159 protein-coding genes, 2 tRNA genes and 1 pseudogene are annotated in these 173,156 nt (G+C 67.4%); 56 read left to right on the top strand and 106 right to left on the bottom strand.

Features of this window, described 5'->3' with window-relative positions:
- Positions 1–323 (top strand): annotated as a pseudogene (locus AX708_RS20975) (ribonuclease R); the annotation flags it as partial.
- Positions 324–330: 7 nt separating this feature from the next.
- On the opposite strand, the gene AX708_RS16960 reads toward AX708_RS20975, so the two are convergent.
- Entirely contained in the window at positions 331–783 is a 453-nt protein-coding gene (locus tag AX708_RS16960; protein WP_066528433.1) for a universal stress protein, read from the bottom strand.
- A 147-nt stretch (positions 784–930) separates the two neighbouring features.
- Between AX708_RS16960 and AX708_RS16955 the strand changes: the two genes are divergently transcribed.
- From AX708_RS16955 to lpdA, 4 genes are all read left to right on the top strand, one after another.
- Positions 931–2,349, top strand: a complete 1,419-nt coding sequence (locus AX708_RS16955; protein ID WP_066528439.1) for a 2-oxo acid dehydrogenase subunit E2 — start codon at positions 931–933, stop codon at positions 2,347–2,349.
- 526 nt (positions 2,350–2,875) lie between these two features.
- Positions 2,876–3,217, top strand: coding sequence for an endonuclease domain-containing protein (locus AX708_RS16950; RefSeq protein WP_066528441.1), 342 nt, complete (start codon positions 2,876–2,878; stop codon positions 3,215–3,217).
- A 79-nt stretch (positions 3,218–3,296) separates the two neighbouring features.
- Positions 3,297–3,680, top strand: coding sequence for an acyl-CoA thioesterase (locus tag AX708_RS16945; RefSeq protein WP_066528443.1), 384 nt, complete (start codon positions 3,297–3,299; stop codon positions 3,678–3,680).
- Positions 3,681–3,851: 171 nt separating this feature from the next.
- Positions 3,852–5,261, top strand: coding sequence for a dihydrolipoyl dehydrogenase (lpdA, locus tag AX708_RS16940; RefSeq protein ID WP_066528446.1), 1,410 nt, complete (start codon positions 3,852–3,854; stop codon positions 5,259–5,261).
- Between the two features lie 54 nt (positions 5,262–5,315).
- Here the strand turns inward: lpdA and AX708_RS16935 are convergent, their stop codons facing one another.
- The 9 genes from AX708_RS16935 to AX708_RS16895 all read right to left on the bottom strand — a co-directional run bounded on the left by AX708_RS16935 (position 5,316) and on the right by AX708_RS16895 (position 20,135).
- Complete coding sequence (locus tag AX708_RS16935; RefSeq protein WP_066528450.1) at positions 5,316–6,203, bottom strand: FkbM family methyltransferase; 888 nt, start codon at positions 6,201–6,203, stop codon at positions 5,316–5,318.
- A gap of 139 nt (positions 6,204–6,342) precedes the next feature.
- Positions 6,343–7,842 (bottom strand): ABC transporter permease, encoded by a 1,500-nt coding sequence (locus AX708_RS16930; protein ID WP_066528451.1) that lies wholly within the window; start codon positions 7,840–7,842, stop codon positions 6,343–6,345.
- The gene (locus AX708_RS16925) at positions 7,839–8,759 is read right to left on the bottom strand and encodes an ABC transporter ATP-binding protein (RefSeq protein WP_066528457.1); all 921 of its coding nucleotides are present in this window, start codon (positions 8,757–8,759) and stop codon (positions 7,839–7,841) included. The genes AX708_RS16930 and AX708_RS16925 overlap by 4 nt, the downstream gene beginning before the upstream one ends.
- 69 nt (positions 8,760–8,828) lie before the next feature.
- The gene (locus tag AX708_RS16920; protein ID WP_067490489.1) at positions 8,829–11,714 is read right to left on the bottom strand and encodes a pitrilysin family protein; all 2,886 of its coding nucleotides are present in this window, start codon (positions 11,712–11,714) and stop codon (positions 8,829–8,831) included.
- Between the two features lie 158 nt (positions 11,715–11,872).
- Positions 11,873–13,354 carry an efflux transporter outer membrane subunit gene (locus AX708_RS16915; protein ID WP_066528462.1) on the bottom strand — a complete coding sequence of 494 codons (1,482 nt, stop codon included), beginning with the start codon at positions 13,352–13,354 and terminating at the stop codon, positions 11,873–11,875.
- Complete coding sequence (locus AX708_RS16910; protein ID WP_066528463.1) at positions 13,351–16,539, bottom strand: multidrug efflux RND transporter permease subunit; 3,189 nt, start codon at positions 16,537–16,539, stop codon at positions 13,351–13,353. The genes AX708_RS16915 and AX708_RS16910 overlap by 4 nt, the downstream gene beginning before the upstream one ends.
- A gap of 10 nt (positions 16,540–16,549) precedes the next feature.
- The gene (locus tag AX708_RS16905; protein WP_318254622.1) at positions 16,550–17,731 is read right to left on the bottom strand and encodes an efflux RND transporter periplasmic adaptor subunit; all 1,182 of its coding nucleotides are present in this window, start codon (positions 17,729–17,731) and stop codon (positions 16,550–16,552) included.
- Positions 17,732–17,888: 157 nt separating this feature from the next.
- Complete coding sequence (locus AX708_RS16900) at positions 17,889–19,853, bottom strand: Tad domain-containing protein (RefSeq protein WP_082747244.1); 1,965 nt, start codon at positions 19,851–19,853, stop codon at positions 17,889–17,891.
- A 192-nt stretch (positions 19,854–20,045) separates the two neighbouring features.
- A tRNA-Ser gene (locus tag AX708_RS16895) sits at positions 20,046–20,135 on the bottom strand.
- Positions 20,136–20,367: 232 nt separating this feature from the next.
- On the opposite strand from AX708_RS16895, the gene AX708_RS16890 reads away from it, so the two are divergent.
- From AX708_RS16890 to mazG, 10 genes are all read left to right on the top strand, one after another.
- Entirely contained in the window at positions 20,368–21,408 is a 1,041-nt protein-coding gene (locus AX708_RS16890) for a lytic transglycosylase domain-containing protein (RefSeq protein WP_066528467.1), read from the top strand.
- Between the two features lie 53 nt (positions 21,409–21,461).
- A complete protein-coding gene (locus AX708_RS16885) occupies positions 21,462–22,649 on the top strand; it encodes a D-alanyl-D-alanine carboxypeptidase family protein (RefSeq protein ID WP_066528480.1) in 1,188 nt (395 codons plus the stop codon).
- Entirely contained in the window at positions 22,646–23,275 is a 630-nt protein-coding gene (gene tmk / locus AX708_RS16880) for a dTMP kinase (protein ID WP_066528469.1), read from the top strand. The genes AX708_RS16885 and tmk overlap by 4 nt, the downstream gene beginning before the upstream one ends.
- Positions 23,272–24,228, top strand: coding sequence for a DNA polymerase III subunit delta' (locus AX708_RS16875; protein WP_067490486.1), 957 nt, complete (start codon positions 23,272–23,274; stop codon positions 24,226–24,228). The genes tmk and AX708_RS16875 overlap by 4 nt, the downstream gene beginning before the upstream one ends.
- Positions 24,221–25,777: a methionine--tRNA ligase gene (gene metG / locus AX708_RS16870; protein ID WP_066527572.1), complete on the top strand. Its 1,557-nt coding sequence runs from the start codon at positions 24,221–24,223 to the stop codon at positions 25,775–25,777. Before AX708_RS16875 ends, metG begins: the two co-directional genes overlap by 8 nt.
- The gene (locus AX708_RS16865; RefSeq protein WP_066527571.1) at positions 25,777–26,553 is read left to right on the top strand and encodes a TatD family hydrolase; all 777 of its coding nucleotides are present in this window, start codon (positions 25,777–25,779) and stop codon (positions 26,551–26,553) included. The genes metG and AX708_RS16865 overlap by 1 nt, the downstream gene beginning before the upstream one ends.
- Positions 26,550–27,332, top strand: a complete 783-nt coding sequence (locus AX708_RS16860) for an MBL fold metallo-hydrolase (protein WP_066527569.1) — start codon at positions 26,550–26,552, stop codon at positions 27,330–27,332. The genes AX708_RS16865 and AX708_RS16860 overlap by 4 nt, the downstream gene beginning before the upstream one ends.
- The gene (locus AX708_RS16855) at positions 27,329–27,526 is read left to right on the top strand and encodes a hypothetical protein (protein WP_066527567.1); all 198 of its coding nucleotides are present in this window, start codon (positions 27,329–27,331) and stop codon (positions 27,524–27,526) included. Before AX708_RS16860 ends, AX708_RS16855 begins: the two co-directional genes overlap by 4 nt.
- A gap of 147 nt (positions 27,527–27,673) precedes the next feature.
- Positions 27,674–29,068: an ISNCY family transposase gene (locus tag AX708_RS16850; RefSeq protein WP_066527565.1), complete on the top strand. Its 1,395-nt coding sequence runs from the start codon at positions 27,674–27,676 to the stop codon at positions 29,066–29,068.
- A gap of 176 nt (positions 29,069–29,244) precedes the next feature.
- Positions 29,245–30,036, top strand: coding sequence for a nucleoside triphosphate pyrophosphohydrolase (mazG, locus tag AX708_RS16845; protein WP_066533244.1), 792 nt, complete (start codon positions 29,245–29,247; stop codon positions 30,034–30,036).
- On the opposite strand, the gene hflX is transcribed toward mazG, so the two are convergent.
- The 7 genes from hflX to dusB form a co-directional block, all read right to left on the bottom strand.
- Positions 30,025–31,314: a GTPase HflX gene (gene hflX, locus AX708_RS16840; protein WP_066533241.1), complete on the bottom strand. Its 1,290-nt coding sequence runs from the start codon at positions 31,312–31,314 to the stop codon at positions 30,025–30,027. The two genes, mazG and hflX, sit on opposite strands and share 12 nt — an antisense overlap.
- A gap of 26 nt (positions 31,315–31,340) precedes the next feature.
- Complete coding sequence (gene hfq / locus AX708_RS16835) at positions 31,341–31,925, bottom strand: RNA chaperone Hfq (RefSeq protein ID WP_066533240.1); 585 nt, start codon at positions 31,923–31,925, stop codon at positions 31,341–31,343.
- 161 nt (positions 31,926–32,086) lie between these two features.
- Positions 32,087–33,469, bottom strand: a complete 1,383-nt coding sequence (locus AX708_RS16830; protein ID WP_066533239.1) for a sigma-54 dependent transcriptional regulator — start codon at positions 33,467–33,469, stop codon at positions 32,087–32,089.
- A 46-nt stretch (positions 33,470–33,515) separates the two neighbouring features.
- Positions 33,516–35,747, bottom strand: a complete 2,232-nt coding sequence (locus AX708_RS16825; protein WP_066533237.1) for an ATP-binding protein — start codon at positions 35,745–35,747, stop codon at positions 33,516–33,518.
- Between the two features lie 94 nt (positions 35,748–35,841).
- A complete protein-coding gene (locus AX708_RS16820) occupies positions 35,842–37,281 on the bottom strand; it encodes a sigma-54 dependent transcriptional regulator (protein WP_066533236.1) in 1,440 nt (479 codons plus the stop codon).
- A complete protein-coding gene (locus tag AX708_RS16815) occupies positions 37,281–38,381 on the bottom strand; it encodes a nitrogen regulation protein NR(II) (RefSeq protein ID WP_066533234.1) in 1,101 nt (366 codons plus the stop codon). The genes AX708_RS16820 and AX708_RS16815 overlap by 1 nt, the downstream gene beginning before the upstream one ends.
- Positions 38,382–38,383: 2 nt before the next feature.
- The gene (dusB, locus tag AX708_RS16810; protein ID WP_066533232.1) at positions 38,384–39,400 is read right to left on the bottom strand and encodes a tRNA dihydrouridine synthase DusB; all 1,017 of its coding nucleotides are present in this window, start codon (positions 39,398–39,400) and stop codon (positions 38,384–38,386) included.
- Positions 39,401–39,478: 78 nt separating this feature from the next.
- Here dusB and AX708_RS16805 point away from each other — a divergent pair, with 78 nt between their 5' ends.
- From AX708_RS16805 to AX708_RS16795, 3 genes are read left to right on the top strand one after another with little or no spacing between them, the layout of a single operon-like run.
- Complete coding sequence (locus AX708_RS16805) at positions 39,479–40,639, top strand: bifunctional 2-C-methyl-D-erythritol 4-phosphate cytidylyltransferase/2-C-methyl-D-erythritol 2,4-cyclodiphosphate synthase (RefSeq protein WP_066533231.1); 1,161 nt, start codon at positions 39,479–39,481, stop codon at positions 40,637–40,639.
- A gap of 11 nt (positions 40,640–40,650) precedes the next feature.
- Positions 40,651–41,205: a hypothetical protein gene (locus tag AX708_RS16800; RefSeq protein WP_066533229.1), complete on the top strand. Its 555-nt coding sequence runs from the start codon at positions 40,651–40,653 to the stop codon at positions 41,203–41,205.
- 8 nt (positions 41,206–41,213) lie between these two features.
- Positions 41,214–41,735 (top strand): CinA family protein, encoded by a 522-nt coding sequence (locus AX708_RS16795; protein WP_066533227.1) that lies wholly within the window; start codon positions 41,214–41,216, stop codon positions 41,733–41,735.
- Here the strand turns inward: AX708_RS16795 and AX708_RS16790 are convergent.
- The 3 genes from AX708_RS16790 to AX708_RS16780 all read right to left on the bottom strand — a co-directional run bounded on the left by AX708_RS16790 (position 41,696) and on the right by AX708_RS16780 (position 44,616).
- Positions 41,696–42,157, bottom strand: coding sequence for a type II toxin-antitoxin system RatA family toxin (locus AX708_RS16790; protein WP_066533225.1), 462 nt, complete (start codon positions 42,155–42,157; stop codon positions 41,696–41,698). The genes AX708_RS16795 and AX708_RS16790 overlap by 40 nt on opposite strands.
- Positions 42,157–43,116, bottom strand: a complete 960-nt coding sequence (gene lipA / locus AX708_RS16785) for a lipoyl synthase (protein ID WP_066533223.1) — start codon at positions 43,114–43,116, stop codon at positions 42,157–42,159. The genes AX708_RS16790 and lipA overlap by 1 nt, the downstream gene beginning before the upstream one ends.
- 138 nt (positions 43,117–43,254) lie before the next feature.
- Entirely contained in the window at positions 43,255–44,616 is a 1,362-nt protein-coding gene (locus AX708_RS16780; protein WP_156443537.1) for a hypothetical protein, read from the bottom strand.
- Positions 44,617–44,938: 322 nt separating this feature from the next.
- On the opposite strand from AX708_RS16780, the gene gyrA reads away from it, so the two are divergent.
- Positions 44,939–47,710: a DNA gyrase subunit A gene (gyrA, locus tag AX708_RS16775; RefSeq protein WP_066533220.1), complete on the top strand. Its 2,772-nt coding sequence runs from the start codon at positions 44,939–44,941 to the stop codon at positions 47,708–47,710.
- On the opposite strand, the gene AX708_RS16770 is transcribed toward gyrA, so the two are convergent.
- Positions 47,703–48,368, bottom strand: coding sequence for a lysoplasmalogenase family protein (locus tag AX708_RS16770; protein WP_066533253.1), 666 nt, complete (start codon positions 48,366–48,368; stop codon positions 47,703–47,705). The two genes, gyrA and AX708_RS16770, sit on opposite strands and share 8 nt — an antisense overlap.
- A gap of 68 nt (positions 48,369–48,436) precedes the next feature.
- On the opposite strand from AX708_RS16770, the gene trmFO reads away from it, so the two are divergent.
- Positions 48,437–49,822 carry a methylenetetrahydrofolate--tRNA-(uracil(54)-C(5))-methyltransferase (FADH(2)-oxidizing) TrmFO gene (trmFO, locus tag AX708_RS16765; RefSeq protein ID WP_197426312.1) on the top strand — a complete coding sequence of 462 codons (1,386 nt, stop codon included), beginning with the start codon at positions 48,437–48,439 and terminating at the stop codon, positions 49,820–49,822.
- A gap of 4 nt (positions 49,823–49,826) precedes the next feature.
- Here trmFO and AX708_RS16760 read toward each other — a convergent pair whose 3' ends face one another.
- Both AX708_RS16760 and AX708_RS16755 read right to left on the bottom strand, forming a co-directional pair.
- Positions 49,827–50,267: an EF-hand domain-containing protein gene (locus AX708_RS16760; protein ID WP_082745739.1), complete on the bottom strand. Its 441-nt coding sequence runs from the start codon at positions 50,265–50,267 to the stop codon at positions 49,827–49,829.
- A gap of 70 nt (positions 50,268–50,337) precedes the next feature.
- Positions 50,338–51,000: a hypothetical protein gene (locus AX708_RS16755; RefSeq protein WP_066533216.1), complete on the bottom strand. Its 663-nt coding sequence runs from the start codon at positions 50,998–51,000 to the stop codon at positions 50,338–50,340.
- A gap of 224 nt (positions 51,001–51,224) precedes the next feature.
- Between AX708_RS16755 and AX708_RS21205 the strand changes: the two genes are divergently transcribed.
- The 3 genes from AX708_RS21205 to AX708_RS16740 are packed head-to-tail and all read left to right on the top strand — an operon-like array spanning position 51,225 to position 54,465.
- The gene (locus AX708_RS21205; protein ID WP_197426311.1) at positions 51,225–53,177 is read left to right on the top strand and encodes a pilus assembly protein TadG-related protein; all 1,953 of its coding nucleotides are present in this window, start codon (positions 51,225–51,227) and stop codon (positions 53,175–53,177) included.
- Entirely contained in the window at positions 53,174–53,791 is a 618-nt protein-coding gene (locus AX708_RS16745) for a TadE/TadG family type IV pilus assembly protein (RefSeq protein WP_197426310.1), read from the top strand. Before AX708_RS21205 ends, AX708_RS16745 begins: the two co-directional genes overlap by 4 nt.
- The gene (locus AX708_RS16740; RefSeq protein WP_066533211.1) at positions 53,788–54,465 is read left to right on the top strand and encodes a TadE/TadG family type IV pilus assembly protein; all 678 of its coding nucleotides are present in this window, start codon (positions 53,788–53,790) and stop codon (positions 54,463–54,465) included. Before AX708_RS16745 ends, AX708_RS16740 begins: the two co-directional genes overlap by 4 nt.
- Before the next feature lie 28 nt (positions 54,466–54,493).
- On the opposite strand, the gene AX708_RS16735 is transcribed toward AX708_RS16740, so the two are convergent.
- From AX708_RS16735 to AX708_RS16720, 4 genes are all read right to left on the bottom strand, one after another.
- Positions 54,494–55,852, bottom strand: coding sequence for a pyruvate dehydrogenase complex E1 component subunit beta (locus AX708_RS16735; protein ID WP_066533208.1), 1,359 nt, complete (start codon positions 55,850–55,852; stop codon positions 54,494–54,496).
- Positions 55,853–55,855: 3 nt separating this feature from the next.
- Positions 55,856–56,917, bottom strand: a complete 1,062-nt coding sequence (gene pdhA / locus AX708_RS16730; RefSeq protein ID WP_066533206.1) for a pyruvate dehydrogenase (acetyl-transferring) E1 component subunit alpha — start codon at positions 56,915–56,917, stop codon at positions 55,856–55,858.
- Positions 56,918–57,075: 158 nt separating this feature from the next.
- Complete coding sequence (locus tag AX708_RS16725; RefSeq protein WP_066533249.1) at positions 57,076–57,378, bottom strand: septum formation initiator family protein; 303 nt, start codon at positions 57,376–57,378, stop codon at positions 57,076–57,078.
- Positions 57,379–57,506: 128 nt separating this feature from the next.
- Entirely contained in the window at positions 57,507–58,676 is a 1,170-nt protein-coding gene (locus AX708_RS16720) for an acyl-CoA dehydrogenase family protein (protein WP_066533205.1), read from the bottom strand.
- A 144-nt stretch (positions 58,677–58,820) separates the two neighbouring features.
- On the opposite strand from AX708_RS16720, the gene AX708_RS16715 reads away from it, so the two are divergent.
- On the top strand, positions 58,821–59,738 hold the full coding sequence (locus AX708_RS16715; RefSeq protein WP_066533201.1) for a haloalkane dehalogenase: 918 nt from the start codon (positions 58,821–58,823) through the stop codon (positions 59,736–59,738).
- The gene (locus tag AX708_RS16710) at positions 59,735–60,958 is read left to right on the top strand and encodes an MFS transporter (RefSeq protein ID WP_066533199.1); all 1,224 of its coding nucleotides are present in this window, start codon (positions 59,735–59,737) and stop codon (positions 60,956–60,958) included. The genes AX708_RS16715 and AX708_RS16710 overlap by 4 nt, the downstream gene beginning before the upstream one ends.
- Positions 60,959–61,241: 283 nt before the next feature.
- On the opposite strand, the gene AX708_RS16705 is transcribed toward AX708_RS16710, so the two are convergent.
- The 4 genes from AX708_RS16705 to grxC all read right to left on the bottom strand — a co-directional run bounded on the left by AX708_RS16705 (position 61,242) and on the right by grxC (position 62,926).
- Positions 61,242–61,318 (bottom strand) — tRNA-Arg (locus AX708_RS16705).
- Between the two features lie 33 nt (positions 61,319–61,351).
- The gene (locus tag AX708_RS16700) at positions 61,352–61,816 is read right to left on the bottom strand and encodes a DUF1178 family protein (RefSeq protein ID WP_066533198.1); all 465 of its coding nucleotides are present in this window, start codon (positions 61,814–61,816) and stop codon (positions 61,352–61,354) included.
- Positions 61,817–61,822: 6 nt separating this feature from the next.
- Positions 61,823–62,647: a carbon-nitrogen hydrolase family protein gene (locus tag AX708_RS16695; RefSeq protein ID WP_066533197.1), complete on the bottom strand. Its 825-nt coding sequence runs from the start codon at positions 62,645–62,647 to the stop codon at positions 61,823–61,825.
- A 15-nt stretch (positions 62,648–62,662) separates the two neighbouring features.
- A complete protein-coding gene (grxC, locus tag AX708_RS16690) occupies positions 62,663–62,926 on the bottom strand; it encodes a glutaredoxin 3 (protein WP_066533195.1) in 264 nt (87 codons plus the stop codon).
- A 149-nt stretch (positions 62,927–63,075) separates the two neighbouring features.
- Here grxC and AX708_RS16685 point away from each other — a divergent pair, with 149 nt between their 5' ends.
- Positions 63,076–63,555: an Hsp20 family protein gene (locus AX708_RS16685; protein ID WP_066533194.1), complete on the top strand. Its 480-nt coding sequence runs from the start codon at positions 63,076–63,078 to the stop codon at positions 63,553–63,555.
- 495 nt (positions 63,556–64,050) lie between these two features.
- Here AX708_RS16685 and AX708_RS16680 read toward each other — a convergent pair whose 3' ends face one another.
- The 3 genes from AX708_RS16680 to tpiA form a co-directional block, all read right to left on the bottom strand.
- Entirely contained in the window at positions 64,051–65,688 is a 1,638-nt protein-coding gene (locus AX708_RS16680; protein WP_066533192.1) for a CTP synthase, read from the bottom strand.
- A 143-nt stretch (positions 65,689–65,831) separates the two neighbouring features.
- Positions 65,832–66,215 carry a preprotein translocase subunit SecG gene (gene secG / locus AX708_RS16675; protein ID WP_066533190.1) on the bottom strand — a complete coding sequence of 128 codons (384 nt, stop codon included), beginning with the start codon at positions 66,213–66,215 and terminating at the stop codon, positions 65,832–65,834.
- A gap of 101 nt (positions 66,216–66,316) precedes the next feature.
- Complete coding sequence (tpiA, locus tag AX708_RS16670) at positions 66,317–67,090, bottom strand: triose-phosphate isomerase (protein WP_066533188.1); 774 nt, start codon at positions 67,088–67,090, stop codon at positions 66,317–66,319.
- Positions 67,091–67,340: 250 nt separating this feature from the next.
- On the opposite strand from tpiA, the gene AX708_RS16665 reads away from it, so the two are divergent.
- The 5 genes from AX708_RS16665 to trpD are packed head-to-tail and all read left to right on the top strand — an operon-like array spanning position 67,341 to position 73,278.
- Positions 67,341–69,281 (top strand): peptidylprolyl isomerase, encoded by a 1,941-nt coding sequence (locus tag AX708_RS16665; protein WP_066533185.1) that lies wholly within the window; start codon positions 67,341–67,343, stop codon positions 69,279–69,281.
- Between the two features lie 25 nt (positions 69,282–69,306).
- Positions 69,307–70,836 (top strand): anthranilate synthase component I family protein, encoded by a 1,530-nt coding sequence (locus AX708_RS16660; RefSeq protein ID WP_233999672.1) that lies wholly within the window; start codon positions 69,307–69,309, stop codon positions 70,834–70,836.
- Positions 70,836–71,681, top strand: coding sequence for a phosphodiester glycosidase family protein (locus tag AX708_RS16655; protein ID WP_066533183.1), 846 nt, complete (start codon positions 70,836–70,838; stop codon positions 71,679–71,681). The genes AX708_RS16660 and AX708_RS16655 overlap by 1 nt, the downstream gene beginning before the upstream one ends.
- Positions 71,678–72,289, top strand: coding sequence for an aminodeoxychorismate/anthranilate synthase component II (locus tag AX708_RS16650; protein WP_066533182.1), 612 nt, complete (start codon positions 71,678–71,680; stop codon positions 72,287–72,289). The genes AX708_RS16655 and AX708_RS16650 overlap by 4 nt, the downstream gene beginning before the upstream one ends.
- Positions 72,286–73,278 (top strand): anthranilate phosphoribosyltransferase, encoded by a 993-nt coding sequence (gene trpD, locus AX708_RS16645; RefSeq protein ID WP_066533181.1) that lies wholly within the window; start codon positions 72,286–72,288, stop codon positions 73,276–73,278. Before AX708_RS16650 ends, trpD begins: the two co-directional genes overlap by 4 nt.
- A gap of 7 nt (positions 73,279–73,285) precedes the next feature.
- Here the strand turns inward: trpD and AX708_RS16640 are convergent, their stop codons facing one another.
- Positions 73,286–74,290: a hypothetical protein gene (locus AX708_RS16640; RefSeq protein WP_067490461.1), complete on the bottom strand. Its 1,005-nt coding sequence runs from the start codon at positions 74,288–74,290 to the stop codon at positions 73,286–73,288.
- Between the two features lie 94 nt (positions 74,291–74,384).
- Between AX708_RS16640 and trpC the strand changes: the two genes are divergently transcribed.
- The 4 genes from trpC (at position 74,385) to lexA (ending at position 77,919) form a co-directional block, all read left to right on the top strand.
- Positions 74,385–75,179, top strand: coding sequence for an indole-3-glycerol phosphate synthase TrpC (trpC, locus tag AX708_RS16635; protein ID WP_066533178.1), 795 nt, complete (start codon positions 74,385–74,387; stop codon positions 75,177–75,179).
- A 232-nt stretch (positions 75,180–75,411) separates the two neighbouring features.
- The gene (gene moaC / locus AX708_RS16630) at positions 75,412–75,843 is read left to right on the top strand and encodes a cyclic pyranopterin monophosphate synthase MoaC (RefSeq protein ID WP_067490491.1); all 432 of its coding nucleotides are present in this window, start codon (positions 75,412–75,414) and stop codon (positions 75,841–75,843) included.
- Entirely contained in the window at positions 75,840–77,021 is a 1,182-nt protein-coding gene (locus AX708_RS16625) for a molybdopterin molybdotransferase MoeA (protein WP_082747242.1), read from the top strand. The genes moaC and AX708_RS16625 overlap by 4 nt, the downstream gene beginning before the upstream one ends.
- A gap of 211 nt (positions 77,022–77,232) precedes the next feature.
- Positions 77,233–77,919 (top strand): transcriptional repressor LexA, encoded by a 687-nt coding sequence (gene lexA, locus AX708_RS16620; protein ID WP_066527632.1) that lies wholly within the window; start codon positions 77,233–77,235, stop codon positions 77,917–77,919.
- Here the strand turns inward: lexA and AX708_RS16615 are convergent.
- The gene (locus AX708_RS16615; RefSeq protein WP_197425982.1) at positions 77,913–80,114 is read right to left on the bottom strand and encodes a ComEC/Rec2 family competence protein; all 2,202 of its coding nucleotides are present in this window, start codon (positions 80,112–80,114) and stop codon (positions 77,913–77,915) included. The two genes, lexA and AX708_RS16615, sit on opposite strands and share 7 nt — an antisense overlap.
- Positions 80,115–80,276: 162 nt before the next feature.
- Between AX708_RS16615 and gltX the strand changes: the two genes are divergently transcribed.
- Together gltX and AX708_RS16605 are read left to right on the top strand one after the other, a co-directional pair.
- Entirely contained in the window at positions 80,277–81,701 is a 1,425-nt protein-coding gene (gene gltX, locus AX708_RS16610; protein ID WP_066527622.1) for a glutamate--tRNA ligase, read from the top strand.
- A 64-nt stretch (positions 81,702–81,765) separates the two neighbouring features.
- Positions 81,766–83,052: a citrate synthase gene (locus AX708_RS16605; protein WP_066527615.1), complete on the top strand. Its 1,287-nt coding sequence runs from the start codon at positions 81,766–81,768 to the stop codon at positions 83,050–83,052.
- 72 nt (positions 83,053–83,124) lie between these two features.
- On the opposite strand, the gene AX708_RS16600 is transcribed toward AX708_RS16605, so the two are convergent.
- The 4 genes from AX708_RS16600 to AX708_RS16585 all read right to left on the bottom strand — a co-directional run bounded on the left by AX708_RS16600 (position 83,125) and on the right by AX708_RS16585 (position 87,155).
- Positions 83,125–84,531, bottom strand: coding sequence for a sensor histidine kinase KdpD (locus AX708_RS16600; protein WP_066527613.1), 1,407 nt, complete (start codon positions 84,529–84,531; stop codon positions 83,125–83,127).
- Entirely contained in the window at positions 84,531–85,466 is a 936-nt protein-coding gene (locus tag AX708_RS16595; RefSeq protein ID WP_066527612.1) for a hypothetical protein, read from the bottom strand. The genes AX708_RS16600 and AX708_RS16595 overlap by 1 nt, the downstream gene beginning before the upstream one ends.
- Before the next feature lie 43 nt (positions 85,467–85,509).
- Positions 85,510–86,709: a hypothetical protein gene (locus AX708_RS16590; protein WP_066527610.1), complete on the bottom strand. Its 1,200-nt coding sequence runs from the start codon at positions 86,707–86,709 to the stop codon at positions 85,510–85,512.
- A 119-nt stretch (positions 86,710–86,828) separates the two neighbouring features.
- Complete coding sequence (locus AX708_RS16585) at positions 86,829–87,155, bottom strand: hypothetical protein (RefSeq protein WP_066527604.1); 327 nt, start codon at positions 87,153–87,155, stop codon at positions 86,829–86,831.
- A 68-nt stretch (positions 87,156–87,223) separates the two neighbouring features.
- On the opposite strand from AX708_RS16585, the gene AX708_RS16580 reads away from it, so the two are divergent.
- Positions 87,224–89,776, top strand: coding sequence for an ATPase (locus AX708_RS16580; protein WP_066527601.1), 2,553 nt, complete (start codon positions 87,224–87,226; stop codon positions 89,774–89,776).
- Here the strand turns inward: AX708_RS16580 and AX708_RS16575 are convergent.
- The 29 genes from AX708_RS16575 to AX708_RS16450 form a co-directional block, all read right to left on the bottom strand.
- Positions 89,773–90,054, bottom strand: coding sequence for a DUF1467 family protein (locus AX708_RS16575; RefSeq protein ID WP_066527600.1), 282 nt, complete (start codon positions 90,052–90,054; stop codon positions 89,773–89,775). The genes AX708_RS16580 and AX708_RS16575 overlap by 4 nt on opposite strands.
- Positions 90,054–91,640, bottom strand: coding sequence for a ribonuclease J (locus AX708_RS16570; RefSeq protein WP_066527639.1), 1,587 nt, complete (start codon positions 91,638–91,640; stop codon positions 90,054–90,056). Before AX708_RS16570 ends, AX708_RS16575 begins: the two co-directional genes overlap by 1 nt.
- A gap of 92 nt (positions 91,641–91,732) precedes the next feature.
- Positions 91,733–92,527, bottom strand: a complete 795-nt coding sequence (locus AX708_RS16565; RefSeq protein WP_066527598.1) for a type III pantothenate kinase — start codon at positions 92,525–92,527, stop codon at positions 91,733–91,735.
- 17 nt (positions 92,528–92,544) lie between these two features.
- The gene (locus AX708_RS16560) at positions 92,545–93,255 is read right to left on the bottom strand and encodes a biotin--[acetyl-CoA-carboxylase] ligase (RefSeq protein ID WP_066527596.1); all 711 of its coding nucleotides are present in this window, start codon (positions 93,253–93,255) and stop codon (positions 92,545–92,547) included.
- Positions 93,252–94,733: an NADH-quinone oxidoreductase subunit NuoN gene (nuoN, locus tag AX708_RS16555; protein WP_067490452.1), complete on the bottom strand. Its 1,482-nt coding sequence runs from the start codon at positions 94,731–94,733 to the stop codon at positions 93,252–93,254. The genes AX708_RS16560 and nuoN overlap by 4 nt, the downstream gene beginning before the upstream one ends.
- Positions 94,733–96,322, bottom strand: a complete 1,590-nt coding sequence (locus tag AX708_RS16550) for an NADH-quinone oxidoreductase subunit M (RefSeq protein ID WP_066527587.1) — start codon at positions 96,320–96,322, stop codon at positions 94,733–94,735. The genes nuoN and AX708_RS16550 overlap by 1 nt, the downstream gene beginning before the upstream one ends.
- Positions 96,323–96,336: 14 nt before the next feature.
- Entirely contained in the window at positions 96,337–98,346 is a 2,010-nt protein-coding gene (gene nuoL, locus AX708_RS16545) for an NADH-quinone oxidoreductase subunit L (protein WP_066527585.1), read from the bottom strand.
- A gap of 85 nt (positions 98,347–98,431) precedes the next feature.
- Positions 98,432–99,628 (bottom strand): hypothetical protein, encoded by a 1,197-nt coding sequence (locus AX708_RS16540; RefSeq protein ID WP_066527584.1) that lies wholly within the window; start codon positions 99,626–99,628, stop codon positions 98,432–98,434.
- Between the two features lie 2 nt (positions 99,629–99,630).
- On the bottom strand, positions 99,631–99,936 hold the full coding sequence (nuoK, locus tag AX708_RS16535) for an NADH-quinone oxidoreductase subunit NuoK (RefSeq protein ID WP_066527581.1): 306 nt from the start codon (positions 99,934–99,936) through the stop codon (positions 99,631–99,633).
- Positions 99,933–100,556 (bottom strand): NADH-quinone oxidoreductase subunit J, encoded by a 624-nt coding sequence (locus tag AX708_RS16530; protein ID WP_066527637.1) that lies wholly within the window; start codon positions 100,554–100,556, stop codon positions 99,933–99,935. The genes nuoK and AX708_RS16530 overlap by 4 nt, the downstream gene beginning before the upstream one ends.
- Before the next feature lie 150 nt (positions 100,557–100,706).
- Positions 100,707–101,192 (bottom strand): NADH-quinone oxidoreductase subunit NuoI, encoded by a 486-nt coding sequence (gene nuoI / locus AX708_RS16525; protein ID WP_066527576.1) that lies wholly within the window; start codon positions 101,190–101,192, stop codon positions 100,707–100,709.
- Positions 101,189–101,677: a hypothetical protein gene (locus AX708_RS20615; RefSeq protein WP_066527574.1), complete on the bottom strand. Its 489-nt coding sequence runs from the start codon at positions 101,675–101,677 to the stop codon at positions 101,189–101,191. Before AX708_RS20615 ends, nuoI begins: the two co-directional genes overlap by 4 nt.
- A complete protein-coding gene (gene nuoH / locus AX708_RS16520; protein ID WP_066527573.1) occupies positions 101,674–102,720 on the bottom strand; it encodes an NADH-quinone oxidoreductase subunit NuoH in 1,047 nt (348 codons plus the stop codon). Before nuoH ends, AX708_RS20615 begins: the two co-directional genes overlap by 4 nt.
- Complete coding sequence (gene nuoG, locus AX708_RS16515; protein WP_067490451.1) at positions 102,717–104,732, bottom strand: NADH-quinone oxidoreductase subunit NuoG; 2,016 nt, start codon at positions 104,730–104,732, stop codon at positions 102,717–102,719. Before nuoG ends, nuoH begins: the two co-directional genes overlap by 4 nt.
- Complete coding sequence (locus tag AX708_RS16510) at positions 104,725–104,982, bottom strand: hypothetical protein (RefSeq protein ID WP_066532999.1); 258 nt, start codon at positions 104,980–104,982, stop codon at positions 104,725–104,727. Before AX708_RS16510 ends, nuoG begins: the two co-directional genes overlap by 8 nt.
- A gap of 107 nt (positions 104,983–105,089) precedes the next feature.
- Positions 105,090–106,382, bottom strand: coding sequence for an NADH-quinone oxidoreductase subunit NuoF (gene nuoF / locus AX708_RS16505; RefSeq protein ID WP_066533004.1), 1,293 nt, complete (start codon positions 106,380–106,382; stop codon positions 105,090–105,092).
- Positions 106,372–106,767: a hypothetical protein gene (locus tag AX708_RS16500; protein ID WP_066533007.1), complete on the bottom strand. Its 396-nt coding sequence runs from the start codon at positions 106,765–106,767 to the stop codon at positions 106,372–106,374. The genes nuoF and AX708_RS16500 overlap by 11 nt, the downstream gene beginning before the upstream one ends.
- A 2-nt stretch (positions 106,768–106,769) precedes the next feature.
- Positions 106,770–106,952 (bottom strand): hypothetical protein, encoded by a 183-nt coding sequence (locus AX708_RS16495; protein WP_066533009.1) that lies wholly within the window; start codon positions 106,950–106,952, stop codon positions 106,770–106,772.
- The gene (locus AX708_RS20970) at positions 106,949–107,092 is read right to left on the bottom strand and encodes a hypothetical protein (protein WP_197426292.1); all 144 of its coding nucleotides are present in this window, start codon (positions 107,090–107,092) and stop codon (positions 106,949–106,951) included. The genes AX708_RS16495 and AX708_RS20970 overlap by 4 nt, the downstream gene beginning before the upstream one ends.
- Positions 107,089–107,262 (bottom strand): hypothetical protein, encoded by a 174-nt coding sequence (locus AX708_RS16490; protein ID WP_197426293.1) that lies wholly within the window; start codon positions 107,260–107,262, stop codon positions 107,089–107,091. The genes AX708_RS20970 and AX708_RS16490 overlap by 4 nt, the downstream gene beginning before the upstream one ends.
- Positions 107,262–107,930 (bottom strand): NADH-quinone oxidoreductase subunit NuoE, encoded by a 669-nt coding sequence (gene nuoE, locus AX708_RS16485; RefSeq protein ID WP_066533011.1) that lies wholly within the window; start codon positions 107,928–107,930, stop codon positions 107,262–107,264. The genes AX708_RS16490 and nuoE overlap by 1 nt, the downstream gene beginning before the upstream one ends.
- Entirely contained in the window at positions 107,930–108,289 is a 360-nt protein-coding gene (locus tag AX708_RS16480) for a nuclear transport factor 2 family protein (RefSeq protein WP_066533012.1), read from the bottom strand. Before AX708_RS16480 ends, nuoE begins: the two co-directional genes overlap by 1 nt.
- Complete coding sequence (locus AX708_RS20610) at positions 108,279–108,779, bottom strand: hypothetical protein (RefSeq protein ID WP_156443518.1); 501 nt, start codon at positions 108,777–108,779, stop codon at positions 108,279–108,281. Before AX708_RS20610 ends, AX708_RS16480 begins: the two co-directional genes overlap by 11 nt.
- Positions 108,776–109,987 carry an NADH-quinone oxidoreductase subunit D gene (locus AX708_RS16475; RefSeq protein ID WP_066533013.1) on the bottom strand — a complete coding sequence of 404 codons (1,212 nt, stop codon included), beginning with the start codon at positions 109,985–109,987 and terminating at the stop codon, positions 108,776–108,778. Before AX708_RS16475 ends, AX708_RS20610 begins: the two co-directional genes overlap by 4 nt.
- Positions 109,984–110,775, bottom strand: a complete 792-nt coding sequence (locus AX708_RS16470) for an NADH-quinone oxidoreductase subunit C (protein WP_066533014.1) — start codon at positions 110,773–110,775, stop codon at positions 109,984–109,986. The genes AX708_RS16475 and AX708_RS16470 overlap by 4 nt, the downstream gene beginning before the upstream one ends.
- Positions 110,776–110,781: 6 nt before the next feature.
- Complete coding sequence (locus AX708_RS16465) at positions 110,782–111,360, bottom strand: NADH-quinone oxidoreductase subunit B family protein (RefSeq protein ID WP_066533016.1); 579 nt, start codon at positions 111,358–111,360, stop codon at positions 110,782–110,784.
- Positions 111,357–111,731: an NADH-quinone oxidoreductase subunit A gene (locus AX708_RS16460; RefSeq protein ID WP_066533098.1), complete on the bottom strand. Its 375-nt coding sequence runs from the start codon at positions 111,729–111,731 to the stop codon at positions 111,357–111,359. Before AX708_RS16460 ends, AX708_RS16465 begins: the two co-directional genes overlap by 4 nt.
- A gap of 132 nt (positions 111,732–111,863) precedes the next feature.
- Positions 111,864–113,093: a hypothetical protein gene (locus tag AX708_RS16455; protein ID WP_066533018.1), complete on the bottom strand. Its 1,230-nt coding sequence runs from the start codon at positions 113,091–113,093 to the stop codon at positions 111,864–111,866.
- On the bottom strand, positions 113,090–114,520 hold the full coding sequence (locus tag AX708_RS16450; RefSeq protein ID WP_066533099.1) for a coniferyl aldehyde dehydrogenase: 1,431 nt from the start codon (positions 114,518–114,520) through the stop codon (positions 113,090–113,092). Before AX708_RS16450 ends, AX708_RS16455 begins: the two co-directional genes overlap by 4 nt.
- Positions 114,521–114,678: 158 nt before the next feature.
- Here AX708_RS16450 and AX708_RS16445 point away from each other — a divergent pair, with 158 nt between their 5' ends.
- Positions 114,679–115,875 (top strand): acetyl-CoA C-acyltransferase, encoded by a 1,197-nt coding sequence (locus AX708_RS16445; protein WP_066533019.1) that lies wholly within the window; start codon positions 114,679–114,681, stop codon positions 115,873–115,875.
- A 24-nt stretch (positions 115,876–115,899) separates the two neighbouring features.
- On the opposite strand, the gene AX708_RS16440 is transcribed toward AX708_RS16445, so the two are convergent.
- Positions 115,900–116,397, bottom strand: a complete 498-nt coding sequence (locus AX708_RS16440) for an SH3 domain-containing protein (protein ID WP_066533021.1) — start codon at positions 116,395–116,397, stop codon at positions 115,900–115,902.
- Between the two features lie 96 nt (positions 116,398–116,493).
- On the opposite strand from AX708_RS16440, the gene AX708_RS16435 reads away from it, so the two are divergent.
- Positions 116,494–117,504: a D-glycerate dehydrogenase gene (locus tag AX708_RS16435; RefSeq protein WP_066533022.1), complete on the top strand. Its 1,011-nt coding sequence runs from the start codon at positions 116,494–116,496 to the stop codon at positions 117,502–117,504.
- On the opposite strand, the gene AX708_RS16430 is transcribed toward AX708_RS16435, so the two are convergent.
- The 8 genes from AX708_RS16430 to AX708_RS16395 all read right to left on the bottom strand — a co-directional run bounded on the left by AX708_RS16430 (position 117,501) and on the right by AX708_RS16395 (position 128,155).
- A complete protein-coding gene (locus AX708_RS16430) occupies positions 117,501–118,199 on the bottom strand; it encodes a triacylglycerol lipase (protein WP_066533023.1) in 699 nt (232 codons plus the stop codon). The genes AX708_RS16435 and AX708_RS16430 overlap by 4 nt on opposite strands.
- A 20-nt stretch (positions 118,200–118,219) precedes the next feature.
- A complete protein-coding gene (locus AX708_RS16425; protein ID WP_066533024.1) occupies positions 118,220–119,623 on the bottom strand; it encodes a nitronate monooxygenase family protein in 1,404 nt (467 codons plus the stop codon).
- 93 nt (positions 119,624–119,716) lie between these two features.
- Complete coding sequence (locus tag AX708_RS16420; protein WP_156443525.1) at positions 119,717–120,460, bottom strand: methyltransferase domain-containing protein; 744 nt, start codon at positions 120,458–120,460, stop codon at positions 119,717–119,719.
- Positions 120,461–120,519: 59 nt separating this feature from the next.
- Entirely contained in the window at positions 120,520–122,778 is a 2,259-nt protein-coding gene (locus AX708_RS16415) for a beta-propeller domain-containing protein (RefSeq protein ID WP_066533026.1), read from the bottom strand.
- An 88-nt stretch (positions 122,779–122,866) separates the two neighbouring features.
- Entirely contained in the window at positions 122,867–123,994 is a 1,128-nt protein-coding gene (gene prfB / locus AX708_RS16410) for a peptide chain release factor 2 (protein ID WP_066533027.1), read from the bottom strand.
- An 87-nt stretch (positions 123,995–124,081) separates the two neighbouring features.
- Positions 124,082–124,612 (bottom strand): peroxiredoxin, encoded by a 531-nt coding sequence (locus tag AX708_RS16405; protein ID WP_066533029.1) that lies wholly within the window; start codon positions 124,610–124,612, stop codon positions 124,082–124,084.
- Positions 124,613–124,666: 54 nt separating this feature from the next.
- Positions 124,667–127,183 carry a penicillin-binding protein 1A gene (locus AX708_RS16400; RefSeq protein WP_066533031.1) on the bottom strand — a complete coding sequence of 839 codons (2,517 nt, stop codon included), beginning with the start codon at positions 127,181–127,183 and terminating at the stop codon, positions 124,667–124,669.
- A gap of 54 nt (positions 127,184–127,237) precedes the next feature.
- Positions 127,238–128,155: an N-acetylmuramoyl-L-alanine amidase gene (locus AX708_RS16395; RefSeq protein ID WP_066533033.1), complete on the bottom strand. Its 918-nt coding sequence runs from the start codon at positions 128,153–128,155 to the stop codon at positions 127,238–127,240.
- A 425-nt stretch (positions 128,156–128,580) separates the two neighbouring features.
- On the opposite strand from AX708_RS16395, the gene AX708_RS16390 reads away from it, so the two are divergent.
- Entirely contained in the window at positions 128,581–131,334 is a 2,754-nt protein-coding gene (locus AX708_RS16390; protein WP_066533034.1) for a ribonuclease E/G, read from the top strand.
- Between the two features lie 124 nt (positions 131,335–131,458).
- Here the strand turns inward: AX708_RS16390 and AX708_RS20605 are convergent, their stop codons facing one another.
- Together AX708_RS20605 and AX708_RS16385 are read right to left on the bottom strand one after the other, a co-directional pair.
- Positions 131,459–131,620 (bottom strand): hypothetical protein, encoded by a 162-nt coding sequence (locus tag AX708_RS20605; RefSeq protein WP_156443520.1) that lies wholly within the window; start codon positions 131,618–131,620, stop codon positions 131,459–131,461.
- A 74-nt stretch (positions 131,621–131,694) separates the two neighbouring features.
- Positions 131,695–132,327: a class I SAM-dependent methyltransferase gene (locus tag AX708_RS16385; protein ID WP_066533036.1), complete on the bottom strand. Its 633-nt coding sequence runs from the start codon at positions 132,325–132,327 to the stop codon at positions 131,695–131,697.
- 96 nt (positions 132,328–132,423) lie between these two features.
- Between AX708_RS16385 and AX708_RS16380 the strand changes: the two genes are divergently transcribed.
- Positions 132,424–132,729 (top strand): hypothetical protein, encoded by a 306-nt coding sequence (locus AX708_RS16380; RefSeq protein WP_066533038.1) that lies wholly within the window; start codon positions 132,424–132,426, stop codon positions 132,727–132,729.
- Here the strand turns inward: AX708_RS16380 and AX708_RS16375 are convergent.
- Complete coding sequence (locus tag AX708_RS16375; protein WP_066533039.1) at positions 132,726–133,472, bottom strand: SDR family NAD(P)-dependent oxidoreductase; 747 nt, start codon at positions 133,470–133,472, stop codon at positions 132,726–132,728. The two genes, AX708_RS16380 and AX708_RS16375, sit on opposite strands and share 4 nt — an antisense overlap.
- Before the next feature lie 237 nt (positions 133,473–133,709).
- On the opposite strand from AX708_RS16375, the gene AX708_RS16370 reads away from it, so the two are divergent.
- From AX708_RS16370 to zapE, 3 genes are read left to right on the top strand one after another with little or no spacing between them, the layout of a single operon-like run.
- Entirely contained in the window at positions 133,710–134,489 is a 780-nt protein-coding gene (locus AX708_RS16370) for a succinate dehydrogenase iron-sulfur subunit (protein WP_066533040.1), read from the top strand.
- Between the two features lie 18 nt (positions 134,490–134,507).
- Entirely contained in the window at positions 134,508–134,975 is a 468-nt protein-coding gene (locus AX708_RS16365) for a PaaI family thioesterase (protein ID WP_066533041.1), read from the top strand.
- A 4-nt stretch (positions 134,976–134,979) separates the two neighbouring features.
- On the top strand, positions 134,980–136,101 hold the full coding sequence (zapE, locus tag AX708_RS16360; protein ID WP_066533042.1) for a cell division protein ZapE: 1,122 nt from the start codon (positions 134,980–134,982) through the stop codon (positions 136,099–136,101).
- On the opposite strand, the gene AX708_RS16355 is transcribed toward zapE, so the two are convergent.
- The 12 genes from AX708_RS16355 to AX708_RS16300 form a co-directional block, all read right to left on the bottom strand.
- On the bottom strand, positions 136,098–137,993 hold the full coding sequence (locus tag AX708_RS16355; protein WP_066533043.1) for an XrtA/PEP-CTERM system amidotransferase: 1,896 nt from the start codon (positions 137,991–137,993) through the stop codon (positions 136,098–136,100). The two genes, zapE and AX708_RS16355, sit on opposite strands and share 4 nt — an antisense overlap.
- A gap of 12 nt (positions 137,994–138,005) precedes the next feature.
- Positions 138,006–139,007 carry an exosortase A gene (gene xrtA, locus AX708_RS16350; RefSeq protein ID WP_066533045.1) on the bottom strand — a complete coding sequence of 334 codons (1,002 nt, stop codon included), beginning with the start codon at positions 139,005–139,007 and terminating at the stop codon, positions 138,006–138,008.
- Entirely contained in the window at positions 138,997–140,229 is a 1,233-nt protein-coding gene (locus tag AX708_RS16345) for a TIGR03087 family PEP-CTERM/XrtA system glycosyltransferase (RefSeq protein ID WP_066533046.1), read from the bottom strand. The genes xrtA and AX708_RS16345 overlap by 11 nt, the downstream gene beginning before the upstream one ends.
- Positions 140,229–141,290, bottom strand: a complete 1,062-nt coding sequence (locus tag AX708_RS16340) for a FemAB family XrtA/PEP-CTERM system-associated protein (RefSeq protein ID WP_066533047.1) — start codon at positions 141,288–141,290, stop codon at positions 140,229–140,231. Before AX708_RS16340 ends, AX708_RS16345 begins: the two co-directional genes overlap by 1 nt.
- Positions 141,287–142,231: an XrtA system polysaccharide deacetylase gene (locus AX708_RS16335; protein ID WP_067490450.1), complete on the bottom strand. Its 945-nt coding sequence runs from the start codon at positions 142,229–142,231 to the stop codon at positions 141,287–141,289. The genes AX708_RS16340 and AX708_RS16335 overlap by 4 nt, the downstream gene beginning before the upstream one ends.
- Positions 142,232–142,235: 4 nt before the next feature.
- Complete coding sequence (locus AX708_RS16330; protein ID WP_066533051.1) at positions 142,236–143,456, bottom strand: XrtA/PEP-CTERM system-associated ATPase; 1,221 nt, start codon at positions 143,454–143,456, stop codon at positions 142,236–142,238.
- A gap of 17 nt (positions 143,457–143,473) precedes the next feature.
- The gene (locus AX708_RS16325; protein ID WP_066533053.1) at positions 143,474–145,144 is read right to left on the bottom strand and encodes a hypothetical protein; all 1,671 of its coding nucleotides are present in this window, start codon (positions 145,142–145,144) and stop codon (positions 143,474–143,476) included.
- Positions 145,141–146,139 (bottom strand): P-loop NTPase, encoded by a 999-nt coding sequence (locus tag AX708_RS16320; RefSeq protein WP_066533057.1) that lies wholly within the window; start codon positions 146,137–146,139, stop codon positions 145,141–145,143. Before AX708_RS16320 ends, AX708_RS16325 begins: the two co-directional genes overlap by 4 nt.
- Before the next feature lie 16 nt (positions 146,140–146,155).
- A complete protein-coding gene (locus AX708_RS16315) occupies positions 146,156–147,676 on the bottom strand; it encodes an XrtA system polysaccharide chain length determinant (RefSeq protein WP_066533058.1) in 1,521 nt (506 codons plus the stop codon).
- A gap of 15 nt (positions 147,677–147,691) precedes the next feature.
- The gene (locus AX708_RS16310) at positions 147,692–148,333 is read right to left on the bottom strand and encodes an XrtA/PEP-CTERM system exopolysaccharide export protein (RefSeq protein ID WP_066533059.1); all 642 of its coding nucleotides are present in this window, start codon (positions 148,331–148,333) and stop codon (positions 147,692–147,694) included.
- Between the two features lie 205 nt (positions 148,334–148,538).
- Entirely contained in the window at positions 148,539–149,765 is a 1,227-nt protein-coding gene (locus AX708_RS16305; protein ID WP_066533061.1) for a pyridoxal-dependent decarboxylase, exosortase A system-associated, read from the bottom strand.
- On the bottom strand, positions 149,762–151,303 hold the full coding sequence (locus tag AX708_RS16300) for an acyl-CoA ligase (AMP-forming), exosortase A system-associated (protein WP_066533100.1): 1,542 nt from the start codon (positions 151,301–151,303) through the stop codon (positions 149,762–149,764). The genes AX708_RS16305 and AX708_RS16300 overlap by 4 nt, the downstream gene beginning before the upstream one ends.
- A gap of 72 nt (positions 151,304–151,375) precedes the next feature.
- On the opposite strand from AX708_RS16300, the gene AX708_RS16295 reads away from it, so the two are divergent.
- The 4 genes from AX708_RS16295 to AX708_RS16280 are packed head-to-tail and all read left to right on the top strand — an operon-like array spanning position 151,376 to position 154,140.
- Entirely contained in the window at positions 151,376–152,320 is a 945-nt protein-coding gene (locus AX708_RS16295) for a GNAT family N-acetyltransferase (protein ID WP_197426296.1), read from the top strand.
- 55 nt (positions 152,321–152,375) lie between these two features.
- Entirely contained in the window at positions 152,376–152,660 is a 285-nt protein-coding gene (locus AX708_RS16290) for an acyl carrier protein (protein WP_066533063.1), read from the top strand.
- A 14-nt stretch (positions 152,661–152,674) separates the two neighbouring features.
- Positions 152,675–153,361, top strand: a complete 687-nt coding sequence (locus AX708_RS16285; RefSeq protein WP_066533065.1) for a hypothetical protein — start codon at positions 152,675–152,677, stop codon at positions 153,359–153,361.
- Complete coding sequence (locus AX708_RS16280; RefSeq protein WP_066533067.1) at positions 153,358–154,140, top strand: hydrolase 1, exosortase A system-associated; 783 nt, start codon at positions 153,358–153,360, stop codon at positions 154,138–154,140. The genes AX708_RS16285 and AX708_RS16280 overlap by 4 nt, the downstream gene beginning before the upstream one ends.
- Here AX708_RS16280 and AX708_RS16275 read toward each other — a convergent pair.
- The 10 genes from AX708_RS16275 to AX708_RS16230 all read right to left on the bottom strand — a co-directional run bounded on the left by AX708_RS16275 (position 154,137) and on the right by AX708_RS16230 (position 163,788).
- Positions 154,137–155,333 (bottom strand): class I SAM-dependent RNA methyltransferase, encoded by a 1,197-nt coding sequence (locus AX708_RS16275; RefSeq protein ID WP_066533068.1) that lies wholly within the window; start codon positions 155,331–155,333, stop codon positions 154,137–154,139. The two genes, AX708_RS16280 and AX708_RS16275, sit on opposite strands and share 4 nt — an antisense overlap.
- Positions 155,330–156,718, bottom strand: a complete 1,389-nt coding sequence (locus AX708_RS16270) for a bifunctional ADP-dependent NAD(P)H-hydrate dehydratase/NAD(P)H-hydrate epimerase (RefSeq protein ID WP_066533070.1) — start codon at positions 156,716–156,718, stop codon at positions 155,330–155,332. The genes AX708_RS16275 and AX708_RS16270 overlap by 4 nt, the downstream gene beginning before the upstream one ends.
- Positions 156,715–157,062, bottom strand: coding sequence for a hypothetical protein (locus tag AX708_RS16265; protein WP_066533071.1), 348 nt, complete (start codon positions 157,060–157,062; stop codon positions 156,715–156,717). Before AX708_RS16265 ends, AX708_RS16270 begins: the two co-directional genes overlap by 4 nt.
- Positions 157,043–158,764 (bottom strand): dihydroxy-acid dehydratase, encoded by a 1,722-nt coding sequence (gene ilvD / locus AX708_RS16260; protein ID WP_066533074.1) that lies wholly within the window; start codon positions 158,762–158,764, stop codon positions 157,043–157,045. Before ilvD ends, AX708_RS16265 begins: the two co-directional genes overlap by 20 nt.
- 42 nt (positions 158,765–158,806) lie before the next feature.
- Positions 158,807–159,523, bottom strand: a complete 717-nt coding sequence (locus AX708_RS16255; protein ID WP_066533075.1) for an N-formylglutamate amidohydrolase — start codon at positions 159,521–159,523, stop codon at positions 158,807–158,809.
- Positions 159,520–160,320 (bottom strand): 4-(cytidine 5'-diphospho)-2-C-methyl-D-erythritol kinase, encoded by an 801-nt coding sequence (locus AX708_RS16250; RefSeq protein WP_066533076.1) that lies wholly within the window; start codon positions 160,318–160,320, stop codon positions 159,520–159,522. The genes AX708_RS16255 and AX708_RS16250 overlap by 4 nt, the downstream gene beginning before the upstream one ends.
- A 34-nt stretch (positions 160,321–160,354) precedes the next feature.
- Positions 160,355–160,723, bottom strand: a complete 369-nt coding sequence (locus AX708_RS16245) for a hypothetical protein (protein WP_066533079.1) — start codon at positions 160,721–160,723, stop codon at positions 160,355–160,357.
- 7 nt (positions 160,724–160,730) lie between these two features.
- On the bottom strand, positions 160,731–161,531 hold the full coding sequence (locus tag AX708_RS16240; protein ID WP_066533082.1) for a hypothetical protein: 801 nt from the start codon (positions 161,529–161,531) through the stop codon (positions 160,731–160,733).
- 98 nt (positions 161,532–161,629) lie between these two features.
- Positions 161,630–162,079, bottom strand: a complete 450-nt coding sequence (locus AX708_RS16235) for a hypothetical protein (RefSeq protein WP_156443522.1) — start codon at positions 162,077–162,079, stop codon at positions 161,630–161,632.
- 59 nt (positions 162,080–162,138) lie between these two features.
- A complete protein-coding gene (locus AX708_RS16230) occupies positions 162,139–163,788 on the bottom strand; it encodes an electron transfer flavoprotein-ubiquinone oxidoreductase (RefSeq protein ID WP_066533084.1) in 1,650 nt (549 codons plus the stop codon).
- 126 nt (positions 163,789–163,914) lie between these two features.
- Here AX708_RS16230 and AX708_RS16225 point away from each other — a divergent pair, with 126 nt between their 5' ends.
- The 6 genes from AX708_RS16225 to AX708_RS16200 are packed head-to-tail and all read left to right on the top strand — an operon-like array spanning position 163,915 to position 169,636.
- Positions 163,915–164,724 (top strand): hypothetical protein, encoded by an 810-nt coding sequence (locus tag AX708_RS16225; protein ID WP_066533086.1) that lies wholly within the window; start codon positions 163,915–163,917, stop codon positions 164,722–164,724.
- A complete protein-coding gene (locus AX708_RS16220) occupies positions 164,721–166,490 on the top strand; it encodes a lytic transglycosylase domain-containing protein (RefSeq protein WP_197426297.1) in 1,770 nt (589 codons plus the stop codon). Before AX708_RS16225 ends, AX708_RS16220 begins: the two co-directional genes overlap by 4 nt.
- A 14-nt stretch (positions 166,491–166,504) precedes the next feature.
- Positions 166,505–167,035 (top strand): molybdenum cofactor biosynthesis protein B, encoded by a 531-nt coding sequence (gene moaB, locus AX708_RS16215; protein WP_066533090.1) that lies wholly within the window; start codon positions 166,505–166,507, stop codon positions 167,033–167,035.
- 41 nt (positions 167,036–167,076) lie between these two features.
- Positions 167,077–168,162, top strand: coding sequence for a PA0069 family radical SAM protein (locus tag AX708_RS16210; protein WP_066533091.1), 1,086 nt, complete (start codon positions 167,077–167,079; stop codon positions 168,160–168,162).
- Positions 168,163–168,204: 42 nt separating this feature from the next.
- Positions 168,205–168,687, top strand: coding sequence for a YbjN domain-containing protein (locus AX708_RS16205; RefSeq protein WP_066533092.1), 483 nt, complete (start codon positions 168,205–168,207; stop codon positions 168,685–168,687).
- A gap of 22 nt (positions 168,688–168,709) precedes the next feature.
- Positions 168,710–169,636 (top strand): alpha/beta hydrolase, encoded by a 927-nt coding sequence (locus tag AX708_RS16200; RefSeq protein WP_156443523.1) that lies wholly within the window; start codon positions 168,710–168,712, stop codon positions 169,634–169,636.
- Positions 169,637–169,642: 6 nt separating this feature from the next.
- Here the strand turns inward: AX708_RS16200 and AX708_RS16195 are convergent, their stop codons facing one another.
- Genes AX708_RS16195 through AX708_RS16185 form a run of 3 tightly spaced genes read right to left on the bottom strand, consistent with a single transcriptional unit; the run spans position 169,643 to position 172,191 of the window.
- Positions 169,643–170,077, bottom strand: a complete 435-nt coding sequence (locus tag AX708_RS16195; RefSeq protein WP_066533095.1) for a DUF1330 domain-containing protein — start codon at positions 170,075–170,077, stop codon at positions 169,643–169,645.
- Positions 170,070–170,582 carry a GNAT family N-acetyltransferase gene (locus AX708_RS16190; protein WP_318254686.1) on the bottom strand — a complete coding sequence of 171 codons (513 nt, stop codon included), beginning with the start codon at positions 170,580–170,582 and terminating at the stop codon, positions 170,070–170,072. The genes AX708_RS16195 and AX708_RS16190 overlap by 8 nt, the downstream gene beginning before the upstream one ends.
- A 1-nt stretch (position 170,583) precedes the next feature.
- Positions 170,584–172,191, bottom strand: coding sequence for a long-chain fatty acid--CoA ligase (locus tag AX708_RS16185; RefSeq protein ID WP_066533097.1), 1,608 nt, complete (start codon positions 172,189–172,191; stop codon positions 170,584–170,586).
- Positions 172,192–172,444: 253 nt separating this feature from the next.
- Here AX708_RS16185 and AX708_RS16180 point away from each other — a divergent pair.
- Positions 172,445–173,156: outer membrane protein (locus AX708_RS16180; RefSeq protein ID WP_156454590.1), on the top strand; the 712-nt coding region annotated here is incomplete at its 3' end.

The following is a 173,156-nucleotide window of genomic DNA, read 5'->3' as shown; positions in this document are numbered from 1 at the left end:
GGGATGGTCTCCTGCCGGTCTCCACCCTCGGCGGCGAGTATTTCCGCCATGACGAGGCGGCCAAGGCGTTGGTCGGCACCGACAGCGGCACGACCTATGCCACCGGCGACCGGCTGAAGCTCAAGCTCGCCGAGGCCAATCCGCTGACCGGATCCTTGAAGTTCGTCCTCCCCGATGCCGACACCGGGAAAATCGAGCCGCGCGGCAATCGCCCCCAGGAACGACGTCGCTCACCGGGCAGCGGCCCCAAGACAGCCGGCAAGTTCATGGTCGGCAAGCGCGGGCGGCCGGGCAATATCCGCCATCAGGGTCGCAAGAAGTAGCGCCCCGTCAGGGAACGTGGTCGCTCTTGGTCTCGTCGTAATCGGCGGGGATGACGTAGAGCGGGCAGGGGAGCGAGCCTGCCGCGGCCGAGAAATGCGTCACCAGCGGCCCCGGCGCGGCGCCCTTGGCCGCGCCCAGCACCAGGGCGGCGACCTCGGCATGCTCGGCAAGGAATTCGCTGACGATCTTCTGGCCCTGGCCGATCTTGACCGAGATCGTGGGCATGATCCCGCTCTCCGCCAGCAGACTGCCCGCCACCCCGTGCGCCAGCATCTCCGCCCGGTCGCGCGCCTCGGCCTCGATCGTCGCCTGCACCGCACCGAAGGCGGAGAAGTTCTGCTGCGGCACCAGTGCGAGCAGGTGCACCGCGCCGCCGACCGCCACGGCCCGCCTCGCGGCATAGCGCAGCGCGGCGGTCGCCTCCTCGCTCTCGTCGATGATGACCAGAAATGTGCGCATCGTCTCGGCCCCGTTAGGCCCCGGGGTATCAATGCATTCGTATGGATTGGCAAGGGGCAGCGGCCAACTGCCATTCTGGGCCTTGCCCGACGCTAGGGAATTGGCCAGAGAAACCCGCAGGATCGTACACGGGAGTTACAGCTGATCATGGCCCTCGACATCAAGATGCCGGCTTTGTCGCCCACCATGGAAGAGGGCACGCTTGCCAAGTGGCTGGTGAAGGTGGGGGACACGGTCTCCTCGGGTGACGTGATGGCCGAGATCGAGACCGACAAGGCGACGATGGAGTTCGAGGCGGTCGACGAGGGCGTGATTGCCGAGATCCTGATCGAGGCGGGGACCGAAGGCGTGAAGGTCGGCGCGGTGATCGCGCGGCTTGCGGTCGAGGGCGAGGCAGCGGCGCCTGCGGCTGCACCTGCGCCGGCCGAGGAAGCCCCCGCCGCCGATGGCCCCGCCGCCACGCCGACCGCGCGGAAGATGGCCGGGCAGGCCGGGATCGATCTTGCGGGCATCACCGGCACCGGCCCCAAGGGCAAGATCACCAAGGAGGATGTCGAGGCCGCGATTGCCAAGGGCGGCGGAACCCCTCCGCCTGCCGCACCGGCACCCTCCGCAGCGCCCGCTGCTGCTGCTCCTGCCGCCTCGGGCAACCGCGTCATCGCCTCGCCGCTCGCCAAGCGGATCGCGGCGGACAAGGGGATCGATCTCGCGCAGGTCAAGGGCACCGGCCCCAATGGGCGGATCGTCAAGGAGGACGTCGAGAACTTCACGCCGAGCGCTGCCGCTGCGCCTGCTGCCGCTCCGGCTCCGGCCCCCGCCGCGAGCGCGCCGGCCCCTGCGGCGACCCCTGCACCGGCTCCCGCAGTCGAGGGTGGCGCGCCCTTCGCGGAAGAAAAGCTTTCGGGCGTGCGCAAGGTCATCGCCCGCCGCCTCACCGAGAGCAAGCAGACCGTCCCGCACTTCTACCTCACCATCGACATCCGCCTGGATCCGCTGCTGAAGCTGCGCGCGGAGCTGAACAAATCGCTCGAGCCCGATGGCGTGAAGCTGTCGGTGAACGACCTCCTCATCAAGGCGCTCGCCCGCGCGCTGATCCGTGTGCCGCAGTGCAATGTCAGCTACCACGGCGACACGCTGCGGCGTTACAGCCGCGCCGACATCTCGGTGGCGGTGGCCGCGCCCTCGGGCCTGATCACCCCGGTCATCACCAGCGCCGACACCAAGGGCCTCGCCGCGATCTCGACCGAGATGAAGGCGCTCGCGGGCAAGGCGCGCGACGGCAAGCTGATGCCGCACGAATACCAGGGCGGAACCGCGAGCCTCTCCAACCTCGGCATGTACGGGATCAAGCAGTTCGACGCGGTGATCAACCCGCCGCAGGGCATGATCCTCGCGGTCGGCGCAGGGCAGCAGGCGCCCTATGTGGTGAACGGCGCGATCGAGGTCGCGACGGTGCTCCACGCGAGCGGCAGTTTCGACCACCGCGCCATCGACGGCGCGGACGGCGCGCAGCTGATGGAGGCGCTCAAGAACCTCGTCGAGAATCCGATGGGGCTGGTGGTGTGATTGCGAATGCGGCCAAATAGCCTTCTGGTATCAGCAGTCACTGCTCCAACAGCGGCGATCCTGATCGCAGTTGTTCTTTCCATCTTTGATGGTTGGAAATGGGACAATCCGCTCGGTCTTGCCTACTATACTGTTCTTTTCGTCCTACCATTCACGCTAATGGGTAGCTTCATGGTCATCCTACCGGCTTACCACCTTTCAAAGCGGATACTAAGCCGTCGTGAAAGCCGAACGGCCGTTGTCTTGATCACGTCGGGTATCGTCGGAGCAATCGCGCTTATATTCATTTTTGAACAAATATTTACTGTTGGACTTATTGGCGCGGCGTCCGGCATTGCTACGGCGATAGTGTGGTTGGTGTTGTGCGCGAGGATGGGACGGTCCCCGGCAAATGACTGACCGCTCCCCCCAAATATTCGAGACCGCCGCGCAATCCTCCTCTCCCCTCGCGGGAGAGGAAGGGGCCCGCCGCGCAGCGGTGGGAAGGAGAGGGGGCACGCGCAACCTCTTGCCTCTGGCCAAGAAGATGCGGCGCGAACCGACCGAAGCCGAAGCCAAGCTGTGGTCGGTGCTGAGGGCCGGACGCCTTGGCGAGCTGAAATTCAAGCGCCAGGAGCAGCTGGGCGACTACATCGTCGATTTCGTATGCTTCAGGTCGCGGCTGATTGTCGAGGCTGACGGCTCGCAACACGCCGAAAGTGCGGGCGATGCGGTTCGGGATGAGTGGTTGAAGGCTCAGGGGTTTCGCGTTTTGCGGTTCTGGAACAACGATATTCTCGAGAACCCCGAGGGTGTAGCGCGCGTCATTCTCGACGCAGCGCAGCCCCCTCTCCCCAACCCCTCTCCCACAAGGGGAGAGGGGCTTTGACGCGCGATCACTCTCAATCTCCTCTCCCCCTGCGGGAGAGGAAGGGGCCCGCCGCGCAGCGGTGGGAAGGAGAGGGGACATGACCACCCGCTCTCCCCTCATCCGCGTGACCGCCATGCCCGCCGACACCAACCCCTATGGCGGGGTGTTCGGCGGGTGGCTGATGGCGCAGATGGCATTGGGCGCGGGCAGCCTCGCGAGCCGCGTGGGGCAGGGCAAGGCCGTGGTCGTCTCGGCGACCGACTTTGCCTTTCCGGGCGCGATGGCGGTGGGCGACGAGCTCAGCGTCTATTGCGACCTCCTCGCCACCGGCACCACCTCGCTCACCATCGCCGCCGAGGCCGTCGCGCGCGAGCGTAACGGCGAGGCGACCCAGACCGTCGCGCGCGGAACCTTCAAGTTCGTCCTGATCGGCAAGGACGGCCGCCCGCGGGCGATTGCGCAAAGCGGCACGGCGGCATGAAACATTTTCCTACACGTATCGGCTCTGACATCATGCCCGACATGATCCGCCACAGCCTCTCTTCGCGTGTCTCGCACAACGTTTTGCAGGACAGCTGCGTCGGGGCAGGTTTTCTGCCCTTGTACAGTGTCTCATGTGTCTCATCATTCAGCTTCGGAAGGGATCATCTGAATGTCGGCCTCCTATGACGTGATCGTGCTCGGTTCCGGCCCCGGCGGCTATGTCGCGGCGATCCGCTGCGCGCAGCTCGGGCTCAAGACCGCCATCGTCGAACGCGAAAGCCTCGGCGGCATCTGTTTGAACTGGGGCTGCATCCCGACCAAGGCGATGCTGCGCTCGGCCGAGATCTTCCACTACATGCAGCACGCGGGCGACTATGGCCTCGTCGCGCAGGGGATCGAGGCGGACCTCGCCGCCATCGTCAAGCGCAGCCGCGGGGTGGCGAAACAGCTCAATCAGGGCGTTACGCATCTGATGAAGAAGAACAAGATCACGGTGCACATGGGAACCGGCACGCTGACTGGCCCGACCAGCCTCACCGTGAAGGGCGAGAAGGGCGAGGAGCAGCTCACTGCCAAGCACGTGATCGTCGCCACCGGCGCGCGCGCCCGCGACCTGCCCTTCGCACCCGCGGATGGCAAGCGCGTGTGGACCTATCGCCACGCCATGACCCCCGGCGAGCTTCCGGCCAAGCTGCTGGTGATCGGATCGGGCGCGATCGGCATCGAATTTGCCAGCTTCTACAACGACCTCGGCAGCGAAGTGACGGTGGTGGAGATGCTCGACCGGATCGTGCCGGTGGAGGACGCCGATGTCTCGACCTTCCTCGAGAAGAGCCTCAAGAAGCAGGGCATCACCATCATGACCGGCGCCGGGGTCGAAGCGATCAAGGTCACCGACAAGGGCATCACCGCCACCATCAAGGACAAGGCGGGGGCGAGCGCCACCAGCGACTTCACCCATGTGATCGTCGCCATCGGCATCGTGCCCAACACCGAAGGCATCGGGCTCGACGGGCTAGTCGAGATGGACCGCGGCTTCATCCAGATCGATCCCTATGGCCGAACGAAGTCGAAGGGCCTGTGGGCGATCGGCGACTGCACTCCGGGGCCATGGCTGGCGCACAAGGCGAGCCACGAAGGCGTCACCGCCGCCGAGGCGATTGCGCAGGAGCTGGGCAACACCGACGTCCACCCGCACCCCCTGAACCGCTCTGCGATCCCCGGCTGCACCTACTGCCACCCGCAGATCGCGAGCGTCGGGATGACCGAGGCCAAGGCGAAGGAGGCGGGCTACGAGGTCCGCGTCGGCAGCTTCCCCTTCATCGGCAACGGCAAGGCCATCGCTTTGGGCGAGGTCGAGGGCTTCGTGAAGACCGTGTTCGACGCCAAGACAGGCGAGCTGCTGGGTGCGCACATGGTCGGCGCGGAAGTGACCGAGCTGATCCAGGGCTACACCGTCGGCAAGGTGCTCGAGACCACCGAGGCGGAACTGATGCAGACCATCTTCCCGCACCCGACCCTGTCCGAGATGATGCATGAAAGCGTGCTCGACGCCTACGGGCGGGCGCTGCACTTCTGAGGGGTAAGGCTGCCCGGCACCGTTCGCTTGCGCTGCCGGGCGTTGCGCCCGTGGCTAGGGTCGGCCTGGGCGGAAGGCGAGCTTGTTGAGCCCGTCTATGGGGCGGATGCGAAAGCCGTTCGCCTCCAGCACCGCTTCGATGCCGTCCTCACCCCGCGCGGTTTCGAAGAGGATCGCATCGGTGATGCTCAGGGTCCGCGCGGCGCCCCTCAGGGCCACCGCCTCGGCGCCCTCGAGGTCCATCTTCATGACATGGACCCGCTCCATCCCGGCGGTGATGTCGTCGAGCGTGGTGGTCGTGACGCTGACCGAAACGCCATGTCCGGCGGCATTGTGGCGGATGATCGAGGCCTGACCGAAGTGGCTGTCATCGGGCATGGCGACATCGATGGTCTGCCCCGCCGCATCGCTCAGCGCGTTCTCGACCAGCGCGACATTGGCAAGGCCGTTGAGCGCGATGGTCTGCCGCAGGGAGCGCGCGGTGGCGGGCATCATCTCGACGGCGACGACGCGTCCCTCGGGCCCCGCCATGCGCGCGAAGTTGGCGGTGAAGATGCCGATGTTGGCGCCCGCATCGATTGCCGTGCCGCCGGCCGGCAGATAGGGTGCTACGGCGTCGAGCAGGGGGCGGTGCGTGGTCTGGCGGATGTGGCCGCAATCATCGGTGTTGGCGAGGATGAAGAAGGTGAAGCCCTCCTCCACCACGAGCGTCGCGTCCGAAACAAGCTTCGGCTCGCGCCAGGCCCCGGGCTCGGTGAACAGCCCAGGCAGACCGGCCCGCAGCGAACGCATCAGCACCGCCTGGTCGGCCGGGGTCGCCCCGCGACATTCGGCGAGCAGACCACGCCACAGCCCGAGTCGGTGGACAGCCGAACGCACGCTCCTTTGCGCAAGATCGAGCGGCGCAGGCACGATGGACTTCAGCTGTCGACGCAGGCTCACCCGACCCCTCGCTCCATTCCCGTCTCAAGCGGTCCCCGGATGGCCGCCAACCACTTGCCGCGCACGGGTGGCAGTCGCACTATCACCCGTCAATCGCTGATTTCCGACATTCCTCTTCCCCGTCCGCCACTTGCCGTGGTCAGACAGAGGCCCCCGTTCCCCGCATCCGTTGCAGAACCTTGGCGAGTGTCGGCCGCTGCCCCGTCGCCAGCAGGCTCGCCCGGAACAGCCGCGCGATCATGACGAGCTCGATGGTGATCGACACGACCAGCAGCGCGCCGGTGCCGATCAGCTCCCATGTGGCAATGCCCTGTCCGAGCCGTGCGAGCACCGCAAAGGGGGTCCACAGCGGGACCCATGTGAGGATCTGGACGATCGGCCCGGTGTTACCGGCGATGATTGCCTGAAGCAGGAAGGTGATCGGCAGCAGGATCAGCAGCAGCACCGGCATCATGAAGCCCTGCGCCTCGCTCATCGAATCCGCCATCGATCCGATCGCCACGAAGATCGCCGAAATGGCGATGTAGCCGGCAATGAAGAAGAACAGGATCGCCGCAATGATGCCGGGCGAGGACACCGGTTCGAGCGCGGGCCGGATGAAGTCCGCGATCGTACCTTGGGTGGCGAAGGCGGCCACCCCGGCGCATCCGGCCCACACCGTGATCATCATCAATCCCACGGCAAGGCCGCCCAGAAGCTTGCCATACATCAGCTCTTCCGGGCTGATGCAGGCGAGCAGGCTTTCGATCAGCTTGTTCGAGCGTTCCTCGACCGAACCCTGCAACATCCAGCTGCCCGACAGCATCAGGCTCATCATCAGGATGTAGGCGAGCGCGAGGGGCACGATCGAGCGCACCAGCATCCGCTCACTCGCCCCGCCGCCGGGGGGAGGGGTGTCGATGGCGATGGCGGGCGCGATGGTCTGGACCAGCACAGCACGCTCCCCCGTCACGCCCGATTGCGCCAGCAGGTCCATGCGCAGGCCGGAGGTCAGCACCTCCTGCAGCTTGCTCACGAAGGATGTCCGAACGTCATCAGAGGAGAAAATGATGATCCGGGTATCGGACGGGTAGGCCTGAGGGATCAGCACGATGATCTCGGGCGCAGTGCCGGACTTGCCCTTGGCAAGCATCGGCCGGGCGGTCTGTTCGAAGGATGCCTCGGGCGCATCGGCGAGGGCGCGCGGGGGCGCGATGAAAGTGTAATCGGGTTTGGGAGCCTCGAAGTCCGGCACGCCTCCCGGGCGCACGCGGGCGATCCTGGCCAGCGCCGCCTTGAGGCCGCCGGCAGCGTCGAAGGCCGCAACCTCGGCGGGGCCGTACCAGTAGCTTTCCTTCGCCCATGGCGCAGCGGGGTCCGCGCTCTGCAGGTCGTGGCGCCGCACATAGCGCGACAGCAGGCTCATCAGGCGCCGCTTCTCGTCGAAGGCGAACTGCGCCTCGATCGTTGCGGCCCGCGCGCCGCCCGACCGGTCGACGATCGTCACGCGGGTCGGATCGCGGTTCTCCAGCGTCTCGCCCAGCAGCGGGCCGAGCGCGAGGGCGACGGGGAGGATCAGCAGCGTCAGCCAGAAGCTGCGCAGCTTCAAGATCTGGAGCATCTCGCGCCTGGCGACGAGGAGTACGTTGGCGAGCATCATGGCTTGATCTCCTCGGGGCCCACCAGCTGGACGAACACGTCGTGGAGGCTGGCCTGATGATGGTCCCAGCGGCGCAGGGCAATTCCGTTGGCGGTGCAGTGTTCGAGCACCTCGGCCGGATCGAAGCCCGGGGCGAATTGCATCGACCATTCGCGCCATTCGGGGTCGGCCGAGGGCGTGCTGGTCGCCCCAGATACCCCCGGAAGGCCCGACAGGTCAGCCTTGGCGACCGCGCTCAGCCGCGCGGGCAGCTGCGCGCGCGCCTCGTCGATCGTGCCTTCGAAGCGCTTGCGGCCCTTGCGCAGCAGCAGCAGCCGGTCGCACAGGCGCTCGGCATGCTGCATCACATGGGTCGAGAAGATCACCGCCGCTCCCCGGCGCGAGGCGCTCAGGATTTCCTCTTCGAGCAGGCCCTGGTTGACCGGATCGAGGCCCGAGAACGGCTCGTCGAGCATCAGCAGATCTGGCTCGTTCACCAGCGCGGTCGCCAGCTGCACCTTCTGCGCCATGCCCTTGGACATGTCGCCGATCTTGCTCTTGGCACGTTCGGCCAGTTCGAAACGTTCGAGCAGATCGAGTCCGCGCCGCCGGGCAAGTCCCTCGTCCAGCCCCTTGAGCCGCCCGAAATAGACGATCGTCTCGATCGCGCTCATCCCCGAATAGAGCCCGCGTTCTTCGGGGAGGAAGCCGATCCGGCTGGCCACCCGGCGGCTGGGCGCTTCGCCGAATAGCGCGATGTCGCCGGAGGTCGGGCGCAGGATGTCGAGCACCATGCGCAAGGTCGTGGTCTTGCCGGCACCGTTGCCGCCGAGGAAGCCGAAGATCTCCCCCGCCTCGACTGAAAAGGACAGATCATCGACCGCAAGCAACTGGTCGAAACGCTTCACCAGATGGCGAATTTCCAGAATGGGATTCAAGGCGCGGACCCTTGCGATTGGCATGGCGGGGGGAGGGGGCGTACCGGATGGCGACGCCCCGTCCGGTCATCACTTCTTCTCGGGCACCACCCGAATTTCGACCGGCTGCGCAGCGAGGTAGCGCTTCGCCGCGGCTTGCACATCTGCCGGGGTGATCGCTGCAAGAACCGCGCGCCGCTTGCGCCGCCGTTCGAGCAGCGCGGGATCGCTCTGCGCCTCGGCGACAAGCGACAGCCATCCGCTGTTCTGCGTCTCGCTGCGCTCCAGCCCGGCGGTGATCGGGTTGCGGGCGCGGTCGAAGAGGTCGGTGCTCACCGGCGCGGCGGCAAGTTCGGCCGCGATGGCGCGGACCGCCGCCGCCGTGCTGTCCATCGTCTCGGGCGGCACGGTCATGAAGGCGGTGATATGGCCGAAGCCCTTGTAGGCGAGCGGCGCATAGCTGAAGGCCTGGGGCGAATAGGTTGCGCCCAGTTCCTCGCGCAGCTTTTCGGTAAGGCGCAGGCCCATCACCGCGGCGAGCACGTCGCGGGTCAGATCGCTCTTGAGATCGCGGCCGTCGGTGGTCGCCCAGCTCAGCGTGATCGCGCCCTGATCCGCCGGCCCGGCATGGGTGAGCGTCCTGATCGAGCGGTCGGCGACGAAATTGACCGGCGCGGCATTTGTCACCGTTTCGCTGCGCGCGGCCCGCGGCGGCAGCGCGCCGAGCGTCTCGCCAACGGCCTTGATCGCCGCATCGGGATCGAAGTCCCCGACGAGCCCGAGCGCGAGTGGCCCCTCGGCCAGCTGCGGGGCGACCACGTTGCGCAGGTCATCCATCGTCACCGAGCTGAACCCGGCAATGTCGGTCATCCCCAGACGCGCATCATTACCGGCCAGAACCCCGCCCAGCGAAACCTGCAACACCTGCGCCGCATTGGCGCGGATGTTCTGCGCGATGATCGGGGCGATCCCCGCCCATTGCGCCGCCGTTTCCGGACGCCATCCGGTCGCCGTCAGCCGGGCGCCGAGCAGATCGAGCTGCAGCTCGAGATCGGCCGGCGTGGTCTCGCCATTGGCGAGCAGTGCATCTTCCTCGGCCCCGAGGCTGACGCTGACCGCCTTGCCGGCCAGCACCCGGCGCAGCTCGTCGACATTATGGGCCTTCAGGCCATCGATGCTGGCGAGCACCGGCAGCGATTCGCGCAGGCCCGGCTTGTCCGCGGGGAAGCCCGCAAAGCCGTTCCCGGCGCGCAGCGAGAAGGCGATCTTGCCGGGCTCGAACTGCGTCTGCTTGAGGTTCAGCTGCAGCCCGTTGGCAAAGCGCACCGTACGGATGCCGAGATCGGCGATGGTAGTGTCGGAGACGACCTTTCCGGGCGTTCCCCAATCGCTGTAGGCGAACGTGACCTGTGCCTCCGCGGCGGGCGCAGTGACGGCTACGGCGGTGCTGCGATCGAGCACCGCGGCGATCGCGTCCTTGCCGCCTTCGATCGGCTGCTTGGTCGACACGTGCACCAGCGTCGGCCCGTTCTGCCAGCCCGCGCGGAAGGCGTTGCTGACCGCCTCGGCTGTCATGCTCGGCTCGATCGCCTTGTAGAAGGCAAGGTCCACCTCGGGCGAGAGAAACAATGCGTTTTCGAGGCTGCTCGTCACGAGCGCGTCGGCCAAGCCGCTGCTGGGGCGGCCGGCCGCCTGCTTCACCGCGTTGTCGAGTGCGGTTGCGATATTGGCCTTGGCCTCGGCGATTTCGCCATCGGTGAAGCCGAACTGCGCCGCGCGCCGGACTTCCTGTTCAGCCAGAGCCAGCGTTTCGGCCCACTTGCCGTCCTTGGCGACTGCCAGCAGGCCGAAGGAGCGGGCGGTGCGGAACAGCTTCTGGTCCCCCGACTGCGCGCCCAGCAGCGGCGAATCCGCAGTCCGGGCCAGCGCGTTGATCCGGTTGCTGAGCGCGGTGGTGGCGACGGCCCGCAGAATGTCGTCGCGCGCGGCCTCGGCCGTATTGACCGCTGGCGCCCACGGCGAGAAGCGCTGCAGCTCGACAATCTCGGGAATCGCGGGGTCGACGAAGTTGGCGATCGCCGGAGCGGCGCCGTCGGCAGGCATAGGGCTCTGGTATGGCGCGCGCGCCTTGCCCTTGCCGCGCCAGTCGGAGAAGGTCGCCTTGATCTTCGCTTCCATCGCTGCGACATCGAAATCGCCGACGATCACCAGCGTAGCGCGCTCAGGGCGGTAATACCCCTCGTAGAAACCGCGCAGCTGCTGCGCCGTGATGCCCTTGATCCGTTCGGGGTCGGCCCGCACTCGCTCGCCGACACGCGAGCCGGGCAGGGCGGCCTGGAGATAGTTGGCGATGCGCCGCCGAGCGGGATCGTTGCGCACCTGCGCTTCGCTAAGGATGATGCCGCGCTCGCGTTCGACCGCGGCAGGGGCAATCGTGAGCTCGCCTGCCATGTCGCGGATGACCTTCAGGGCCGTGTCCACCGTCTCGTCATCGGTGCGCGGCAGCGAGAGCATGTAGGTGGTGTAATCGAGCCCGGTCGAGGCGTTTGTGTCCGCGCCGAAGGCAAGGCCGAGCTTCTCGAGCATCGGCAGCAGCTGGCCTTCGGGAATGTTCTTCGATCCGTTGAAGGCCATGTGCTCGACAAAGTGCGCCGCGCCGTTCTCGGCATCGGTCTCCTCACGCGCGCCCGCGGCGATCGAGAAGCGGACGGCGGCTTCGCCCTTGGGGTTGGCGTTGCGCATGATGGCATAACGCATGCCGTTGGGAAGCACGCCGAAGGTGACGGCGGGATCGGCGGGGAAATCGGCGCTGGGGATGTTCCAGGCAGGCACGCCGCCCTGTGCGGCGGCCGGTGCGGCAGCGGGCGCGGCTGCGGTATCCTGCGCCAGCACCGCAGGCGCTGCGGTGAGGCAAAGGGCACTGGCAAGCGCGAGAACGGAAACGCGGCGAAGTGAGCGATGGACGACCCGGTGCATGAAATTCCCCTGTGAACAGCTGCGTTGGCCTTGCAGCACGCGCGAAGGGTGGCGGGGAAACGGAGACATTTCAATCGTGCGCATCGACCGTTTGTCGATTGCCCAAGCGGTTTGGCGACAATTCGGGCATTGTCGGAGTGTGCGCGCCCGCTCCCCGGTCAACGCTCGGGCGCGGGGCTCGTCGTGGCGGGCTGAGCGGTCTCTCCGCCGAGCGCGCGGTAGAGGGTGACGCGGTTGCTCGCCTCGACGAGCCGGGTCGCCAGCAGCGTGCGCTGTGCCTGATAGGCTGCGCGTTGCGCATCGAGGCTGGCGAGAAAGCTCTCGACCCCGCCACGATAGCGCATGTCGGCAAGGCTGAAGGTGTCCTCGGCCGCATCGACGAGCGCGCGGTCGGCGCGCAGCTGCTCGGTGATCGTGCCGCGCCGGGCGAGCGCGTCGGCGACTTCGCGGAAGGCGGTCTGGATCGCGCGCTCGTAACCCGCCACGGCAGCATCGCGCCGGGCTTCGGTCTGGGCCACACCCGCTTGCGCCGCGCCGCCCGCGAAGAGCGAATATCGCACGTTGGCGCCGGCATTGTAGTTGAACGCCGCGCCGGTGAAGAGGTTGGAGAGCACATTGCTCGAAAGCCCCGCCAGCCCCGTCAGCGTGATCCGCGGGAACAGCGCCGCGCGCGCCGCACCGATATCGGCATTGGCGGCGCGCAGCTCGTACTCGGCCTGGAGCACGTCGGGGCGGCGCAGCAGGATCGCGGAGTCGACGCCCGCGGGCAGAGCGCGCACGGCGTCATCGGCCTCGCCCAAGGACTGCGGCAGCAGGCCCACATCGATCGGCGCGCCGACCAGCAGTTGCAGCGCGTTCACATCCTGCGCGAGCGCGGTCTTCTGGCGGGCGATATCGGCCTCGGCGGTGGCGAGCACCTGTTCGGCCTGACGCAGGTCCGTGCGCGGGGCGATCCCGCCATCGAGCCGCAGCCGGGTGAGCTTGACCTGCTCGCGCGCGTTGGCGGCGGTGTCCTCGGCCAGCTTGAGCAGCGAGGCATCGGCGGCGTGGGTCAGCCAGGCATCGGCAATGTCGCCGATCAGCGTCAGGCGTGTCGCGCGCGCGGCGGCCTCGGTCCCGAAAAAGCGGTTCAGCGAGGCATCGGAAAGCGAACGCAGCCGTCCGAACAGATCGATCTCGAAGGCGGTGGTGCTGAGATCGGCGGTGTAGCGCCGCCCCGCGGTAGAGGGACTCGCCGACGGGTTGTTGCCGATGTCGATGTCCTGATTGCGGTTCTGGTTGGCGGTGCCGTTATCGAACTGGGTGCGCCCCGCTGCGGCATCGATGCGCGGGAGTTGGGCGGCGCTCTGGATCCGGTATTGTGCGCGCGCGGCCTCGATATTGGCGGCGGCGATCCGCAGATCGCGGTTATTGGCAAGCGCCAGTTCGATGAGCCGGACGAGCCGGGGATCGGCGAAGACTTCGCGGTAGCTCAGCACCGGCAGCGCGGCCTCGGTCTCGGCGAGATAGGCATCGCCGACCGGCCACGAGACGGGCACCGGCAGGTCGGGCTGGACATATTTGGGCGCCATCGAGCAGCCCGGCACCAGCGCCAGCGTCAGCGCGGCTAGCGCGAAGGCAGGGACCCCGCGCCGCATCATGCCGCGCTCTCCGGCGCCTTGGGGCCGAGGTGCAGCTTCTTCAGCGTATCGCGCGTGGTGCGGCGCACGATCACGAAGAACAGCGGGATGAAGAAGATCGCTAGCACCGTCGCGGTCAGCATCCCGCCGATCACCGAGGTGCCGATCGCGATGCGGCTGTTCGCCCCCGCGCCGCTCGACAGCGCCAGCGGCAGCACGCCGAAGATGAAGGCGAGGCTGGTCATCAGGATCGGGCGCAGGCGCAGCCGCGCAGCCTCGAGCGCGGCATCGATCACCCGGCTCCCGCGTTTCTCGGCCTGCTCGGCGAATTCGATCACGAGGATCGCGTTCTTGGCGGCAAGGCCCATCGTGGTCAGCAGACCGATCTGGAGATAGACGTCGTTCTCCAGCCCCCGCAGCGTCACCGCGAAAACCGCGCCGACCAGCCCCAGGGGGATCACCAGCATCACCGCCACCGGGATCGTCCAGCTTTCGTAGAGCGCCGCAAGGCACAGGAACACCACCAGCAGCGACAGCCCGTAGAGCAGCGGGGCTTGACCCGAGGACAGGCGCTCCTGGAACGACAGGCCTGCCCAAGCGACGCCGACCCCGGGAATCTCCTTCGCCAAGGCCTCGATCCGATCCATCGCCTCGCCCGAACTGCGGCCCGGCGCGGCCTGCCCGTCGAACTGGAAGCTCGGGTAGCCCTGGAAGCGCGAGAGCGTGGTCGGCGTGGTCGACCACTGGCTGGCGGCAAAGGCACTGAAAGGAGCCATCTGGCCGTTGTTGCCGCGCACGAACCACTGCCCGATATCGTCGGGCGTCGCGCGGTAGGGGGCATCGGCCTGCACGAAGACCCGCTTCACCCGCCCGCGGTCGATGAAGTCGTTGACGTATTGCCCGCCCCACGCAGCCGAAAGCGTGGTGTTGACGTCCGCCTGATTGAGTCCGAGCGCGGCCAGGCGCTGCTGATCGATATCGACCCTCAGGGTCTGCGCATCGGGAAGTTCGCTCAGCCGCACGCCCGCCAGCACCGGATCTCCCGAGGCTGCCTCGAGCAGCTTGTCGCGCGCGGCGATGAATTCCTCGCGGGTCATCCCGCTGGTGTTCTGCAGCTGGAGCGTGAAGCCGTTGCTCTGCCCCAGACCGCGGATCGCCGGGGGGACGAGCACGTTCACCTGCGCATCACGGAACGCTCCGAAGGCCTTGGTCGCACGCTGAGTGATCGCACCGGCGCTGTTTTCGGCCCCGGTGCGTTCGGACCAGTCGACGAAGTTGACGAAGCCCTGGCCGGTGTTCTGCCCCGCAGCGCCCTGTCCGCCGCCCGCCACGCTGAACATCACCGCGATGTTGCGGGCCTCGTCGGTGAGCATGTATTTCTCGACCGCCAGCTGCACCTCGCGGGTGCGGCCCTGCGTGGCGCCGGCGGGCAGACGGATCTGGAGCTGGGCCGCGCCCTGATCCTCGGTCGGAAGAAAGCCGGTCGGCAGGCGCACGAACATCAGCGCCAGCAGCACCACGACAATCGCGTAGATCGCAAGGAACAGCCACTTGCGGTCCACCACCCGCGACACGGCACCGACGTAACGATCGGTGCCGCGCGCGAAAGCGCGGTTGAACCCGCTTTGCGCCCGTGCCAGCTGCCGTGCGCCCCACGGCCAGCGACGTTCCAGCCCTCCCGCCTCGGCGGCCTCGCCGTGCCGCTTCTGCCTGAGCAGCGAGGCGGTGAGCGCCGGGCTGAGGATCAGGGCCACCAGCGCCGAAAGCACCATCGCCGCAATGATCGTGATCGAGAACTGGCGGTAGATCACCCCCGTTGATCCGCCGAAGAACGCCATCGGCAGGAACACCGCCGACAGCACCACCGCGATCGCCACCAGCGCCACCTGGATTTCGCCCATCGACTGGATCGTCGCTTCCTTGGGCGTCATCTCGGGGTTTTCCTCGAGCAGGCGCTCGACATTCTCGACCACCACGATCGCATCGTCGACGAGGAGGCCGATGGCGAGCACCAGCCCGAACAGGGTCAGCGTGTTGATGGTGAAGCCCGCCATGTAGAATACCGCGAAGGTGCCCAGCAGCACCACCGGCACCGCGATCGCCGGGATCAGCGTCGCGCGCCAGCTTTGCAGGAACACGAACATCACGAGGACCACCAGCAGGATCGCCTCGATCAGGGTCTGCACCACTTCCTCGATGGAGAGGCGGATGAAGGCGGTCGTGTCGTTGGCGTAGGCGACGTTGTAGCCCGGCGGGAAGCCGGCCTTGGCCTCCTCGACCGCGGCCTTGACCAGATCGGCGGTGGCAAGGGCGTCGGCACCGGGCGCAAGGCTGATCGCAAGGCCCGCGCCGGGATGGCCGTTGATGCGGCTGGAGGCAGCGTAATTTTCCGCCCCAAGCTCGACCCGCGCCACATCGCCGAGCCGCACCACCGCGCCGCTCTGGTCGGCCTTGAGGATGATCGCCTTGAATTCGTCGACGGTGCGCAGCCGCGACTGCGCGGTGACGACGGCGTTGAGGCGGTTGGTCTCGGGCTGCGGCAGGCCGCCGACTTCGCCCGCGGCGATTTCGGTGTTCTGGTTGCGGATCGCGGCGATGATGTCACCCGGCATCAGGCCGACCGCGGCGAGCTTGTTTGGATCGAGCCACACGCGCATCGCATATTGCGAACCGAACACGTTGGTCTCGCCCACGCCCTCGATCCGCGCGAGTTCGTCCTGGAGGTTGGAGACGAGGAAGTCGGAGATGTCGATATTGGTCGACCGGTCGGTCTCGTCATAGATGCCGACGATCATCAGGAAATCGGGGTTCGACTTGGTGACGCGCAACCCCTGCTGCTGCACCTGCTGCGGCAGCCGGGCGAGCGCCTGCTGGACCTGGTTCTGGACCTGCACCTGCGCGATGTCGGGATCGGTCCCCTTGGCGAAGGTGGCGCTGATGTTGACTTGCCCGCGCGCGGTGGAGCTGGAGCTGAAATAGAGCAGGCCGTCGATCCCGGTCAGCTGCTGTTCGATGATCTGGGTGACCGAATTCTCGAGCGTTTCGGCCGATGCGCCGGGGAAGGTCGCGCGGATATTGACCTGCGGCGGGGCGACGTCGGGATATTGCGCGACCGGCAGGAGATAGATCGAACCGAGCCCGGCCAGCATCGTGATGATCGCCAGCACCCAGGCAAAGATCGGCCGTTCGATGAAGATGCGCGACATCGCCCGCGCCTCAGGGCTTGCCGGCGGGCGCGGACCCGGGCTTCGAGGCCGCGATCACCTGCGGCTTGGCGGCAGGCACCGGCTTGATCGGCGCACCGGGCTTGAGCTTGGCGAGGCCCTGCACGATAACCTTGTCGCCGGGCTTCAATCCCGCGGTCACCACCCAGTCGCTGCCGAGCGCGCGCGCGGCGGTGACCTTGCGCTCGGCCGCCTTGTTCCCGGCATCGACCACGAAGACGCTCGCCTCGCCCCGCGCGTTGCGGGTGAGGGCGGGCTGGGGGACGAGGATCGCGCCCCTGTCCACCGCCTGCTCGAAGCGGGCGCGCACGAACATGCCGGGCAGCAGCAGGCCTTGCGGGTTGGGGAAGCGCGCGCGCAATGTCACCGTGCCGGTCCCGGCATCGACCATCACTTCGGAAAACTGCACCTGGCCGCGCTGGGGGTATTCGCTACCGTCCTCGAGCACGAGGGCGACCGAGGCGCTGCCCGGCACCGCGCCGCCCTGCGCGAGCGCGCGGCGCAGCGCGAGCAGTTCGGCGCTCGATTGCTGGATGTCGACGAACACCGGATCGACCCCCTGGATCACCGCCAGCGGTTCGGCCTGGTTGCCGGTGACCAGCGCGCCGACAGTGAACAGCGATCGCCCGATGCGCCCGCTGATCGGAGCGGGCACACGGGTGAACTGCAGGTTGACGTCGGCGGTCTGCAACCGCGCGCGTGCCTGCTGCACGGCGGCCGCCGCCTGCCGCGCGGCGGCGGCAGCGTCGGTATAGTCCTGCATCGCCACCGCCTGCGCCTCGGCCAGCGGCTTCAGCCGTTCGGCCCGGATGCGCGTCGCCTCGGCACTGGCGACCGCGCTGGCGAGGTTCGCGCGGGCCTCGTTGCTGGCCGCGCGGTAGAGGCGGGTGTCGATCTCGTAGAGGGTCTGGCCCGCGCGCACCACTGCGCCCTCGGTGAAGAGGCGACGACGGATCAGCCCGGTGACCTGCGGGCGTACCTCGGACATCTCGAAAGCCGCGATCCGCCCGGCAAGCTCGACCGCAACCGGAACGTCGGACGTCTGGACGACGACATAGCCGACTTCGGGCGGACCTTTCGGGCGCGAATCCTTGGCTGCGTCGGCCGAGCAACCGGCGAGCAACAGGGCGCCCAGTCCGGACAGGGCCAGACGGGCGAAGGGCAACGATGTCACCGGGAGAGGAAACAGAATGGCGGGTTCTCGCTCGTCGTCTTAAGGCCTGTGCGTATCGGTAGTTACGCAATCAACACAATAGAGGCCTATGCGATATGGAGCAAACTGCCACATTTTTCGCTCGCTCTGTCCCGCACCCGGCACTGGCCGGAGCGGGTCAGGAGGTGAGCCGCAGCGCCGCGATCTTCTGGGCGATCTCCTGAAAGCGGGCGGTGAGCGCCGCGCTGTCACTCGCCTGGAAGGCACGACCGGAGGAGGCGCAATCGATCAGGTTCTGCGTCAGCGTGGTCCCGAAGGCGACCACCCACACGGTGATGTTCTCCTGCTTGGCAGCGTTGCAGATCGCCTGAAGGCGCGCGGCGCGACGGTTGAATTCCGTGGTGCCGCTGCCGTTCCCGGTTATGCGCCGGTCCCACCCTTCGATGCCGTGGCTCGAATAGTTGAAGATGTCGTTCACCTGCGCACCATCGGTCATGAACACGAGATGGCGCGCAATCGGATCGCCGTTGGGCGCCGTGGTGTTTTCGGCAGCAAACATGCCGCGCGGCGAGAGGAAGCGGGCGCCCCATATCATGCCGATGTCGTGATAGGTCTGCCCCTGGGGCGTCAGCCCGTCGACATAGGCCTGCAATTGCGAACGCGTGATCGGCGCAAGCTTGCGCGCCGCCGGAGGGCAGACGAAATTGGGCCGCGGAAAGCCCGGATCGGTGGTGGCAACTGCCGAGCGGGTCCAGGCACCATTGGCATAGCGCAGCCATGTCGCGCCGATCAGCGCCGGCCGCCAGCGTTCGGCCTCCGTGTCCGGCACGAGATTGATGTCGAGATCGTAGGCGCCCGAGGGGATCGGGTTGTAGACGTCGGTCTGCACCGTATTGGGCTCTTCGACGCAGCCGCCCCAGCTGACCGAGGTCATGGCGCCGTTGGTGCCGAGCGGCAGATTGATCGAATTGTTGGTGTAGATGCTGGCGAAGGTCACGCTTTCCCAGCCAGCGGGCGAACGCGCCGGATTGGTGATGCCGCAGGGCGCGCTCGTCCCGGTGGTGACCTGGCAGTAGACCCAGTCGCGGAAGCTGGCGGTCACATCGGCTTCGGTCAGCGGCCGTGTCTTGCGGACCCGGGCGCGGCAACCGGCACGGTTGTTGGCGTCCCCGTTGTCCGGCCACTGGTTGAGGACGAATTCGGTCGCCGCGAAGACCTGCCAGGTCTCGTTCGCACCGTCCACGCTCACCGTGTAGCTGCCGGGATAGGTGGTGCACACGCTGCGCGCCGTGGTCCCTTCGGCCCCGTCGGTCCGGTAGCGGTAGTGATCGGTGGTCGGCGAATTGAGGTTCGTTACAAGGCGCGGCAACCACTCTGTCTGGTCCGACACGACAACCACATCGCCGGCCGAGTTGTTGGGATATCGGGCTGCATTGAACCGCGCCACGCGCGACTGGTAGCTGTGGTTCTGCGTCATGTATTCGCGCGGGATCGAAAAGCCGACATTGGCCTGCTGCGAATAGGGCACGATCCCGTAGCGCAGCTGCGCGGCAGGCGAGCTGGCGGCCTGCACCGCATCATAGAAGCTCATCACCGCCGATCGAAGCCCCACGATCTTGGAGCCAGCGCCGCCCCCGCATGCTGTATTATTGGGGCAATCCGCCATCGAGCCGGTCACGTCGAGCACGAACATCACATCGGTGTTGGCGATGTTGACTTCCGAACTGCACGAGACCTGCAGCGAGAAACTGGTGAAGCCGAACACCTGCATGATCGATGTCGGCAAGGTCGCGCTGGCTGTGCCCGAGACGATCCCGCTGCTGTTGGCCGTATATTCGCGTGTCCGGCCTGTGGTGCCGAACATGCCGTCCTCGAAGTTCTGGTCGAAGAAGGCAAACGCGGTCTGGCGGTGGGCGGCGGTGAAGGTATCGGTCAGCATCGCCTGACGTGCAGCCAGAGCACCCGAATCGCACGCTGCCTGAAGCCGGGCCGTAGCCGCATAATAGCGCCCGGCATCGATACCGCCGCCGACGAGAGCAAGGAGCGGCAACATCGCCGCAGCCGTGAGCGCCAGCGTGTTGGCCGCCGTGTCCCGCAGCAGCCGCTGCATGAACGACCCTGCGGCCGGGTTGTCTCGCACCATGGGTTCGCTGCCCCTCACCGGCCCTGCGCGCAGACCGCGCAGACCTTAAAGCCAATGGTGCTGGCCCTAGCGATGCGCGGTAAGCTGGCAGCTAAGCGCCGGATAAGTGGTTCGCCGGGGTGGGGGGTGAGGAGAGCGATGGTGCGGACAGGCCACCTGCCACCCGATACCACTTCATCGCGCGCCGCATATTGGCGGACAGGGTGGGATTCGAACCCACGGTAGGCTTGCACCTACGGCGGTTTTCAAGACCGCTGCCTTAAACCACTCGGCCACCTGTCCTATGCCGAAATCGGCTAGCGCCGAACGGCGGTATTGTCACCTGCGGTGACGTCTCCGGCGCTTGTCGCGCCTCCGACTCCAAGACCGCTGCCTTAAACCACTCGGCCACCTGTCCTACGCCGCAAGCGGCTAGCGCCGAACGGCGGTGTTGTCATCACTCTTCGGTCCGCCAAGGGGGAGAAAGGCGATACGGTTGTTGGGAATTCATCCAAGGTATGACATCCCTAGCCGCATGATTCCCCGCCTCCTTCCTGCCGCCGCGCTCGCCCTTGCCGCGCTTGCCGCGCCGCCCGCCTCGGCGCCGGCGACCGCGCAGGCGAGCACCGACGGGATTCCCTTCGACGCCTATCTTGAGCTGCTCAAGGCCCGCGCCCGCGCGGAGGGCGTGCGCGAGGATACGCTGGACCGGATGACCGCCGGGCTCACCCCCAATCCGCGGGTGATCGCGCTCGACAACAACCAGCCCGGCAGCGCCACCACGCGCGGCTATCCGCCGATGTCGGACTATATCCGCACCCATGTCGATGCCGCGCGGATCGGCGGCGGGAGGGCGGTCTATGCCCAGAACCGGAGCACGCTTGCCGCGATCGAGGCGCGCTATGGCGTGCCTGCGCCGATCATCCTCGCGATCTTCGGGCACGAGACCAGCTATGGCCGCGTCAAGGGCGACTTCGACCTTGCCCGCAGCCTCGCCACCCTCGCCTGGGAGGGCCGTCGCCGCGAGCTCTTCGCGGGCGAGTTCGTGGCGCTGATGAAGATCGCCGAGAAGGGCTTCGCGCGCGAACAACTGGTCGGCTCCTACGCCGGGGCCTTCGGCAATCCGCAGTTCCTGCCCAGCGTCTACCTGCGCCTTGCGACCGACGGCGACGGGGACGGGCGCGCCGACATCTTCACCAACCGGGCCGACACCTTCGCTTCGATCGCCAACTATTTCCGCGATGCGGGATGGCGCCAGGGCGAACCGTGGGGCGTGCCCGCCGCAGTGCCGCAGGGCTTCGACGTCTCGGCCTATCGCACCCGGCTCGTTTCGCCCGTCTGCCCTCGCGTGCATGAAAGGCTCAGCCGCTGGATGACGGTCGCCGAATGGCGCGCGGCGGGGATCGAGCCGCTGCGTCCGCTCGGCGACAATGTGATGACCGCGTTTTTCCAGCCCGACGGTCCCGGCACCCGCGCCTGGCTGCTCACCGGCAACTACCGCGCGATCCTCGAATACAACTGCTCGAGCTATTATGCCTTGAGCGTCGGGTTGCTGGCTGACGAAATCGTGAACTGATGCGCGCGCCCGCCTCGCCAAGGGGCAAGGGGGCCGATATAGGCCGGGGCGTGATGCTCTTCCGAATGCTGCCGCTTGCCCTGTCGCTGCTTGCCTTTGCCGTGAGCGTGCCCGCCCGCGCGGTGATGCCCGATGCAGGCGCGATGCTCCCTCCGGTACTCCCCGCAGTCCCCACCAGTGCCGAGGCGCCGGTCGCGCTGCTGGTCGATCTGGGGAGCGGACAGGTGCTCCACGCGCGCCGTCCCGATGCGCGCTTCATGCCGGCGTCCGTCACCAAGGTGATGACGCTCTACCTCGCCTTCGAGCTTATCGCGCAACGAAGGCTGGACCCCGCACAGGTCTTCACCATGAGCCCCGCCATCGCACGCGACTGGCGGCGGGTGGGATCGACGATGTTCCTGGATAGCGGCGAGCGGGTGCAGGTCGATGACCTGCTGCTCGGCATCGCCAATGTCTCGGCCAATGACGGGGCGGCGGTGCTCGCCGAAGGTCAGGCCGGATCAGTCGCGGCATGGACCGCGATGATGAACCAGACCGCGCTCGGGATCGGGATGACCGGGAGCCACTTCGCCAGCCCCAACGGCTGGCCCGACGAGGGCCGCACCTTCACCACCGCGAGCGACCTCGCCCTGCTCGCCCGGGCAATGATCACGCGGCATCCCGACAAGTTCGGCTACTACATCGGCCGCGCCGGGTTTGATTACAAAGGCATCGCGCAAGTCAACCACGATCCGATGATCGGACGGGTGCCCGGGGCGGACGGGATCAAGACCGGCTTCACCAACGAAGCGGGCTTCTCCTACCTCGGCACCGCGCGGCGTAACGGCCAGCGGCTGGTGCTGGTGCTGGCGGGCGTGCCCAACGGGCGGCTGCGCGCGCGGGTGGCGCGGGCCTATGTCGAGTGGGGCTTCTCCGCCTTCGAGCGCCGCCAGCTGTTCGGGCCGGGGGCAGTGGTGGGCGAGGCGCGGGTGCAGGATGGCGACGCGCGCTCGCTGGCATTGAAGGCCGCCGGGCCGGTCGCGATCAATCTGCCCAAGGGCAGCGACAGCCCGCTTGCCGCAACGATCCGCTACGAGGGGCCGCTGAAGGCACCGATCGCGGCCGGGCAGGAAGTCGCCGTGCTCGAAGTCACCGCCGAGGGCGTCGCGCCGGCGCGCATCCCGCTCTACGCGGCGGAAAGCGTGGGCACCGCCGGGCCGCTCGACCGGATCGTCAACGCGGCCATGGGCCTGTTCTCATGAGCGGGCCGGGCCGCTTCATCGCCTTCGAGGGCGGGGAGGGGGCGGGCAAGTCCACCCAGGCGCGGCTGCTGGCCGAGGCCCTGCGCGCGCGCGGGCTCGGCGTGGTCGTCACCCGCGAGCCGGGCGGCACGCCGGGCGCCGAGGCGATCCGCGCGCTGCTGCTTGCGCCTCCCGGAGAGGGCTGGCCGCCGCAGGCCGAGGCCCTGCTCTTCGCCGCCGCGCGTGCCGATCATGTCGCCCACCTGATCCGCCCGGCGCTCGCGCGCGGCGAATGGGTGATCTGCGACCGCTTCGTCGATTCAAGCCGCGCCTATCAGGGCGGGGCGGGGGGGCTCGGGGACGATGCCATCACCGCGCTCCACGCCTTCGGCAGCGACGGCTTGCGGCCCGACCGGGTGATCCTGCTCGAAGGCGACGAGGCAGCATTGGCCGGAAGGCTCGCCGCGCGGGGGGAGGCGGCCGACGCCATCGAGGGCCGACCGGCGGAATACCACCGCGCCGTCGCCGCCGCCTTCCGCAGGCTCGCCGAAGCCGACCCGCAGGGCTTCGCAAGGATCGACGCCATCGGCGATCCGCAAGAGGTCCACGCCCGCATCCTCGCCGCATTGGGAGACCTGCTCCCGTGACCGACTGGCCCAACCACGCCGAAGCCTGGCGCGCCTGGCGCGATGCGCTGGCGGGCGAGCGGATGCATCACGGCTGGCTGCTGGCGGGCAAGGCGGGGCTGGGCAAGCGCGACTTCGCCATGGCCGCCGCGCGCGAGTTGGTGGCCGAACCCGGCGTGCCGCAGCCCGCAGGCGAGCACCCCGACATCATCACCCTCACCTACGGCCCCAAGGACGACAAGGGCGAGAAAGCGCAGGCCGAGGGCAAGCCCTTTGAACTCGCCCGCTCGATCCGCATCAAGCAGATCCGCGCGATGCAGCGCCGCCTGACGACCCGACCCACTTTGGGCAGCCGCCGCGCGATCATCATCGACCCGGCCGACGATCTGGAGCGCAACGCCGCCAACGCGCTGCTCAAGAGCCTTGAGGAACCGCCCGCGGGGACCTTCTTCCTGCTCGTCACCCACCGCCCTGCGCGACTGCTGCCGACGATCCGTTCGCGCTGCCGGACTTTGCGCTTCCCGGTGCTGACCGACAGCCAGCTGGGCGCGATGCTGCACGCGGCCGGCCTTCCCTCGGACCCGCAGGCGATCGCGGCAGCGGAGGGCTCCTTCGGCGCGGCGGTGCGCTTTGCCGAGGAAGACCTCGCACCCATCGCCCGCGCCATCTCGACGCTGCTCGCAAGCGGCGACAACGGGATGACCGGGCGCGGCGAGCTGGCCCGGCTGATCGGCCCGCGCGCATCGCGCGAGCGAGTGCAAGCGGTGTTCGACCTTGCCCAGTCCCTTGCCGCCCGCGCCGCGCGTGTCGCCGAGGACCCGGCCCGCCGCGCGCGGCTGATCGAGACCCACGCGGCCCTCGTCCAGCTCGCCGCCGAAGCGCCCACGGCCAATTTCGATCCCTCCCTGCTCCCCTTCGAGATCGGCAGCTTGCTTGTCGCCGCCGCCCCCGCTAGCGAACCGGCCCATGGCTGAGACGACCCCCTTCTACATCACCACCGCGATCAGCTACCCCAACGGGAAGCCGCATATCGGCCACGCCTACGAGGCGATCGCGGCCGACGTGATCGCGCGCTTCCAGCGCCTTTCCGGCCGCCGCGTCAGGTTCCAGACCGGAACGGACGAGCACGGGCTCAAGATGGCTCGCAAGGCCGAGGAGCAGAGCCGCACTCCGTCCGACCTTGCAGACGAAATGTCGGGCTATTTCCGTGCCATGTGCGACGCTCTCAACGTGTCCTATGACCGTTTCATCCGCACCTCGGAGCCCGATCACCACCGCGCCAGCCAGGCGATCTGGCAGGCGATGGAGGCCAATGGCGATCTCTACCTCGATCGCTACGAAGGCTGGTACTCGGTCCGCGACGAGGCCTATTACGACGAGAGCGAACTGGTCGAGGGCGAGGGGGGCGATAAGCTTTCCCCGCAGGGCACGCCGGTCGAGTGGACGGTCGAAGAGAGCTGGTTCTTCCGCCTCTCGAAGTATCAGGACCAACTGCTTGAATTGCTGAAGAGCCCGGGCTTCCTCGAGCCGGCAAGCCGCCGCAACGAGATGATCGCATTTGTAGAGCAGGGGCTGCGCGATCTTTCGGTCAGCCGCACCTCCTTCGACTGGGGGGTGAAGGTGCCGGGCAGCGACGGGCACGTCATGTATGTGTGGGTCGATGCGCTCACCAATTATCTGACCGGCCTCGGCTATCCAGACGACATGGGCGACCTGTGGCCCGCCAGCCTGCACCTGATCGGCAAGGACATCGTGCGCTTCCACACGATCTACTGGCCGGCCTTCCTGATGAGCGCCAAGCTGCCGGTGCCGCAGAAGGTGTTCGGCCACGGGTTCCTGCTCAATCGCGGGCAGAAGGAATCGAAGTCGCTCGGCAATGTCACCGACCCGCTGGAACTGGCCGACCGCTTCGGGGTGGACGCCTTGCGCTACTTCCTGATGCGTGAAGTCGCCTTCGGACAAGATGGCAGCTATTCGCCCGAGGCGATTGTTCTGCGGGCGAATGCTGAACTGGCGAACAGCTTCGGCAATCTGGCGCAGCGGACGCTGTCGATGATCGTGAAGAACATGGATGGGAAGCTTGAAGCCTTTGAGCAGGCTGATCCGGACGTGACCTTGCTGACCACGGTGAAGATCGCTTGCGAAACCGAGCTCCCACGCGAATTCAATGCGTTGAGCTTCTCCACCGGGATCGAGGCCTGGATGCGCGCCGTCTATGCCTGCAACCAGTATGTCGACGAACAGGCGCCCTGGGGCCTCAAGAAGACCGATCCTGCGCGGATGAAGGCCGTGCTGCAATCCCTGTTCGTGGCGCTGCGCGATCTCGCCATCGCGATCCAGCCCGTGGTGCCGAGCAAGGCTGCGGCGCTGCTCGATCAGCTCGGCATCCCCGAGGGCGAGCGCAGCTATGCGGCACTCGCTGACACCGATTGGTTCAACCGCCTCGTCGCAAGCGGCTTCACCGTCACTTCGCCGACCCCGCTGTTTCCCCGCCTCGAACTGCCCGCCGACGAGGCCGCGTGATGCTGGTCGATAGCCACTGCCACCTCGAGTACAAGGGCCTCGTCGAGGATCGTGAGGGGGTGCTGGCGCGCGCACGGGCGGCCGGCGTGGGGGCCTTCCTCAATATCTCGACCCGTCAGAGCGAGTGGGATCAGGTCGTCGGCACCGCCGCGCGCGAACCCGATGTCTTCGCCAGCGTCGGCATCCACCCGCACGAGGCCGACGCGCATCAGGACCTCGGTCGCGCCGCACTGCTGGATGCCACTCGCCACCCCAAGGTCATCGCAATCGGCGAAACCGGGCTCGACTACTATTACGACAAGTCGGACAGAGAGGCGCAGAAGCGCTTGTTCCGCATGCACATCGACGTCGCACGCGAGACGCAGCTGCCGCTCATCATCCACACCCGCGACGCCGAGGACGACACCCACGCGATCCTCGCCGAGGAGATGGGGCAGGGGGCCTTCCCTGCGCTGATCCACTGCTTCACCGCCTCCGCCGATTTTGCAGAGAAGGTGCTGGCGCTGGGGCTAACGATCTCGCTCTCGGGCATCGTGACTTTCAAGAATGCCAAGGACTTGCAGGAAGTTGCCAAGATTATCCCTGAAGACAAGCTCCTGGTCGAAACCGACAGCCCCTTCCTCGCCCCGGTTCCGCATCGGGGGAGGGTGTGCGAGCCGGCCTATGTGGCGGACACTGCTGCCTTCGTCGCGGGCCTGCGGGGAACGGATGTAGAACACCTCAAGCAGGTTACCACCGCCAATTTCTTCAACCTTTTCAGCAAGGCGCGCGCATGAAACTGGTGATGCTCGGCTCGGGCACCTCGACCGGGGTGCCGCGGCTGGGCGGGCCGGACGGCACGGGCGACTGGGGCGATTGCGATCCCGAAGAACCGAGGAACCGCCGCACGCGGGTTTCGATCCTCGTCGAAAGCGAAGAAGGCAAAAGACTGCTGGTCGACACCTCGAGCGATTGCCGGGCGCAGCTGCTTGCCAACCGCATCGGGCATATCGACGCCGTATTCTGGACGCATGACCATGCCGATCACTGTCACGGCATCGATGACCTGAGGGTGCTGCGCTACGGCCGCGGCGGGCCGATCCCGGGGTTTGCTTCGGCCGAAACCGTGCGGCGGCTGCGCAACCGCTTCGGCTATGTCTTCGCCGGTCAGGACGGTTACCCGACGATCTGCACGATCGACACATTGGACCGGCTGCGGATGATCGCCGGTTTCGGCGTGGACTGGTGCCAAATGGCACACGGGCCCGGCGAGACCACCGCGTATCGCTTTGAAGCAGATGGCAAGAGCATTGGTTATGCCACGGATTTCAGTGAAATTTCCGACGAGATGGTCGACCTTTTCTACAAGGTCGACATCCTCGTGAGCGATTGTCTGCGCCGCGAGCCGCATCCGACCCATGCACATCTCGGCATGGCGATCGAGCTGGGCACACGCTGCAAGGCTGGCCGCGTGGTGCTGAGCCATCTCGACAAGAGCATGGATTACGCTGCGCTGTGCGCCGAAGTCCCGGACTTCGTTACTGTGGGCTATGACGGGCTGGAGATCATCGCATGAACAGCGAACTTGTGCTGCCGCTGGTGGCCAGCATCGGCTGGCTGATCCTGGCAATGAGCGCGCTTGCTTCGCACCGGCTGCAATGGAGCCAGCTGGTCAAGATGGCGCTCGGCTGGGTGGTGATCTTCGGCGGCATCTACGTGATCGTGGAGTGGTTCCTCTATGTGCAGGGTTCCGCATCTTCGTTGATGTAGATTTTACATAATATATATTATCCATCTTGAGGATTGTAGGCGCTAAATAGAAATGACACCCCTCTGCTAGATAGAGATGACACCCTCGGGCGTCTACCAGCGGAGCAACGGTGGCATGGTTCTCTCGGCGGATGGGAGAACGCTTCTATGACGGTGCTGGCAATGAGCGATGGCGAGCTTTCACGCTTTGATACGTTGATGCGGGTCGAGCGCGGCGAACTTCGGGTTGAGGATGCGGCTGCGTTGCTCGGGCTGAAGCGTCGTCAGGTCTTCCGACTGCTTGACCGGCTGCGGAGCGATGGCGCTGCGGGTTTGATGTCTCGCAAGCGCGGCAGGCCAAGCAACCGGCGCCATAGCGACGCCTTTCGAGAACAGATCATCGCGATCGTACGCGAGCACTACCACGACTTTGGTCCCACCTTGGCGCGCGAGTATCTCATTGAACGCCATGAGATAACGGTCTCCTGCGAGACGCTTCGCCAGCTGATGATTCAGGCTGGCCTTTGGAAGGATCGTGATGCGCGCCGGCCGCGACCCTATCAGCCGCGTTATCGGCGGGACTGCCGCGGCGAGCTGATCCAGGTTGATGGTTCAAAGCACTGGTGGTTCGAGGATCGCGGGCCGCAGAGCACGCTCTTGGTGTTTATCGATGATGCGACCAGCGAGCTGATGCACCTGAGGATGGTCGAGAGCGAGAGCACCTTTGCGTACATGGATGCGATGGCCGCCTATATCGAGGCGCATGGCAAGCCGGTGGCGCTTTATTCCGACAAGCACGGCGTGTTCCGCAACAACACGGCTTCGGCCAATGGCGATGGCATGACCCATTTTGGGCGGGCGCTGGAGAAGCTCAACATCGACATCATCTGCGCCCACTCGCCGCAGGCCAAGGGACGGGTTGAACGCGCCAACGGCACGTTGCAGGATCGCCTGGTCAAGGCGATGAGGCTCGAGGGTATCTCCACCATTGCCGAGGCCAATGCGTTCCTGCCGGGCTATATGGCGCGCTATAATCAGCGCTTTGCCAAGGCTCCGTTTGACTCGCGCGATGTGCATCGCCCCCTCGCCCTGCATGAGGATCTCAAGGCGGCGATGGTCTGGCGTGAGCAGCGTACTGTGACCCGTGCCCTGACGCTGCATTACAACAAGATGCTTATCATCCTCGATCCGACCGAGGTCAGTCGGCCTCTGGTGGGCAAGCGGGTTGATGTATGCGAGTATCCTGACGGCGGGCTGGAGATCCGGTACGGCGTTGACGTTCTGCCCTATCGGGTGTTCGACAAGATCCGGCAGGTAAACCAGGCGGCGATCGTCGAGAACAAGCACCTCGATGCGGCCTTGGCGATGGCGAAGCTGATCCAGGAGCAGTTGCCGCCGAGGAGACGCAACCTCAATGAGCCGAGCCGCCGATCGCAAGGCGCGCACATGTTCTCTGATCCGCAACCGCCCGCAGGAGAACCGATCAAGCGCAAGCGCGGTCGGCCTCCCCTTCCCCGGCTCACACCGATCGACGCGGTGCGCCGCCAGTTGGAGAGCATGTGAGGGGGCCCGCTGCCTTCGCAGCGGGTCCGGGGTTTTTTGATCGCCAGGGCAGCGCACCAGCGGGGGCTACGCTGCACGAAATGGAGGGGTTCCGCGCAGCCCCCGCTGCATCAGGCAGTGACATCTCTATCTAGCGGAAATAGTGTCTTGTCTAAATTGCAGAGACAAGGATCGGGATGAGCGACACCCCCCATCAGCCCCCTATCGATCGCTTGCTCGCCATCATGGCCCGCCTGCGCGATCCCGAGCGCGGCTGCGGATGGGATCTTGCGCAGAACTTCGCCACCATCGCGCCCTATACGATCGAGGAAGCCTACGAAGTCGCCGACGCGATCGAGCGCGGCGACATGGCCGAGCTCAAGTCGGAACTGGGCGACCTGCTGCTCCAGGTCGTGTTCCACGCCCGCATGGCCGAGGAAGCCGGCCTGTTCAGCTTCGACGATGTCGCCGCCGCCATCTCCGACAAGATGGAAGCCCGGCACCCGCACATCTTCGGCGACGAAACCGGGACTATGGACAATGCCCGCTGGGAGGATCTCAAGGCCGGCGAACGCGCCACGGCCGGGGCGACAAGCGCGATGGACGGCGTCGCCCGCGCTCTCCCGGCGCTGCTGCGCTCCGAGAAGCTGCAAAAGCGGGCTGCTCGGGTCGGATTCGAGTGGCACGACGTGAAAGGTCCGCGCGACAAGCTGCTGGAAGAATTGCAGGAACTCGAAGAAGCCGATGAGCCTGATCGGCTGATGGAGGCCGGCGACGTGCTGTTCGTCGCGGTCAATATCGTGCGCCGTTACGGAGTCGATGCCGAGGAAGCCTTGCGCGCCGCCAACGCCAAGTTCGAACGCCGTTTCCGCGCAATGGAGCGGCTGGCGGCAGAAGCGGGACAGGACTTCGCCGCGCTCTCCCTCGACGACCAGGAAGCCTGGTGGCAGGCTGTCAAAAAGGCCGAGAAAGCCGCCTCAAAGGCTTGAAAACTGGCCCAGTTCCTTCGGATTCAAGCGCACTGTCAAGCGCCGCATCGGCCCCTCTTCGCTCTCGCCCCCGTCATCCTCGGCGATCACGTCACCATGCGCGTGGAGCCAGGCGATGCGGCGGCCATCGCTCACCGGCAGAAGGAAACTCACCTCTCGCGCCCCGCCGGTCAGCAGCCGGGCGAGTTCGGCCTCGAGCAGGTCCACCCCCTTCCCCGTCGCCGCCGAGAGGATTACCGCCCCCTGCCCTTCCGCCGCTTCGCGCAGTTCTCCAAGCGAATCAGCATCCAACAGGTCACACTTGTTCCACACTTCGAGGATCGGAATGGAGCTCGACCCGGTCTCTGCATCGACCACGCCGAGATCGGCGAGCACGTCCAGCACCTGCTTCTTCTGGGCTGCGTGCGAGGGATTGGCCATGTCGCGCACGTGGCAGATGACATCGGCCGCGGTGACCTCCTCCAGCGTCGCACGGAAGGCGGCGACGAGCTGCGTCGGAAGGTCGGAGATGAAGCCCACGGTGTCCGAGAGGATCGCCTTTTCGACCCCCGGCAGGCCAATGGCACGCATCGTCGGATCGAGCGTCGCGAAGAGCAAATCTTCGGCCATCACCTCGGCACCGGTCAGGCGGTTGAACAGGGTCGACTTGCCCGCGTTGGTGTAGCCCACGAGCGCCACCACCGGCCACGGCGCCCTCCCCCGCCGGTCGCGGTGCAAGGCGCGGGTCTTCTTGACCTGTTCGAGGTCGCGCCGAAGCCGGCCCATGCGTTGGCGGATCATCCGGCGGTCGGCCTCGATCTGGGTTTCGCCCGGCCCGCCGAGGAAGCCGAAGCCGCCGCGCTGGCGCTCAAGGTGGGTCCAGCTCCTCACCAACCGGCTCTGCTGGTAATCGAGATGCGCCAGCTCGACCTGCAAGCGCCCTTCCGCCGTTGCCGCGCGCTCGCCGAAGATCTCGAGGATCAGACCCGTCCGGTCGATCACCTTGCGCTTCAACCGGTCCTCGAGGTTGCGCTGCTGGATCGGAGTCAGCGCGCCGTCGACGATCACCAGCTCGGCCTCGTGCTGCGCGCACCAGATGCCGATATTCTCGACCTGCCCCGAGCCGAACAGCGTGTTGGGCTGCATCTGGCGCACCGGCAGCACGGCGGAATGGGCGATCACCACGCCGATCGCGAGCGCCAGCCCCTCAGCCTCGGCCAGGCGCTCGGCCGGGTCGAGATCGTAGCGGATCGCGCGGATGTCAGGACACAGGACAAGGGCCCGCGCACCGCGGGTCACCTCGTCCTGAAACTCGCTGTCGAAGCTCAGTCGTCTATCCCGTCGTCTTCGCCGTCATCGTCGTCATCGACACTGAGGTCGACGGGCGATGCGGGCTGGATGGTCGAGACGGCGTGCTTGTAGGCCAGCTGCACTGCGCCGTCGCGCTCGAGCAGCATGCAGAACAGGTCATAGGCGGCGATCCGGCCTTGCAGCATCACGCCGTTGACGAGGAACATGGTAACCTGCACCTCGGCCTCGGCGACGCGGCTGAGGAAGATGTCCTGGAGCATCTTCTGCTTCTTGCCGCCGGCCTGGCTGCCGAACTGCGCCGGATCGAGCGAGGTGCCGGGCATGATCGTGCTGATCGCATGCTTGTAGACCAGCTGCGACTGGCCATCGCGGCGCAGCAGGATCGAGAAATTGTCAAACCAGGTGACGATGCCCTGCAGCTTCACGCCCTTCACCAGGAACATGGTGACGGGGATCTTGTGCTTGCGCAGCAGGTTGAGGAAGGCGTCCTGCAGGTTGCCGCCGAGGCGGACCGGGGCGCCGCCGCTCTTGCTTTCGCTTTCGGCGGGGGCCGCGGGGCGGGAAACCGGACGGGGGGAGAGCGTTCGCCCGCTGGACATGGTCGTGGCTCCTGTTCTTGGCGGCCGGCCTATTTGTCGGTCCGCAGGGTTCGCGGCGCCGAAAGGGGCTGGGCACAGCGGCGCGATAAACCCTTAATGGCGCTTGCACGGCGGCGCGACAAGGCTTGTTTTTGCCACGAATTGCTATGCGATGCGCTTGGCTAGTCGTCCTCCTCGCGCCGGTCGGCCATGCCGAGCAGCTTCAGTTTGCGGTGCAGCGCCGAGCGTTCCATGCCGATGAAGCTCGCGGTCTTGGAGATATTGCCCGAGAAACGGCGGATCTGGATCGAGAGATATTCGCGCTCGAAACTGACCCGTGCCTCGCGCAGCGGCACGCCCATGATCGCGGTCAGGCTGTCGCTGGCAAGGCCGATCTGGCCGCCAATGATCTCGGGCGGGAGCATGTCGGGTTCGACCATGCCGAGCCTCTCGCGCGGGGTCATGATGATCGTGCGCTCGACCACATTGCGCAACTGGCGGACGTTGCCGGGCCAGTCATAGGCCTGGAGCGCCGCCATCGCCTCGGTGGAAATCTCGGGCGGGGAAAGGCCCTGATCGTTCGAATAGCGGGTGAAGAAATGCTCCGCGAGCGCAGGGATATCCTCGCGCCGCTGGGCAAGCGAGGGGATCGTCACCGGCACCACGTTGAGTCGGTAGAACAGGTCTTCGCGGAACCGCTTCTCAGCCATTTCGACGGTGAGGTCGCGGGTGGTCGAGGACACGACCCGCACGTCGACGCCGATCTGGCGGGTGCCGCCGACGCGCACGAAGCTCTGGTCAGTCAGCACCCGCAGAATGCGCGCCTGGGTGGACAATGGCATGTCGGCGATCTCGTCGAGATAGAGCGTGCCGCCATCGGCCATCTCGAGCAGGCCCGGGCGCACCTGCTTGCCATTGACCTCCTCGCCGAACAGCTCCTGTTCGAAGCGTTCGGGGGTGATGCGCGCCGAGTTGACGAGGACGAAGGCCCCGTTTGCCCGCGTGCTCCAGGCGTGCAGCAGACGCGCGGCGACTTCCTTGCCCGCGCCGGCCGGCCCTGAAATGAGCACCCGGCTGCCGGTGCTAGCAACCCGCTTCACCGTCGCGCGCACGGCATTGATGGCGGGCGAGTTTCCAGTGAATTCGGCGCTGCCCCAGCTCCCTTCGCGCAGGCGGCTGTTCTCGCGGCGCAGGCGCTCGGTCTCGGTCGCGCGTTCGACGAGGAGCAGTAGGCGCTCGGCTTCGAAGGGCTTCTCGATGAAGTCCATCGCCCCGCGCCCGACCGCGGCGACCGCGGTGTCGATATTGCCGTGGCCCGAGAAGATGATGACCGGCAGGTTCGGCTCGCGCGCCTTGATCGCATCAAGCAGTTCGAGCCCGTCCATCGCGCTGCCGTGCAGCCACACGTCAAGCAGCACAAGCGAGGGACGGCGCTCGTCGATCGCGGCGAGCGCCTCGGTGCTGTCGGCGGCGGTGCGACAGGCGTAGCCCTCGTCGCCGAGCACGCCGGCCACCAGGTCGCGGATATCGCGTTCATCGTCGACGATCAGGATTTCGAGCGCCATCAGGCGGCTCCTTTACGGGTTGGTTTCGGGGGGAATGAAAACGCAATCATGCCAACCCATCCTCGATGGGAGCAGGATTGCGCGCGAAGCTGAGGCTGACGCGGGTGCCACCGCCGGGCGCGCTGGCGAAGCTCATGTCACCGCCGTGCTCGTCGACGATCTTGTTGACGATGGCGAGCCCGAGGCCGGTGCCCTTCTCGCGGGTGGTGACATAGGGCTGGGTAAGTCTTTCGGGATTGGCGGGAAGGCCGATGCCGTTATCCTCGATGGTGACGGTGATCGCCTCTCCCGCGTCGCGCATGGTGACGGCGATCTCGCCGGCAAAGGCGCCCTTGGCCTCGGCCGCACGCGCTTCGACCGCCTCGACCGCGTTCTTGAGCACATTGGTCATCGCCTGGCCGAACTGATGCCGGTCGCAGCGGATCTCGCGGTCGATCAGCTCGGAGGAGGCGACGCTGAAGGCGATGCCCGAATGCGCCACTTCCTGCAGAAACACCGCCTGCCGCACCAGATCGAGCGCATCTTCGTCGCGGAACACCGGTTTGGGCAGCCGCGCGAAGGAGGAGAATTCGTCGACCATGGTCCTGAGGTCGCCGACCTGCCGGACGATGGTATTGGTGAGATCGTCGAACAGCTCGCGGTCCTCGTCGGTCACCTGCTTGCGGTAGCGGCGCTTGAGGCGCTCGGTGGCCAGCTGGATCGGAGTGAGCGGGTTCTTGATCTCGTGGGCGATGCGCCGGGCGACGTCGGACCATGCGGCCTGGCGCTGGTCGAGCAGCTGGCGGGTGATGTCTTCGAAGGTGATCACGTGCCCCTCCCCCGTGCCCGGCGCGACCTTGACCGCGAGGGTGAGCAGATCGGTCCCCTTGGCATGGGTGACGATCGCGCGCTCCTTGCCGTCGGCGAGAATGCGGGCGAGTTCGGGGGCGAGGGTTTCGAGCGATTGGCCGATAAGGTCGGCGGGCAGGCCGTCATGCGCGAGCAGTGCCTGCGCCGAGGAGTTCATCAGCGTGACCCGCGCTTCGGCGTCGACCGAGACCACCCCGGCGGTGACGGATTCTAGCACGGCTTCGGTGAAGGCGCGGCGGTCGTCGATCTGGCGGTTGGCACTGACGAGCGCCTGGGTCTGCTTTTCGAGCTGCGCGGTCATGCGGTTGAAGGCGCGGTTGAGGAGCCCGATCTCGTCCGCCCCGGTGCGCCCTTCCAGCCTCAAGGCGAAGTTGCCCTGCCCCACCTTGCGCGCCGCGCCGACGAGGTCGGTCAGGGGCTCGACCTGCCGGTCGGCAAAGCGCAGAGCGAACCAGATCGCGAGGCCCACCAACAGCAGGCTCACCGCGACCAGCGCAATGTTGAAGCGCAGCTGGAGCGCGCGCGCGCTCCCCGTAAGCCGGTCATAGGCGGCGACGATCGACTGCGCCTGCGACCACGACTTGAACATCGTCTCCTCGGTGGTCCGCGCGTTGTAGAGATAGACCCCGGTCTGCGCGTCGATCGGCACCAGCGCCTCGATCCGCTCGGGGCTGCCGACCACCACCGCCAGCTCGCCGCGATCCAGTCGCGGAAGCGCCTGACGGCTGAATTCGAGCGGGCTGTTGTCCTTGGTGAGGTTCAGCGCGGCTGCGGTGCGGAAGGATCCGTCAGCCATGCGCTGGAGCACCGCGCTCTCGGAAATTTCGCGCCCCTGTGCCTGATAGGCGTAGAAATCGGGGAAATCGGGGTCGGTGATCGGCACGCGCGCAAGGATGCTGCGCATGTCGGTGGCCATGATGATCGAGTTCTGTTCGACGTTGCGCTGGTTGGAATCATAGTAACTCTGGGCGAGCGCATTGGCGTTTTGCATCAAACCGCGCGATTCGTCGGAGAACCAGAAGTCGACCCCGGTCTGGAACAGGAAGGCGGCAAAGCCCGCCACCAGCAGCGTCGGCAGCGCGGCGACCATCGAGAAGAAGAACACAAGCCGCACATGCAGCCTCGCGGTCGAGCCCGCCGCGCGGCGCAGCGCGAGACGACGGCCGATCAGCACCAGCAGCGCCATCGCCGGCACCAGCGTCGCCATCAGCAGCACCGAGGACTGCATGGTCGGCAGCAGATCGTCCGCGGCGCCCGAGCGCCCGTAAGTCGACCAGGTGGCCACGATTGCCGCCCCCAGCGCGATGATGGCAGCGCCCTCGAGCCAGGCGAAGATATTGGCCCGGCGCGCGGCCAGCATCGCGCGTCGCCACCAGCGGGGAGGCTGGCGCAGCGCGGGGCGCGTTGATCTGAGTGGGGAAGCCGCCATCGTTGCCGCTTTACAACAATGGTGTGGCCGATTTGCAAGCCGGGACGCGCGAAAAGTTGCAGTTGTGCGACGTTTCGTGCCCGGCGCGCGCCGATCAGGAGGGCGAGAAGCGCTCGGGCTCCAGCCCCAGCTCGCCAATCCGCTTGCGCAGCGTGTTGCGGTTGATGCCGAGCAGCTGCGCCGCCCGCAGCTGGTTGCCCCCCGTGCGGCCCAGCGCATATTCGATCAGCGGCTTCTCGAAGGCGGCGAGCGCGCGGTGGTAGAGCGTGCCCAGCGGTGGACTCTCGGCGGTCAGCCAGCCTGCCAGCGCCGCACCGAACCCGCCCTGCCCCGCGTCCTGCGGCACGCTGGCGGGCGCAATCTCGGGACCGATGATGTCGCTGACCGCATCGGCATCGATCCGCTCCTCACGCGCCATCAGTGCGAGGCGGTAGACCACATTACGCAGCTCGCGCACATTGCCGCGCCAGGTCCTCGCCTCGAGCCGCTCGATTGCCTCCTGCGTCAGCACGCGGCGCGGCAAGCCGTCCTCGGCGGCGAGCACGAGGAAGTGCTGAGCCAGCGCCGCAATATCCTCGCGCCGCTCGCGCAAGGGGGGCAGCACGATGGGGACGACGTTGAGGCGGTAGAACAGGTCCTCGCGAAAGGTGCCCGCGGCGATCATCGGGGTGAGGTCGCGATTGGTGGCGGCGATGATGCGGACATTGACCGCAATCTCCTGCCGCCCGCCGACCCGCCGGATGCGCCCCGATTGCAGCGCGCGCAGCAAGCGGGTCTGGGCCTCGGCGGGCATGTCGCCGATCTCGTCGAGGAACAGCGTGCCGCCATTGGCCTGCTCGAACTTCCCGATCGCCTGCGCGATGGCCCCGGTGAAGGCGCCCTTTTCGTGGCCGAAAAGCTCGCTTTCGACGAGGTCGGCGGGGATCGCAGCGGTGTTGACCGCGACGAAAGGCCCGGTGCGGCGGTTTCCAAGCTCGTGGATCGCCTCGGCCACCAGCTCCTTGCCGGTGCCGCTCTCGCCGGTGACGAGGACGGTGAGATCATTGCGCAGCACCCGCGTGATCATGCGGTAGACGCCCTGCATCGCCGGGCTGCGCCCGACCAGCGGCATGCGCTCGCCATCGCCCGGAATCGGGACATTGGCGTCCTCCGCCGAGGGCGAGCGAGCGCCCGCGGCCTGCCGCACGGCATGGACCAGCTCGTCGAGGTCGAAAGGCTTGGGGAAATATTCGAATGCCTCGCTCTCGCTCGCGCGCACGGCGGTATCGAGCGTGTTCTGCGCCGAAAGCACAATCACCGGCATGTCGGGCGCGCGGTCACGTACGGCCGAAAGGCTGGCAAGCCCGTCGCCATCCTCGAGGATCACGTCGGTCAGCATCACCGCAAAGCGCCGCGTGGCGAGCAGCTTGTCGCGTGCGGCGATGCCGGTGCAATGGGCGATAACGAAGCCCTCGTCCTCCAGCGCGGCGATGATCACCGTGGCGATGGCGATATCGTCCTCGACCAGCAGGACCGGATCGTGAGCGCCCGCCATCAGGCCGCGTCCGGTGCCTGCGGCAGGTGCAGGCGGAAGTGGGTGAGCCCGGCGCGCGCGTCGCGGTCATGGCTGACGTTGCCGTTCATGTCGCGCACCAGCTTGCGCACCAGCGAGAGGCCCAGCCCCTGCCCCGAGGGCTTGGAGGAGACGAAGGGCTCGAACACATGGTCGCGCAAGCTCGGGTCGATCCCGCGGCCATTGTCGGAGACGGTGATCTCGATCGGCAGCGGCACCGCGCGCCCGTTGCGGATCGCGCTGAAGGCAAGGCCGCTGACGAAGCGGGTCTGGACGATGATCAGGGCCTGCTTGCTGCCCGCCGCCAGCGCCGCGTCGCGCGCGTTGGAAACGAGGTTGATGAGCACCTGCTCCAAAGCATCGCGGTTGGCGAGCACGGGGGGCAGCGAGGGATCGAACTCCTCACGGATCTCGATCTCGCCCAGCGCACTTCCCGCCGCCCGCATGGTCGCGACCGCCGCGCGGATTGCCTCATGCGGATTGCAGGGATCGACCGAGGCGGTGCGCGTGCTGCCCAATTGCTGCATCCGGTCGATCAGCCGCGCGATACGGTCGACCTCGTCGGTGATCATCTTGGCGAGCTTCTTGTCGGCATGCGGCAGCTTGCGCGCCGCGAGCTGCCCCGCCCCGCGGATCGCCGCGAGCGGGTTCTTGATCTCGTGCGCCAGCACCGCGGGCGCGCCGAGCATCGCTTCGCCATTGGCCGGGTTTGCCGCATCATCGTGGCCGATCTGCGAGAGCGTCACAACCCGCCAGCCCGGAAAGCCGCCCAATGGCGAGGCGGTGAGGTTGACCCGCACCTCCTGCGTAGCCACCCGGATCGCCAGATCGCGCGCGACCAACGCCTCCTCGCTGGCGAGCAGCCGCGCCTCGACCCGCGGGTCCAGCGGCCCGATGCGGTCGGTGAGCCGCGTGCCGAGCAGCCGCACCGCGCTGGTGCCGAGCAGATCCTCGGCGGCATGATTGACCTCGGCGATGATTCCCTCGCCATCGATCAGCACCACCGCGAAGATCAGCCCCGAAAGCTGCGCGCGCGCATCGGGACGGGACACGCCTTTCGGTTCGGCGGGAATGCTCGCCACGGTCAGGCGGCCTGCTGCATCAGGAAGGGAGCATAGAACCGCTCGATCTCGCCGAGCACCTGATCGGCATCGTCGATGAAATTGACCCGGTTGCGGAACTCGGCCGAGCCGTGGAGGCCCTTGGTGTACCACCCGAGGTGCTTCCTCGCCATCTTCACGCCCGTATGGCGCCCGTAATGGTCGAGCATGCGGTTGTAGTGTTCGACGACGAGAGCATATTGCTCGTTCATGCCCGGGGTCGCGCGCGCCTCGCCGGTGCGCCACCAGTGCATCACCTGGCCGAGCAGCCACGGCTTGCCATAGGCGCCGCGCCCGATCATCAGCCCGTCCGCGCCCGATTGCTCCATGGCCTTGGCAGCGTCTGCGATGGTGCAGATGTCGCCGTTGACGATGACGGGGATGTTCACCGCGTCCTTGACCTTGCGGACGAAGGCCCAGTCGGCGCTGCCCTTGTACATCTGGTTGCGGGTGCGGCCGTGGACGGTGACCATCTTGACGCCCAGGTCCTCGGCGATGCGCGCCATCTCGGGGGCGTTGAGGCTGTCGTGGCACCAGCCCATGCGCATCTTGACCGTTACGGGCACCTTCACCGCCTTGACGGTGGCTTCCATCAGCCGCACTGCGAGCGGCACTTCGCGCATGAGCGCGGAGCCGGCAAACTGGCCGACGACCTTGCGGACGGGGCAGCCGAAATTAATGTCGATGATCGCCGCGCCGTTGCCTTCCTGGATCTTGGCGGCTTCGGCCATCGAGGCGGGGTCGCAGCCGACCAGCTGCATCGAGACCGGCTCCTCGATCCGGTCCCACGCAGTCTTCTGGGTGCTGACCCGGGTCTCGCGGATCGCCGCCTCGCTCGCAACCATCTCGGTGACGTTGAGGCCCGAGCCGTAGCGGCGCACCAGCGTGCGGAACGGCATGTCGGTGACGCCGGTCATCGGCGCGAGGATCACCGGCTCGGCGACCGTGACGGGGCCGATGGCGATCGGCTTCAGGGCCGGCGGAGGGGGAAGCGTGGTCATGTCGGGAGCAATGCCTAAAATATGGGCAGCGCATAGTGGATTGCCCAAAGCGCGTCCAGTGCCTAAGCGAGGGCCGCGATGGACCCCGACGCCCCCCTCCCCCCGTTTGCCGCGATTGTGGTGGCCGCGGGCAAAGGCCTGCGCGTGGGCGGAGATACACCTAAACAATTCAGGATGTTACGGGGTAAACCCCTGATCCGCTGGTCGGTCGAGGAACTCGCACACGCGGGTGCCGATGTGATCACAGCGGTGGTAAGCCCCGATGCCGAAGCGGACGCGAGGGCGGCACTTGCGGGGGTTGTTGGACTGCGCTTCGTCCATGGCGGCGCGACCCGGCAGGAGTCGGTGCGCGCCGGGCTCGAGGCGCTGGCAGGCGACGCGCCGGAGCGCGTGCTGATCCACGACGCCGCCCGCCCCGATCTTCCCCGCGCAGTGATCGCCCGGCTGCTCGCCGCGCTGGAAGAGCACCCCGGCGCGATCCCCGTTCTCCCGGTCGTCGATAGCCTCGCCGTGGCGGGCGACGCCGGGGTGATGACCGGCAAGGCCGAGCGCGAGGCGCTGCGCCGCGTCCAGACCCCGCAGGCCTTCCGCTACCCGGACATCCTCGCCGCCCACCGCGACTGGCAGGGCGCGCCGGACGCGGGCGACGATGCGCAGGTGCTGATGGCCAGCGGCGGTTCAGTCGCGCTGGTCGATGGGGACGAACGCCTGAAGAAGATCACCTTTGCCGAGGACCTGATGGACCAAGCCGCCACACCCGCCTTCCGCATCGGCCAGGGTTTCGACGTCCACCGCCTCGAAGCGGGCGAGGAGCTGTGGCTCGGCGGGGTGCTGATCCCGCACGACAAGGGGCTCGCGGGCCATTCGGATGCCGACGTCGCGCTCCACGCGATCACCGATGCGGTGCTCGGCGCGGTCGGCGAGGGCGACATCGGCACGCACTTCCCGCCCAGCGACCCGCAATGGCGCGGGGCGCGCTCGGGGCGCTTCCTCGAGCACGCTGTCAGCCTTGCCCGCGCGGCCGGCTACACCATCGCCAATGTCGACCTGACCCTGATCTGCGAGGCCCCCAAGATCGGTCCGCACCGCCCCGCCATGCGCGCCGAAGTCGCGCGGTTTATGGGGCTCGATGAGGGCGCGGTGAGCATCAAGGCCACCACCACCGAGAAACTCGGTTTCACCGGCCGCGGCGAAGGTATCGCCGCGCAGGCCATCGTTCTTGTCACCCGCATCGCTTGAGGAGACCTGCCATGACCCGCCGCATCATCGCCCCTGCCCTCGCCTTCACCGCATTGGCCTCGGTCACGGCTGCGCAGGCGCAGCAGACGCCGTGCGTCCAGCCTGCCGACCTTGCCGATGCGGTCGTCTATGTCATGCCTGTCGCCTATGACGCCGCGCGCACCGCCTGCGCCAACCGCTTCGCCGCGAGCGGCTTCATCGCGCGCGACGGCGACGCCTGGATCGCGCCGTTCCGCGAAGGGCAGGACAAGGCCTGGCCGGGCGCCTTGCGCTTCCTCAAGACCTTCATGGAACAGGACGGTGGGCCCGAGGGCGGCAAGGACGCCGAGATGGCGGCGATGATCGCTTCCCTGCCCGAAGACGCGCTGCGTCCCTTCGTCGATGCCCTCGTCGGCCAAGCGATCGCCGGCGAGATCAAGCCCGACAGCTGCGGCAAGATCGAACGCGGCCTCGAGCTTCTGAGCCCGCTGCCGAGCGACAATCTCGGCGGGCTGGTCGCCTTTGTCGTCGAACTGGCCGAGATCAAGAACCCGCCGGTTTGCGGCGCGGCCGCGACGAAGAAGTAGGCCGCCCCATGACGGTCGCGCCCCTTTCGTTGCTCCCCGACGACATCGCCGCCCTTGCCGCCCGCGTCGTGTCCGAGAACGCCGCGGCGGGCCGCAAGATCGCGACGGCCGAAAGCTGCACCGGCGGGCTGGTAGCGGGCGCGATCACCGAGATTGCCGGCTCCTCGGCGGTGCTCGACCGCGGCTTCGTGACCTATTCGAACGAGGCCAAGATGGAGATGCTCGGCGTCCCCTCCGACATCATCGAAACCTTCGGCGCTGTCTCGATCGCCTGCGCCTGGGCGATGGCCAGAGGCGCGCTCGACCGTTCGAAAGCCGATGTCGCAGTGTCGATCAGCGGCGTGGCTGGCCCCGGCGGCGGCTCGCCGCAGAAACCGGTCGGCACCGTGGTATTCGCGCGCGTGGTGCGCGGGGAGACAGGCGAGCCCGAGGGCGAACTCAGGTTCTTCGACGGCGGCGAGGGCCCCGGCGGGCGCGCCGAGATCCGGCGTCAGGCGACGCTCTGCGCGCTCGAACTGCTGCTGCCGTAAAGCTGCGCCGCGCGGGCCTCGAAGGCCTCGACCATCTTGCGGAAGGCCTTGTCGAAATATTGCCCCGCGATCCGTTCGAACAGGCGGTTCTTGAAGGTGAAGTCGACGAGGAAGTCGATCTCGCAGGTATGATCGTCGACCGCCCGGAAGGTCCACACATTGTCGAGGTCGCTCAAGGGGCCATCGACATAATGGACGTCGATCTCCTTCGGCCTCGTCTTGGAAACCCGGCTGGTGAAGCTTTCGCGGATCGCCTTGAAGCCGACCACCATGTCCGCGACCATTTCGGTCTCGCTGTTCGAGCGCACGCGGGTCGCGATCACCCAGGGCAGGAATTCGCCGTAGCGTGCGACGTCCGCCACCAGATCGAACATCTGCTCGGCGCTGTAGGGCAGGCGGCGGGTTTCGCGGATTCCGGGCACTAGAGCTGACCCTTGGCTCCACCCCGCGCGAGCTTTTCCTCGCGCGCGGCGCGCATCTTCGCGAAATCGTCGCCCGCGTGGTAGCTCGAGCGGGTCAGCGGCGAGGAGGCGACCTGCAGGAAGCCCTTGGCCCGGGCGATCGCGCCATAGGCGGCAAACGCCTTGGGGGTGACGAATTCCTCGACCGCCGCGTGCTTGGGGGTCGGCTGGAGATATTGCCCCATGGTGATGAAATCGACCTCGGCCGAGCGCATGTCGTCCATCACCTGGTGCACCTCGAGCCGCTGCTCGCCCAGCCCCAGCATGATCCCCGACTTGGTGAAGATCAGCGGATTGTGCGCCTTGACCTCCTCCAGCAGGCGCAGCGAGGCATAGTAGCGTGCGCCCGGGCGGATCGTGGGGTAGAGCCGCGGGACGGTCTCGAGGTTGTGGTTGTAGACGTCCGGCCCCGCCTCGCAGATCATCTCGACCGCGCGGCGCATCTTGCCGCGGAAATCGGGGGTGAGGATCTCGATCGTGGTGTTCGGCGTGGTGCGCCGCAGCGCCTCGATCACCTTGACGAACTGCATCGCGCCGCCATCGGGCAGGTCGTCACGGTCGACCGAGGTGATGACGATGTGCTCGAGCCCCATCTTGGCCGCGGCGATCGCGGTGTTCTCGGGCTCGAAGGGGTCGACCGCGCGCGGCATCCCGGTCTTGACGTTGCAGAAGGCGCAGGCCCGGGTGCAGACATCGCCGAGGATCATCACCGTGGCGTGCTTCTTGGTCCAGCACTCGCCGATGTTGGGGCAGGCCGCTTCCTCGCACACGGTGTGGAGATTGAGCTCGCGCATCAGCTTGCGCGTCTCGTTGTAGCCCTCGCTCACCGGCGCGCGCACGCGGATCCAGTCGGGCTTGCGCTGACGGGCGGGCCGGTCTTCGGGAGCGCTCGGCTGCGGCGGGCGGGAGAGGTCGTTCATGGGTGCCATTTAGGCGCCTGTGCGCCCCGCCGCAAGCACAGTGCCGGTTGCAATTGCCTCACGTTGCCTGACGAAAAAGGAGCGCCGGAGCGGATGTCCGCCCGGCGCTCCTGCTATTCACCGTTTGGGTTCTGAAGATCAGCTTCCGGTCGCCGCGCCCGCCGCGGCGGGCTTGGCCTGCTGCTCGGCATAGGCGGTCCACAGCCGCGCGATCGGGACGCGCAGGCCGGAAACCTTTTCGAAGGCCGCCCGCGCCGCCTCGTAATTGCCCGCGCCGATCTGCGCGATGCCGAGCCTGGTGAGCGAGGTGTCGCGGTCCGCATCGGGAAGCGTGAGACTCTTCTCGTAGAAGCCCGCAGCCTTGGCATATTCGCCATAGCTCAGGAACGTGTCGCCGGCGGCCATGATGGTGCGCAGCTTGGCGGTCGGTGCATTGGCATCGCGCTCGAGCGTCGGGAGGGCGGCCTTGTCCGCCGCGACGAGACCGGAGGCGGACTTGTACTGCTCCTCCACCCAGCTGTCGCTCCCCTTGGGGATCGCGCCCGAGGCATAGGCATCATCGATAATAGACTTTACCTCGGCCGGCAGCCGGCGCGGATCGGCCGCTTCGACGTAGTAGATGTAGTCGTTCTTCTCCTTGAGCGTCCCGACCTTCTTGCCGAGGCGCAGCAGATCGAGCAGCACCGGACCTTCGAAATCGTTGAGGTTTCGGGTCAGGTTGACCGCATCGCGCCAGTTCTCGGGCGTCGGGTAGTCTGCCACCCAGCCTTCGACGAAGTCATAGATCTGCGGCACGATCTCGTTCTGGTAGGCGACCGTGACGCCGCGCCGGTAGAGCTTGGCTTCGACCGGCTGGCCGGCGGCCTTGCGCGCGGCGATGGCGTCGCTCAGATACTTGAGGCCTTCCTCGTTGCGGTTCTCGATGAAGAACAGCTCGGCCATGTTGATCTGCAGGTCCGTCACGGTGAGGTTCGGGGCGGTGTAGCCCAGATCGATCGCCTTCTGGAGAAAGCCGCGGGCCTTTTCGTACTGCTTGAGATCATTCGCGAGCTGGAAGGCAACGACATTGTAGCGCCCCAATTCCTCGGGCTTGATCTTGCCGCTCGCGAGCATCGTTTCCGCGCCCCGGAGCTGGAGCGACACATCCTTGCTGTTGATGCCCGCGTTGAGCAGCAGGCCGCCCAGCGCCATCTTGTCGTCCGGGGTCGCTGCGAGCGGAACGAGCGCCTCGACCTCGGGCTTCAGCGCCGCAGCGTCGGCGCCGGGGGCCTTGAGCTTGACTTCCACAGCCTGATAGGCCTTCACGAAAGCGGGCGTGTAGACCGGCTTGCCGGCTTCAGCGGCAGCCTCTTCCTCGCCCTTCTTCTTTTTCTTCTGCGCATAGGCCGCATCGGCAAAGCCGGGCACGGCGAGCACCGCCGTGCCACCGGCAAGCGCCAAGGCAAGAGCAAGCTGGCGCGCGATCCGTGCCGGGCGACGGGTCGAAGACATATTGGTCACTGCATCCTCCACAAGAAGCGCAGGCCCTGCCCGCACGGGGAAGCCGGGACTGCGGCGAACGTCCGTGCCAGCCTTTGAACGGCTCGCGCGGGATTTGCAATTGCCGCTAGGCGTGCCGTGCTGAACGGGCTTTGAATGCCGCGACGTACCCACTCCCCGCGCGGCTACCTGCAAGTGTGGAAAAAAGGGCGTCGTTCCCTGTGTGTTCCGGCGCTGCGGTGGCGAAACCCCGGGGTTGTGCCTAAATGGGGGAACCTGCTGGCCCTGCTATGGCCGGCCTGCCCGATACGGCACCCCAACACACACAGAAACGGCCCCGATCTTGAGCGACGACAGCGACATCATCGATTCCCCCGCAAGCCCGATGGGCGGCTTTGATCGCATCGACATCGTCGACGAGATGAAGTCGAGCTATCTCGACTATGCGATGAGCGTGATCGTCAGCCGCGCGCTGCCCGATGTGCGCGACGGGCTGAAGCCGGTTCACCGCCGCATCCTTTATGCGAGCCAGGAAGGCGGCTTCGTCGCCGGGCGTCCCTATCGCAAGAGCGCCAAGATCGTTGGCGACGTGATGGGCAACTACCACCCGCACGGCGACTCTGCGATCTACGATGCCCTCGCGCGCATGACGCAGGACTGGTCGATGCGCGTGCCGCTGATCGACGGTCAGGGCAATTTCGGCTCGATGGATCCCGATCCGCCGGCCTCTATGCGCTACACCGAAGCGCGGTTGGCGCGGGTGGCGAACAGCCTGCTCGACGATCTCGACAAGGACACGGTCGACTTCACCGACAACTATGACGGCAGCCGCAAGGAGCCGACGGTGCTGCCCGCGCGCTTCCCCAACCTGCTGGTCAACGGCGCGGGCGGGATCGCGGTCGGCATGGCGACCAATGTGCCGCCGCACAACCTCGGCGAAGTGATCGACGGCTGCCTTGCCTTCATCGAGAACCCGCACATCACCTCGGACGAGCTCATCAAGTTCATCCCCGGCCCCGATTTCCCCACCGCTCCGCTGATCCTCGGCACCCACGGCGCGCGGATGGCCTACACCACCGGTCGCGGCTCGATCCTGATGCGCTGCCGCCACGAGATCGAAAGCACCCGCGGCGCGAAGAGCGAGGGGCGCGAGAGCATCGTCTTCACCTCGATCCCCTATCAGGTCGGCAAATCCGCGCTGGTCGAGAAGATCGCCGAGGCGGCCAAGGACAAGCGCATCGAGGGCATCAGCGACATCCGCGACGAATCCTCGCGCGAAGGTGTGCGCGTGGTGATCGACCTGAAGCGCGACGCGACGCCCGAAGTGGTGCTCAACCAGATCTGGCGCCACACGCCCGCGCAATCGAGCTTCCCCGCCAACATGCTGGCGATCCGCGGCGGGCGACCCGAAGTGCTCACCCTGCGCGATATCGTGCAGAGCTTCATCGCCTTCCGCGAAGAAGTCATCACGCGGCGCACCAAGTTCGAGCTCAACAAGGCGCGCGAGCGGGCGCATCTGTTGCTGGGTCTGGTGGTCGCGGTCTCGAACCTCGACGAGGTCGTGGCGATGATCCGCAGCGCCCGCAACCCGGCCGAGGCGCGCGGCAAGCTGCTCGCCAAGGAGTGGCCGATCGGCGAGATCGCGCAATATATCCGTCTGGTCGAGGCGATCGAGCCCAATGCCGAGGAAAGCGGCGGCACCTACAAGCTGTCCGAGCGGCAGGTGAAGGCCATCCTCGAGCTGCGCCTGCACCGGTTGACCGCGCTCGGCCGCGACGAGATCGGGGATGAACTCAAGGAACTGGCGCTCTCGATCGAGGAATATCTCTCGATCCTCGCCGACCGCGTGAAGCTCTACGGCGTGATGCGCACCGAGCTCGAAGAAATCCGCGCCACCTACGCCACCCCGCGCCTCTCCGAGATCGCCCCCGCATGGGATGGCCTCGAGGACGAGGACCTGATCGAGCGCGAGGACATGGTCGTCACCGTCACCCACGGCGGCTACATCAAGCGCACGCCGCTCGATGCCTTCCGCGCTCAGGCCCGCGGCGGCAAGGGCCGCTCAGGGATGGCCACCAAGGACGAGGATGCGGTGGTCGAGCTGTTCGTCACCAGCACCCACAACCCCGTCCTGTTCTTCACCAACACCGGCCGCGTCTATCGCATGAAGGTGTGGAAGCTGCCCGAAGGCGGCCCGCAGACCAAGGGCCGCCCGATGGTCAACCTCCTGCCGCTTGGCGACGAGGAGCGCGTCACCAACGTCCTCCCCCTCCCCGAGGACGAGGCGACCTGGGCCAATCTCAACATCGTTTTCGCCACCGAACAGGGCATGGTCCGCCGCAATTCGATGGACGCCTTCGCCAACATCCCCACCGCGGGCAAATATGCGATGGGATTCGTCGAAGGCTCGGGCGACCGGCTGATCGGGGTGCAATTGCTCACCGAGGAACAGGAAATCTTCCTCGCCAGCGACGCCGGCAAGGCGATCCGCTTCTCGGCCACCGACGCGCGCGAGACCAAGAGCCGCACCGGCATCGGCGTGCGCGGGATGAGCCTCAAGAAGGGCGGCAAGGTCGTGAGCATGGCGGTGGTCGATCCGCTCACCGCCGACATGGAAACCCGCGAGGCCTATCTGCGCGCGGCGGCGTGGAAGAACAACGGGGCGGAGCCCACTCTCCCCGCCGATAAGCAAGCGGCGATGGCCGAGGCGGAGGAGTTCATCCTCACCATCACCGCCAACGGCTATGGCAAGATCTCCTCGGCCTACGAATACCGCACCACCGCGCGCGGGGGGCAAGGGATCACCAATATCGGCACGCCCGAGAGCAATCCCGAGCGCAACGGCCCGGTGGTGGCGAGCTTCCCGGTCAGGCACGGCTCGCAGCTGATGCTGGTGACCGATCAGGCCAAGCTGATCCGGCTCGGGATCGATTTCCGCCACCTCATCGAGGGCGGGTTCGAGAACCTCAAGGGCTTCTCGATCTCGGGCCGCGGCTCGTCGGGCGTGCGCATCTTCGATGTCGCCAAGGGCGAGCACATCGTCGGCGCCGCGCTGATCGATGATGCGGGCGAAGACGAAGCGGGCGAGGATGCGGTGGAGACGCCCGTCACCTGACGGGCTGCTCTCCGCGCAAACACTGGATGATACCCGTCGCGATCATGATCTGCGCCGCGTAGTAAAGCGGCCAGATCAGGATCGTGTTGGCGGGCTCGAGGTCGAGCGGGCCCATCCGCGCGAAGATCAGCCAGTCGCTCAGCACGAACAGCACCGCCCCCGTCCCCACGCGGTAGCGCGGGTAGTGGCTCATCCATGCCGCGCTCGCCATCGCGCCGAGGAAGGCGGCATAGACCGCGATCTGGCTTTCCCCGCTCAGCAGCCAGCTCACCAGCGGCGTGCCAATCAGCAATGCCGCCCCGATCAGCTTCTGCACCGGCGAGGGGCGCTTGTGCAGGTTCCTGAAGTAGAGCCCCACAGCCACCACATGGGCTGCGGCAAAGAATGCTCCGCCGGTGACGAAGTCGAGCTCGATCGCGACATCGCCGCAGGCCGCCAGCGCAAGCGCGCCGACCAGCAGGAAGCCGTCCGCCCGGTGCTTGCCCTCGGGCACGCGTAAGGCGATATAGAGCGCCAGCAGGCCGACGCTCGCCCCCTTGAGCGCAAGGCCCCAGGTGCCCTCGCCCACCGGATTGTCGCGCAGGAAATAATAGGCGACCGAAACGGCAATGCTCGCCAGCAGCCACGGCCTCTGTTCGATCAACGCGCGCTTTGCCATGCCACTCCCGTCCTGCCTCCAGCCCATAGGGCTTGCGGGGGAGCTATCACGCAATTACCTGCCCCGCCATGATCAGGTCCGAACCTTTGCACGACGTTCACATCATCGGCGGCGGCCTCGCCGGGAGCGAGGCGGCGTGGCAGCTCGCTCAGGCGGGCGCCAGGGTGCGCCTGTCGGAAATGCGCGGGTCGGGCGAGATGACACCGGCGCACCAGACCGATGGCCTTGCCGAGCTGGTGTGCTCCAACTCTTTCCGCTCGGACGACGACACGAAGAACGCAGTCGGGCTGCTCCATCACGAGATGCGGCAGCTGGACAGCCTCGTGATGCGCGCCGGGCACGTCGCGCGGGTGCCGGCGGGGAGCGCCATGGCGGTCGATCGCGATGTGTTCTCGGCCGAGGTGGAGAAGGCGCTTCGCGAGCACCCCAACGTCACCATCGTGCGCGAGCGGGTCGACGAACTGCCGCAAGCGGGCCTCACCATCGTCGCCACCGGGCCGCTCACCGCCGAGGCGCTTGCGGGAAGCATCGTCCGCGCCACCGGCTCCGAACGGCTCGCCTTCTTCGATGCGATCGCGCCGATCGTCCACTTCGATTCGATCGACATGAGCAAGGTTTGGATCCAGTCGCGCTGGAACAAGCGGACCGAGGCCAGCAACGAGGGCGGCGACTACATCAACTGCCCGCTGAACGAGGAGCAGTACCGGGCCTTCCATCGCGGGCTGATGGAAGGCGAGAAGACCGAGTTCAAGCAGTGGGAGAAGGACACGCCCTATTTCGACGGCTGCATGCCGATCGAGGTCATGGCCGAGCGCGGGGTCGATACCCTGCGCTATGGCCCGATGAAGGGCGTCGGCCTCGACAATCCCTTCGATGTGACGCCGGAATTTCCGCAAGGCCGCTGGCCCTATGCGGTGGTGCAGCTTCGCCAGGACAACAAGCTCGGCACGCTGTGGAACATGGTCGGCTTCCAGACCAAGCTCAAATATGCCGCGCAGATCGAGCTGTTCCGTACCATCCCGGGGCTGGAGAACGCCGAATTTGCGCGATTGGGCGGGCTGCACCGCAACACCTTCCTCAACTCGCCCGAGGTGCTCGACCGTCAGCTGCGTCTGAAGGCTGCGCCACATATCCGCTTTGCCGGGCAGGTGACGGGCTGCGAGGGCTATGTCGAGAGCGCCGCGATTGGCCTCGTTGCCGGGCTGATGACCGCCGCCGAACTGGCGGGCCGGGCGTGGCAGCCGCTCCCAGCCACCACGGCTTTGGGGGCGCTCCTCAGCCACATAACCGGCGATGCCGAGGCCGAGACCTTCCAGCCCATGAACGTCAATTTCGGCCTCTTCCCGCCGCTCCACGAGGTTGGCAAGAAGGTCCGCAAGGAAGCCTACACCGCGCGCGCCAAGGAAGACCTTGCGCGCTGGATTGCCGCCAACCGCGAGGTTGTGCCGGCCTAGGCGCTCAGCACTTGCAGGCGGGTTTCTTCGCTGCCGGCTTGGGCGCGGTCGCGGCAAATTCGCGCGGGGTAAGCTGGCCGTTGCCGTCCTTGTCGGCGCCTGCGAACCGGTCGACCGTCGTCACTGCCCACTCCTCGAAGGTGAGGAGGTTGTTCCCGTCCTTGTCGAGCGCGCGGAAGCTGTCGGTGCGGGTCGAGAGCATCTCGTCGCGGGTGATGACGCGGTCGCGGTTGCGGTCATAGCGGAAGAAGCGCTGCTCCTCCTTGCCGAGCTCGGTCATTTCCGGGGGCGCGGGGCCCTTCATTTTGCCGGGGTCGGCGATCGGCAGCTTCATCGGATCGGGCTTGGCCGGGGCCACTGCGGGCGGCGGGGCGCCGCGCTCGATTTCGGCGCGGCCCTGCCACCAGAACACACCCACTCCGGCAAGGGCCAAGCCCCCCAGCACTCCCAGCACCGCCTGTCGCAAGGGTCTGCCCCCCTCTCGAAGCCATCAGCGCATCGGTAAATACACGTAATCAGGCGCGAAAGATAGCGGCCCGCAATGCGGCGAGCGATTCGCCCCGCCCTTCCATCAGTGGCCGCCCGCCGCGTGCGAGACCGCGCAAGGCAAGGGCCTCGAGCACCGCCAGCCCTCTCAGCGCGCGCGGAATCCGCCCTGCAGGCAGCTCCACCGCCAGCCCGGCTGCGACCAGCGTGGCGCACTCCGCCGGGTCCGAAACCCCCGCGGCCGCATCGGCAAGTGCCCAGCGCCGGCCTGCCGCAGCAAGCCGTGCCGCCAAGGGGGCTCCCGCAGGATCATCGGCGAGCCCCGCAAAGAATGCGCTGCGCCCCGCGCCGAAACGCCCCGCCTCGGCGGAGCCCAGGCTTTGGGCGGTAACCAGAACCTCCCAGCCATCAACCATTTGCACCAGAAAAGCCTCGCGGCCCTGCCAATGCTCGCCGATCCCGTCGAGCACCGCGTCCCCGCGCGGTCGCTGTGCCACCGGCTTTCCCAACGCCTCGCGCCACCAGGCAAGGCGCATCTGGCCGAGCATGGGTTCTTGCGTTCGTCCGACGATCCGCGCCAGCCTGCGGTCAAGCTGAAAGGCCGTGCTTAACGCCTCGCGAACCTTTGCCCCGCTCCAGGCGAGCGCCAATTCGGTTTCGGGTGGCAGGGGATCGGGGGCCTCGCGCGTCACGATGCCGCGCCTAGCCGCGCCCTTGCCCGCTTGGCAAGGAAACTGTCCCGCCCCGGCACGCAAGGCCCTGCGGATAGCCCCGATGAGGCGCGCAAGACTTCGTTAACCACGCTCTTTCGCGTTCCGCTTACCAGACCGGATTAAGGGCAAAGGCAGCATCTGGAATGTCCGTGCAGATTTCGGCGCGGACAACAGGGAAGGGCACCGAAGCGATGGGGCGAGAAATGCAGGCCAGAACGTCGTTCTTGCACAATCTGCTGCACGACAAAACCGCCAACACGCTCGCGATCGCTGCTGCATCGCTGATCCCGATGATGGCGATGGTGGGCGGCGGCATCGACGCGAGCCGATACTACATGGCCTCCGCGCGCATGCAGGCCGCGTGCGACGCGGGTGCACTCGCCGCGCGCCGGGCCATGCCGACTCCGGTGATGACCAACGAAGCGCGCACCCAGGGCCTCAATTTCTTCGACCAGAACTTCAACGATGGGCTGTTCGGCGTCACCAACCGCACGCGCACTTACACTGCCGATTCCTCCGGCAAGGTCACGGGAACCGCGAGCGGCACCCTGCCCTCCACCATCATGGCCGCTTTCGGCTACAACCAGTTCCCGATCTCGGTCACTTGCACCGCCGAAGTGAACATCTCGAATACCGACATCATGTTCGTGCTCGACGTCACCGGCTCGATGGCCGATTGCCCGGCCACCAGCGGCTGCAACTCGGGCCCTGGTTCGAAGATCGTCGGGATGCGGGCGGCGGTGATGAGCTTCTACGATACCGTCGAAAGTGCCACCTCGACTTCGGCGCAGGTGCGCTACGGCCTCGTGCCCTATTCGCAGCAGGTCAATGTCGGCGCCGCGATCCCGCGCGTCCACATGGCGAACAGCAACACCTACCAGTCCCGCGTGGCGCGCTATAATCCGGCCACGCTGCCCGGCGGGAGCGTCGGCGACCCGATCCTGGTGTCGGACCAGGAAGAATTCGTGCCGCGCTCCACCTCGAACTTCAATTCGGGCACGACGGATCATTATCGCTTCCGCACTGATGGATCGAACGGGACCTCGGCGACGACCTTCTGCACCAGCACCGTGCCCGGAACCTACACCGTCAATGTCGGCGGCGTGAACCAGACGTGGCAGGTGTTCGCAACGCCCGTGATTGTGTCGAACCAGTGGTCTGGCGGGGATGAGAACAACCGCGCCGGCTGTCGCGCACGCGTGCGCAAGACGCGTCCGGCCACGACCACCGACATCACGCCGCAGTTCCGCGACTGGGTCTATTGCCCGGTCAACACCCTCCACAATCCAGCCTGCACCATAACCAACCCTCCCGGCAGCCCTGCTGGCTGGGAAACGGTCAACCTCGCGAGCCTTTACACCAACAACACCATTGCTCTGCCGATCGGCACCAACGGGGCGATGACCAACGTCACCTGGACCGGCTGTATCGAGGAACCTTCGACCGTCCAGACCGACAATTACAGCCCGATTCCGGCCAACGCCTTCGACATCAACATCAACCTCGTGCCCGCCAACGAAACGCAGCGCTGGAAGCCGGCGTTGATCAACGCGGTATGGAAGCGCGAGGACAGCAATAATGCCAATACGCAAAGCTGGTTGTTGCAGACCTGGGACGAAAACCGTCCCGGCTGGGCCTGTCCGCAAGCCGCTCGCCGGCTGTCCGACATGACCCGCACCGACCTTCAGAACTATGTCGACAGCTTGTCCGCGAGCGGCAATACCTATCACGATATCGGCATGCTGTGGGGTGCCCGGTTCCTTTCGCCGCGCGGCATGTTCGCGGCTGACAACACCACGGCCCCCAACGGCGATCCGATCTCGCGCCACATCGTGTTCATGACCGACGGTGCTCAGGTCAACAATGTCGAGAACTACTCGACCCATGGCATTGAATGGTGGGACCGCCGCATCACCGGCAATGGCGACAGCAGCACCGAGTTCAATCGCCGTGCCGCACGTCTCCAAGCGATCTGCAATGCCGCCGAGCAGGAGAACATCACGGTCTGGGTGGTTGCCTTCGGGACCACGCTTACGCAGAACCTGATCGACTGTGCCTCTCCCGGCCGTGCCTTCCAGGCGAGCGACAACGCCACTCTGACAGCGCGCTTCCGGGAAATCGCCCAGAAGATCGCCGCTCTGAGGCTCACCCAGTGACCCGGCGGCGCTTCATCCTCCGCGCCTTCCTGCGACAGCTTCGTGACGATCGCGAAGGGGTCACGCTGGTCGAGTTCGCCTTTGTCGGGCCGGTTCTGATCCTGATGCTGATGGGCCTGTTCGACATCGCGCACACGCAATACACCAGCGCGGTGCTCTATGGCGCAATGCAAAAGGCAGCCCGCGACTACACGCTGGAGTCGGCAAGCACCTCAGCTACGACGATCGACACCCGCGTGCAGGACCAGATCCGTTCGGTGATGCCCAACGGCGCGACGATCACCTTCACCAAGACCGCCTTCGACGATTTCAAGAACGTCAACGAGCGCGAGGAATACACCGACATCAACAACAACGGCACGTGCAACGGCGGCGAGCCGTACGAGGATGCCAACAACAACGGGATTTGGGATGTTTACCGCGGCGCCAATGGCCTCGGGGGCGCGCGCGACGTCATGCTATACACCACGAACGTCACTTACCCGCGGCTGTTTCCGATGTTCGGGATGATCGGCTTGCCCACCAACGTGACCCTGTCCGCCACGACGGTGCTGCGGCGTCAGCCCTTCGATCAGGGAAGCAACTTGAGTCCGACCGTGAGGAATTGTCCATGAGCCGCTCGATCCGCGCGACGATCCGCCAGTCATTGTCCAACCTGAGGCAGGATGTTTCGGGCCTCGCGATGGTCGAATTCGCCTTTGCGGCGCCGCTTGTGCTCGGCATGGGAATGCTGGGCACGGACACCGCCTATCTGGTTATCACGCATCTTCAGGTCAGCCAGATCGCGATGCAGGTTGCCGACAACGCCTCGCGGGTGGGCGAGGAAGACACGCTTGCCGCGCGCCGGGTCTATGAAAGCGACATCATCGACACGCTGCTCGGTGCCGAGAAGCTGGGCGAGAACATTTCCATCTTCCAGCAGGGCCGGGTGATCATCTCGAGCCTTCAGCAGAATGCGCAAGGCGGCCAATGGATCGCCTGGCAGCGCTGCCGAGGGGCGAAGAACTACAACTCCTCCTACGGCGTGCAGGGTGACGGCGCGACGGGAACCAGCTTTCCGGGCATGGGCGTTCCGGGCCGATACATCACCGCATCACCCGGCACCGCCGTGATGTTCGTCGAAGTGGCCTACGACTTCCGCTCGATCACGCCGATGAACATCTTCAACAACCAACAGATTGTCTACACCGCCGCCTTCAATGTGCGCGACAACCGCGACCTGAGCCAACTCTACACCGGTGGCCCGGTGGCGCGCTGCAACGTCTATTCGGCGAACCGCCCGACCTGACGCCAGGGCGGCTGCCGCATAGGGTGTGCTACGCCTTGTAGCACACCTTGCGCACGCCCTCGGCGATGCGTGCGGCATCGATCAGCGCGAGCTTTTCGAGGTTGGCGGCATAGGGCAGCGGCACATCCTCGTTGCACACGCGCAGCACCGGCGCGTCGAGGTGGTCGAAGCCCTCCTCCATGCAAATGGCGATGATCTCCGATGCGATCGAGCAGCTCGGCCAGCCTTCTTCGGCAACGATCAGCCGGTTGGTCTTGGCGAGGCTCTTGAGCACCGTCTCCTTGTCGAGCGGGCGCAGGGTGCGCAGGTCGATCACTTCGGCATCAATGCCCTCGCCCGCCAGCGTGTCTGCCGCCTCGAGCGCAAGGCCGACGCCGATCGAATAGCTGACGATGGTGACGTCCTTGCCCTCGCGCACGATCCGCGCCTTGCCGATAGGCAGCACGTAGTCGTCAACCTGCGGCACATCGAAGCTGCGACCATAGACCAGCTCGTTTTCGAGGAAGACAACCGGGTCCTCGCAGCGGATCGCGGCCTTCATAAGCCCCTTGGCGTCGGCCGCGTCATAGGGCGCGATGACGATCAGGCCGGGCACGCTCGCATACCACGGTCCGTAATTCTGCGAGTGCTGCGCGCCGACGCGCGAGGCGGCGCCATTGGGGCCGCGGAACACGATCGGGCAGCGCATCTGGCCGCCGGACATGTAATTCGTCTTTGCGGCCGAGTTGATGATGTGATCGATCGCCTGCATCGCGAAGTTGAAGGTCATGAACTCGACGATCGGTCTGAGGCCGCCCATCGCCGCGCCGGTGCCGATGCCGGCAAAGCCGTATTCGGTGATCGGCGTGTCGATAACGCGCTTGGGTCCGAATTCGGCGAGCAGGCCCTGAGTGACCTTGTAGGCGCCCTGGTATTCGGCGACTTCCTCGCCCATCACGAAGACCCTGGGGTCCTTGCGCATTTCCTCGGCCATGGCATCGCGCAGCGCCTCGCGCACGGTGGTGCTGACGAGCGCGGTGCCAGCGGGAATGGCGGGATCTGCGGCGGGCGCGGCAGCGACCGGCTTTTCCGCCTTGGGTACAGGAGCCGGTGCGGGAGCGGGTTCAGGCGCAGCCACGGGAGCGGCGGCGGGTTGGGCCTCCTCCCCTTCGCCAGCAATCAGCGCGATCACCGCGCCAACGGCGACATCCTCGGTGCCGGCGGGCACGAGGATCTTCTCTAGCACGCCTTCATCGATAGCCTCGAATTCCATCGTCGCCTTGTCGGTCTCGATCTCGGCAATGATGTCGCCGGGCGAAATCTTGTCGCCTTCCTGCTTCAGCCACTTGGCGAGCGTGCCCTGCTCCATCGTGGGCGAGAGAGCCGGCATCTTCAGTTCGATTCCCATGGCTCAATACTCCTCCACGAGAACATCGGTGTAGAGTTCGCCCGGCGCCGGCTCGGGCGAGGTTTCGGCGAAATCGGCGGCCTCGGCCACCTGGGCGCGGATCGCCTTGTCGATGGCCTTGAGGTCATCCTCGGTCTTGCCGGCTTCGATCAGGGTCTTCTTGAGGCCCTCGATCGGGTCGTGGTGATCGCGCTGTTCCTGCACCTCCTCGCGGGTGCGGTACTTGGCGGGGTCGGACATCGAGTGGCCGCGGTAGCGGTAGGTGTTGCACTCCATCAGCACCGGGCCCTTGCCCGCGCGGACATGGGCAAAGGCGACTTCGGCCGCGGCGCGCACTTCGAGCACGTCCATGCCGTTCACTTCCATCCCCGGAATGCGGAAGGCCGTACCGCGGCGGTAGAATCGCGTTTCGGCAGACGAGCGCTTGGTCGCGGTGCCCATCGCGTACTGGTTGTCCTCGACCACGAAGACGATGGGGAGGTTCCAGAGCGCGGCCATGTTGAAGGTCTCGTAGACCTGGCCCTGGTTGGCCGCGCCGTCGCCGAAATAGGCAAGGCACAGGCCGCCGTCATTATTGTATTGGTGCGCGAGCGCGAGCCCGCCACCCAACGCAACCTGCGCGCCGACGATGCCGTGGCCGCCGTAGAACTTATGCTCGGTCGAGAACATGTGCATCGACCCGCCCTTGCCGCGCGAAATGCCGGACTCGCGGCCGGTGAGCTCGGCCATGATCACCTTGGGATCGATCCCGTAGGCGAGCATGTGGCCATGATCGCGGTAGCCGGTAATGACAGAGTCGCGATCATTATCGAGCGCCGACTGGAGCCCGATCGCGACCGCTTCCTGCCCGATATAGAGGTGGCAGAAGCCACCGATCAGCCCGAGGCCGTAAAGCTGCCCCGCCTTCTCCTCGAACCGCCGGATCAGCAGCATCTGGCGGTAAAATTCGAGCATCTCGCTTTCCGAAGCGGCATAGCGCTTCTTCGCTTCGAAGGCGTCCTGCAGCGAATGCAGCAGGAAATCGCTGTCGTCCGCTACCGCGGCTTTTGCAGGCTTTTTGGCCAAGGCAAGTATCCCTCTCTAGGGCGCGCTCATGGGGAGGAGAAGCGCCGTCCAACGCTGTCTTCTATAGGCAGGCTAGCGGGGGTGACGCAACGGCAAGGCGTTGCAGAAAAACGAACGCGCATACGAAATCAGCACGATTTGCTTGAGGTCCCGGCGGTTCACTCGTCCTCGAGGGTGATGACCACTTCGTCCTCGCGCATCACGCCGAGCTGGTCGCGCACCAATTCGCTGGCGAGATCGGGATCGGCCGCATCGGGATCGAGCAGGCTGACCCGGTTGCGCAGCCCATCGCGCTTTTCGGTGAGCTTGGCGATCTCGGCCTTGCGGGCTTCGAGCGCGGCGGCGTTTTCGCTCCACGCAAGCAGGCCCGTGGGACCCGCCACGGCATAGCCCGCCAGCAGCAGCAGCGCACTCAGCGCCACCACCCGCTTCAGCCTGCTTTCCGTCACCGGTTTGCGCATGATGCCAAACAGCCCCCTGGCCGCGCAAATCCCGCGCGCGGCTTCGGTATGCACAGAATCATAGTTGGGCCTGCGCCGCAAGGGGAATGCGCCCGAATGCGCAACAAAACGGGGATTGCCCGAGGTTTTCAGTAAGAGCGCGGCAGGCCGAGCACGTGCTCGGCAAGGTAGGAGAGGATGAGGTTGGTCGAGATCGGCGCGACGGTATAGAGCCGCGCCTCGCGGAACTTGCGTTCGACGTCATATTCCTCGGCAAATCCGAAACCGCCGAAGGTCTGGACGCTCATGTCCGCGGCCGCCCAGCTGGCTTCGGAGGCGAGAAGCTTGGCCATGTTGGCTTCCTCGCCCGGGTTCCCGCCCTCGTCATAGACCCGCGCAGCGTGGTGCACCATCAGCTCGGCAGCGCGCATCTGGGCATAGGCCCGCGCAATCGGGAACTGGACGCCCTGATTCTGGCCGATGGGCCGCGCGAAGACGCTCCGGTCCTTCGCGTATCCCGTCGCCTTCTCGATGAACCACTTGGCGTCCCCGATGCACTCGGCAGCGATCAGGATGCGCTCGGCGTTCATGCCTGAGAGGATGTAGCGAAAGCCCTTCCCCTCCTCCCCCACCAGCCCGCTGGCGGGGATGCGCAGATCGTCGAAGAACACTTCGCAGCTGGAATGGTTCATCATCGTGCGGATGGGCTTGACGGTCATGCCGTTCTGGAGCGCGGCCTGCATGTCGACGAGGAAGATCGAAAGGCCTTCGGTCTTGCTCGCCGCCTCCTCGCGCGGGGTGGTGCGGGCGAGGAGGAGCATGAGGTCGGAATGCTCGGCGCGGCTGGTCCAGATCTTCTGGCCGTTGATGACGTAGTGGTCACCGTCGCGGACCGCGCGGGTCTTGAGGCTTAGGGTATCGGTGCCACTGGTGGGCTCGGACACGCCGAAGGCCTGCAAGCGCAACTCGCCGCTGGCGATGCGAGGGAGATAGGCCGCCTTCTGCTCCGGCGAGCCGTAGCGCAGCAGCGTATTCATGATGTACATCTGGGCGTGCGCGCTCGATCCGTTGCACCCGCTCGCCTGGATCTCCTCCATGATCACGCAGGCCGCCTCGAGGCTGAGGCCGCTGCCGCCGTGCTGGGTCGGGATCAGCGCGGCGAGGAAGCCGGCCTGCGTCAGCGCATCGACGAATTCGGCGGGGTATGCGCGCACCGCGTCCTTCGCCCGCCAGTATTCGCCGGGAAAGCCATCGCAAAGCTGGCGCACCGCGCGGCGGATTTCAGCGAGTTCCTCGGGTTCGTGGGCGGATTGCGGCACGTATCTCTCTCCTTGTGGCGCCGGGGATTGCCTGCTCGCGCTTGCCAAGTCCACCTCACCAATTTGGGTGCTTTCGCGAAAGACGTGCACTCTGGCAATCCCGTTTCGATCTGCTACCGACTGACCACGAGAGGGAGAGAGCCCATGCAGATCATCGCCCACGACCCCACCCGTTTCGAGGACCTGCCCGACTATCCTTTCGCCGAGAACTGGCTGACGATCGATCTGGGCGATGGCCTCACCGCCCGCATGCATTACCTCGACGAGGGCCCGAAGGACGCGCCCCCGCTGCTGCTGTTTCACGGCGAGCCTTCGTGGTCCTACCTCTACCGCAAGATGATCCCGCTGCTGGTCGCGGCAGGCTTCCGCTGCCTCGCGCCCGACCTCATCGGCTTCGGCAAGAGCGACAAGCCGGACGCGCAGGAGTATTACACCTACGCCCGACACGTCGACTGGCTCAAGCAGTGGCGCAATGCCGTGGTGCCAGACCTCGCCGGGCTGTTCTGTCAGGACTGGGGCGGGCTGCTGGGTCTGCGCATCGTCGGGCAGGAGCCGGAGCGTTTCGCCTTTGTCGTCGCCAGCAACACCTTTCTCCCGACCGGCGGGGGCAAGGCCTCGGAGGGCTTCCTCGCGTGGCGCGAATTCGCCCGCTCCTCGCCCGAATTCCGCATCGGAGGCATCATGCACCGCGGCTGCCAGAGCGGGCTCTCCCCTGAAGAGATCGCCGCCTATGACGCCCCCTTCCCCGACGAGCCCAGCAAGGCCGGCGCGCGCGCCTTCCCGCAGCTGGTCCCGATCGAGGACGACAAGGAGGGTGTCGCCGACAACATCGCCGCGTGGGAGGGGCTGGCAGGCTTCGACAAGCCCTTCCTCACCCTGTTCGGCGAGGATGATCCGGTGCTCGGCCGCGCCGCGCCGCTCCTCACCGGACGGATCAAGGGCGCGGCAGGCCAGCCCCACGCGATGCTGCCCAGGTGCGGGCATTTCAGCCAGGAAGACCACCCCGAGGCGCTCTCGCAAGGCGTGATCGAAACCGCGCGGAAGGCCGGCTTTCTGCCTTGACCGACGCCGCGCCCGCCCCTGCCCCCGTATATCTCACCCGCACGCAGGAGCGGGCGCTGGCGCTCACCATCGCGGTGGTGACGGCCAATGCCTATTACATCCACCCGATCATCGGCGAAGTCGCCCGGGCCTTCCGCGTGGGCGAGGCCGAGATCGGGCTGGTGCCGGCGCTCAACCAACTGGCGCTGGCGCTCGGCATCCTGCTGCTGCTGCCGCTTGGGGATTTCTACCGCAACCGGACGCTGTGCCTCGCGTTCGTGGCCGGGCAGACCCTGTGCCTTGCCGGCATGGTGCTCGCGCCCGGCTTCGTCGCCTTCACCGCCGCCTCGACCCTGCTCGGCTTCTTCACCATCGCGCCCTACCTGATCCCCGCCTACGCCTCCAAGCGCGTCGCGCCCGAGCGGCTCGGCGCCGTTACCGCGCAGCTGACCGCAGCGGTGATCTTCGGCATTCTGGTCGCGCGCGTGGGCGCCGGGATCATCGCCGCGCGCGCGGACTGGCACACGGTCTACGTCTGCGCGCTGGTGCTGATGGTGGCGGTGACCGCCTTCCTGCCGGTGGCGATGAAGAGCGAGGCCGCCGGCGCCAAGCAGCCGCCGGCGGGGTACCGCGCCGTGATCGCCTCGGTCTTCACCCTCGCCGCGCGGCATCCCGACATGCGCATTTCGGCCGCGATCCAGGGGCTCAATTTCGCGATCTTCACCGCGAGCTGGCTGGCTCTCGCGCTCCACCTGACCGGGCCGGCGATGGGCTACGGCACCGACGATGTCGGCTATCTCGCGGGGATCGCGGCGGTGAGCGTCTTCACCACCCCGCGCCTCGGACGCTGGGCAGACAAGGTAGGCCCGCGCCGCGCCCGGATCGCGGCGGCAATCGTCCAGCTGGCGGGAATCGCCCTGTTCTATCCGCTCGGTTTCTCGATCTGGGCCGTGGCGGTGCCGTTGTTTATCACCAATCTCGTGGGCCCGACGATCGATGTGACCGGCCGCATGACGCTGTTCTCCCTCGCCCCCGAAATCCGCACCCGGCTCACCACCAGCTATATCGTCACAATGTTCGTGGGCGGCGCGATCGGCAGCGCGGCGGGGACGGCGGTGTTCGACCTCGGCGGATGGGGCGCAACCTGCGCGCTGCTGCTGGCAAAGAGCTGCGCGGTGGTGGCGCTCTCGCTCCTTGCCGAGCGGCGGTGGAAGGACGCGTCCGGTGTCCAATCGGTCTGACAAGAAAAGCAATTTACAGGAAAGACTTTCTTAACCTTCCCAAGGTAAACGGGTTTCCGAAGGGCACTACGGCCACATACCGAATGAGGAAGCAACGCTTTGCTCGCTCCGGTTAAGCCGAATGCCTTTCCCCAAGAAGGGCGTTACGGCCGAATACCGAATGACCGGGCGAAAGCCCCCTCACTCCGGTTGGGCCGAGCGCCCTTTTTTGCGTGCCCGGCCCGCACGCAAAGCCGTGCGCCGGGCGAGCTGACCGGAACGAAGCAGCGCGATTGCAGGGGAATGGTGACCCCGGCGCGATTCGAACGCGCGGCCCTCAGATTAGGAATCTGATGCTCTATCCTGCTGAGCTACGGGGTCCCGTCGCATCCAATAGCAGCCGGACGTGACCAATCAATTGAGTTTCTCAGGCGGCGCCACCGGGAACGGCAGGGGCGCGACCGGCACGCCTTCCTCGATCAGCGCCTTGGCCTCGGCGAGGCTTGCCTGCCCGTGGATCGGGGCTTCGTCACGCTCGCCATAGTGCATCTTGCGGGTTTCCTCGGCGAACCTGTCGCCGACCCAGGTGGAGTGCTTGAGCGCCTCGGCCTGCGCCTTGGCGAGCGCGGCGAGCGCCTGCTGCACCTGCGGCGGCATCGGGGTGTTGGCCATCGGCCGCGTCTCGGGCGGGGGCACGTCCTGGCGGCTGTTGCCCTTGGCGGGCACGGCCGGGGCCATCGGCGCCTTGGTCACGTCGGACGTGCCGCAGGACGGGCAGCACAGGAGCCCGCGCGCGCGCTGGTCTTCGAAGTCACCCGAGGAGCCGAACCACCCTTCGAACCGGTGGCCTTCGGTGCATGCTAGGTCATAAACGATCATGGCAGGTCAGGATTTGGCGATTTCCCGCCGGTTGGCAAGGGCCGGAACCTGCGCGCGCACGGCGGCGATGCGGGCAAGGTCGATGTCGCAGAAACCGAGCCCCGGTGCCTCGCCGCCCATGTCGAGCAGCACTTCGCCCCAGGGGTCGACCACGAGGCTGTGCCCATAGGTCTCGCGCCCGTCCTCGTGGTGGCCGACCTGGGCTGCGGCGATGACGAAGGCCTGCGCCTCGATCGCGCGGGCGCGCAGCATCACGTGCCAGTGCGCCGCGCCGGTCGGCTTGGTGAAAGCGGCGGGAAGCGCGATCGCGTCGCAGCGCCGGTCGCCCAGCGCGCCCCACAGCGCTGGAAAGCGCATGTCGTAGCACACCGCCAGCCCGAGCCGGCCGACGGGCGTGTCCTCCACCGTCACCACCGCGCGGCCTGGTTCGTAGGCGTTGCTCTCCCGCCAGCTCTCACCCGTGGCGAGATCGACGTCGAACATGTGGACCTTGTCGTAGGTCACAGGCGCGGGGCTGCCGGGCGCGAAGACCATCGAGCGGTTGGCGTACTTCTCGCCCGCCTCGTGCGCGACCGCCATCGAGCCGAGCGCGATCGTGATGCCGGTTTCTTCGGCCAGCGCAGCGAAACGCGGGACGAAGGGTGAGCGGGCCTGCGGCAGGATATGCCCCGCCCCCCGCCCCCGATCGCGATCGAGCAGCAGCGACATTTCGGGCGTGAACAGCATCGCCGCGCCCTCCCCCGCCGCCGCCCTTGCGGCATCGGCGATGGCGCCGAAATTCGCCTCGGGGTCTACCCCTGAGGTCATCTGCAAGAGTGCGATCCTGGGCATCAGCCGGCCAGCCCCCTAGCCCGCCAGCAGCGCATCGAGCTTGCCCTCGCGTTCGAGCGCGGCGAGATCGTCGCTCCCGCCCACGTGGACTTCGCCGATGAAAATCTGCGGCACCGTCATCGCATTCGGCGCACGGGCGAGCATTTCCGCGCGGCGCGGGCCACCCATGGTGATGTCATGTTCGGTGAAGACCGCGCCCTTCTCGGTCAGCAGGCGCTTGGCGCGCACGCAGAAGGGGCAGGCGAACTTGGTGTAGATATCGATATGCGGGGCAGCCATTTCGGACCCTCTTGAAAGCTGATTTGCGAAAACCAGATAAGCACAGTCGCCGCGTTTCGCCAGTCTCGGGAAACGAACGGCGGCAAGGCGGGTGCTGCATCCGGCAGGCCCGCGTCAGACCCAAATTGCTCGTGAAGAGGATTTGCACGATGTCGCGTTTCGATTTCACCCCCTACCGCCGCTCCACCGTGGGCTTCGACCGCCTGTTCGACCTGCTCGAGAACCAGGCGCGCCTCAATGCGGGCGACAATTATCCCCCCTTCAACATCTCGCGCCGCGGTGAGGACAATTACCGCATCACGCTCGCGGTGGCCGGCTTCCGCCCCGGCGATATCGACATCACCGCGCAGCAGAACCTGCTGACCGTGCAGGGCAAGAAGCGCGAGGAAGCCGAGGACGGCTCCGAGCTGATCCACGTCGGCATCGCCAACCGCGGCTTCGAGCGGCGCTTCGAGCTCGCCGATTTCGTGCGGGTCGAGCGGGCGGACCTCGCCGACGGCCTGCTGATCATCGATCTGGTGCGCGAGGTTCCTGATGCGATGAAGCCGCGCAAGATCGCGATCGGCGGCACTGCGACGCTGACCGCCGTCCCCTCGGCCGATGGCGAGGACACCGCCAGCGCTGCCTGAGCGAACCGGCAGACGACGTCTGAAAACGAATGGGGGCGGATCTTGCGATCCGCCCCCGCGACTTGCGTCGCCTCGGCTGTTCCTATCCGTCCGGGTCGCAGAAGACGGACAAGATCAGCCAAGCTTGTATCGCCGAAAACTCATGGCGAGCGCAACTATCGAATTGTCGCGTTTCCCGCCACGACAATTCCTGAGCCCTAGTACACGAGTTCCTAGAAAACCGTGAAAACGCGTCTTTGGTCTAATGCGGATAGGTAAGGTTGCGCAAGGCCTATCTGCAAAACTTGTATGGAAACGACATCGCAAGTCCGGCTTGCGAAACAAAGGATTGCAAAACACATTTGAGCTCGCCTCGCAGAGCTTCACGGGCCTTCGCCGGGGGGCGTGAGGCCCCACCCGGAAAGTGCGCCAGCCCGCGTTCGAAAGCGCGGGAATCTGAACTCCCGCGCGCCCGCAGCGGGACCACGGCAGACATGGTGCGAATCGGTAGGGCCGTCAGACCAGGCGAGACTGTTCGAGCGCGGCGGCGATGAAGCCCGCGAACAGCGGGTGCGGATCGAAGGGCCGCGACTTCAGCTCGGGGTGGAACTGCACGCCCACGAACCACGGATGGTCGGGCCGCTCGACGATTTCGGGCAGCAAGCCATCGGGGCTCATGCCGGAGAAGATCAGGCCCTGCTTCTCCAGCGGCTCGATATAGGCGCTGTTGACCTCGTAGCGGTGACGATGGCGTTCGGAGATCAGCTCGGCGCCGCCATAGATCTGCGAGGTATGGCTGTTGGGGCTGAGTTTGGCCGGATAGGCGCCCAGGCGCATCGTCCCGCCGAGGTCGCCGCCCTCCTCGCGCTGCTGGATGCCTTCCTTGCTCATCCATTCGGTGATGATGCCCACCACCGGCGCCTCGGTCGGACCGAACTCGGTCGAGGAGGCATTGGCAATGCCCGCCGCGCGCGCGCCCTCGATGCAGGCCATCTGCATCCCGAGGCAGATGCCGAAGAAGGGCACATTGCGGGTGCGGGCAAACCGCACGCTCGCGATCTTGCCCTCGCTCCCGCGCTCGCCGAAGCCGCCGGGCACGAGGATGCCGTGCATCGGCTCGAGCTGGGCGATGATCTGCGAGTCATCGTCGCCCTCGAAGATCTCGGCGTCGATCCAGCGGATGTTGACCTTCACGCGGTTGGCAAGGCCGCCGTGGATCAGCGCCTCGTTCAAACTCTTGTAGGCATCGGGGAGGCCGACATACTTGCCGACCACCGCGATGGTGACTTCGCCTTCGGGGTTGAAGTGGCGCTCGGTCACGTCCTTCCACGCCGACAGGTCAGGCTCGGGCGCATCGGTGATGCCGAAGGCGCGCAGCACCTCGCGGTCGAGCCCTTCGGCGTGATACTGCTCGGGCACCGAATAGATCGAGGGCGCATCGAGCGCGGGGATCACCGCTTCGGCGCGCACGTTGCAGAACTGCGCGATCTTGCGGCGGTCGCTTTCGGGTATGGGGTGTTCGGCGCGGCACAGCAGGATGTCGGGCTTGATGCCCAATGCGGCGAGTTCGCGCACCGAATGCTGGGTGGGCTTGGTCTTCAGCTCGCCCGCGGCCTTGATGTAGGGAACCAGCGTCACATGGACGCTGACCGTCTGGAACGGCTCGAGCTCGTTCCGAAGCTGGCGGATCGCTTCCATGAAGGGCAGCGATTCGATGTCGCCGACGGTGCCGCCAATCTCGCACAGGATGAAATCGTTGTCGCCCTGATCGGCGAGTGCGAATTCCTTGATCGCGTCGGTCACGTGCGGGATCACCTGCACCGTCGCGCCGAGATAATCGCCGCGGCGTTCCTTGGCGATGATGTCGCGGTAGACGCGGCCGCTCGTGATGTTGTCGGCCTGGCTCGCTGAGACGCCGGTGAAGCGTTCGTAATGCCCGAGGTCGAGATCGGTCTCGGCGCCGTCATCCGTGACGTAGACCTCGCCGTGCTGATAGGGGCTCATCGTGCCCGGATCGACGTTGAGATAGGGGTCGAACTTGCGGATGCGGACCTTGTAGCCGCGCGCCTGCAGGAGGGCCGCCAGAGAGGCTGCCATGAGACCTTTGCCGAGCGAGGAGACCACGCCGCCGGTGATGAAAATGAACCGCGCCATGGGAGTTGGGCCTTAAGCGTCAGGAGGGATTCGGGGCAAGCGAATTGCGCCCCGCGCGGGGGCGCCATCCACAGCCATGGTGAGCGGCAACGCCAAAGGACGCGCCCGGCGGGGCACGCTCCTCGGTTGCCGGGGGGATGGGATTACTGCTTGGCGGGCGGTGCGGGCGACGCGGGCGCCTGCGAGGCAGGAGCCGCCGGAGCGGGCACGACCGGATCGGCGAGCAGATCGGGCTTGGCGGGAGCGGCCGCGCCGGGCGCATCGCGATCAAGGGTGGTGGTGACCGTGCCCACGCTGTTCTCGCGCGCTGCCATTGCGGCCAGCAGGATCGAGAGCGTGACGAAGGCGACCGCGAGCCACTTGGTGGTGCGGGTCAGGAAGTCCGCTGCTCCGCGCGCGCCGAACGCGCCGCCCGGGCTGGAGCCGATACCGAGCCCGCCCCCTTCGGAGCGCTGCATCAGCACCACGCCGACCAGCGCGGCGGCCACCAGGGCCTGGATCACGGTGAGGAAGATGAACGGGGACATGAAATAGCGTCTCGAAACGGGGGCGAGCGGGTCGCCCGGTTGCAAATCTTGCGCGCCATGTAGGCGCGCGCGCCGGTTTGGACAAGCCTGCGCGCCGCGCGCTAGCCGTCGAAGGGCTCGCTGGCGGCGAGCGCGATGCCCATGAAGCCGTCGGCGGTCAGGCTCGCCCCGCCGACCAATGCCCCGCCCACTTCGGGCACGGCGAAGATCGCGGCGGCGTTGTCCGGCTTGACCGAGCCGCCATAGAGGATGCGGACCTCTGGCCCCTGCTCGGCGCCCAGCAGCTCGATCAGCAGCGCGCGGATGACAGCATGCATCTCGCCGATGTCATCGGTGGTGGCCGGGGTGCCGGTGCCGATCGCCCAGAGCGGCTCGTAGGCGATGGTCAGCCGCTCGCCCAGATCGGCGGGGAGCGTGTCTGCGGGCGGGAGCGAGGCCTTGATCTGCTTCGTGACGAAAGCCACGGCCTTGCCCGATTCGCGCGTATCGGCACTTTCGCCGCAGCACAGGATCACCTTGAGCCCGGCGGCAAAGGCGGCCGCCACCTTGGCGCGCACCAGCGCATCGCTCTCGCCGTGCCCGGTGCGGCGCTCGGAATGACCGAGGATCACGAAGCTCGCACCCGCATCGGCAACCATCGCCGCCGAGATGTCGCCGGTGTGCGCGCCGCCGTCCTCGTGGTGGCAATCCTGCGCGCCGACCGCGATCTGTTCGGCCTCGCGGTGGATCGGGTGGATCAGCGTGTAGGGCGGCGCGAGCGCCACCTCGACCTTCATGTGACGCTGTGCGGCACGGTCGATCGCGCGCGCTTCGGAGAGCATCGCGCGGGTACCGTGCATCTTCCAGTTTCCGACGATATAGGGTCGGCGGGTCATGACAAGCTCTGCACTTCCTGCAAATTGAGAGGGTTGGGCCCGGTTTGCGACGATTCTGTTATTGCTGTAGTGCGCCGGGACCGGGTCCGCTAGCCATGGAAGGCACGGCTGTCAAAAGGCTGTGACACCTGTTGCCGCGCGGTCGCAGGGCCTATAAAGCGCGTGTCCGCACCGCACCGCACCCGACGCGGCGCTGCCCCGAATATTGCCGCCCGCCTGCGGTCGGCCCCCTGATGGGACGCTTGAGCACATGATTTCGTTTTTCCGCCGCTTTTTCTCCTCGAAGATCGGCCTGCCTCTGGTTCTTGCCTTTCTGGCGCTGATCGCGGTCGCCTTTGCCGCATCGGACCTCTCGTCGACCAATTTCAGCGGGATTTCGGGCGGCGACAAGATGGCCGTGGTCGGCAGCCGCAACATCCCGCTCACCGACCTGCCGGTCGCGGCGAACACCGCGCTCGACCAGATCCGCGCGCAGAACCCGACGCTGACCATGGCGGAATTCGTCACCGAGGGCGGGCTCGACGAGGTCGTCCGCCAGCTGATCGATCGCTACACCGTGGGCGAATATGGCCGCACCTACGGGCTGCGCGCGGGCGAGAACCTGGTGAACAGCGAAATCCTGAAGATTCCCGCCTTCCAGGGGCTGACGGGTGAATTCGACCCGAAGGCCTATGCCGCCGCGCTCCAGTCCAAGGGCCTGTCAGACCAGACCTTCCGCCGCGATCTCGAAGACGGGCTGATCGAGCAGCAACTGCTCCGCTCGGCCGTGGCCGCCCCGCAGCTCCCCGAAAAGATCGCGCGGCAATATGCGGCGCTGGTGCTCGAGAAGCGCAAGGGCACGATCGCGCTGATTCCGAGCGCGGCGTTTGCGCCCACCGGCAACCCTTCCGAAGCGCAGCTTGCCGCGTGGTACAAGGACAACCGCACCGATTTCATCCGGCCCGAACGCCGCACCCTGCGCTTCGCCGTGTTCGGCAGCGACAGCCTGAAAGTCAACGCCGCGCCCACTCCGGCCGAGATCGCCGCGCGTTACAAGCGTGACGCGGCTAAATACGCCGCGAGCGAGAAGCGCGCCGTGACCACCTTCGTCGTCCCCACGCAGGACGCCGCCAAGTCGCTTGCCGCGCGCGTCAGCGCCGGCACCCCGATCGAGACCGCCGCGCGCGAGGCCGGGTTCACCGCCACCAAGCTCGAGGCGCAAGACCGCGAGACGATGGCGGGCTCCACCAGCTTTGCCTTCGCGCAGAACGTCTTCAAGGCCGCCAGGGGCGCGGTGATCGAGCCCGCGCAGGGCACGCTCGGCTGGTATGTCGCGCGGCTCGATGCGATCGAGAGCACTCCGGCCCGCAGCCTTGCGCAGGCGACGCCCGAGATCACCGAGGCGCTCGCCGGCGAAAAGCGCGCCGCTGCCATCGCGGACCGCGTCTCCGAGATCGAGGCCGATATCGACGGCGGCACCGCGCTGGCCGATGTCGCCAAGGCCAATGGCCTGACGGTCGAGACTACGCCCGCGCTGCTCGCCAACGGGCAGGTGTTCGGCGCGCCCGACCAGAAGATCGTGCCCCAGCTGGCGCAGGTGCTTCAGACCGCCTTCCAGATGGAGGAAAGCGAGCCCCAGCTTGCGCCCGTGGCCGATGACCAGTTCGTGATCTTCGAGGTCGCCAAGGTCGAGGAAGCCTCCGCTCCCCCCCTCGCCCAGGTGCGCGAGGGCGCGATCGCGGGCTGGAAGCGCGCGCAAGGGTCGATCCTTGCCAAGCAGGCGACCGACCGGATTATCGCCAAGGTGCGCGGCGGCATGACACTTGATGCAGCCCTTGCCGCCGAGAAAAAGCCCGGCTTCCAGCTCGAACCGATCGATCTCGAGCGCCGCGAGCTGCTCGCCCAGCAGCGCGGCGGCCGGATCGCTCCGCCGCTGGTGCTGATGTTCAGCATGGCCGAGGGCACCACCAAGCCGCTCGAGGGGCCGAGCAATCTCGGCTGGTATGTGGTCGATCTCGAGGACATCAGCACCCTGCCGCTCGACAACGAGCCCGAGCTGGTCGTGCAGACCCGCCAGCAGCTCGGCGCCTCGCTTTCGAACGAATACCGCCAGCAGGCGACCGCCGCGATGCGCAAGGAACTGGGCGTGACCCGCAACGAGACCGGTATCGCGACGGTGCGCAAGCAGCTCGCCGGCGAGCAGGCGCAGTAAGGCCGGCCTTTCCCGTGAGCCTTTCGTGAGTAGCCCGGCCCCCGCAGGCCTGCCCGAGAACGCCGCCGCCGCGGCCGCCGCGCTCGGGGCGGGCCGCCCGGCGCTGGTGTGGCGGCGCATCATCGCCGACAGCGACACGCCGGTGGGCGCGGCGCGGCGGCTGATCGTGCCCGGGCGCGGCGATTTCCTGCTCGAAAGCGTCGAGGGCGGCGAGGTGCGCGGGCGCTATAGTCTGCTCGGCCTCGACCCCGACCTCGTGTTCCGCGCGCGGGGCGCCGCTGCCGAAGTCAACCGCGACTGGAAGCACGCCCCCGAGGCCTTCGCGCCGCTCGCCGGGGATGCGCTCGCCGAACTGCGCGCGCTGGCGGATGCCTGCCGGATCGACCCCATGCCCGAGGGCCTGCCGCCCGCGCTCGCCTGCCTCGTGGGCTATCTCGGCTACGAGACCATCGGCCTCGTCGAGACCCTGCCGCGCGCGCCCGACAGCCCGCTCCAGTTGCCCGACATGCTGTTCGTGCGGCCGACAGTGGTGCTTGTCTTCGACGGGCTCACCAACGCGCTCTTCGCGATCGCTCCGATCTGGGAGGCAGCCGACCCTCACGCGGCGGTGGAACGCGCAGGTGAGCGGATCGATGCGGTCCTGAGTCAGCTCGGCGCACCGATGCCGGCGATGGGAACCGAGGCGGTGCCGGACTCCCTTCCCGACCTCGCGCCGGTGATCGCGCCCGAGGACTACAAGGCGATGGCGCTGAAGGCCAAGGACTACATCCTTGCCGGCGACATCTTCCAGGTCGTGCTGGCCCAGCGCTTCACGTGTCCCTTCACCCTCCCCCCGCTGGCGCTCTACCGCGCGCTTAGGCGTGTGAACCCCTCGCCGTTTCTCTATTTCCTCGATCTGCCCGGCTTCGCGCTGGTGGGCTCCAGCCCGGAAATTCTGGTGCGCGTCCGGGAAGGCGAGGTCACCATCCGCCCCATCGCCGGCACCCGACCGCGTGGGAGCACGCGCGAGGAGGACATCGCCAACGAAGCCAGCCTGCTCGCCGATCCCAAGGAGCGCGCCGAGCACCTGATGCTGCTCGATCTTGGCCGTAACGATGTCGGCCGCGTGGCGGCGGCAGGGACGGTCGAGGTGACGGGCAGCTTCACCATCGAGCGCTACAGCCACGTGATGCACATCGTCAGCAACGTCGTCGGCGAGCTCGCGGGCGACAAGGACGCGCTCGATGCGCTGTTCGCGGGCTTCCCGGCAGGCACGGTCTCGGGCGCGCCCAAGGTCCGCGCCTGCCAGATCATCGCCGAACTCGAGCCCGAGACGCGCGGGGCCTATGCGGGCGGCGTGGGCTATTTCGCGCCCGATGGCTCGCTCGACAGCTGCATCGTGCTGCGCACCGCGGTGGTCAAGGACGGGGTGATGCACGTGCAGGCGGGCGCAGGGATCGTCGCCGATTCGGACCCCGATTACGAGCTCGCCGAATGCCGCGCCAAGGCCGGCGCGCTGATCGCCGCTGCGCGTGAGGCGGTGCGGGTCGCGGGCGAGCCGGGGTACGGCCAGTGATGCGCATCGCTCTGGTCCTCGCCGCCACACTGGCGCTCGCCGCCTGTTCGCAAGCCCCCGCGGGCGAGGCGCAGGTCAAGGTCAAGTTCGACGGCTCGGACGCCGAGGAACCGCTCGCTGCGCCGACCGCGACTGCCGAACCGCAAGCCCCTTCGGCCTGCGAGGCGGTGCAATTCGAAAGCGTTCCCCTCACCCACTGCATCGCCGATCCCGCCCGGCACAGCATCGCCATGGCGAACCTCGGGCCGGACAAGCAGCCCTTCGGCTCGCTCGGCGCCTTCGCCGCCAGCGTCGATCCCGCGACCATCGCCTTCGCCGTCAACGGCGGGATGTACGGCGATGACCTCAAGGCGATCGGCTATTACGTCCAGAACGGCGAGCGCCTGAAGGAGCTGAACCGCGCGGATGGTGAGGGCAATTTCTACATGAAGCCCAACGGCGTGTTCTTCGGCACCGGCACCAAGTGGCAGGTGCTGGGCAGCAACACCTTCTTCAACACCGTGGGCGACCGCCCGCAATTCGGCACGCAGTCCGGCCCGCTGCTGCTGGTCGACGGCAAGCTTCACCCCGAAGTGCAGGACGACGGCCCCTCCAAGGCGATCCGCAACGCTGTGGGCGTCGATGCGGGCGGGAAGGCGCATTTCGTCATCTCCGACGCGCCGGTGAGCTTCGGCCAGCTCGCGCGCTATTACCGCGACGTGCTGAAGGTGAAAAACGCCCTCTACCTCGACGGGGCGATCTCTTCGCTGTGGGAACCGGCGAAGGGCCGCATGGACAAGGGCAGGGTCGGCCCGATCATCGTGGTGACGAAACGGGAACCCAAGGCGGAGGCGACACCGGAATGATCCTCGTCATCGACAATTACGACAGCTTCACCTTCAACCTCGTCCATTACCTGATGGAGCTGGGGGCGGCGGTGCGCGTCGAGCGCAACGATGCGCTGACCGCCGCCGAGGCGATCCGCACCAATGCGGCCGGGTTCCTGATCTCGCCCGGCCCCTGCACACCCAACGAGGCGGGCATCAGCCTCGATCTGGTCGGGGCCTGCGCCGATGCGGGGAAGCCCCTGATGGGCGTGTGCCTCGGCCATCAGGCGATCGGGCAGCATTTCGGCGGGACGGTCCAGCGCGGCGGGCTGATGCATGGCAAGACCTCGCCGGTGACGCATGACGGGACAGGGGTGTTCGAGGGGCTCCCCTCCCCCTTCATCGCCACGCGCTATCACAGCCTCGAGGTGGTGAACGTGCCGCCAGAGCTCATCGCCAACGCCCATGCCGAGACCCCCGGCGCCGACCACCCGAGCGTCATGGGCTTCCGCCACGCGAGCCTCCCGATCCACTCGGTGCAATTCCACCCAGAGAGCATCGCCACCGAGCACGGCCACGCCCTCCTTGCCAATTTCGTGAAGCTGTGCGGGCTCGAGCCGGTGCTGCCCGCGCGGGCCACCGCATGAGCACTCTCCCCGACATCACCGCACCCCTCAGCGAGGCCGAGGCCGAGGCGGCCTTCGGCACGCTGCTCGACGGCGCGCCTTCGGAAGACGAGATCGCCGACTTCCTCGTCGCCCTCTCCGCGCGCGGCGAGACGGCGGACGAGATTGCGGGCGCGGCGCGGGCGCTGCGTGCGCGGCTGATCCCCATCGCCTCGCCCGAGGGCGCAATCGACGTGTGCGGCACGGGGGGCGACGGGCATCATACCTTGAACGTCTCGACCGCGGTGAGCCTGGTGGTCGCGGCCTGCGGCGTGCCGGTGGCGAAGCACGGCAACCGCGCGGCCAGCTCGAAAGCGGGCGCGGCGGACACCTTGGAGGCCCTCGGGCTCGACATGGACGCCGCCGGGCGCACGGCGGAAAAGACCCTCGCCGAGATCGGCATCTGCTTTCTTTTCGCCAGGAACCACCACCCGGCGATGGCGCGCATCCAGCCCATCCGGGTGCGGATCGGCCAGCGCACGATCTTCAACCTGATGGGCCCGCTCTCCAATCCCGCGGGCGTCGAAAGCCAGCTGATCGGCATCGCCCGGCCCGCCTATGTGCCGATCTATGCCGGCGCGATGGCGCGGCTCGGCACGGGCAAGTCGCTGATCGTCTCGGGCGACGAGGGCCTCGACGAACTAAGCCTCGCAGGCGGCAACGAGGTCGCGGTGGTGACCGGCAATGCCTTCACGATGGAGCGCATCGACGCCTCCGCCGCGGGCCTCCCCCATGCCCCCATCGAAGCGATCCGGGGCGACGACGCCAAGCACAACGCCGCCGCGCTGAAGGCGCTCTTGATGGGCACCCCCGGCCCCTATCGCGACGCGGTGCTGTTCAACGCGGCCGGAGCGCTGACCGTGGCCGGGCGCGGCGCGGACTGGCGCGAACGGGCCGCGATGGCCGCCGAGGCGCTCGATTCGGGCGCGGCGCTGGCATTGCTCGAACGCTGGATCGCGCTGGCGAAGTGACCCGCGCTCAGGCGCGCTCCATTGCCCAGACATCGTTCGAATATTCGAACTGCCATTCGCCGCCGATCTCGCGCGAGTATTTGCCGCCGGTGAGATACATCCGCGCGCCATCGGTCCATGTGGCGACGCCGCCGCGCGGGCTCCACGGTGCTTCGACCCGGTCCCAGCTGCGCCCGTCCGCGGTGACGATCATGCTGCTGGTGAACCCGCCCGAACGGTTCGCGCCGACCAGCCACAGCTTGCCGTCGAACATCTGCGGACGGAAACCGACCGGATCGGGCGTGCCGACTCGCTCCGCGATGCGCTCCCAGCTTTTTCCATCGGCGGTGGCCCAGACCTCGCTGTTGGACCGTTCAGAGCCGGGCATGCCGTCGATCGCGCCGCCACCGATCAGCAGCAGGCGGTCGCCCATCACTGCCGCCGTCGGCTGCGCGCGCGGCGACCACGGTGGATCGGGCATGCGCTCCCATGCGATCCCATCTGAGGAGCGCCATACCGCGTTGCTGAGCGCCTGCCCGTCGAAGCCGCCGAGAATCCAGAGATGATCATCGAAACTGGCATGGCCGTAGAAGATCACGGCAGGCAGGTTGTCGGCCTGACGCATGGTCCAGGCGCGGTAATCGGCGGTTGCGGCGATCACCGGATCGATCTGGAAGTCGAGATAATTGCCGGTGTGACGGCCCAGCGCCACAGCCCCGCCGCGGTGCTGAAGCGTGCCGAGATAGGCCGAATTACTGCCGCTCGGGGGGAGCGACTCGCGGGTCCACTCGGCCCCGTCACGCGAAGACCATGTGCCTTGGGGATGGAGGGCGACAAACCGGCCGTCTGGCACGGCGTGGACAGGGTAGTTGTAGGACGTCGGGAACGCGGCTGCCTTGGTCAGCTGCCGCCAGCGATAGCCCGCCGCTTCGGGCGGCGCGGCGCCGACTGCCGCCTTCTGACACGCCGCAATCGCGGCGGTCGCGAGGAGCGCCAGACTGTCGCGCCGCGAGAAGGACTCGGTGAACGCCATGGCCTGAAGAATCTGCTTCTTGGCAATGGGTGTCAATGGGCCCTGCATTGCGGCGGTTGCCCCCGGCAGGACCATCGGCTAGCTGCCGGGTCCGATGAACAAGCTCGAGGAAATCTGCGCGACCAAGCGCGAGGAAGTCGCCGCCCGCAAGCCCGCGACCACCATCGCCGCGCTCGAAGCCGCCTCCGCCGCGCAGACGCCGCCGCGCGGGTTCGAGGCCGCCCTGCGCGCCCGCGCCGCCACAGGCTTCGCGCTAATCGCCGAGATCAAGAAGGCCAGCCCCTCCAAAGGCCTGATCCGCGCCGACTTCCGCCCCGCCGAACACGCCAAAGCTTACGAAACGGGCGGTGCCGCGTGCCTCTCGGTCCTCACCGACGCGCCCTATTTTCAGGGGCACGAGGGCTTCCTCGTCGAAGCCCGCAATGCCTGCGCCCTGCCGGTGCTGCGCAAGGACTTCATGGTCGATCCCTGGCAGTGCCTCGAAGCGCGCGCGATCGGGGCCGATGCGATCCTGATCATCGTCGCCGCGCTCGAAGACAGCGCGATGGCCGAGATCGAGGCCGCCGCGCGCGAGCAGGACATGGACGTGCTGGTCGAGGTGCATGACGAGGCCGAGCTGGAGCGCGCGGCCCGCGTGCTGCAATCGCGCCTGATCGGGGTCAACAACCGCGACCTCAAGACCTTCACCACCTCGCTCGCCGTGACCGAGCGCCTCGCGCCGCTCGCGCCCGCAGGCACGCTGCTGGTGGGCGAGAGCGGGATCAACACCCACGCGGATTGCGAGCGACTAGCGCGCGCGGGGGTGCGCACCTTCCTCGTCGGCGAAAGCCTGATGCGGCAGGACGATGTGGCGGCGGCGACCTCGGCGCTGCTGGCGGGCGCGGTCTGAGCCAATACGGGCTCTGTCCTACACGCATCAAATCGGGCAAGAGTGAGCGCATGACCCACCCCGCCCCCTTCTCCTCCGCCGCCCCAGCAATGGTCACCGCGGGGCCCGGTTTTCCGGCTCTGGACAGTGTCTCACGTGTCTCCAACATGGGGATGCAGTCAGCCTCGGAGGCTTGAACGTGAACGGCGAGAGCACGCGACTCACCCACCTCGACGACACCGGCGCGGCGCGCATGGTCGACGTCGGCGGCAAGGCCGCTACTGAGCGCCGCGCGGTGGCAAGCGGGCGGATCACCATGGGTCCGGACGTGCTCGCCGCGATCCGGGAAGGCAACGCCCCCAAGGGCGACGTGCTCTCGGCCGCGCGCATCGCGGGCATCATGGCCGCCAAGCGCACCGGCGAGCTGATCCCGCTATGCCACCCGCTGGGGCTGGAAGCAGTCAACATTGACTTCGCCTACGAAGCCGATGCCATCCGCGTCACCGCCACCGCCTCGCTGACCGGCAAGACCGGGGTCGAGATGGAGGCGATGACCGCTGTCTCGGTCGCGCTGCTGACGATCTACGACATGGCCAAGGCGCTCGACAAAGGCATGGTGATCGAGGGCGTGCGCCTCATCGCCAAGAGCGGCGGCAAATCGGGCGACTGGAAGGCGCTGGCTTGAGCGAACTGCTGGGTCTCGAGGAGGCGCAGGCGCGGCTGCTGGCATTGGCGCCGCGGGTGCCGCCGGAGACAGTGGCGGTCGAGGCCGCGCTCGGCCGCCACCTCGCCGAGGACGTCCGCGCCGCGCGCACCCAGCCTCCCGCCGACCTCTCGGCGATGGATGGCTATGCGCTCACGCCCGGCGAGGGCCCGTGGCAGGTGGTGGGTGAGAGCCGCGCGGGCGCGCCCTGGTCTGCGCCGCTCGCTCCCGGCGAGGCGGCCCGCATCTCGACCGGTGCAATCGTGCCCGAGGGTGCAGACCGGGTGCTGCTGCAGGAGGATGCGGTGCGGGAAGGCGAGAGCCTCACCGCCGCCGCGCTGCTGCCGCCAGGTCGCCACATCCGCCGACGCGGCTTCGACTTCGCCGCGGGCGACCTGCTGCTGGCGCGCGGCACCTGCTTGACCCCGGCCCGCCTCGCGCTCGCGCTGGCGGGCGGGCATGGTGCGGTCACCGTCCCCCGCCGGCTGCGGGTGGCGGTGATGGACTCGGGCGACGAGCTCGCAGCCGATCCGGCCGCCTGCCTGCCGCACCAGATCCCCGCAAGCAACGCCGCGATGATCGCCGCGATGCTCAGTCCCCTGGGCTGCGAGGTGACGCGCATCGGCCCCGTGCCCGATGACCGCGCTGCTCTCGCCGCCGCACTGGCGCAGGCTGAGGGCGCGGACATCCTCGTCACCTCGGGCGGGGCGTCGGTGGGCGATCACGACCTCATCAAGCCCGCGCTCGCCGAGTGGGGCGCCGGAACCGCCTTCTGGCGGGTCGCGATCAAGCCGGGCAAGCCGCTGCTGGTGGCAACGCGCGGCTCTCAGGTAATCCTCGGCCTGCCCGGCAATCCGGTGTCGAGCTTCGTCACCGCCTTCTTCTTCGCCCTGCCGCTGGTGCGCGCCGCGATGGACGATCCCGACCCGCTGCCGCGCGCCATCGCCATGATCGCGGGCGAGGACCTGCCACCGACCGAGCGCCGCCGCGAGTTCCTGCGGGGCGTTGTCGAGGGAGACCGCGTGCAGCTCGCCGGATCGCAGGACTCCTCGGCGCTCTCGGCGCTGGCGGCGGCAAATGCACTGATCGACCGGCCTGCTGGCTCGGCGGCGGCCCGGGCCGGAGAAGCGGTGCAGGTTTTCCTGCTCCGAAATGGCTGAATTGCGCGGGTTTGCTCTGGGAGGCGCTTGACTCGCGCGAACGGGTTGCCTAATTGTTCCTTGTTCGTTCACCTTAATGGCGGAACGGCAAGTGCAGACTACGCACCGGGGCCTGATGCGAACAGGCAGGTGCCTCTTGGCGCACGCAAGGGATTGGCACGCTTCGCCCTGACCGGGCGCGGCGTGAGTGCGACCACAGGAGAATTGACCAATGCTGACTGCCAAACAGCACGAGCTCATCCAGTTCATCCAGAAGCGTCTGGAGGAAACCGGCATCTCTCCAAGTTTCGAGGAGATGAAGGAAGCGCTCGATTTGAAGAGCAAGTCGGGCGTGCACCGGCTCATCTCCGCGCTGGAAGAGCGCGGCTTTCTGCGCCGCCTGCCCAACCGGGCGCGGGCGCTCGAGGTGATCCGCGAACCGGGCGATACCACCCCTGCCCGCGCGGCTGCGCCCGCGGGTGACAACGTGGTGGCCATGCCCGCCCCGGCGACGCGCATTGCCGAACCGGCCAATGATGTGATCGAGCTGCCGCTGCACGGCCGGATCGCGGCCGGTGCCCCGATCGAGGCATTGGAAGGCCAGTCGACCTTGCCGGTCCCGGCCGCGCTGCTCGGCCCGGGCGAGCATTACGCGCTCGAGGTTTCGGGCGACTCGATGATCGAGGCCGGCATCTTCGACGGCGATTTCGCGCTGGTCCGCCGCACCAACACCGCCCGTGACGGGGAGATCGTGGTCGCGCTGGTGCGCGGCGAGGAAGCGACGCTCAAGTATCTGCGTCGCGAGAACGGGCAGGTGCGGCTCGACCCGGCCAACGCGACCTATGATCCGCAGTTCTACCGCCCGGACGAGGTCGAGGTGCAGGGCAAGCTGGCCGGGCTGCTGCGCCGCTATCACTGAGGTGTGGCTCTGGCCGGAGCCGGGGCGACGGGGCGCACCGGCCTCGCCCGCGGTTCCGGCTCCCGCCACCAGCCATGCTCGCCCTGCCCCTCGGCGACGGTGGTGATCCGCTCGGCGGCGAGGTTTATGGCTATGCCGCCCGATCGCTCGAGGAACCGCCGATCGGCCTTGAGCCAGCGCGGGCGGCACGATCGGGGCAAGAAGCGTTCGGCGACGACGATGTCGGCCTCGGCGCAGGCCGCGGCAAGCGCGCGCTCCTCCACCTGGGCCCGTCCGCGGCCGAGGAGCAGCACCCAGTCGCGCTTGCCCCGCGCGATGGTGAGGGTGCAGAAGGCCGAGGTGCAGCGCGCATCGGGCCAGTCGGCGATCGGAACGGGATCGGCACCGACCCCGGCGAGCTCCATCAGGTTGTCGCGGGTGTAGGACGAGCGGCTGTCGCGTAGGGAGACGAGCCGCAGCGTACCCTCGGCCACGCGCACGGTGATCCCGACCTGCTGCCCGTCGCCCGCCACGAGGATGTCGGGAACCGGAGTCAGCGCTACCATCACGCTCGCCGCGGCGACCGGCACAAGCCCTGCAAGCCGCGCCCTCCCGCGCCACAGCGCAAGCCACAGGCCGCCGCTCGCGAACAGCGCGACCGCAAACCCGCTGATCTGCGGCATCAACCGCACCGCGCCGGCCTGACCGGCGGTGAGATGCGCGATCCCCAGCAGCAGCGCCAGCGCGCGCTCGACGAGCCACCAGAACGGCCAGCCTGCGCCCACGAGGTCGAACACCAGCGCCAGCGCTATCAGCGGCATCGCCACGAAGGTCACCAACGGGATCGCCACCACATTGGCGAGCGCCCCATACATGCCGGCACGGTGAAAGTGGAACAGCACGATCGGCATCAGCGCCAGCTCGATGACAACGCCGGTCGCGAACAGCATCACCACCCGCCGCCCGGAGTGCATCCACCACGGCTCCTCGCGGTGAGCGAGGAAGGCCGTCACGGGCGCGCTGTTCGACAGGGCAACGATCGCGAGTACCGCGGCGAAGCTCATCTGGAAACTCGGCCCGATCGCGCTCTCTGGCCAAAGCAGCAGAACAAAGCCTGCCGCAACCGCCACCATCCGCAAGGACAGCGCCTCGCGCCCCAGCACCAGCGCGCCGAGCACCAGCAGCGCGGCGACGCAGCTGCGCACGGTGGGCACCTCGGCCCCGGTCAGCAGGGTGTAGGCGATCCCCATCAGTGCGCCCGCCGCCGCCGCCACGATCGGCAGCCGCACCCGCAAGGCGAGCGCAGGCCACAGCGCGAGCAGGCGCAGCACCGCGAAATAGGCCGCTGCGATCACCGCGCTCACATGCAGCCCGCTGATCGAGAGCAGGTGAGTGAGGCCGGAGTCGCGCATCGCCACCTCGTCGGCCTCGGCAATCCCGCCGCGGTCACCGCTGGCAAAGGCCGCCGCGATCGCGCCCGGCGATCCCGGGACGGCCGCGCGAACATGGGCGGAGAGCGCCCGCTGCCAGCGCGCCAGCCCCTCGCCCTCGGGCGCGGGGGTGACCAGCGTGAGCCCGCCCACCAGCGTGCCCGTCGCCGAAAGCCCCTGGAACCACGCCGCGCGGGCGAAATCGTAGCTCCCCGGCAGCATCGGCGAGGCGGGCGGCATCAGCCGCGCGCGCAGCCGCACGACCGCGCCCTCGGCCAGCCCCGCGGGCGGCCCACCCTTGCCGAGCGCCGCCAGCGGCACGTTCACCCGCACCTTGAGCGCCCGCCCGGCTTCCGCATCGCGCATCGCCAGCGTGAGGCGCAGGCGCTCTTCGGCGGGCTGGTCCTCGCGCTCCAGCACTCGCCCCTCGATCAGCACCACCGCCGGGCGCGCGATCGGAACGGCGCCGACGATCGCGGAGCGCGCCCATACCGTGCCGATTCCGAAGGCGAAGACCAGCGAACAGACCACCACTGCCAGCCTCAAGTTCGCGCGGGTCTCGTCCGCCGCGCTGCCCGGCGGCCAGAGCGCCAGCGCGGCGAGCGCCGTGCCCGCGCCGCCGGCCATCACCGCCAGCCATTGCCATGGGTGTGGGAGCGCGAACCAGGTGATGATGCCACCCGCAAAGACCACCGCGAGCCACGGCGCGCGCTCGAACCCGGCTTCGGCGAGGAAGCGCTCGGCTGCATCGGCAAGACCTGCCCCGCCCCCGCGGATGCTGGACAAGCCGCGCGCACTTTGCCAAGGGCGCGGACGCGGATCGGGGGCGGCGTCCGGTCCGCCCGGATCCCCCCCCATCGGAATGATCGGCACATCGCGCATCGGCATGCCCCCACAGCCGGCCGGTTCCCGTCCAAGCCGTTCGAAGTGAACAGGAATTGAAAGCCCATGGCAAGCGAAAGCAGCACTCCCGCAGGCGAGGTCGTCACCCGCTTCGCGCCCTCGCCGACCGGCTTCCTGCATATCGGCGGCGCGCGCACGGCGCTGTTCAACTGGCTCTATGCCCGCCACCACGGCGGCCGCACGCTGCTCAGGATCGAGGATACCGACCGCAAGCGCTCCACGCAGGAGGCGATCGACGCGATCATCGAGGGGCTCGCGTGGATGGGCCTCGACTATGACGCCCCCCCGCTGTTCCAGTCCGACCGTGCCGAGCGCCATGCCGAGGTCGCGTGGCAGCTGCTGAAAGCGGGCCATGCCTACAAGTGCTTCGCCACCCCCGAAGAGCTCGAGGCGATGCGCGAGGAGCAGCGCGCCCAGAAGAAGCCGCTGCGCTATGACGGGCGCTGGCGCGACCGCGATCCCTCGGAAGCGCCCGAAGGCGCGCCCTTCGTCATCCGCCTCAAGACCCCCGAGGACGGCGAGGTGACGATCCGCGACCGCGTTCAGGGCCCGGTGACGGTCAGGAACGAGGAGCTCGACGACTACATCATCCTGCGCGCCGACGGCACGCCGACCTATATGCTCGCGGTGGTGGTCGACGATCACGACATGGGTGTGACCCACGTCATCCGCGGTGACGATCACCTGAACAATGCCTTCCGCCAGTTGCCGATCATCCGCGCGATGAACGCCATCGAGGGCAATTGGCCCGATCCGGTCTATGCCCACATCCCGCTAATCCACGGCAGCGATGGGGCGAAGCTGTCGAAGCGCCACGGCGCGCTGGGCGTCGAGGCCTATCGCGACGAGTTCGGGATCCTGCCCGAGGCGCTGTTCAACTACCTGCTGCGGCTCGGCTGGGGTCACGGGGACCGCGAGGAGATCACCCGCGAAGAGGCGATCGAATTGTTCGATCTGGCCGGCGTCGGCAAGAGCCCCTCGCGTTTCGACATGAAGAAACTCGAAAACCTGAACGGCCATTATCTGCGCGAGGCGGATGACGCGCGCCTGGCTGCGCTGGTCGCCGCGCGGATCGGCGAGCATGCCGATGCGGACCTCCTCGAGCGCGCCATGCCGGTGCTCAAGGTGCGTGCGAAGAACCTCAATGAAGTAGTTGAAGGCGCTGACTTCCTCTTCGCAAAGCGGCCGCTTGAAATGACCGAGAAGGCCGCCAGCCTGCTCGAGGGCGATGCGCGGGCGATTCTGCGAAAGATTTACGAGGCCCTCAGGGCCGAAAACGACTGGACAAGCGAGGCACTCGAAGCCACTACCAAGGCGCTCGCCGAGGCGGAAGGGTTGGGCCTTGGCAAGCTGGCGCAGCCGATGCGCGCGGCGCTGACCGGGACGACCACGTCACCGGGAATTTTCGATGTTCTGGTCCTGCTCGGCCGAGACGAGGCGCTGGCCCGGCTCGACGCGCAGGCCGCCTGACACTCGGCCTGAAACAGGGCGACCGGCGGGGGCCGGAATTGAAATTTTGGACAGGAGACAGATCTTGGCAGACAAGACGGCGAAACTCGAAATCGGCGGCCAGACGCACGAATATCCCGTGCTCGCGGGCAGCACCGGCCCCGACGTGATCGATATCCGCAAGCTCTATGCGCAGACAGGCGCCTTCACCTTCGACCCGGGATTCACCTCGACCGCGAGCTGCGAGAGCGCGCTCACCTATATCGACGGCGACGAGGGCGTGCTGCTCCACCGCGGCTATCCGATCGGCCAGCTGGCCGAGGATTCGAGCTTCATGGAAGTCAGCTACCTGCTCCTCAACGGCGAACTGCCGAGCAAGCAGACGCTCGACGATTTCACCTACACCATCACCCGCCACACCATGCTGCACGAGCAGCTGATGACCTTCTACCGCGGCTTCCGCCGTGACGCGCACCCGATGGCGGTGATGTGCGGCGTGGTCGGCGCGCTGTCGGCGTTCTATCACGACAGCACCGACATCTCCGATCCGCAGCAGCGCATGATCGCCTCGCACCGGCTGATCGCCAAGATGCCGACGATCGCGGCGATGGCCTACAAGTATTCGGTCGGCCAGCCCTTCGTCTATCCGGACAACTCGCTCTCCTACACCGGCAACTTCCTGCGCATGACCTTCGGCGTGCCGGCCGAGCCCTATGTGGTGAACCCGGTGGTCGAGCGCGCGCTGGACCGCATCTTCATCCTCCATGCCGACCACGAGCAGAACGCCTCGACCTCGACCGTGCGGCTCGCCGGTTCCTCGGGCGCGAACCCGTTCGCCTGCATCGCGGCGGGCATTGCCTGCCTGTGGGGCCCGGCGCATGGCGGCGCGAACGAGGCCGCGCTCAACATGCTGCGCGAGATCGGCACGCCCGATCGCATCCCGCACTATATCGAGCGCGCCAAGGACAAGAACGATCCGTTCCGCCTGATGGGCTTCGGCCACCGCGTCTACAAGAACTACGACCCGCGCGCGACGGTGATGCAGAAGACCGTGCGCGAGGTGTTCGAGAGCCTCAAGGTCACCGACCCGCTGTTCGAGACCGCGCTGCAGCTCGAAGAGATCGCGCTGAACGATCCCTACTTCATCGAGAAGAAGCTGTTCCCGAATGTCGATTTCTATTCGGGCATCATCCTATCGGCGATCGGCTTCCCGACCACAATGTTCACCGCGCTCTTTGCCCTCGCGCGCACCGTGGGCTGGGTGGCGCAGTGGAACGAGATGATCTCGGACCCCGGCCAGAAGATCGGTCGCCCGCGGCAGCTCTACACCGGCCCGACGCAGCGCGATTACGTGCCGCTCGACAAGCGCTGAGCGCCAGCACGCATTGGACACGGCAAGGCCGCCGGTTCCCCTCGGAACCGGCGGCCTTCGCTTTTCTCGGCGTCAGGCGGCGGGCAGTTCCAGCGTGAACAAGGCGCCCCCGCCCGGCGCGCTCCCGACCGTGAGCGTGCCTTCCATCGCTGCGGCGAGACGGCGCGAAATATAGAGGCCCAGGCCCGAACCGCTGTCGCGCCCCCCGTCGCTGTCGCGCCCGAGGCGTTCGAACTTGTCGAAGATGCGTTCCGCCTGCTCGGGGGAGACGCCCGGCCCCTCGTCGGCCACGCTGATGGCAACCGTGCTGTCTCCGGAGGCGAAGGCGCTGATCGTCACCGTGCTCGATGCGGGCGCATAGGCGATGGCATTGCCCACGAGGTTGATAAGGATCTGCAGCACCCGCCGGAACTCGGCAGAGGCGATCGCCGTCCCAAGCTCGCCCTCGACCACCAGTTGCGTATCGCGGTTGTGCGCCCGCACGCCGAGAATGCCCGCAGCGCGCTGGGCCGCGTCGGCAAGATCGACCGGCTCCTTGATGGTGGCAAAGCCCGGGGTCTCGACCACTTCGAGATCGGCAAGGTCATCGAGCATGGCGGCAAGGTGCTGCCCGGCGCTGGCGATAGTGCCGGCATATTCGCTGTATTCGTCGCGCAACGGTCCCGCAAGGCGCGCGCGCATGGTCTCGGCATTGGCGATGATCCGCGCGACCGGCTGGCGCAGCACCGGGGTAAGCGCGGTGCCGACGAGCCGGGTGGGCGAGGTTTCTAGGGGGCCCTCGGCTTCGCCTTCGGGAGCGGTGTCGGCGAGCGGCTCCTCGGCGATCAGCAGCAGCTCGAAGCCCGAGGGGCTCTGCACATCCGCGCCAAGCGGGATCAGACGCACCCGCCAGCTGCGCGCCGAGCCCGCGAAGCGGCACGCTGCGCCGTCGAGCAGCCGCCAGTGCAGCGGCTGGTGATGGGTGATGTCGGTGAGTTCGACCAGATCGCTCCACACCGTCCCGGGCGCGGCCATCGCCGCTGCCTCGAGCCCGGCGGCATCGTGCGCGCGAGCACTGAGCACTTGCAGCCGCTGGCGCGCATCGAGCCGGGCGCTGACCTCGGCCGTAGCGCGGTCGATCGCATCGATCCGCTCGGCGAATTCGCGCGCGGAGGGCGGGGTCAGCGGGCTGCGCTGCCAGTTCTCGACCAGCACCTCGCAGCCGCCCCCCTCGTCCTGCGCGAGAGGATGGATGCGCGCGAAGCCCGAAACCTCCGCATCGCCGTCGAAAGCGGAAAAGCTGCGCGCGATCCTGAGGCCCAGCGCGCGGGCCTGCCGCACCAGCGCGAGCAGTTCGGGGATCGCAAGGATCCCGGGCAGATCGCCCCCGCAGCGCTCCTGCAGGTCCGCGAGCGGCGCATCGGCGCTCAGTAGCCGGCCCTGCGCATCGGTCAGGCCGTAGGCGCCAACGAGGGTATCGGTGCGACCGGGCATGTTCATCACAGCGGCCGGTCGGCAGCAAGCAGCGCGGCGGCGCGCGCCGGGGTCAGCGCGGCGAGCGCGGCGGGGAGCAGCGCGGCAGGCTCGGCCAGCACCACCTGGCGCTCGATCGCGGGCGCGCCAAGGCCCGAGGCGCGCAGCAGCAGCGCGAGCCGCAGGCCTTGCCCCTCGTGACAGGCCAGCACTGTATCGGCGCGCGGGACGCGGGTTTCGTTCGCGAGTGCCGAGGCGAACAGCGCCAGGCCCGCATGGTCGAGCGCAAGCGCGGCCACCGCGCCGCGGCGCATCGCAGCCACAAGCCGCGCCAGAAGACCGAGCCGCGAGGTTGCCTCGTCATACCCCGCCTGCAACTCCGCCAGCCCGGTGCTGTCCGGCGCGCCGGTTCGGGCCCGGGCCAGCAGGGCATGGAACAGTTCCGCCGGCAGTTCGCCGAGCGGCAGTTCCATCCGCCGCTGGCTCTGGACGAAGCGCGACTGCGCGGCGAGCGTCGTCATCGCCAGCGAAGCGACGGCGGGGTCTTCGGCGGCGATGAGTTCCTGAAGCAGCGGGCTCAGCACGGGATCGATCCCGTGGCGCTGCTGGAGGCGGTCGGCCACCAGCCCCTCGGTTGCGAGGGCATGGCAGTGGGCGAGCAGCGCCTCATCGCCCCTCAGGTTTTCGGCAAGGGCATCGAGCGCGGCAGCGTCGCCGCCGGGCGGGCGAACGGCGGGATCGCGCCCGGCCTGCGCAGCGAGCAATTGGGCCGCGATATCGAGGATCATGCCGCGCACTCGCGCAAGGATCGCCTCGCTGACAAGGCTCTGCGCCTCCGAACCCAGCAAGTGACGCAGAACAGGGACGACCGCCGTCAGCGCGCGGGCCTCGCGCGCGAGCCCGCCGCGCAGGATCGCCTCGACAGCATCGTCGGCGGCAAGGTCCATCGTGTCTTCGCGCATCGTCCTTCGGGCATAGCGCCGCTATAGTTAAGGACGGGTTAGATCATTCCTCGGGTCCGCGCAGCAGCAAAGCTGCACATAGCCCCAAGGCGAGACAGGCCAGCAATGGTGCGAGCAGGCCGAGGCCGGCGGCAAGCGCGAGAAAAAGGAGCAGGCCCGCACGATCCGAGGCGGCTGCGGCCAGCGTCGTGTCGCGCCCGCGCGCCGCAAGCCGTGCCAGCGCATAGGCCACGGGGCCGAGCACCGCGAGCGGCTCCCTGTCGGGACAGGGTGCAAGCGCAAACCACAAGGTCACGCCCGCGAGCAGGTCGCAGGCGCCTGTCAGCACCCTGCCCGCGCGCCCTCCCCTCGCCTCGCGGCGCAGGCGTGCCGCGAGCAGGGTGAAGGCTTGCGCAACCTCGACAGCGAACAGGCCCAGCCCCGCAAGCGCGAGGCCGATCGCGGCAAAGCCGAGCGCTGCGGCCAGCACGCCGCCGAGCAACAGCACCAGCGCCGCTGTTCCGGCAATCACCGGTCCCTGCTCGAGCCCGCGTGGCACCAGTGCCCGCACCGCTGCCGAAGCGAGCGCGCGCGCCGGTGCGCGCCAATCCGCGGGCGGCGCGGCCGCCGCTACCAGCGCGTTCTCGTGCCGCTGTGTGGCGGCAGCGCTATCGGCCAACAGCCAGGTTTCGGGCACCAGCTCGCGCGCAGCGAGCTCGCGGGTCGGGGTGCCCGACTGGAGCGCTAGGCGCAGCAGCAGCGAGACCGCGTCGGCATCGGCGGGGAAATCGGCGAGGCGCTGCGCCGGCGCGCCGCGCATCACCAGCACCCCGCCCCAGTGGCGCTGCGCATCGATGCGCTCGAAATCCTCCGGGTGCGCCGCGGCCAGCGGGTGATCGGCGGGAATGGTGGCCACCATGCGCTGGAGGTCGCTGCCTCCCCCGCCCGTGAGCGCGCGCACGACCGCCGGGTCGGGCACCAGCCCGTCGGCAAGGATCACGAGATCGTCTTCCGCCCGCACCAGCGCGGGGATCGCCGCCAGTCCGCGCAGCGCGTGGAACTGAACGCCCCGCCCTTCGAGCATGTGCTGCAGATCGAGCACCGTCCCTCCTGGCGTTTCGGCCAGACACAGCACCCGCTCGCACCCGAGCGTCTGGAGCAGCGCCGCCTGCCACGCGACCACACTGCGCCCGGCAAGCGGGAGCGCGGCACGCAGAGCGCCGTCCTCGCTGTGGCGCAGCGCGGCGATGAGGCCGATGCGCATTGGGCTTGCTCCTCCGCTTGCCGTTGCTCCGGCAAGGAGGCTTGGCCGGTTCGGCGCGGCGGTTCAAGCGCGGCGGCGGGCGTTGCCCCCAAGTGCGGGGCGGCGCAGCGCGGGGGCGCTCAGATACGGTTGGGATCGGGGGTGCGGCTGCGCGCGAAGCGGGCGATCACCGCCTCCACCTCGCGGATCGCCATCGGCTCGCCGGGGGCGGCATGGAGCGCGATCTCGGCGGCCTGGAGCAGGTCCTCGGCGTGGAAGCTGGCGGCAAGGCCCTTGAGCCGCATCGCCGCGACGTGCCAGTTGCCATCGCAGCGCGCGCGCTTCAGCAGATCGAGCTGCTTGGCCGCACTGTCGAGAAAGGCGCTGCGCAGCTCGCGCAGCAGCGCGGCATCATCGCCGGCCGCGGCCGCGAGGGTCGCATCGAGAGCTCCGTGATTGAATGCCATGACCGCAGGAATAATCCGGATTGGTTAAAGCGGGGTTTATCCCGAGTCGGGCTGTGGTATGAAGGGGCATGGCAGGACGGCATCAGATGCGCGCCTTGGGGCGCAAGAGTGGCGGCGAAAGCACGGGCGAGACGACGCTTCCCGAGACCGATGACAGCGGGGAACCACTTGAATTGTCGGACACCTGGGTCGACGAAGCCGAGCCCGAGGACGCTTTCGGCACGCCCCGCCCCTCGCTTCTCGCCAAGACGGCTCCGTATCTGGCGGTGCTGGCGGTGGCCGGATGGAGCGGTTTCTTCGTCTGGGCGAACCTAGCCGCGATCGAGGCCGGTGCGGCGCCCGCGCAGTGGGCGCAGTGGATCGTGATGTGGGCCGTGCCGGTCGCATTGGTCGGTGTGCTCTACCTGCTGGCGATGCGCTCCTCCCACGCTGAAGCGCAGCGCTTTGCCGCGACGGCGGCCGCGATGAACCGCGAGAGCGCAGCGCTCGAGGCCAAGCTCAAGGTGGTCAACCGCGAGCTCAGCCTCGCGCGCGAATTCCTCGCTGCCGAATCCCGCGATCTGGAAGCCCTCGGACGGATCGCCGCCGAACGCCTGTCGACCCACGCGGGCGAATTGCAGGCGCTCATCAGGAACAACGGCGCCGAGGTCGAAACCATCGCGGCCACCAGCGAAACTGCGCTCGGCAACATGAACCGGCTGCGTGACGATCTGCCGGTGATCGCCAATGCCGCCCGCGATGTGACCAATCAGATCGGCAGCGCCGGGCGCGAGGCCGAGGACCGGCTGGCGCGCCTGACGAGCGGCTTCGAACGGCTCACCGCGGTCGGCGCCGAGAGCGAGGAACAGGTCGCACGGCTCGGCGAGAATGTCGGCACGACGCTGTCAGGGTTCGAGGCCCAGCTGGTGCGGATCGAAGCACTCGTCGCGCAGCGCTTTGCCGCGCTCCAGTCCGAAGCCGAAGGTTACCGGGCGGCGGTCGGCGCGCTCGAGGAAGAAGCGATGGCCGCGCTGCGCGAGCGTGCGGGGACCGCTGCCAGCGAGGCCGAAAGCACCGCGGAGCGCCTGCGCGAGGCGACCGAAGGGGCCGCAGCGCGCTTTTCCGAGACGATCAAGGCCCTTCACGACGCGATGCTCGAGAAGCTGCGCCTCGTCGACGAGCTTGACCGCACGACAAGCGCGGCTGCCGCCCAGCGCATCGTCCAGCTGCGCGACGAGGCCATGCGGTTCGACGACCACCTCGAAGCCCGCAACCGCAGCTTCGACGAGCAGATCGAGCAGCGTCAGGCCGCCTTCGAAACGCGCGAGACGCAGGCCGGCGAAGTGCTCGCCCAGCGCCTTGCCGCCCTCGACGATGCGCTCGCACAGCGGCGCGATGCGCAACTGGCGGAAATCGAGAAACTCGTCGCTCAGGGCGAGGCCATGACCGAACGCGTCGCCGAGCTCACCCGCGCCGTCGGCGAAGCGGGAGCGGCCGGTGAAACCGCGAGGACCAATCTCACCGACGCGCTTGAAGGTCTGGCCCGGCAACTCGATGAAAAGCGGGCCGCGCTCGCCGCGACCGATGCCCAGATGGCGCAGCTCACCGACAGCTCGGTGCGGCTGCTCGAGATCCTGCAATCGGGCGCGCGTACCTGCCGCGAGGACCTCATCGGCGCGATCGGCGGGGCCAATTCCGCGCTCGAGACTGTCGAGACGCGCGCCGACAAGGTCGCCGCGCTGATGCTGCGTTCGACCCAGGCGGGCAGCGACTTGTCGGATTACCTGCTCCAGACCCGCGACGGCATCGACGCCGCCGAAGTCGCCATCGCCGGCTTCAAGTCGCGCCTTGCCGAGGAGACCGAGGACGTGCTCGCCCGCCTGCAGGGCCTGCGCGGCGGCTTTGCCCGGCTTGCCGCGGAAAGCGGGGCGCTGGTGCAGGAGACGCAGGACGCCTTGCGCGAGAACCTCGCCGCGCTCGAAACCGCGATCACCGGCGCCTTCGCCACGCTCGACACGGGCGCGCGCGAGCGGATGCTGGCGCTGGCGGGCAGGCTGGGCAGCGAGGCGGTCGAGGCGCTCGAACGGGCGCTGCGCAACGAGACCGCGGCGACCATCGGGGCGCTCGAGCAGTCCGCCGCCCATGCCTCGGGCGTCGGGCGCGAGGCGGCGATCCAGCTGCGCGACCAGCTGGTCAAGGTCAACGAACTCACCGGCAATCTCGAACAGCGCGTCACGCGCGCGCGCGAGCTGGCCGAGGAGCAGGTCGGCAACGACTTCGCGCGGCGCATGGCGCTGATCACCGACAGCCTCAACTCGGCCGCGATCGACATTGCCGGCGCTCTGTCGAGCGAAGTCGCGGACACGGCGTGGGACGCCTATCTCAAGGGCGACCGCGGGATCTTTACCCGCCGTGCGGTGAAGTTGCTCGATGCGGGCGCGGCCAAGGAGATCGCCGCGCTCTACTCCGCCGACGAGGCCTTCAAGCTCAACGTCAGCCGCTACATCCACGATTTCGAGGCGCTGCTGCGCCAGACGCTCTCGACCCGTGACGGGCATGTGCTGAGCGTGACGATGCTGGGCTCGGACATGGGCAAGCTCTACGTCGCGCTTGCCCAGGCGATCGAGCGCTTCCGGACTTAACCCGCCGAAGCGGGCGGCTTGGGCAGAAAGTCGATGTCCGCCGCCGTGATCCAGCCATAAGTGAAGTTGGCGATGAACAGCGCGGTCAGCACCGCGGCGACCACCGTCGCGCGCAGCGCCAGCCTGCCCGGCCGGAAATTGACCGGCGCACTGTCGGCCTGCCCGGGCACCTTCTCGACCCCCGCCTCGTCGGCGGTGCGCACGCCGAAGGGGAGCATGATGAAGGCGCTCATCACCCAGAAAAGGAAGTAGATCGCAAGGATCGAGGTGATCTGCATCAGGCAGCGGCCCCCGGCATCACCACGCGCACCTGCGGCTTCTTGCCCGACCAGCGCTGCGCGGCACGGCGGGCGGCGAGGCGCGCGGCCTCGCGGATGGCGGCTTCGTCCTTCGCATCGCGGCCCTTGAGCCGGCCGATCGCCTTGAGCACATCCTCGGCCGCCTCGGCGAGGAATTCGGGCAGGTCCTCGTCAAGCGGCAGGCCGATGGCCTCGATCACCGGGCGGCTCCCGCGGGCCAGAACCACCACCAGCACGCCCTCGCCCGCGATGCGGCGGCGCATGGTGATGGCATCGCCATCGGCGGGGGCGATGATGTCGCCATCGAGCACCAGACGCCCGGCGCGCACCTCGGCGAGTTTGCCCGGCTTGCCCGGCGCGAGGCGGACGAGGTCGCCGTTCTTCTGCACCACGTTATGCGGGATGCCGCTGGCCTTCCCGACACGGGCCTGTTCGGCCATGTGGCGGATCTCGCCGTGGACGGGGACGAGGATCTCTGGCTTGAGCCACGAATAGAGCGCCTCCAGTTCCGGCCGCCCGGGGTGGCCCGAGACGTGGATCAGCGCCTGCCGGTCGGTCACCATCTGGATGCCGCGTGCGGCGAGCTGGTTCTGGATCTTGCCAATGGGGATCTCGTTGCCCGGGATCTGGCGCGAGGAGAACAGCACGACGTCGCCTGCGGTGAGCTCGATCGGGTGGTTCATGTCGGCCATCCGGCCCAGCGCCGCGCGCGGCTCGCCCTGCCCGCCGGTGGCGAGGATCAGGATTTGCCCGCGCGGCAGACCCATCGCAGTGTCGAAATCGACCGGCGTGGGGAAGTCCTGAAGATAGCCGTTGTCCTGCGCCACTTCGATGATCCGGTCGAGCGAACGACCCGCGACACAGATCTGGCGCCCGGTCTCGCGCGCGACCTCGCCCAAGGTTTGCAGCCGTGCGACATTGCTCGCAAAGGTGGTCACGACCACGCGCTTGCCTGTGTGGCGCGCGACCTCCTCCATCAGCGCCTTGTGCACCGCGCCCTCGCTGCCCGAGGGGTTGGGATTGAACACATTGGTCGAATCGCACACCAGCGCCAGCACGCCTTCAGCGCCGATTTCGCGCAGTTCTTCCTCGGTGGTGGGCTCGCCGATGATCGGGTCATCGTCGAGCTTCCAGTCGCCGGTGTGGAAGATGCGCCCGTGCGGGGTGTCGATCAGCAGCGCATTGCCCTCGGCGATGGAATGCGCAAGCGGCAGGTAGGTGATGGTGAAGGGGCCGAGTTCGATCTGGCCGTGGTCTTCCTCGATAATATTGAGTTCGACCTGCCCCAGCAGCCCCGCCTCTTCGAGTTTCCGCGCCACAAGGTCTGCGGTGAAGGGCGTCGCAAAAAGCGGGACGCCGAGGTCGCCGGCGAAATAGGGCACCGCGCCGATGTGATCCTCATGCGCGTGCGTGAGGACGATGCCGAGCAGGTCCTTGCGCCGCTCCTCGATGAAATCGAGATCGGCGAAGACCAGCTCGACCCCGGGATATTCGGTGCCCGAGAAGGTCATGCCGAGATCGACCATGATCCACTTGCCCTGGCAGCCGTAGAGATTGACGTTCATGCCGATCTCGCCCGATCCGCCGAGGGCCAGGAACAGCAATTCGTCTTCGGGGGTGTAATCGTTCTTCACAATGTCTCTTATGTTGCGCGCGCTCAGGCGGTTTCGGCCTGGCGGGCGAGGATGGCGAGGCCATCGAGGGTGAGGTCGGCGTCGACGTGGTCGAAGATGTCGGTCGCGTCGTCGAACAATATGGCGAGCCCGCCCGTGGCGACAACCTTGGCGGGGCGGCCGATTTCACTCTTCATCTTGGCGACCATGCCTTCCATCATCGCGACATAGCCCCAGAAGACTCCGATCAGCATCTGGTCTTCGGTGTTGCGGCCGATGACGCTGCGGCTTCCGGGCGCGCGGATGGCGATGCGCGGGAGCTTGGCGGTCTTGCCGACCAGCGCATCCAGGCTGAGGTTGATCCCCGGCGCGATCGAGCCGCCCTTGTAGGCGCCGGTGTAATCGACCGCCTCGAACTTGGTCGCCGTGCCGAAGTCGACGATGATCAGGTCGCCGCCATACTTGTGGTGCGCCGCAAGGATGTTGAGCGCGCGGTCGGCGCCCAGCGAGGACGGCTGATCGACATCGATCTCGAACCGCCAGCGCGCGGTGCCCTGTCCGGCAAACAGGGGCGTGATGCCGAAATACTTCTCGCACAATACGGTGAGGTTGTGGTCCGCGCGGGGCACCACCGAGGCGACAATGATCTGCGTGATCGCGTCACGCTCGACGCCCTCGATCTTCAGGAGCTGGAGCAGCCACACCGCATATTCGTCCCCCGTGCGGCGTGGATCGGTGGCGATCCGCCAGCGCGCGCGGGTGGTGTGGGTGCCGTCAGCGTTCAGGTCGAACAGCGCGAAGACGACATTGGTGTTCCCGACATCGGCGGCGAGCAGCATGGGTCTGGATCCTTGGCTCAAGAAATATCGCCAGCGCGAATGACACGTTCGCGGCCATCCGCCAAGCGCAGGCGCAAGGCGCCGTCGGATTCCTCGAGCCCTGCGAAGGTGCCCGAGAGCACCGATCCATCGGTGTCGTGGACGGTGAGCGGCGCGCCCTGGGCATGGATCGACTGGTTAAGGAAGGCGTGTAGCGTCGCGCCGAGGCCATAGGTGCGCCACGCTTCCAGCCTGCGATCGAAGGCCGCGGCGAGGCTGGCGGCGAAATCCTCGAGCGGCGGCGGTGGCGCCACGTCGGCCAGAGCGGCGGTCCTGCGGCCCTCCACCTGCGGCGCGCGGGCGAGGTTCACCCCGATGCCGACGATGATGTGCCCGCGCACCATTTCGAGCAGGATGCCGGAAAGCTTGCCGCCATTCAGCAGCACGTCATTGGGCCACTTGAGGCCGAACGCTCCGGTGTCTCCCAAGGCGGCGGCGCAGGCATCGCGCACCGCCAGCGCGGCGACGAAGCTCAGCGAAGCAGGCGGCGGCCCGCCTTCGCCAAGCACCACGACGGTCGAGCCCATGAAATTGCCCGCCCCGTCGAACCATTCGCGCCCCTGCCGCCCGCGCCCGGCACTCTGACGGCGGGCGACCAGCCACGCACCTTCCGCCCAGCCCTCCCCGCTGCGCAGTGCGGCGGCAAGGTCGGCGTTGGTCGAGCCGGTCGCTTCGACGAAGGTGATCAAACCGAAACGATGAACAGCGCGGTCGCCGCCTTGCCCGCCAGCGCGCTCAGCGAGGGCGTCAGCAGGTAGCCCAGCGGCGAGATGATCGTTGCGGTGAGGAACAGCAGCATCCAGTGGCTCGCCTCGCTCTTGCCGGTGACGACCCCGACCGGTTCGTCGAAGAACATCACCTTGACGAACTTGATGTAGTAGAACGCCCCGATCACGCTCGCCGCGATGGCGATAGCGCCGAAGGCCACGAGCCCTGCCTCGATGGTCGCCTGGAACACCACGAACTTGGCATAGAAGCCTAGCAGCGGCGGGATGCCGGCGAGGCTGAACATGAAGATCAAAAGCGCCCAGGCGATGGCCGGGCGGGTGACCGAGAGGCCCCGGATGTCGGTGAAGGTCTCGTAGAGGTTGCCCTCCTCGTCGCGCAACATCAGCAGCGCGACGAAGCAGCCGATGCTCATGGCGACGTAGATGAAGAGGTAGACCAGCATCGCGCTCGCGCCATCGACATTGGCAACCGCAAGGCCCAGCAGGATGAAGCCGATATTGTTGATCGAGGAATAGGCGAGCAGGCGCTTAAGGTTCTCCTGACCGATCGCTCCGAGCGCGCCGAAGACAATCGACGCGAGCGCCATAAACATCACGATCTGCTGCCACGCGGCAACCTGACCGCCGAACACCTCGAACACCACGCGCGCGGTGAGGCCAACGGCGGCGACCTTGGGGGCAGTGGCGAAGAAGGCGGTGACGGGCGTGGGCGCGCCTTCGTAAACGTCCGGCGTCCACATGTGGAACGGCACGGCGCTGATCTTGAAGGCCAGCCCCGAGAGCACGAAGATCACCCCGAACAGCGCGCCGGTGCCCATTTCGCCGGTCAGGCCAGCGCGCACCGCCTCGAACGAGGTGCCGCCGGTGAAGCCGTAGAGCAGGCTCATGCCGTAGAGCAGGATGCCGCTCGCCAGCGCGCCGAGGACGAAATACTTGAGTCCCGCCTCACCCGAACGCGTGTCACGGCGCAAGATCGCGGCGAGGACGTAGGCCGAAAGGCTGTTCAGCTCGAGCCCGAGGTAAAGGCTCATGAAGTCGTTCGCCGAGACCATCAGGCTCATGCCGACGCTCGCGAACAGCACCAGCACCGGATATTCGGCCCGCATCCCCCGCTCGGTTCCGGCAGCGAGTCCCGCGAAGAAGGGCGGCGCGATGATCAGCGCGGCAATCGCGGAAAGGTAGATCAGCGCCTTAGCGAAGAGCGCATAGCTATCGACCTTGAGCAGGCCGCCGAAGGCCAGCGTCGCAGGACCGTCGGTGCCGAAGTGGAGGCCGGGAACGATTAGCAGCCCCGCCGCGAACAGCGCGGCCGCTGCGGCGATAGCGACCATGCGCGCAGCCTTGTCCCCGCCCCATGCGGCGACCAGCAGCAAGGCGAGCCCCGTGCCGGTCAGCACCAGTTCTGGCAGGACGAGCGCGAAAGAAGCGGCGAAATCCATCAGTGCGCGCCCTCCTTGGCGCCTTCGTGTTTCATGCCCTCATGCCCGGCGCCCTCACCCGCGCCATGATGCTCCAGCGCATTGGCGGCGGCAGTGCGCGGGGTGCCAGGGGCGAGGCGCGCGTCGCTCGCAGGTGCGGCGGCGGCGAGGCGGGCGTCGAGCGTGGCGATGTCTTTGCGCATCGGGGCGAGGAAGCTCTCGGGATAAACCCCCATCCACAGCACCGCGGCGGCGATGGGCGCCATCATCACCCACTCGCGCGCCGAAATGTCGGGCATGGCGGCGGCGTCTTCGTTGGCCTGCCCGCCGAAGGCCACGCGGCGATAGAGGTAGAGCATGTAGGCCGCGCCGAGGATGATCCCCGTGGTGCAGATCAACGCCACAGTGCTCGACGCCTGATAGACGCCTGCCAGCGACAGGAACTCACCCACGAAGCCGCTGGTGCCCGGCAGGCCGATGCTCGCCATGGTGAACAGCAGGAAGAACAGCGCATAGTACGGCATGTTGATCGCAAGGCCGCCGTAACGGGCGATCTCGCGGGTGTGGAGGCGGTCGTAGATCACGCCCACACACAGGAACAGCGCGCCCGAGACGAGGCCGTGACTGAGCATGACGATCATCGCCCCCTCGAGCCCCTGCACGTTGAAGGCGAACAGCCCCGCAGTGACGATCGCCATGTGCGCCACGGACGAATAGGCGATCAGCTTCTTCATGTCGGCCTGCACCAGCGCGACCAGCGAGGTGTAGACCACCGCAACCATCGACAGGGCGAAGACCAGCCAAGCGAACTGCGCGCTAGCCTCGGGGAACATCGGCAGGCTGAAGCGGATGAAGCCATAGCCGCCGAGCTTCAGCAGCACGCCCGCGAGGATCACCGAGCCCGCGGTCGGCGCCTGCACGTGCGCGTCGGGCAGCCAGGTGTGGAGCGGCCACATCGGGACCTTCACGGCGAAGCTCGCGAAGAAGGCAAGCCACAGCCAGGTCTGCGCCCCCTTCGGAAAGCCGTATTCCATCAGGGTCGGGATGTCCGAGGTGCCCGCCTCGGCCACCATCCAGAACATCGCGATCAGCATCAGCACCGAGCCGAGCAGCGTGTAGAGGAAGAACTTGTAGCTCGCGTAGATGCGATTGTCCCCGCCCCACACGCCGATGATGAGATACATCGGGATGAGGCCCGCCTCGAAGAAGACGTAGAACAGGAACAGGTCCTGCGCCGCGAAGGTGCCGATCATCAGCACTTCCATGAACAGGAAGGCCGCCATGTATTCGCCGACGCGCTTGGTGACCGAGTCCCAGCTCGCGAGGATGCAGACCGGCATCAGGAAGACGCTGAGCATGATCAGCATCAGCGCGATGCCGTCGATCCCAAGCTTGTATTCGAACCCGGCGAAGAGCTTTGCCTCCTCGGTGAACTGCCACTGGGCACCGCCGATGTCGTAATTGGCCCACAGGAGGATGCCGAGCACCAAGGTGACAAGCGTCGCCCCGAGCGCGATCCAGCGGGCGGCATTGGCGCCCGCGAACAGGCACAGCGCCGCGCCAGCCAGCGGCACGAGCATCATGATCGACAGGATGGGAAGGCCTTCCATTACGAAGCGCGCTCCTAAAGCAAAACGTAGGTGACAGCGGCGACCAGCCCGAGGAGCATGATCAGCGCATAGGTGTAGACGTAGCCCGACTGGATCGACTTGGCGGCGAGCGCGCTGCGCTGGACCACAGCAGCGATGCCGTTGGGGCCGAGGCGGTCGATCGTGCCGATATCGCCGAGTTGCCAGAAGGCGCGGCCGAAAGCGAAGGCGGGCTTCACGAACAGGGCGTCATAGAGCTCGTCGAAGTACCACTTGCGGTAGACGAAGTTGTGGAGGGCCCCGAAGGCGCTCACGAACCTGGCCGGGATATCGGGCTTGGCAATGTAGGCGACATACGCGCCTACGAGGCCGACCACCATTACCGCGGTCGCGGTCAGCTTCACCCACAGCGGCACGCCGTGCATCGCGTGGATCAGGTCCTCGTTGTAGAAGATCGACCCGTTCCAGAAGCTCGCGCCGTCGATGAACTGGTGGTGGAACACGAAGCCCGCGAAGACCGCGCCGAGGCTGAGGATGCCGAGCGGGATCAGCATCGAGGCCGGGCTTTCATGCGGGTGATAGCCCGCCGTGCCATCGCTCGGGGCGTGGTGATGGTCATCGTGGCCATGCCCGTGATCGTCGTGGACCGCGTGCTGGATGTGCTCCGACTGCTCCCACCGCGGCTTGCCCCAGAAGGTGAGGAACATCAGGCGCCACGAGTAGAAGCTCGTCAGCAGCGCAGCGATCGCGCCCGCCCAGAAGGCGAACTGCCCCGCCCCGTTGTGGCGCGCATAGGCCGCCTCGAGGATCGCATCCTTCGAGTAGAAGCCCGCGAAGCCGAACACGCCGAGGATACCCACGCCGGTGATCGCCAGCGTGCCCGCCATCATCGCCCAGAAGGTGAGCGGGATGTGCTTTCTGAGGCCACCATAGTAGCGCATGTCCTGCTCGTGGTGCATCGCGTGGATCACCGAGCCTGCGCCAAGGAACAGCAGTGCCTTGAAGAAGGCGTGGGTAAAGAGGTGGAACATCGCCGCCCCGTAGGCCCCGACGCCAGCGGCAAAGAACATGTAGCCCAGCTGCGAGCAGGTGGAATAGGCGATCACCCGCTTGATGTCCCACTGGGTCGTGCCGATCGTGGCGGCGAAGAAGCAGGTCGCCGCGCCGACGATGGTGACGATGGTGAGCGCGGTCGGCGCGGTCTCGAACATCGGCGAAAGGCGGCACACCATGAACACGCCCGCGGTCACCATGGTCGCGGCGTGGATCAGCGCGGAGACCGGGGTCGGGCCCTCCATCGCGTCAGGCAGCCAGGTGTGAAGGCCCAGCTGCGCGCTCTTGCCCATCGCGCCGATGAACAGGAGGATGCACAGGATGTCCATCGTGTAGAGGCGCATGCCGACGAATGTGATCGTCGATCCGCTCATGGCCGGAGCCGCCGCGAGGATCTCGGGGATCGAGGTGGTCTGGAACACCAGATAGGTGCCGAAGATGCCGAGCATGAAGCCCAGGTCGCCGACGCGGTTGACCACGAAGGCCTTGATCGCCGCCGCGCCCGCCGAAGGTTTCCGGAACCAGAACCCGATCAGCAGGTAGGAGGCAAGCCCCACCCCTTCCCATCCGAAGAACATCTGTACGAGGTTGTCCGCCGTCACCAGCATCAGCATCGCGAAGGTGAACAGCGATAGATAGGCGAAGAAGCGCGGCTGGTCCGGGTCTTCCTCCATGTACCCCCACGAATAGAGGTGCACGAGCGCCGAGACCGAGTTGATCACGACCAGCATGATCGCGGTCATGGTATCGACCCGCAGCGCCCAGTCGAAGGTCAGGCTACCGGACTGCACCCACTTCAGCACCGGCACCACTTCGGCGCTCGCGGTGCCCGAGAGGAAGCCGAGGAAGATCGGCCAGCTGAGGCCCGCCGCAAGGAACAGCCCGGCGGTGGTCACGCTCTTGGCGGCGACGTTGCCGATCATGCGGTTGCCGAGCCCCGCAATCAGGGCAGCGACCAGCGGCGCGAAAACGATGACGAGGATGGTGTTCACGGCCGCACGCTTTCAGCAGCTCGGCCGCCAGAGCATGCGCGCGGCACGGGGCAATCCGCCGACGTCAGAAGATCCCGGGGTGTCATCACGTTCCTATCCCAGTCATGCGATAAATCTTGGGCTCGTAAGGCTCGAGCCGGTCCAGCAGCCGCGATCCGGAGAGTTGCGGCTGCCGGGCGCTGCCCAGCGCTTCGGGCCGCGCGGCGCGTTCGATGCCGTCGAGCGAGACTGCGACGTCGGCAGCCTGCGAGCTCTCGTTCACGATGAACACATAGGCGTCGCCGCGGTACCGGCGCGCGATGGCGGAATGGGGCTGCGAACTCTCCACCCGCGCGCGAATGTCGGCTCCGGCCTTGAGCACGGGCGAGAGGGCGGTGATCTCGGCGGTGAGCGCCTTCAGCCCGGCAACGGCCGCAGGATCGGCGAACAGCGCGTCCTCACGGATTCGCTCGCCGTCCTCGCCAACGTGCCAGGGGAAGAAGATCAGGCCTTTCGCGCCGTTGATGATCTGCATCCAGGCCATGCTGCGCACCTCGGCCGGGGTTGGCGCGCGCCCGCCCTTGATCGCGGACACTTCGATGACGCCCCACTGCGCTTGACCACCGCCGGCCTTGGCGATGTAGGCGCGCAGATTGCGCGCACCCTGTGCGACCCGCTCGAGACCCGTGCCCTCGAGCACGGGGTAATGATCGAACGAGACAATGTCGGCAGACGCGATTGCCGCCGGGTAGTAATCGTCCGTCCTGCCGGCGCATGCTCCGCGACCGACCCAGTGGGGCTCGACGACGCCGCGACCGAAATTGCGCAGCACCGGCATGCCAGAGGACCGCGCGCGCAGCCGCGAACTCTCCGCGGCGAGCTCCTCGGGGCTGAGGCACGGCCCGAATGAGCCGTCCTCCTTCGCCTGGGCATTGTCGGGCTCGTCTTCCGCGACCATGAAGGGAACCGTCTCCCGGCTGCCCGCGAAGTTGACGAAATCGCTGATCCGCCCCCCCACGACCATGCCGAGCGAATCCATCCTGGCGAGGGTGTCCCGCGTCAGGGCGCCGTTCGCAGGCGCGATCATATTGATGCCGAGCTTCGCCCATTCCGGCGCGAGGCGGGGCGACTGGAAGTACACGCCGAGGGGGAAGAAGTCGGGCTGCGCGGCGAAGGGATCAACGGCCTGCGCCCCGGAAAGGCTCGCACCCGCGCGCTCGCCGGCCGCGTCATCGCAGCTGGCCAGAACGATCGCTGCCGAGACCGGCAGGACCGCACGCGTAAGGAGAGCCGCGCCGAGCACCCTCAGCCCTTCATCCGGTTGATATCGTCGACCGCGATCGAGCCGCGGGTGCGGAAATAGATCACCAGGATCGCAAGGCCGATCGCAGCCTCGGCCGCCGCGACGGTCAGCACCAGCATCGCAAAAACCTGACCCGTCAGGTCCTGCAGGAATGCACTGAAGGCGACGAGGTTAAGGTTCACCGCGAGCAGGATCAGCTCCACCGCCATCAGGATGACGATCACGTTCTTGCGGTTGAGGAATATCCCCAAGACGCCGAGTACGAACAGGATCGCGCCCACGACAAGGTAATGTTCGATCCCGATCACAGCTCGATCCCCTGGCCCACTTCGGGGCTCTTCATGACGGTGGCCTCTTCCGGACGGCGGCGGATCTGCTTGCCCACGTCCTGCCGCGCGCGGGCACCCGGCTTGGGCGGCTGGAAGGTCAGCACGATCGCGCCGATCATCGCGACCAGCAGGATGATCCCGGCGATCTCGAAGAGGATGATGTAGCGGCCATAGAGCAGCGCTCCGAGCGCCTCGATGTTGCTCGTGTCAGCAGCCTGCACCGCGGTGCCATCGGGCGTACCCAGCGTCACCCCGCCTGCATGATAGCCCAACACGGCCAGCACCAGTTCGACGAGCAGAACCGCGGCAATCGTCAGCCCCAGCGGCGCGTTGCGGGAAAAGCCTGCGCGCATCGCGGCGAAATCGATGTCGAGCATCATGACCACGAACAGGAACAGCACGGCCACGGCACCGACATAGACGATCACCAGCAGCATCGCGATGAACTCGGCGCCGAGCAGCACCATCAGGCCCGCCGCGTTGAAGAAGGCGAGGATCAGCCACAGCACCGAGTGCACGGGGTTCCGCGCCAGCACGACCATAAGCGCACTGGCGACCACGATGAACGCGAAGAAGTAGAAGGCGATGGCCTGTATCAGCATGATGCGTCTCCGCCGATCCGTCCCCCCGGCCCACTATAACAAAGTGGCGCGCGGGGTGCAGAAAGCGGCATTTGATCCCTTAGTCCAAGTGTGAGCCGCAGCAGAACGCCCCGGCCCGTTAACCCCATGTCCTCGTCGCCGCGCGCCCTAGCGGTAGGGGGCGTCGGCTTCAAGGTTGGCCGCGATGGCCCTTTCCCATTTGTCACCATTCGCGAGCAGCTTGGCCTTGTCGTACAAGAGCTCCTCGCGGGTTTCGGTCGAATATTCGAAGTTCGGCCCCTCCACGATCGCATCGACCGGGCAGGCTTCCTGACAGAAGCCGCAGAAGATGCACTTGGTCATGTCGATGTCGTATCGGGTGGTGCGGCGGCTGCCGTCTTCCCGAGGCTCGCTCTCGATGGTGATCGCCTGCGCGGGGCACACGGCCTCGCACAGCTTGCACGCGATGCAGCGTTCCTCGCCGTTGGGATAGCGCCGCAGCGCATGCTCGCCGCGGAAACGGGGCGAGAGCGGGGCCTTCTCGAAGGGGTAGTTGATCGTCACCTTGGGCTTGAAGAAATACTTCAGCGTCAAGGCATGCGCCTTGAGGAATTCCCAGAGGGTGAAGCTCTTGATGAGGTGGGAGACGGTCATTGTGAATCAGTTCCTGATTTCAAATCGCGATAGATCTTCAGAACCTCCTGAGCGTCGCTCCCTGAAAAAAGAAGGCAGCGGCCGTACCGCAAATCGGACCCATCGGCGTCGCTTAAATACCCCACCGTGGCTGGATAACTCTTCATGGCATCTGGTTCATTGAAATGCACAATCACCAAATGACCTGGTGAATCGGAGTCTGAATGCAGAGCAATCGACTCAGGCTCGACTCTAGCAATGTTTACAGCATCGCCGGCCAAAACCCGCGAAGGGTCATGGATTTCCATGAACTGTTTGCCTGACCGGACCACCCCACCGGGGAAGTAGAATGCCACACGATCTGAGGTCTTAAGGTCAAGGGATCCCTTTTTTGCAAAGTTGCAATGGATCATGACCTCTTGCTTCAACTCGGGAGGCAAGGCTGCCGAAAGACTTCCGGCCAGCAGCGCCACGGGGAAGAGTGCGTATCTCAGAAGAGCCATCATCCGAAATGCCCCGTCGCCATCAGATACCCGCTGGTCACCGCGACGAACAGCAGGCTCATCGGCAGGAACACCTTCCACCCGAGCCGCATCAGCTGGTCGTAGCGGTAACGCGGCACGGTCGCCCAGATCCAGCTGAACATGAAGAAGAACACGAAGGTCTTGAGCAGGAACCAGATGATCCCCGGCACCATGTAGAGCACCGGAATGTCGAGCGGCGGCAGCCACCCGCCCCAGAACAGCAGCGTGTTGAGCGAGCACATCAGCAGGATGTTCGCATACTCGCCGAGCCAGAACAGCGCGAAGCTCATCGAGGAATATTCGGTCTGGTAGCCCGCGACGAGTTCGCTCTCGGCCTCGGTGAGGTCGAAGGGCGCGCGCGCGGTCTCGGCCAGCGCCGAGATGAAGAACACCACCCACATCGGGAACAGCAGCGGGTGCACCGCATAGGCGTTGATCAGCCCCAACCCGAAGCCCTGCTGCGCGTTCACGATCCCCGAGAGGTTGAAGGTGCCGGCGAACAGCACGACGCACACCAGCACGAAGCCGATCGAGACCTCGTAGGAGATCATCTGCGCCGAGGCGCGCATCGCCGAGAAGAACGGGTATTTGGAGTTCGACGCCCACCCGCTCATCACGACGCCGTAAACCCCCATCGAGGAGATCGCGAGGATGTAGAGCAGGCCCACATTGATGTCCGACAGCACCACGCCCGCGTCGAAGGGGATCACCGCCCAGGCCGCGAGCGCGACGGTGAAGGTGATGATCGGCGCGATCAGGAAGATGCCCTTGTTCGCGGCGCTCGGGATGATGGTTTCCTGCAGGAAGACCTTGAGGCCGTCCGCGAAGGATTGCAGCAGGCCGAACGGCCCGACCACGTTCGGCCCGCGCCGCAGCATGATCGCGCCCAGCACCTTGCGGTCGACATAGATCACCATGGCGACGCTGAACATGACGAGCAGCGAGATGATCAGGATCCCCGCAAGCGTCGCGACGGTCCACGCCCATTCGAAGGGCAGGCCGAGGGATTGGAAGAAGGCGGTCATTCCGCAGCCTCCTTAACGTCAGCCCCGTGGAGCAGTTCGTCCGAGCAGCGCTGCATCACCTCGCTCGCGCGGGCGATGGGGTTGGTGAGGTAGAAGTCCTTGATCGGATAGCCCCCGATTTCGCCCTCGAACTTGGCGCCGCTGTCCGCCTTGGGAAGCGCGCCGTAATCGGCGAGGCCCTCTTCGCCCAGCGCGGGGACGGCGGCGATCATCTTGGCCTGAAGCGCCGCGAAGCTGTCGAAGCCGACGAACACGTCAAGCGCATCGGCGAGCGCGCGCAGGATCGTCCAGTCCTCGCGCGCATCGCCGGGGGCGAAGACCGCTTTCTCGGCAAACTGCACGCGGCCCTCGGTATTGACGTAGGTCCCGTCCTTTTCGGCATAGGACGCGCCCGGCAGCACGATGTCGGCGTGATGCGCGCCCTTGTCGCCGTGGTGGCCGATATAGACCTTGAGGCTCCCCGCGTAGGGCGCATAGTCCATCTCGTCCGCACCGAGGCTGAGCAGAACCTTCGGCGAAGCGGCGGCGATGTCGCCCATCCCGCCGGGCAGCGTGAAGCCGAGCATCAGCGAAGCCATCCGCGCCGCCGAGATGTGGAGGACGTTGAAGCCGTTCCACCCGTCCCGAACCAGGCCGAACTTGTCGACCAGCTTGAGCGCCGAAGGAAGCGCACCCTTGGCGAGCGCCGCCGGGCCGACGATCACCGCCGGACGCTTCGCCGACTTCATGACGTCACCCAGCTCCTTGGGGATGCGGTTCAGCAGCTTGAGATCGCTGCCGAGGAAGGTCGCCGGATAGGTCGGGTCCCATTCGGGGCCGATGATATAGACCTTCGCCCCCGCCTTCACCGCCTTGCGCAGACGGACATTGAGCAGCGCGGCTTCCCAGCGGACATTGCTGCCGACGATCAGGATCGCATCGGCGGTCTCGATGCCTGCAAAGGTGCTGTTGAAGTTCACCGCCGCGAGGTTCGACACGTCATAGGTCATGCCGGTCTGGCGCGCCTCGGTGAGGTTTGACCCGCAGGCGTTGACCAAAGCCTTGGCGGCAAACATCGTCTCGGCATCGAGCAGGTCGCCTGCGACCGCCGCGATGCTCGCCTTGTCGCCTTCGAGCGCGGAGGCGATCATGCCGAAGGCCTCGGTCCAATCGGCCGGTTGCAACCGGACATCGCGGCGCACCCACACGCGGTCCAAGCGGCGCTTGGTCAGCCCGTCGACCTGATAGCGGCCCTTGTCCGACAGCCACTCCTCGTTGACGTCGTCATTCACCCGCGGCAGCGCGCGCATGACTTCGCGGCCCTTGGAGTGGAGCGTGATGTTGGCGCCCACCGCGTCCGAAACGTCGATCGAGAGGGTCTTCTTGAGCTCCCACGGCCGCGCCTCGAAGGCATAGGGGCGGCTGGTCAGCGCGCCGACCGGGCACAGGTCGATGACGTTCGCCGACAATTCATGCGCCGCCGCCTGCTCCAGATAGGTGGTGATCTGCATATCCTCGCCGCGATAGAGCGCGCCGATTTCGTCCACGCCCGCGATCTCTTCGGAGAAGCGCACGCAGCGGGTGCAATGGATGCAGCGGGTCATGATCGTCTTGATCAGAGGGCCCATGTACTTCTCGGTCACCGCGCGCTTGTTCTCGTGATAGCGCGAGCCGCCGCGGCCATAGGCGACCGCCTGATCCTGCAGATCGCACTCGCCGCCCTGATCGCAGATCGGGCAATCGAGCGGGTGGTTGATGAGCAGGAACTCCATCACCCCCTCGCGGGCCTTCTTGACCATCGGGCTGTCGGTGCGGATTTCCTGACCCTCGGCAGCGGGCAGCGCGCAGGAGGCCTGCGGCTTGGGCGGCCCGGGCTTCACCTCGACCAGACACATGCGGCAATTGCCCGCGATGGAGAGGCGCTCGTGATAGCAGAAGCGCGGGATTTCCTTGCCCGCCAGCTCGCACGCCTGCAGCACAGTCGCGCCCGCCGGGACCTCGATTTCCTGACCGTCTACGGTGACTTTAGGCATTGGGCTTCCACAGTTCATAAAGTGAGAAGGTTGCGGCAATGGCCTCGAATTGATCATCGGGGACGTCGTGGGACTTGCCGTACAGCTGTGTATCTCGCTTCAGAGCTGCCGCGTAGCCGCCGCACTTGCCTTCGATACGCCCCTCCAGCTTCTCCCAGCGGGGCATCGATGTCGGCTTCAGCTTCTTCTTATTAACGATTGCGCTTGCCATGCTCTTCATGAAATCTTGCTCGCCAGTGCCTTTCGCCACCTCATGAGCGCACTTTGCCCATGCAACGGCATTCGGCGAGGTGGGGACGCAAGCGAGCGCAGGGCTCGCCAGAGCTCCTGAAAGTATGGAGATGGCGGCAAGGGCTCTCACTCCGCCGCCTCCGCGAACTTCGCATTGTGCTCATGAATCCGCCGCTCCAGCTCCGGCCGGAAGTGGCGGATGAGGCCCTGGATCGGCCAAGCGGCGGCATCGCCCAGTGCGCAGATGGTGTGGCCTTCGACCTGCTTGGTGACTTCCTGCAGCATGTCGATTTCCTCGATCGCCGCGTCACCCGTGCGCAGGCGCTCCATCATGCGCCACATCCAGCCCGTGCCCTCGCGGCAGGGGGTGCACTGGCCGCAGCTTTCGTGCTTGTAGAAGTAGGAGAGGCGGCTGATCGCGCGGACGATGTCGGTCGACTTGTCCATGACGATGACCGCCGCCGTGCCGAGGCCCGAGCCCAGTTCCTTGAGCCCGTCGAAATCCATCGGCGCGTTGCGGATCTGCGCGGCAGGCACCAGCGGCACCGACGAGCCGCCCGGGATGACCGCCAGCAGATTGTCCCACCCGCCGCGGATGCCGCCGCAGTGCTTCTCGATCAGCTCCTCGAAGGGGATGCTCATCGCTTCCTCGACGACGCAGGGCTTCTCGACGTGGCCGCTGATCTGGAACAGCTTCGTGCCCTTGTTGTTCTCGCGCCCGAAGCTCGAGAACCACGAGGCCCCGCGCCGCAGGATCGTCGGCGCGACCGCGATGCTCTCGACGTTGTTCACCGTCGTCGGGCAGCCATAGAGGCCTGCGCCCGCCGGGAAGGGGGGCTTGAGGCGCGGCTGGCCCTTCTTGCCTTCGAGGCTTTCGATCATCGCGGTCTCTTCGCCGCAGATGTATGCGCCCGCGCCGCGGTGCATGAAGACGTCGAAATCATAGCCCGAACCGCAGGCGTTCTTGCCGATCAGCCCGGCGTCATAGGCCTCGGAGATCGCCTTCTGCAGCGTCTCGGCCTCGCGGATATATTCGCCGCGGATGTAGATATAGGCCGCGCGCGCCCGCATCGCGTAGCCCGCGACCAGCGCGCCTTCGACCAGCTTGTGCGGATCGTGGCGGATGATCTCGCGGTCCTTGCACGAGCCGGGCTCGCTCTCGTCGGCATTGATGACGAGGAAGCTCGGCCGCCCGTCACGCGATTCCTTGGGCATGAAGGACCACTTGAGCCCCGTGGGGAAGCCCGCCCCGCCCCGCCCGCGCAGGCCGGATGCCTTGATCTCCTCGATGATCGCATCCTGCCCGCGCGCGAGCAGCGCCTTGGTGTCGTCCCAATCCCCGCGCGCCTGCGCGGCCTTGAGGCTCCAGTCCTGGAACCCGTAGAGGTTGGTGAAGATGCGGTCCTTGTCAGCCAGCATTGCGCATTGTCCAGTTACGCCAGAGTTTCCACGCCACCATCGTCACCAACCCAGCCCCGAGTGCGATGCGCCAAAGCGGTGCGGGGCCGTCCTCGCCAATCCCGGCCAGAAGCCCGGCGGTAAAAAGGGCAAAGAGGCCGATGACGATATGAAACATGATTATCGAGAATTTCTCCCCGGCATCGCGCCGGTCCCACGGGATCGGCGGCCCCCGCTCGGCGAGCGCGCGCTCATCACGCGGTTGCACGGCGATGCTGAGCGCGAGGCAGGCGACGGCGGAAAAAAGCGAGGCGAGGTTCGCGCTGTCTTTGTCCACCAGCACAAGCAACGCCATGCCAGCCAGCCAGAACGCGCAGGACAAGATATGCCGGTAAGAAAGGGTCATGGCTACGTCCCCTCCCCGCTCTGCGCCTTGGCGCGCCGGATGCGTGCCAGCGAAATCGTCTGGAACACGAGGCCGAGCCCCATGATGATGACCCCCAGTTCAAGCGGCCCGGTCGCGGTCAGCACCGCGCCCAGCGCAAAGCCGGTGAGGCCGAGGATCGCGAGGAGGAGCGTCAGCGGGTTCATCCGAAAGTCCCCGACTGCCACATGCCGATCAGCACCACGCCGATCAGCAGCACCACGCCCACGCGCACCAGCCCCATCAGCACCTTGAAGGCGATGAAGGCGAGCACGAGCGCGACGAGGATGGAGACGACGGTGGTCATTGGCCGCTGCCCCGCCCCTGCCAGATACGCGCCGCTGCGGTAAAGCCGCCGAACAGGAAGGCGAGGATCGCCCACACGACCCAGCCATCACCCTGCACGAGCTTGACGAAGGCCACGGCCAGGAAGATCAGGCCGAGGACGCCGCCGCCCTGTTCGATCTTCTTTTCCATCACCATTCGCCCCGGTAATCGTGATTGGCATCGACCATCGCGGTCAGCGTGGTCGGCCCGCCCGAAGGCTCGGAGGTGTGGCGGCCCGGCTCCTGCGTGCCGGTCTTGGGCTGCTGGCCCGCGGCGAGCGCATCGAGCACCGCGTCGAGGCGTTCGGGCGTCAGGTCCTCGTAATTGTCGTCGTTGATCTGGACCATCGGCGCGGTGGCGCAATTGCCCATGCATTCGACCTCGGTGAGGGTCCACAATCCGTCCGCTGAGACCCCGCCCTTCACCATCCCGCGCTTCTTGCAGGCGGCCATGATGTCGTCCGAGCCGCGCAGCATGCAGGGCGTGGTGCCGCACACCTGCACGTGGAATTTGCCGACGGGCTTCAGGTTGTACATGAAGTAGAAGCTGGCGACCTCGAGCACGCGGATCACCGGCATGTCGAGATATTTGGCGACATATTCGATCACCGGCAGCGGCAGCCACCCTTGCGTATCGGTCTCCGCCCCGACCTGCCGCTGGGCGAGATCGAGCAGCGGCATCACCGCGCTGCGCTGACGCCCCTCGGGATACTTGGCGATATGCCAGTCGGCGGTTGTCTTGTTCTCCGGCGTCCACGCAAAGCCGCCCCAGCGAGCGCGCAGTTCGGGGGTGTCGGGAGCGGGGGTACGGTCAGCCATTAGCGGATGAACTCCACGCGAGAGCACTTGTCGCCCTCGAAGGAATAGACAGCGATCACATCGAAGGGGTCGACCAGCGGGGAGCCATCGGTGGCGGGGCCGCGCGTCACGTGTTCGCGCATCAGCACGTAATTGCCGATAGCCTGCGCATCGATGATTTCAGCCCGGTTCTGCGGCCAGCGCGCGAACGCAGTGGCGAGGCCTGCGCGGGTGCCTTCCTTGCCTTCGCGCACGACGTCGCCGCGATAATTGGCTTCGCAGGCATCGTCGGTCATGAACGCGACATAGGCATCGACGTCCTGCGCGTTGTAGGCGTCGATCATCGCCTTGGCGGTGTCGATTCTAGGATTACTGCTCATTGGTAAGCACTGCCTTGTCGCCGCTCTTCACGACCACATCCTTGCCAAAATCGTAGACCACGACTTTCGATTCATCAGCAGCGCGGCGAACCATAAAATGCTTGGTTACTGAATGTATCGTTTTCTGATCATCCACGAGACATATAAAATAAACTCTCACGACTTTATTCGGAGAAGATGCAGTACCAGAAATCAACCTAACTGTAGGCGAGAACTTACACTCAGCAATTTCATTACGAAATTCTCCGAAAGTTATCGTCTCTTTGTCAGGCACAATCCGTTGGCGCCATGTGCCGTCAAACGGCCCCCCCTTGAAATTAGGTCCTATCCCGTTCAACTGTGTGATATTGCCCGGAGCAAGCGCCTCCGCATCTTCCCAGCGCCCTTTTTCCAGCGCAGCGACAAAGGCGTCAACCGGATCCCCGCGGTCGGTTTCCGCGACAACCGGTGCTGCAAGACTGAGCAGGACTGCGAGAAGAGCCAACCTCACCGGTCGCACTCCCCAAACACCACGTCGATTGCGCCCAGAATGGCGGTCGCGTCGGGGAGCATGTGGCCCTTGGACATGAAGTCCATCGCCTGCAGGTGCGAGAAGGCCGTCGGGCGGATCTTGCAGCGATAGGGCTTGTTGGTGCCGTCGCTTACGAGGTAGACGCCGAATTCGCCCTTGGGGCTTTCGGTCGCCACATAAACCTCGCCCGCAGGCACGTGGAAGCCTTCGGTGTAGAGCTTGAAGTGGTGGATCAGCGCTTCCATCGACTGCTTCATCTCGCCGCGCTTGGGCGGGACCACCTTGGTGTCGGTGGAGGCAATCGGCCCGCCCGGCATGTCGCGCAGGCACTGGCGCATGATCTTCGCGCTCTCGTAGACTTCCTTCACGCGCACCATGAAGCGGTCGTAGCAGTCGGAGTTGGTGCCGACCGGGATGTCGAACTCCATGCGGTCATACACGTCATAGGGCTGGCTCTTGCGCAGGTCCCACGGCAGACCCGCGGCACGGATCATCGGGCCACTGAAGCCCCAGGCAATCGCGTCCTCGCGGCTGACGACGGCGATGTCGACGTTGCGCTGCTTGAAGATGCGGTTGTCCATGACGAGGCTCATCGCGTCCTCGAACAGCTGGAAGAAGCGGTTGTCGAGCCAGTCACCGATATCGACCAGCAGCTTCTCCGGCACGTCCTGATGGACGCCGCCCGGGCGGAACCATGCGGAGTGCATCCGCGCGCCGCTCGCCCGCTCGAAGAAGTTGAGGCAATCCTCGCGCAGGTCCATGATCCACAGGTTCGGCGTGAATGCGCCGACATCGAGGATGTGCGCGCCCATGTTGAGCATGTGGTTGCAGATGCGAGTCAGCTCGGCGAACAGCACGCGCAGATATTGCGCGCGCAGCGGCACTTCGAGGTTCAGCAGCTTCTCGATCGCGAGCACATAGGAGTGCTCCATCGCCAGCGGCGAGCAATAGTCGAGCCGGTCGAAATAGGGCAGCGCCTGGAGATAGGTCTTCTGCTCGATCAGCTTCTCTGTGCCGCGGTGGAGCAGGCCCACGTGCGGATCGATCCGCTCGATCACCTCGCCGTCCAGCTCCATCACCATGCGCAGCACGCCGTGCGCGGCCGGGTGCTGGGGGCCGAAGTTGATGGTGTAGTTGGTGATGACCTCGCCCTCGGTGGTGGGCGACTGTTCCTGGGTGATGCTCATCGTCCACCCTCCTTCGAGGTGGGATCGGGGGCGCCGGGGGCACCCTTGCCGCTGTCCTTCTCCGCCGGATTGGGCGGGGATACCGGTTTCGCGGCGGCCTTGTCCGCATCCTTGCCTGCGCCGGTCTCGGACGTCTTCTCGGTGGTCTTGACCTCGGTGACGGTCGGCGCGCCGCGGGACTTCTCGTCACCCGGCAGCACGTAGTCCGCGCCTTCCCACGGGCTGAGAAAATCGAAGGTCCGCATTTCCTGCGCCAGCACGACCGGCTCGTACACCACGCGCTTTTCCTCCTCGGAATAGCGCAGTTCGGTATAGCCCGTCATCGGGAAGTCCTTGCGGAACGGGTGCCCCTCGAAGCCGTAATCGGTGAGGATGCGGCGAAGGTCGGGGTTCCCGGCGAAGGTCACGCCGTACATGTCGAACACCTCGCGCTCGAGCCACCCGGCATTGGGCCACAGCGTGGTGACAGTCGGCACCGGCGTGTCCTCGCTGGCCGAGCACTTCACCATCAAGCGGTGGTTCTTGGTGAGGCTCTGGAGCATGTAGACGACCTCGAAGCGCTCGGGCCGCGAGGGGTAGTCTACGCCCGCGATTTCCATGAGCTGCTGGTAGGCGTGATCGTCACGCAGGATGCGCAGAACCTTTTCAATGGCATCGCGCTCGACGCGAAAAATCACCTCGCCGTGGGCTTCATGCGCCTCGATCAGCCAGACCGAGATGGTCTCGCTGACGGCGTCGATCACGCCCTCGTTGGAAGCGAAGCGCGGTGCGGAATGCAGAACGGCCATGCGCCCTTACCTCTCGATCGTGCCGACGCGGCGGATCTTCCGCTGCAATTGCATCACGCCATAGAGCAGCGCCTCGGCGGTCGGCGGGCAGCCGGGGACGTAGATGTCGACCGGCACGATGCGGTCGCAGCCGCGCACCACCGAGTAGCTGTAATGGTAATAGCCGCCGCCATTGGCGCAGCTGCCCATGCTGATCACATACTTGGGGTCCGACATCTGGTCGTAGACCTTGCGCAGCGCCGGAGCCATCTTGTTGCACAGCGTACCGGCGACGATCATCACATCCGACTGGCGCGGAGAGGCGCGCGGGGCGGCGCCAAAGCGCTCCATGTCGTAGCGCGGCATGTTGACGTGGATCATCTCGACCGCGCAGCAGGCAAGGCCGAAGGTCATCCACCACAGCGAGCCGGTGCGCGCCCACTGGAACAGCTCCTCGGTCGAGGTGACGAGGAAGCCCTTGTCGGTGACCTCGGTCTGAAGCGCGTCGAAGAAGCTCGCGTCAGGCGCGCGGACCTCGCCGCCTTGCGCGGTGGTCAGCTTCGAAATGTCGGGGAGCCCTTGGGGAGGAGAAACGATGTTATTCATTCCCAGTCCAAAGCCCCTTTCTTCCATTCATAGGCAAGCCCCACCGCGAGGATGAACAGGAACACCATCATGCCGGTCCACCCGATCCAGCCCGTCTCGCCGAGGCTCACCGCCCAGGGGAACAGGAAGGCGGCCTCGAGATCGAAGACGATGAAGCTGATCGCGACGAGGTAGAAGCGCACGTCGAACTGGCTGCGCGCGTCTTCGAAGGCGGGAAAGCCGCACTCGTATTCGGACAGCTTTTCCGCATCGGGCTTGTGCACGCCGGTGAGGCGCGACACCGCCATCGGGGCCACGACGAAAAGCACCGACAGCCCGAGGGCAACCAGCACGAATAACAGTATCGGCAGATACTGGCTGAGGTCGATCACGACGATGTCCAAGCAGTTAATCCCGTCGGTCGCCCTAGGCCTGTCGCGCGCACCGCGCAAGCCTGCGACTCGGGGAAAACCCCTTAAGGGAGTTGCAGGAAATCGAACAGTCGTTGCGGCGCGTTGTCCGCGTCAGGGCGCGCCCAGCGGGAGGCGGCGGATCACCGTGGGCAGCGGCTCCTGTCCCTCGCGCAAGGCACCCTTGTCGTAGCGGTCCCATTGCCCGGTCGCGACATAGTAGAGCGCGCCGTCGGCAATGCTCCCGCCGAGCGGCTCGGTCCAGTCGGGATGAGCCTGTTCGAGGATGCGGTGGCCGGTGATGCGGGTGCCGTCGTCCGACAGGCGGAAGGCGCTGATGCGCATCGGACTGGTGCCGTTCTGGACCGCGACGAGCTCGCCCTCGTGGAGCCACAGCCCGTCGATACCGTCGAGCGCGGCGGTCACATCGCTGGCAAGGCGGCTCGCCTTGCCGTTGGAGAGGTCGATCACGGCAAGGCCATAGCCGTAATCGCTGAGGTAGAGCCGCTTTCCATCCGCGCTGACCGCCAGTCCCTGCGGCGAGCGGAAGGTGCCGGGGGCGGCCAGCGCTTCGAGCGCTTTTGCACCGGGGCGCGCACGGTAGATGCCGCCGCCCTGCGGATCGCTGGCATAGACCGTCCCGTCCGGCCCGACCGCGAGGTCGGAGACGACCACGCCTTCGGGGGCTGCGACCAGCAGCAGGTCGTTCATGTCGCCGGTCAGACCGATCAGTCCGGAGAAGCTTCCCGGAACCGGCGCGGACCGGTCGACATTGGACGAGGCCACCCAGCCCAGACTTCCGTCGGGTGCAGACGCGAGGCCCGACAGGGCCTGCGCCCCGGGGACCGGGACCGCGATCCATTCGCTCATGGCGGCAAGGGCAAACAGGCTGCGCCCGGACACCGAGCTTGCGAGGGCCCCGTCCCCGCCCGGGGTCACGATGACACTCTCGATCAGCCCCGCCTCGGCCGGAAGCGTGCTGAACACCGCGCTGCCTCCGATGACAAGCGGCACGCCAGCGACCGCATCGCGGGCGGCCTGCGCATGCACGGGGCCGATCAGTTCGGGAATCCTCGCCTTGGCCCGCTCGCTGAACGCATGGCCCCGCGCCGCGAGCCAGCGCAGGCTGGCGAGCGCCGCCTCGCCCCCGCCCGCCGCAAGCTGCGCATTCAGCAGCCGCAGCCGCACGCTGACGCTGTCGGGAAAGTCACGGGCCAGCTGCTCGAGCCCCGCCACATCCGCGATCTGACCGGTCGCCGTATCGACCGCGCGCCATGCGGGCAGAGCCTCGGCTCCGAGCGGAGCCGCCAGCACCAGCGCCAGCGCGGCCGCAAGCGCCCTCATCTCATCATCCGCGCCGCTGCCGCCTCGGTCGCCTTGCCATAGGGGGGCTTCAACCCGCCGAGCTTGGCGATGTCGATCTTGGGCTGGTGATAGACCGCGCGGGCATGGCTGAACTCGCGAAAACCCTCGATGGCGTGGTAGCTCCCCATGCCCGAGGGTCCGACCCCGCCGAAGGGCAGGTCCTCCATCGAGACGTGGAACACCACGTCATTGGTCGTCACCCCGCCCGAGATGGTGCGGGTCAGCACCCGCTCCTGCTCGCCCTTGTCCTCGCCGAAATAGTAGAGGCCGAGCGGGCGGTCGTGCTCGTTGATGTAGTCGACCGCCTGGTCGATCGACTTGTAGGTCATCACCGGCAGGACGGGGCCGAAGATTTCCTCCTGCATCACGGTCATGCCGTCATTGACCCCGCGCAGCACGGTGAGCGGCATCTTGCGCTGGTTGGCGTTGGCGAAATCCTCGCCCGCCGGGTTGACCTCGATCACCTCTGCGCCCTTGGCCTTGGCATCCTCGACAAGGCCCTGCAACCGCTCGAAATGGCGATCGGAGACAATCGAGGCATAGTCGTCATTATCGAGCACGCGCGGATACATCGCCGCCGCCGCACCGGTGACCCCCGCGACCGCCTCGTCGGCCTTGTCCTCGGGCACCATCAGGTAATCGGGCGCAAGGCAGATCTGCCCTGCGTTCATCATCTTGCCGATGGCGATGCGCTCGCCCGCCTTGGCGAAGTCGGCGCTGCGGCCCATGACAACGGGCGACTTGCCACCAAGTTCGAGCGTCACCGGCACGAGGTTCGCTGCCGCGGCCTGCATGACCCGGCGGCCCGTCGCGGTCGATCCGGTGAAGACGAGGTGATCGAAGGGCAGCGAGGAGAACGCCGCGGCCACTTCCGGCCCGCCGGTGATCACAGCGACTTCTTCGGGCTGGAAATATTGCGCGGTGAGCTCGGCCATCAATTCGCTGGTGCGCTCGGTGAATTCGGACGGCTTGATCATCGCCCGGTTGCCCGCGGCGAGCACCTGCATCAGCGGACCGAAAGCAAGCTGCACAGGGAAGTTCCACGGCGAGAGAATGCCGATCACCCCCTTGGGTTCATAGCGAACTTCGGCCTTCGCACCCATCAGGCTGAGCGGGAACTGCACCTTGCGCTTTTCCGGCCTGGCCCAGCCATCGAGGTGCTTGAGCGCATGATTGCCCGCGCCCACGGTCGCGGCGATGTCGGTCAGCATCGACTGGTGATGCGAGCGACTGCCGAAATCGGCGCTCATCGCCTTGGCGAATGCCTCGCCATGCTCCTTCACCAGCGCCATCGCGCGGCGGATGCGGTCCTTGCGCTGGCTGAGCGGCTCGGGGCGCGAGGCGGTGAAGGCGGCGCGCTGGCGTGCCAGCAGGGCTTCAAGTTCAGCGCGGCGGTCGTCGGCCATGTCGTTCTCCCGTTCGGACATATGCGTTTTGATTTGCGACGCGTTGTTGCGGAATACGTGTGCGAGCGCAAGGCGCATGGTTGCCTCGCGATTGCCATGCACGCCTGCCATCATTACATCGCGCCCGATATCTCACCGTCAAAGCAAAGGACTTTGCCATGACCCAGCTTTCCCCCGCCGATCCCGTCGTCATCCTGTCCTACGCCCGCACCCCGATGGGCGCGATGCAGGGCGCGCTGGCCGAGGTGGCCGCGACCGATCTGGGCGCCATCGCGGTGAAGGCCGCGGTCGAGCGCGCGGGCGTCAGCGGCGAGGATATCGACCGCGCCTATATGGGCTGCGTGCTTCCGGCTGGCCTCGGCCAGGCCCCGGCGCGGCAGGCGGCGATCAAGGCGGGACTTCCGCTTTCGGTTCAGGCGACCACGGTCAACAAGGTCTGCGGCAGCGGCATGCAGACCGTGATCATGGGCGCCGAGGCGCTCGCCAGCGGCACGATCGACGTGGTTGTCGCGGGCGGGATGGAGAGCATGACCAATGCCCCCTATCTCCTCAAGAAGCACCGCTCGGGCGCGCGGCTGGGCCATGACACCGCCTATGACCACATGTTCCTCGACGGCCTTGAAGACGCCTACGAGCCGGGCCGCGCGATGGGCACCTTCGCGCAGGAAACCGCCAACCAGTACCAGATGACCCGCGAGGAGATGGACGCCTACTCCATCGAGTCGCTTGCCCGCGCCAACAAGGCGATCGCGAGCGGCGCCTTCGCCGACGAGGTGGTGCCGGTGACGGTCAGCACCCGCGCGGGCGATGTCGTGGTCGAGCATGACGAGGCACCTTCGAAGGGCCGCCCCGACAAGATCCCGCAGCTGAAGCCTGCCTTCGCCAAGGACGGGACGATCACCGCGGCGACCTCATCCTCGATTTCGGACGGTGCGGCCGCGCTCGTCCTCACCCGCGCGAGCGTCGCCGAGGCGAAGGGCCTCACACCGGTCGCGCGCGTCATCGCCACCGCCGCGCACGCCCACGCTCCGGCGCAGTTCACCACCGCGCCGATCCCTGCGATCCAGAAGGTGCTCGCGCGCGCCGGCTGGGGCGTGGACGATGTCGACCTGTTCGAGGTCAACGAGGCCTTCGCCTGCGTCGCGATGTTCGCAATGCGCGACCTCGGCATTCCGCACGAGAAGATCAACGTCAACGGCGGCGGCACGGCGCTCGGCCACCCCATCGGCGCAAGCGGCGCGCGGATCATCGTCACGCTGATTGCGGCCTTGAAGGCCAAGGGGCTGAAGCGCGGCGTCGCCTCGCTGTGCATCGGCGGGGGCGAGGCCACCGCGGTCGCGATCGAGCTGGTCTGATACCCTACCGCCGGGCGGCGAGCATCACTCGTCGCCCGGCAGGTCCTGCGAGCCCCACAGGCGCGCGGCGGCGATGAAGCCCTTGCGCCCGGCGATGTCGACCTCGCACCACCCGGCCTTGCACTTCTTCATGCGGGCAATCACCCCGGGCTCCGCCCGCCATTTCACCGCCGAGGCCGGATCGGCGGCAGCGCGCACTTCGGCGAGCCCTTGCCCGATCACCATCCCGCCGCGTTCGGGATCGAGCTGGCTGGCTGAAATCCACCCCTGCGTGCCCTCGTGGTCCTCGACCAGGCGCCAGCCCTCGCGGATGCGCAGCACCTTCACCGGGAACCCCTTGCGCGCGTAGACCCAGACGACCGGGTATTCGGCGCTCGGCCCCACGCGCATGTTGACCTTCTCGAACCGCAGCGCCGCCCAATAGGGCAGCACGCGGTCCTGCGCATGCGCCGGGGCGAAGAGCGTTCCGGCGGCAAGCACCAGCGCGAGCACACAAGCGATGATTTGGCGCAGTCCCCTCATTCCCCAAGCGATAGCGCCTTCCGCTTCACCGATTCAAGCCTCGCGTGACTTCCTGCGCCTTGACCGCCAAGGGTTTGAGGGATTAGCCCTCGCCCCATGACCCAGCGCCCTTCCCGCCCGCTCGCCAGCCCGCCGCGCGTGATCGTCACCCGCCACCTGATGCCGGGGGTCGAGGCGCGGATGCGCGAGCTGTTCGACGTGGTGCTGAACGAGGCCGACGTGCCGATGACGCGCGAGCAGCTGGCGGCCGCGATGCGCGATTGCGACGTGCTGGTGCCGACCGTGACCGACAAGATCGACGCCGATCTCATCGCGGGCGCAGGCGAGCGACTTGGCCTCATCGCCAGCTTCGGCGCGGGCACGGAACATATCGACCTTGCCGCCGCCGCCTCTCGGAAAATCATCGTCACCAACACGCCGGGCGTCTTTACCGACGACACCGCCGACCTCGCGATGGCTGGGATCATCGGCGTGCCGCGCCGCATCCGCGAGGGCACCGCGCTGGTGCGGCGGGGCGAGTGGACCGGCTGGGCGCCCTCGGGGCTGCTGGGCCGCAAGCTCGCAGGCAAGGTGCTCGGCATCGTCGGCATGGGCCGCATCGGCCAGGCGGTCGCCCACCGCGCCCGCGCCTTCGGGCTCGAAATCGCCTATACCAATCGCAAGCAGCTGCCCGAGGCATTGGAACGGATGCTCGGCGCGCGCTATGTCGCCGATGTCGACACGCTGATGGCCGAGGCCGACATCCTCACGCTCCACTGCCCGCTCACCGAAGAGACCCGCCACTTGGTCGACGCGCGCCGGATCGCGCTGATGAAGCCGGGCAGCAGCATCGTGAACACCGCGCGCGGCGAGTTGATCGATCAGGAGGCGCTGATCGCTGCGCTCGAATCGGGCCACCTCGCGGGCGCAGGCCTCGACGTCTACCCGAACGAGCCCCATGTCGACCCGCGCCTCATCGCCCACCCCAACGTGATGACCCTCCCCCACATCGGCAGCGCCACCGCCGAGGGCCGCGAGGATTCGGGGCACAAAGTGATCGCCAACATCCGCATGTGGGCCGACGGGCACCGCCCGCCCGATCAGGTCCTGACCGCGCTGGTGCGCTAACCTGCAAGCGCCTGCCCGAGCTCCGTCACCACCCGCTCGATCGAGGGCCGGCTGGAGGCGAGGGCGAAGTGGTGGAAGGGCACTTCGATCTCGGCATCGCGCTCATGCGGCAGACCTCGCGCGGCGGCGGGCGCGATCACGCCGTCCTTGCGCGACCACAAGGCGATCGTCTTGACCGGCGGCTTTACAGAGGGGTCGTCGGGCACCGGCGGCGCATCGACCTTGTGGCCGTTGATCGCCTCGTAAAGCCGCCAGGCATTGTTCGCGCGCCGGTCGCCCGAGAAAGGCGTGCCCAGCGTCATCACCAGCTCGACCAGTTCCGGATGGCGCTGCGCCAGCACGCGGGCATAGAGCCCGCCGAGGCTCCACCCGACCAGCGCGACCTTGCGCTGCTCGGCCTCGGCCACCTCGGCCAGACGGTCGAGCGCGCGGGCGAGCACCTTGGGCTGGATGCCCGTGAGGAAGCCGAGGTCGGAGGCATAGGCGCGGTATCCCGCCACATCGAGCGTGCGGCGCAACAGCGCGGTAGCGCTGTCGCTCGAGAGGATTCCGGGGATGACCAGCACCGGCTGCCCCGCCCCGTCCCGCGCGCCCGCAACCGCGCGCGGGCGGCGCAGCGGCGCAAGCACGATCGGCACCGTGATCGGCAACTCGCGAACCCAGAGCGAGAGCGGCGGCGGAGAGCTATCGTCCATCGCCGCGTCCTAGCGCCGCGTCAGTCGCCGGTCAAAATCCGCTCGACCAGCTCCCCCACGCTCGGGGTGTAGCCGTTCGAGAAGAAGGGGTCGGTCTTGAAGCGGTAGGCCGCGTGGCCCGCAAAGGCGAGGTTGTTGTCCGGGTCGTCGCCGTGGGCGATGTCCTGCAGGGTCTTCTGGATGCAGAAGCTCCTCGGATCGGCGAGGCGGCCGGTGGTGTAGTCGTCGTGGTCCTTCCACGCCGAGAAGCCGCAATGCGACAGGCAGCCCATGCAGTCCTGCTGGTCCTTGCGGATCGTGTCGCGCGCCTCGGGGGTGACGAAGACGATCGTGCCCTCGGGGGTCTTGAGGGGCTCGGTGTGCCCGGCGCGCATCCACATTCCGGCCCTGGTCTTGTCCTCGGGGCGCACCCAGAAGCTCCTCGCCTTGCCGTCTTCGCCGAGCTGGACCGTGCCCTCTTCCTCGCCGCGCTTGAAGAAGGGGATCTGGCGCTCCGAGCGGTGCATCAGGTCGTAGAGGAACGGGGTCTTGACCGCGCTCGAATAGAAGCCGGTGGGCGAGAACTTGTGGAGCAGCACGTCGCCCGGCTCGACGGTGCGCAGCATGTCCTTCCAGATCTGCGGGATCGGGCTTTCCTGCGTCAGCAATGGCCGCGTGCCGAACTGGAAGGCGATCTTGCCGAGCTCGGGATTGTCGATCCAGTTCTCCCACTCGCGCAGATACCACACGCCGCCCGCCATCACGATCGGCACGTCGTCGGAGACGCCCTCGGCGCGCATCGTCTCGCGCAGCACCTTGACGCGGGGGTACGGGTCCTCGGGCTTGGTGGGGTCCTCGGCATTGGAGAGGCCGTTGTGCCCGCCCGCCAGCCACGGATCTTCATAGACCACCGCCGCCATCAGCTCGGCGACCTTGTGGTAGGAGCGCTTCCACAGCGCGCGGAAGGCGCGGCCGGAGCTGACGATGGGCAGGTAATTGACGTTGAAGCGCGCCGCGATCTCGGCGAGCTTGTAGGGCATCCCAGCGCCGCAGGTGACGCCCGTAACCAGCCCCCGGGTGCGTTCGAGCACGCCTTCGAGCACGGCTTGCGCCCCGCCCATTTCCCACAGCACGTTGATGTTGATCGCGCCCTTGCCGTTGGCGATCTCGTAGGCCTTCTTGACCTGCGTGGTGGCGCCTTCGATGGCGTAGCGGATCAGCTCCAGATGGCGCTCCTCGCGGGTGCGGCCGTGGTAGATCTGGGGGATGACGTTGCCGTTATCGTCATAGCTGTCGGCGTTGACCGCGCTCACCGTGCCGATCCCGCCGGCGGCCGCCCAGGCCCCAGAGCTTGCATGGTTGGTTGCCGACACGCCCTTGCCGCCTTCGACCAGCGGCCACACTTCACGCCCGCCGTATACGATCGGGCTCAATCCCTTGAACAATGAAGATCCCCTCTGCGCCCCTGTGGCGCGGTATTTCGAATTCTTGCCATAGTGCGCGCAGCCCCGCTCGGCAACCTCGGCGCCTGCGCGGCGTCAGCCGGCATCGCAGACCTTGATCTTGTCGGGCGCGGTGCGTTCGCGGCCGCGCTCGAAGCGCGCGAAATAGCCCTTGATGTCGGGCCGCTCGATATATTCGACGAGCACGTAGCCCACCGCCTCGAATTCGCAGAACAGCACCGTGTGAGGCAAGCCGTGGCGGCCGACCGGGCTGTCGCTTTCCACGACCACGATCTGCCCGCCCGCATTGAGCGCGGGCCACAGGTTCCACAGGAAAGCGTAGGGCTCGGTCACTTCGTGGTACATGTGCACCATGAAGATGCGGTCGAAACTGTCGGCCGGAAGCTGCGGGTTGTCGATTCCGCCGAGCTTGATCGAGATATTCTCGAGCCGCTCGCGCTCCACCCGTCGCCCGAGCCGGTCCAATGCCTCGCGGCTGATGTCCTGCGCCAGCACGCGGCCGTCCGCGCCCACGCGCTCGGCGAGGCGCACGGTGTAATAGCCCTCGCCCGCGCCGATATCGGCCACGGTCATGCCCGGGCGGATCGCGGCAAGGTCCATCACGACCTTGGCCTCGTTGCGCTCGTCGCGCGCATCCTCGTTGGAGAACTGGGTCGAGACGACCGCGGCGACGGGGCGGTCGGGCGCGGGGAACTCGAGCGCGGTTTCGGGCCGGTCCGAGGCGGCGGGCGCGATCGCGTCGCACGCCGCAAGTGCGGGCAGTGCGAGGGCGGCAAGAACAGCGACGAAACCGGGCGCGAGGGGGCGGCGATGCGGCATGGACATGGCCCCTAACGCCTAGTCGCGCGCTTGCCAAACGGCAATCACGCCGTCCCTGTTCAGCGCATCAGCGACCCCGTCAGATCGACCCTGCGGCGCTCGGCGACCTTTCCGGTCACCACCTCGGCCTCGACCAGCTCGGTCCCCATCAGGCCATAGACCTTGCCTGCAAGGAAGATCGGGCGGGCATTGCCGTACCAGTCGATGCACGAGACTTCGCAATCATAGCCCTCGCCGGTCTTCACTTGATCCTCGGGCGTGGCGGCGATCAGGCCGGCATCGCCGAGCGTCCCCATGCCATCGAAGCCGAGGAACGAGAGGTCGGACACATCCGAATACCACCAGTAGCCCTTGGAGTTCTCGATCCGGGTCACGGTCGGCACGCCGAGCATCCCGTCGCCCGCGGCAGTGATGGTGGCGTTGAAGGCATGGCTGCGGCCCTCGCTCTCGTAGCGCCCCGGCAGCATCGCCGAGGTGCCGAGTGTGGCCCCTGCCCCGTCCCTTGCGAGCGTCACGAAGCTGACCCTGAGGCCCTCCTCATTGGCATAGCCATTGGCGATCACCGCGCCGTCACCGATCTTCTCGAGCCGGATGAGATTGTGGCCGAGCGCGATGCGCTGCGGCTGCGCGGGGCGCGACAAGGGCACCACGGTGATCGAACCCGCCAGCGCTCGCTCGCGCTCGTCGGCATCGTCGGGCGGGCGGCGCCAATAGCCGTCACGCCCGCCATAGACGAGGTATTCGCTGGTGAAGCGGTTCTCGATCCCGTTGCCGCCAACCGGGGGCACGGGAGTGAATTCGCGCTCGGTGGCGGCGGCATAGTAATCCGAAAAGCGCTGCTGCGAGGCATCGAACAGCGCGAACTGCCGCTGGGTTTCGCCATCATCGTCGCAGCCGTTGCGCAACAGGCTCGGCAACGCGCGGAAGCGGCGGGCATTGGCGTCCATCCCGAACTGGTCGACCGGCATCCCGCGCGCGCCCATCACCTCAACCTCGCCGCGCCCCAGCGGGATGCGATAGACTGCCGCCGGGGGCACTTCGCCAAAGCGCGGTGCGGGGGTTCCGGCGGGGCAGGAATCCCACGCCAGTTCGTCCGATCCGCTCGCGAGCGTCCACAGATAGACCGCATCGCCCGCAACGAACATTTCGGCCATGTCCGAGCCCACGAACCCGGTCGTCTCGCATTCGAGACCCTTGGTGGTGACCTCGCCCAGAGGGCAGACCGAAACCGTGTGCACCCACGGATCGCGTACCCCGAACACCGGGCGATAGACCTTGCGGATATCGAGCAGGGCGCGCCCTTGTCCACGCGCGTCGTCGAACTCCTCCGCCGCGCTCCAGCGCCGGATCGCGGGGCGGCCGCGGCGGCTGAGCAGGTCGTCGGCCTCGTAGGGGGTGTAGACCACCAGCTTGTCGCCCACGATCCGGGTCGCGTAATTGTCGACGTCGTAATAATCGTCCGACGAAATCAGGAACACGCCGCGCACCGCGACCGTGCCCTTCGTCTGATCGAGCTTCAGGACGGTGATTTCGGTCGCATCGTCCTGATAGCTGTAGGCGGTGACGATGATCTGGTCGCCCTGCACCAGCATCTCGTCATACCAGTCCGCGCCGATCGGTTCGCCGTCCTTGTCCTTGCGGTAGACATCGACGCGGTCGGTGAGGCGCATGGTGGGATAGTGCACCGCGAACACCCGGCCATCCTGCAGCACCAGCAGATATTCGCCGATCAGCTTGACGATATCGCCCTCGTCGACGGCGGCGACCTGGGTGTTGGTGATGTTCTGGCCGTTGGCGGTGGTAACGGCAGTGACGGCCACCGGGCTAGACATTGCGGTGGGGGTCACGCGCGTGCCGGTGACGACGATACTGCGATCACCACTGTCCTCCGCAGGGCAATCCTCGGGCACGGCGCATTCGGGCTCGGCATCCTGCATCAGCGCGATGACCGTTTGGCCCCCGTCCGCTGCGCCATAGCGGCGGCGTCCCTCGCTGCGGCGGGCCTTCTCGATCGCGCGCATGAGCCGCCGGAATTCGCCTTCATCGGCGAAGGGTTCGAACTCGGGATCGGCAAGCTTGCGGTAGCGCGGCTCCTGATAGGACGGGCGGGTGTCGGGCTCGGGCGCTGCGAGCGCGGGGTCGACCGGCGGCGGCGGGGGCGCAGGCCGGGTCTCGATCATCTCGGGGGTGAGGATCCGCACCGGGCCGGGAGGCACCGGCTTGACCTTGCTCTCCTGCGCCGCGAGCGGCATGGCCGCCAGCGCCAGCCCCCCGATCAGCGCCCCGAACAGTGTTCCGGCTCCACGCGACTCGACCATCGGCCTTGCTCCTCTCGTCGCAAGGTTCCGCTACAAGGCACGGAAATTCAAATCGTTTCGCTATGCAACCGGAAGCCGGAGCAAAGGCCTACTCCACGTCCTCGATCTCGACCTTCTCGCCCGTCACCCGCTGGGCGAGCGCGGCCGAGATGAAGGGGTCGATCGCCCCGTCGAGCACGGCGTCGGGCGAGGTCGAGACGACGCCGGTGCGCAGGTCCTTGACCATCTGGTAGGGCTGCAAGACGTAGGAGCGGATCTGGTGGCCCCACCCGATGTCGCTCTTGGCCGAGTGCTCGGCGCTCGCTGCTTCCTCGCGCGCACGCATTTCCGCCTCGTAAAGCCGCGCCTTCAGCATGTTCATAGCGATTTCGCGGTTCTTGTGCTGGCTGCGGTCCTGCTGGCTCGCCACCACGATGCCGGTCGGCTGGTGGGTGATGCGCACCGCCGAATCGGTGGTGTTGACGTGCTGCCCGCCCGCGCCCGACGCACGGTAGGTGTCGATCTTGAGGTCGGCCGGGTTGATCTCGATCTCGAACGAATCGTCGATCACGGGGAAGACCCACACGCTCGAGAAAGAGGTGTGGCGCCGCGCCGAGCTGTCATAGGGGCTGATGCGGACGAGGCGGTGGACGCCGCTTTCGGTCTTGGCATAACCGTATGCACCGTCGCCCTTGATCAGCAGGGTCGCGGACTTGATTCCGGCCTGTTCGCCCGCCTGATATTCGACCGTTTCGACCTTGAAGCCGCGGCGTTCGGCCCAGCGGCCATACATGCGGAAGAGCATCTCGGCCCAGTCCTGGCTCTCGGTCCCGCCCGCGCCGGCGTGGATTTCGAGATAGGTGTCGTTGCCGTCCGCCTCGCCCGAGAGCAGCGCCTGGACCTTGTCGGCATCGGCCCGGTCGGCGAGCGCGGCGAGCGTGGCGAGGCCGTCCTCGACGATCGTCTCCTCGCCCTCGGCCTCGCCCAATTCGATGAACTCGATCGCGTCGGCCATTTCGGCGGCGATCTCGTTCACGGTGTTCACCGCGGTTTCGAGCGTCTTCTGCTCGCGGCTGATCGCCTGCGCCTGCTTGGGATTGTCCCACAGGTTCGGGTCCTGCACGCGCGCATTGAGCTCGTCGAGCCGGCGCAGCGCGCGGTCCCAGTCGAGCGACAGGCGCACGAGGGCCAGCGCTGCCTCGATCCGGTTGATGTAAGCCTGGGCCTCGGCCCGCATCGGTCAGTCCTTCGTGGGAAAAAGCGTGAATGAGGCGGACGCGCTTAGCGCTACCTGCGCGATTGTAAAGCGCCTCTGCCCCGCCCGCTAGTTCCTGAGCGCGCGCACCGCCGCCAGCGTCTTGGCGACATGGTCGCGGTAGTCGGCGTTGGCGTGGACCGCGACGATCCGGCCATCGCGGGCGATCACGTAGGAGGTGCGGCGGGTCAGCCCGGACGCCATCGCGACATCGTAAGCCTTGGCGATCTGCGGCGTGGCGACCCCGACCGGGAAGGCATCGCGGCATTCCTTGCGGCTGAAATCCTTCAAGGTCTCGATATCGTCAGCCGACATGCCGATGACGGTCGCGCCCGCCGCCTTGAACTGCGGCATGGCCTCGGCAAAGGCATTGGCTTCGAGCGTGCAGCCCTGCGTGAAAGCCTTGGGATAGAAATAGAGCACCACCGGCCCCTTCGCCAGCGCGGCCTTGAGGTTGAACCCGAAGGCCTTGCCCGCAAGCGCCGCCTGGGTGGCGAAGGCGGGGGCCCTCGCGCCTTGGGCCAGTTCGGCCGAGGCTGCGGTGGCGACGAGAGCGGCAAGCGCGAGCGCGGCGGCGTGGGTGCGGATAAAGCGGTTCATGGCGTCCCAACCCCCAAGCCCCGCCAGCGGTTCCGAATCAAATCGCCCGGCGCCTCAGTCAATGCCGCCCTCTTCGATCACCGTGCCTTCATCGGGCGGCGTATCAACCACCGCGCTGGCGGCACTCTGGCGCCCGGCGCGGATCAGCGCGAGGATCTCGTTGCGCTTGGCCGCGATCGCGTCCTGCCGCGTGTAGCGCTCGGGCTCGGTATCGGGCTTGAAGGCTTCCCAGATGATCGCCGACTTGGGATCGTCGCTCGGCCAGCCATCGAACACGCGCTTGCCCGAGCGGCGGTCGATCCGCACCATTCTGACGCCCGCGGGCGCCACGGGGGGAAGATCGGACCACTTGGGCTTGGTCTTCTCGATCAGGCTCTTGATGATCGGCGCGGAAATCGTGCCGCCGAAGGCATAGCCGCCCATGTTGCGGGGCTGGTCGAAGCCCACGTAAGCGCCCGCGATCAGTTGCTGCGTTCCGCCGATGAACCACACGTCCTTGGGACCGGTCGTCGTTCCGGTCTTGCCGAACAGCGGCAGGCCGAGCGAGTTGAGCACTGTCGCCGTCCCCCGACTCACCGCGCCGCGCAGCATGTGCATCACCTGGAAGGCGGTGCGCGCGTCCATCGCCTGCGCGCCCATAACCCCGAAGCGCGGCATCGGCTTGCCGTCCCACTTGGGCATGTTGCACCCCCGGCAATCGCGGGTGTCGGCCCGCCACAGCACCTTGCCGCGGCGGTCCTGCACATAGTCGATCAGCGTCGGCGGCGCGAGCCGGCCGTGGTTGGCGAGCGCCGAATAGGCCGCGACCATCTTGACCAGCGTCGTCTCTCCCGCCCCCAGCGCGGTCGAGGGATAGGGCGGGAACTTGCCGATCCCGAGCCGCTCGATCTCCTTGACGACATTGGGCATTCCCGCGGTCATCCCGATCTGCACGGTCATGATGTTCTGCGACTGTTCGAGGCCGTAGCGCATCGGGTGCTGCCCGCCGCTGCCCGAACCGCGGATGCACTTCTCGCCGAGGTTGGCGCCCTGATAATAGCAGAAGCGCGAGTTATCGACCTGGGTCGAAGGGGTCATCCCGTTGTCGAGCCCGGCGGCATAAACGAAGGGCTTGATGGTCGAACCCGGCTGGCGGTTGGCCTGTGTGGCGCGGTTGAAGTCCGACAGGCGGTTGTCGAAGCCGCCCTGCATCGCCAGGACCCGGCCGGTCTGCGCCTGCTCCACCACCAGCGCGCCCTGCGCCTCGGGAATCGTGCGCACAGCAAAGCCATTGCCCGATGGCGAGGCGGCGATCACGTCACCGGCCTTCAGTGCATTGGGCAGGCCGAACAGCGGCGCCTCGCTGCCGTCGGCAAAGCCGATGCGCGCGTTCTGCCCGCTGCGCTGCGTGACCACGCCGACGCGCCAGTCCTTGTAGCTGATGCCCAGGGGCGAGGATTGCAGCTGGCTCGCCCAGTTGCCTTCCGAGACGTCGAGCGTCGCGATCGGCCCGGCCCAGGCGCGCCCGCCGTGATAGCGCAGCAGGCCTTCGCGCAAGGCATCGCGCGCGGCCGCCTGCATCTGGGGATCGAGCGAGGTGCGCACCCACAGGCCGCCTGCATAGACCGAATTCGGCCCCTTCTCCGCGGTCTCCCCGAAGCGATTGATGAGCTCGCGGCGCACTTCCTCGAGGAAATAGCCCGCATCGACCGAACGCTCTCGCCGCTGGGTGACCATGCCCAGCGGCTGCGCGGCCGCGGCACGGCGCTCCGAGCCGGTGATGAAGCCGTTCTTCTCCATCTGGTCGAGCACGTAGTTCCGCCGCGCGAGCGCCTCCTGCTCCTGCCCCTTGCGCCCGTATTTCTCAGGCGCCTTGGGCAGAATCGCGAGGAAGGCCATCTCGTGCAGCTGGAGCTGGTCGACATCCTTGTCGAAATAGGCCCGTGCAGCCGCCTGCACCCCGAAGGAGCGGCGACCGAGCGGGATTTCGTTGAGATAGAGCTCGAGAATTTCCTGCTTGGTAAGCACCTGCTCGATGCGGCCGGCGAGGATCATTTCCTTGAGCTTGCGCGTCACCGAATATTCGTCGCCAAGCAGCAGGTTCTTGGCGACCTGCTGGGTGATGGTCGAGCCACCGACCGCGCGGCCCGTCCGCGCCGGATTGAGGTAGTCGATCACCGCGCCCGCCGTGCCGAAGAAATCGACGCCGCCGTGGCTGAAGAAGGTCTTGTCCTCGGCGGCGAGATAGGCCTCGACCAGCTTTTGCGGAAAGTCCGCATATTGCAGCTGCACGCGCCGTTCGCGGGCGTAGGAATGGACGATTTCGCCATCCATCCCGCGCACCACGGTGGGCAGCGGGGTTTCGTAGGTGAGGAGCGCCTCGGCCTCGGGCAGATCGCTCGCGAGCCATACGAAGACCGCGATCCAAAGCGTCAGGAAAGCCCCGAAGGCGATCGCGACGAGCCTGAACAACCGGCTCTGCCGCCAGCGTGCGCCGAACCAGGCGAGCACGCCGCGCAGGTCGCGGTTGACGCGGTAACGCAGGTAGGCCCAGTTCGATTGCGGCGCGGAAGGCGTAGGGGTCTCGGTCATGGACGCGGGCCAACTAGCACGCCGATGCGCGCCAAGGCTAGCGGCATTGCAAACCTATTCCCCGCCCGCATCCGCCCTCTCCGGGGTCGCTGCCCGGCGGGCGAAAAACACCCGGATCGCGCGCGCCAGCACGCCGGCATACTGCGCCCGGCCCTCAGGCGTGGTGAGGCGCGCGCGGTCATCGCGGTTGGTGACGAAGCCGCTTTCGAACAGCACCGAGGGCACGTCCGGCGCGCGCAGCACCGCCAGCGCCGCCGACCGGCGCGGCTGGGGGACGAAGGCCAGCGCGCTCTCGCCCTCGCGCAGCACGAGGCCGGCAAAGGCCAACGCATCCTCCTGCGTGCGCTGCTGCGACAGGTCGACGAGGATCGCGCTGACATCCTTGCTCGCGCCTGCGATGGTGATGCCGTTCAACCGGTCGGCATCGTTCTCGCGCGCCGCAAACCGCGCCGCAGCCTCGCTCGAGGCTTCGGCGGAGAGCGTGTAGATGCTCGCGCCGCTTACCGCGTCATTGGCCTCGCCTGCGCTGTCGGCGTGGATCGAGACGAACAGGTCGGCGCCCAGCAGGCGGGCGATTTCGGGGCGGTGCGCAAGCGGAATGATGCGGTCGTCGGCGCGGGTCAGCGCCACCCGCACCCCGCCCCGCTTCAGCAATTCGTCGCGCAGCGCGAGCGCGATGGCGAGGGTGATCGCCTTCTCCTCGAAGCGCGTGCCCTCGGCATCCTCGCCCACCGCCCCGGGATCGCGCCCGCCGTGCCCGGCATCGATCACCACCAGCGGGCGTGAGGGATCGTCGGGGCCTTCGACGAGGGGCAGTTCGGGCGGCGCGGCCGCCTCGCCCGCGAAGGGGAAATGGAGCACATAATCACGCCCCCAGATCGGCACCGGGATCACCAGCCCCAAGGCCTTCGCCCCGCCCAGCAGCGCCGCCGGGACGAGGAGAACGATCAGCAGGAGGGTGCGGTAACTCATTGCGCCTTGCGGCTTACGTTCTTGTCACGGGCAAACGCAATAGAGTTGCGGGGGCCGCCCCACAGTGCTAGCACTGCTGCCACAGGGGCCGGATAAGAGCGCAACCCGCGCACTCCCGCCCGCCCCTTGCTCCGGGCAATCGATATCCTTCGCGCCCGGTCCAATACAGGTTGATGCAGTGACAGATCGCTTTTCCCGGACAACCAGCACCCAGCGCGACAGGCGTTTGGCTGCTGTTTCGGGAGAAGGCGCGGCGCTTGGCCGCACGCTCGCCATTGCAGACACGAGCTTCGCGCCGGGTGCCTCTGGCGCTCACAGCGCGATTATCCCTTCCGGCAAGGCCCCAGGGCGCGCCGGTTCACCACAATATGCGCGCCCCCTTCCACCGCTCACGCGGTCAAGGCCGGGCGCATGGAGACTATTCAATGGCAACGCGCATGCTTATCGATGCGCGCCACCCGGAAGAAACCCGGGTGGCGGTTCTGCAAGGCAACCGGATTGAGGAATTCGACTTTGAATCTGCCGAACACAAGCAGATCAAGGGCAATATCTATCTCGCCAAGGTAACCCGGGTCGAACCCTCGCTGCAGGCGGCTTTTGTCGACTTCGGCGGCAATCGCCACGGCTTCCTCGCCTTCAGCGAAATCCACCCCGATTACTACCAGATCCCCAAGGCGGACCGCGACGCGCTGCTCGCCGAGGAGGCCGAGGCCGCCGAGGAAGAGGAACGCCTGCGCGCCGAGGAAGAGGACGAAGGCATCGCCCCCGGCGCCGAATATGACGCCGAGGACGACAGCGGCGAAGCGCTCGCCGAAGACTTCGCCGAAAACGGCGTCGAGGAAGTCGACACCTCCGACAAGGACGATGTCGCCACCATCGAAGGCGGCGCTTCGGACGAGGAAGACAGCGCCGAAGATGATGCTTCTGACGAAGAGAGCGGCGAGAGCGAGGGCGAAGAATCCTCCGACGAGAATGGCGAGGAACGTCGCGGCCGCGGTCGCGGTCGCCGCCGTCAGGGCGGCAAGGGCGAACGCGGCGACAGCAAGGGCGGCCGCAGCCGCGCCAAGCAGGTCGACGAGGTGCGCGCCAAGCGCATGGCGCTGCGCCGCCGTTACAAGATCCAGGACGTAATCCAGCGCCGCCAGGTGCTGCTCGTCCAGGTCGTCAAGGAAGAGCGCGGCAACAAGGGCGCGGCGCTGACCACCTATCTGAGCCTCGCGGGCCGTTACACCGTGCTCATGCCCAACTCGTCGCACGGCGGCGGGATCAGCCGCAAGATCAGCTCGACCAGCGATCGCAAGCGGCTGAAGGACATGGTCTCGGACCTCAAGCTGCCCAAGACCATGGGGCTGATCGTGCGCACCGCCGGCATGAGCCGCACCAAGCCCGAGATCAAGCGCGACTTCGACTACCTCGCCCGCGTGTGGGACGAGATCCGCGAGAACACCCTCGCCTCGGTCGCGCCCGCGCTGATCCATTCGGACAGCGACCTCATCAAGCGCGCGATCCGCGACATCTACAACAAGGAAATCGAGGAAGTCGTCGTCGAGGGCGAGGAAGGCTACAAGTCGGCCAAGGCCTTCATGAAGCTGCTAATGCCTAGCCACGCGCGGCGGGTGAAGGCCTATTCGGACCCCGTGCCCCTGTTCCAGCGCTACGGCGCCGAAGACCAGCTGCGCGCGATGTATGATCCGATGGTGCAGCTGAAGAGCGGCGGCTACCTCATCATCAACCCGACCGAGGCGCTGGTATCGATCGACATCAACTCCGGCCGCTCCACCAAGGAGCACGGGATCGAGGCGACCGCGCTCCACACCAACCTCGAAGCCGCGCGCGAAATCGCCCGCCAGCTGCGCCTGCGCGACATGGCCGGCCTCGTCGTCATCGACTTCATCGACATGGAATACCCCTCCAATGTGAGGAAGGTCGAGAAGGCGATGAAGGACGCGCTCAAGAACGATCGCGCGCGCATCCAGGTGGGCCGCATCAGCTCCTTCGGCCTGATGGAAATGAGCCGCCAGCGGCTGCGCACCGGGGTGCTCGAAGCGACCACCCGCGCCTGCCCGCATTGCGACGGCACCGGCCTCGTGCGTACGGCATCGTCCGCCGGTCTCTCGGCGCTGCGCCTGATCGAGGACGAGGCGGCGCGCGGCAAGGGCACACAGATCCGCCTCGCGGCCAGCACCGAGGCGGCGATCTACCTCCTCAACGAAAAGCGCGCCGACCTCGTCGAGATCGAGCAGCGCTACGGCGTCAGCGTCGAGGTGGTGCCCGAGGGCGAGCAGGAAGGCGCCAAGATGAGCGTCTCCAGCTCCGGCCCGCGCCCCTCGCAGGCGCCCAAGTTCGAACCGATCATCGACGATGACGACGATGATGACCTGCCCGAGGAGGAGGAAGACTTCGCCGAGGAAGTGGCTGAGGAGCGCGACGAGCGCCCCGCTCGCCGCGAGCGTGCCGACAACGACGATGAGGGCGGCAATCGCAAGAAGAAGCGCCGGCGTCGGCGCGGCGGCCGCAACCGCAATCGCGAGCGCGAGGACGGCGAAGGCGGCGACGAACGCGAAGAGCGTGGCGAGGATGGCGGCGACGAGGCCGGAGATGAAGATCGCGCCGAAGGCTCCGCACCCGAGGCCGGTGAGGATGGCGAAGCGCGTCCCAAGAAGCGCCGCCGCCGCGGCGGTCGCGGTCGCAAGCGTCGTGAGGGCGATGGGCCCGAAGCCAGCGACGAGGCGCAGGGTGATGACGGCGAGGCCGTGACCGGGGATGACGGCGCCGGCGATGTTGCGGGCGCCGAGGCTCCCGCCGAAGCCCAGGTTCCCGCCGCCGAGCCCGAAGCCGAAGCCCCCGCCGAGGAAGCCGCTCCAGCCGAAAAGCCCAAGCGCGTGCGCGCGCCGCGCAAGAAGAAGGTGGCTGAGCCAGTTGCGGAGGAAGTCCCCGCCGAACTCGCGCCCGAACTCGCCGCCGAAGCCGCCGATGCCGCACCCGCCGAGCAAGAGGCTCCGGCCGAAAAGCCCAAGCGCAAGCGCGCGCCCCGCAAGGCCAAGGTCGCCGATGCCGAGCCCGCCGAAACCGCCGAGGTGAGCGAGCCGGCTCCGGTCGAGGAAGCGGCGGCGGAAGCGGCACCCGAAGCCGAAGCCAAGCCGCGCCGCGGCTGGTGGCAGCGGACCTTCGGCGAGTAAGCCGCCGCGCCAGAACAACCTCTAAAAGGGCGGAAGCAGAAATCTGCTTCCGCCCTTTGACTTTGTCAGGTCAAAGAAGGGCAAGGGACTTTCCCCTCGCCTCCTATCGAGTCCTCAGAGATGGTTACCTGGTGATGCTGTCACCAATGGTTCCGAGGACGACCTTCACGCCAGTATCGGTGTCGATTTTGCCGGAGGTGGCGAGTTCGATGCCGGCTTCGAAAGGAGCCATCGCTGAGCCGGCAACGGCCGAGAGGAAGCTTGTCATTGCGTCAGGCTTGGACATTATCATTCTCCTTCAAGACCCCCTCACGCACGATAATAACACATTTTGCACCCAAATCGATTCTGAAAATTATCTCACTCCACCTTCCGCGCCGCACCCCATTCCATCCACCCGGCAAAGCGCGGGGCCTTGGGGGTATAGCCCTGCCCCAGCGGCTCCACGGCGAAACCCGCGCCCGCCAACACATCGGCGATCGGCCGCGTCAGGTGACACCCGCCCGCGAGGCGCTTCCAGACCGGCTCGATCCGTCCCTGCCACGCGCGCACCCCGGCATCCGGGGCGAGGCCATGCTCGAGGAACAACACCGCGCCGCCGGGGCGCAGGATGCGGCGCATCTCGCGCATCACCTGCGCCGGGTCCGCGACCGAGCACAAAGTGAAGGTGCACACCACGCAGTCGAAGCAAGCATCGCCAAAAGGGATCGCCTCGCCCCGCCCCTGCCGCAGGTCCGCCGCCCAGCCCTTCTCGCGGGCCGCGGCGCGCGCGCCGTCGAGCAACCCTTCGTGCGGGTCGATCCCGGCATAGGAGGTGATCGCGGATGGGTCATAGAACTGATGGTTGATCCCGCCTCCGCAGCCCAGTTCGAACACGTCACCCGCCGCGCGCGGCACCACCGCCGCGCGGCGCTTCATCACCTGCCCTTGCGAGCAGGCGCAAGTGATAAGGCGCGGCATCACCTTTGCCTCGTACCAGTTCCCCAGCCCCATTTTCCGCTCTCCCGCACTTGCGCTCTTTCCCGGCGGACCAATGCGTGGCACGATATGCGGCAAATGCCAAACCGGCTTTCTGGGAGGGATGCCGCCATGAACACCACGACCTCGGGCACCCGCCCGTTCGACAAGCCGCCCTTCCGCTTCCACCCGAAGCTGTGGATTGCCGCCGCGCTGCTGCTGGCGCTTCCCGCGGCAGCGATGCTGGTGACGCGCGAGGTCAACTGGGGCCTCGAGGATTTCGCCGCGATGGGCCTGATGCTGCTGGTGCTGTGCGCCGCGCTCGAGGGCGCGATGAACTGGCTCACCGCGCTGCGCTGGCGGGTCGGCGCGATGACGCTCGCGCTGCTGGCGTTCCTGACGCTTTGGGCGCACCTGGCAGTGGGGCTGTTCGATTAGGCGGGCACTTCCTGCCCACGAAAATCGAACACCCGGCCCGATTGCGCCGGCGTGAGCCGCGCGAGGACCCCGATGAGGTTCGCCGCCGCCACATCGGGCGCGGTCAATTGCCCCTCGGCCAGCCCCGACTGGAACGGCGCGGAGAGCGTGGAATCGACCGTCCCCGGATGCAGGCCCACGATCACGCTGTCGGGATGGGTGCGCGCCATCTCCAGTGCGAAGTTCCTGAGCAGCATGTTGAGCGCGGCCTTGGAGGCGCGGTAGGAATGCCAGCCCCCGAGCCGGTTGTCGGAAATCGAGCCGACCCGCGCGGAGAGCGCGGCGAAGGTGAAACCCTGCCCCCGCGGCATCAGCGGCAGCATGTGCTTGGCGATCAGCGCGGGGCCGATGGTGTTGAGCGCGAAGACCCGCGCCATCGTCTCGGCTTCGAGCCGCTTGTAGGATCGCTCGGGCCCGGTGCCATCTGCCAGTGTCAGCACGCCGGTCGCGACGATCACCCATTCGGGCGGCGCCTCGCGCATCATGGCGGCGGCGGCGGCGATGCTCGCCTCGTCTTCCAGATCGAAGGAAAAGCCTTGGAAGGCAGAACCTTGCGGCACCGCTCCGCTGCGCGATCCGGCATAAATCCGCGCGCATCCGGCGGCCGCGAGGCCCTCGCACAGCGCCCGCCCGATCCCGCCGCTCGCCCCGAACACACAGGCCGTGGCGGGCACGCGAACCGGGGTCTGTCCTACATCATCCATGCGGCATAAAGTGCCCGCATGGCCTTGTGGTTCCGCCCTTTTTCACGCCGCTCTTCCCGGCCTGCGGGGGCGGAGACAGTTTTGCATTTATAAAGTGTCTCATTGTCTCCGACACCGCAGTGCTGAACCATGCTCAACCCCTGTGCGAAAGCCTGCAACATCTGACAGTCACCCCCCGCTTGCGCGAGCGCGCGATGCCGCTAAGTAGGGTCGCAACTGCGTAACCGGGATCACGTAATGGCGACCTTCACTCTCCCTGCAAACTCCAAGATCAGCGCGAACGGCAAGACCCACAAGGCTTCCGGCGGCCGCGTGAAGTCATTCAAGATCTACCGCTACGATCCCGACTCCGGCCAGAACCCGCGTTACGACAAGTTCGAGATCGACCTCGACCAGTGCGGGCCGATGGTTCTCGACGCACTGTTCAAGATCAAGAACGAGGTCGACCCCACGCTGACCTTCCGCCGCTCGTGCCGCGAGGGGATCTGCGGGTCATGCTCGATGAACATCAACGGCAAGAACGCGCTCGCCTGCACCACCGCGATCGAGGACCTCAAGGGCGAAATCCGCATCACCCCGCTGCCGCACATGGATGTGATCAAGGACCTGGTGCCGGATTTCACCCACTTCTACGCCCAGTATGCGAGCATCCGCCCCTGGCTCCAGACCGTCTCGCCCACGCCTTCGGGCAAGGAGCGGCTCCAGTCGCCGCAGCAACGCGAGAAGCTCGACGGCCTCTACGAGTGCATCCTGTGCGCATGCTGCTCGACGAGCTGCCCGTCCTACTGGTGGAACTCCGACAAGTTCCTCGGTCCGGCGATCCTCCTGCAGGCCTATCGCTGGCTGGCCGACAGCCGCGACGAGATGACCGGCGAGCGGCTCGATGATCTCGAAGACCCCTTCCGCCTCTACCGCTGCCACACCATCATGAACTGCGCGAACGTCTGCCCCAAGGGCCTGAGCCCGGCCAAGGCGATCGCGGAGACCAAGAAGATGATGGCCGAACGTGCCATCTAGGTACTTGGCGATCTGATCGTGAGCTTCAAGGACGAGGTGTTCGAACACGGGCCGGACCCGGACAATCCCGGCTGGCACCGCTGGGACCTGAAGGACGAAACGCTGTTCAACGGCGCGGTGATGGGCAAGCTCATCACCCGCGTCGACCCGGACGGTAAGGCGCGGCTGCGCATGGTCCCCGAGCGGCGGCACATGAACCTGCAAGGCGTGATCCACGGCGCGATCACGCTCTCGCTGATTGATATTGCGCTGTTCGTGACGATGCACCGGATCGGCACCGGCAATGCCGGCCCCTCGGTGACGCTCGAGCTTTCGACCCAGTTCGTCGGGGCGGGCGATCCGCAGCGGCCCCTGGATGCGGTGACCGAGATCGTGCGCGAGACCGGCAAGCTGGTCTTCATCCGCGGGATGGTGGTGCAAGGCGAGGATACGGTCGCGAGCTTCTCGGGCATCGTGCGCAAGATGCAGCCGCGCGCCCAAGCCTGACACAGTGCCCGGTCTCCTCGCCCGCTACGATGCGCTGATCGCCAGCGGCCAGTTGCGCGCCGACCCCGACCAGCGTGCCGCCGCCGAGCGCCTCGCGCGGCTACAGGACGAGCTTGAAGCACCCCCGCCGAAGAGGAGCCTCTTCGCCCGTCTGACCGGCACCCGCGAAGCCACGCCCCACCCGCGCGGGGTCTACCTGTGGGGCGGCGTCGGGCGCGGCAAGTCGATGCTGATGGACCTCTTCGTCGAGACCCTTGGCATCGAACGCAAACGCCGCGTCCACTTCCACGCCTTCATGCTGGAACTCGACCGGCGCATCACCGAGGCGCGCAAGGCCGAGCGGCAGGACCCGCTGGTGAGTGTCGCGCTGGCGATGGCCCCCGAGGTCCGCTGTCTCGCCTTCGACGAGATGGTCGTCACCAACACCGCCGACGCTGCGATCATGGGGCGGTTCTTCACCGCGCTCATGGAAGGCGGCACGGTGATCGTCACCACCTCCAACCGCCCCCCGCGCGATCTCTACAAGGACGGGCTCAACCGGTCGCTGTTCCTGCCCTTCATCGAGCTGGTCGAGCGCGAGATGGATGTGCTCAGCCTCAACGGCCCGGTCGACTACCGGCTCGACCGCATCGGCGGGCTTGCCACGTGGCACGCCCCCATCGGCGAGGCGGCGACAGAGCAGGTGCGCGAGGCCTTCTTCCGCCTCACCGACTTCGCCCCCGAGGATGCCGTCAACGTGCCGAGCGGCGAGCTCGACCTCGGCGGCGGGCGGACGCTGCATGTGCCCAAGTGCCTCAAGGGTGTCGGTGTGTTCAGCTTCAAGAAGCTTTGCGCCGAGAACCGCGGCGCGGCTGACTACCTCGCCATCGCACGGGCCTTTCATACGGTGATCCTCGTCGGCATCCCGAAGATGGGGCCGGAGAACCGCAACGAGGCGATCCGCTTCACCAAGCTGATCGACGCGCTCTACGAGCACCGCGTGAAGCTGTTCGTGACCGCCGCCGCGCTGCCCGAGGAGCTTTACCAGGCGGGCGACGGGGCGTTCGAATTCGAACGGACGGTCAGCCGCCTCAACGAGATGCAGAGCGAGGCTTACATGGCGCTGGGCCACGGGGCGGAAGACTAGCCGGTCACCCCGAGCTGACCGAGCGACTTCTCCAGCATCAGCAGCTGCCACAGGGTCCGCGAATGGTCGGCGCGGCCGGCGATATGGGCCTCGGCCAGCGTGGCGATGGCTTGCGGCTGGAAGAACCCGGTCTGGGCGAGACTCCCCGTCGCAATCCCCCGCGAGGCGTCAGCGAGCGGCCCCCTCAGCCATTCGGCGATGGGTGTGACGAAGCCCTGCTTGGGGCGATAGAGGATGTCGTGGGGCAAGTAGCGCTCGAGGCTCTTCTTGAGCAGGTACTTGCCGACGCTCCCGCGCACCCGCATCCCCTCTGGCAGGCGCGCGGCGAATGCGACGAGGCGGTGGTCGAGCAGCGGCTCGCGGGCCTCGAGGCTCACCGCCATGCTGGTGCGGTCGACCTTGGTGAGGATGTCGCCGGGCATCCAGAACATGAGGTCGGCATATTGCGCGCGGTCGAGCCCAGAGCGGCCCGGTGCCGAGCGCATCAGCGCAATCAGCTCGTCCTCGGCGCGGAAACCCGCGAGGCTGGCTGCGAAGCTGTCTGAATAGAGCGCGGCCCGCGCCTCGGGCAGGGTCACCGAGAGGCCGCGGGCGTAACCCGCCTCGCCGCTCTCGGCGAGCGCCAGCAGGGTCGCCTTGGCGCGCAGGGGGCGCGGGGCCCAGTCGGCCTTGGGCCACAGGCGGCCCAATGTGCCGAAGATCGGCGCCCGCACCGAGGCAGGCAGCACCGCGCGGGTGCGCTCCTCGTGGTGGTGGAACACTTGGCGGCGGTAGCCCGCGAAGGCCTCATCCGCCCCGTCGCCCGAAAGCGCCACGGTGACCCGCTCCCGCGCCAGTTGGCACACGCGCCAGGTCGGGAGCGCGGAGGCATCGGCGAAGGGCTCGTCAAACATCGCGGCGAGAGCGTCGATGGCGGCGAAGTCGTCGGTCGCGACGATCCGCTCGGCATGGTCCGCACCGAACATCGCGGCGACCTGGCGGGCGTAGGAGGTCTCGTCATAGGCCGCGACATCGAAGCCGATCGAGCAGGTCTGCACCGGCGACGCGCTCGCCTCGGCCATCAGCGCGACCACGCCCGAGCTGTCGACCCCGCCCGAAAGGAAGGCGCCCAGCGGCACGTCCGCGACCATGCGCGAGCGGACGCCCTCGCGCAGCAGATGGACGAGCTGGGCGGAAAGATCGGCCTCGCTCCCCCGTTCGCGCTCGGTGAAGGATATGTCCCACCAGCGCTGCGGGCGTCCGGGGGCCCTGCCCTGCTCCAGCACCCAGAAGTGGCCCGCGGGAAGCTTTTCGACGCCGGCAAGGATCGAATGGGTGTCGGGCACATAGCCCCACGCCATGTAAGCCTCGATCGCCTGCGGGTTGACCCGGCGGCGCAGCTGGGGATGCGCCAGAAGCCCCTTGAGCTCCGAGGCAAAGGCGATGCTGCCGTCGGACAGGTGCGCGAGGAACAGCGGCTTCACCCCGAAGCGGTCGCGGGCGAGGAACAGGCTGCGGGTGGCAAGATCGAAGATCGCGAAGGCGAACATCCCGTCGAGGCGCGAGAGGCAATCGGGCCCCCACTTCTGCCAGGCGGCGAGGATCACCTCGGTGTCGCCATTGGTGCGGAAGTTGAACCCGGCCTGCTCGAGCTCGCGGCGCAGTTCGCGGAAGTTGTAGATCTCGCCGTTGAAGACGATCACCGCGCGGCCATCGGCGGCGTGCATCGGCTGGGGCGAGCCCGCGACGTCGATGATCGAGAGGCGGCGGTGGCCGAGCCCGACGCCGTGATCGGTCCACACGCCCGAACCGTCAGGCCCCCGGTGGGCGAGCGCGTCGCACATCCGCACGACCCGGGCAGGGTCGACCGGCTTGGGCGTCTCGGCATGGAAGATCCCGGCAATCCCGCACATCGTGTTACGGGCCTAGAGCAGGAGCGAGAGCGCGGCAACGCCCGCAAGGGCGATGATCGCGGCGGCGGCGCTGCCGGGCGCAAAGGTCATTGCTTCCAGGCGGCGCATCCAGCCCCAGTTTTCGATTGCCGCAAGCTGCCAGCCATAATCCTCGGGCTCGCGCTCGACGAAACGCCACACTGCGCCGAGCAGGACCGCGATGATGATCGCGAAGAACACCCAGCCATAGACGATGTGATCGAACCCGGTCGCAGTCTCGGCGCCGACATATTGCGCGACATAGATCGTTGCCCAGGCGCGAACCCCGTTGGCGAGGATGGGGACAATGACGCAGGCGGCCATGAAGGCGGCGCGGGTCGTCCAGCGGCTGAACCGGGTGGCCGAAACCAGCACACCAAGCGTCATCATCGCGATCAGGAACTTCACGCCCGAACAGGCCTCGGCCACGCGGAACAGCCCGGCGGGGGTGTCGATGTGGATCCCCTCGATCCGCGCCGGTACGCCGCTGGCATGGGTGAGCGCGATGGCGATTTCGGCGGTGACGGCTTGCAGCGGCGGGATGATCTCGTCGCCGAAAGGCACCATGACGGCGGCAAAGGCGATGGGAAGCGCGAGCACGATTGCCACGCGAAGGCCGAGCACGGTCACCGCCGCCGCCTGCAAGGCGCCGACCGCGCCCGCCTGCGCGACAAGGTTGATCTCCAGCCCCTCGCCCGCGCGCCACAGGGCAAGGCCTGCCGCCACGCCGGCGAGGCCGGGGAGGAAGGGCTGCGGGGCTAGGCGGGCAAGGTCCTCCTCCTTCAGCGCGACCAGCCAGGCGATGATGAAGGGGACGAGCATGAGGTGGCTGTAGGTGTCGATGTTCCACCACTGGTGCGCCATCGTCCCCCAAGCCTGAAGCGTGGCAAGCACCAGCGCGCCTGCCCCCGCGCCCAGCGCAAGGAGCGGCGCGCGCCAGGCTCCCGGCAGCCCGCCAGTGCGCGCGGGCGGCGCGGCGAAGGCCTCAGGCGGCATGGCGCTGCCCCTCCCCGCGCGTCTGCGGATCCGGGCCGATCAATCGTCCGAGCGGGGCGAGCATCGCCTCCCACCCATGCTGCGCCAGCACGAAGCGCCGCGCTGCCGTGCCGATTTCACGGGCGGCGACGGGGTCAGCCAGCAGCGTGGCGATCCGCGCCGCCATCGCCTGCGCCTCGGGCGGCGAGACCAGCCAATGCGTGCCGTCCTCGGCGGCGATTCCCGTCGCGGCCTCGGGGGTGAGCACCACCGGCCGCGCCATCGCCATCGCCTCGAGCACCTTGTTCTGCACCCCGCGCGCAATCAGCAACGGAGCGAGCACGGCATCGGCAGCGGCGAGGAACGGCCGGACGTCGGGAACCGCGCCCCACACCCTGACGCCCGGTGCACCGTCCTGCGTCATCAGCGCTCGGGTCGGATTGCGGCCGACGACATGGAACATCGCCTGCGGCATCCGCGCGCGCAGCTGTGGCAGCAGCGCCTCGATCACCCACAGCGCGGCCTGCTCGTTGGGGCGATAGTCCATCTGCCCGGTGAAGACGAAATGCGGCCCCGCCGTCGCGGCAAGCTCCGGGTGCGAGGCAGCGAGCGCGGGGTCGAAGAAAGCAGCGTCAATCCCGTTGCCGATCACCTGCACGTTGACCGCATCGGGCGCGGCGAGGCGGCTGCGGTAGAGCGCGGCTTCGGCCTCGGAAATCAGGATGGTCGCATCGGCCCGCTGGCCGAGCCGCTCCTCCTCGCGCGCCAGCAGCCGCGCCTCGCGAGCGTAGAGCCACTTGCGCTCGCCCGCGGCGGCGTAGGCCTCGAACTTCGCGCTGTCGACATCGCACAGGTCGATCGCCACCGGCCCAGCGAATTCTTCGGGGACATATTGCCCCATCTGGCCAGAGAAGACGACGATCGCGTCGATTCCCTCGCGCGCGATGGCCTCGCGCACCCAGCGGGCGAGCTTGCCCGATTGGAAGGCGGTGAGGCTCACCGGCTTGCCCGCAAGCACCGCCTCGACGCCCGCCAGCGGCAGCGGCTTGGTGCGCGGCGCCACGCATTGCGACGTCGCGAGCGCGGCCAGCGCCTGTTCGGCCTGCGCGTCACCTTCGCCGAAGCAGCCGACATGGACCGGGCCGAGCCGGGCGAGCGCCTTCAGCAGGTGATGCGAGCGAATCCGGTCGCCCCGGTCGGGCGGGAACGGGACGCGGTGGGCGAGGAACAGGATGCCGGGCATTACGCGAGCCCGCGCGCGATCCACGGCCCCAGAGTGTTGGCGACGGGCAGCGGGAGCTTCTTCCAGAGCTCGATCTTGCGGCTGAAGCTCGCGTCGGTGGGATCGATATTGCGCGGCGGCGCCCCCGGCGCGGTCCAGGCGGCATAGGTCAGCGGCTGCGGCTCGAAGCCCCAGTTCTTCTTGAAGCTGTAGGGGCCGCTTCCGGTCTTGGAGCGACCGAAATCGAAGCGGTTCATGCCCTGCCGCCGGGCGTGGAGCATCAGTTCGTAATACATGACTTCGTTCGCCCGCGCCGCGCGGGCCTCAAACACCCCGCCGCCCCAGAAGGGCAGCACCGCGCCGTCGTGATAGAAGCTGAGCACGCTCGCGAGCGGGGTCTCGCCCGCCCAGACGGTGAGGATGTCGCTGCTGTCGGGGAAGGCCTCGAGCATTGCTCGGAACAGCGCGCGGGGGAAGACCGGCGTGCCGAGATTGCGGACGCTCGCACTGTAGCAGGCATAGTGTGCGGCAATATCGTCTCGGGCCCGCCCCACAGTGACGCGATGTCCGAGGCCGAGGCCCTTCCTCACTTCGGCGCGCGCCTTCCTCGGGATGGCGAGGAGTTCGGCCTCGTCATCGGCGGCCAGCGGACGTTCGAAACCGCTATGCTTGTCCGACCAGCTGTCCCAGCCCTGAGGCACCGGGCCGCCGCGCAGTTCCACACCCGAAAAACCGGCGCGAAGGGCGAAGCCCTGAACGCCCTCGGCCAGCGCCTGCGCGGCGTCTTCGCCGCAGGCGAGGATGCCGCCCGCCACGCCGAACCCGCTCGATACCAGCGCCTTGCCGAACAGGGCGGAGCGCACCTCGGTGAGCGGCAGCCAGCCCGTGACCGTGCCCATCCGTTCGGCCACCAGCCCCGCCGCGCGCTGGCCGGTTCCGGCCTCGACGGCGCGCAGCCATGCCGGGCGGTGGAACAGGGAGCCGCCGCTCTCGGCGACGAAGCTCTCGATGCGGCGCACCTCGGCCGCGTCGCGGAAATCGAGCGCGCGCGTGGCTGTGGCGGCCTTGACCGGCGCGTTCATTCGGCCGCCTCCACCTGCGCCTCGGGCCCGAGTTCGAGCACCGGCGGCAGCAGCTCCAGATCGATCGCGCGCGCCGCCTCACGGTGGGCGATCATGTCCATCCGGCCCCAGCGGAATTCGTGCACCAGCTCGGCCAGCTTGCCCGCCATCTGCGCAAGGCCGGTGTAATGCCGGAAGCGCGAGCGCAGCGGCGCATGGCCGACGCGCGGCTGATCGGGATCGATCTCCCAGGGGTGGAAATAGAACACTGCCGGACGCTGCTCGCGGCGGTTGACCTGGCGGATCGCCCAGCGCGAGAAGGCATAAGGCAGCACCCGGAAGAAGCCCCCTCCCCCTGCCGCCACACGCCGTCCGCCAAGGATCGCGGTGGTCACCGGGATCTCGATCATCGCCGACCACGGCAGGGGGCGGAAGGCGAAGCGCGGCGCTTCGGGCCAGCCATAGTGGTCGCGGGTGACCGGCGCGACGCTGGAGGAATAGGCGTAGCCCTGCTCGGCCAGCTCAGCAAAGGCCCATGGGGTGCGGTAGTCGATGGAGAAGCTCGGCGCGCGGTAGCCGGTCACCGCCACCCCGCCCGCATCCTCGAGAATCTGGCGTGCCTTGCGGATGTCCTCGGCGAATTCCTTGCGGGTGAAGGTGAACACCCGCGCATGATCATAGCCGTGGCTGGCGATCTCGTGGCCGGCATCGACGATGCGGCGGATCATTGCCGGGTGCCGCTTCGCCACCCAGCCCAGCGTGAAGAAGGTCGCGCTGACATCGGCCTCGGCGAAGAGGTCGATGACGCGGTAGACATTGTCCTCGACGCGGGTCCTGATCGAATCCCATTCGCCACGCGCGATCACGCTCTCGAAGGCGCCGACCTGGAACCAGTCCTCGACATCGACCGACAGGCCGTTGACGACCGGATGGCCGGAGGCAGGAGGAAAAGGAGCGTTCATGGGGTCACGCAGCCCTGCGCGACGGATCTTCCTCGAGCCACTCGATCAGCATCGTCAGCACGTGGCGGAAGGATTGCTCCTGCTCCTCGAGGCGCGCCTCGATCCGCTCGAGCGCGGCGGCGAGCCGGGCTTCGGCGGCGCGCGCATCTTCGGGCGCGATGGCGTGCGGACCGGCGGCGGAAAGCGCGGGATGCGCCATGCCGGCAGCCTGCAATTCGCTGATGGCGGCTTCAAGTTCGGCGGTACGCGCGTCGCGCTCGGCCAGCAGGGCGGCGACTTCGGTCGCCGGAAGGCTGCCGGGTGCAGGCTGGGCAGGCGCCGCGACAGGAACCGGTGCAACGGGTGCGACGGGTGCGACCGGCTCGACAACCGGCGCGCTGCGCAGGTCGCTTGCCCCGCGCGCGCCGCGGTTCTGATCGGCCGCCATTTCGGCCATCACGTCGCCCAGCATGGTCTGGCTCAGGGTTTCGCGCTCCTCGATCGCGCCGAGCAGCAGCAACCGGTTCATCACCTGGTTGACCCGCCGCGGAATGCCGCCGGTGTGGCGGTAGAGCGCGTCGAGCAGCCCGTCTTCGAACCCGGGTTTGCCCTGCCATCCGACATGGCCGAGGCGGTGGCGCACGTAATGCTCGACCTCGCCGGCATCCAGCGCCTCGAGGTGGTGCGAGGCGATGATCCGCTGGCGCAGCTGTTCAAGGCCCGGGTGCTGGGCCAGCGTCGCGCGGAACTCGGGCTGGCCGAGCAGCAGCGATTGCAGCAGCGGGTGCGAGCCCAGTTGGAAGTTGGAGAGCATGCGCAGCTCTTCCAATGCGGTCAGTTCGAGGTTCTGGCACTCGTCGACCACCAGCAGGCAGCGCCGCCCGGCGCGCGCTTCATCCTGCAGGAAGCGCTCGATCGCGCCCAGCGCGGTGGCCTTGTCGTGACCTTCGACCGGGAGGCCGAAAGCCTGGGCGATGACGTGGACGATCTCGGCCCCGTCAAGCGCCGAGGTGACGACCTGCGCGACAGTGAGCGCGGCCGGGTCGATCCGCTCCATCAGGTGCGCGACCAGCGTCGATTTGCCTGCGCCGACTTCGCCGGTGATGACGATGAACCCCTCGCCCTGGCTGAGGCCATAGCCGAGGTAGCTCATCGCCTTCTTGTGGCTGACGCTCTCGAAATAGAATTGCGGATCGGGAGTCAGCTGGAAGGGGCGTCCGCTGAAGCCGTAGAAGTTCTCGTACATGTGCTCGTGCACTCCCCTCAGAAATCGTAACGCAGGCCGAGCAGCGCCGACGCGAAGGCAAAATCCTGCGCGGTGAATTCGCTGTCGACATAATCGACCGAGATCGCCGCGCGGCCGGTCAGGCGGCGGGTGATCGACTGGTTGTAGGCGGCCGAGATCCCGGCAGCGGTGGCATCATTGCCCCCCGCCCCGTCGAACCAGTTGGCATAGGCATTGGTGGCGATGTTGGCATTGTCGCCGATCTGCCGGGTCAGGCCGCCGATGATGTAGTAGCTCTCGTCGGTCAGGCCGTTGAGCGGCGCGAGCGCGGTGCCGGCCGCGGCGATGAAGGTGCGCCGGTCGTAGCCCGCGCCGAGCGAGGCCGTGGTGCGGCCCATCTGGCGCTGGTAGGAGGCGGCAACCCCGCGCCCGCGGAAAGCGGCCGAGCGGACCGAACCCAGGGAGCCGACGATCGCCTGCCCCTGCGTGCCGCTCACCAGCCCGCCGAAATCGCCGGTCACCGGATTGCGGATCGCCTCGAAATTGCTGTCGAGCCGGGCAAGGCCGTTGTTGATGACCCCGCCAAAGCCGCTCACCCCGTCGTAGACCGCCAGGGCAAAGGCGCTGCGCTCATTGGGGACATAGGTGAAGGTGCCGTAGTAGGTGGTCGAATCGTAGCGCCGCCCGACCGAGGCCTGAAGGCTGGTGCGCGAGGACGGGCGCCACAGCACGCCGACGTCCCACAACAGGCCGTCGACCGCAAAGGCGATCCGGCGCGGGGCGGTGGGATCGGTGATGAAACGGCCGTTCTCGTCGCGCTGGGCGACGCCGTTCGCATCGCGCACCGCATCGCGGCTGGAGATCTCGACATCCTCGTAGCCCGCCCCTGCGACCACCGCGAGGGTGCGCGATACCGGCACGGTCACATCGCCGCGCACGTAGAGGTCGCGCACGCGCTGGTCGAGATTGCCGATATCCTCCTGGAAGCCCCCCGCGGTGACCGCAAGGCCCACCGGCAGCGGCTCGCCAGGACGCGTGGCGGCGCGCAGCTGGCCCATGTAGGTAACGCTGTCGTCGAAGGTGTCGATCGCGTTCCCGCCCTGCGTGACGAGGGCGTTGTCGACCTCGAAGCGGTTGTAGCCGACGCGCACCACGCCCTCGACGCCCACGTCGCCGACCCGGGTGCGCAGGCTCGGCCCGGCATAGGCGCTGTAGATGCGGCTTTCGGCATCCTCGCGCACCAGCGGGTTGGCGGTCACCGCCCCGCCGCCATCGGCCCGCGTGCGCGAGGCGAGCGCGCCGGCTTCGAGGCTGAGTGCGCCCGGCACCACCGCAAGCGTCCCGCGCGCGATGCCGCTGATCGTGTCGGTATCGACCGCATCGTCGTCATAGGCGATGTTGCGTTCATAGCGCAGCGAGACCGCCGCGCCGCTGTTGCGGCCCTGGACGTTGATGTCGACCCCGGCGGCGATCTGCGTGAAGGTGACGACGTCGTTGCCCGGGCTTATCTGGGCCGAGACGACCTGGCTGACCTCGATATAGGGCTGGATCACGCGACTGCTGCGCTGCGCAGGGGCGTCGCCGCCCTGGCCTTGCCCCTGACCTTGCTGGCCCTGGGCCTGAGCGAAGGCGGGCGTGGCAGAAGCAGCGGCAGCCGCAAGGCCGGCGGTCAGCAGAAGCTTGGTGAGGATGCGGGCACGCATGGTCATTTCCCCTTCGCGCCATAATAGGACCCGAAGCGCCGGCCCGAGGGGCTGTAGCGCGCGGCATTGAGCAGGAGCTTGATGTCGCCGCAGGCCGAAAGCAGCTGCTGCGCGTCTTCCAGAGCGGCGCGGCTGGTCTCGTCGGCGCGCACCACCAGCAGTGCCTGGCCAACATGCTTGGCGAGTTCGGCAGCGGGCGAGGCGGCGAGCGCGGGGGGCGTGTCGAAGATCAGGATGCGGTCGGGCGCGCCTTCGGTCAGACGATTCAGCACGTCGCCGGTGCGCGCGCTGGCGAGATATTCGGCATCGCGCGCGCTGGCCTTGCCCGCAGGCAGCACGAACAGGCCTTCGATATCGGTGCGGATCACGAGGTCTTCCGCCGCGATGCGCGGATCGGCAAGCGCGTCCATCAAGCCTTCCTCGGATGCGATCCCGAGGCGTTCGGTGATGCTGGGCTTCACCACATCAGCATCGACCAGTACCACTTCGAGCCCGCGTTCGGCAGCGAGCGCGATGGCGAGGTTGGTGGCGCAATAGGTCTTGCCCTCGCCCGTATGCGGCGAGCACACGAGGATGCGGCGGGCGAGCGGCGAGCCGCCCGTGCGGGCATCGGCCAGCAGCTCGCGCTTGACGATGCGGAACTCCTCGAGAAGCCCGGTCACCGGATCTTCGGGGACGATCAACCCACCGTCGCGCAGATGTTCGCGGTCGATCCGCGCAAACGGCCCGTTGAAGGCAACCGCGCGTGGCGGCGGCGGGGGAGCGACAGGCTCGGGCGCCGGAGCGGGGGCGGCCTGACGGGGCTCAGCTTGCGGCGCAGGCGCAGGCTCGGGAGCGCGCGCAGGAGCAGGCGTCGGACGGCGCAGCGCCTGCGGCACCGGCGGCACGTCGGGCAGCTTGAGCCCGCCGGCGCGCGGATCGAGCCCGAAGGCCGCATCCGCGCGTTCGAAAAGCGAAGCAGGCCTTGCGCCCTCGCGATTGATCTTGCCCTGATCGGTCATTTCGTCTGTCCCGTCCTCAGGCCACGCCGCCGACCGAGACGAACTCGATCGCGAGCAAAATCACGAAGATCGCACCGAGCCCTCCGCAGGCTCCGGCGAATTGCTTGAGCCGCCGCTGTTCGATAGCGCGCGCGGCTTCCGAGACGGTCAGCGAGATCGCGCCGATCACCGGCAGATCGAAGGTGCGCTCGAGCTTCTGGGGGGTCGCGAAGCTCGATTTGAGCTGGCCGAGTGCATAGGCCACGGCCACGCCCGCCCCGATCCCGACGATCAGCACGCCGAGCAACAGCAGCGGGCGATTGGGCGCGGCGGGGCTCTGGGGGACGCCCGGCTGCTGGATGATGTCGAAGCGGAACTGGCTGGCCTTGTCCTCGACCTTGCCGCGGGTCTTCAGCGCCTCGCGGTCCTGGAGCAGCTTCTCGTAGTTCTGGCGCAGCACGTCGTAGTCGCGGCTGATGCGGTTGGCTTCGGCGGCAACCGCGGGCTCGCTCGCCTGACTGGCGAGCAAGGCTGCGGCATTGCTCTGGAGCGCGGCGCGGCGGGCCTGGAGCGCCTCGACGCTCGCCTGCCGTTCGCTCTTCAGGGCGACCAGCGAGGCATAGGCGGGATTGGGCGCGCCGCCCGCATCATCGCCGGCCGCCGCGGCCTGCCGCGCAAGGATCGCGACCTGCTTGGTAGTCGAGACGACATCGGGGTGGCTATCGGTGAGCCCGCGCGCGCGCAGTTCGGCAAGCTGGGTCTGGGCCTGCTGCAACGCGGCCCGCGGCCCCGTCGCATCGCGTCCGCCGGTGATGGTGCGCGGCGTGGAGGAAATCTGCCCCGAGATCGCGGCGAGCCCGCTCTGCGCGGCGGCCAGATCGGCCTCGACATTGCGCAATTCGGCGCGCGCGTCCTGCACCTTCTTCGACAGGCTGTCCGAGCCGCCGACGAGGTCGGGATACTGCGATTCGAACGCGAGCCGGCGCTGTTCGGCCTGTTCGAGCTCGGCCTTGCGCTCCTGCAGCTGGCGGTCGAGATCGCCGATCGCGGTGCTGATCCCGGTGCGGCTGCCGATGACATATTCCTCGCGCAGGATGTCGAGCAGCTTCTGCACGACATCGCGCGCCAGCACGGCGTTTTCGGCATCGGAGAATTCGCTGCGGCCGATCTCGGCGGTGATCTGGAACAGGTTGTCCTGCTCGGACGTCACCTTGACCTTCTTCTCGAGCGCCGCGACCGCCCCGTCTAGCGCGCCGCGCTCGGTGATGCCCTCGCCCAAACGGGTGGTGGTGACGACCTTCTCGAGGTTCTTCGCGCTCGACAGGGTCTGGCGCACCCGCATGATCTCTTCCTTGCCGTCACCGGCAATGCCGAGTTGCTTGGAAAGCACGTCCTCGACATCGACATAGACGCGCGCCTTGCTCTCGTAGGCATTGGGGATCATGCTGACCACCAGCCATCCCAGCAGGCACACGCCCCAGGCGACCGCGATCGCGATCCAGCGCCGGTGCCATACCGACCACAGCGCCGCGCGCAGTTCGTCGAAGATCTCGCTCATGCCGGTGCGCGCCCTTTAGAACCGGCTCTCGGGGATGATGATGGTGTCACCGGGCTTGAGCATGACGTTGGCGCTCGAATCGCCCTTGCGGATGAGGTCCGAGAGCCGCAGGCGGTATTCGACCTGGGTGCCGCGCGCGCGGTCCAGACGGATCAGCTTGGCGCGGTTGCCGGCGGCGAATTCGTTGAGCCCGCCGACCGCGATCATCGCATCGAGTGCGGTCATGTTCGCACGGTAGGGCAGCGAGGCGGGCTGCGCGGTCGCGCCAATGACCCGCACCTGCTGGGTGAAGTTGCCTTCCGGCGTGTTGACGATCACCGAAACGATCGGCTGTTCGATGTATTTCGACAGCTCACCGGCGATATAGTCCTGCAGCTGGGTCGCGGTCTTGCCGACAGCGGGGATGTCCTGCACCAGCGGGATGGTCAGGCGCCCGTCGGGGCGCACTCGGACCTTGTCGGCGCTGAGTTCGGGGTTGCGCCAGACGTGGATCGTGATCTCGTCGAGCGGCCCGATGGTGTATTCCTCGCTCGGCACCACGCTGCCGTCGCCATAGGTGGCAGGGGGCAGTTCGCGCCCGCCGCTCGCACAAGCGGCGAGCAGACCCGCGAGGGCACCGATGACGGCGAGGCGATTGAGGCGGGAGAGCTGAAACATCGGTCGTGGATCCTTGGGCCTTGCCCGGACGCGCCGCCGATGTGCAGGAGCGACCTGCGACACGACACGCCCGGAAATCAGGGTTCTTGTCGCCGGAAATGGTGAAGATAAGATTAGTTATACAGCGCCGAAGTGGGCCCTATCCCGGATCGGGACAGCGCCCGGGCGGGCCTTAACGCGCGCAGTTAACGGCCCTCGAACCGGGCTAGACCAGCAGTTCGGCGGCCGGGCCATGGCCGAGAAAGGCACTCGGCGAAGCGCTCGCGCCATAGGCTCCGGCGCAGAACACCGCGACCAGATCGCCCACCTCGGCGCGGGGCATCATGGCGTTGTCGGCAAGCCGGTCGAGCGGGGTGCACAGGCAGCCGACGATGTTGACTTCCTCGGTCGCCTCCGCCCCGTAACGCGTTGCAATCGCGGAAGGATAGTTGCGGCGCACCACGGTGCCGAAATTGCCCGAGGCCGCCAGCTGGTGGTGGAGGCCGCCGTCGGTGACGAGGAAGGTCACCCCATGGCTTTCCTTACGGTCGATGACACGTGTCAGATAGACCCCCGCTTCGCCGACAAGGTAGCGGCCGAGCTCCATGCACAGCTCGGTCGCGGCCAGCACCGGCGGCAGGACCGCGAGCCTTTCGGCGAGCGCCGCCCCGACCTTGGACAGGTCCACGGGGGTGTCGCCAGGGAAGTAGGGGATGCCGAGCCCCCCGCCCATGTTGAGCTTGGGGCACGGCGCGCCGATGGCCTCGGCCAGCTCCGCCGCCAGCGCCAGCACATTGGCCTGCGCCTCGATGATCGCATCGGCACCGAGGGTCTGGCTGCCGGTGAAGATGTGGAGGCCCCGCCACTCGGCCCCTTGCGCGATCAGGTGCTTCGCCAGGGCGGGCACCCGCTCGGCATCGACACCGAACTGCTTGGCGCCGCCGCCCATCTTCATGCCTGATCCGGTCATCACGAAAGACGGGTTCACGCGGACGGCGATGCGCGGGGCGATCCCGAGCCGCTGGCCGATCGCGAGTGCGCGGGCGCCCTCGCCCTCGCTCTCGCAATTGAGCGTGACGCCCGCCGATATGGCCGCTTCCAGTTCCTCGTCGCGCTTGCCCGGGCCGGCAAAGCTGATGCGGCGCGGATCGATTCCGGCCGCCTCGCACAGCCTCAATTCGCCCAAAGAGGCGATGTCGAACCCGTCCACCAGCGGCGCCATGTGTGCGATCACCAGCGGGTGCGGGTTGGCCTTCACGGCGTAATTTAGCCCCACCCGCGCCGGCAATGCCGCGCGCAGCGCGCCGACACGCGCGTCCAGCAAGGCCTTGGAATAGACGAACACCGGCGTGCGCCCCGCCTCGGCCACCCACTCGCTGGCGCGGCGCCCGGCGATGCCGAGTTCGCCTCCGATGGTCTCGAAACCGGGAGGGATCGGGCCGACGGGCTTCATTCGCCATATTCCTTGTTGAGCTGCGCCTGAAGCGCGGTGCGGTCGATCTTGCCGTTGGGGTTCAAGGGCATCGCCTCGCGCCAGTGGATCATCTGCGGCTGCATGAAATTGGGAAGGTCACGCTGGAGCCGCTTGGCGAGATCATCGCGCGAGCCCTCGTCGCCGCGCACCACAAGGTGCACCGCCTGACCGAGCCGCACGTGCGGCACGCCGAGCGCCACCGCCTCGACCGCGAAGCCGGAGGCGAGCGCCGCCTCCTCGATCTCCTGGGGGGAGATACGGTTGCCCGCGCTCTTGATCATCGCGTCGCGGCGCCCGGCGAAATAGAGCAGCGCGTCCGCGTCGCGCCGCACGCGGTCGCCCGACCAGACCGCCATCCCGCCATAGTGCGAGGCGGCAGGCGCCGGCTTGAAGCGCTCCGCGGTGCGCTCCGGGTCCTGCCAGTAGCCCTGCGCCACCAGCGGCCCGCAATGCACCAGCTCGCCCTCCTCGCCATCCGCCGCGACCTCGCCCGCATCGTTCACCACGAGGATCTCGGCAAAGGGGATCGCCTTGCCCATCGAGGTGGGGTGGGTGTCGACCAGCGCCGGATCGAGGAAGGTCGAGCGGAAGGCTTCGGTGAGGCCATACATCGGGTACAGCCGCGCCTGCGGGAACATCCCCCGAAGCGATCGCACCAATTCCACAGTCAGCGCCCCTCCGCTGTTGGTCAGCCGCCGCAAGGGCGCGCGGGCTTCCTCCGGCCACTCGGTCTCTGTCAGCTGCACCCATAGGGGCGGCACTGCGGCGAGCGTGGTCACCCCGTGCCTGGCGCAGGCTTTCGCCACATCCCTGGGGAAGAGGAAATCGAGCGGCACCACGCTCCCGCCCGCATACCATGTCGAGAGAAGCTGGTTTTGCCCATAATCGAACGACAGCGGCAGCACCGCGAGGGTCACATCGTCCTCGGCCAGCCCGAGATAATGCGCCACGCTCACCGCGCCGAGCCACATGTTGGCATGGCTCAGCATCACTCCCTTGGGGCGGCCGGTGGAGCCCGAGGTGTAGAGGATCGCGGCGAGCTCGCCGGGATCGGCCTCGGACGGGCCGAGCGAGAGCCCCGCCGTCTCCGCAGCCGCCAGCGCCTCGGCCTCACCCAGCGCCATGCAGCCTTCGGGCAGATCGCCTGCCTCGAGAGTGGCGACCCGCGATGGCGTGGCCATCAGCAGCACAGCGCCGCTGTCGGCGAGGATATGCGCGACCTGCGCGCGCTTCAGCAGCGGGTTGATCGGCACGTGCACCAGCCCTGCCCGCGCCGCCGCCAGCGGCAGCATGCAGGTGAGCTCGCCCTTGGCTGCCCAGCTCGCCACGCGCGCCCCCCTTTCGGGAACTTTGCGCGCGAGCCATCCGGCGAGCAGTGCGACACGCTGTCTTAACTCCTCGTGGTTAAGAACGCGGTCGCGAAGCACCAGCGCCGGGCGCGCCCCGCGCGCGTTCGCCCCTGCCAGTTCGGCAAGGTGGTCGAGCGGACGCGGGGCGGGATCGGGCTGGTAGCGCATGAGGGACAGGGACTTTCGGTGATCGAAGCGCGGTATCACGATAGCGTTAACGTCTTGCAAGCGCTGTCTGGCGTGGAGACGTCTGCGCCCTTCGACCGGGCCGAGTGGTTCGCGCTGCTTGCGGACACCGGGCTCGAGCCGCTGGTGGCGATGGCAAGCGATGCGGAGGCTTCGGCGGCGCTTGCCCTGACCGAAAGCGGCGGGCGCATCACCCCTTTGCGCAACTGGTACAGCTTTACGTGGCGCGAATTGGCTCCGGCGGGCGAAGCGGGTGATCGCCTGCTCGGAGCCATCGCGCGTCAGTTGAGGAACCGCGGCTGGCGCGTGACGCTCGAACCCGTGCCCGAGGAGGACGGCTCGGCGACCCGGCTTGCGCGCGCCTTCCGCGAAGCGGGCTGGCAGGTCGCGGTCGAGCCTTGCGACATCAATCACGTGCTCCCCGTGCGCGGCCGCAGCTTTGCCGAATATTGGGAGACCCGCCCCGGACCCTTGCGTACCACGCTGAAACGCAAGGCGAAGAAGGTCGACGTCGAGATTCTCACCCGCTTCGATCCGGCCGTCTGGGCCGATTACGAAGCGATCTACGCAGCGAGCTGGAAGCCCGCCGAGGACCAGCCCGCCATGCTGCGCGCCTTTGCGCAAAGCGAAGGGGCAGCGGGCCGCCTCAGGCTCGGCATCGCGCGGGCCGAGGGCCTCGCGGTCGCGGCGCAGGCCTGGACGGTGGAGAACGGCGTCGCTTACATCCACAAGCTCGCCTATCTCGAAAGCCACAAGCACCTCTCGGCCGGGACAACGCTGACCGCCGAGCTGTTCCGCCACGTGATCGACATCGACCGCGTCGCGCTGGTCGATTTCGGCACCGGCGACCAGAGCTACAAGGCCGACTGGATGGAGGAGGTGCGCCCGCGCTTGCGCATCGATTGCCTCGATCCGCGTAGCCCACGCGCCTGGCCGCCGCTCGCCAAGCGGCTGCTGCGCCGCAGCACGGAACTTGCGCCCCCGCCCGCGCATGGCTAAGCCCCGCCGCCAAGGCTCCGAGGACAGGGGCTGCACAGGGACTTCTGCAAAACCGATGACCGTTTCGCACAACCTCGATGGCGCCGCGCTCGACCTTGAACTCAAGGGTTTGATCGCCGACGTGCTGGGCCTCGATCCCGAACAGGCGCAGGCCTTCGGGCCCGATTCCGGCCTGTTCGGCCACCTGCCCGAACTGGATTCGATGGCGGTCGCCGGGCTGCTGACCGAGATGGAAGACCGGCTCGGGATCGTCATCGAAGATGACGACGTGGATGGCGAGATGCTCGAGACCTACGGGGCCTTGCGCGCCTTCGCCGAGGCCAAGCTCGCCGGTCGCTGAGGCCGACGCCCCGCGTGCTTTCCAGCTGGACCCCGCCCGCTGCTGACAGCGCCCCGGCGGGGGAGGAACTGCTGGTCGCCTTCGACCGCGGGCGCGAATTGCGCCTGCTGGTCTGCCCCGCCTGGTTCGACGAGGCGAACAAGCTGCGGCGCTTCACGCTTGAGGTGATGCGGCGGCTCGACCGCGCGGGGGTCGATTGCCTGCTCCCCGATCTGCCGGGGTGCAACGAGAGCCTCGCCCCGCTGCATGACCAGTCGCTTGAAGGCTGGCGCGCGGCGATGGCCGCCGCTGCCGAGAGCCTCGCTGCCACCCATGTGCTGGCGATCCGCGCCGGGGCGCTGGTCGCCCCTGCCCTGCCGGGCTGGCACTATGCCGCGCAGTCCGGCCCCAAGACCTTGCGCGGCATGATCCGCGCCCGCACCATCGCCGCGCGCGAGGCGGGGCTTACCGAGACCACCGAAGCGCTGATGGCCGAGGGCCGCCAGGCTAGCCTAACGCTCGGCGGCTGGGTGATCGGCCCCGCACTATTCGCGGCGCTCGAAACCGCCGAGCCGGTGCTCACGCCCGGCCAGTCCGACCTCGCCCAGAGCGCCATCGGCGGCCCCGGCCTGTGGCTGCGCGCCGAGCCTGGCGAGGACGCGGGCCAAGCCGATCGCCTTGTCGCACGGATCGTCCAGAGCCTTGCGGGAGCCCCCGCATGAGCCGGATCGCAAGCCAGTTCGATTGCGAGGGCGCGCTGCTCGCCGGAACGCTCGACGAGGCGCCCGGCACCACCGGGCTGCTGATTGTGACCGGCGGTAACGAGATCCGCTCGGGCGCATTCGGCGGGCAGGCCGACATGGCCGCCCGCATCGCCGCATCCGGCTTCCCGGTGTTCCGTTTCGACCGCCGCGGGATCGGCGACAGCGAGGGCGAAAACCGCGGGTTTCGTCATTCCGCCAGTGACATAGCGGCCGCTCTTGCCGCGTTCCGGGCGATGGCGCCCCACCTCACCCGCGTGATCGCCTTGGGCAATTGCGATGCGGCCTCGGCGCTGATGCTGGCGGGCGGTGCGGGGGCGGACGGCCTCGTGCTCTCCAACCCCTGGACCATCGAGGACAGCGAGCCGGGCGACAGCACCCCGCCCCCCGATGCGTTGCGGGCGCGCTACCTCGAGAAGCTGAAGAACCCGCGCGAGATCATGCGCTTGGCGACCGGAGGTGTGAACCTCGCCAAGCTCGCGCGCGGGTTGGTCCATGCGCTGAAGCCGCCCCCGCCGCCCTCGAGCCTTGCGCAGGACATGGCCGCCGGGCTGGCGGGCTTCACCGGCGAGGTCCGCATCCTCCTCGCCACCGCCGACCGCACCGCGCAGGTGTTCGAGGCCGCGTGGGACAGGAACGACCCGCGCATCCGCCGCTGCGAGGGCGGCACCCACGCCTATGTCGATCCCGCACACCGCGCGTGGCTGGAGGCCCAGCTATTGGAAGCGCTCCGCAGTTAACGCTCGAACAGGCTCACCAGCTCGACATGGGTCGACCAGCGGAACTGGCCCACGGGGCGCAGTTTGGTCAGCCGGAACCCCGCCCCCGCCAGCACCGCCGCATCGCGCGCCCAGCTTGACGGGTTGCAGCTGACATAGACGACCCGCCCGAGCGTGCTCGCGGCGATCTCGGCGATCTGCGCGCGGGCCCCGGCGCGCGGGGGATCGAGCAGCACCGCATCGAAGCGGTTCAGTTCAGCGGGCTGGAGCGGGCTGCGGAACAGATCGCGGTGCAGCGCCAGCACCTGTCCGCCCGCCCGCGCGTCCGCAGCCTTGCAGGCGAGATGCGCGGCCTGATCGGCCTCGACCGCGAGCACCTTTCGGCCCTCTCTCAGGGCAAAGGCGAAGGTGCCGAGCCCCGCGAACAGATCCGCCACCATCCGTGCGCCTTCCAGCCACGCGCCGGCATCGGCGGCCATTCGCCCCTCGGCGTCATGGGTGGCCTGAAGAAACGCCCCCGGCGGCAGGCCGACCGGCACGCCGCCGAGCGTCACCGTGACCGGCACGGGCTCCCATATGGTCTCGGGGCCATAGCCTTGGTCGAAGGAAAGCCGCGCAAGTCCCTGTTCGCGCGCGAAATCGAGCGCCGCTTCGGTAGGGCCGAGGCCCTCCAGCGGGAAGTGCGAGAGGCTCGCCTCGATCCCCTGATCGGCGAGTGTGAGGTCGATCCCGACCATCGCCTTTGGGCCATGCGCGGTGACGAACTGGCGCAAAGGCCCGATCAGCGCTGCCAATCCAGGGTGCAGGACAGGGCACTCGGCAAGATCGACCACCCTGTGCGATCCGCCCTCGCGATACCCCAGCACCGCGCCGCCCGCGACGCGCAAGGCGTGCAGCCCCGCGCGGCGGCGGGTGTGCGGGGGCGAAAGGTGAACCGGGAGCAATCCGGTGGGCTCGAGCCCCTGCCCGCGTGCGGCATTGACCACGCGCTCGGTGACGAAACCGCCCAGCGCCGCATCGTCCGCGTGCTGCAACTGGCAGCCGCCGCAATGCGAAAAGTGGCGGCACGGCGGGGTCTGGTGGTGCGGCCCGGGCATGACCACGCCGCTCTCGTCGATCAAGTCGCCTGTCACCGCGCCAGCGACATGGCGACCGGAGGCGGTGACGCCGTCGCCCTTGGCGGCGAGGCGGATGATCGGTTCAGGGGTGCTCACAGGGCCGCCGCTAGCGCCTCGGACACCCTTTCGGCAAGTTGCGATGGCGTGAAGGCCGCGCCCGCCCGCCGTGCCGCCTCGCCATGGAGCCACACGGCCTCGCAGGCGGCAGCGAACGGATCGCGCCCGGTCGCCATCCGGCTCGCCGCGATCCCGGCGAGCACGTCGCCCGTCCCCGCGACCGACAGCCAGCTCGGGGCCGGGGGCGCAAGCGCCAGCCTGCCATCGGGCGCGGCGATGCAGGTGTCGGGGCCCTTGGCGAGCACGACCATGCCGCTGACCCTGGCGAGTGCCAGCGCGCGGTCGCGGCGGCTTTCTGCGATCACCCCGAAGGCGCGGCACAGGGTGTCGAGCTCGCCATCGTGCGGCGTCACCAGCTTGGGGACACCGCGCGCAGGGATGGTGGGGGTAAGCAGCATCAGCGCATCGGCATCGAGCACCAGCGCCGGCGCGGTATGCAGCGCCTCGCCGAGCCGCGCCCGCGCCGCCTCGTCACGCCCGAGACCGGGGCCGACCAGCACGGCGGCGATGCGCGAATCGGCGAGCGCTTGTCCGAGCGGGGCGGTGTCGGTCACCACCTCGGGCGGGGTGCGCGGGTCGGCGGCAGCTGCGAGTAGCTTCACATAGCCCGCCCCCGCCCGCTGCGCCGCGCTTGCCGCCAGCAGGCTCGCCCCCGGCATGGCGCCGGCGATGATCGCGAGGAGCCCGCGGCGATACTTGTGGCTGTCAGCCGCGGGGGCGGCGATGCGGGGCCGCCCGATCAGTTGCGCCGCGCCCCGGGTCGCGCCGATCCCGATGGGCACAAGCCGCAGCTGGCCCATCTGGAGGCGGCCCGGCAGGCTCCAATGCGCGAATTTCCACGCCCCCAGCGCGAGGGTAAGGTCGAAGGCGGGGAGCCTGTCATTCAGAACCGCTCCGCTATCGCTGGCAATGCCCGATGGCACGTCGACCGCGATCCGGTAACGATGCCGCGCCGCCAGATCGCGCAGCAGCAGCGCGTGTTCGGCGACCAGCGGGCGGGCGAGCCCCGATCCGAACAGGCAATCGACGAAGACGTCACCCTCGGCCCCGCCCGAGGTGCCGACCGGCCCGTCCCAGCGTCGCCTGGCCTCTCTGGCGGCGTCGGTGGCGGGATCGAGCGCGGCAATGATCGTGACGGCGTTGCCCGCCTCGCGCAGGCGCCGGGCGATGACATAGCCGTCCCCGCCGTTGTTGCCCGGGCCGCACAGCACGGTGACGGAGCGTCCCGCCGCGACGCGCCGGACCCACTCGGCTGCCCCGCCAGCGGCGATCTCCATCAGCTCGGTTTGCGTAGTCCCCGCATCGAACAGCGCCTGCTCTGCAGCGCGCATTTGCTCGGCGGTAAGGACTTGAACGGCGGTCATGGGGTCGGCGCGTCCGGCGGCTCGCGCGAGATGCGGTAGCGGTCCTGTCCGACGGCAAATTGCACCACGCCCAGCGCGGGCTCGAGCACCACCGGATCGGACCCGTCGAGCGGGGCGAGTGCACCGCTCGAAGGATCGAAGGTCATGCGCCGGAAGCCGCCATCGGGATGGTGGAGGATGATCTCCTGCGCCCCGGCGACCCGCTCGATGGTGCAGACAAAGGCGAACTGCGCCCCTGCTCCGATGGCGCATTCGATCTCGTCACCCGGCGGCTCCGGGCTGGTGCCGCCGCATCCTGCCAGCAGGCCAAGCGCGAGGCTCGCGCTAGATATCCGCGAAGACATGGGTTTCCGCTTTGGCCCCCGGGTGGGTGAGCGCGCCGTAGCGGGCCTTGCCGACCACCTGGCTGTAGCGCCACAGCGCGCCCGACTGGTAGTCGTTGCTGCGCGGCTGCCATCTGGCGCGGCGCTCGGCGAGGACATCCTCGGCGACTTCGAGGTCGATGGTGCCCGCCACCGCGTCGATGGAGATGATGTCGCCATCCTCGACCAGCGCAATCGGCCCGCCTTCGGCCGCCTCGGGGCCGACATGGCCGATGCAGAAGCCGCGCGTCGCGCCCGAGAAACGCCCGTCGGTGATGAGGGCAACCTTCTCGCCCATGCCCTGCCCGTAGAGCGCGGCGGTGGTGGAGAGCATCTCGCGCATCCCGGGGCCGCCCTTGGGGCCTTCGTAGCGGATCACGATGACGCAGCCTTCGGCAATGTCGCGGCTCTCGACCGCGGCGAAGGCGTCTTCCTCGCAGTCGAACACGCGCGCGGGGCCGGAGAACTGGAGGCGCGCCATCCCGGCGACCTTCACGATCGCGCCGTCGGGAGCCAGTGAGCCCTTCAGGCCGACCACGCCGCCGGTGGGCGTGATCGGGGTCTTCACATCATAGAAAACCTTCTGGTCGGGGTTCCAGGTGATCTCCTCGAGGTTCTCGCCGATGGTCTTGCCGGTGACGGTCATCGGGTTGGGGTCGAGGAAGCCGCCGTCGAGCAGGGTCTTCATCGCCATGTAGACCCCGCCCGCCTCGTGCATGTCCTTGGCGACATACTTGCCGCCGGGTTTCAGGTCCGCGATGTAAGGCGTTGACTTGAATACCTCGGCGACGTCGAAGAGGTCGAATTCGATCCCCGCTTCGCTGGCCATGGCCGGCAGGTGGAGCGCGGCGTTGGTCGAGCCGCCGGTGGCCGCGACAACCCGCGCGGCGTTCATGAAGGCCGCGCGGGTGCAGATGTCGCGCGGGCGCAGATTGCGGGCGACGAGTTCCATGACCTGCTTACCGGCGGCGACCGCGATATCGTCACGCGATCTGTAAGGAGCGGGCGCCATGTTGCTGTTCGGCAAGCTCAATCCGATCGCCTCGCCGACGCAGGCCATGGTGTTGGCGGTGAACTGGCCGCCGCAGGCGCCGTGGCCGGGGCAGGCGACCTTTTCGAGCGCGATCAGCTCCGTGAGCGGGCAGTTGCCGGCCGCAAACTGGCCGACCGCCTCGAACACGTCGACCACGGTCACGTCATTGCCGCGGTGGGTGCCGGGGAGGATCGATCCGCCGTAGACGAAGATCGAGGGGACGTTGAGGCGCAGCATCGCCATCATCATGCCGGGCAGGCTCTTGTCGCAGCCCGCAAAGCCGACAAGCGCGTCATAACAATGGCCTCGGACCGAAACCTCGATCGAATCCGCGATGATCTCGCGGCTGATGAGCGAGGATTTCATGCCCTGATGGCCCATCGCGATGCCGTCGGTGACGGTGATGGTATTGAACCGGCGCGGGGTGCCGCCGCCCGCGATCACGCCCTCGCGGCAGATGTCGGCCTGCGCGTTCAAGGTGGTGTTGCAGGGCGCCGAATCGTTGCCCGCGCTGACCACGCCCACGAAAGGCGCGGCGATCTCCTCCTCGGTCATGCCCATCGCATAGTAGTAGGAGCGATGCGGGGCGCGCTCCGGGCCGACCGAGACGTGGCGGCTGGGGAGCTTCGACTTGTCGAAGGTGTGAGACATAAGATTTCCCGATTGCGGCGTTTTGCGTAACGCCCCCTGCCTCTAGCGAAGCGCGGACGCAACCCTTTGCGCAATTTTTGCCAAGAGCGCAGCCCAGCGGGTGTGGTCTTCGGGGGTCTGCGTCAGGTCCTGTCGCAGTTCGATGCCGAGATAGGGGCGGCCCGCATGCTCGGCGTGGTGGTTCATGGTGTAATTGAGGTCGCGCCCCGAATAGGGGAGGTTGTCGCCGACATTCAGCCCCTCGGCCGCGAGCAAGGGAATCGCGATGCGGGCAGCGCGCTCGTCCTGATTGTAGAGCACCCCCACCTCCCACGGCCGCGCCGCTTCGGAGGTGGTAAGGCGCGGGGTGAAGGAGTGGAGCGAGAGGATCAGGCCTGGTCGCGCCGCTTCCAGCCACTGCGCAAGCGCGGTGTGGTAGGGGCGGTGGAAGCGGTTCAGGCGCTCTTCGCGGTCGGCACCGAAGTTACCGGGGATGGGGTGCCCATCGCTCTCCGGCGGGACAAGGCCGGGGGCGGTCTCCTCGCGATTGAGGTCGCAGACGAGACGGCTCACGGCGGCGATGTGGGCAGGGATGGCGTGCCGTTCCGCCAGCAGCTCGGCGATGGCTTCGGTGCCGATGTCGAGCGCGATGTGTTCGTGGAGCAGATGCTCGGGGATACCGAGGTCGATGTCGGCGGGAACGGCGTTGGAGGCGTGGTCGGCGACCAGCACGATCCCGCCCGGGGCCGGCGTGCCGATGTGGCGGAAGACCTCGCTCACCGCAGCTGCCCCGCCATGGTCCACCACCCGGCAGGCATGGCCGCCGCCGCCGCATCGCGCGCCTCGGGCGTTTCGTAGAGCGCAAAGCAGGTCGCGCCCGAGCCGGACATGCGGGCGAGCCAAGGGCTGGTGGCCTGAAGCGCCGCCAGCACCTCGGCGATCACCGGGCAGAGCGAGATGGCGGGGGCTTCGAGGTCGTTGCGCCCTTCCCTTGCGATTTGCGATGCGGGGCCTTGGGGGAGCGCGCCGCGATCCTCCCCGTCCCACGCCTTGAACACCGGCCCGGTGGAAAGCGGCACGCGCGGGTTGACCAGGAGGACGGGGGTTCCGGCGAGGTCGTCTTCGACGTCCACCTGCTCGGTGCCGGTGCCGAGGCCGACATGGGTGCGGCTGAGCACGCAGGCGGGCACATCCGCGCCGAGTTTTGCGGCTCGCGCCTGCCAGTCATCCGGCAAGCCATGGAGCGCCTCGACGATCCGGAACACCGCCCCCGCATCCGCCGACCCACCGCCGAGGCCAGCCGCTACCGGCAAGTTCTTCTCGAGCGTCACCGCCAGCCCCTGCGGGCGCGGGAGGACATTGAGCGCCCGGGCGACGAGGTTGTCGAAGGGATTGTCCAGCACTCCCGCAAACTCGCCCAGCGTGGTGACGCTGTCCTGCGCGGCAGGCGCCCCCGTCAGCACATCGCCCGCATCGACGAAGGCGAACAGGGTCTCGAGCTCGTGATACCCATCCTCCCGCCGCCTGCGGACATGCAGCGCGAGGTTGATCTTGGCGTAGGCGGTTTCGGTCGGCATCACGGCGATCTAGCGATGGATGAGCAGCAAGTCGCTACTTTCCTTGTCGCGGGAATGGTTTGCCCAGAAACTGTTCGGCCATGTCGTATTTAAGAACCTTGCCCGTCTTGGCCTCTACCGCATACCAACCGAGGTTGACGCTGCCGCAGATAGGTTCGTGACAATAGGCGTTGACCCTTCCGACATAGTAGCCGGGATGTCTGTCCTCGAGCGATATCTCGCAATTCTGCATCTGCTCTGCGCGGTAGACCTGGTTAGCAACCAGAACCTCCATCACACGCTCGCAGGCCTGATCGTCGGAGGTGATCGGGCCAGACTCTTCTGCCACCGCGCAGGAAGCAAGCACGGCAGCCGCTAACAGCGCGAGGTTGATCTTGGCGTAGGCGGTTTCGTTGACAGGCATGGCGGGGCTAGACCGCAGCCGTGTATTTGTCGGACGCAGCCTCGAAACCGATCTTGGGGGCGCGGATCGTGCCATCGGCCAGCATGGTGCCGCCGAGCGGGTCGATCGCTTCGATGTCGTAATCGGCCTCGCCGAGATCGATGCCGGAGATGATGACGTCGAAGGTCATGGCAGTGCCGCCGCTCGGCACGAACCAGTGGATGTTGTCGCGGTCAGGCGTCATCGCCGAAAGCTGGCCGGTCGCGGCGATATAGTCGCGGGTCGGGCGGATGATCATCGCCCCGTCCTCGTCCCCCAGCCGGTCGAAATTGCGCACCCGGAAAGCGCCTTCGACCACGAGGTGCGATGAGACCATGTGGCGGTGGCCGTGGGGGGTGATGACATTGTGCGGTTCAAACGCGAACAATGCCGCACCGTAGCCGAGCTTGCGCGGCGCGCCGTCTGGATCGAGAAAGCGGATCGCGCTCTTGCGCGGGTCATTGGTCGTGGGGAGCGCCTGCTGCGTCACCTGTTCGCGGTCCAGCTCAGCCATCAGCTCGGCGACTTCGATTTCGCCCGCCAGCCGCTCGGCTTCGGCCATCCATTGCAGCGGGGATATCTGGCCGCCCTTGAGCGCGCGCGCCAATTCGCCCTGCCGTTCGATCCAGTCGCGGGCGGCCATGCGTTGTTGCGGGGCGGCTGCCGACACTTCCTGTCCGAGGAGCGCGAGGGTAAAGGCGGCGAGGCCCGCTCCGGCAAACCCCCGGCGGTCGAGGCCGAAAGCGCCGGGACTGGCTGGCTGTGCTCGCTCCCAATCCGCCTCATGCATGGCCGCTGGTTCCTCTTCTCACATCGTCGCATAGATCGGGCCAGATGCATTGGCCATGCAGCGCGCGTTGATCCAGGGGTGGGCGGCTTCGCTGGTGGTCATGAGTAAGGACGAAGCTGGGCCCAACTCATCTTCGTCGCCCGATCCATGAGCCTCGCGGCTTCACGCTCCGAGACAACGAACAGGTATGCCACGTCGCCCGGGGATATGTCTGGTCGCGCTTCCATCAGCTCTTTCACGGTATCAGTGAGATCATTGGTGTCGAAGAAGCGGGCGACTTGGCGATGATCCGGCCCAAGCTTGATCACATCCTCAAATCGCAGGAAAACCGGTGGCCAAACTCCACGTTCCGAAATTGATTTCATTTGGTCGCCCGAAAGGCGCATCAGATAAAAATTGTCGTGGATCCGTTCTTCCTGCGCGATCATCCAGTCCTGAGCGCAGGCAGAGCAGCGAGACGCGTAGAGCCACCACGCGCCACCCTCGTGTTTGACCACCTCAACAAGCGTGGCGAAGATACGCTCGTCCCTTCCCTCGCTGTCGCCCATACCGACAACAGCGAAGTCGCCAAGCGTCGAGCACGCACAAGATTGCTCGACGCTCCCCATCACATATTCGGATAATTCGGCCCGCCGCCGCCTTCGGGCGTCACCCAGTTGATGTTCTGGTTGGGGTCCTTGATGTCGCAGGTCTTGCAGTGGACGCAGTTCTGCGAGTTGATCTGGAACTTGGGCTCGCCGGTTTTCTCGTCGGTCAGCCATTCGTAGACCCCTGCCGGGCAATAGCGCGCCGAGGGGCCGCCGAAGACGCCGAGTTCGCTCACCTTCTGGAGCTCGAGGTCCTTCACCTGCAGGTGGCAGGGCTGGTCCTCGGCGTGGTTGGTGTAGCTGTAGGCGACGTTCGTCAGGCGGTCGAAGGTGATCACGCCGTCGGGCTTGGGGTAGGCGATCTTCGGGTAGAGATCGGCGCGGCCCGTCATGGTGTGGTCCTTGTGGTGCTTCATGCTGATCGGCAGGCCGATCTTCAACGTGCGCATCCACATGTCGATCCCCGCGAGCGCGGTGCCGATGTCGCCGCCGTACTTGGCGACCGCGGGCTGGGCGTTCTGGACGAGCTTCAGCTCGGTCGCGATCCAGCTCGAACGCACCGCCGCGTCGTAATCCGACAGCTCGGTCTTTTCCTGACCCGCCGCAATCGCCGCCGCGATGCTCTCGGCTGCCAGCATCCCGCTCTTCATCGCGGTGTGGCTGCCCTTGATGCGCGGCACGTTGACGAAGCCCGCCGCGCAGCCGATCAGCGCGCCGCCGGGGAAGGCGAGCTTGGGCACCGACTGCCAGCCGCCCTCGTTGATCGCGCGCGCGCCGTAGCTGACGCGCTTGCCGCCTTCGAGATATTCGCGGATCGCCGGATGCTGCTTCCAGCGCTGGAATTCCTGATAGGGCGAGACCCAGGGGTTCTTGTAATCGAGCGCGGTCACGAAGCCGAGCGCCACCTGACCATTGGCCTGATGGTAGAGGAAGCCCCCGCCCCAGCTGTCGCTTTCAGTCAGCGGCCAGCCCTGCGTGTGGATCACGCGGCCGGGCTTGTGCTTCTTGGGATCGATGTCCCAAAGTTCCTTGATGCCGAGGCCATAGACCTGCGGCTGGCAGTTCGCCTCGAGGTCGTACTTGGCCTTCATCCGCTTGGTGAGGTTGCCGCGCGCGCCTTCCGCGAAGAGCGTGTACTTGGCGTGGATCTCCATGCCGGGCTGGTAATCGCCCTTGTGGCTGCCATCGGCGGCAACGCCCATGTCCTGCGTGATGACGCCCGCGACCGCGCCGTTCTCGTCGAACATCACGTCGGCTGCGGGGAAGCCCGGGAACACCATCACCCCCAGCGTCTCGGCCTGTTCGGCGAGCCAACGGGTGAGATTGCCGAGGCTGCCGGTGTAGCAGCCGTGGTTGCTCATAAGCGGCGGCATGATCGCGTGGGGAAGCGAGGTCTTGCCGGTCTTGGAGAGCACCCAGTGCCAGTTATCGGTCACCGGGGTCTGCGCCATCGGGCAGCCCATCTCGCGCCACTCCGGCAGCAGCTCGTCCAGCGCCTTGGGATCGACCACCGCGCCCGACAGGATGTGCGCGCCGATCTCGGAGCCCTTCTCGAGCACGATCACTTCCAGATCGGAGTTCAATTGCTTCAGCTTGATCGCCGCGGAAAGCCCCGCCGGACCGCCGCCGACGATCACCACGTCGCAGGGCATTGATTCACGTTCGACCATCGGGCTTTCCTGATCCTTGTTGGTTTTGACCGCGCGGCGGCCACAGTCTGGCGATATGCCTTGCCTGTCCACTTGCTAACGGGGGAACAGACAGTCAAGACCCGCGATGGATAGCATGACCCCCCGATGAGCCCGCTCGCCCCTTCCCTTGCGCACGAATTCGAGGCGGCGTTGGTCTGGTGGCACATGGCCGGGGTCGATTGCGACTTCGCCGATGACGCTACGACGTGGCTGACCGGCCCGAGCGAAGCCACCGCAAAGACGCCGGCGCAAGCTGTTCCCGCCAGAGGCGCCGGTGCCAAGGCACCGGTTTCGGAGCGGCAAGATAATGTTGCGCGCGCCGCCGCTGCCCCGCTTGCCGCGCCCGAACGCCCCGCCACCCCGCGCCACGACTGGCTGGACGAATCGCCCCCGGCCGATCTTGCCGCCTTCCGCCAGTGGTGGATGGAGACCCCCGGCCTCTCGGCCTCGCACGGCTTCCCGCGCGTGCCGCCCCGGGGCGAGCACGGCGCGGCGCTGATGGTGCTGGTTCCCCAACCCGAGGCCGATGACCACGAACGCCTGCTCGGCGGGCCGCAGGGCCGGCTGCTCGCCAACATCCTTGCCGCGATGGGCCTTCCCGAAAGCGCGGTCTACATCGCCGCCGCCCTGCCCGCGCATACCCCGATGGCCGATCTCCCGATGCTGGCCGCCCGCGGGATGGACGCGGTGACTGCGCATCATGTGAAGCTCGTCGCACCGGCGCGCCTTGTCGCCTTCGGCAGCACGCTCGGCCCGATGATTGGCACAAGCGGCGATCATCCTTTACGTGAAATCAACTATATCGCGGGCAATATCCCCGTCCTGTCGAGCGAGGCGCTCGATGCCCTGATGGACATGCCCCGGCTCAAGGCCCGGTTCTGGCGGAGATGGATGGAATGGTCGGAAACGGTTTGAGCCGCTGTGCGAGGCGTCCGGCGACGGCGCTCGCGGCGGTGGTGCTGGCAGCCATCGGCCTCCAGGCGCCCGCTGCCGCGCAATCGGTTGATCTGGTCGCGCGCTGGAACGGGGCGAGCCAGGAGGACTCCGCGCTCTCGCCCGTCCTCTCGCCCGAGGAGCGCAGCGATTACCGCCAGCTCTTCGCCGCGATCGATGCCGAACAATGGCCGCAGGTCGAAGCGCTGCTCGCCCGCCATCCGAACGGGATCCTCGCTCAGGCGGCACTTGCCGAATATTACACCCACGCCAAAAGCCCCAAGGTCTCGGCCGACCAGATCGCGCGGTGGTTCGCCGCCGGCACCGATCTGCCCCAGGCCGAGCAGCTCGCCAAGATGGGCGCCAAGCGCGGGCTGAGCGCGCTGCCCGCCCTCCCCGGCCCGCAAGGCTTCCAGCGCCAGCCCTATGCGCCCAAGCGCATGCTGCCGCGCAGCGTGAACGACGGCACCATGCCCGCGATGACGAGCGAGGCGATCCTCGCCGCCATCAAGGCCGACAACCCCGCCGAGGCCCACCGCCTGCTGGCCGAGGCCGATCCGATGCTTTCGGGTGACGCGCGCGCCGAGTGGCGCCAGCGCGTGGCGTGGAGCTACTACATCGAGAATCAGGACAACGCCGCGCTGGAACTGGCGCGCAGCGTGGCCGAGGGGACCGGCGAGTGGGTCCCGGAAGGCGCATGGGTCGAAGGGCTCGCCGCCTGGCGCATGGGCTATTGCTCGCTGGCGGGCGAGGCTTTTGCGCGTGTTTCGGAGCGCGCCTCCAATCTCGAACTTGCCGCAGCCGGGCACTACTGGGCCTCGCGCGCCGCGGTCCGCTGCCGCGAGCCGGGGCAGGCGCAATCGCACCTCGCTGCCGCCGCGCAGATGGACGAGACGCTTTACGGGATGCTCGCCGCCGACCAGCTCGGCGTGGAACTGCCGCAGCACGCACCGCCGGCGAGCCTCAGCCGCGAGGACTGGGCGCAGCTCAGGCAGCGGCGCAACGTGCAGGTCGCCGCGGCGCTGGTCGAGATCGGCCGCCCCGCGCTCGCCGACGAGGTGCTGCGCCACGAGGCGAGGATCGGGCCTTCGTACCAATACGCCGCCCTCGCCCGCCTTGCGCGCGAGCTCGGCCTGCCCTCGACCCAGCTGTTCATGGCGCAGAACGCGCCCTACGGCACGACGAGCGATCCCGCCTTGCGCTTCCCGGTCGCCTACTGGCAACCGGTGGGCGGATGGCAGGTCGATCCGGCGCTCGCCTTTGCCCATGCCTTGCAGGAATCGAATTTCCGCGCGGCCGCCGTCAGCCCCGCCAATGCGCGCGGCCTGATGCAGATCATGCCCGGCACCGCGCGCGACCATTCAGGCCGCCTCAGCCTCGGCGCCTCCTACGAGGATCTCAACGACCCGCAGGTCAACCTCGCCTATGGCCAGCGCCACCTCGAGATGCTGCGCGATTCCCCGGCGACCGGCGGGACGCTGCCGAAGATCATGGCCGCCTACAACGCAGGCCTCACCCCGGTCGGGCGCTGGAATTCCGAGATCAACGACCAGAACGATCCGCTGCTGTGGATGGAATCGATCCCCTATTGGGAGACCCGCAGCTATGTGGCGATCGTGATGCGCAATTACTGGATGTACGAGCGCGCAGCAGGCGCTCCCTCGCCCAGCCGCCGCGCGCTGGCGCAAGGGCGCTGGCCCGAGTTTCCCGAGGCTGCTAGAACCCGCTCCGCAAGTCTGGAGCGGTAAAGGAGCGCGGGCGCGTGGCGATTGACGAAAGCAGAGTTTTCAAGCCGATAAACATCGCTGTTCTCACCGTTTCCGACACACGCACGCCCGAAACCGATACCTCGGGCGATATCCTGGCGGGCCGGGTGACGGGGGCCGGACACAACCTCGCCGCACGGATGATCGTCAAGGACGACGCCGCCCTCCTCGCCGCGCAGTTCGAGGCGTGGATCGATGATCCCGCGATCGACGCGGTGGTCAGCACCGGCGGCACGGGCCTTACGGGCCGCGACGTGACCCCCGAGGCGCTGGCCATGGTCAAAGGCGCGCGCGAGATCCCCGGCTTCGGCGAATTGTTCCGCTGGCTCAGTTTCCAGACCATCGGCACCAGCACCGTTCAATCGCGCGCGCTCGCGGTGGTGGCGCGCGGCACCTACATCTTCGCGCTCCCCGGCTCCAACGGTGCGGTCAAGGACGGGTGGGACGGGATCCTCGCCGAACAGCTCGACAGCCGCAATCGCCCCTGCAATTTCGTCGAGCTCATGCCGCGCCTCAAAGAGGTCTGACGCACCGCTTGGGACTTGCGGAACGCTTCGATGTTCCGTAAATGTTCCGCGTGAAACATTCGGCGGTAAGAGGGCGCGGTGCGCAGTCGGGGCAGGTCCCTACCCGCTTCGGGCTGGCCGAGCGTGAAGTGGACGGCGATTGGCGCGATTACGTCGCTGCCCTCGATGGCCCCCCGGTGAAGCTGCGCACCACCGTGACCGAGGAGCGACCCAAGTCGATCCTGACCTTCAACCAGTCGCCCGATGTGCCCTTCGACCGCTCGATCAATGCCTATCGCGGGTGCGAGCATGGCTGCGTCTATTGCTTCGCGCGCCCCACCCATGCCTATCACGATCTCTCGCCGGGGCTCGATTTCGAGACGCGGCTCTTCGCCAAGCCCGAGGCGGCGGCCCTGTTGCGAAAGACGCTGGCGAAGCGCGGCTACCAGCCGCGCCCCATTGCGCTGGGCACAAACACCGATCCCTATCAGCCGATCGAGCGCGATTACCGCATCACCCGCCAGATCCTCGAGGTGTGTCTGGAAGCGCGGCATCCCGTCACCATCACCACCAAGTCGGACCGGGTGCTGCACGACGCCGATCTGCTGGAAGAAATGGCCCGCGAGAGGCTTGTGGCGGTGTCGGTCTCGGTGACGACGCTCGATCCGGTACTTTCGGGCAAGCTCGAACCGCGCTGCGCTGCACCTGCCAAGCGGTTGATCGCGCTTGGTAAGCTCGTGGAATTGGGCGTGCCGGTGCATTGCTCGCTCTCGCCTGTCATCCCGGCGATCACCGACGAATTCATGGAAGGCATCATCGCCCGCGTAGGCGAACTCGGGGTCGGCAGCGTCGGCTGGATCCCGCTGCGCCTTCCCCACGAGGTCGCGCCGCTGTTCCGCGAGTGGCTGGCGGTGCACTATCCCGCGCGCGCGGGCAAAGTCATGAGCATTGTCAGGGACATGCGCGGCGGGCGCGACAATGATCCCAACTTCCACAGCCGCATGAACCCGCAAGGCGTGTGGGCCGATCTCTTCCGGGCGCGGTTCCGGCTCGCCTGCCGCAAGGCAGGGATCGGCAAAGCCCGGTTCGAACTCGATTGTTCGCGCTTCCGCCCGCCACAAAGCGATGGTCAATTGCCGTTGCTGTGATAAGGCTCGGGGCGGGGTTGCCTGATTTGAGGAGGGGGAATTATGCGTTGGGCGATACTTGCTGCCGGGGTACTGGCGATTTCCGCAACGGCAGCACAGGCGCAAAGCCTCACCCATTTCACCCGCGCCGATTTCGAACGTGCGCTGGTGGACGCGGGCGCGACGATCACCACCGAGGATCCCAGTTCCGAGCGGATCGACTTTGAATTCGACGGGGGCGTCATCGCCGACGGGCTGCTGCTCGCCTGCGAGGACAATGCCGCCAAGACCAGGTGCCTCGGTTCCTCGATGCTCGCCACCTTCGAGCCCGAAGGCAGGACTCCCGAGCAGATAACCGAGGCCATCAACACGTACAACTACAAGGAAAATTTCGGCCGCGCCTATCGCGAACCCGATGGCACGATCGCGGTCCGCATGTACATCATCGCCGACGGCGGCATCACCCGCGAGAATTATGCGAGCCAGATCGGCCTGTGGTTCGCCTCGGTCTCGGACTTTTTCGGGTATCTGTACGGCGAGGAATAGGCTGGCAAGGCACCGCACCACCATGCGGATCAGGAGACTCGTCCAACCCGCCGCGGCTGCCATGCTGCCGGTGGTGGTCGCGCTCGCAGCCTGTGCGCCCGCCCTGCCCGCGCCCGACCACGCCGATGTCGCCTATGCGCCTCTCTCGCCAAGCCAGAAGCTTGACCTCTATCTGCCCGAAGGCTCCGGCCCCTTCGCGCTCGTCATCAACATCCACGGCGGCGGCTTCCGGATGGGCGACAAAGGTATGCTCGACGCCCCGATCGCCGAGGCCCTGTTGGCCAAGGGAATTGCCGTCGCCTCGATCGACTACCGGCTGTCGGGCGAGGCGCGCTTTCCCGCCGCGATCGAGGATGCCAAGGCCGCCATTCGCTTCCTGCGCGCCAATGCCTCACGATACCGCCTCGATCCGGACCGCTTCGTGGCCTTCGGCCAATCGGCAGGCGGCAATCTAGCTTCGCTGGTCGGAACAACCGGCAATGCCGATGCATTCGACAATCCCGCGCTGGGCAATCCCGGGGTGTCGAGCCGCGTCGTGGCGGTGATCGACTGGTTCGGACCAACCGACTTCGGGCAGATGGATGCGCAGGCGCGCGCGCAAGGTTGCACTCCCGATCACGGCGCGGCGGATTCTCCTGAATCGACCTATCTCGGCGCGCCGATCGCAAAAGTCCCCGAAAAGGTGCGCGCCGCCAATCCCATAACCTATCTTGACCCGGCTGACCCGCCATTCCTGCTCCAGAAAGGCGCCGAGGACTGCCTCGTTCCGGTCGGCCAGTCCCGCCTGCTCGAAGCTGCGCTGCGCAAGGCAGGCGTGCCGGTGACAATGGAAATCCTCGGCGGCGCGGGCCACGGCGACATGGGGTTGTGGACGCCGGTATTCCTGAGCGAGGCCAACGTCACGCGGGTTGTCTCCTTCGCCGAGGAACACCTCGCGAAGGCTCGCTGAGGCGCTCTACCCTAACCCCTCGCCCGCCTCGCCCGGAGCGAAACGGATCAGGCGGCTGTCGACCAGCGCGGCGGTGCGGTTGACGACGGCCTTCTGGTAATCGGGGTCCTTGATCATCTCGAAAAATGCAGCGGCGCTCGGATAGTGCGCGATGAAGCCGTTGTGCCACTGGCGCACCTCGGGCTCGGTCACCATCGTCTCGAACCGCCCGCGCCACAGGATCTTGCCGCCCACCCGCGCGAAGATCGGGCCGGAGGTGCGGCCATATTCCTTGTAGGCCTCCTTGCCGCTCCAGCCCTTGCCTGCGTGTTCGTGACCCTCGGGGTATTCCGCGCGGTCGCGGTAGAGCAGCAGGTTGAGCATGTTGATCGGCGTGTCGCGCGGCAGGTCCTTGAAGGCCTGGAAGTTCGCCGGGCTCGGGTCGATGTAGGTTTCAGCCATTGTCCCATCCCTCTCCTGTCAGATCGCATTGCATATAGACCGTATCGAGCAGCCGGCCGAATTTCTTGCCGACATTGCGCATGCGGCCCGCGTGGACGAATCCGCATTTGGCATGGAGCGCCACCGAGGCAGGCTCGCCCCCGCCGATGACGGCGAGCATCTGCTGGAAGCCGTTCGCGCGCGCGGCCGCGATCAGCGCGGGCAGCAGCACGCTCCCGATCCCGCTGCCGCGCGCTGCGTGGGCAACATAGATGCTGTCTTCGCAGGTGTGCGCATAGGCCGCACGGTCGCGGAAGCGCGCGGCATAGGCATAGGCGACCACCTCGCCCCCGCGCTCGGCAGCAAGGAAGGGCAAGCCTCGCGCGGCAAAGTCTGCGAGCTTTGCCGCCCACGCGCTCACATCCGGCGCGGCGGTGTCGAAGGTCGCAGTGCCGTGCGCCACGTGCCAGGCATAGATCGCGGCGATGGCCTGCGCGTCATCCTCCCGCGCAGGCCGGATCGTCACCTCAGCCAAGCGTGTAATCCGCAAAGCGGTCACGCAGGTCCTTCTTGCTGATCTTGCCAGTCGCGGTGTGGGGGATGTCGTCGACGAATTCGACCGCGTCGGGCATCCACCACTTGGCAATCTGCGGGCGCAGGTGATCGAGGATGTCGTCGGCGCAGCAATCCGCGCCCTGCTTCTTGACGACGAACAGCACCGGGCGCTCGTCCCACTTGGGGTGGGGGATGCCGATGCACGCCGCCTCGGCGACGGCAGGGTGCCCGCAGGCGGCGTTCTCGAGCTCGACCGAGCTGATCCACTCGCCGCCCGACTTGATCACGTCCTTGGTGCGATCGGTCAGCTGGAGCGTGCCGTCGGGATGGAGGATGCCGACATCGCCGGTGTCGAACCAGCCCTCGTTGTTGGTCGCGTCAGCTTCGGCCTTGAAATAGCGGCGGATCACCCACGGCCCGCGGATCTGGAGCGCGCCGGAGGTCTTGCCGTCGCGTGGCAATTCGGTCGTCATGTCCGAGAGGTCCACGGTGCGAAGCTGCACCCCGAAGATCGGGCGGCCCTGCATCGCCACTTTCTCGACCTTCTGTTCGAGGGCGAGCGTGTCCCAATCCCAGGTCGGCCCGCCGACCGTGCCGATCGGCGAGGTTTCGGTCATCCCCCAGGCGTGCTGGACGCGGGTGCCGTTCCTGAGCAGCCGCTCGATCATGAACTTGGGCGCCGCCGAACCGCCGATTGTCGCCGCTTTCAGCGGGGGCAGATCGAGCCCCTCGCGGTCGCAATATTGGAAATGCGCCAGCCACACGGTCGGCACGCCGGCGGAATCGGTCACGCCCTCGCGCAGCATCAGATCGTGCAGCACCGCGGGGTCGTTCACGGCCGAGAACACGAACTTGATCCCCGCCATCGCCCCCGCATAGGGCAGGCCCCAGCTCGCCGCGTGGAACATCGGCACCACAGGGAGCATCACCGAGGCGCTCGAGAAGTTGAACGCCGCCGGTTGCAGCCCGGCCATCGCATGCATCACGGTCGAGCGGTGCTCGTATTGCACCCCCTTGGGATTGCCGGTGGTGCCGCTGGTGTAGCAGATCATGCAGGGATCGGTCTCGGCCCCGGTGACCCATTCGAAGTCGCCATCCTCGGCGCCGATCCAGTCCTCGAAGGCCGGGGCATGTGCGCCGGAATCGTAGCAGATGTAGTGCTCGACCGTGGTCCAGCGCGCCTTCATCCGGTCGACGATCGGCTGGAAGGCCGCGTCATAGCACAACACCCGGTCCTCGGCGTGATTGACGATGTATTCGAGCTGGTCGTCGAACAGGCGCGGGTTCACCGTGTGGAGCACGCCCCCCATGCCCGCCACGCCATACCAGCTGACGAGGTGGCGCGCGTGGTTCATCGCAAGGCTCGCGACCTTGTCTCCCGGCTTCAGTCCGAGGCGCTGCAATGCCTGCGCCATCTTCAGCGCATCGGCCCGGATGCCCGCCCAATCGGTGCGGGTCTCGCTGCCATCGGCCCAGCGGCTCACGATCTCGCGCGTCGGCGCCTCGCGCGCCGCGTGATCGATCACTGCGGTCACCCGCATGGTCCAGTCCTGCATTGCTCCGAGGCGTGTGATCGCCATGGCCTGTCTCTCTCCTTGTGGTGTGGTCCCCTGCCTTGTGCATGGCATGGTGTATCATCGCCGTTCATGCCGCGCGCCTGCCCGCTTGGCAATCGCTTCGGCCAATCGCGGGCACGGCCTGCCTTGGCGCGTGCAACAATTGCCATGACGCAAACCTTGCAACGCATCTGCCGGGAACGGCGGCGCCTTCGCGCGCGGTCCGGGGCTCCTCTCCGGGATCCGGCGGGACGCGAAATCATAAGGTAACAGGACAATGAAACAGACGACATATCTGCTGATTGGAGCGGCCGCGGCTGCCCTTGCCGCCCCGGCCCATGCCGACGGCCCCTATATCGGAATCGAAGGCGGCGTCAGCCTCAAGGACAAGATCACGGTCGATGTCGACACCCCGCCGGCCGACGGCCGCTATGACCGCGCCGCCACGGCCCGAACCAAGGTCGGGATCGATGGCGACGTGATCATCGGTTACGATTTCGGGCCCTTCCGGCTCGAAGCGGAAGGCGGCTACAAGAACGCCAAGTATCGCAGCCTGACGATCGAGAACGCCGGGATCCTGCCGACCGGCGTGACCGTGCCGGTCGGAACCGTGGTCGACAACGAACGCGATCTGGAAATCTGGAGCGGGATGGTCAATGCGCTGGTCGAGATCGGCCGCGATGACGGGTTCCAGATCTATGGCGGCGGCGGTGCGGGCGTGGCCCGGCTCGAACTGCCGGTCGAGGTCGCCACTGTCGGCACCGTGATCGACGACAACAAGACCGATTTCGCCTGGCAGCTGATCGGGGGCGCGCGCTTCCCGGTCACGCAGAACATCGATCTCGGAGTGAAGTATCGCTACTTCAACCTCGACGACTTCCGCCTGACGGGGGCCAACGGCAATGATCTGCGCGCCAATTATTCGGCGCATTCGGTGCTCGCGAGCCTGATCGTCAATTTCGGCCGCCAGTCCGAACCCGCGCCCGAGC

The organism is Erythrobacter sp. CCH5-A1, assembly GCF_001557115.1.
Lineage (GTDB): Bacteria > Pseudomonadota > Alphaproteobacteria > Sphingomonadales > Sphingomonadaceae > Erythrobacter.
Note: the sequence above shows the minus strand (reverse complement) of the source record. Positions and strands in the feature narration are given on the sequence as shown.

Coding starts and splice junctions, on each gene's coding strand:
- AX708_RS16380 (WP_066533038.1), top strand. CDS start 132,424: ATGAACACCACGACCTCGGGCACCCGCCCGTTCGACAAGCCGCCCTTC.
- AX708_RS16715 (WP_066533201.1), top strand. CDS start 58,821: ATGCAGATCATCGCCCACGACCCCACCCGTTTCGAGGACCTGCCCGAC.
- AX708_RS20605 (WP_156443520.1), bottom strand. CDS start 131,620: ATGTCCAAGCCTGACGCAATGACAAGCTTCCTCTCGGCCGTTGCCGGC.
- AX708_RS16865 (WP_066527571.1), top strand. CDS start 25,777: ATGCTGGTCGATAGCCACTGCCACCTCGAGTACAAGGGCCTCGTCGAG.
- AX708_RS16200 (WP_156443523.1), top strand. CDS start 168,710: ATGCGGATCAGGAGACTCGTCCAACCCGCCGCGGCTGCCATGCTGCCG.
- AX708_RS16910 (WP_066528463.1), bottom strand. CDS start 16,539: ATGTCGCGCATCTTCATCGAACGGCCGATCTTTGCCTGGGTGCTGGCG.
- AX708_RS16230 (WP_066533084.1), bottom strand. CDS start 163,788: ATGGTCGAACGTGAATCAATGCCCTGCGACGTGGTGATCGTCGGCGGC.
- prfB (WP_066533027.1), bottom strand. CDS start 123,994: ATGCGGGCCGAGGCCCAGGCTTACATCAACCGGATCGAGGCAGCGCTG.
- AX708_RS16470 (WP_066533014.1), bottom strand. CDS start 110,775: ATGGCCGTTCTGCATTCCGCACCGCGCTTCGCTTCCAACGAGGGCGTG.
- secG (WP_066533190.1), bottom strand. CDS start 66,215: ATGTCCCCGTTCATCTTCCTCACCGTGATCCAGGCCCTGGTGGCCGCC.
- AX708_RS16415 (WP_066533026.1), bottom strand. CDS start 122,778: ATGGTCGAGTCGCGTGGAGCCGGAACACTGTTCGGGGCGCTGATCGGG.
- AX708_RS16235 (WP_156443522.1), bottom strand. CDS start 162,079: ATGGGCGACAGCGAGGGAAGGGACGAGCGTATCTTCGCCACGCTTGTT.
- AX708_RS21205 (WP_197426311.1), top strand. CDS start 51,225: ATGCAGGCCAGAACGTCGTTCTTGCACAATCTGCTGCACGACAAAACC.
- lexA (WP_066527632.1), top strand. CDS start 77,233: ATGCTGACTGCCAAACAGCACGAGCTCATCCAGTTCATCCAGAAGCGT.
- AX708_RS16440 (WP_066533021.1), bottom strand. CDS start 116,397: ATGAGGGGACTGCGCCAAATCATCGCTTGTGTGCTCGCGCTGGTGCTT.
- AX708_RS16355 (WP_066533043.1), bottom strand. CDS start 137,993: ATGTGCGGGATTGCCGGGATCTTCCATGCCGAGACGCCCAAGCCGGTC.
- AX708_RS16430 (WP_066533023.1), bottom strand. CDS start 118,199: ATGGACGATAGCTCTCCGCCGCCGCTCTCGCTCTGGGTTCGCGAGTTG.
- AX708_RS16795 (WP_066533227.1), top strand. CDS start 41,214: ATGACGGTCGCGCCCCTTTCGTTGCTCCCCGACGACATCGCCGCCCTT.
- AX708_RS16950 (WP_066528441.1), top strand. CDS start 2,876: ATGCGGCGCGAACCGACCGAAGCCGAAGCCAAGCTGTGGTCGGTGCTG.
- lpdA (WP_066528446.1), top strand. CDS start 3,852: ATGTCGGCCTCCTATGACGTGATCGTGCTCGGTTCCGGCCCCGGCGGC.
- AX708_RS16210 (WP_066533091.1), top strand. CDS start 167,077: ATGTTCCGCGTGAAACATTCGGCGGTAAGAGGGCGCGGTGCGCAGTCG.
- AX708_RS16325 (WP_066533053.1), bottom strand. CDS start 145,144: ATGACCATGCGTGCCCGCATCCTCACCAAGCTTCTGCTGACCGCCGGC.
- AX708_RS16245 (WP_066533079.1), bottom strand. CDS start 160,723: ATGCCTGTCAACGAAACCGCCTACGCCAAGATCAACCTCGCGCTGTTA.
- AX708_RS16590 (WP_066527610.1), bottom strand. CDS start 86,709: ATGCGCATCGGCCTCATCGCCGCGCTGCGCCACAGCGAGGACGGCGCT.
- AX708_RS16800 (WP_066533229.1), top strand. CDS start 40,651: ATGACCCGCCGCATCATCGCCCCTGCCCTCGCCTTCACCGCATTGGCC.
- AX708_RS16265 (WP_066533071.1), bottom strand. CDS start 157,062: ATGTCTTCGCGGATATCTAGCGCGAGCCTCGCGCTTGGCCTGCTGGCA.
- nuoG (WP_067490451.1), bottom strand. CDS start 104,732: ATGCCTAAAGTCACCGTAGACGGTCAGGAAATCGAGGTCCCGGCGGGC.
- AX708_RS16490 (WP_197426293.1), bottom strand. CDS start 107,262: ATGGAAAAGAAGATCGAACAGGGCGGCGGCGTCCTCGGCCTGATCTTC.
- mazG (WP_066533244.1), top strand. CDS start 29,245: ATGAGCGACACCCCCCATCAGCCCCCTATCGATCGCTTGCTCGCCATC.
- AX708_RS16820 (WP_066533236.1), bottom strand. CDS start 37,281: ATGGCGGGCGCTCACGATCCGGTCCTGCTGGTCGAGGACGATATCGCC.
- AX708_RS16860 (WP_066527569.1), top strand. CDS start 26,550: ATGAAACTGGTGATGCTCGGCTCGGGCACCTCGACCGGGGTGCCGCGG.
- nuoE (WP_066533011.1), bottom strand. CDS start 107,930: ATGGCTGACCGTACCCCCGCTCCCGACACCCCCGAACTGCGCGCTCGC.
- AX708_RS16945 (WP_066528443.1), top strand. CDS start 3,297: ATGACCACCCGCTCTCCCCTCATCCGCGTGACCGCCATGCCCGCCGAC.
- AX708_RS16290 (WP_066533063.1), top strand. CDS start 152,376: ATGACCGTTTCGCACAACCTCGATGGCGCCGCGCTCGACCTTGAACTC.
- AX708_RS16565 (WP_066527598.1), bottom strand. CDS start 92,527: ATGCTGCTCGCCGCCGATGTCGGGAACACCAATGTCGTCTTCGCGCTG.
- AX708_RS16280 (WP_066533067.1), top strand. CDS start 153,358: ATGAGCCGGATCGCAAGCCAGTTCGATTGCGAGGGCGCGCTGCTCGCC.
- AX708_RS16390 (WP_066533034.1), top strand. CDS start 128,581: ATGGCAACGCGCATGCTTATCGATGCGCGCCACCCGGAAGAAACCCGG.
- AX708_RS16955 (WP_066528439.1), top strand. CDS start 931: ATGGCCCTCGACATCAAGATGCCGGCTTTGTCGCCCACCATGGAAGAG.
- AX708_RS16370 (WP_066533040.1), top strand. CDS start 133,710: ATGGCGACCTTCACTCTCCCTGCAAACTCCAAGATCAGCGCGAACGGC.
- AX708_RS16340 (WP_066533047.1), bottom strand. CDS start 141,290: ATGAACGCGCCGGTCAAGGCCGCCACAGCCACGCGCGCGCTCGATTTC.
- AX708_RS16825 (WP_066533237.1), bottom strand. CDS start 35,747: ATGGCGGCTTCCCCACTCAGATCAACGCGCCCCGCGCTGCGCCAGCCT.
- AX708_RS16570 (WP_066527639.1), bottom strand. CDS start 91,640: ATGAACGTCAATCTCTACGGCTGCCAGGGCAAGTGGATCATGGTCGAT.
- trpD (WP_066533181.1), top strand. CDS start 72,286: ATGAGCACTCTCCCCGACATCACCGCACCCCTCAGCGAGGCCGAGGCC.
- AX708_RS16585 (WP_066527604.1), bottom strand. CDS start 87,155: ATGGCATTCAATCACGGAGCTCTCGATGCGACCCTCGCGGCCGCGGCC.
- AX708_RS16335 (WP_067490450.1), bottom strand. CDS start 142,231: ATGAACGCTCCTTTTCCTCCTGCCTCCGGCCATCCGGTCGTCAACGGC.
- AX708_RS16450 (WP_066533099.1), bottom strand. CDS start 114,520: ATGGCCGACGACCGCCGCGCTGAACTTGAAGCCCTGCTGGCACGCCAG.
- AX708_RS16500 (WP_066533007.1), bottom strand. CDS start 106,767: ATGACCCTTTCTTACCGGCATATCTTGTCCTGCGCGTTCTGGCTGGCT.
- AX708_RS16300 (WP_066533100.1), bottom strand. CDS start 151,303: ATGCGCTACCAGCCCGATCCCGCCCCGCGTCCGCTCGACCACCTTGCC.
- nuoF (WP_066533004.1), bottom strand. CDS start 106,382: ATGCTGGCTGACAAGGACCGCATCTTCACCAACCTCTACGGGTTCCAG.
- AX708_RS16890 (WP_066528467.1), top strand. CDS start 20,368: ATGATTCCCCGCCTCCTTCCTGCCGCCGCGCTCGCCCTTGCCGCGCTT.
- ilvD (WP_066533074.1), bottom strand. CDS start 158,764: ATGTCTCACACCTTCGACAAGTCGAAGCTCCCCAGCCGCCACGTCTCG.
- nuoI (WP_066527576.1), bottom strand. CDS start 101,192: ATGACCGTCTCCCACCTCATCAAGAGCTTCACCCTCTGGGAATTCCTC.
- AX708_RS16680 (WP_066533192.1), bottom strand. CDS start 65,688: ATGGCGCGGTTCATTTTCATCACCGGCGGCGTGGTCTCCTCGCTCGGC.
- AX708_RS16250 (WP_066533076.1), bottom strand. CDS start 160,320: ATGCCGACCGAAACCGCCTACGCCAAGATCAACCTCGCGCTGCATGTC.
- AX708_RS16395 (WP_066533033.1), bottom strand. CDS start 128,155: ATGAGTTACCGCACCCTCCTGCTGATCGTTCTCCTCGTCCCGGCGGCG.
- tpiA (WP_066533188.1), bottom strand. CDS start 67,090: ATGACCCGCCGACCCTATATCGTCGGAAACTGGAAGATGCACGGTACC.
- AX708_RS16665 (WP_066533185.1), top strand. CDS start 67,341: ATGATTTCGTTTTTCCGCCGCTTTTTCTCCTCGAAGATCGGCCTGCCT.
- AX708_RS16580 (WP_066527601.1), top strand. CDS start 87,224: ATGGCAGGACGGCATCAGATGCGCGCCTTGGGGCGCAAGAGTGGCGGC.
- AX708_RS16465 (WP_066533016.1), bottom strand. CDS start 111,360: ATGAATAACATCGTTTCTCCTCCCCAAGGGCTCCCCGACATTTCGAAG.
- AX708_RS16655 (WP_066533183.1), top strand. CDS start 70,836: ATGCGCATCGCTCTGGTCCTCGCCGCCACACTGGCGCTCGCCGCCTGT.
- AX708_RS16735 (WP_066533208.1), bottom strand. CDS start 55,852: ATGGGAATCGAACTGAAGATGCCGGCTCTCTCGCCCACGATGGAGCAG.
- tmk (WP_066528469.1), top strand. CDS start 22,646: ATGAGCGGGCCGGGCCGCTTCATCGCCTTCGAGGGCGGGGAGGGGGCG.
- AX708_RS16225 (WP_066533086.1), top strand. CDS start 163,915: ATGAGCCCGCTCGCCCCTTCCCTTGCGCACGAATTCGAGGCGGCGTTG.
- metG (WP_066527572.1), top strand. CDS start 24,221: ATGGCTGAGACGACCCCCTTCTACATCACCACCGCGATCAGCTACCCC.
- AX708_RS16695 (WP_066533197.1), bottom strand. CDS start 62,647: ATGCCCAGGATCGCACTCTTGCAGATGACCTCAGGGGTAGACCCCGAG.
- AX708_RS16550 (WP_066527587.1), bottom strand. CDS start 96,322: ATGGAAGGCCTTCCCATCCTGTCGATCATGATGCTCGTGCCGCTGGCT.
- AX708_RS16685 (WP_066533194.1), top strand. CDS start 63,076: ATGTCGCGTTTCGATTTCACCCCCTACCGCCGCTCCACCGTGGGCTTC.
- AX708_RS16310 (WP_066533059.1), bottom strand. CDS start 148,333: ATGTTTCAGCTCTCCCGCCTCAATCGCCTCGCCGTCATCGGTGCCCTC.
- AX708_RS16445 (WP_066533019.1), top strand. CDS start 114,679: ATGACCCAGCTTTCCCCCGCCGATCCCGTCGTCATCCTGTCCTACGCC.
- xrtA (WP_066533045.1), bottom strand. CDS start 139,007: ATGCCGCCTGAGGCCTTCGCCGCGCCGCCCGCGCGCACTGGCGGGCTG.
- AX708_RS16270 (WP_066533070.1), bottom strand. CDS start 156,718: ATGACCGCCGTTCAAGTCCTTACCGCCGAGCAAATGCGCGCTGCAGAG.
- AX708_RS16920 (WP_067490489.1), bottom strand. CDS start 11,714: ATGCACCGGGTCGTCCATCGCTCACTTCGCCGCGTTTCCGTTCTCGCG.
- AX708_RS16315 (WP_066533058.1), bottom strand. CDS start 147,676: ATGAGCGAGATCTTCGACGAACTGCGCGCGGCGCTGTGGTCGGTATGG.
- hfq (WP_066533240.1), bottom strand. CDS start 31,925: ATGTCCAGCGGGCGAACGCTCTCCCCCCGTCCGGTTTCCCGCCCCGCG.
- AX708_RS16435 (WP_066533022.1), top strand. CDS start 116,494: ATGACCCAGCGCCCTTCCCGCCCGCTCGCCAGCCCGCCGCGCGTGATC.
- AX708_RS16640 (WP_067490461.1), bottom strand. CDS start 74,290: ATGGCGTTCACCGAGTCCTTCTCGCGGCGCGACAGTCTGGCGCTCCTC.
- AX708_RS16805 (WP_066533231.1), top strand. CDS start 39,479: ATGGACCCCGACGCCCCCCTCCCCCCGTTTGCCGCGATTGTGGTGGCC.
- AX708_RS16400 (WP_066533031.1), bottom strand. CDS start 127,183: ATGACCGAGACCCCTACGCCTTCCGCGCCGCAATCGAACTGGGCCTAC.
- AX708_RS16480 (WP_066533012.1), bottom strand. CDS start 108,289: ATGAGCAGTAATCCTAGAATCGACACCGCCAAGGCGATGATCGACGCC.
- gltX (WP_066527622.1), top strand. CDS start 80,277: ATGGCAAGCGAAAGCAGCACTCCCGCAGGCGAGGTCGTCACCCGCTTC.
- AX708_RS16420 (WP_156443525.1), bottom strand. CDS start 120,460: ATGCCGCATCGCCGCCCCCTCGCGCCCGGTTTCGTCGCTGTTCTTGCC.
- AX708_RS20615 (WP_066527574.1), bottom strand. CDS start 101,677: ATGATGGCTCTTCTGAGATACGCACTCTTCCCCGTGGCGCTGCTGGCC.
- trpC (WP_066533178.1), top strand. CDS start 74,385: ATGAACAAGCTCGAGGAAATCTGCGCGACCAAGCGCGAGGAAGTCGCC.
- AX708_RS16650 (WP_066533182.1), top strand. CDS start 71,678: ATGATCCTCGTCATCGACAATTACGACAGCTTCACCTTCAACCTCGTC.
- AX708_RS20970 (WP_197426292.1), bottom strand. CDS start 107,092: ATGACCACCGTCGTCTCCATCCTCGTCGCGCTCGTGCTCGCCTTCATC.
- AX708_RS16960 (WP_066528433.1), bottom strand. CDS start 783: ATGCGCACATTTCTGGTCATCATCGACGAGAGCGAGGAGGCGACCGCC.
- AX708_RS16830 (WP_066533239.1), bottom strand. CDS start 33,469: ATGGCGCTCGAAATCCTGATCGTCGACGATGAACGCGATATCCGCGAC.
- AX708_RS16850 (WP_066527565.1), top strand. CDS start 27,674: ATGACGGTGCTGGCAATGAGCGATGGCGAGCTTTCACGCTTTGATACG.
- grxC (WP_066533195.1), bottom strand. CDS start 62,926: ATGGCTGCCCCGCATATCGATATCTACACCAAGTTCGCCTGCCCCTTC.
- AX708_RS16385 (WP_066533036.1), bottom strand. CDS start 132,327: ATGGGGCTGGGGAACTGGTACGAGGCAAAGGTGATGCCGCGCCTTATC.
- AX708_RS16495 (WP_066533009.1), bottom strand. CDS start 106,952: ATGAACCCGCTGACGCTCCTCCTCGCGATCCTCGGCCTCACCGGCTTT.
- AX708_RS16595 (WP_066527612.1), bottom strand. CDS start 85,466: ATGCGCGAAGACACGATGGACCTTGCCGCCGACGATGCTGTCGAGGCG.
- AX708_RS16855 (WP_066527567.1), top strand. CDS start 27,329: ATGAACAGCGAACTTGTGCTGCCGCTGGTGGCCAGCATCGGCTGGCTG.
- AX708_RS16885 (WP_066528480.1), top strand. CDS start 21,462: ATGCTCTTCCGAATGCTGCCGCTTGCCCTGTCGCTGCTTGCCTTTGCC.
- AX708_RS16330 (WP_066533051.1), bottom strand. CDS start 143,456: ATGTACGAGAACTTCTACGGCTTCAGCGGACGCCCCTTCCAGCTGACT.
- dusB (WP_066533232.1), bottom strand. CDS start 39,400: ATGACCACGCTTCCCCCTCCGCCGGCCCTGAAGCCGATCGCCATCGGC.
- AX708_RS16725 (WP_066533249.1), bottom strand. CDS start 57,378: ATGCGCAAACCGGTGACGGAAAGCAGGCTGAAGCGGGTGGTGGCGCTG.
- AX708_RS16900 (WP_082747244.1), bottom strand. CDS start 19,853: ATGGTGCGAGACAACCCGGCCGCAGGGTCGTTCATGCAGCGGCTGCTG.
- nuoH (WP_066527573.1), bottom strand. CDS start 102,720: ATGACCGCCTTCTTCCAATCCCTCGGCCTGCCCTTCGAATGGGCGTGG.
- AX708_RS16405 (WP_066533029.1), bottom strand. CDS start 124,612: ATGAACCGCTTTATCCGCACCCACGCCGCCGCGCTCGCGCTTGCCGCT.
- AX708_RS16475 (WP_066533013.1), bottom strand. CDS start 109,987: ATGAGCATCACCCAGGAACAGTCGCCCACCACCGAGGGCGAGGTCATC.
- AX708_RS16240 (WP_066533082.1), bottom strand. CDS start 161,531: ATGCATGAGGCGGATTGGGAGCGAGCACAGCCAGCCAGTCCCGGCGCT.
- AX708_RS16930 (WP_066528451.1), bottom strand. CDS start 7,842: ATGATGCTCGCCAACGTACTCCTCGTCGCCAGGCGCGAGATGCTCCAG.
- AX708_RS16700 (WP_066533198.1), bottom strand. CDS start 61,816: ATGATCGTTTATGACCTAGCATGCACCGAAGGCCACCGGTTCGAAGGG.
- AX708_RS16915 (WP_066528462.1), bottom strand. CDS start 13,354: ATGATGCGGCGCGGGGTCCCTGCCTTCGCGCTAGCCGCGCTGACGCTG.
- AX708_RS16195 (WP_066533095.1), bottom strand. CDS start 170,077: ATGGCTGAAACCTACATCGACCCGAGCCCGGCGAACTTCCAGGCCTTC.
- AX708_RS16575 (WP_066527600.1), bottom strand. CDS start 90,054: ATGCAGATCACCTCGATCCTTGCGATCTACTTCCTTTTCTGGGTGATG.
- AX708_RS16740 (WP_066533211.1), top strand. CDS start 53,788: ATGAGCCGCTCGATCCGCGCGACGATCCGCCAGTCATTGTCCAACCTG.
- AX708_RS16320 (WP_066533057.1), bottom strand. CDS start 146,139: ATGACCGATCAGGGCAAGATCAATCGCGAGGGCGCAAGGCCTGCTTCG.
- lipA (WP_066533223.1), bottom strand. CDS start 43,116: ATGAACGACCTCTCCCGCCCGCCGCAGCCGAGCGCTCCCGAAGACCGG.
- AX708_RS16345 (WP_066533046.1), bottom strand. CDS start 140,229: ATGCCCGGCATCCTGTTCCTCGCCCACCGCGTCCCGTTCCCGCCCGAC.
- AX708_RS16770 (WP_066533253.1), bottom strand. CDS start 48,368: ATGGCAAAGCGCGCGTTGATCGAACAGAGGCCGTGGCTGCTGGCGAGC.
- AX708_RS16305 (WP_066533061.1), bottom strand. CDS start 149,765: ATGAAGCCCGTCGGCCCGATCCCTCCCGGTTTCGAGACCATCGGAGGC.
- AX708_RS16375 (WP_066533039.1), bottom strand. CDS start 133,472: ATGGATGATGTAGGACAGACCCCGGTTCGCGTGCCCGCCACGGCCTGT.
- AX708_RS16185 (WP_066533097.1), bottom strand. CDS start 172,191: ATGGCGATCACACGCCTCGGAGCAATGCAGGACTGGACCATGCGGGTG.
- AX708_RS16600 (WP_066527613.1), bottom strand. CDS start 84,531: ATGAACATGCCCGGTCGCACCGATACCCTCGTTGGCGCCTACGGCCTG.
- nuoN (WP_067490452.1), bottom strand. CDS start 94,733: ATGGATTTCGCCGCTTCTTTCGCGCTCGTCCTGCCAGAACTGGTGCTG.
- moaC (WP_067490491.1), top strand. CDS start 75,412: ATGGTCGACGTCGGCGGCAAGGCCGCTACTGAGCGCCGCGCGGTGGCA.
- trmFO (WP_197426312.1), top strand. CDS start 48,437: ATGATCAGGTCCGAACCTTTGCACGACGTTCACATCATCGGCGGCGGC.
- AX708_RS16455 (WP_066533018.1), bottom strand. CDS start 113,093: ATGAGGGCGCTTGCGGCCGCGCTGGCGCTGGTGCTGGCGGCTCCGCTC.
- AX708_RS16205 (WP_066533092.1), top strand. CDS start 168,205: ATGCGTTGGGCGATACTTGCTGCCGGGGTACTGGCGATTTCCGCAACG.